We start from the raw sequence: 229,084 nt of genomic DNA, 5'->3' as shown, positions 1-229,084 counted from the left end.
CGATCCGGTCCTGGTCGTCGATCCCCTCGTAGGAGCAGCCGTTCTCGGTGATGACGACCGGCGGGAGGCGGTCGCCGTAGCGCTCGCGGAAGCCGGTGAGGAGTTCCGTCAGGCCCCCGGGGACCACGGGCCAGCCGAAGTCGGTCCGCGGGACGCCCTCGATCTCCCTTACCGAGAAGGGGAGTTCGGCGGGCATGGTGAGGCCGCCGAACTCGATCTCCGCGCCCTGCGGGGCGCCCACCCGGGTCGGCGCGTAGTAGTTGATGCCGTACCAGTCGATGGGCTCGGCGATGATCTTCAGGTCGGACTCGACGTCTCCGGGCATCAACTCGCCGATGCCGTCGGGGTATTGGCCGAGCAGCAGCGGGTCGGCGAAGAGGCGGTTGAGCAGGAGGTCGTAGAAGTCCGCCGCCTCCACGTCGGCCGGTTCGTCCGAGGCCGGCCAGGTCGGGCCGTGCGAGTTGGCGATGCCGATGTCGCTCGCGCCGGCCGCGCGCAGGGCGCGGACCGCCAGGCCGTGGGCCAGGAGTTGGTGGTGGGCGACCGGGAGCGCGTCGAAGAGCAGCTTCCTGCCCGGTGCGTGGGCGCCCAACGCGTGGCCCAGCAGGGTGTGTTCGGCGGGCTCGTTGAGGGTGATCCACTTCGTCACCCGGTCGCCGAGCCGGTCGGCGACGCGCGCCACGTAGTCCGCGAAGTGCGCGGCCGTGTCCCGCTCCAGCCAGTCCCGGGTGACCGGCAGGTCCCAGTGGAAGAGGGTGGGGACCGGGCGTACGCCGGCCGCGCACAGCTCGTCCACGAGACGGTCGTAGAAGTCCAGGCCGCCCGGCGAGTTCACCCTCGGCCAGGAGATGGAGAAGCGGTACGCGTCCACGCCCAGGCCGGACAGCAGGGCCACGTCCTCGCGGTAGCGGTGGTAGTGGTCGCAGGCCACCGCCGCGGTCGAGCCGTCCTTGATGTGCCCCGGTTCGGCCGCGAAGACGTCCCACACCGACGGCTCGCGCTCGTCCACGGCCCCCTCGATCTGGTGGGCCGAGGTGGACACACCCCACAGGAATCCGGCCGGGAACCGAGGGATCGGATGCGCCGCTGCACGCGGATCAGTCGCCATGGGCGGGATCATCCTTACCCCTCGGTAGGGAAGTCAACGCCCCCGCGTGAACTGCCGGTTACGCCCCTTCCTTCAACACCCTTGAGATCAGCTCGCGTTGCTCGTGGGTGAGCCGGGGATCGGCCGCGTACACCGTCTTGCCGTCCACGGTGATCTCGTAGCTGAAGCCGTCCGGCACCCCCAGCGGCCGGCTGCCCTGCCCACCGGACAACGCCTGCTGGGCCAGGGCCTGCCAGTCGAGGGCATCGGGCCGCCCGGAGGTGTTCACCTCCGCGTGCCGCTCGATGCCCGCGAACCCGCCCGTGCGCCGCACCTGAATACGCATGGGCCCTGTCTAGTACGGACTCACGGAATCCGCACCCCGACCTGCTCCCACGCCTTCGATACGGCCTGGATTTCCTCGCCCCCGTCGCCGAAGCGCTCGCGCGCGGCCTTGACGGTCAGCTTGGCGAAGTCGGCGAACAGCGCGCTGCTGGCGAGCTGGCCGCCGGTCAGGACGTCGTACCAGACCTGTCCCGCCTTCTCCCAGGCGTTGCCGCCGAGCGCGTCGGCGACCAGGTAGAACGCGTGGTTGGGGATACCGGAGTTGATGTGCACGCCGCCGTTGTCGCGGCCGGTGCGGACGTAGTCGTCCATGGTCGCGGGCTGCGGGTCCTTGCCGAGCACGTCGTCGTCGTACGCGCTGCCCGGCTCCTTCATGGAGCGCAGCGCCTTGCCGGTGACGCTCGGGGCGAGCAGGCCCGCGCCGATCAGCCAGTCGGCCTCGGCGGCGGTCTGGCCCAGCGTGTACTGCTTGATGAGCGAGCCGAAGACGTCGGACATCGACTCGTTCAGGGCGCCGGGCTGGCCGTAGTACGTGAGGTTGGCCGTGTACTGGGTGACGCCGTGGGTCAGTTCGTGGCCGATGACGTCGATCGGGATGGTGAAGTCGAGGAAGATCTCGCCGTCACCGTCGCCGAACACCATCTGCTCGCCGTTCCAGAAGGCGTTGTTGTACTTCTCGTCGAAGTGGACGGTCGCGTCGAGCGGGAGGCCGTCGGCGTCGATCGAGTGGCGCTGGTACGCCTTGAGGTAGAGGTCGAAGGTGGCGCCCAGGCCGGCGTAGGCGCGGTTGACCGTGGCGTCCTGGCCGGGGTCCGCGCCCTCGGCGCGGACTGTGGAGCCGGGGAGGTCGGTGCCGTGGCCGGCGTCGTAGATGGTGCGGAGTGGTGTGTCCGTCGTCGCCGTTGCCTGCGGCGCCGGGGCGAGGGAGAACTCTGTGGTCACCCTGCGCCTGCCGCGGAGTTCGCTGTCGCGGATCAAGGTCTGCTGGGCGGGACCGGAGAGCGCGGGGTCGTCGTTCCTGGCCAGGTGGTCGAGGATGTGTGGTGGAACGACCGTGCAGAAGACGGGCGTGAAGCCCCCGTTTGTCGTCATGTGCGGCACGATGGCACTGCGTTAGCGGGCTGTCACTAGGTGCCACCATGATTGGTGAAATATGGGGATGCGGCCGCCGTGGGTGGTTGCGCTGTGTTAGGCCCTGACCGGCTGGTGGGGGCTTGTCGCGCCCACGCGGCGGAGCCGCATATCGACACAGCCCCGCGCCCCGGAAAGAAGCACAGTCCCGCATATTGATACGGGGGCGCCTGCCCATGGGGGCTCCGCTAGCATGCTCTGCATCATGCGTTTCGGGCTGCTCCTTCTTAGCTGCCGCGGCGAGGGCCTGTAAGGCAGGTCGACTCCCTCCCCGCGGAGCTTGGTGTTGCGTCGTCGGCCGTCCTTCCGGACACCCTGAGGAGCCCCCGATCATGGCTAATCGCCAGCAGCCCAGCAGTATGCCGATCCACAAGTACGGCCGCTACGAGCAGGTCGACATTCCGGACCGGACGTGGCCCGGGAAGCGCATCACCACCGCCCCCCGCTGGCTCTCCACCGACCTGCGTGACGGCAACCAGGCCCTGATCGACCCGATGTCGCCCGAGCGCAAGCGCCGGATGTTCGACCAGCTGGTATCGATGGGCTACAAGGAGATCGAGGTCGGGTTCCCGGCCTCCGGTCAGACCGACTTCGACTTCGTGCGCTCGATCATCGAAGAAGAGGGCGCGATTCCGGACGACGTGACGATCTCCGTGCTGACTCAGGCGCGTGAGGATCTCATCGAGCGGACCGTGGAGTCGCTGAAGGGTGCCAAGCGGGCGACCGTGCACCTGTACAACGCCACCGCGCCGGTGTTCCGGCGGGTGGTCTTCCGCGGGTCCAAGGACGACATCAAGCAGATCGCCGTGGACGGCACGCGGCTGGTGATGGAGTACGCGGAGAAGCTGCTGGGCCCCGAGACCGAGTTCGGATACCAGTACTCGCCGGAGATCTTCACCGACACCGAGCTGGACTTCGCGCTGGAGGTCTGCGAGGCGGTCATGGACGTCTACCAGCCGGGTCCGGGCCGCGAGATCATCCTCAACCTGCCTGCCACGGTGGAGCGTTCGACGCCGTCCACGCACGCGGACCGCTTCGAGTGGATGGGCCGCAACCTGTCCCGCCGCGAGCACGTCTGCATCTCCATCCACCCGCACAACGACCGCGGTACGGCGGTGGCGGCCGCCGAGCTGGCGCTGATGGCCGGCGCCGACCGCGTCGAGGGCTGCCTGTTCGGACAGGGCGAGCGCACCGGCAACGTCGACCTGGTCACCCTGGGCATGAACCTGTTCTCGCAGGGCGTCGACCCGCAGATCGACTTCTCCGACATCGACGAGATCCGTCGCGCGTGGGAGTACTGCAACCAGATGGAGGTCCACCCGCGCCACCCGTACGTGGGCGACCTGGTCTACACGTCCTTCTCCGGCTCCCACCAGGACGCCATCAAGAAGGGCTTCGACGCGATGGAGGCCGACGCGGCCGCCAAGGGCGTCACGGTCGACGACATCGAGTGGGCGGTGCCGTACCTGCCGATCGACCCCAAGGACGTCGGGCGCTCCTACGAGGCCGTCATCCGGGTCAACTCGCAGTCCGGCAAGGGCGGTGTCGCGTACGTCCTGAAGAACGACCACAAGCTGGACCTGCCGCGCCGGATGCAGATCGAGTTCTCGAAGATCATCCAGGCCAAGACGGACGCCGAGGGCGGCGAGGTCACCGGCGGTGCCATCTGGGCGGTGTTCCAGGACGAGTACCTGCCGAACCCGGAGAATCCCTGGGGCCGCATCCAGGTCCGCACCGGCCAGTCGACCACCGACACGGACGGCATCGACACCCTGACCGTCGAGGCGACCGTCGACGGCGAGGACACCGTCCTGACCGGCTCCGGCAACGGACCGATCTCGGCCTTCTTCGACGCCCTGCAGTCCGTCGGCGTCGACGTACGCCTGCTGGACTACCAGGAGCACACGCTGGCCGAGGGCGCCTCCGCGCAGGCCGCCTCCTACATCGAATGCGCGATCGACGACAAGATTCTCTGGGGAATCGGCATCGACGCGAACACGACGCGTGCGTCACTGAAGGCCGTCGTGTCCGCCGTCAACCGCGCGACCCGATAGTCACTCTGACCGGCGGTTTCGGGGCCTTGCTCGTCGTATACGGCGAGCAAGGCCCCGCTCTTTTCGGCCACCCGGACGTGGAGGTCACGGAAAGGTCTCTTCCGGGGTACTGACTACACCTCAACAATGTGGCTAACATCACGCAAGCGCGGCGATGTTGCCGCGGCGTTACGGAGGTGCGACGTGCTGCCAGTACGGGGACCAGACGGCCGTGCTTCCTGGCTTGCCCGAATCCTGGGCACGCGCACCGCATGGACACCGGTCGGCGACGGCGAGTTCTTCTGCCCCGGCTGCGGAGGCGACCGCAACTACCAGCGGCTGACCGGCCGCCGCCGCTTCACCCTGCTGGGTGTGCCGGTGCTGCCGCGCGGCGAGACCGGACCGGTCGTCGAGTGCGCCGCCTGCCGCCGTCACTTCGGCACGGACTCCCTCGACCATCCGACCACCACCCGCTTCTCCGCGATGCTCCGCGACGCCGTGCACACCGTCGCCCTGGCGGTCCTCGCCGCGAGCGGCAGCTGCTCCCGTACGGCCCTGGAGGCCGCCGCGGGCACGGTCCGCGCGGCCGGCTTCGACGACTGCACACAGGAGCAGCTGAACGCGCTCGTGGAGGCGCTGGCCGCCGACACCGGCCGGGTCTACGGCCAGCCCTGCGGCGCCGGACTCGCCATAGAGCTGCACGAGGCCCTCGACCCGCTCGCCGCGCACCTCGCTCCGGTGGGCCGCGAATCGATCCTGCTGCAGGGTGCCCGCATCGCCCTCGCGGACGGCCCCTACACGCCGGCCGAGCGCGAGGTCCTCACGACGGTGGGCGCGGCCCTGACGATCTGCGCGGACGACGTGACCCGTCTGCTGGAGTCGGCGCGCACGCCGTCCTGACACTCGTCGGAGGGCACTGCAGCACACCGGCGACGCCGGATTCCCTGTCGAGGGCACCCGTCCGGCCGAACTGTCCCACGCCATTCGTACGGTCTTCGCGACGCCCGTCAGCCGGATCCTGGGCAGGCTAGGGACCCGCGATCGGCCCGGCCGGTGATCGTGCCCTGCGGGTCGGGATCGCCGACACCGGGGAGCATGTGACGGAAGGTCAGAGTCGGACAGCCCGCCAGGGTCTGTCGTTCGGATCAGCCCGGCTGTGAGGAACGGTGCGTCCGGGCCGACCCGAGCGGGGTCTGGTGCGTGCAGCTGCAAGGCGGAGGAGGGAGTCGACGCGGAGCGTCGGCGACTGACGACAACTCGGCAGATGTGCGTGCCAGGGCCCGCGACGCCGAGCTGATCCGAACGACAGGCCCTAGGGAGATCGATGACCATCCTGAGCCGCACCCTTGTCGTCGCCGCGGTCCTCGCGGCCCCCCTCACCGCGACCCCGCACGCCTCCGCCGCCGGCTGCACGTCCTCCGTCCCGTACGTCTCGGGCCAGGGCGGCTACGACACGTACCGGATCCCGGCGACGGTCACCACCCGCCGGGGCACGGTCCTCGCCTTCGCCGAGGGACGGCGCACCGGCGCGTCCGACACCGGCAACATCGACGTCGTGCTCAAGCGCTCCGCCGACGGCGGCTGCACCTGGGGCCCGCTGCAGGTGGTCACCGAGGGGGACGGGAACACCCGCGGCAACCCGGCGCCGGTGCTCGACCCGCTCACCGGCGCCGTCGTCCTGGTGACGTCCTACAACAGCGGTGTCGTCACCGAGCCGCAGATCATGCGGGGCGAGGTGACACCCGAGCAGAGCCGCCGGGTGTTCGTACAGCGCAGCTGGGACGACGGCCGCAACTTCTCCGCGCCGGTCGACATCACGGCCCAGGTCAAGGAGCCGAACTGGCGCTGGTACGCCACCGGACCCGGCCACGCCGTCGCCCTCACCAGCGGCCCGCACGCCGGCCGCCTTGTCGTCCCCGCCAACCACTCCGCCGCCCCGCCCGAGGGCTCCAAGGACACCGGCCAGGAGCGCAAGTACTACGGCGGCCATGCGATCTACAGCGACGACGGCGGCATCACCTGGCACATCGGCTTCGTCGACTCCTCGTACGAGGGCTACGACAACGCCAACGAGACCAGCGTCACCGAACTCCCGGACGGGCGGCTCTACTTCAGCTCCCGCGACGAGGGCGGCACCAGCAAGGGCAACCGGCTGGACAGCTACTCCTCCGACGGCGGCCAGACCCTCGACCGCCCCTACCGCCAGCAGGCCACCCTGAGCGACGTACCGGCCGTCCAGGGCAGCGTGCTCCAACTCCCCGAGCCGGGCGCCCCGTTGCTGTTCTCAGGACCGTCCGTGCCCACCGCCCGCCAGGCGATGGCGATCTGGCGCAGCACGGACGGCGGCGCGACCTTCACCAAGGCACTGACCCTGTCGACGCAGCGGGCGGCCTACTCCGACCTGGTGCGGATCGGCTGGGAGACGGTCGGGCTGCTGTACGAGACGGGTGTGGCGGGTACGTACGAGACGATCGAGTTCCGCCGGCTGCCGACCGACAGCCTCTGAGTGCCCTAGAGGAGACCGGCCGCCGCCAGGAACTTGCCCACCCGGCGTACCTCCTCCGGTGACAGCGGCACCTGGGGTTCCGCCGTCGCCGGGCAGTCGATGATGCCGCGCAGGTGCAGCGCCGCCTTGAAGGCGCCGAGGGCCGAGGAGCTGCCGCCCATCCGGGCCGGGTCGCCGGCGCCGACCAGGTGGAACAGGGCGCACAGGCGGTCCTGTTCGACGCGGGCGCGGTCCCAGTCGCGGGCCCGGCAGGACCGGTCGAGACGGACGTAGCCGTGCGGGTCGACGTTGGCGAGGCCGGGCACCGCGCCGTGCGCGCCGAGTGCGAGGGCCGCGTCGACGAGCAGCTCGGAGCCGGTCAGCACGCTGAAGCCGGACAGCGCGCGGGCGCCGGTGACGACCTCGCGGAAGCCGGCCAGGTCGCCGCTGGAGTCCTTGAGCCCGGCCAGTGTGCCGTCGGCGGCCAGCTCCAGGACCAGCTCGGCGGGCAGCTTGGTGTGGACGGCGACCGGGATGTCGTAGGCGACGACCGGAACCGGACTCGCGGCGGCGATCAGCCGGAAGTGGCGGGCGATCTCGGCGGGGTGGGTGCGCGTGTAGTACGGCGCCGTCACGACCACGGCGTCCGCGCCCGCCGCCGTGACGGACTCGACGTGGTCCAGGACCCTCGGGGTCGTCATGTCGATGACGCCCGCGAGGACCGGGTGCTGCCCGCCCACGTGGCCCACCACCGACTCGACGACCTGTCTGCGTTGCCGGTCGGTGAGGTAGGCCGCCTCCGACGAGGACCCGAGCACGAAGAGCGCGTCCACCCCGCCGCCGAGCAGATGGTCGACCAGCCTGAGCAGGGAGGGGACGTCCACCTCGCCCTCCGGTGTCAGGGGGGTGCAGACGGGCGGGACGACACCGGTGAGCGGGGCGGGGAAGGTCATGATGGCTCCCTGGGGTGGTTCTGTCGCACGAGGTCGCGGGTCGACTGGTCCTCCTCCACAGGATGGTGGCAGCGATAGCGGTGACCGGCCTCCGACGCGGCCGAGAATTCCGGCATATTGGACACGCACTCCTCGTCCGCCTTCCAGCACCGGGTGCGGAAGGGGCAGCCGCTCGGCGGCCGGGTGGCCGACGGGACCGGGCCGGTCAGCGGGATCGGGTCGACCGGGTCGAGCAGTCCGGGCGTGGCCGAGAAGAGCGCACGGGTGTACGGGTGCCGGGCGCGGTCGGTGACGTCGGCGGCCGGGGCCTCCTCGACGATCCGGCCGAGGTACATGGTGATCACGCGGTCGCTCATCCGCCGTACCGTCTGGATGTCGTGTGAGACGAACACCAGGGCCAGGCCCAGGCGTTCGCGCAGGTCGAGCAGGAGGTTGAGGATCTGGGCGCGGACCGAGACGTCCAGGGCGCTGGTCGGTTCGTCGGCCACCACCAGGTCCGGGTCCAGGGCCAACGCCCGGGCGATCGCGACGCGTTGGCGCTGGCCGCCGGAGAGCTGGCCGGGCAGCGCGTCGGCGAGGGCACGCGGCAGCCCGACCAGGGCCATCAACTCCCGTACGCGCTCCTCGCGTTGGGGCTTCGTGCCGCGTTCGTGCACGTCCAGCGGGTCGCGCAGGATCTGCCGGATCGGCAGCCGGCGGTTCAGGGCGGTCGAGGGGTCCTGGAAGATCATGCCGGCGCCGGACCCGATCGCCTTCCGGCGCTCGCCGTCCGGCATCGACCACAGGTCCCGCCCCCGGAAGGCCACCGAGCCGGACGTCGGCCGCTCCACACCCACCAGCACCTTCGCCAGCGTCGACTTGCCGCACCCGGACTCGCCGACCACACCGACCGTCTCACCGGGCGCGACGACGAGATCGGCGCCGGTCAGGGCGTACACCCGATCCCGGCTGAACAGGCCACCGCTGCGGGCCTTGTGCACCACATGGGCGTCGGACAGTTCGACGATCGCGTTCACGTCACGGCCTCCGTGGTCGCCGGTTCGGTCGCCGGGTGGTGGCAGGCCGCCGTGTGGGTCGGTGGGCCCAGCAGGTCGGGGCGGGTGGTGCGGCACAGGTCGCTCGCCAGGGGGCAGCGGTCGGCGAAGCGGCAGCCGGCCGGGAAGTCGGCGGGGGAGGGGACGACGCCCTTGATCTGCGTCAGCCGCTCGGCCGCCGACTCCAGCGAGAGCACGCTGCCGAGCAGGCCGCGTGTGTAGTGGTGGGCCGGCGCCTCGACCAGGTCGGCGGTCACGCCCGTCTCCACGATCTGGCCGCCGTACATCACCACCACCCGGTCGGTGACGTCCGCGATCAGCGCCAGGTCGTGCGAGACGAGGACCAGCGCGAAGCCCAACTCCTCGCGCAGGCGCAGCAGAAGCTGCATCACCTGCGCCTGCACGGTGACGTCGAGCGCGGTGGTCGGCTCGTCGGCGACGATCAGCTTCGGGTCGCGGGACAGCGCCATGGCGATCAGGACGCGCTGGCGCTGGCCGCCGGAGAGTTCGTGCGGGTAGCTGCGCAGGGTGCGGTCGGGGTCGAGGCCGACCAGGCCGAGGAGTTCGGCGGGGCTGCGGTGGCCGCCCCGGCGCACGACCTGCTTGAGCTGGGCGCGGATCGTCATCGCCGGGTTGAGGGAGGAGAGGGCGTCCTGGTAGATCATCGCCATCTCGTGGCCGAGCAGCCGGCGGCGCACCCGCATCGGTTCGGCCAGCAAGTCCCGCTGCTCGAAGCGGACTTGGCCGCGGACGCGGGCGCCCTTGGGCTCCAGGCCCATGATGGTGAGCGCGGTGAGCGACTTCCCGCAGCCCGACTCGCCGACCAGGCCCAGGACTTCGCCGGGTTGCACCTCGAAGCTGATGCCGTCGACGATGTCCACGCCGTTGTGCCGGCCCTCGAAGCCGATGGCGAGGTTCTCGACGGCCAGTATCGGCAACTGGCCCTGGGGGAGCGGCCGGGCGCGGGAGCGCAGGCGTTGGGCCGCCGCGGTCAGACCGGGCAGCGGGAGCACCTCGCCGGTGCCGGGCTCCGGGGTCTCCAGCCGGTCCTTGGCCTCGTCCGGGTCGCGTGTCGTCACCTCGCGCGCGGAGGGGGCCGCCCAGGCGTCGGACACGCCCTCGGACAGGACGTTCAGCGACAGGACGGTCACCAGCATCAGCAGCCCGGGGAAGACCGTGGCCCACCAACCGCCGGTCAGCACCATGTTCTTGCCGTCCGCGATGACACTGCCCCAGGACGGGTCCGGGGGCCGGACGCCGGCGCCGATGAAGGACAGCGACGCCTCGAAGACGATCGCCTCGGCGACCTGGACCGTGCAGAACACCAGGACGGGGGCTGCGCAGTTGACCGCCACGTGCCGCAGCACGATGTGCGGGGTCCGCGCGCCGATCACCCGTTCCGCGGTCACGTAGTCCTCGCCGTACTGGTCGAGGACGTTGGCTCGTACGACCCGTGCCACCGGCGGGGTGAACAGGAACGCGATCGCGCAGATCAGCACGGTGATGCCGCCGCCGAACACGGCCACCAGGACGGCCGCGAGCGCGATGCCGGGGAACGCCATCACCACGTCCAGACAGCGCATCAGCGTCTCGTCGACGCCCCGCCGCGAGGTGGCCGCGACCGCGCCGAGCACGGCGCCCACCACGAGGGCGAGCGCGGTGGCGCCCAGGCCGATCGCCAGCGACCAGCGGGCCCCGTACATCAGGCGGCTCAGCAGGTCCCGGCCCAGGCTGTCCTGGCCCAGCCAGTGCGCGGCGGACGGGTGTCCGGTGCCGTCGACCGGCGCCTGCTGGGCGAGCGGGTCGTCGGGCGCGAGCAGGGGCGCGAGCAGTGCCACCAGCAGGACGACCGCCAGGAAACAGACGGCGACCTTCGACAGGAGCGGCAGCCGACGCCAGCCGCGCAGGCGGACGCCGGGCCGGGAGAGCGCGTCGGCGAGGCCCTTGCGCGTGAACGGGGTGTTCATGTGGCCGCATCCCTCAGTCGCGGGTTGACCAGCAGATACAGGACGTCGATGACGAGGTTCACGACGACGAAGCCGATCGCGGTCGTGATCACCACGCCCTGCACGACGGCCGGGTCGCCGTTCTGCACGGCGTCGATCATCAGCTTGCCCATGCCGGGCAGCGCGAAGATCGTCTCGATGACCACCGCGCCGCCCAGCAGATAGCCGACCCGCAGACCGAGCACCGTCAGCGGGTTCATCAGGGCGTTGCGCAGCACGTTGCGGCCGACCACGACCCGCGGCGGCAGCCCGCTGCCGATCGCCGTGCGGACGTAGTCCTTGTCCAGCTCCTCCACCACCGACGTCCGTACGATCCGGGTGAGTTGGGCCGCCACCGGCAGCGAGAGCGCGAGCGCGGGGAGGGCCATCGTCTTGAGCCAGCCGGTGACGGAGTCCGCCGGGTTGATGTAGCCGCCGGCCGGGAACCAGCCCCGGTCCACGGCCAGGTACTGGATCATCAGCAGCGCCAGCAGGAAGCCGGGGGCCGCGACGCCGGTCAGCGAGACGACGCGAACGATCTGGTCCGGCAGCCGGTCGCGGTAGATCGCCGCGGTCACCCCGCCGAGCAGCGACAGCACGACCGCGATGCCGAGGCCGAGGAAGGTCAGTTGGAGGGTGAGCGGCAGGGCGGTGGTGACCTGGTCGAGCACCGGCGCCCGGGTCAGTGTGCTGGTGCCGAGGTCGCCGTGGAGCAGGTCGCCCACGAAGTCGACGTAGCGCACCGGCAGTGGGTCCAGCAGGCCGCTGCGCTCGCGGAAGTCGTGCAGCTGCTGCGGGGTGGGGTTCGCGCCCTGGAAGAACGCGGAGGCCGGGTCGACGTCCGAGAAGCGCATCACCAGGAACACGAACAGGACGATGCCGAGCATCAGCGGCACGAGCAGGGCGATGCGGCGGACCAGGATCCGTGCGACAGCTGTCATGGCGTCAGACCCACTTCGCCTGAAGGAAGTTGACGCCCGGGTAGGGCTGCGGCTTTATGCCGGTCAGCTCCTGCGGGTCCCAGGCGGTCATCAACTCGTTGTGGACGACCGGGTAGAGCACGGCCTGTTCGGCGACGACGTCGACGTAGTCCTGGATCATCGTCTTCTTCCGCACCGGGTCGGACTCCCGCGTGGCCAGGTCCATGTCCCTGAACAGCCGCTTGGCGACCGGGTGGTCGGCCCAGCGGGCGTAGCCCATCCAGAGGTTCTGGGGGCCGTAGTTGTAGTGCATGATCAGGTCGGCGTCGAGGCCGAACTGGTTGGGGTTCGAGGCGGCGGCCACGACCTGGTAGGCCTGCTTCTGGTCCAACTTGGTGAAGACGGCGGTCGTTTCCTGCGGGGACAGGGTCGTCTTCACCCCGATCGCGTCCCAGGACGCCTTGATGGTCGGCAGGCAGTCGACGATCCAACTCAGGTTCACCGCAAGGATGTCGACCTTCAGTCCGCTGACCCCGGCGGCCTTCAGCAGCGCCTTCGCCTTCTCGGGGTCGTGGCCGTAGACCGTCTTCGCCGGCCGGTAGGCGGGGTTGCCCTCGTTCAGGAACGACGACGACGGTTTCCCGTGTCCCTTCAGCGCGACCTGGACGATCGTGTCGGTGTCGATGGCGTAGTGCAGCGCCTGCCGCACCCGTACGTCGTCGAAGGGCTTGTGCTCGGTGTTGAACAGCAGGAACAGGTTGTTCATCCCGGCCCCGCCCGCGACGGTCATCCCACCGCTCCTGAGCCGGGCGATGTTGGCGTACGGGATGTTGTCGGAGACCTGCGCGCCCGCGCTCGCGCCCGAGACCCGGGCCACGCGGGAGGCCGCGTCGACGATCGTCAGCCAGTTCATCCTGTGGAAGGCCGGCCGGCGCGGGCCGTTGTAGGCCTCGAACGCGGCGAAGGTGGTGTTGGCCTTCGGGTGGTGCGCGGTCTGCCGGTACGGCCCCGAGCCGACCGCCAGACCCCGGATCGCGTCGTCCCAGCCGCCGGGCCGCGAGAACACGTGCTTCGGCATGACCTTGGCCAGCGTGAGCCGCGAAAGCCCGTCCGGGAAGGGGAACTTGAGGACCAGCTCGACCGTGCGCGCGTCGACCTTCCGGACCTCCTTCAGCCAGCTCGCGAAGAAACCCTGGGCCAGGGTCTGAGTCTTCGGGTCGAGGATCCGGTCGAACACGAACACCACGTCGTCGGCGGTGACCGGCTTGCCGTCGTGGAAGGTGGCGCCCTCGCGCAGCGCGAACCGCCAGGAGGTGGCGTCCGGATCGCCCGGCATCTCGGTGCCGAGCGCCGGATAGGGCGTCCGGGTGATCGGGTCGGTGTCGAGGAGCCCTTCGTAGATGTGATTGTTGGCGGCCATGGAGAATGCCGACGCCGTCTGCGTGGGATCCCAGCTGCCGTCGTTCCCGTACCCGATCACCGCCGTCAGCGCCCGGTCCTTGCCGCCGCCCCCGGTGTCGTTGGTCGACTCCGGTCCGCAGGCCGCCAGGGACGACGACAGGGCAGCGGCCGCGCCCACCGCGCCGGTGTGCTTCAGGAAGGTCCGGCGGTGCACGGTTCCTCCAGCCGAGGATGAGGAGATACGACGTCCTATGTCCTGACGTCAGCGCGACCATAGGTGGGGTCCTGGGGACGGTCAAGACATCGCACACTAATGGGCGTATCCGTCACAGGTCGGACCAATGGCGCTTTGAAATGGCCGGAGTTGATGACGGGTCAGGTCGCCTGCGCGGGTGCGGTGAGCTGGGCGGCGATCGCCGCCCCGTCCAGCCACACGCTCTCGCGGGAGATCTTGCCGTCCTTGAACTCGAAGACGTGCGAGCGCCTCGACCTGACCCGCACCGCCCCGGAACCCCGCCGACACCCTGCCGCCCGACCTCCACCGCCGCCTGACCGTGGCCGTCACGATGGTCTACGGCGTCGAGGCACTGGTCTCCACCCGCGACGTCTGCGGAGTCGACCCCGAAGAGTCCGAGGACGTGATGCGATGGGCGGCCCGGGCCCTGCTGGAGGCGGTCCAGCGGGAGGCGGCGGAGCGGTGACGGGCTCGCGTGGGCGAGCGGTGGGACGAGTACTGAGGGGGTCGGCGTGGGCGAGTTGTGGGACGAGCGCGATGCGGGGGTGCTTCGGCTGCCGTCAGGGCGGCTGGTCCGGGGCCGAGGTCTGCGGCACCCCTTGGATCCGACGGCGCCGACACCCTCGTACGCCCTCTATCTGCTCGGACGTCAACCCCCGCCCGTCCCTTGGGAGTCCCGTTGGCTGCGCTGGCCCGACTTTCGGCTTCCCGTCGACCGTCCGGGCGCGCGCGAGGCCCTGATCGAGGTCTGGGAGCGGGCGGTGGACGAGCGGGTCGAGGTCGCTTGCGGTGGTGGGCGGGGGCGTACGGGGACGGCGCTGGCCTGTCTGGCGGTGCTGGACGGCGTACCGGCGGGGGAGGCGGTCGCTTATGTGCGGGCGCGTTACGACCGGCGGGCGGTGGAGACGCCTTGGCAGAAGGGATACGTGCGGGGGTTCGCCGGGCCGGTCACAGGGTGAGGCGCATGATCAGGCGGTCCGCGCCGGGGCCGAAGTAGTCCGCGCGGACGTCCGGTTCGGCGGTGAAGCCCAGTGACGCGTAGAGGTCGATCGCCGGGAGGTTGGCGGGGTCCACGGTGAGGCACACCTCGCGCACCCGGTCGGCCCGCAGCCGGCGCAGCACCTCCAGCATCAGCCGGCGGCCGTGCCCGCGCCCGCGCTCGTCCCGGGTGATGCCGAGCCCCAGGATCCAGCTCCGGGTGGCGTCCGGCGGCGTGCCCACGAGGACGTACCCCTTCAGCGCGGTGCCGTCGTCGAGGACCAGCAGGTGCCTCGGGTACACGTCGTACAGCTGGCGCAGCACGAAGTAGGGGTACGGCTCGTCGGGGAAGGCCTCCCGGTCGAGATGGGCCAGCGCGTCGAGGTCCGCCTCGCCGACTCCGCGCAGACGCAACTGCCGTACCGATCGGCGTGCGGGCAGAGCAGTCATGCCACCCCCTGATGAAGATCCCCGGCAGGTTGACCACTTACGGGTGAATTCCGACTCCGCGGCACGCCGTGTTCTCGGCGGGGCCGACAGGGTTTCGATCAGGATGGCCGCGAATCTCCCGATCACTCAAGTGCTGTTCAGGACCAAATATCTTTGTCGATCTGACCACTTCCGACTTCTTGTAGTCTCTCGTCAATTTGGCGTAACCTCCGTGAAGCTGCCCGGAGTTGTGTTCGGCGATGTAGTATGCGGGGGTACTATCGAGCATGACCTCCAGAGTTCAGACGGACTCCGACGTGCTCAATGACGACGCGCCGTGGGACGACTTCGATCCCCGCGCATATGTCGATCAGAACTACCGCGATCTTCTGGACGCGGACGCGGAGATCCTCACTTTTGTGCGGGAGCACTTCAGTAACCACTTCCGTGAACATCCCGATCGGCTGATTCGCGGTATTGACATCGGTGCAGGAGCCAATCTCTATCCGGCGCTGTCCATGCTCCCGTGGTGCACGGAGATCACCCTCCTGGAGAGAGCGCGGAAGAACGTCCGCTATCTGCGTGGCCAGAAGCCGCACTACGACGTGAGCTGGGACAGCTTCTGGGAAGTACTGTGCCAGGATCCTGAGTACGCCGTGATCGACGCCGACCGGAGAGAACGGTTTCGCGCCAGGGTCCAGGTCGAGCAAGGCAATTTGTTCGCCATGGAACGACGAAAACTTTTCGGTCGGAGTCGTGATCCACGCCGTTGGCAGATCGGAACGATGTTCTTCGTGGCCGAATCCATCTCCACCTCCCACGCGGAGTTCCGGCGTGGAGTCGCCTGCTTCATGGAGGCTCTGGAGCCCGGAGCGCCTTTCGCCGCCGCGTTCATGGAGGGGTCGAGGGGGTATGACGTAGGCGATCGGCACTACCCGGCGTGCGATGTGGACGAGACGCAGGTGAGGGAAAGCTTCCAGGGGTTCGTGGAGAAAATCGAGACGCGCCGCCTGGGTGAATCGAGTCATTTGGTGCGTCCGGGGCACACGGGAATCATTCTGGCCTGCGGGCGGCGGGACCGGAATTCCTGAATTCCGGATTCCCGGATTCCGATCGGGCGGCGGACGGCACGACCTGTGTGAGGGGAATGGGGATGCAGATCAAGCCGCGTGTACATCTGCTTCAGATCTGGCAAGCGATTGCCCGCCATTCCTTCGCCGACGGCAGGTGGGACTGGGGTGACTGGGGACGGCTCAGCAGCGTCGCCGACGCCGAGCGGCTGCTGTGCCTGATGTATCCCGCCACGGAGATCCCCGAATTCCGGCTGGACGAGCCCGACACCACCCAGAAGGACGTTCTGCGCGACCTCCGCCCGGCCGGTGGGCGGATGGAGATCCCGGCCGCCCTGGTCGCGGCGCTCAGCGAGTTCATGAGCCGGCACTCCGCGGCCGACGGCAGCCCCACCTTCGCCGGCGACTACTACTTCTCCGCCCAGGACCCGCTGCAGGAGGTCACCCCGGAGCAGCGGGAACTCGGTGTCGTGGACTCCTTCAGCATGTCCGTGACCCTCTGCCTGGCCACTCTCGGCTTCCTCGACAAGTTCGCCCGCACCACGCTCCGTTCCGACCTGCGGGCCGAGGTCGTCGCGCTCAGACAGGCCACCAGCGAGCGGCTCACCGCCGCCATGGTCGGCCTGCTGCGCTCCTTCACCGTCAACGTCTTCGACGCCGACACCACCCAGGGCCGCCGGCTGTGCCGCAACCTCGGTCAGCCGCGGCTGACCGAGCGGGCCGTCCTCCAGCAGTTCCGGGAGCGCTTCAAGCCCCTGCGCGCCACCATCGCCAACCGCATCACGCTGGGCATCACCGACACCGAGGACGCTCTCAAGAACGAGAGCATGCTCTTCGAGTGCGGCTGGGCGTGGGGCGTGGTGAAGGGTGCGCCGCAAGTCCCCCTGAGCGGCGGGACCGACACCGGCGGCCCGGTCGTGGCACAGGCCGACGGCGTCGCCGACCCCGTGCCCTACCTCTACTTCACCGTCGTCGCCCTCGACGGCATCCAGGACCTCTCCTCGGACCGCACCCTCACCCTCGGTCTGCTCAACGAGGAGCAGCAGACGCTCGCCGAGGCGCTGCGCCTGCGCTGGACGGTGACCCAGCAGTACTGGTCGGAGATCGCCCGGTTCAGCGACGAGCGCTGGCCGTTGGAGGACATCCCCTGGCGGGTCACCGGCCAGCGGCTCGAATCCGAGTACTTCTCGCTCTCCGTCGCCGCGATCGTCGTCCACGACCTGGTGCGCCGCCGCGCGGGCGACGAGGACCTCGCCCGCACCGTCGACGTCATGCAACGCCTCGCCGAACGCGGCCGCATCACCAGCCCGTTGACCCGCGACGACCAGTCCCTGCGGCTGCACAGCCCCGGTGTCACCCTGCCCCTGCAGGGCAGCGAGCAGCTCGGGCCGCCCCTGCAGTGGACGGTCACCGACTTCTCCGCGCAACTCCTCAAGCGGACCGTCCAGTTGGCCGGACTCTCCCGCAACACCGTCACCCAGGACCGGCTGTTGCGGCTCGCCGACGAGACCTTCGACCACCTGTGGCAGCGGCGCATCGAGGACGGCGAGGGCGTCGACCTCTGGGACGACGTGAACGCCGTCTACCCGACCGCGCCCAAACGCGAGGGCCCGCTGTCCTGGAGCATCACCGAACGCCTCACCGAGTGCATGGTCGTCGCGTACAACTTCTACACGCGCGAACCGATCCGCAGCCCCCAACTCGCGCTCCTGGCAACCGACTTGCTCAGCGAGGCCAACCACCGCTTCGGCAAGGAGGAGATGCAGTCCGCGGTCGGCTCCTCCGGGCTCACCGAGAGCGACTGGGCGAAGTCGCTGCGGACCATCGAACTGAGGCTGCGCCGCGCGGGCGAACTCGTCGGCACCCAGCCCGGCACCGCGAGCGCCATCGCGCTGGACGTGCTCGGCGAACTCGACACCCTCGCACGGGCCCGCGGCGCGGCAGCGGGAGAGGGGTGACCGTGCTCGTCCTCGCCGCCTCCGACAAGGGAGGCACCGGCCGCTCCGTCACCAGCGCCAACCTCGCCTACCACCGCGCCCTCGCCGGGGACGACGTGGCCTACGTCGACTTCGACTTCGGCTCGCCCACCGCCGCCGCCGTCTTCGACGTACCCGACGTCCTGCGCGGCGCCCGCGACGGCGGGCTGCACTCGTATCTGGAGGGCCGGGCCGCCGAGCCGGTCCGGATCGACATCTGGCGCCGCACCGAGCACCCCGTCCTGCGCCGCAGGCCCAACGGCTCGGGGCGGCTCGTCCTGCTGCCCGGCGACGCCGGCGGCGGCGAGTTCGCCACCGACGAGGACGCCCTGCGCCGCTGCGTGGACCTGCTGCTGCGCCTGCACACCGAGTTCGACGTGATCATCGTGGACCTCAGCGCCGGCCGCAGCTACGCCATGGACATGGTCCTGGAGGCAACAGCACAGCGCGAGTTGCGCGAACTGCCCGCCCGCTGGGCCGTGTTCCACCGCTGGACCCGGCAGCACGTGATCGCCGCGGCCGGCCTGGTCTTCGCCGAGCGCGGCATCCTGGAGGGCGGCGCGGAACGCGGCCACGACAAGGACGCGCTCCAGGGCGCCATCCGCTTCGTGCGAGCCGCCGTACCCGACCCGGACTCGGCGCTGTGGTCCCACGTACCGCCGGCCCAGTCCGCGTGGATGCAGATGTACGACGAGAAGCTGCGGCGGCTGGCCGCCGACCTCGGTATCGGCGACAGCGTGGTGCTCGGGACCGTACCGCTGGAGCCCATACTCCTGCTGCGCGAGCAACTGATCACCGAGGAAGAGGTCGTCTCCACCCAGATCGCCACCGCGGACACCCTGGAGGTGCTGGAGGAGATCGCCCGCCGCCTGACCGACGACACGTACTGGGGGCAGCCGTGACGGAGGGCGTCTTCCGGGAGACCGCGGCCGAACCCCGCACCCAGTCGGTGCCGCTGGCCCATCTCTCCCTGGAACTCGGGCACTTGTACCTGGAGGACCTGGAAGGAGGGCCCGCTCGGCTGCGCGAGCACTTCGAGCGGGTACGGCCCTGGGCGGACGCGGCACGCGCCGACACCGCCGCCCGGGCCGCGGGCCGCACCCCGCGGATCAGCACGTGCTTCCTGATAGACGACTACTTCAGCCGCTTCTCCACCCCGGCCGATCTGCTGCCGATGATCCTCGCCGAGGCCGAACGGGCCGGGCTCGTCATCGACTACCTGGCCCGCGAGTCCGCCTGCGCCGTCGCCGACAAGGTCCCGATCGCCCAGGCCGTCGCGGGCCGCCTGGTCGAGTCACCGCCCCCGGGCAGCTACGGCGCCCGGCCCCCGGTCAGCCGGTCCGGCTGGCTCGCCAACGGACAGCGCACCCCCGCCGCACGCCCCGCCCAGGCCATGCGCAGAGCCGCCCCCTGGCAGCCGCCCAGCGAGACCGCCGCCCGCCGCCACTCCGTCTTCGTCGACGTCGAACTGTGGGACAGGGACCGGGACGGCAACCACATCTGGTCCTGCGCCTTCCTCGCCGCGGTCTGGCAGCTGGCCCGCCTCGGCCTGCTCCGCAACGAGGGCGAACCCGTCCTGACCGCACGGGACTTGACCGGAGAGGACGGGCGCCCGGCTCAATTCCCCGGCGCCTGGGACGAGTTACCGCCCCTGCTCCGGCTCAACCCGACCGCGGCCCCGTTCAGCGCCTACCGCACCTGGTCCGTACTGCCCTCACGGTTCCTGCCCGTCGAACACGCGGTGCGGGTCGTCCTCGACCAGACCGACGTGGACGCCGGAGCACAACGCCAGGTCACCGAACGGGCCACCCGCGAGGGCCTGTCGATCCCCGACTCCGTCGCCGAGCGCGTCTCGTACGTGTTCTACGCGGGGCCGTGAGATGACGGCCCCGCCCGGCACGGCGAGCGCGGTCCTGAGCTGCGGCGAGGTGCTCACCTGCATCCTGCCGTCCCAGCAGCCCCTCGACGCCGAGTCGGCCGCGGCGCTGCTGAGCCTGCGGACCGACGAACGCGTCCTCGTCTCCGAGCGGCCCAATCTCTACGCGCTCTCACCGGAGACGCTCACGGGCGTGGACTGCGCCCTGCCCACCGCCAACGGGGCGAAGGTGCGCGTGGTCGGCACGGTGGCGGTCCGCGCCACGCTCACCGAGGGCCGCGTCCTGCAGACCACCGCCTACTTCAGGGCGCCGGCCGACGGCCCCGACCGGCGTCGTGCGTGGGGCCACTACCTGATGCGGCCCGGGTGGGTGGAACCGCTCGGACGACTGCCCGAGCAAGAGGCCGCCGACGGCATCCTGCGCGGCGGCCGGCCGGGCGAGCTGGACCTCGGCCTGATCGCCGACGGGCTGCTCACGCAGCTCCTGCGGCACCCGCTGCTCGACCAGGCGGTGCCGTTCAAGAAGTCCCGCCGCACGCGCCTGCGTTGGGCCGCACTGTCCGCGCCGGCCGGTCCTGGCCCCTCGATCCAGCGCTTCACGCTCGGCGAGGGCGACCTGCGCACCATCCGTCTGTCCGTGCCCGACGGCACCCGGCCGGTGGCCGTGGCCGGACTGTGCGAGGACTTCGCCCTGCACGACTGGCTGCTGACCACCGTGGTCCGCCTGCTCGACGGCCGGCTCGGATCGGTCGAGGCGCCCACCGCCCTGACGGCACTGCGCCCCGCCGTCGAGCACCTGATGCACCTGTGGATGCCCCGCGCCCGCGGGGACCGCACCCTGAGCACGCTGTGGGACGTACTGGAACAGGAGCCCGGATTCACCCGGCAGTGGCAGAGCATCTCCCAGCGGATCCGGGACCAGCTCGCCCTGCTGAACACCCTTGCACCGCGCCGAGTCCCGACGGGGGAGACCACATGAATGGAGCACCGGTGACCACGACCACGACGACCACGACCGTCGCCACGCCGCACCGGACCATCCAGCCGACCCGGCCGGAACCGAGGGGATTACGCTTCCCGCCGGTCCTGGTGAAGATCCTCGTGACCGCCCTGGTCTTCCTCGTCGCCTACCTGGTCACCAACGCGCTCGACCAGGACCAGGGCGATGTGTGGAACCTGACCGCCTCCATCGTCATCGGCGGGGCGGCCCTGATCGTGCAGTACCTGGTCGACTTCGAACGCCGGCTTGAACAGATCGAGACCAGCCAGGCCCAGTTGATCAGGGACGTGAAGGACAACCTGATCAGTCACCACGTCGCCCTGACGGAACTGGTCGACGACCGCTTCGCCCGGATCAGCGAGGCGACCGAACTCTTCAGCAACGTGGACCGTTCGGTGCTGCGCTCGGACGGGGTGGTCAAGCTCGCCCGCAGCGCGACGGAGTGCGGCCAGCTGAACAACGAGACCGTGAAGACCTTCGCCAGCGAGGAGATCGAACGGCTCGCGGGCCTCCTGGAGAACCTGAGTAACCGCAGCACGGACTGCCTGGGCGAGAACCAGGACTGGCTCATCGGCCTCACCCACTGCATCAAACGCAGCCTCGACGCCACCAGCACCTCGGTGGACCGCGACTTCTGGGGCAGCGAGCCCGCCGCCCGCTATCTGGAGGCCCAGAGCGACGCGGTCCAACGCGAGGTGGAGATACGCCGGTTGTTCCTCGTCAACGTTCCGGAGGAGATCGATGACGAGCTCAGGGAACTCTGCAACAACCAGCGCGCCCTGGAGATCGACGCCCGCGTGGTGGCCCTGTCCGAACTGCCGCCCTGGGCCCAGCTGGGCACGAAGAGCGACTTCATCGTCTTCGACCGGGAGCTGTCCTACGAGATCGACCAGGACACCAAGGACGTCAACGCCAAGACCACGCTGAACGCCCGCCCCTCGCACGTGGAGCACCGCATGCGGCAGTTCACGCGCCTGTGGGAGGCCACGGTGAACCTGCCGCACAAGGGCATTCCGCCGACGACGGACGAGTGACGGCGCCGGGACCCGCTACGAGTCCTCGCCCAGTACGTCGGCCACCAGCGCCGCCGCCCCGGCGATCAGGGCGTCGTCCCAGGGGCGGTCCTGGTCGGGGGTGGTCGACAGGACCGCCAGCACGATCGGGGCGCCCTCGGGCGTCCAGGCGATGCCGACGTCGTTGGTGGTGCCGTACGAGCCGGAGCCCGTCTTGTCGCCGACCGTCCAGGTGTCGGGGAGGCCGCGGCGGATGCGGTTGGCGCCGGTGGTGTTGTTCAGGAGCCAGTGGGTGAGGAGCTCGCGGTCCCGGCGGTTCAGGGCCTCGCCGAGCACCAGCCGGCCGTAGCCGCCGCCGACCGCGCGCGGGCTCGTGGTGTCCGTGATCCGCCCGGGCTCGGCGGAGTTGAGCTCCGGCTCCCACCGGTCCAGGCGGGTCACCGGGTCGCCGAGCGAGCGGGCGAAGCGGGTGATCGCGGTGGGGCCGCCGAGCAGGCGCAGCAGGAAGTTGGCCGCCGAGTTGTCGCTGTAGCGGATGGCCGCGTCGCAGAGTTCGGCGACCGTCATCCCGTTGGCGAGGTGTTCGTCCGTGCCCGTGATCGGGGCGCCGTCCACCAGGTCGGCCCGCGTGTAGTGGATGCGGCGGGCGAGGACCTCACCGTCGTGGTCCAGGTCGCGCAGGACGGCCCCGGCGGTGAGGGTCTTGAAGACCGAGCAGATCGGGAAGCGTTCGTCGGCGCGGTGGGTGACGGTCTTGCGTGTACGGACGTTGTGCGCGAACACGCCCAGCCGGGCGCCGTGTTGTTTCTCCAGCCGGCGCAGTCGGTCGTCGGTGGCCGCCTGTGCCGGTGTGCCGGCGAGGAGGACGGCGGAGGCGGCGGTGCCCGCGGCGAGCAGCGTGCGTCGGGTCATCGGGGACTGGTACGAGCCTTGGATCGTGCTCTCCTTCGGTCGATGGCTGTCGACGATCTCTCCATTGTTCGACGCCGTAACTCATTCCTTGGTTGCCGGGCCGTAGACCATCGGCGGACGGCGGGGCGGGCCTCCGGGCGCCACAGTGAGGGCATGGAGAAGACGAAGGGGATCAGTCGGGCGCAGTTCCTGGCGGGGGCGGCGGCCCTCGGAGCGACGGCGGCGGTGCTGCCGTCGGGGGTGGCCCAGGCGGCGGTCGGAGGTGGGGCCGGGACCGTTGGGCCAGGGTCAGGGTCAGGGTCAGGGTCAGGGTCCGGCGGACGGCGCGGGCTGCGGCACCGTGGTGTCGTCTACACCGTCGGCGAGGGCGAGACGCCCGGGACCGCGTGGAGCGCCGCCCGGATGCGCCGGGACATCCGCGTCATCCGCGACGAGCTGCGCGCCGACACGGTCGACGTCACCGGCGACGGCGTCGAGCGGCTCACCAAAACCGCCGCCGAGGCCGCCGAGCGCGGACTGCACGTCTGGCTGCAGCCGACCCTCGGGGACGTCCCGGAGCGGGACATCCTGGAGCACCTGGCCGAGTGCGGCCGGTTCGCGGAGCGGCTGCGCAGGCAGGGCGCGAGCGTGGACTTCAGCGTGGGCTGCGAGTTCTGGCTGTTCGTGCCCGGCATCGTGCCGGGGGCCACGGTCCTGGACCGCGTCGAGAACCTGCTGAACGGCACCTTCGACCCGGTGAAGATGCAGCGCCGGCTCGACCGCTTCACCGCCAGGGCGGCGGCCCTGGGCCGGTCCGTCTTCCACGGCCGGCTCAGCTACGCCGCCGCCCAGGACGACCAGGTCGACTGGCGCCTCTTCGACGTCGTCGGCATCGACTACTACTCGTACTTCCGCCAACCCGCCGACTACGTACGCGAGTTGCGGAAGTACCGGCGCTGGGGCAAGCCCCTCGCCATCACCGAGTTCGGCACCTGCGCCTACGTCGGCGCCCCCGAGACGGCCGGCATGGGCTGGAACGTCGTCGACTACGACAAGGACCCGGAGGAGATCAAGGGCCACCTCGTCCGCAGCGAACACACCCAGGCCGCCTATCTCGTCGACCTCGTCCGGGTCTTCGAGTCGATGGGCCTGTACGCGGCGATGGCGTTCGAGTTCGTCACCCCGGACGCCCCGCACCGCACCGACAACCCGCGCTACGACCTCGACCTGGCGAGCTACAGCATCACCAAGGCCATCAAGGACCGCCCGAACGACCCGCGTTCGGACTGGCACTGGGAACCGAAGGAGGCCTTCCACGCACTGGCACGGCAGTACGGGAAGGCCTGCGTGGCGGCTCAGGCGCAGTAGACGTCCCGCCCCGGTCGCTCTCCCGTCGCCAGGAAGCGGGAGACCGTCCGGTCGCCGCACGCGTTGCCGTTGTCCAGATAGGCGTCGTGGCCCGTGGAGTTGACGGTGACCATGACGGCCCGCCGACCGAGGGCCGAGCGCAGCTTCAGGGCGCCGCTGAGCGGGGTCGCCACGTCGTGCTTGTTCTGCACGAGCAGGATGTTCGACGGACCCCGGTCGGTGATCCGCACCGGCGCCTGCTCGGGCGGGTTGGACCAGCCGGCGCAGACCATCGCGTTGGCGGGCATGCCGGCGGTCAGCGGGTACTCGACCCGGTTCTTGGCAACGCCCTTCTCGTACAAGGCCGTTGACGTCGGCCACGCGCTGTCGTTGCAGATCGTGGCGGCGCCGACCGCGGCCACGTTCTGCAGGACCGCCTCCGGGGGCGCCTCGGGCGCGGGCGGTACGGTGCCCTGCCGGGCGGCGAGGATCAGTTTCGCCAGGGCGGGGAAGTCGTCCGGGTCGTAGAAGTCGTCGAGCATCGACTGGCGCAGGGCCATGCCGTTCAGGACCTCCGGGTTGGCGCCGGGCCAGGGCAGCGGCTCGCGGTCGAGGCGTTCGGCGAGGCGCAGGAAGTCCGAGCGCACCGCCGCGGGCGTGTCGGCAAGGCGGTACGGGTTGTCCGGCTCGGCGGCCCACCGTGCGAACTGGGTGAACATGTCCTCGACGCCGGGCGCGAACCCGGCGAGCCAGGCGCGGGAGAGCTGGGTGCGGCCGAAGTCGCCGGTCGGGTCGAGGTTGGAGTCCAGGACGATCCGGTCGGTGCGCCGCGGGAACAACTGGGCGTAGACCGCGCCGATGTAGGTGCCGTACGAGACGCCCCACGCGGAGATCCGGCGTTCGCCGAGCGCGGCCCGGATGCGGTCGATGTCGCGGGCGTTGTCCACCGTGCTGATGTGGCGGATCAACTCCCCGCCGTTGCGCGCGCAGGCCTGCGACATGCGCCGCGCGGTGGTCATGTTCTCGGTGACGGACCCGTCGGCGGTGGGCCAGGGCCGCAGTTTCGTCAGGGCGAGGTCGCCGTGGTCGAGGCCGCAGTCGGCGGCGGTGGACGGCGCGTTCCCGCGCGGGGCGAAGCCGATCAGGTCGTAGCTGTCGCGCACCTTCTGAGGCAGCTCCTGCCCCTTGTCCGAGGGGTCGTCGAGACTGCTGCCGCCCGGGCCGCCGGGGATGAGCAGCAGGGCGCCCCGGCGGGCGGACGGCTTCTCGGCGGCGATCCGGGAGACGGCGATGTCGATCCGCCGGCCGCCGGGATCGGCGTAGTCCAGGGGCACTTGGAGGGTCGCGCACTCCTGGCGAGGATCGGAGCCGGAGCCGGAGCCGGAGCCGGAGCCGGAGCCGGAGCCGGAGCCGCACGGCGACCAGTCGAGCGCCTCGGACTTCGGCGGGGTCGAGGCGTGCGCGGCGAGGGGTGCGGTGAGGCCGAGGAGCAGGGCGGAGACGGCGATCAGGGAGCCGTTGCGGATGGTCTGCTTCATGCGGACGATCCTCGCGGACCTTGACGGACCCTCACATCCGGGCAACTGCCCTATTCCCACGGGGGGTTACCCCCGGCGCCCCCTCGGGATCACCCCCGCACCCGCCGAGCCCGCTGCCGTCCTCGATCTCCCGCCCTCACACGTCCCGCCGGTCCACCGCCACCACCGCCACGACGGCCCCCGCCACCGCCCACACCGCGAACACGACCCACCCGCCCGCGACCGAGGTCGGATACCAGGAAACCAGCGTGTACGGCTCGCGCCCGTACCCGATGTCGACGAGCCGCACCCAGGCGTTGTACGGCAGGGCGTTCCGGACGCACGCCGTCCAGTGATAGCGGTCGGTCACGAAGGCCGGCAGGAGGAGCAGGATGCCGGTCGTCAGGACCATCGTCGTCGCGCCGTGCCGGATCAGCGCGCCCAGCCCCATGCCGACCAGCGCGCACGCCGGGGCGAGCAACGCCGAGGCCGCGATCACGCGCAGGGCGCCGGGCTCGTCGATCGACACGCCCGCGTCCCGGCCGGCCAGGATCGCCTGCGTCACGGCGAAGGAGACGCCCGCGACGACCGCGCCGAACACCGTCATCACCGTCGTCACCACGGCGACCTTCGCCGCCATCAGCGCCCGCCGGTCGGGGACGGCCGTGAACGTCGTACGGATCAGGCCCGTCGCGTACTCGCCGACCACCGTGATCGCGCCGATGCTCGCGCAGGCGAGGATCATGATCATGGCAGCGCCCAGGGTGAAGGCGTCCCGCAGCGCCCAGTAGACGAACTCGTCGTGGATCGGCTTGCCGTAGTGCGGGTAGTTGACGAAGTCGGCACGGGCCGCGTTCGCGTTGAAGGCGACGACGGCCAGGGCGCCGGCGCCGAGGGCCCAGTAGGTGGAGCGCAGGGAACGGAGTTTGAGCCACTCGGAGGCGAAGAGGTCGAGGAAGGAGGACGTGGGCCGGGATGCGGCCAGGGTTGTCGTCATCGTCGTACCTCTCGCAATTCCGCGCCCGCTCCTCGGGCCTCGCCCGCATCCGCCCCGGCCAGGTACTCCACACTGTCCGCCGTCAGTTCCATGAACGCCCGCTCCAGCGACGCGGCCTGGGTCGTCAACTCCCGCAGCAGGAAGCGGTGTTCAAAGGCCAGTTCGCCCACCCGCCCCGCGCTCACGCCGCTGACCCGCAGCGTCTCCTCGTCGTAGGTCGACACCTCGGCCCCGGCCGCCGTCAGCACCATCGTCAGCGCGCCCGCGTCCGGCGTCCGCACGGTCACCGTCGGTGCGGTGCCGCGGGCGGCGAACTCGGTGAGGCTCTCGGCGGCGATCAGTTCACCGCGTCCGATGACGACGAGCTGGTCGGCGGTGTGCTCCATCTCGGACATGAGGTGGCTGGAGACGAAGACCGTACGGCCTTCCCCGGCCAGCCGACGGAACAGCTCCCGCACCCACAACACCCCCTCCGGATCAAGCCCGTTGAGCGGCTCGTCGAAGAGCAGCACCGGCGGCTCGCCGAGCAGCGCGCCCGCGATGCCGAGCCGTTGCCGCATGCCCAGCGAGTAGGTGCCGACCCGGCGCCGGGCCGCCGTACCGGTGAGCCCCACCTCGGCGAGCACCTCGTCGACCCGGCCGGCCGGGATGCGGTTGGAGCGGGCCAGCGCCCGCAGATGCGCCCGTGCGCTGCGCCCGCCGTGCACGTCGTGGGCGTCGAGGAGGGCGCCGACGTGGCGCAGGCCGCGCGGGTGGTGGCGGAAGGAGTGACCGTCGACCGTGGCGGTGCCGCCGCTCGGCGCGACGAGCCCGAGCAGCATCCGCAGGGTCGTGGTCTTGCCGGCGCCGTTCGGGCCGAGGAAGCCGGTGACATGGCCGGGGCGGACGGTGAAGGAGAGGTCGCGTACGGCGGTGGTGGGTCCGTACCGCTTGGTGAGGTGCTCGACTTCGATCATGCCGACCACGGTCCCGTGGCGGGCCGGTACCGGTCATCGCCCGGCGGCTGACACTCGTACGACCGTGCTGTCGACCCGAGTCGTACATCCCCGGGCCGATGACCGCACCGGTGGCGCGTGCCTACGATCGCCGCATGTCCGCCGCCGAACCGCCGCCGCCCCTGCACAAGCGCGTACCGCCGGGTGCCTGGACGGCGCTCGCGTGGTGCGCGGGGGAGTTGTTCACGCTGCTCGCCCGACTCCGGCTGCCCGGTGAGGCCGAGCCCGACGAGTGGGCCGCGGTGCAGCTCTACCGCTGGGACGGTCTGACGACCCTCGCCCTGTCCACCGCCCTGGCCCTGTACAGCGGTTGGCTGTTGGCGCGCCGGCCGCTGCCCGCCCTCGTCGCGCTGCTGCTCGCCTCCGTCCTGGCGACGACCCCGCTGGGCGTGGCCGCGATACCGATGGCGCTGTTCCTCGGTCCGATGGTCGCCCTGTACTTCATCGCGGCGACCCGCCCGCGCCGGACCGCGACCGTCGCCCTCGCGATGGCCCTCGGCACCCTCGCCGCCTACCTCGCCGTGCGCGTGCTGTACGGCTGGACCGTCGGCACCTCGGCGGAGCTGGCCGTGACCCTCGTCGCCGTCATCGCCTGGCTGCTCGGCACCTCCGCCCACCAGGCCCGCGTCCACGCCGAACGGCTCAGTGCCGAGCACGCGGACCGAGCCGTCACCGCCGAACGCCTGCGCATCGCCCGGGAGATGCACGACACCGTCGCCCACAGCATCGGCATCATCGCCCTCCAGGCGGGCGCGGCGGCACGGGTGGCGACGACCCGACCGGAGGCGGCTCTGACCGCGATGCGGGCGGTGGAGAACGAGGGGCGCGAGACGCTGGCCGGGCTGCGCCGGATGCTGGTGGCGCTGCGGGCGGCGGACCAGGGCACCGGCGGTTCGGCACGCACCGCCCTCCCCGCGGGTCTGTCGGACGTGGACCGGCTGGCGGTCACGACCACCGCCGCCGGCGTGCGCGTCGAGGTGACCCGGCTCGGCGAGACGCGCCAACTCCCGCCGGACGTCGACCTGTCGGCGTTCCGGATCGTCCAGGAGTCCGTCACCAACGTCGTACGCCACGCGGACACGCACGCCTGCCGGGTCACCCTCGACTACCGCGACGACGAACTCGCCCTGGAGATCACGGACGAGGGGCGGGGCCGGGGCAGCGCGACCGACACCGGCTTCGGTCTTGCCGGTATGCGGGAGCGAGTCGCCCTGCTGCACGGGGAGTTCACGGCGGCCCCGCGTCCCGGGGGCGGTTTCCGGGTCGCCGCCCGGCTGCCCGTACCGGCGGCCGTCCGATGACGGACCGTGCCGTGCGGGTGCTCCTCGCCGACGACCAGGAGCTCATCCGTACCGCGTTGAGCATGGTGATGGCCGACCTCGACGACGTGGAGGTGGTCGGCGAGGCCGCCAGCGGCGGGGAAGCGGTGCGGCTGACCGACCAACTCGCCCCGGACGTCGTGGTGATGGACATCCGGATGCCGGAGATGGACGGCATCGAGGCGACCCGCAGGATCAGCGCGGCGGGCTCGGCGGCCCGGGTCGTCGTCCTGACCACCTTCGACGACGACGATTACGTCTACGGGGCCCTGCGGGCCGGCGCGTCCGGGTTCCTGGTCAAGGACATGGCCCTCGACGACATCATCGGCGCCGTGCGGATCGTGGCCGCCGGAGACGCGCTCATCGCGCCCGCCGTCACCCGCCGCCTGATCCACGACTTCGCGAGCCGGCCCGAACCGGCGCGCGCCCGCCGCGAGTTGAAGGGCATCACCGACCGCGAACGCGAGGTGCTGACCCTGGTCGGCAGCGGACTGTCCAACACGGAGATCGCCGCCGAGCTGTGCATCAGCGTGGCCACCGCGAAGACGTACCTGACCCGCCTGTTCACCAAACTGGACGCCAGGGACCGCGTCCAACTGGTGATCACCGCCTACGAGGCGGGACTGGTGTCGGTCGGGTAGGCAGACTCCTGCCGAGTGTAGATGCGTGACGTCACCGCGGAGACACGAAGCGTGAAATCCGGGCGGGCGGGGGAGCACGGTGGAGGCGCACCGATCGGAGTGCGGAGCCATCGGTGAAGGAAGTACGCAGATGAAGCCCCCCGTCGGCAGCCACGTCATGGACACCCGCACCGGGAGGATCGGCATCGTCATGGGACACGAGGGGCCGTACGTCCAGCTCAGGCCGTACGGCGGCGGCCGGGAGTGGGACGCGGAGCCGGACGCCGTGCGCGGCGCCACCGCCGCCGAGCGGCTCGGCGCGGCGGCCGCGTCCGCCGACGCACGCAGCCGAGGTGAGGTCCCTTGAAGGGGAAGGCCCGTGGCACGGCCGCCGTAGGCGAGAATGGACCCCATGAGCCTGTTCCGCGACGACGGCATCGTGCTGCGCACCCAGAAGCTGGGTGAGGCGGACCGGATCATCACCCTGCTCACCCGCGGGCACGGGCGCGTGCGGGCGGTGGCGCGCGGGGTGCGGCGCACCAAGTCGAAGTTCGGGGCCCGGCTGGAGCCGTTCTCCCACGTCGACGTGCAGTTCTTCGCGCGCGGCAGCGAGTTGATCGGGCGCGGGCTGCCGCTGTGCACACAGAGCGAGACCATCGCTCCGTACGGCGGCGGGATCGTGACCGACTACGCCCGCTACACCGCCGGGACGGTCATGCTGGAGACCGCCGAGCGGTTCACCGACCACGAGGGCGAGCCGGCGGTGCAGCAGTATCTGCTGCTCGTCGGGGCCCTGCGCACGCTGGCCAACGGCGAGCACGCGCCGCACCTCGTGCTCGACGCCTTCCTGCTGCGCTCCCTCGCCGTCAACGGCTACGCCCCCAGCTTCGGCGACTGCGCGAAGTGCGGGATGCCGGGTCCCAACCGGTTCTTCTCGGTCGCCTCCGGAGGCTCGGTCTGCGTCGACTGCCGGGTCGCCGGCAGCGTCGTACCCTCGCCGCAGACCCTGGAGCTGCTGGGCGCGCTGCTCACGGGAGACTGGGAGACCGCGGACGCGTGCGAGCCGCGGCACGTCCGGGAGGGGAGCGGGCTGGTGTCGGCCTACCTCCACTGGCATCTGGAACGCGGGCTGCGCTCGCTGCGTTACGTAGAGAAGTAAGCCGTAAGAGGAGACGAGAAGGTCATGGTCGTACGCGGGTTCCTGGGGCGTCAGCGTCGTGAGTACAAGGCGCCGGAGCCGCACCCGTCGGGCGCCCGGGCGCCGAAGCTGCCGGGTGAGCTGGTGCCGAAGCATGTGGCGATCGTCATGGACGGCAACGGGCGGTGGGCCAAGGAGCGCGGGCTGCCGCGTACCGAGGGCCACAAGGTGGGTGCCGAGCGGGTGTTGGATGTGCTTCAGGGGGCGATCGAGGGGGGCGTCGGCGCGATCTCCCTGTACGCGTTCTCGACGGAGAACTGGAAGCGGTCGCCGGACGAGGTGCGCTTCCTGATGAACTTCAACCGGGACTTCATCCGCAAGACCCGCGACACCCTGGACGAACTCGGGATCCGGGTGCGGTGGGTGGGGCGGATGCCCAGGCTGTGGAAGTCGGTGGCCAAGGAGCTGCTGATCGCGCAGGAGCAGACCAAGGACAACGACAGGCTGACGTTGTACTTCTGCATGAACTACGGCGGCCAGGCGGAGATCGGGGACGCGGCGAAGGCCCTGGCGGAGGACGTGAAGGCCGGCCGGCTGGACCCGTCCAAGGTGAATGAGAAGACCCTGGCGAAGTACCTGTACTACCCGGACATGCCGGACGTGGACCTGTTCCTGCGGCCCAGCGGGGAGCAGCGCACCTCCAACTTCCTGCTGTGGCAGAGCGCGTACGCGGAGCTGGTCTTCCAGGACGTCCTGTGGCCTGATTTCGACCGTCGTGATCTGTGGCGGGCGTGCGTCGAGTTCGCCTCCCGTGACCGCCGCTTCGGCGGTGCGGTGCCGAATGAGGATCTTCTGGCCATGGAGCGGGACATCGCGGGGAATCCGGCCATCTCGTAGCCACCGGGGGTTCATGGGGATCGTCGACGATCCGGCCATGAAACGCGTCACCCCCGCCCTCGCCCTGTGCACCCTGCTGGCCGCGGCCGTGCCCTCCCACGCCGCGGACCAGCCCGCACACCGCGACAGCTACGGCACGAAGGCCGTCTACGCCCCCGAGCAGGGCGCCCGCGGCTACCAGCGCGCGCCCGCCGGCTTCACCCCCGTCTTCACGGAGAACGTCTCCCGCCACGGCTCCCGCTCCGCCACCGACAGCGAGGACGGCGACCTGATCCTCGCGCTGTGGGACAAGGCGCAGACCGCCGGTCAACTCACCGGCAAGGGCGAGGAGTTCGGCCCGAAGACCGAGGCCCTGCTCGCCGAGATGGCGAAGATCGGGTACGGCAACCTGAGCGCCCGCGGCAAGGAGGAGATCCAGGACACGGCCGTGCGCATGGCCGACCGGCTGCCGTCCCTGTTCAAGTCGATCGCCGCCAAGGGCGAGAGGATCGACGTGGTCAGCTCCGGGCAGGGCCGCGCGGTCGACAGCGGCAACCTGTTCGCCGCCGCCCTCGGCGACACCGACCCGGAGCTGAAGCCGCTGATCGGCGCGACCCGCACCGACAAGGACCTGCTCTACTTCCACAAGGCGGACGGCGGCGCCGCCTACCGCGACTACATAGCCAACGACCAGCGCCTCGCGGACACCCTGAAGTCGATCACCGACCAGCCGAGGACGCACCGGGCCGCCCGCGGCGTGCTGCTCCGCCTCTTCAAGCCGGCCTTCGTGAACGGCCTCGGCAGCGCCGACCAGGTCGCCGCCGCGCAGGCCGTCTACAACCTGTACGCCATCGCCCCCGCGATGAGCGAGGAGAGCCCGGGCGGCAAGGGCTGGGGGATGCAGCGGTACATCTCCACGTCCGACGCGGCCTGGTTCGGCTACCTCTCCGACGTCGAGGACTTCTACGAGAAGGGCCCCGGCTTCTCGGACAGCGACATCACGTACAAGATGGCCGACGTCCTGCTCGACGACTTCTTCCAGCAGATCGAGGCGAAGAAGGCCGGCACCAGCACCCTCGGCGCCGAACTCCGCTTCACCCACGCCGAGGAGATCATCCCGCTGGCCGCCCTGATGGGCCTGCCGGGCAGCACGAAGGCGGCGAAGCCGGGACAGCCGTACACCTACGCCGACAACCCCTGGCGCGGCGCGGACGTCGCCCCCCTCGGCTCCAACATCCAGTGGGACGTCTTCAAGAAGGGCGGTCACTACCTGGTCCGCATGCTCTACAACGAGAAGGAGACGGCCTTCAAGGCGAGCTGCCACCCGGTCAAGAGGGGCAGCAAGTTCTACGACTTCACCGAACTGGAACGCTGCTTCGGACGCGGCTGATCTTCACGGGCAAGGGCGCCGCGGTTCCCCAGGGGCGCGGGGAACCGCGCGACCAGCCACGGCGGACCCGCAGCCGGATACCGGGCAGCACTCCCACGGCGCCCAACCGCTCAACCCGCGGAGCAGTCCGCGCAGGTACCGAAGATCTCCACCGTGTGGGCCACGTTGACGTACCCGTGCTCGGCCGCGATCGCCTCCGCCCACTTCTCCACCGCCGGGCCCTCGACCTCGACGGCCTTGCCGCAGACGCGGCAGACCAGGTGGTGGTGGTGATCGCCGGTGGAGCAGCGGCGGTAGACGGACTCGCCGTCGGAGGTGCGCAGGACGTCGACCTCGCCGGCGTCGGCGAGGTTCTGGAGGGTGCGGTAGACCGTGGTCAGGCCGACCGAGTCGCCCTTGTGCTTGAGCATGTCGTGCAGTTCCTGCGCGCTGCGGAACTCGTCCACCTCGTTGAGCGCCGCCGACACGGCGGCACGTTGCCGGGTGGAGCGGCCCTTCACGGGCGGTCCTACGGTGGTCACCGGTTGCCTCCTCCACGTCTGAGCGCCTGTCGGGCCATTGTGCCAGCCCGCGCTGTGCGCGGTCAGACGCCGACCTCGTCCCCGGCCCCCCGGGTGGCCGGAATCGCGCACTCCGCCGGATCCCCTGCGGGCCGTGCGGCCGCCGCGGCCCGGGCCCGTCGCCGGGCCACCGGGGCCGCCACCGCGGTCAGCACCAGGAACGCCCCGATGGTCAGCAGCACGATCGTCGCGCCGGGCGGAACGTCCTGGTAGTACGAGGTGACCGTGCCGCCGATGGTCACCGTGACGCCGATCGCCACCGCGATCGCGAAGGTCGCCACGAAACTACGGCTGAGCTGTTGCGCCGCCGCGACCGGCACCACCATCAGCGCGCTCACCAGCAGCAGCCCGACCACCCGCATCGCGACCGTCACGGTCACCGCCGCCGTGATCGCCGTCAGCAGGTTCAGCGCGCGCACCGGCAGCCCGGTGACCCGCGCGAACTCCTCGTCCTGGCTGACCGCGAACAGCTGCCGGCGCAGACCGACGGTGACCAGCACCACGAACCCCGCGAGCAGGCAGATCGCCGTGACGTCCGACTCCGAGACGGTCGACAGGGACCCGAAGAGGTACGAGGTCAGGTTGGCGTTGGAGCCGCCGGGCGCGAGGTTGATGAACATCACGCCGCCTGCCATGCCGCCGTAGAAGAGCATCGCGAGGGCGATGTCGCCGCGGGTCTTGCCGTACCAGCGGATCAGTTCCATCAGGATCGCGCCGACCACCGAGATCAGCGTGGCCATCCACACCGGCGAGGTGTTCAGCAGGAAGCCGAGGCCGACGCCGGTCATCGCCACATGGCCGATGCCGTCGCCCAGCAGGGCCTGACGGCGCTGCACGAGGTAGATGCCGATCGCGGGGGCGGTGATGCCGACCAGGACGGCGGCGAGCAGGGCCCGCTGCATGAAGGCGTAGTCGAGGAAGTCCATTGTCATTGCCGGCCCATCAGCTCAGCAGGCCCGTGCGGACCGGCTCGGTGTCCGCCGACGCGTGCGGGTGTACGTGGTCGTGGCCGGGCAGGGCGTGCTGGCCGAGCGCCTTCGGGGGCGGTCCGTCGTGCAGCACACAGCCGTCGCGCAGGACGACCGCCCGGTCGATCAGGGGCTCCAGGGGGCCCAGTTCGTGCAGGACGAGCAGGACGGTGGCGCCGGCGGCGACCTGTTCGCGCAGGGTGCGCGCCAGCACCTCCTGGCTCGCGAGGTCTACGCCCGCCATCGGCTCGTCCATGATCAGCAGTTCGGGTTCCGGGGCGAGCGCGCGGGCGATCAGCACCCGCTGGTGCTGGCCGCCGGAGAGCTCGTTGACCGAGTCCTTCGCCCGGTCCGCCATGCCGACCAGCTCAAGGGCCCGGCGCACCGCCGCGTGGTCGGCCTTGCGCAGCACCCCGAAGCGGGCCCGGGACAGCCGCCCGGACGCGACGATCTCGGTGACCGTGGCCGGTACTCCGCCCGCGGCCGTGGTGCGCTGCGGTACGTAGCCCACGCGCCCCCAGTCGCGGAAGCGCGCCCGCTCGGTGCCGAACAGCTCGATCTCCCCCGCGCTCACCGGGACTTGGCCGATGAGCGTGCGGATCGCGGTCGACTTGCCGGAGCCGTTGGCGCCGAGCAGCGCGACGACCTCACCGCGGTGCACGGTGAGGTCGATGCCGCGCAGGACGGGGCGCGAGCCCAGCTCGGCGCTCACGCCGCGCAGCGAGATGACGGGCTCGGCCATGTCGTCCTCCGTGCTGATCATGGGGTGGATCATTTACTTCCCAGGGCCGTCTGCAGCGCCTTGAGGTTCGCCTCCTGGACCGAGAAGTAGTCCTTGCCGCGGGACTTGGAGGTGATGCCCTCGATCGGGTCGAGGACGTCGGTCTTCAGGTTCGCGTCGGCGGCGATGGTCTTCGCGGTCTTGTCGCTGACGAGCGTCTCGTAGAACACCGTGGTGACGCCGTCGGCCTTGGCCATCTTCTCAAGGTCCTTCACCCGGGCCGCGCTGGGCTCCGACTCGGGGTCGAGGCCGTTGATGGCCTCCTCGGTCAGGCCGTAGCGCTCGGCGAGGTAGCCGAAGGCGGCGTGCGTGGTGATGAACACCTTCGTCCTGGTGTCGGCCAGCCCGTCCTTGAACTGGGTGTTGAGCGCGCCGAGCTTCTTCACCAGGGCCGCGGTGTTGGTCCTGTAGTCGGCCGCGTGGTCCGGGTCGGCCTTCTCGAAGGCCTTGCCGACGCCCTCGGCGATCTGGGAGTAGCGCACCGGGTCGAGCCAGACGTGCGGGTCGAGGCCGGCCAGCTCGTCGTTCTCGGAGTCGTCGTGCGAGGCCGCGTGGCCGCCGACCTCGTTGCCGTGCTTCTCCAGCGTGGTCAGGGAGGCGGCGTCGATCTTGGTCTTGACCTCGGACTGGGCCACCGCGTCGTCGACGGAGGGCTGGAGGTTCTTGAGGTAGAGCACCGCGTCGGACTCCTGGAGCCGCGCGGTCTGCCGGGCGCTGATCTCCAGGTCGTGCGGCTCCTGGCCGGGCTGGGTCAGGCTGGTGACACTCACGTGGTCCCCGCCTATCCGCTCGGCGAGGTAGGCCATCGGGTAGAACGACGCGACGACGTCGAACTTGTCCGTGTTGGCGGCGGCGGCGCTCTCGTCGGAACAGGCGGAGAGGGTGCCGAGTCCGAGTGCGGTGACGGCGGCGACCGCGACCCCGGATATGTGGTGTCGTCGTACGTTCATGACAGTCATTTTCAACAAATATGGAAACCGTTGTCAACAAGTGCCGGTGAGAGCGACGGTGAGAGCCCGGTGAGAGTGCCGGGCGGGCGTCCTGACTCCCGGACCGATTTGGTTAGGGGGGAGGGCCCGCCGGTACGCTGAAGCATTCGCTCTGAAGCGTCTCGCTTCCTCGTCCGTCGTCGTAATGAAGAGAGCACCGTGGCCGCCGACAAGATCGACACCATCGTCAGCCTGAGCAAGCGCCGTGGCTTCGTATTCCCCTGCAGTGAGATCTACGGCGGCCAGAAGGCCGCCTGGGACTACGGGCCGCTCGGTGTCGAGCTCAAGGAGAACCTGAAGCGCCAGTGGTGGCGCTACATGGTGACGTCGCGCGAGGACGTGGTCGGTATCGACTCGTCCGTCATCCTGGCCCCCGAGGTGTGGGTCGCCTCCGGTCACGTCGCCACCTTCTCGGACCCGCTGACCGAGTGCACCTCGTGCCACAAGCGGTTCCGTGCCGACCACCTGGAAGAGGCGTACGAGGCCAAGCACGGCCGCCCGCCGGCGAACGGCCTCGCGGACGTCAACTGCCCCAACTGCGGCAACAAGGGCCAGTTCACCGAGCCCAAGCAGTTCTCGGGCCTGCTCTCCACCCACCTGGGCCCGACGCAGGACACCGGCTCCGTCGCCTACCTGCGCCCCGAGACCGCCCAGGGCATCTTCACCAACTTCGCCCAGGTGCAGACCACTTCGCGCCGCAAGCCGCCGTTCGGCATCGCGCAGATGGGCAAGTCCTTCCGCAACGAGATCACGCCCGGCAACTTCATCTTCCGCACCCGCGAGTTCGAGCAGATGGAGATGGAGTTCTTCGTCAAGCCGGGCGAGGACGAGAAGTGGCAGGAGTACTGGATGGAGCAGCGCTGGAACTGGTACACCGGCCTGGGCCTGCGCGAGGAGAACATGCGGTGGTACGACCACCCCAAGGAGAAGCTCTCCCACTACTCCAAGCGCACCGCTGACATCGAGTACCGCTTCCAGTTCGGCGGCAACGAGTGGGGCGAGCTGGAAGGCGTCGCCAACCGCACCGACTTCGACCTCAGCGCCCACTCCAAGGCCTCCGGCCAGGACCTCTCCTACTTCGACCAGGAGGCCGGGGAGCGCTGGACGCCGTACGTCATCGAACCGGCGGCCGGTGTCGGCCGCGCGATGCTCGCCTTCCTGCTCGACGCGTACGTCGAGGACGAGGCGCCCAACGCCAAGGGCAAGCTGGAGAAGCGCACGGTGCTGCGCCTGGACCACCGCCTGGCTCCCGTGAAGGTGGCCGTCCTGCCCCTCTCCCGCAACCCGGAGCTGTCCCCGAAGGCCAAGGGCCTCGCCACCGCGCTGCGCCAGAACTGGAACATCGAGTTCGACGACGCCGGCGCGATCGGCCGCCGCTACCGCCGCCAGGACGAGATCGGCACGCCGTACTGCGTGACGGTCGACTTCGACACCCTTGAGGACAACGCGGTGACGGTCCGCGAGCGCGACTCGATGAAGCAGGAACGCGTGTCGCTGGACCAGATCGAGGGCTACCTCGCTGGTCGCCTGATCGGCGCCTAGGGCACAACTGGCCCTGGATGGCGGTGCCGCTTTGGACCTGTAACAGGGCCTGCGGCACCGCGAGGGTGGTCGGCATGAGCATCGCGTTCCTGCTGACCACCCTTGTCGTTGTCGCCACCCCCGGCACCGGCGTCGTCTACACCCTGGCCGCCGGTCTCTCCCGTGGCCGGCGCGCGAGCGTCCTCGCGGCGTTCGCCTGCACGCTCGGGATCGTGCCGCATGTGCTGGCCACCGTCATCGGGCTGGCCGCGCTGCTGAACGCCAGTGCCGCCGCCTTCCAGACCCTCAAGTACGCCGGTGTCGCCTATCTCCTCTACATGGCGTGGGCGACGGTGAAGGACAAGGCGGCGATCGACGTCGACCAGGACGGCGCGCCCCTGTCCGCCGGCCGCGTGATCGTCCGGGGCGTGCTGATCAACATTCTCAACCCGAAGCTGACGATCTTCTTCTTCGCGTTCCTGCCCCAGTTCGTGAGCCCCGGTGAACCCCACTCCGCCGTACGGATGTTGGCGCTCAGCGGTGTCTTCATGCTGGCGACGTTCGTCGTCTTCGCCGCGTACGGCGTTCTCGCGGCCTCCGTCCGCAGTCACGTCACCTCCCGGCCGAGGGTGATGGCGTGGCTGCGGCGGAGTTTCGCGGGGTCGTTCGTGGCGCTGGGGGCGAAGCTCGCCCTCACCGCCCGCTAGAACTCAACGGCCTTGCAGGGACTTCACGTTGTCGCCGAACGTCCAGTTCTTCGAGCCGTCCCAGTTGATCGACCAGGTCATCAGGCCCTTGAGCGAGGTGCCGTAGTGGCGCCAGGCCTGGGAGACCAGGGACGGTGACATGTAGCCGCCGCCCGCGCCCGACTGGGCGGGGAGGCCCGGAACCTGCTTGTCGTAGGGGACCTTGATCGTCGTGCCCTGCACGACCAGGCCCTTGTTGAGGCAGTCGGTCTGGGCGGTGAAGCCCGCCACGGTGCCGGCCGAGTAGGAGTCGCCGGAGCAGCCGTACATGCTGCCGTTGTAGTACTGCATGTTCAGCCACCACAGGCGGCCGTTGTCGGCGTACTTCTTGACGATCGGCAGGTACGCGCCCCAGATCGAGCCGTAGGTGATGCTGCCGCCGGTGACGTACGCGGTCTCCGGGGCCATCGTCAGGCCGAAGTTGGACGGCATCTGGGCCAGGATGCCGTCGATGATGCGGATCAGGTTGGCCTGGGACGTGGAGAGTTGGGTGATACTGCCGCTGCCTACCAGGCCCGTCTCGATGTCGATGTCGATGCCGTCGAAGTTGTACTTCTTCAGGATCGGGACGATCGTCGAGACGAACTTGTTCGCCACGGTGGTCGAGCTGAGGTCGATGCCCGCCGCCGCGCCGCCGATCGACATCAGGATCGTCTGGCCGGAGGCCTTCGCCGCGCACATCTCCGCCGGTGTCGCCACCTTCACGCCCGCGTCCATGCCGTCCTCCCACAGGGCCGTTCCGTCGGAACGGATGACCGGGAAGGCCGCGTTGATCACGTTGTAGCCGTGGGCGGCGATGCGCGAGTCGGTGATCGGGGTCCAGCCGAAGGGCGGGTGGACGCCGTTGGAGGAGCCGTCCCAGTTCTCCCAGTAGCCCTGGAGGACCTTGCCGGCCGGACGGGACTTCACGGCGCAGGTGTCGGCGGCGGACGCGGTGGGGGCGGTGGCGATCGCCAGCGGGGCGAGTACGGCCGTGGTGAGGCCGGCGGCGAGCAGGCGCAGCGTGCGGCGGAGCATGCGGATCCTCCCGGTGGGGGTGCGGTGAGGTGTCGTAGGCATGACAGTGCTGGCACGACAGTGCTCGTGGTCCAGACCTCTCGTCAATAGGTATGGACCATTCTCGGGCCGCTCCGACAAAGGTTGGAATGACAGATATTGAAATCTGTCAGCTGTCATGCCATGGTGGAGTGCATGACGACGACCCCCACTCGAACCCTCGGCACCACCGGCCCCCAGGTCTCCGCTCTCGGCCTCGGCTGCATGGGCATGTCCGCGCTGTACGGCGAAGCGGACCGCGGCGAGGCGATCGCGACCATCCACGCGGCACTCGAAGCGGGCGTGACCCTGCTCGACACCGGCGACTTCTACGCCATGGGCCACAACGAGATGCTGATCGGCGAGGCCCTGCGCACCGCCCCCGCGGCCCGTCGCGAACAGGCGCTCACCAGCGTCAAGTTCGGCGGGCTGCGCGACCCGGACGGCGGCTGGACCGGCTACGACGGCCGGCCCGCCGCCGTGAAGAACTTCGCCGCGTACTCGCTCCAGCGGCTCGGCGTCGACCACATCGACGTCTACCGCATCGCCCGGGTCGACCCGGACGTGCCGATCGAGGAGACGGTCGGCGCGATCGCGGAGCTGGTCGAGAAGGGGCACGTACGCCACATCGGCCTCAGCGAGGCGAGTGCGGACGCCATCCGGCGGGCCGCCGCCACCGCGCCCATCGCCGACCTGCAGATCGAGTACGCGATCGTCACCCGTGACATCGAGCGGGAGATCCTGCCGACCACCCGCGAGCTGGGCATCGGCATCACGGCGTACGGTGTGCTCTCCCGCGGTCTGATCTCCGGCCACTTCACGCAGGACCGGCAGCTCGGGGCGACGGACTTCCGTTCCTTCTCGCCCCGCTTCCAGGGCGACAACCTCCGCCGCAACCTCGAACTCGTCGAGGCGCTGCGCAAGATCGCCGAGCAGAAGGGCGTGACGGTCGCGCAGATCGCCATCGCCTGGGTCCTCTCGCGCGGCGAGGACATCGTGCCGCTGGTCGGCGCCCGCACCCGGGAGCGGCTGACCGAGTCGCTGGGCGCGCTGGACGTCACGCTGGAGGCGGCGGACCTGGCGGCGATCGAGGAGGCGGTGCCGGCGGGCGCGGCCGCGGGCACCCGCTACCCGGCCGTGCAGATGGCACATCTGGGCACCGAGCAGTGATCCTGCCTGCGGGTACCGTCTAGGACATGGCACCGACCACCCCGACCCTGACCGCCGAGCGCATCCTCGAAGCGACCGAGGAGGTGCTGCGCCGCCACGGCCCGGCCAAGGCCACCGTGGTGGACGTCGCCCGCGCGCTCGGCGTCAGCCATGGCAGCGTCTACCGGCACTTCCGTACGAAGGCCGCGCTGCGGGAGGCGGTGACCCAGCGGTGGCTGGACCGGACGGCCGAGGCGCTGTCGGGGATCGTCGCCGAGACCGACCGGGACCCGGAGACCCGCCTGCGCGACTGGCTCGCGGGCCTGTTCGCGGCCAAGCGGCGCAAGGCGGGCGCCGATCCGGAGCTGTTCGCCACCTACAGCGTCCTTGCGACCGAGCACGGCGGAGTCGTCAGCGACCATCTCACCGAGCTGACCGAGCAGTTGACCCGGATCATCCAGGCGGGCGTCGACACCGGCGCGTTCACCACCGCCGACCCCCTCACCTCCGCCACCGCCGTCTTCCAGGCCACGGGCCGCTTCCACGACCCCGGTTACGCCAAGGAATGGGAACAGCCGGGCGCGCAGGGGGAGTTCGAGGCGGTCGTGGACCTGTTGGTGCGGGGCCTGCGGGGGTGAGAATCGGGTCCGTGGAGCGGACTCGACGCATTGCCGTCATCGGAGTGGGCGTCCTCGGAGCCTGCGTGGGCTGGAACCTGTCCCGGCAGGGCGCCGAGGTGGTCCTCATCGACGCGGGTCGGCCCGGGGAAGGGGTCACCGACTGGTCCTTCTCGTGGGCCAACGCCAGCAACAAGACCGTGCGCAGGTCCTACTTCGACCTGAACGTCGCGGGCCTGGCGGCGCACCGCGAGCTGGCCGCGACCATCGGCCCGGACTCGTGGTGGTATCCAACTGGTCACCTGCGCTGGGCGGATGACCCCGCGGCCGAGGCGAAGTTCCTGGAAACGGCCGAGCTGCTGGTCAGTTGGGACTACCGGGTCGAGATGTCCACGGGGGCCGAGGTGCGCCGCCGCCTCGAACCCGCTCTCGCGCTGCCCGACGAGGTTCCCGTCCTCTTCTACCCCGACGAGGCCTGGGTGCACGGACGTCATCTCGTCGGCCGCCTGGTCGGCCAAGCCGTCGCGGCCGGCGCCGAGTTGAGGTCCGGCACCGAGGTCCGTGACATCGGCACCGACGCCGACGGGGGCGTCCGGACCGTCGCTCTGTCCGACGGGAGCAGTCTCGATGTCGACGTCGTCGTGAACGCGGCGGGTCCCAACGCCTCCCACGTCGCCGGGCTCGTCGCACGGCACCTGCCGATGCGCCGGGAACCCGGCGTCGTCACCCGGATCGACTGTGCCCCGGTCCCGATCCACCGGGCCATGCACGCGCCGCACATCGAGATCCGACCTGACGGAGACGGATCGATGGTCCTGCACAGCCGCGAGATCGACGCACTCATCGACACCGGCGAGGAGCCGGCGGAACTCGCCCGGCTGCTCCACGAATCGGTGCGGCAGGTCGTTCCCGAGCTCGCCGACTCCCGCATCGCGCAAGCACGGGTGGCCGAGCGGCCCATCCCGGCCGACGGCTTCCCCTCGGTGGGAGCGGTGCCGTCGGTGCCGGGCTACTACGAGGCCGTCTCCCACAGCGGCATCACGCTCGGGCCGGTGCTCGGGCGGCTGCTCGCCGCGGAGATCCTCGGCGGGGAGAGCGACGAACTGCTCGCGGACTTCCGTCCGGAGCGGTTCTCCGACTAGGACCTCACCAGGTGGACAGGCCCTGGCCCTCCGCCGCGCTCGCCCAGAACTCCCGCATCAGCGGTGTCGGGGTCGGGCTGGTCATCGCCACCTGGGTCAGCAGGACCGTCACCGTGCCCGTCGGGGGGACGACGTGGGCCGCCGTGCCCGTGCCGCCGACCCAGCCGTAGCGGCCGGGGACGTTCCAGGGGTCCACGGGGGTGACGTCGACCTGACCGCCGTAGCCCCAGCCCTGGCCCTCCAGGAACAGGGCCGAGGCGTCGCGCTGGGCCGCGGTGAGGTGGTTGGTGGTCATGCGGCTCACGGAGGTGGGGGTGAGGACCGGGGTGCCGTCCGGTGCCGCGCCGGCGTTCGCGAGCATCCGGCCGAAGGCCAGCAGGTCGTCGGCCGTCGAGACCAGTCCGCCGGCGCCCGAGGGGAAGGCCGGGGGCCGGCTGAAGCCGCCGTCCGGGGTGTCGGCCTGCTCCAGCGTGCCGTTCTCGCCCGGGGTGTAGGCGGTGGTGAAGCGGGCCCGCTTCGGCTCCGGCACCGTGAACGCCGTGTCCGTCATGCCCAGCGGCTTGAAGAACCGCTCCGCCAGGAAGTCGGGGAAGGTCGAGCCCGAGGCGCGGGCGACCAGGACGCCCTGGATGTCCGAGCAGGTGTTGTAGAGCCACGCGGCGCCCGGCTGGCGCACCATCGGGATCCGGGACAGGGCGGCGAGCCACTCGTCGGGGCCGGGCTGGAGGTAGGGGGCGCGGCCGTCCTGCTGGAACGCGAGCAGCGTCTGGACGGCCGACAGGGAGAAGTCGTCCGGGAATCCCCAGCCGGCCCGGAAACTCAGCAGGTCCTCGACCGTGATCGGGCGCTCCGCCGGGACCACGTCCTCGACCGGCGAGGAGGGCGTGCGGACCACCGTCGGCTTCGCCAGCTCCGGCAGCCACTCCTCCACCGGGGCGTCCAGTGCGAGGCGCCCGTCCTCCACCAGCGCCAGCACCGCCGCCGCCGTGACCGGCTTGCTGACCGAGGCGATCCGGAAGATCGAGTCGCGGGCCATCGGGGCGGTGCCTTCGACGTCGACGGAGCCGACGGTCACCACCTCGACGTCGTCGCCGCGGGCCACCAGGCCCACCGCCCCCGGCACGGTGCCGTCGTCGACGCGTCGCCGCAGGGTGTCGTGGAGAGAGCTCATCGGTCGGCCTTCCGGTCCGGGGAGTCGTATCGGATACGACTCTCCTCGCCCCACGAACTCATCGCTCCCTCAGCCCTCGGTTCCTCAGCCCCCGGACGGATCCACCGTCGCCTGGTGTGCCTCGGCCAGGTGTTCCTCCGCCTTCAGCCAGGGCAGGAACTGCGCGTTCTTCTTCCAGCCGCAGGTGTCGCACACGATCGTGCGCTGCGCGCCCTTGCGCTGCACGCGGACGACATGTTCCCGCCCGTGCTGGTCCCAGCGGCTCACCTTGCTCGTGTTGATCTGCAACATGCGCCTCGCCTCCGCTCAGGAGCCTCCGGCAAGGAGTGTGCAGCAATATCAACATCAACGGGAGTTTCTTCACGGCAAGTTCGTCGAACTGTGAGGTACGGCGCTCCCAACTGCGCCTCCCCGCTCAGCCGATGGTCCTCGGCAGCCGCAGACTGAGCAGTCCCGTCAGTGCCACGCCGGCCAGTTGCACCAGCAGCGTGGCGACCAGTGCGTCCCGCATGCCCATCCCCGGGACCAGGGACAGGAACAGCGTGCCGAGGGTGGCGACGCCGAGCGCGAGCGAGGACTGCTGGGTCGTCAGCATGACCCCGCTGCCGACGCCGGCCCGTGCGGACGGCACCTCCGACATCACGATCCGGAAGATCACGGGGAGTTGGAGGGCCTGCCCGATACCGGCGACCGCCCCGCCGGGCAGCAGGGTCACGAAGTCCAGGTGGGGCCAGGAGTGCCGGGCGGCCAGGATCATCAGGACCAGGCCGATGCCCTGGAGCAGCGAGCCCGCCGTCACCACCCGCGTCCCGTACCGGCCGACCAGCCGCGGTCCCGCGATGGAGGCGAAGAAGAACGTCACCGCGAGCGGTACGAGGGCCAGCCCCGCCCGCACCGGACCGAGCCCGGCGCCCCGCTGCAGCGCCATCGCGATCACGAACATGAAGCCGCTGAAGCCGCACGCGAACGGCACGATCAGCACCAACCCACGCCGCAGCGAGGTGAGTTCGAACAGGCTCGGCGGGACCAGCGGCGTCCGCCCGCGCCGGTCCGCCCGGCGCTCCACCGCGTAGAACGTCCACGCCAGGAACGGGAACGCGGCCAGCGACAGCCACGTCCACAGCGGCCAGCCCGCCGACCGGCCCTCCGTCAGCGGGGCCAGCAGCGCGAGCAGCGTGGCCGCCAGCAGGACCGTGCCGGGCCCGTCCACCGGCTCCGGCCGCTGGGCCCGGGTCTCGGGAACCGCACGGGCCGCCAGGATCAGGCCCACGACGACCACGGGGACGTTCACGAGGAACACCGAGCGCCAGCCGGTGCCGGCGATGTCGGCGGCGACCAGGACGCCACCGAGGATCTGCCCGGCCACCATGGACAGTCCGGCCGTCGCGCCGTAGAGGCCCATCGCCTTGGCGCGGCGCGGTCCGGCGGTGGCCGACTGGATGGTGGCGAGCACCTGCGGCAGCATCGCGGCGGACGCGGCGCCCTGCGCGACCCGGGCCGCGACCAGCGTCCACGCGGTCGGCGCGAGCCCGCAGGCCAGCGAGGTCAGGCCGAACGCGGCCATGCCGCCCAGGAACAGCCGGCGGCGGCCGAAGAGGTCGCCGAGCCGGCCGCCGAGGACCAGCAGCACGGCGTACGCGAGTCCGTACCCGGCGACGACGAGCTCCAGCACGGACTCGCTCGCGGCGAGGTCGTGGCCGATGCTGGGCAGGGCGACGTTGACGATGAAGAAGTCGATGAGGGGCAGTGCCGCGGCCAGCAGCACCGTGAACAGGCCTAGGCCGCCCAGCGCGGGTGGCGCGGGGGTCCCGGTCCGGTGGGAAGTGAGGGTTTCGGTCACGGTGACGAGCCTGCGCCCACGCGCAGAGTGGTACCAGAGTCTTCTTATCCTGGTAGCGGAACCACCTGGCAACAGGGTACGGGGCGAGGCACGCTGGAGGGTATGACGACCATGGCCCAGGATCTGACGCCACTCGACGGCACGGCCCCGCCGCCGCGCGGTGCGGCCGTGTCGGCGATCCGCCGGCACGAACTCGCCGCCTTCCTGCGCCACCGGCGCGAGCACATCACCCCGGAGCAGGTCGGTCTGGTGCGCGGCTCGCGCCGCCGCACGCCCGGACTGCGGCGCGAGGAGGTCGCCCACCTCTCCGCGGTCGGCGTCACCTGGTACACGTGGCTCGAACAGGCCCGGGACATCCAGGTCTCCGTGCAGGTCCTGGACGCCCTGGCCCGCACCCTGCTGCTCGACCCGAGCGAGCGGGCCCACCTCTTCCAGCTCGCCGGCGCGATCGACCCGACGCCGGCCACGTCCTGCCCGTCGATCACCCCGGGCCTGCGCGCCGTCCTCGACCAGCTCGAACCGGTCCCGGCCTGCGTGCAGAACAGCCGGTACGACATCCTCGCCTACAACCGCACGTACGGACTGCTGCTGTGCGACCTGGCCGAGGTGCCCGCCGAGGACCGCAACTGCATGATCCTCTCCTACACCAACCCGGACTGGCAGTCCTCGATCGTGCACCTCGCGGACGCCCAGCGCACGATGGCCGCCCGCTTCCGCGCCACGATGGCGGGCCACCTCGCCGAGCCCGCCTGGAAGACCCTCCTCAAGCGGCTGCGCGCCGAGTCCGAGGACTTCTGCGAGGCCTGGGAGCGGCACGAGATCGTCGAACACCGCGGCAAGCGCAAGGAGTTCCGCAACAGGTACGTCGGCCGCGTCACCGTCCACCACACGGACCTGTGGCTCGGTCCGGAGGTCGGTCCGCGCATGGTCACCTACCTGCCGGTGGACGAGGAGTCGCGGCGGCGGCTGGAGCGGCTGCACGAGATCGCGGTGGAGAAGGCCGGGGAGAGGGAGACCGGGGCTGTGCGCTGACCGCGGGTCGTCGTGGGTGGCGGTGAGTGGTCGCGTCTTGTTACGCGCTGACCCTCGCCGCTTCGCGTACCTCGATCGACTCCAGCTGTTCTGCCGTCCGTTCCGCCGTCCCCCGCGCCCAGCGCCCGCTCGTCAGCAGCCCGAGCCCGAGCACCGTGGCTCCGCAGCCGACGAGGATCCACCAGCCCGGCACCGAGGCCGACACGAAGGTGGTCTTGTACGACGACGCGTCGATGCCCGACGCCAGCACCGCGCCGATCACCGCGACGCCCAGCGTCTGCCCTAGCTGGCGGCTCGTGGAGGCGACCGCGGCGGCCACGCCGGCCTGGGCCCGCGGCATCCCCGACACCGCCGTGTTGGTGATCGGCGCGTTCACGAAACCGAAGCCGATGCCGAACACGGCGTAGCCGATGAACAGGGTCGCGTTCGAGGTCTCCGCGTCGAACGCCGCGAACATCACCGCGCTCACCGTCATCGCCGTCCCCGCGATCAGCAGCGAGAGCCGCGGCCCCCGGCTGCCGACCAGCCGCCCGGACACCGGTGCGCACAGGAACATCGGCACCGCCATCGGCAGCATCCACAGTCCGGCGTGCAGGGCGCTCAGGCCGCGCACGTTCTGCAGGTACAGCGTCGACAGGAACAGGAAGCCGCCCAGCGCCGCGAACGCCCCGATCGCGATCACGGTGGCGCCGCTGAACGGGGCCGAGCGGAAGAAGCGCAGGTCGATGAGGGGTTCGTCGCGGCGCGGCTCGTAGCGCAGGAGTCCGAGGAGCGCGGCCAGCGCGATCGCCGCGAACGGCAGCACGGTCGTCATGCCGGAGGTCGGTGCCTCGATGATCGCGTACGTCAGTGAACCGAACAGGGCGATGACCAGGAACTGGCCGACCGGGTCGGGGCGGCGGGCCTTGGGGGCGCGGGACTCGGGGACGTAGCGCAGGGTCAGCAGCAGGGCCGCGAGGCCCACCGGGAGGTTGGTCCAGAAGATCGAGCGCCAGCCGATCGAGTCCACCAGTACGCCGCCGATCAGCGGGCCCGCCGCCATCGATATGCCGACCACCGCGCCCCACACACCGATCGCCTTGGCGCGCTCCCGCGGGTCGGTGAACGTGTTGGTGATGATCGACATCGCGACCGGGTTGAGCATCGAGCCGCCGACCGCCTGGATCATGCGGAAGGCGATCAGCGCGTCGAGGTTCGGGGCGAGGGAGCAGAGCAGTGAGCCGAGGCTGAAGACCACCAGGCCCACCATGAACACGCGCTTGCGGCCGATCCGGTCCGCCGTCGAGCCCGCCAGCATCAGCAGCGAGGCCAGGACCAGGGTGTACGCGTCGATCGTCCACTGGAGGCCGGCCGTACTCGCGTGCAGTTCGTCCTGCATCGAGGGGAGGGCGACGTTCAGGATGGTGACGTCGAGGCTCACGATCAGCAGGCTCATGCAGCAGATCGCGAGCACCAGCATGCGGCGGCGGGGGCTGAGCTCGGGCATGCGTTCCATCGTACGCTCACGTCGATAGTGTGTCTAACTAATGACCGTTACAAGATCTTGCCTCGGGCACTCTTCTTTCTCGCCGCGGGCACTCTTCCGCGTGCGTGACAATGGAGGAATGTCCACGACCGCCGCGCCCCTGCAGATCGGGCCGCACATCGTTCAGCCGCCCGTCGTCCTGGCTCCCATGGCCGGGATCACCAACGCGCCCTTCCGCACGCTGTGTCGGGAGTTCAGCGGGGGGAAGGGGCTGTTCGTCAGCGAGATGATCACTACTCGGGCGCTGGTCGAGCGCAACGAGAAGACCATGCAGCTGATCCACTTCGACGCGACGGAGACGCCTCGCTCGATTCAGCTGTACGGGGTTGATCCGGCGACGGTGGGCAAGGCCGTGCGGATGATCGCGGAGGAAGGGCTCGCCGATCACATCGACCTCAACTTCGGGTGCCCGGTTCCCAAGGTGACGAGGAAGGGTGGCGGGTCCGCGCTTCCGTACAAGCGGAACCTGCTGCGGGCGATCCTGCGCGAGGCCGTGTCGGGGGCCGGGGACCTGCCGGTCACGATGAAGATGCGCAAGGGGATCGACGACGACCACATCACGTACCTCGACGCGGGGCGTATCGCTGTCGAGGAGGGGGTCACGGCGATCGCGTTGCACGGGCGTACGGCTGCTCAGCACTACGGCGGCACGGCCGACTGGGAGGCGATTGCTCGGTTGAAGGAGCACGTGCCGGAGATTCCCGTGCTCGGCAACGGGGACATCTGGTCGGCCGAGGACGCGCTGCGGATGGTGCGGGAGACGGGTGTCGACGGGGTTGTCGTGGGGCGTGGGTGCCTTGGGCGGCCTTGGCTGTTCGCGGATCTGGTGGCCGGGTTCGAGGGGCGTACGGGGGATGTCGCGCGGCCGTCGTTGCGCGTGGTCGCCGATGTGATGGTCCGTCACGCGACGTTGCTCGGTGAGTGGATCGGCGACGAGGCGCGGGGCGTCATCGACTTCCGTAAGCATGTCGCTTGGTACTTGAAGGGGTTCGCGGTCGGGAGCGAGATGCGGAAGCGGCTTGCCGTTACGTCGTCTCTGGCCGAACTGCGGGCCGGGCTGGACGAGTTGGAGCTCGACCAGGCTTGGCCGGTCGGGGCGGACGGGCCGCGTGGGCGTACCTCGGGGAACAACCGGGTTGTGCTGCCGGATGGTTGGCTCAAGGACCCGTACGACTGTGCCGGGTTGAGCGAGGATGCGGAGCTGGACACGTCTGGAGGGTGACGGGTCCGCGCTCACGGGTGGGGAGTGGGTCGGGGCCGGGCCGGGGTGTGTGCACTGCTTGATGCCGGTTCCGCTAACTCAGCCCGTCCGGCGTTTGAGGACGAGGCCCCTTCAGGGCCGATGGGGGTCCAGGGGGCGGAGCCCCCTGGAGGGTGAGTGGACTGCGGTCAGCTCTTCTTCGGGTGGGGAGTGGAGCCGTACGCCGTAAGGAACTTGTCCCGGAACGCGCTCATCTTCCAGACAGGGGCGTTGTGGGCGGGGCGGAGGCCGTCGGACCAGTTCCAGTCGGCGATCTTGTCGAGGACCTTCGGATCCTTGGCGACGATGGAGATCGGGACGTCACGGCTGGCGTGGTCACCGCTGACCCGGGCGATGGGCTGGTGGTCGCCGAGGAAGACCAGGACCGTGTTCTCGTCGCCGTACCGCTCCATCCACTGGGTGAGCGCGGTCACCGAGTACTGGACCGACTTGCCGTACTCCTCACGGGACTTGGTGGGGTTCGTGATGACGTCGGAGGCCTTCTTGCCGGCCTTCTGGATGGCGTTGAAGACCGAGCCGTCGCCGAGCTTGTCCCAGTCGACCATCTTCGGGATCGGCGCCCAGGGCTGGTGACTTGAGGTCAGGATGATCTCCGACATCAGCGGCTTGTCGCGCTTCTTGCTGTGCTCCAGCTTCTGGTACGCCTCCAGGGCGTACTGGTCCGGCATCGTGGACCAGCTGAACTTCGGGCCCTTGTAGCCCAGTTGGAAGGCGTTGCGGACCGATTCGAGGCCGTAGTACTGCTGCTCCGGCCACGCCTTCTGCACACCCGGCATGATCCCGACCGTGTCCCAGTCGCCCGTCTTCTGGAACGCCTTGGTGAGGCTGAGGTGGTCGCTCGCCATCACCGTGCGGTAGCGCTGCTGGTTGTCGATCCACAGGCCCGACATCGTGGTCGAGTGGCCGAGCCAACTGCTGCCGCCGTACGTCGCCGAGGTCAGCCACCCGCTCTTCGCGTGGAAGCCGGCCTTGGCGAGGGCTTTGGTGCTCACGTCCAGCGTCTTGTCCACTCCGGGCGCCATGATCGGGTCCTCGATCGCGCTGCGGCCGTAGCTCTCGATGAAGGTGAAGACCATGTCCTTGCCGCGCAGGTCGGGCACGAGTTGAGAGGGCGGCGTGTTCCCGAACGCGTCGACCTTCGCCACCTTCTGGAACTCCGCCTCGTCCCGCAACGTGTCCTGCACCCGCCGCACCTGGACACTCAGGGCCGCCGCGGTCCGGTCGGCGGCGATCGGCACCCCGGAGATCTGCAGACTCAGCGCCGAGCAGAGCACCCAGGCGACGGTGGCTATGAGCGTCGCCCGGGTCGCGACCTGCTTGTTGCGGGAGAGCAGGTTGCTGAGGCGGACCATGGCAAGTGCCATCACGGTGAGCAGTACGACCACCAGGACCACCGCGCCGACGCTCGCGCCGACCGCCACGGCCTTGCCCATCGAGTCCTGGATGTACGCCTGCGCGTCCGGCAGCAGCTCCCAGTCCAGAATCAGGTTGAAGCCCCGGCCCAGGTACTCCAGGAACCCCATGTCCAACAGGTTCACGATCGTCATCGCGCCCAGGGCCACCCCGGACACCGCGGCGACTATGAGCCGCGGCCGGCGGGGTAGCGCCAGCGCCACGGCCGCCCCGAGGATCGCCTCCACCGGAATGCGCGTGAACCGGTCCGGCTGCAGCGCGTTCATCCGGTTCGGCAGCATCAGCGCGCCGAGGACGAGCGCGGCACAGAGGATCGTGATCGTCCAGCGGATGGTGTGCATGGCTGTGGGATGACGGTCGCGGAGCGTCGCTAGGCGGGCCCGCAGCCCCTTCTTCGGCTCGGGCGCACTCGCTTCCGCCCCGGCCTCCGGCTCGACCTCGGGTGACGTGTCCTGGTGGTGACTAAGGCGCGTGAAGACAGGCACCCGAGGGTTCCTTCCGTGCGAGACCTGTGATGCCATCTCGTACGGCCGTCCGTGGAGCGGTGTTCACGGCCGGAGGCAAACACCGGGCAAATGCCCGGTCAACGGTACGGAGAGTGTTTTTAGGGGCGCAGGGCTGTGTCGATATGCGGCTCCGCCGCGTGGGCGCGACCAGCCCCCACCGGCCGGCAGTCGCCCCACAACCCCCTACCCCGTTGCTTACGCGCCCCCCACCGCCGTCAGCAGCGCCAACGGGGCCGCCGCCGAACGAGACTCCCGCACACACGCATGCGGATACGGCACCGGCTCCGAGTGCGTGTCACGGCCGTACCCGGCCAACACCTCCGGCAACCGATGCCCCGTGGCCGTCGCCGCGTCCACCAACGCATGCGCCACCGACCGCGCCTCGTCATGCAACCCGTACCGCGCCAACCCCAGCGTGATCAGCGCGTTGTCGTGCGGCCACACCGACCCGCGGTGGTACGACAGCGGGTGATACGCCGCCTGGCCCGACGCAAGGGTCCGAACTCCCCACCCCGAGAAGAAGTCCGGCTCCAGCAGCCGCCGCCCCACAGCCTCCCCGTACTCCTTGTCCAGCAGGCCGGACCAGAGAAGATGCCCGGCGTCCGACGCCAGCGCGTTGACCTGGCGGCCCTCCCCGTCCAGGGCTAGCGCGGGGAAGTTGAGGTCCCGCATCCAGAAGTCCCGTTGGAAACGGTCCCGGAGATCGCCGGCCGCCTGTTCCAGGAGTGCCGCGTACGTCTCGTCCTCCCAGACGGTGCGTGCGAGCCAGGCCGTGCGGCGCAGGGCGTCGTAGGCGTATCCCTGCGCGCCCGCCGCCATCACCGGTCCGCTCGCCCGGGTGCCGTCGGCGGAGCAGATCGCGCCGGGGGAGTCCTTCCAGTTCTGGTTGGCGAGGCCGCCCTGGTCGGCGCGGTAGACGAGGTAGCCGCGTGAGGTGAGGCCGCCGTGGTCCAGCATCCAGCCGATCGCGGCGCGGGCGTGCGGTTCCAGGCGGCGGGCCAGGGTCGCGTCACCGGTCTGTTCCACGTAGGCGCCGAGGAGGACCAGGAAGAGGGGGGTCGCGTCGACCGAGCCGTAGTACCGGCCGAACGGCACTTGGCCGAAGTGCGCCAACTCCCCGTGCCGTACCTCGTGCACGATCTTGCCGGGCTGCGACACCGAGGTCGGGCCCGTCTCCGTCGCCTGGGTGGCGGCGAGGGCGGGGAGGGTCGCGGCGGCCAGTTGGGGGCGGTAGGGGAGGGTGAAGAGGGAGGTGAGGAGGGCGTCTCGGCCCAGGAGGGTGAGGAACCAAGGGGCTCCGGCGGCCGGGACGCGCAGCTCTTCGCCGTCCGGGCCCGTCGCCGGGACCTGGAGCGAGGCGAGGTCGGCGAGGCCGCGTGCGCAGGCCGCCGCCAGCTCCGGCCAGCCGGTCGGGAAGGGTACGCCCTCCGCGAACTCGCCTTCCAGGGCCAGGAGTTGTTCGTTCATCGCGGCCGGGGACGCCGGTACGCGGCGGGCTCGCTTGTCTCCGTGCGGGCGGGCCATCACCCGTAACGTCAGCTCAGTCGTGCCGTGCGGGGCGAGTTCCAGGGTCCAGACCAGGCGTCGGGCGCCGGTGCCGGTCTCCTCGACGCCGTCCGGGGCGGGCTCCGCCGTCACCGTCGTACACGAGCGCCACTCGCCGCGCTGGTAGCTGAACTCCACGCCGTCGTCCAGGACCTGGCGGGAGCGGGTGGCGCCGATCTTGGTGTAGGTGCGGTGGTCGGAGCGCAGTTCGAACTGGTCGGTGAAGTCGGCGTCCACGGTGATCGCGAGGCGGACCGTGGTGGGGGACGGGCGGTTGCTGGTCACCCGGAGGGACTCGACGAACGCGCCGTCCCCTACTGCCTGTTCGCGGAAGAGCGTGCACTTGGGCGGCTCCTGGCGGCCGCCGCGCGGGACGAGGACACAGCGTGCCGTGTCCCCGTCCGCGACCGGCGTGAGCGACTCCGGCACCGCTCCGTCGACCGTCAGTTGCCAACGGCTCAGGTGCCTCGCGTCCCGCACGAACAGTCCGTCCGGGGAACCGGCCCCTCGGACGCCGCTGATGTCCCCGCCGTCGCCCACGGCCGCGAACGTCCCGCCGTGCACGAGCAGATGATGCCGGTCCGTCATCCCCGTTCCCCTCCCTTGTCCCTCATCTCGAACGTGGCGACGCCCGTGGAGGACACGTCGTGTCCGGGGCGCGAATGGAGCAGATCGAGCGCCAGCGCGGCGGTCCAGCCGAAGCCGAGTGCTCCGCAGGCCTCGCCGGTGTACGGGTCGAGGTACTCCGCGAAGTCGGTGTCGGCCGCGGTGCGCAGGAGCGACTCCCGCAGTGAGTCGGCGGCCGCTTGTTCGCCGTGCACCCGCAGGCCGCTCTCCAGCAGCCAGTTGGTGTTGAACCACGCCGGCCCGCGCCAGTACCGGTGCGGGTCGAAGGCCTCGCCCAGCAGGTCGTAGCTGGGGGTGAGGCGGGTGCTGTCGCCGAGGCCGAAGTGCGGGCCGCGGGTGGTGTGCAGGAGCGTCGTGACGATGTCCCGCGGGAGGCCGGGCAGGAGGAGGGGGATCAGGCCGGAGACGCTGCGCTCGGGGATGAGGGCGCCTTCGTGATCTCCGTCCCGTAGATCCCGGCACAGGAACATGCCGCTCTTCGGGTCCCACAGGCGGTCCACCAGTGCCGTGGTGAGGCGTTCCGCGCGTGCGTGGCGGGCCGTGCCCGTCGCGCCCAGTTCGCGGGCGATGCGGGCCAGGGCGTGCTCCGAGGCGATGAGGAGGGCGTTGAACGCCGGGTCCTCGACCGCGAACTCGCCGCCGCCGTCGGCGTATTCGCGGTCTCGGTAGTCCGTCGCCAGGCGCACGTATCGGCCGTAGTCCAGGTCCGTCGGCCGGTCCTCGGGGGCGCCGTGGTCGAGGTCGGCGCGGCGGAAGGAGCGGGCGGGGGCCGGGGTGACGCGGGCCAACGGGGCGTCCCAGCAGGGGCTGTTGTCCATACCCTGTTCCCAGGGGTGGACCACGGAGGCGAGTCCGCCGCCGCCCAGGTCCCGGCGGTGCAGCAAGTAGCGGTGCCAGGCGGCGAGTCGGGGATACACGCCGGCGAGGAAGCCACGCGCGCGTGAGAGGCCCGGGTCGGCGCTGTGCACCAGCCACGCGGCCAGCGCGTGGACCGGTGGCTGCACGATGCCGGAGGTCTGTACGGTGCGCGGGGCGCCCGCGGTGCGGCCCGCGGTCGAGGAGCGCCAGAAGTCGGGGCTCGGGAAGTACGCGTCGAGCGGGACGGAGGGGTTGAAGACGATGTGCGGGATACGCCCGTCCGCCCACTGGGCGCTCAGCAGCGTCTCCAGCTCCGTCTGGGCCCGTAACGGCGACAGGTGCCGCAGGCCGATCGCGATGAACGCCGAGTCCCACGACCACTGGTGCGGATACAGGCTGCGCGAGGGGACCGTGGACGTGCCCGTCCAGTTGGCCTCCAGCACCCGCGCGGCCCTGCGGTGCAGCGAATCCGGCATCGGGGGTGGATCGTATACAAGCGTGCCCTCGGTGGGGCGGGCGGTGAGTTGGGCAGTGCGATCCACTCGGGGCTCCCCGAAAGACGTTCGGCAGACCGGTTCGGTCTTGGCTACCGTAGGGTTACGTCTATTTAACACGCAAAACTCAATATGTAATGCAGGGTTGAGAAACACAAGGGGGTGCGCATGGCCGCTCGGGGCCGGATTCGGGGTCAGGCTCGCGCCGGTGATCTGCTCGAACTGGTACGAAGCGGGCGGGCCACCACGCGCGGTGCCCTCCAGCAGGCCACCGGGCTGTCCCGCGCCACCGTCGGCCAGCGCCTGGACCGGCTCTTCCGTGCGGGCTGGCTGCGCGAGGGCGCCGGCGGCCCGGTCGACTCGCCCCTCGGCGGCCGCCCTTCCATCACCCTGGAGTTCGACGACGAGCACGCCGTCGTGCTGGCCGCCGATCTCGACACCCGCCACGCCCGCGCCGCCCTGCTCACCCTGACCGGCGAGATCCTCGCCGAGCGGGCCGGGATCCTGGTCGTCGAGGACGGCCCGGACGTGGTGCTGGGCGCGCTCGGCGGCTGGTTCGCCGAGCTGCTGGCCAAGACGGACCGGCCCGCGCGGTCGGTCTGCGGTATCGGACTCGCGGTGCCGGGGCCCGTCGACAGCGAGACCGGCCGGGTCGTGCAGCCGCCGATCATGCCGGGCTGGGACGGTTACGACATAAGAGGGCGGCTGTCCGGCGCCTTCGCCGAGCACACCGGCGGACCGGCCGGCGTCCCCGTGCTCGTCGACAACGACGCGAACCTCATGGCGTACGGCGAACAGCGCACCGGATACCCGGACTGCTCGGCGTTCGTCCTGGTCAAGGTCTCCACCGGCATCGGCGCCGGGGTCGTCGTGGACGGCTCCGTCTTCCGGGGCATCGACGGCGGTGCCGGGGACATCGGGCACATTCGGGTGGGCGCCGAGGCGCTGTGCCGGTGTGGGTCGTACGGCTGTCTCGCCGCCGTCGCCAGTGGGTGGGCCGTGGCCCGACGGCTCGCGGGGGCTGGAGTGGAGGCCGCGTCCGGCTCGGACGTGCGGGAGTTGCTGGCCGCCGGGCACCCGGAGGCGGTCGGGCTCGCGCGGGAGGCGGGGCGGCAGGTCGGGGACGTACTCGCGACCGTTGTCACGCTGCTGAATCCCGGTGTTCTGATGATCGCCGGGGATCTGGCCGGAACTCCGTTTCTCACGGGGGTGCGGGAGCTGCTGTATCAGCGGGCGCTGTCGCGTTCCACGGCCCGTCTGGAGATCGTCACCTCGCGGCTCGGGGAGCGGGCTGGGCTGGTGGGGGCGGGTGCGCTGGTCGTGGAGCACCTGTATGCGCCGGAGCGGGTGGAGGAGCGGTTGCGGGCGCTCGGGGTGTGATGCGCGCGGTCGGTGAGTGGTGCCCGCGCCCGGCTTGTGACGAGCGCGTTTCGGTCCCGGGACGTGTCCGCATGGTGAAATTCGGGCGGCTGCGGCAGCGTGATTCTCGCCACCTTTGATAGGGGTGGTGCTCGGATGAGCGGATCTTGGCTCGGCTGCACTTCTCCAAGGGGTGGCACTCAGTGCCACCCCTTGATCGTTCATCGATCGAAATCAGACGTGCCGCAAGCTGCTCACATGAGCGATATCGCCGGGCTTTGGGTGTTGATTCGTTCAAGAAGTGAAAACATCAGCTGCTCTGCGCTTGCCAAGCTTTGACTTTCGATCCGGTGGCGGACGACCGGTTACAGGCGCATGACGCGCAAGTGGACGTACCCAGGCGCCTTCGATCTGGGTAAGTTCCTGGCTGTCAGGGCAGCCACCCGCGTCCCGAGGAGTCGAGACCCGTGTCGGAAAACAAAGATCCCCACGTAGCGAAGTTCGTTTACGACTTCACCGAGGGAAACAAGGACCTCAAGGACCTCCTGGGTGGCAAGGGTGCGAACCTCGCCGAGATGACCAACCTCGGTCTCCCCGTTCCCCCCGGGTTCACGATCACGACGGATGCCTGCAAGGTCTACCTCGACAGCGGGGACGAGCCGGCGGCACTGCGTGACGAGGTGAGTGCGCACCTCGACGCCCTGGAGGCGCGGATGGGCAAGAAGCTCGGACAGGCCGACGATCCTCTGCTGGTGTCGGTCCGGTCCGGGGCGAAGTTCTCCATGCCCGGCATGATGGACACCGTCCTGAACATCGGGCTCTCCGACAAGTCCGTGCAGGGCCTGGCCAAGCAGGCCGGCGACGACCGCTTCGCGTGGGACTCCTACCGCCGCCTCATCCAGATGTTCGGCAAGACCGTCCTCGGCGTCGACGGCGACCTCTTCGAGGAGGCGCTGGAGAAGGCCAAGGAGACCAAGAAGGTCGCGGTCGACACCGAACTGGAGGCCACGGACCTGAAGAAGCTGGTCACCGCCTTCAAGAAGATCGTCAAGAAGGAGGCCGGCCGGGACTTCCCGCAGGAACCGCGCGAGCAGATGGACCTCGCCATCCACGCGGTCTTCGACTCCTGGAACACCGACCGCGCCAAGCTCTACCGCCGCCAGGAGCGCATCCCCGGCGACCTCGGCACCGCCGTCAACATCTGCTCCATGGTCTTCGGCAACCTCGGCCCCGACTCCGGCACCGGCGTCGCCTTCACCCGCGACCCCGCCTCCGGCCACCAGGGCGTCTACGGCGACTACCTGCAGAACGCGCAGGGCGAGGACGTGGTCGCGGGCATCCGCAACACCGTCCCGCTCGCCGAGCTGGAGACGATCGACAAGACCTCGTACGACCAGCTGATGCAGATCATGAAGACGCTGGAGAACCACTACAAGGACCTCTGCGACATCGAGTTCACCATCGAGCGCGGCCAGTTGTGGATGCTCCAGACGCGCGTCGGCAAGCGCACGGCGGGCGCTGCCTTCCGTATCGCCACACAGCTCGTCGACCAGGGCCTGATCGACGAGACCGAGGCCCTCCAGCGGGTCAACGGCGCCCAGCTCGCCCAGCTGATGTTCCCGCGCTTCGACGAGCACGCGAAGGCCGCGCCGGTCGGCCGGGGCATCGCGGCCTCGCCGGGCGCGGCGGTCGGCAAGGCGGTCTTCGATTCGTATACGGCCGTCAAGTGGTCCCGCTCGGGCGAGAAGGTCATCCTGGTCCGCCGCGAGACCAACCCCGACGACCTGGACGGCATGATCGCGGCCGAGGGAATCCTCACCTCGCGCGGCGGCAAGACCTCCCACGCGGCCGTGGTCGCGCGCGGCATGGGCAAGACCTGTGTCTGCGGCGCGGAGGAGCTGGAGGTCGACACCAAGAGGCGGCGGATGACCGTGCCCGGCGGCCAGGTGGTGGAAGAGGGCGACCTGATCTCCATCGACGGGTCGAGCGGCAAGGTGTACCTCGGTGAGGTGCCGGTGGTCCCGTCGCCCGTCGTGGAGTACTTCGAGGGGCGGATGCACGCCGGTGCCAACGACGCCGACGAACTGGTCGAGGCCGTGCACCGGATCATGGCCTTCGCCGACCGCAAGCGGCGGCTGCGGGTGCGCGCCAACGCGGACAACGCCGAGGACGCGCTGCGCGCCCGGCGCTTCGGGGCGCAGGGCATCGGACTGTGCCGTACCGAGCACATGTTCCTGGGCGACCGGCGCGAGCTGGTGGAGCGGCTGATCCTGGCGGACACGGACGACGAGCGCGAGGAGTCCCTCAAGCAGCTTCTCCCGCTCCAGAAGCAGGACTTCGTCGAGCTCTTCTCGGCGATGGACGGCCTCCCGGTGACGGTCCGGCTCCTGGACCCGCCGCTGCACGAGTTCCTGCCGGACATCACCGAGCTGTCGGTGCGGGTGGCGCTCGCGGAGGCCCGTAAGGACCCGCACGAGAACGAACTGCGCCTGCTCCAGGCGGTCCACCGCCTGCACGAGCAGAACCCGATGCTGGGGCTGAGGGGTGTGCGGCTGGGTCTGGTCATCCCGGGTCTGTTCACCATGCAGGTCCGCGCGATCGCCGAGGCCGCCGCCGAGCGAAAGAACGCCAAGGGCGACCCGCGCGCCGAGGTCATGATCCCGCTCGTCGGCACCGTCCAGGAGCTGGAGATCGTCCGCGAGGAGGCCGACCAGGTCATCGCGGAGGTCGAGGCGGCGACGGGCACGGAGCTCAAGCTCTCCATCGGCACGATGATCGAACTGCCGCGCGCCGCACTGACGGCGGGCCAGATCGCCGAGGCGGCGGAGTTCTTCAGCTTCGGCACGAACGACCTGACCCAGACGGTGTGGGGCTTCAGCCGCGACGACGTCGAGGCCTCCTTCTTCACCGCCTACCTGGAGAAGGGCATCTTCGGCGTCTCCCCCTTCGAGACGATCGACCGCGACGGCGTCGGCGCCCTGGTCAAGTCCGCCGTGGAGGCCGGCCGCGCCACCCGCCCCGACCTGAAGCTCGGCGTCTGCGGCGAACACGGCGGCGACCCGGAGTCCGTCCACTTCTTCCACGAGGTCGGCCTCGACTACGTCTCCTGCTCGCCGTTCCGGATCCCGGTGGCGCGGTTGGAGGCGGGGCGGGCGGCTACGCAGTCGACGGGAAGCGATCACCGGTGACGTCGGCGGGCGGCCAACGCCGTTGACCTGAGCGGCCGTTGACGACCGCTGGGCCGTACGGCCACTGAACCCCGGAACTGCCACCTGTCCCCGACCCTCAACCGATGGGCGGCGGTTCCGGATCACGAAGGAGGGGCGGCACCCTGTGCGGGGGTGCCGCCCCTCTGGTCGTTCGCGGCCCCCGCCGATGGGTGCTCAGGCCGTCGCCCCGCTGTCCACCACCAGGTCCGTGCCGACCACCGAGGACGCGTCGTCCGAGGCCAAGTAGAGGACGGCGGCGGCGACTTCCGTCGTGGTCGAGATGCGGCCGAGGGGGAGGGTGGCGGCGGCGCGTTCGGCGCGGGCGGCGTCGTCCTCGCCCGGGCGCAGGGACATCGGAGTCTCCACGGCACCGGGGCTGACCGCGTTGATGCGGACGCCCTCGTGGATGTGGTCGAGGGCGGCGCCTCTGGTGAGGACGGAGACGGCGGCTTTGGTGGCGGAGTAGGCGGCGGTGCCGGGGCGGCGGGCGTGGACGCCGAAGATGGAGGCGATGTTCACGATCGCGCCGCCGGACGGCTGGGTCCGCATCTGTCGGATCTCCGCCCGGAGCGCCAGGAACATCCCGGTGACATTGGCGTCGAGTTGAGCCCGCCAGTCCTCCTCGGACAGGTCGGCCAGCGGGCCGCCGCGGAAGACCCCCGCGTTGTTGACGGCCACGTCGAGGGAGCCGAAGTGGTCGACGGCGGCGCGGACCAGGGCCTCGGTGTCGGGCGCGTTCGATACGTCGGCGGTCACCGCGAGGGCCTTGCCGCCGGCCGCCTCTATCAACTGGACCGTCTCGTCGAGGGGTTCGCGGCGACGCCCGGCCACGACGACCTGAGCCCCTTCGGCGGCGAGGGCCAGAGAGATCGCCCGCCCTATGCCCGAGCCCGCGCCGGTGACGAGAGCGGTCTTGTCGGTGAAACGGGTACTGGTCATGATCTCCCCTGTGATTTTTGACCTATCGGTTCAGTATGGCGGCAGATGGAGGCGTCGTCCGTCGCGTGAACTCAGTCGAGCAGCGCCAGCGCCTGTTCCGCCGCGTCCCGTACCCGCGCCGGGTCCGCCGACGCCTTGCCGACCACCCGTAGCCCCTGCATCAGCACCAGCAGCATGCGGGCGAGGGTGAGGGGGTCGCGGTCGGCGGGCAGTTCGTCCTGGGCCTGGGCGCGGACCAGTGCCGAGTGCAGCACGGTCTCCAACTGGTCCCAGTTGCGCTCGACTCGGCGGGCGGCGGCCGGGTCGTGCGGGGCGAGTTCGGCTGCCGTGTTGGTCACCAGGCAGCCGTTCAGGCGCAGTTGGTCGTCGGCGGCCTCCGTCGCGTACCGCCGTACGACCGCTCGTACGGCCGGGAGCGCAGGCCCCGGTTGGGACAACTCCCGCACGATGGGCGGGAGTCCGGCCCGGTCGTAGCGGTCCAGCGCCTTCAGGTACAGCTCGTGCTTGCTGCCGAAGGTGGCGTAGAGGCTGGCGCGGCCGATGCCCAGGTGCTCCACCAGGTCGGACATCGAGGTCGCCTCGTAGCCGCGCCGCCAGAACAGTTCCAGGGCGGACTGCAGTGCGGTGTCCGGGTCGAACTCCTTGGTTCTGGCCATGGGGAGAGCGTAGGACGTAGTGGAATGTTCGGTCAAGAAAAGTGGTCGGCCGCTCTCGGCATCGGCCGGCTGTCCAGGTAGAACCACTCGGCCGTGGGGCCGGGTCGGTCCGCGGGACGGTCCGCGGGATGTTCCGGCGTGGTGGGCGTCGGCTTCGCGGGGCCCGGCATCAGGAGTTCCACGCGCAGGCCCTTGCCGCGTTGTTGGGTGACGAACTCCTCCACCTGCGTCCGGCAGGCGTGGTCGAGGTGGGTGACGCCGGTGAGGTCGAGGCGGATACGGGGCTTTCCGGCCTGCGCGGCGGACTCCAGGGCCTCGATGACCTGGGGGAGGCGCAGGAAGGTGGCGTTGCCGGCCATGACGACCTTCGCGGTGTCGTCCTCGGTGTGCTGCCGGATGACGGTCTTCGACATGCGTACGGCGGCCAGGACGATGCCGGCGGCCAGGCCGACCAGCACGCCCTCAAGGAGCGCCGTCGCCACGATGACCAGTGTCGTCACGGTCATGACCGCGAACTCGCCCCGGTCCTGCCGCCACATCTTCGGGAACTCCTCCGGCGCGAACAGCTTCCAGCCGCTGTGCACGAGCACGCCCGCCAGCACCGAGACCGGGATCAACGCCAGCACTTGGGGAAGGAGAAGCGCGAAGGCCAGCAGCCACAGGCCGTGCAGCGTGCGGGAGAGACGGGTCTTCGCGCCCGCCTGGACATTCGCCGAACTCCGGGCCACCACCGCGGTGATGGGGAGTGCGCCGAGGAGACCCGCGAGCGTGTTGCCGGCGCCCTGGGCGATGAGTTCGGGGTTGTAGCGGGTGCGCGGGCCGTCGTGCATACGGTCCACGGCGGCCGCGGTGAACAGGGACTCGGCGGAGGCGATCACCGTGAAGGTGAGGATCGCGGTGATGATCCCGGCGTTCGCGAGACCCGCGAACTGCGCCGGGCCGGGTACGTCGACCGAGGCGAGCAGGTTGCCGACCTGGAGGGTGCGCACCTCCACGCCCGGGAGCGCGGCGACCGCGATGCCGATGCCCACGGCGACCAGCGCCGCCGGGACCTTCCGGACCGGGCCGGGCACCTTCTTCCACAGGAAGCTCAACACGACCGTGGTGATGCCGAGTCCGGCCGCGATCAGCGCCTGCGGGTCGGCGGCGGTGTCCGCGAGCAGGCCGGGGAAGCCGGCCATGTTCTCCAGCGGGGTGCCGGGGGCCTTCGCGTCGGCCGCCGGGTACGCCTGACTGAACATCAGCGGAAGCCCGATGCCCGCGAGCATGCCTTGTACGACCGCCAGTGAGATCGCCTGGAAGAACCGGCCGAGCCGCAGCAGCCCGAGCGCGATCTGGAGCAGCCCCGAGAAGAGCACGATCACGCCGAGCATCGCCACGCCGTACTCCAGCACTGTCTCCGCCACCAGCGCGGCGAGACCGGCGGCGGGGCCGCTGACCTGGAGCGTGCTGCCACGGGCCGCGCCGACGACGAGACCGCCGATCACCCCCGAGATGATGCCCAGTTCGGCGGGAACGCCGGAGGCGACCGCGACGCCGATGCAGAGGGGGAGGGCGACGAGGAAGACGACCAGAGAAGCGGTGATCTCGGTGGCGAGGTCGGTCTTCGGGGTGGCGGGGGAGGGCGGTTTGTTCGGCATCGGAGGTGGGGGTGAGGGTGGGGTGTTGGGTGGTTCGGTTACCCAACTGCCGGTTTCCACCCATGAGTTGGCGGGCTCCCAGGAACCTTTGTTCTCCTGCGAGTTGGGGTCTGCCCAGGAACCGTTGCCCGCCGCCGAGTTGACGTCCCCCCATGGATCACCGTCCGTCCAGGGGCCCTCCCCGTACCGAGGCGGCGTCGCCGCCCGGGTCCCCCGTGCGTGCCTGCCGTGCGTGCCGGTCATGCCGCGTGCACCCGGAACAGGCCGTCCTCGTCCAGCTCGTGCACCTGGCCGGTGTCCACCTCGTAGTACCAGCCGTGCAGGCGCAGCTCTCCCGCGCCGAGGCGCCGCCGGGCCACGGGGTAACTCCGCAGCGCGGCAAGCTGGTTGACGACGTTCAGCTGGGAGATGTCCGGCATGGACGGGTCGTCGATCGCGCCGTCCAGGACGGGCGCCAGGTGGGGTCGGGCCAGTCGCAGCCAGGCGTCCACGCCCGGGAGTGCGGACAGGTCGTCGCCGGACTTGAGGGCGCCCATCGCCCCGCAGTGGGAATGACCACACACCACGATGTCCTGAACGCCGAGCACCTCCAGCGCGTACTCGACGGTGGCGGCCTCGCCCGAGGCGCCGTGCTGTCCGTAGGACGGGACGATATTGCCCGCGTTCCGCAGCTCGAATATCTCACCGGGCCGTGCGCCCGTGATCAGTGCGGGTATCACCCGTGAATCCGAGCAGGTGATGAACAATGCCTCGGGATATTGCCCTTCGGCCAGTTTCCGGTATTCGCCGCTTTCGAAGTCGACGTGCCGCTTGAATGCGCGGGCGCGGTCCAGCAGTGCCTTCACGGTTCCTCCCGATTGACGCCTCTGACCTGGGTGATCAGGTGGTGTCACGCTAGCGGGGCGTGGGCCAGGCGAAGGTTAGAGGAACACTAAATCCTCGACAGGTGCGGGACATTTCTTGTCCGGTCCCGTCCGGTGCTGAGCCGCTGCTCACATTTTCCGGATCCGTACTTTCGTGAAATTGGCCGCTCTTGTAGCGTGACGGATCGCGGAATGCGCGAATTCGGTTCGCCGGAGAACACGGGAGAGACGGGAACGCATGGGCGTACGAGCGCTGCTCATCGAGGACGACGACACGATCGCCGAACCGCTCGTCGAGGGGCTCGGCCACTTCGGTCTGGTCGTCGACCATGTCCGCACCGGCGCCGAGGGGTTGAGAGGGCCGTACGGCGATGTCGTCCTGCTCGACCTGGGATTGCCGGACCTGGACGGCATCGACGTCTGCCGTGGCATCCGGCAGCACTCCGAGGTCCCCATCATCATCCTCAGCGCGCGCGGCGAGGAGGCGGACCGGGTGCTCGGCCTCGAACTGGGCGCCGACGACTACCTCGCCAAGCCCTTCAGCATGCGGGAACTGGTGGCCCGGGTGCGGGCGGTCACGCGGAGGTCCCAACGGGGGCTCGGGAACGGCGAGTTCGGGGTGCCGCAGCAGCCACCTTACGGCGGTGGCGCGTACGTTCCTGCTGCCGCGCCGGTGCCACCGGCCGGCCCCGCCCCGGCCCCCTTCGACCCTCTACCTCCACCGCCGGAAGCCCCTGGCGCCGGCACTGACACCGGCCCCCTCGTCGTCGACCGGCGCACCCGTCAGGTGTGGGTCGGTGAGGCGGCCGTGGTGCTCACGCCGAAGGAGTTCGAGTTGCTCGCGCTGCTGACCGAGGATCCGGGGGCGGTGTACTCACGGCAGCAGATCCTCGACCGGGTGTGGGACCCGTTCTACGAGGGGCCGACCAAGACGCTGGACGTCCATGTGGCCACGCTCCGGCGCAAGTTGGGGAACCCTGCGTGGATCCAGACACTGCGCGGCGTCGGCTTCCGGCTGGCGGTGCACACCCAACCGCCCCCGGCACAACCCGTGCAACCGCCGTACGCCCAACCGGCGCACGAGCAACCTGCGGTCTGGCGATGACCCGCCGCCTGCTGCTCAGCTACCTCACGCTCGCCGCCCTGGTCCTGCTCTGCCTGGAACTCCCGCTCGGCTACCTCTACTCGCGCGGTGAGCGGGAGCGGGTGATCAACGCGGCGAAGGACGAGGCGGAGTCGGTGTCGGCGTTCGCGTCGCTCTCCCTCGACGCCGGCCGTGCCGCGCGGGACCTGCCGGAGCGGGCGGCCCACTGCGCCGAGCGCATCGGCGGCGAGGTGCTGATCGTCGACAGCGCGGGTGGGTTGCTGGCCACCTCGCATGCCCTGACCGGAGAGGAGGAGCGCGACCTCGTCTCCTGGCCGGGTATCGCCGCCGCGCTGCGCGGGACCGCGACGACGGACGTCCGTACCTCCACCATCGGCGGGGTGCAGTACCTCGCGGTGGCCGCGCCGGTGCGGCACGGCGCCGAGCAGCAAGGGGCCGTCCGGATCACCGTACCGACCCGGATGGTGCACGAACGGGTGCACCACGTCTGGCTGTTGCTGGCCCTGGGCGGGCTCGGGGTGCTCGCGGCGGTCGCCGTCGTCGGGTTCGCCATCGCCCGCTGGACCGGCCGTCCCATCCGCGAACTGGAGCGTGCCACGCACGAGTTGGCGGCGGGCGGTGCCGCCTCCCCGGTCGCCGTCACCAACGGTCCGCCGGAAGTACGCAGCCTCGCCGCCGCGTTCAACCGCACCGCCGCCCGCCTGGAACACCTCCTGGCCTCCCAGCGGGCCTTCGCCGGTGAGGCCTCGCACCAACTGAAGACCCCGCTCGCGGCGTTGCGGCTGCGCCTGGAGAACCTGGAGAGCGACATCACGCTCCAGGCCCGGGGCACCCTCACCGCGGCGATGACCGAGACCGACCGGCTGGCCCGGATGGTCGAGGGGCTGCTCGCGATGGCCCGGCTCGACGAGAGCGCCGGTGTGCCCGAGGCGGTCGAACTCGACGGGGTGTGCGTGGAACGCCACCATGCCTGGACCCCGCTCTTCCAACAGCGGGGCGTGCGGCTCGCGTTGGCCGGGGACTACGCCGGTGAGGTGCTCGCGCTGCCCGGGGCGGTCGAGCAGATCCTGGACAACCTGCTCTCCAACGCCCTGCGCGTGTCCCCCGTCGGCTCCACGGTCTCCGTGGACCTCCGTCGCCCCACACCCCATGAACGTCGCTTCCCGCACCGTCCGGTCGGCGGCCCCTCCACGGTCGAACTGCACGTCATGGACGAGGGCCCCGGCATGACCGAGGAACAACGCCGTCGCGCCTTCGACCGCTTCTGGCGGGCCCCCGACGCCCCCAAGGGCGGCACGGGCCTGGGCCTCGCCCTGGTGCAACGCCTCGCCCACGCGAGCGGCGGCGAGGCGCAGTTGCGGGCGGCACCGCTCGGGGGGCTCGACGCGGTGATCCGGCTCCTGGCGGCACCGGCCGCCGCGGCACAACGACCGCAGAGGCCGCTGCAGATGACGTCACTGTGAGCGACCTGCTTCGGCCCACACGTCACCGCCTGTCAGCGGGCCCGCACCTCGTACGTGGCCACCCGCACCGACTCGTCGTCCAGGCACCGCCCCGATATCAGGTCGAACCGCTGCTTCAGCAGCGGGGACGCGACGAACGGGCGGTCCTGGTGGGTGCCGGTCAGGCCGCGGGAGAGGACCGCCGCGCCGCTGAACGGGTCGCGGTTGTCGATCGCGTACAGGGTGCCGTTCCGGTCGCGGAACAGGGCCACCTGGCTGCCGTCGGGGAGCAGCGCGGCGACTCCGCGGCCCGGGGCCAGCGCGGTGAGGTCGCAGATCGTGAACCAGTCGGTGTCGAGCCGGAGTTGGACCTTGAGGTCGGTCGTCTCGGGTGCCAGGGTCATCGCTGGGCACTTCCTTCCAGGGGACGGTGGCCGATGGTGAGCAGTGGCAGGTCGGGCTTGATCTGGTCGCGCTCGGGGACGAAGCCGACGACCGGGTCGGGGGTGTCGGGGGCGTTCACGAAGGACACGAACCGGCCCAGCTTCTCGGGGTCGTTGATGGTGGTCGCCCACTCGTCGGCGTAGTTCGCCACATGGGCCGCCATCAGCGACTCCAGCTCCTCGCAGATGCCGAGCGAGTCCTCCACGACGACGTCCCGTACGTGGTCCAGGCCGCCCGGGAGCCGTTCCAGCCACACGCTCGTGCGCTCCAGGCGGTCGGCGGTGCGGATGTAGAACATCAGGAACCGGTCGATCAGGCGCACCAGTTCGGCGTCGCTCAAGTCCTGGGCCAGCAGGTCCGCGTGGCGTGGGGTGGCGCCGCCGTTGCCGCCGACGTAGAGGTTCCAGCCGCTCGCGGTGGCGATCACGCCGAAGTCCTTCGACTGGGCCTCCGCGCACTCGCGGGCGCAGCCGGAGACCGCCGACTTGAGCTTGTGGGGCGACCTGAGCCCCCGGTAGCGCAGCTCCAGGTCGATCGCCATGCGGACGGAGTCCTGGACGCCGTAACGGCACCAGGTCTGGCCGACGCAGGACTTCACCGTGCGCAGGGCCTTGCCGTACGCGTGCCCCGACTCGAAACCGGCGTCCACCAATCGGGCCCAGATCAGCGGGAGTTGCTCGACCCGTGCACCGAAGAGGTCGATCCGCTGACCGCCGGTGATCTTCGTGTAGAGCCCGAAGTCCCGGGCCACCTCGCCGATCACGATGAGCTTCTCGGGGGTGATCTCGCCGCCGGGGATGCGCGGCACGACCGAATAGGAGCCGTTCTTCTGGAGGTTGGCGAGGAAGTGGTCGTTGCTGTCCTGGAGGGACGCCTGTTCGCCGTCCAGGACGTAGCCGCTCGCGCCGATCGTCGGGGCGAGGGAGGCGATGACGGAGGCGACGGTCGGCTTGCAGACCTCGCAGCCGTCGCCGCCCCGGGCGCCCTCACGGCCGTAGCGGTCGAGCAGGTCCTGGTAGGAGTTGATGCGCAGGGCGAGGACGATCTCGTAGAGCTCCTCGCGGGTCTGCGTGAAGCAGCCGCACAGGCCCTTGTCGACCTCGACGCCGCTCGCCTCCAGTTCGGCGGTGACGAGCTGGCCGAGCACCTTGACGCAACTCCCGCAGCCCGTACCGGCCTTGGTGCACTTCTTCACCTCGGGCACGGTCGCGCAGGAGTGGTCCGTCACCGCGCCGCGGATCGTGCCCTTGGAGACGTTGTGGCAGGAGCAGACGATCGCCTCGTCCGGCAGCGCGGACGGCCCGAGTTGGACCGACTCCCCGGCACCGGCCGGCAGGACCAGTGACTCGGGGGCGACCGGCGGAACCGAGCCGGTGAACGCGCGCAGGGTGCCGTACGCGTCCGCGTCGCCGATCAGGATGCCGCCGAGCAGTGTGCCGTCCCGGGCGATGACCAGCTTCTTGTACAGGCCCGCGCGGGCGTCGGAGTACACGACGTCCAGGCAGTCCTCGGCGGTGCCGTGCGCGTCGCCGAAGGACGCCACGTCCACGCCGAGCAGCTTCAGCTTGGTGGACAGGTCGGCGCCGGTGAACGTCGGTTGGTCGCTCTCGTCGGCGGCGATGGCCGCGGCGGCCGTCTCGGCCTGCTCGTACCCCGGTGCCACCAGGCCGTACACCCGGCCGTCCGAGGCCAGCGCGCACTCGCCGATCGCGAAGACGTGCGGGTCGGCGACCGTACGGCACCGGTCGTCGACCGTGATGCCACCGCGCTCACCGACGGTCAGGCCGCAGTCGCGGGCGAGCTGGTCCCGGGGACGGACGCCGGCGCTGAACACCACTATGTCCGTGGCGAGTTCGGAACCGTCCGACAGCTTCATCCCAGTGACCGCGCCGTCCGCACCGGCCAGGATCTCCTGCGTACCGGTCCCCGTGTGGACCGTCAGGCCCATGTCCTCGATGGTGCGCAGCAGGGCAGCACCACCGCCCTCGTCGACCTGTACCGGCATCAACCTGGGCGCGAACTCCACGATGTGCGTGGCCAGTCCGAGCCCCTTGAGCGCGCCGGCGGCCTCAAGCCCGAGCAGCCCGCCGCCGACCACGGCACCCGTGGTCGCCCGCGACCCGGCGTACGCCTCGATCGCGAGGAGGTCCTCGATCGTGCGGTAGACGAAACAGCCGTCGGAGTCCTTGCCGGGCACCGGCGGCACGAACGGGTACGAGCCGGTGGCGAGGACGAGGGTGTCGTACTCGACCGTCAGTCCGGAGCGGGCGGTCACCGTCTTCGTCGCCCGGTCGATGGTCTCCGCCGGGTCGCCGACGTACAGCTCGATCCCGTGGTCCGTGATGAACGCCGCGTCCGTGAGCGAGAGTTCCTCGGGCGTGCGGCCCGAGAAGTACGAGGTGAGCTGGACGCGGTCGTACGCCGGACGCGGTTCCTCGCACAGCACGACCACGCGGTGCGTCGCGGTCAGGCCGCGTTCGGCGAGCGCTTCGAGGAAGCGCTGACCGACCATGCCATGGCCGACCAGCACGATGGTGGGCACCACACGCGGATTCGAGGTCATGCCCAGGAGCCTGCGACGCCGGTGTTACCCGACCGCATCACACCTGTTTCCCGCGGGGAACGCTGCCCTCAGCGGGGGCGCGGGGAGGGTGTGAGGGTTCGGCGAACGCACCGGGGGCGTGCTGTGAGGCGAGGACGGGGCGCTGGGGTGGGGCTGGCCGAACCCCCGGGTCCCGTACTCGCACCATCGCCCGCCACCAGGGCGGCGGCGAGTCTTGATCTGTCGGATTCCACCAGCTCACGCCCAGGGGGACATGCCATGGACACCACCCGCGACATCCCGGCCCACACCACCGCCGACCGCGCCCTCACCCACGCCCGGCGCATCGCCCGCGAGCCCTTCACCGCCGGTACGTGGCGGCGTTTCGCATACGGCGCGGTGGCCCTGCCGGTGGGCTTGGCGAGCATCCCGCTCGCCTTGGTCGGGGCGCCGACGGGGCGGTGGCAGCGGGGGGTGATGCGGCGGGTGCTGGGGCCGGAGGCCGGGAGGGAAGCGGGCGGAGCGGGCGGCGGAACAGGCGGCGGGGCGCGGAGTGGGCTCGTCCATGCCGTCGCCGCGCTGCCGTTGAACCTGTTCACCCTCTTCGTCACCGTCTACGGCTGGCTCATCGTCCCCATGAACCTCGGCTGGCCCCTGCGCGCCGGCGACGACTACTCCGGGGCGTGGGGCGGGCCCACTTTCGCCGGCGCGTGGGCGTTCCACGCGCTCCTCGGCGGGGTCGGCTTCCTGCTGCTCATGCCGTGGATCGGGCGGGGCCTGACCGCACTCCAGCTCCGACTCGCGCACCGCTTCCTCGCCTAGGTTGAACGCCGTGAACCGCCTCCGCCGCCCCTCCACCTCGGGCAACTTCACCTCCCGCCTCCGCGACTCCCGCGCCTCCATCTCCCGCCTCCTCGCCTCCCTCGCCGCCGCCACCTTCGGCCGCCGCGCCCTGGCCGCCCTCCTCTACGGCGTGATCGCCTTCCCGCTCGCGCTGGTCGGCTTCGTGCTGACGCTGTTCGGGCTGGCGGTGGGCGGGGTGCTGTCGGTGACCACGGTGGGGCTGTGGCTGGTGGCCGGGACCGTGCGGGGTGCGCTGGCGCTGGGCGCGCTGCAGCGGGGGCTGGCGCGGCGGCTGCTCGGGGTGGAGATCGAGGAGCCGCCGGTGCCGCAGGGCGGCGGGGTGTTCGCGTGGCGGCGGGCGCTGCTGGGGGAGCGGTCGGGGTGGCGGGCCGTGGCCTGCGCCCTGTTGACTCCGTTCACAGGCGTTTTGGCGTACGTCGCCGTCGTCATCGGATACGTCTACGGCGTCCTGCTCACACTCCACCCGGTCCTGAGCCACCTGAACTACAACACCGTCCACCACCCCGATGGCACCGTGACCCGCGTATCGCTGGAGTTCTTCGGTTACCAGGTCGACAGCTGGCCGCGCTGGTTGATTCCGTTCACACTCGGTCTGCTGTTGCTGGCCGTCGCCCCGTACCTCCTGAGACACGCGCTCACACCCCACCGCGCCCTGTTGACCGCGCTTCTCGGCACCGACGCCGCCGACCGCCGCATCCGCACCCTGGAGGAGACCCGCGCCCAGGCCGTCGACGACGCCGCCGCGACCCTGCGCCGCATCGAGCGCGACCTGCACGACGGCACCCAGGCCCGGCTGGTCGGCCTCGCCATGCACCTCACCATCATCCGCGAACTGATCAACGCCGACGCGGCCCCCGACCGGGTCCTCACCGTCGTCGACACCGCGCAGGGCAACGCCACCCAGGCCATCGCCGACCTGCGCCACCTGGTCAAGGGCATCCATCCCCCCGTACTCGACCAGGGCCTCCCGCCGGCCCTCGCCAGCCTCGTCGCCGACAGCGCCCTCCCCGTCGACCTCACCACCGACCTCCCCGCCCGCCCCAGCCCGGCCGTCGAGTCCATCGCCTACTTCTGCGCCGCCGAACTCCTCACCAACGCCGCCAAACACAGCCACGCCGGCGCGGTCACCGTGACCGTCACCGCCCGCGACGGACTGCTGCGCCTGCGCGTCACCGACGACGGCCGGGGCGGCGCGGTGATCGGCGCCGGGTCCGGACTCACCGGCCTGCTCGCCCGCGTCCGCACCGTGGACGGCACGCTCACCTGCGACAGCCCGCCCGGAGGGCCTACGGTGGTCACCGTCGAGCTGCCCATGTGAGCCGAGTGGCCACTTGGGCCGGGCCGCCCATGTGACGGGAGTGGAATGCGCGTCGTCATCGCCGAGGACTCGGCCCTGCTGCGCGACGGATTGGCGCAGTTGCTGGAGCTGCGCGGGGTCGAGGTGGCCGCGGCCGTCGGAGACGCCGAGACCCTCCTGGCCGCCGTCGCCGAACACGCCCCCGACGTCGCCGTAGTCGACATCCGCCTGCCACCCACCCAGACCGACGAGGGCGTACGAGCGGCCGTGCGCCTGCGAACGGAACGTCCCGGCATGGGAGTTCTGCTCTTCTCCCAGTACGTGGAGACGGCCCACGCGGCCCAACTGCTCGCCAACCCCGCCGGGTTCGGCTACCTCCTCAAGGAACGGGTCGCCGACATCGGGGAGTTCGTCGACGCGCTGGAGCGCATCAAGGCCGGCGGCACCGCGCTCGACCCCGAGGTCGTCGCCCAGCTCTTCGGCGCGAGCCGCCGGACCACGGCCCTGGACACCCTCACCCCGCGCGAGCGCCAGGTCCTCTCCCTGATGGCCGAGGGCCGCACCAACCACGCCGTCGCCACGGCCCTCACCGTCTCCGAACGCGCCGTGGAGAAACACGTCGCCAACATCTTCACCAAGCTCGGCCTGCCGCCGTCGGACACGGGGCATCGGCGGGTGCTCGCGGTGTTGCGGTACTTGGAGAGCACGGCGTGACCGAGTGACCGAGTGATCGCGTGACCGCGGGCCCGCGCTATTGGCGGCTGCCGGTCAGATGCGCGAAGACGACCACGTTGCCCTGGTAACCAGTACTCCGCGAGTAGCCGCCGCCGCAGGTGATGACCCGCAGTTCGGGGCGCGCGGCGGCGCCGTACACCTTCTCGTCGGGGAAGTTCTTGGCCTCGTAGACCTCCACCGCGTCCACCGTGAACACGGCCACGCCGCCGTCCCGCCGGTCCACCTCGACGGTGCTGCCCTTCTTCAGGGCGCCGAGCTCGTAGAAGACGGCGGGGCCGTCGGCGTTGTCGACGTGGCCGGCGACGATCGCGGTACCGCGTTCACCAGGGGTGGTGCCGGCCTCGTACCAGCCGGCGAGATTCGGCTTCGCGGCGGGCGGTACGTCGAGGCTGCCGGCCGGGGTGAGGGCGAGGCCCATGAGGGGGGCGTTCACGCGGATCGACGGGATGCGGATGCGGTCGGGCGGGGAGGGCGGCAGCGCGGGCGCGGCGGGCCGCTCGCCCTGCTGACCGGTGCGGGCGGTGTGGGCCTGCGCGGCCGACGGCTGCGGCGGCGCGTGGGTGTCCGGGCCGCTGCCGAGCAGCCACGCGCCCGTGCAGAGCGCGACCACGGTGACGGTCCCTATCAGGGCGTTACTGAACTTGCGCACGCGAGCCTCCTGCCTGCCGGAGCTGCCTCCTGCCTCGGTGGGGACCCCGGTCCCCCTCCGGGCCGCGAGGGGCGTCGGACCCGGAGGGGGAGGGACTTGCGGTACCGGCGAACGGACAGCGGAGGGTGTCCGTCAGATCCCGTCGCCTCTCGCCCGGCGATGCAGGAGCCAGGTACCGCCCGCGGCGGCGACGGCGAGAGCCGCCACGCCGGCCGCGGTCTGAACGGGATCGGGGCCAAGAGCGCCGCCGACCCCCGTCTTGACGCTTCCTCTCGGGTGCACCTGCCCGCGGACCGGGGTCAGCGTGACCACCAGGTCGCCCGAGACCTGCCGCCCGCCCTCGGCGCACTCCGCGACGATCTCGTACGTCCCCTGCTGCGCGCTCGGCGGCACCTTGAACTGCCCGATCGCGTCGCCCTCGGGCGTGCTCGGCGCCAGCGTGAAGGCACCGGCGCCCACCGCGCTGGCATCGCCCGCCGCGGTGCCGCCCTCGCCGCACGCCGCGGTGTCCACGGTGACCTGATCGCCCGGCACGACCGAGGAGGGGTACACCTCCAGGCTGCCGCCGTCGGCACCGTGGGCCGGCGCGGCGACGAGGCCGGCGGCCGCGACGGCGAGCGCGGTACCGGTCAGCAGACGGGCGGTACGTCGCATCGGTGCTCCCTCGAGCTTCTTCGGTGTCCCCTGCCCTTCCGAGGTAAGTGCCAGCGGGCCGAGCGCGCTTCCTGAGGGTCTGTCGGAAATGAGGTGAATGGGTGGCGGAGTGGTGTAAAACGGGCCTCGCCGCCCGGTATTTCAGCAGGTCATCGACGTAGCGCGGGGGTGGGGCGGAAGAGAACCCGAAGGGCGCAGGGCGCGCGTGTGAACGGGTGACCCGGCACCGACGACACGGGCTTGACCTCAACAAAGGTCGAGGTACGAGGCTGGTCGGCATGCAGACCACAGATGCCACGCAAACCGCAGATGCTGCCCAGTTCAGGGACGTCGTCCAGCCCACGACCTCCCCGCAGAACCCCGACACCCCGCTCGCCGTCACCCTCGTCCTCGGCAGCAACCGTCACGGCCGCTTCGGCCCCGTCGTCGCCGACTGGCTCCTCGACCACATGCGCGACCACGGCGACCTGAACCCCGAGGTCATGGACGTGGCGGAGGCCGACCTGCCCACGACCTTCGAGCCCAGCGCCGCGGCGCTCGCCGCCCGCTCCTCGGTCACCCCGAGGCTGGCGGCGGCCGACGCGTTCGTCGTCCTCACCCCCGAGTACAACCACTCCTTCCCGGCCGGCCTCAAGAACCTCATCGACTGGCACTACACCGAGTGGCGCGCCAAGCCCGTCGCCCTCGTCTCCTACGGCGGCCTCGCGGGCGGCCTGCGCGCCGCCGAACACCTCCGCCAGGTCTTCGCCGAACTCCACGCGGTGACCATCCGCGACACCGTGTCCTTCCACAACGTGGGCGCGTCCTTCGACGAGGGCCGCCTCAAGGACTCGTCGGGTCCGGACGCGGCGGCCAAGGTGATGCTGGATCAACTGGTGTGGTGGGGACGGGCGTTGAGGGAGGCGCGGGAGGTGCGGCCGTACCCCGCGTAGCCGGGGCCGTCTGACCGAGCGGAATGGGAAAAGGCCGGTGCCCACGTGGGGAGGCACCGGCCTTCTTCACGTACGCGATCTCAGCTCACGTTGACCGCACTCCAAGCCGCCCCCACAGCCGCATACTCCGAACTCCCCGCCCCATAAAGATCCTTCGCCGCGCTCAACGTGGCCGCCCGTGCCCCGGCGTAATTCGTCGACGACGTCATGTAGACCGTCAACGCCCGGTACCAGATGGCCCCCAGCTTGGTCCGTCCGATCCCGGTGACCTTGGAGCCGTTGGACGTGGGGGAGTTGTAGCTGACCCCGTTGATGGTCTTCGCGCCGCTGCCCTCCGCCAGGAGGTACGCGAAGTGGTTGGCGACGCCGGAGGAGTAGTGGACGTCGAGGTCGGCGACCGAACTGCTCCAGGAGTCCGCCGAGTTGCCGTCCTTCGAGGGCTTGTCCATGTAGCGCAGGGCGGCGAGGCCGGAGCCGGAACGGACGACGTTCTCGCCGATCAGGTAGTCCCCGGGGTCGGAGGAGTTGTCGGCGTAGAACTCCACCAGCGTGCCGAAGATGTCGGACGTCGCCTCGTTGAGGCCGCCGGACTCGCCCGAGTACGTCAGCGCGGCGGTCTTGGAGGTGACGCCGTGGGACATCTCGTGGCCGGCCACGTCGAGGGAGACCAGCGGCCCGAAGGTCGTCCCGTCACCGTCGCCGTAGGTCATGCAGAAGCAACTGTCGTCCCAGAAGGCGTTGTTGTACTTGTTGCCGTAGTGGACGCGGTTGTAGGAGCCCTTGCCGTCGCCCCCGATGCCATTGCGGCCGTGGACGTTCTTGTAGTAGTCCCAGGTCACGTCGGTCCCGTACTGCGCGTCCACCGCCGCCGACGCACGGTCCGAAGTCGCGCCCGTGCCCCAGTGGTTGTCGGCGTCCGTGAACACCGTCGACGGGGCGCGGCTGATGCAGATGCTGGTCAGGATGCACAGGTCGGTCTTGTTCGCCGCGTCACCCGTGTACGTGTTCCCGCGCGTCGGGTCCTTGAGCTGGTACGTCGATCCCGACTGCGTCGTCTGCAGCGGAACCGTGCCGCTGTAAAGGGACTTGCCGTCGCCCGAGGCCGTCTCGATGGTGTCCCACGCGTCGATCTGCGCACCGGTGCGGGCGTCCGTGAGCACGGCACGGCCGACCGGGTTGCCGAGCGAGTCCTGCGCGACGACATCCGTCCGCCAGGCCAGCTTCGGGGTGCCGTGCAGGGCGTCGACGACCAACTGGGGCTTGGCCGTCAGCTTCTTCAGCGTCTCGCCCAGGTTCAGGGCCCGCAGGGCGTTCGTCGCGAGGTCGGCGGCCTTGGGGGCGGACACCGAGGGGGTGATGTCGGCCAGGGATATTCGGCTCCTCGTCGCCCGGTTCGCGCTGCGGTACGCCCCGTCCGATGCCAGGTGGACCACGAAGTCACCGCCCAGCACGGGGAGTTGGTGGTACGTGCGGTCGTACCGGACATGCTGCGTGCCGTCCTTGTCGACGATCACGTCCCGGACCGACGTGCCCTCCGCGGAGGTGAGCCCGAGCGTCGCGGCCTGCGCGAGGAGCGCGGACGCCGCGTTCTCGATCGCGCCGGCCCTGGTCGGCCGATCGGCCGCCGCCGCCGCGTCGGGGGAGAGGGCGGCGGTCAGCAGGGTGGCGGTGGTGACGGCCACACCGGCGGTGGCGAGACGACGGGAACCTCGAAGGTGCTGCCGTATCCGGCTCATCGGTCTCCTCGAAAAGGCGCCAACGGGCGCGTGTGGGGGGCCTGTGGGGCGAGGGGCGCGCTGATGTTGACCATGATTTAAGGAGGCTGTGGATGTCATGTCCATAGCGCGTACGAGGAGGTATGTGTGGAGAGAGAATCGCTTTTGTGAGCTTCCCGTTCTTCGCCCCTGGCGCCCTGCCGTTCTTCGTCTACGGCACCCTGCGCCCCGGCGAGGTCAACCACGACCTGTTCCTGCGCGGCCGCACCCGCTGCGAGACCCCCGCCCGCCTGACCGGCGCGGTGCTCTACGACGGCCCCGGCTACCCGTACGCCGTGGAGGAGCCGGGCGGGGTCGTCTACGGGGAACTCGTCACCGCCCTGCCGGACCGGTACGAGGAGTTGCTCGCCGCGCTCGACCGGCTGGAGGAGTACGCGCCGGGCGACCCGAGCAACCTGTACGAGCGCGTGGCCCGCGAGGCGCGGTGCGAGGAGGACGGGTACGCGGTACTGGCCTGGGTGTACGTCGCCGCGTCGGCCGTCGCCGTACACCTGCGCGGCCAGGGGAAGTTGATCGAGAGCGGGGACTGGCGGGTCAGGTGAGCCCGGAGGGTTTCAGCCAAGCCGTACGAGCGCCATCGCCGGTGCCGCCGCCATCCTCACCCGCAGGCCCGCCCCCTCGTCCCACGCCACGGTCACCCCTGCCTCGGTCGCGTGCAGGACCTCGGCCCGGATGTCCGCGCGCCCCGCCAAGTGGGCTACCGGAAGCACCAGTTCGGGGCCTCTGCGGTCCCCGTCCCCGTCGCCCCTCCGCCACACCGACACATACGTCGCCCCCTCCACCGGCGCCCGCAGCCCCAGCGCGATCCACTCATCCGTCCAGCCCGGCAGGCCGAGCGGCCAGAAGGGAACCGACGTGCGCAGGTCACCCCGCATCGCCTTGTAGGTCGCCACTGCCTCCCGCACCAGGCCCAGTTGACGTTCCGTCATGTGGTCCAGGTGGCCGGACAGATGGATCCGCCCGAGCATCGCGGTGCCGAGCGTGAAGCCGATCTCCGCGTCGGAGAAGGACGGTTGCGGATACGCCCACACGGCCCCCTGCTCCGGCGGCACCACCGTCGGCGCCGCCGCCGCGATCGGCGGATAGCGGACCGGATCCTGCTGGTCGGAGGTCGACTGGAGCTGGGTGACGGAGAGGGACGCGCCGTCCATGCGCATGCCGCCGGACGCGCAGTTCTCGACGACCAGGGACGGGTACCGGTCCAGGACGGACGCCAACCAGGCCCGCCACGCCCGCGTGTGATCCAGCAGCCCCGGCGCCGACGTCGTGATGTTGTAGTCCAGCTTCAGATAGCCCACACCCCACTCGCCGACGATCCGGTCGACGGCAGCGTCCAGGTGAGCCCGGGCCGCGGGGTGGGTCAAGTCCAGCTGGTGACGGCCCTGTTCGGTGACGCGACTGCCGTCGGCGTGACGCAAGAATGCGTCATCCGGCAACGCCCCCACCCCTGCCTCCGCCTCTGCGCCCGCCCTCGCTCCCGCCACGGGACTCCGCACGCCCACCACCTCGGGCTCCAGCCACACCCCCGGCACCATCCCGCGCTCCCGGATCCGCTCCAGCACCTCCTGGATGCCCCCGGGGAAGCGCCGCCCCGACGGCTGCCAGGCCCCCACGCTGTCCCACCAGCCGCCGTCGGCCGAGTCGTCGTACCAACCGGCGTCCACGCAGAAGTACTCCGCGCCCGCCGAGGCCGCCGCATCGATCAGCGGGAGCAGCTTCTCGGTGGTCGGGTCGCCCATCAGGGTGTTCATGTAGTCGTTGAAGACGACCGGGAGCCGGTCGTGATCCGGATGCGGTCGGCGCACCCGGCGGCGGTACTCCGTCAGCGCTCCCAGCGCCCCGTCGAGCCCGTCCCCCAACGCGAGCGCCGCGTACTCGGACGCGAACTCCTCACCCGGGCCCAGTACTTGACTCCAGCCGTGCTCGTCGTACGTCGGCCCGCCCAGCCCCACGTACGTACGCCCGGCCGGCGCCTCACCCGCGTCCCACACCCAGCCCGCCGCCGACTCCACCTGCCACAGCCAACACCGCCCGTCCGTACGGTCGGTGAGCGCGCCCATCGCCAGATGGCCGTCGGTCGGCCAGCTGCCCCGCCCGGTCAGCCGCAGCGCGGCCCGCGAGTCGTGCTCGTGCACGTCCCGCCCGATGTCGGGCACCGACGCCCGCAACGGCTCGGCGTACCAACGGCATTCGGCGAGCCAGTCGTTGCGGGCCCGGTGCGCGTCCAGCACGTCGGGGGAGGGCAGCCCGCCGAGCAGCAGACTCCCGACGGAACGAACCGTCACCGCCGCGTCGCCCTCATTGCGCAGCCGCACCCGCGAGCGCAGCACCGCCACCCCGTCCGGCGACGAGTACTCGGCGAACACCCTCAACCCACCCTGCGGATCGGTCAGTTCGACGGCCAGGTGATGCCACCCGTCGCCATACGTCGCCCGATGCGCGCGATACCGCAGCCGCGCCCCCAACGCCGTACCCCTGAAACGCGGCCCCGACCATCCGGTGCCCGCACCCATGAGGGTCACGTCGACCAGGGGCAGACCGGTCACGGGTGGCGCCGGGTCACCGGGACGGGACACCCGCAGCAACTCGCCCGACGCGAGGCCGAGGCTGAGTCCGGAGCCGGAGCCGGAGCCCGAGCCCGAGCCCGAGCCGGAGCCGAAACCGCGGTCGAAGTCGAAGTCGAGGGTGAGCGCGGAATGCCCCCAGCGGTAACCGAACTCGTGATCGTTCATCCCGCCAAGCCTAGAGTCCGCCCCGTCCGGACCATCCACTCCCCGCGGATCCACCCCTCTCGGATCCGCCTCACCGCGCGTCGGCCAACGCCCTGCTCACTCCCGGCTCCTTCGCCCCGAGAAACCGCGGATCCGGCTCGAACACCGCGTCCAGCGCCGCCTTCCCCGCTGCGAGAACCTCCCGCGCACCGCCGTAGTACCAGGTGACGTCGTGCTTGGCGTCCACCCCGACGCCGTACGACGTCACGCCCGCGGCCTCGCACAGCGCGACCGCCCGCCGGATGTGGAAGCCCTGGCTGATCAGTACGGCCCGGTCGACGCCGAAGATCTTCTTGGCGCGGACGCAGGAGTCCCAGGTGTCGAAACCGGCGTAGTCGCTGACGATCCGCGCGTCCGGTACGCCGTGCTTGGTCAGGTACGTGCGCATGGCGTCGGGCTCGTCGTAGTCCTTGCGGCTGTTGTCGCCGGTGACGAGGACGACCTCGACGCGGCCGGCGCGGTACAGCTTGGCCGCCGCGTCGAGGCGGTTGGCGAGGTACGGGGACGGCTCGCCGTCCCACAGGCCGGCGCCGAAGACGACCGCGACCTCGGTACGGGGCACGTCCGCGGTCGTGCGCAGCCGGTCGCCGGTCACGACGTACATCCAGGTCGACGGAAGCAGCGCCAGCACGCACCCGGCCATCACGGCCTGCACCAGCCGCCGCTGTCCGGCACGCGTGCGTGGCAGTCGCGGACGGCGCAGCTTCGGCACACGCAGCCTCGGTCGACGCATCGGACGGCCCCCTCATGCTCTGTCCCGCTCTGTGCTTCTCGACACTCAGAGACGTCCTGTCAGGCCGTACGGTTCGGCACCCCACACGTGACCAGGTTCACTTGCGAAGGTGAAACTCCAGGTCACGTCACCTCACACACCCCCTGCACCCCACCGTGAACCCCCCGAAAAGACGCGTCATTCCGGCGCAACGGCGCGGCAACCTCGTACCGCCACCATCGGTCCATGACGCCGTCGAACCCGCAGCGCGACGAGTCCACGACCGCCCACCTCGACAGTACGGCGCACCTCATGAACAGGATCGGCAGTCAGCTCGCCAGCCAGCTCAGCCTCGTCTCCCTCGACGGCACCCGGCGCCCTAAGCCCCCGGCCCTCGTCGTCGTGGCCCACGGCAGCCGCGACCCGCGTGCGCTGAGCACCGTACGCACGCTCCTGGACCGCGTCCGCGCACTGCGCCCGGGCCTGCCCGTCCACCTCGGCCACATCGAGCTGAACGAGCCCGCGCTCCCCGACACGCTCGCCGCCCTCGGCACCGCGCGAGCCGTCCTCGTCCCGCTCCTCCTCAGCCGCGGCTACCACGTCAAGCGGGACATCCCCGAGATGGCGGCCGAAGCACAGGCACGCACGCGCGTGGCACCCCCGCTCGGCCCGCACCCCCTCCTGGTGGACGCCCTCCAGGCCCGCCTGGTCGAGGCCGGCCGGCGCATGCGTATGGACGCGGCCACTCGCCGGACGAGCGCCGTCATTCTCGCCGCGGCCGGCTCCCGGGACCCGGACTCCCAGACCGACACGAACAGCACGGCCGCCCTACTGTCCGCCCGCCTCGGCGTCCCCGTCCTCCCCGCCTACGCGAGCACAGCAGCCCCGACGATCCCCGAGGCCCTGGCCATCCTGGCCACCCAGGGCCGCCACCGAGTAGCCATAGCCTCGTACTTCACGGCCCCGGGCCGCTTCGCGAGGGAGTGCGCGGAGAAGGCTCCCTGGATCGCTTCGGCCCCCTTGGGCACGCACCCCGCGATGGCAAGCCTGATCCTCAACCGCTACGACCAGACCCTCTCGACTGACGTGACGATGGCTGACCCAAGGGGCGCGGGGCTGTGTCCATATGCGGCTCCGCCGCGGGGCGCGACCAGCCACAACCAACCCGCACTCGCCATATGACCGCACCCCGCGGACGAGCAGGCGCACCCCATTTGTCACTGCCTCCGCTTACTGTCGAGGTATGGAAGGCAACAACAACACCCCACCCCCCGGCTACGACCCGACGTCAGTCGACCGCTGGGCCCCCGAGCCCGACAAACGCCCGGGCCGCACCGCCTTCCAGCGCGACCGCGCCCGCATCCTGCATTCCTCGGCGCTGAGAAGGCTCGCAGGCAAGACCCAGGTCGTCACGCCGGGCGAGCGCAACTCCTCCACGTGGGACGCCAGCCCCCGCACCCGCCTGACCCACTCCCTGGAGTGCGCCCAGGTCGGCAGCGAGCTGGGCGCGGCCCTCGGTTGCGACCCCGACCTGGTGGAGGCCGCCTGCCTCGCCCACGACCTCGGCCACCCTCCGTTCGGTCACAACGGCGAACAGGCGCTGAACGAGTTCGCCGACGACTGCGGCGGCTTCGAGGGCAACGCCCAGTCCCTGCGCCTGCTCACCCGCATCGAACCCAAGCGGTTCACCCCGGAGGGCTCCGTCGGCCTCAACCTCACCCGCGCCACCCTGGACGCGGCCACCAAGTACCCCTGGCCGCGCGGCGCCCGTCCCGACGACCCCAAGTCGCCCAAGTTCGGTGTCTACGAGGACGACCGGCCCGTCTTCGACTGGGTCCGCAAGGAGGCCCCCGGCACCCGGATCACGTTCGAGGCCCAGGTCATGGACTGGTCGGACGACGTGGCGTACTCGGTGCACGACGTCGAGGACGGCCTGCACGCGGGCCACATCGACCCCAACCGCCTGCACGCGGAGCCGGAGCGGCAGGCGGTCTTCGCGGTCGCCATCGGCCGGTACGTGCCCGCGGACACCGACCCCGCCGAACTCGCCGCCGCCCTCGACCGGCTCCAGGCCGAGGAGTGGTGGCCGCACGGCTACGACGGCTCGGCGGTCGCGCAGGCCCGCCTCAAGGACGCCACCAGCCAGCTCATCGGCCGCTTCTGCACGGCCGCCGAGACCGCCACGCGCGCGGCGTTCGGCACCGGGCGGCTGACGAGATACGGCGCCGAACTCGTCGTACCCCACGAGACGCGGCTGGAGTGCGCGGTCCTCAAGGCGGTCGCCGACCGGTACGTGATGCAGCGGGCCGAGCAGGAGCGGCTGCGGGCCGATCAGCGGATCGTGGTGGCCGAACTGGCGCGGGCGCTCACCGCGCGTGCTCCCGACGGCCTGGACCCGCAGTTCCGCGCCCTGTTCGACCAGGCAGGCGACGATCGCGCCCGCAAACGGGTGATCGTCGACCAGATCGCCTCGCTGACCGACGCCTCGGCCCGCTCGCTTCATGCGCGCCTGACGGGGCACCAGTGAGACTGAGGCGAACAGGGTGACGTGAAACGCGCCCGAATGTGACCCTCCGTGGCCTGATCGGGCCACTCCCTCTTCCCCCATCACACTCCGTGCGGGACGCTCGCATGTGGCGGCACCGTTACGAGGAGGCATCAAGTGGTCGACGCGGATCAGACATTCGTCATCGTCGGAGGCGGACTCGCCGGCGCGAAGGCGGCCGAGACGCTCCGAGCGGAGGGCTTCACCGGCCGGGTGATACTGATCTGCGACGAGCGCGACCACCCCTACGAGCGCCCCGCGCTCTCCAAGGGCTATCTGCTCGGCAAGGAGGAGCGCGACAGCGTCTTCGTGCACGAGCCCGCGTGGTACGCGCAGAACGACATCGAGCTGCACCTCAACGAGACCGTCGAGGCCATCGACCGCACGGCCAAGACGGTCCGCTTCGGCGGCGACGGCACCCTCGTGCGCTACGACAAGCTGCTGCTGGCGACCGGCGCCGAGCCGCGCCGCCTCGACATCCCGGGCACCGACCTGGCCGGCGTGCACCACCTGCGCCGGCTCGCGCACGCCGAGCGCCTCAAGGGCGTCCTGGCCGCGCTGGGCCGGGACAACGGCCACATCGTGATCGCCGGCGCCGGCTGGATCGGCCTTGAGGTCGCGGCGGCGGCCCGGGAGTACGGCGCCGAGGTCACCGTCGTCGAGCCCGCGCCGACCCCGCTGCACGGCGTGCTCGGCCCCGAGCTGGGCAACCTCTTCGCCGAGCTGCACCGCGAGCACGGCGTGCGCTTCCACTTCGGCGCGAGCCTCACCGAGATCGTCGGCCAGGACGGCATGGTCCTGGCGGCCCGTACGGACGACGGCGAGGAGCACCCCGCGCACGACGTCCTCGCCGCGATCGGCGCGGCCCCGCGCATCGGCCTCGCCGAGGCGGCGGGCCTGGAGATCGCCGACCGCGCGCACGGCGGCGGCATCGCGGTCGACGAACGGCTGCGCACCTCCGACCCCGACATCCACGCGGCCGGCGACGTGGCCGCCTTCCACCACGCCCTGTTCGACACCACGCTGCGTGTCGAGCACTGGGCCAACGCCCTCAACGGCGGCCCGGCGGCGGCCCGCGCGATGCTCGGCCGGGACGTCACCTACGACCGCGTGCCCTATTTCTTCTCCGACCAGTACGACCTCGGCATGGAGTACTCCGGCTGGGCGCCCCCGGGCTCCTACGACGAAGTGGTGATCCGGGGGGACGCCGGCAAGCGTGAGTTCATCGCGTTCTGGGTCAAGGAGGGCCGGGTGCTGGCCGGGATGAACGTGAACGTGTGGGACGTCACAGACCCGATTCAGCAGCTGATCCGCTCGAAGACACAGGTGAACACCGAGTCGTTGGCGGACCCGCGCGTTCCGCTCGAAAGCCTCGTCCCTTGAGTGTCAGTCCATCCCCGTAGAATTCACGCGTGGCAGGACGGATCAACGACGAGGACGTGAAGGCGGTTCGGGACGCGGTCCCGATCGACGCCGTGGTGTCCGAGTACCTCCAGCTGCGCAACGCGGGCGGTGGCAACCTCAAGGGCCTGTGCCCCTTCCACGACGAGAAGTCGCCGTCCTTCCAGGTCAGCCCGAGCAAGGGACTCTTCCACTGCTTCGGCTGCCAGGAGGGCGGCGACACCATCACGTTCGTGATGAAGGTCGACCACCTCTCCTTCTCCGAGGCGGTCGAGCGCCTCGCCGGCCAGGCCGGCATCACCCTGCGCTACGAGGAGGGCGGCTACAACCCCTCCCACCAGCGCGGCGAGCGCATCCGCCTGGTCGAGGCCCACAAGATCGCCGCCGACTGGTACATGGAACAGCTCGCGACCAGCCCGGAGGCGGACGCCGGCCGTTCGTTCCTCGCCGAGCGCGGCTTCGACCAGGCCGCCGCCGCGCACTTCTCCGTCGGCTACAGCCCCCAGGGCTGGGACCACCTCACCCGCTTCCTGCGCGGCAAGGGCTTCACCGACAAGGAGATCCTCCTCTCCGGCCTCGCCCAGGAGGGCCGCCGCGGCCCCATCGACCGCTTCCGCGGCCGCCTCATGTGGCCCATCCGCGACATCGGCGGCGAGGTCGTCGGCTTCGGCGCCCGCAAGCTCTACGAGTCGGACAACGGCCCGAAGTACCTCAACACGCCCGACACCGCGATCTACAAGAAGTCCCAGGTCCTCTACGGCATCGACCTCGCCAAGAAGGACATCGCCAAGGTCTCCCGCGCGGTCGTCGTCGAGGGCTACACGGACGTCATGGCCTGCCACCTGGCCGGCGTGACGACCGCGATCGCGACCTGCGGCACGGCCTTCGGCACCGACCACATCAAGATCCTCCGCCGGCTCCTGATGGACAACGGCAGCGCGCGCGTGATCTTCACCTTCGACGGCGACGCGGCCGGCCAGAAGGCGGCCCTGCGCGCCTTCGAGGACGACCAGAAGTTCGCCGCCGAGACGTACATCGCGATCGCGCCGGACAACATGGACCCCTGCGAACTGCGCCTGGCCAAGGGCGACGAGGCGGTCGCCGACCTGGTCGAACCCCGCACGCCCCTCTTCGAGTTCGCGCTGCGCCAGATCGTCGTGCGCTACGACCTCGACACCCCCGCCGGCCGCGCGGGCGCCCTGGACGAGGCCGCGCCCATCGTCGCCCGCATCAAGAACACCGGCGCCCAGCACGAGGTCGCCGTCCAGCTCGCCGGCATGCTCGGCATCCTCGACACCCAGTTCGTCGTCAAGAGGGTCGCCCAGCTGGCCCGTTGGGCCCGCGACCGCGGCGGCCAGGGCCCGGCCCCGGCCCGCGGCCAGCAGCAGCCCTACGAGTCGGCCCCCCGCTCTGCCGCCGGCGGCCCGGCCCTCAACCTCCGCAACCCGGTCTACGCCACCGAACGCGAACTCCTCAAACTCGCCCTGCAACGCCCCGAACTGGTCTCCCCGGCCTTCGACGCGTACGGCATCGACGAGTTCACCGCCCTCCCCTACGCGGCCGTCCGCCAGGCCGTCATGGACGCGGGCGGTGCCCAGTACGGCCTCCTCGACGCCCAGGAGTACCTGGTCCGCGTCCGCGAGGCCGCCCCCGACGACGCCGTCCGCGCGATGGTCACGGAACTGGCCGTCGAGGCGATCATGCGCCGCACGGTCGACGAGAACTACGCGAGCGAACAACTCGTCTGGGTCCGCCGCCGAGCCGTGGAACGCCGTATCCGAGACATCCAGTCCCAGATGGCCCGCCTCTCCGCCGGCGGCGACCCCGCCCAACTGGCCGCCGTGCAGAACGAGCTGTGGGTCCTCCAGCAGTACGACCAGGCGCTACGGGAGCAGGGGGCCGGGGCCCTCTAGCACGGTTCGGCGGCGCGCTCCTGGGCACCCGGCACGTGAGCGCGGGTTGTTCGTACATCCGGCCTTGGGCCGGAGCGATGTGCGTCGGCGCGCGGATCGTGCCAGATCAGAGCGGACACAAGCTTCCGAGTTTTCCGCGAGGGTAACCATGCGGTCACGGACCGGACTCAAAAAGTCACCGCACGCCCCTCGTGGCGGTGATGTGTCGTACTCCACACTGGGTTCCGGTGCCTGAGTCCTCGGAGCGCGGCCGATCCGTCCCATACGGGTCCCAGACCCCCGCGGTTCCGCTCATCGAGTACGGGACGGACAACGGCGAGGCCGTCGACTCCGCCCCCGAAGAACCGCTGCCGTACACCTTGGCAGCGATCATCCTGGAGGTCGCCCCCGTGCAGACCCAGACCCTCACACAGACCGAGAGCACAGACGGCACAGAGCCGGACGCGGAGACCGACGTACTGGTCGCGGTCCCTCCGCAGACGCGTGTCGCGCACCACCCCGAGACCGAGTCCACGGAACCCGCCGAGCCGCCCGCCGAGGCCCTGGAGAGCCCGGAGGCCGCCGAACCGGTCGAAGCGCCCGTGCCGTCCCGTACCAGCCGCGCCGACACCAGCGGGCCGTCCTCGGACCTGTTCCGCCAGTACCTGCGGGAGATCGGCCGGATCTCCCTGCTCACCGCGGCCGAGGAGGTCGACCTCGCCCGCCGGGTCGAGGCCGGGCTGTTCGCCGAGGAGAAGCTCAGCACCGACGTCGACCTGGACAGTCAACTCGCCCTCGACCTGGACCGGTTGGTCGTCCTGGGCCGGATGGCCAAGCGCCGCCTCATCGAGGCCAACCTCCGGCTCGTCGTCTCCGTCGCCAAGCGCTACGTCGGCCGCGGACTGACCATGCTCGACCTCGTCCAGGAAGGAAACCTGGGCCTGATCAGGGCAGTTGAGAAGTTCGACTACGCCCGCGGCTACAAGTTCTCGACGTACGCCACCTGGTGGATCCGCCAGGCCATGTCCCGCGCCCTCGCGGACCAGGCCCGCACCATCCGCGTCCCCGTCCACGTCGTCGAACTCATCAACCGAGTCGTCCGCGTCCAGCGCCGTATGCTCCAGGAGCGCGGCTACGAGCCCACGCCGGAAGAGGTGGCCGACCACCTCGACCTCGCCCCCGAGCGCGTCAGCGAGGTACTGCGGCTGGCCCAGGAGCCCGTCTCGCTCCACGCCCCCGTCGGCGAGGAGGACGACGTCGCCCTCGGCGACCTCATCGAGGACGGCGACGCGGCGTCCCCTGTCGAGTCGGCCGCGTTCCTGCTGCTCAGGGAGCACCTGGAAGCGGTGCTTTCGACGCTGGGGGAGCGGGAGCGGAAGGTCGTTCAGCTGCGGTACGGGCTGGTCGACGGTCGCCCGCGCACGTTGGAGGAGATCGGACGGATCTTCGGCGTTACGCGGGAACGGATACGGCAGATCGAGTCCAAGACCCTGAACAAGCTGAGGGACCACGCATTCGCGGATCAGCTGAGGGGCTATCTCGACTGATGCCGGCCGCGGGTCCGGTGGGGGCTGGTCGCGCAGTTCCCCGCGCCCCTGAAGGGGCGCGGGGCGCCCCTTCCTAATCCACCTCCGCCACCGCCTGCGCGAACTGCGCCTTGTACAGCCGTGCGTACGCCCCGTCCGCCGCCAACAGATCGGCGTGCGCGCCCTGTTCGACGATCGCCCCGTTCTCCATGACGAGGATCGTGTCCGCGTCCCGGATCGTGGAGAGCCGGTGCGCGATCACGAACGACGTGCGCCCGTGGGCGAGTTTGGCCATCGCCTTCTGGATCAGCACCTCGGTCCGGGTGTCGACAGAACTCGTCGCCTCGTCCAGAACCAGGATCACCGGGTCGGACAGGAACGCCCGCGCGATGGTGATCAGCTGCTTCTCACCGGCACTGACACCCGTACCCTCGTCGTCGATCACGGTGTCGTACCCGTCGGGCAGCGTACGGACGAACCGGTCGGCGTGCGCGGCCCGCGCCGCCTCCTCGATCTCGCCCCGAGTGACCTCGCGGGCGGACCCGTACGCGATGTTCTCCGCGATCGTGCCGCCGAACAGCCAGGTGTCCTGCAGCACCATGCCGATCCCGGCGCGCAGGTCGTCCCGGGACATCGTCGCGATGTCCACGCCGTCGAGGGTGATGCGCCCGCCGGAGACCTCGTAGAACCGCATCAGCAGGTTGACGAGGGTCGTCTTGCCGGCGCCGGTCGGGCCGACGATCGCGACCGTGTGGCCGGGTTCGACCTTGAGCGAGAGGTCGTCGATGAGCGGCTTCTCGGGGTCGTACCGGAACGACACGTGCTCCAGCGCCACCCGCCCGCGCAGCTCCGCCGGCTTGACGCCCGGCATCGGATCGGCCTCCTGCTCCTCCGCGTCCAGGAGTTCGAAGATCCGCTCGGCCGAGGCGACGCCCGACTGCACCAGGTTCGCCATCGACGCGACCTGCGTCAGCGGCATCGAGAACTGGCGCGAGTACTGGATGAAGGCCTGCACGTCACCGATGGACAGCGCGCCGGACGCGACCCGCAGCCCGCCGACCACGGCCACCAGCACGTAGTTGAGGTTCGACACGAACATCATCAGCGGCTGCATCACACCGCTGTTGAACTGCGCCTTGAACCCGGCCTCGTACAACGCGTCGTTCTGCTCGGCGAACTGCTTCGCCGACTCGTCCTGCCGCCCGAACACCTTCACCAGGGTGTGCCCGGTGTACATCTCCTCGACGTGGGCGTTGAGCTTGCCCGTGGTGCGCCACTGCTGCACGAAGTGCGGCTGCGAGCGCTTGCCGATCCGGGTGGCGATGACGAACGACAGCGGAACCGTCACCAGCGCCACCAGCGCCAGCAGCCACGACACCCAGAACATCACCGCGAGTACGCCGATGATCGTGAGCACCGAGTTGATGAGCTGGCCCATCGACTGCTGGAGGGTCTGCCCGATGTTGTCGATGTCGTTGGTCGCCCGGCTCAGCACCTCACCGCGCTGCCGCTTGTCGAAGTACGACAGCGGGAGCCGCGACAGCTTCGTCTGGACGTCCTCGCGCAGCCGGAACATCGTCCGGTTGACGGCCCGGTTGACCAGCCGGGTCGCCACCGCCATCAGCAGGCCCGCCACCAGGAACGTACAGAGCGCGAGCAGCAGCACCCGGCCCACGGCGTCGAAGTCGATGCCCTGGCCCGGAGTGAAGTCGGTGCTGCGGAGCATGTCGGCGACCGTGCCCTGGCCGCGCTCCCGCATCGAGGCGAGGACCTGCTCCTTGGTCGACCCGGCGGGCATCTCCCGTCCGATGATCCCGGCGAAGACCAGGTCGGTGGCCTCGCCGAGGATCTTCGGCCCGATCACGTTCAGGCCGACGCTGATGACCACGCAGGTCAACAGCGCGTAGATGGTGAGCCGTTCCGGTTTGAACTGGGCGATCAGGCGTTTGCCCGACACCTTGAAATCCATCGAGCGCTGATCGGGGCCGCCCCCGGCCATCATCCGCCCCATCGGCCCGGCCATCAGGCAGCCTCCGCTTCCGTGAGCTGGGAGAGCACGATCTCCCGGTAGGTCTCGTTGTCGGCCATCAGCTCGTGATGGCGGCCCGTCCCGACGACCCGGCCCTCGTCGAGGACCACGATCCGGTCGGCGTCCCGGATGGTCGCCACGCGCTGGGCGACGATCACGACGGTCGCCTCGGCGGTCTCCTGCGACAGCGCCGCGCGCAGGTTCGCGTCGGTGGCGTAGTCGAGGGCCGAGAAGGAGTCGTCGAAGAGGTAGATCTCCGGGCGCTGGACGAGCGTACGGGCGATCGCGAGCCGCTGGCGCTGACCGCCGGAGACGTTCGTGCCGCCCTGCGCGATCGGCGCGTCCAGCCCGTTCTCAAGCCCGGAGACGAAGCCCTTGGCCTGCGCCACCTCCAGCGCGTGCCACAGCTCCTCGTCCGTGGCGTCGGGATTGCCGTAGCGCAGGTTCGTGGCGACCGTGCCCGCGAACAGGTACGGCTTCTGCGGCACCAGGCTGACCGTCTTGGCCAGCAGTCTCGGCTCCAGGGTCGCCACGTCGGTGCCGTCGACCAGAACCTGTCCGTCGGTCGCGTCGACCAGCCGGGGGATCAGGCTCAGCAGCGTGGACTTGCCGCTGCCGGTCGAGCCGATCACGGCGGTCACCTCGCCGGGCCGGGCCATCAGGTCGATGGACCTCAGCACCGGCTCCTCGGCGCCCGGATAGCGGAACCCGGCGCCCCGGATCTCCAGATGCCCGTGCCGGCGCAGCTCGGTGACCGGCGCCACCGGCGGCACCACGCTGGAGGACGTGCCGAGCACCTCCTCGATGCGCTCGGCGCAGACCTCCGCGCGCGGCACCATCATGAACATGAAGGTGGCCATCATCACAGACATGACGATCTGCATCAGATAGGCGAGGAACGCGGTGAGGTCGCCGATCTGCATCCCGCCGCTGTTGATGCGATGGGCGCCGAACCAGACCACCGCGATCGACGACAGGTTCACCGTGGTCATGACCACCGGGAACATCAGCGCGAGCAGGTTGCCGGTCTTCAGCTGCATCTCGGTCAGGTCGGTGTTGGCCTTCCGGAACCGGTCCTTCTCGTACTCGTCCCGCACGAAGGCCCTGATCACGCGGTTGCCGGTGATCTGCTCGCGCAGCACCCGGTTCACCGTGTCCAGGCGCGTCTGCATCGCCCGGAACAGTGGCCGCAGCCGCCGCACGATCAGCGTCACGCAGATGGTCAGCGTCGGCACCACCGCGATCAGCACCCCGGACAGCGGTACGTCCAGGCCGAGCGCCAGCACGATGCCGCCCACGCACATGATCGGCGCCGACACCATCAGCGTGAACGTCATCAGGGCCAGCATCTGGACCTGCTGCACGTCGTTCGTCGTACGGGTGATCAGGGAGGGCGCGCCGAAGTGGCCCACCTCGCGCGCGGAGAACGACTGCACCCGGTCGAAGACGGCGGCGCGGATGTCCCGGCCGAGCGCCGACGCGGTCCGGGCGCCGTAGTACACGGCCCCGATGTTGCACACGACCTGCACCAGCGAGATGCCGATCATCAGGGCGCCGAAGGAGAGGATGTAGCCGGTGTCACCCTTGACCACACCGTTGTCGATGATGTGCGCGTTCAGAGTGGGCAGGTAGAGGGTGGCGCAGGTCTGCAGGAACTGCAGCAGCACCAGCAGGACGATGGGTTTCCTGTAGGGCCTGAGATAGGTCCGCAGAAGTCGTATGAGCACGCTACGTCTCTCGGAGTCGGCGGCGGTGGGACGGGTTTGTGCCCCAGGCTCCTATCGTCGGTCACTCCACCCGCGTTACCTCAACCGATTAAGCCGACAGCAGTGCGCTTTACCGTCTTATGGGCGGTGTCCTTTGCCGACTCGTGAGGTCACGAGCCCCTGACGTCACGCACGGAACGCGTTCGGATGCGTCTGCTCCCGCACCGACATGAACTGCTGACGCACGGCCTGCCCCACGGCCAGATCCTCGCCGGGATCGAGCACCTGCGCGGCAGCACCCTGCCACTGCGGCGGATTGCGCCGGTCGAGCGTCCCCTGTGTGACCCCGAGCGCCCAGGCGGCCTGCCGGGCGGCACCGAGCGCCGCGTAGTCCGCGGGCTGCGGTACGACGACCTGCGCACCGAACAGCGACGGCGCCGCCGCCTGCACGGCCGGCAGCTCGGCCGCCGCCCCCAGCAGGAAGATCCGCCGTACGTCGACACCCCGGCCGCGCAGCACGTCCAGCGCGTCGGCGAGCCCGCACAGCATGCCCTCGAAGGCCGCCCGCGCCAGGTGTTCTGCACGCATAGACTCCCGGCGCAGACCGGTCAGCGTCCCCGCGGTGTGCGGCAGGTTCGGCGTCCGCTCACCCTCCAGATAGGGCAGCAGCACAAGGCCGTGCGAGCCCGGCGTGGACTTCATCGCCAGCTCGGACAGGCTCTCCAGATCGGGCAGCCCGAGCAGCTCGGCGGTCCCGCGCAGAGTCCGTACGGCGTTCAGCGTGGTGACGACCGGCAGGTGCATGCCGGTCGCGTCGGCCAGCGACGTGATCATCCCGCTCTGGTCGACAAGTGCTTCGCCGTGTACGGCCATCACGGACCCCGAAGCGCCGAGCGACACCACGGCGTCGCCGAGCCCGATCCCGAGCCCGAAGGCGGCGGCCATGGTCTCGCCGGTCCCCGCGGAGATCAACAGTCCCTCCGGAGTCGTACCGGCCGCCTCCGCCGGCCCGATCACCTCGGGCAGCATGGCCTGGTGCCCGAGCGCCAACTCGACCAGATCGGGCCGGTACCCGCCGGTGGCCGCCGACCAGTACCCGGTCCCGGAGGCCCCGCCACGATCGGTGGAACGACGCACCGGGCGCCCGAGCAACTGCCACACGAGCCAGTCGTGCGCCTGCATGAGGACGGCGGTGCGCAGGGCGTTGTCGGGCTCGGTCTTGCTGAGCCAGCGCAGCTTGGTCACCGGATGCGCGGCCTGCGGCACGGAGCCCACGGCCTGCGCCCACGCCTCGCGCCCGCCGAGCGCGTCGATCAGATCGGCCGCCGCGACCTGCGCGCGCTTGTCGCCGCCGACCATCGCGGGTCTCACGGTGTTGCCCTGCGAGTCCAGCGGGACCAGCGCGTTCTGCTGGGCCGACACGCCGATGGCCTGCACGCCTTCGAGCAGCCCGCCACCGGCGGCCTCACCGAGGGACAGCAGCCAGGCCTGTGGATCGATGTCGGAGGGCCGCGTGCCCTCGGCGCCGTCGACCGGATGCGGGGCATACCCCTGCCTGAGTACGGCTCCCGTGTCTGCGTCGCAGACGACGATGCGAGTGAAATCGGGCGAACTGTCCAACCCGGCGACTATCCCCATGGCCAAAATTCTGCCGCATCGCTCCGCTGGGTTTGGCCGTGGAGCCGTAGGGGTGCGTCCGGAAGGGCGGGTGCGGGCCCGTCCGTGGCTGGTCGCGCCGTTCCCCGCGCCCCTGGGGCGATTGCGTCACCGCCCGTCTCAGGTGTTACTCGTGCCCCAGTCATCCCCGTTTGTTCCGTTGGTGTTGCGGTCGCGGAGTGAGCGGACTCGGTCGGCCACCGAGTCGGGGACGCGGTCGCCCACCTTCTCGCTGACCGCGTGGTACGCCTTGCCGGCGAACTGGCGGCCCTGCTGGGCGGCGGACTCGGCGGTGTTGCGGACGGCTGGGTTCTGCGCGACCTGGCGAGCTGACTTCATCAACTGCTCGTAACGCTCGCGCCCGGCTCGCGTGCCCAGCACGTAACCCAGCGTCAGCCCGGCGACGAACGTGAGCTTGTAGCGCATGGCGGCCACCCTTCCCTCGTGCAGATCTCTGGTGCGGCATAGGTGCCGGGGAGTACCGATTGGCGGAGCACCCCCCTGCTTGCGCTAATGTATGTGTCGCAGCGAGCGCCCGCCCCCTGGCGAATACCCAGGTAGCTACGTTCGATGCAACGAGGCGTTCCTCCGTAGCTCAATTGGCAGAGCAGCCGGCTGTTAACCGGCAGGTTACTGGTTCGAGTCCAGTCGGGGGAGCTTCGATCTTCCGTAGCTCAATTGGCAGAGCAGCCGGCTGTTAACCGGCAGGTTACTGGTTCGAGTCCAGTCGGGAGAGCCACGTGGACGAGGACCCCGACGGGGTCCTTTTTCATGTCCCCAGGAACCGTGCAGGTCACGGCGGAGTCCTCAAGGGCATGCGAAGTCGACCATCCGAAGCAGGAGATCGTATGAGCGGCTATGCTGCGGCAGACGGTGCGTACACGTGTGCGCGACACGCCGCTATGGGGCGGTAGCTCAGCCGGTTAGAGCAGCGGACTCATAATCCGCCGGCCGTGGGTTCGAGTCCCACCCGCCCCACCCTCACCTCTTCCAGGAAAACCGTTTCCGTCTGCGGAAACGTTCCTTGTGGGCTGTCGGAGTGTCATTCGGGTCGGTTGCGGTTCACTTCGAAGGTCGTGCCGATGCCCATGCCGGTGATCCACTGGGGGACCGGCTCATAGCTGGTCCACGCGAACGCGCGGTTCACGGCGGCCTGGCCGATGAGCCAGGTGCGGATCTCGTGGCCGCCGCTGCCGGCCCGCTCTTCGAGGCCCTCGTCGCCCAGGGCGGTGATCGGGGTGAGGTCCGTGGTGGCCAGTTGTTTGAGGAACCAGCGGTCCCAGGTGGAGTTGACGGGCGCGTGCGGATCGCCGCCCATGGCTCGGACCCGGGGTTCGCGCGCCGCGGCGAAGGCCTGGAGATTCGCGCGACCGTGGATGACCGCCTCCCGCCGCTCGCCGGCCACCGCGGGGTCGCGCGGATCGTTGGGCGGAAGCCAGTGGGAGAGGCCGCCGCTGGCGACGACGAGGACGCGCCCGGGGAAGTCGGCGCCGCGGAGGGCCTCGCCGAGGGCTCTGCCGAGCTGCACGCAGCGCTGCATGCTCGGCAGCGGCGGGGCTGCCGTGTTGACGATCAGCGGTACGAGCGGGACCGGACGACCGCCGCAGACCATCTCGTAGCCCTGCGTCACTCCGTGGTCGACGGTGAGGGAGTAGGAGAGCGACAGGTCGAATCCGGCCGCCGCGAGCGTGTCGCGCACCGACCAGGCCAGCTGTGCGGCGACCGGCAGTGGCCCGGACCGGCTGCCGAAGTCGCCGAAGCCCACGGCCTGTTCGACGCCGAGGACGAACGGTGGCATCTGGTCGTAGAAGTTCGCGTGGAAGTGGTCGGGGCCGATGACGACGACGGCGTCCGGAGCCAGCCGGGCCACGGCCTCGGCCACCCGGGCGGTGTCGGCGAGGAACCTGCCGCCGGGCTCCGAGGGCTCACGCGGTGGCGTCATGGTGGCGAACGGCGAGTGCGAGATGCCGACCAGGCCGATGATCTCGCTCATACGGGATCCTTGCCGAGGACGAGGAAGTCGCGGTGGGCGCGCAGGAACTCGCCCGGCTTCTCCCACTGCGGCCAGTGGCCCGCGTCCGTGATCACGTGCAGGCGGGCGTCGGGCAGCCAGCGCAGCAGCAGTTCGGCCTCGTCGAGGCCGCCGGTGGGATCGTGGTCGGTCCACAGCAGCAGGGTCGGCGCGGTGACCCGGCCGACCCAGGCCGGACGCCAGGCGAAGTCCCTGCGCACCTCGGGGTCCTGCAGGACGAGCGTGTTGGTGATCGCCCGCAGGAAGCCGGGACGGCCGTAGACCGCGCGGCGCAGGTTCACCAGCTCGTCGGTCACCATCTCCTTGTGGTGGAAGAGGAACTCCACCCGGCGGCGTACCGTCTCGTCGCTCGGATCCCGGACGGCGGCCAGCGTGCTCTCGCGCATCCGGACCATCACCTCGGGCTTGTCGGTGATGTTGCCGGGGGTGTTGAGGACGAGCCGCTCCACGCGGTCGGGGTGGTGCGCGGCCGTCCAGGCGGTCACCCAGCCGCCGAGCGACTCGCCCGACAGGTGCGCCGAGCCGATGCCCAGGGCGTCCATCAGCCCGAGCAGGTGGTCGGACAGGACATCGATGGTGTACGGCTTGTCCGGCAGGTCGGACCAGCCGTGGCCGACCATGTCGTAGGCCGTGACGCGGAAGTCGGCGGCCAGTCCCGCGATGTCGCGGGCGTACGCCTCCAGGTGGCCGCCGGTGCCGTGCAGCAGGATCAGGTCGGGGCCGGAGCCGGCCCGCAGCACCCGGGTGCGCACGCCGCCCACGTCGACGTGCCGGAGTTCGTGGTCGACGTCGGCCAACTCGGCCCACAGGCTGATGTGTTCGGGCAGCGCGCTCATCGTGAGTCCTCTCCGAAGCGGGCCCGGGCCTCGGCGACGGTGGCCAGGCCCGCGCTCTGCCGCCGTCCGACGCCCAGCAGGCCGAGCAGCCGGGAGTTCTCGATGGTCAGGAACTCGACCGGCGCGGTGGCCGAGTCGTTGTAGTGGCGGTGCCATGTCCACGGCGGGGTGTAGACGAAGTCGCCGGCCGACCAGGACCCGGTCTCGTCCTCGACCTCGCTGTGTCCCTCGCCGCTGATGACGAAGTGCACCGTCTCGTGGTGGTGGCGCTGCATGTCCGAGCTCAGCCCCGGCGGGATGGTCTGCCGGAAGATCTCGAAGGTGGCGGTCGGCAGCTTCCCGGCGATCGAGAGCTTGGTCGGGTTGTGCACCTGGTCGGCAGGCAGCGTCTCCAACTGCGCCGCGTGCACGACGACCGGGCGGGCGGCGCCGGGCCGCACGGTGTCGGAGAGCGCGCCGAGGAAGTCCGCCAGCGCGAATCCGTCTCCTGACTGGGCCATCAGATCGTTTCCGTCCTTCCGCCGTCGACCGTGAGTACGGTCCCGTTGATGTAGCCCGCGGCCGCCGAGGCCAGGAAGGTCACGGCCGCCCCGATCTCCTCGGGTCGCGCGGCCCGGCCGGCCGGGATGCCCGCCGCGTCCGCCGCGTCGAGGTCCTCGAACGCGACCGCGGTGATCCGGGCGCGGGCGTCCAGGATCTCGCGGCGGCGCTCGGTCGCCGTGGCGCCGGGCGCCACGCAGTTGACCGTGATCCCTTCGGCCGCGAACTCCCGGGAGAGCAGCTTGGCGGCCGCGGTGACCGCCGCCCGCAGGACCACGGATGTCGCGAGGTCGGGCTGAGGTTGGCGTACCGCCGCGGAGGTCACGAAGACGACCCGGCCGAAACCCCGCGCGGCCATGCGCGGCAGGGCGAGCCGCGCCAGGCGCAGCGGGCCGAGCAGCAGCAACTCGAAGGCCCGCTGCCAGCGTTCGTCCTCGACATCGAGGACGCGGCCGGGCGGGGGTCCGCCGGCGTTGAGCACGAGGACGTCGAGCGCGCCGTACCGGCTCTCCACCTCGTCGAGGGCCGCCGCGGCGGACTTCGGCTCCGACACGTCGTTGACCAGCGCGTGGACGGTGCCGCCGGTGTCCCCGCCGAGCCGCAGCGCCGCGGACCCCAACTGCTCGGCACGCCGTCCGGTGATGACGACGCGGTGGCCCGACCGCAGGAGCTGTTCGGCGACGGCGTACCCGATTCCGGCGCTGCCCCCGCCGACGAGGGCGTTGCGAGCGTTGATGGCAGCCTCCTGGGTTTCGGGTACCGCTGATTCCGAACGCCGCTGTTCTTCGCGCACCGCTGGTTGTTGTCGGCGCACCGCCGGTTCCGACGCGTGGTGTGCGGGCGCTGGGATTCCCGGACCGGGTCACCGGTCGGGACGGGTCTATCGTGGGCCGCATGGACCCGGGAACCAACGTTGAGTCCCGCTGAGCGGGACAGTGACGCTCCGGTCGCGGGCGGCCTCGAGCGCGCCGCGGCGATTCTCGGCGCCTTCGACGCGACGCACCGCGACCTGACCCTCGCCGCCCTCGTCGCCCGCAGCGGTCTGCCGCGCTCCACCGCCCACCGCACCGCCGACCGGATGATCCGGCTCGGCTGGCTCGACAAGCCGAAGGACCGCTACCGGATCGGCAACCGCCTCTTCGAGATCGCGAGCCTGGCCCCGATCCGGCTCCAGCTGCGCGAGGCGGTGCTGCCCTTCCTGCAGGACCTGCACAGCGCGACCAAGGTCACCGTGCAGCTCGGGGTGCTCGACGGCGCGCAGATCCTGGTCGTCGAGAAGATCACCGGCCATCGGCCGATGCCGATGCTCTCTCAGGTCGGCGGGATCGTCCCGGCGCACTGCTCGGCGCTGGGCCGCGCGATCCTCGCCTACAGCGACACCGAGACCATCGACGCGGTGCTGGCCGCCGGCCTCGAACGCCGGACGCCGCGCACGCTGACCGATCCGGTGGCCGTCCTGCGCGAGCTGACCGCGATCCCGCCGCGCGGCTGGGCGGTCGAACGCGAGGAGGGCAACATCGGGGTCAGCTGCGTGGCCGCCCCCGTCTTCGGCCCGCTCGGCGAGGTCGTGGCCGCGCTGTCCGTCACCGGCCCCTCCGGCCTGATCCGGTCGCAGACGATCGGCCCCGCCGTACGCCTGGCCGCGGCGGCGGCGTCCCGGGCCTACTGCTCGCGCCGCTGACCGTCGCCGACCGTCATCGACCGCCGCGGACAACGGAGTCCCGCTGAGTGGGACCTCTGATTGCCGTGCGGGCCGGGCCGCACGCACGCTGTGAGCGCCGGCACACCGACGGCCCGCCGGTGCGGCGACCTCAAGGAGACGACGATGACTCTAGGCGGCGGCTACATGCTGCCCTCGCGCGAGGGACAGGCGATCGCGGCGATCGGGCTCGGCGTGACGAAGAAGGCCGACGGCGAGTCGACCCGTGACGCGTACTCGCTGTTCGAGTACACGATCCCCCCGCGGACCGACGGGCCGCCTCCGCATCTGCACACCCGCGAGGACGAGTCCTTCATCTGCCTGGCCGGACGCCTCGACGTCCACCTCGGCGGCGAGGACTTCGTCCTGGAACACGGCGACTACCTGTTCCTGCCGCGGGACGTGGTGCACGCCTTCCGCAACCCGTAGCAGGAGGAGTCACGGGTGATCTCCGTGGTCTCGCCCGCCGGGCTCGAGCGCTACTACCAGGCGCTGGCGGACATGCCGCCCGGCCCCAAGGACATCTCGCTGATGAAGAAGATCATGGCCGACTTCGGCATCGAGCTGCAGCTGCCGCCCGAGGTCGGCCAGGCATGAGGGTCGCGATCGTAGGCGCCGGCTTCGCCGGACTCGCCACCGCGAAGGTGCTGACCCAGGCCGGCCACGAGGTGCGGGTGTTCGACAGGTCCCCGGACGTAGGCGGTGTGTGGAGCCGCAGCCGGCGCTACCCGGGCGTGACGACGCAGAGCCCGAAGGCGCAGTACTCGCTCTCGGACTTCCCCATGCCCAAGAGCTATCCGGAATGGCCCAGCGGCGCCCAGGTGCAGGCCTATCTCGCCGCGTACGCCGACGAGTTCGGCCTCGAATCGGTCCTGCGCCTGAGCACCGAGGTGACGGCGGCCCGCCCGGTCGGCGACGGCCGCTGGACGCTTGAGACCCGCGACGCGGTGGGAGCGGAGTCCGTCGAGGAGTTCGACCGACTCGTCGTCGCGAACGGAGTGTTCTGCGAACCCCTGGTCCCGGCCTACCCGGGCCTGGAGGAGTTCACCGCGGCAGGCGGGCGGCTGCGCGCGGCCACCGAGTTCCACGACGCGGAAGAGGCCCGCGACCAGCACGTCCTCGTCGTCGGGTACGGCAAGTCGGCCTGCGACGTCGCGGCGGCGATCAGCGGCGTCGCCGCCACCACCGATGTGATCGCCCGTCAACTGCTGTGGAAGGTACCGCGCAAGATCGCCGGTTTCGTCAACTTCAAGCTGCTGCTGCTCACTCGGCTGGGCGAAGGACTCTTCCGCTACCTGCGACCGCGCGGGTTCGAGAGGTTCCTGCACGGCCCGGGCAACGGCCTGCGCCGTCGGATGATCAACTCCATCGGATCGGTCTCGGTACGGCAGTTCGGCCTCGCGAAGCTCGACCTGGTGCCGGCCGGTCACATGGAGGACATCGTCCGCGGAGCCATCGGGCTGGCGAGCGAGGGCTTCTTCGAGGGCGTCGCGGACGGGAGCATCACCGTCCACCGCGACCGGACCATCACGCGGCTTCTCGCCGGGTCCGACGGCCCCGCGGCCGAGCTGAGCGACGGCGGCACGCACCGCGCCGACCTGGTGCTCTGCGCCACCGGCTTCACTCAGGGCGTGCCGTTCCTGCCCGAGGAGACCCGGCGCCGACTGCTCGACGAGCGCGGGAACTTCATGCTCTACCGGCAGATCCTGCCCCTCGGCGTTCCCGGGCTCTACTTCAACGGCTACAACTCCTCGTTCTTCAGCCCGCTCAACGCCGAGATGGCGGCCCTCTGGATCGCCGCCGACCTCGCGGAGGCGGTGGCGCTGCCCGAACCCGAGGCCATGCGTCGGGCCGTCGTCGAGCAACTGGCGTTCATGGACGAGGCAACGGACACGCATCACTGCCGCGGCACCAAGATCATCCCGTTCTCGATGCACAACGTCGACGAGGTGCTCGGCGACCTCGATCTGAACATCGGCGCCACGGTACGGGCCTCGCACTGGCTGGGCGCGGTCAATCCCTCGGCCTATCGACGGATGACCCCGTCGCTGCTGCGACGGCTGACGCCGAGCGGGCCACGACCTGAACTCGCAGCCACCGGCCTCACGCCTGTGGACAGTCTCTCCGGAAACGAAGAAGTGCCTTCCGACCTGCGATGACGGGGTTTCTCCAGGACCACTGATCGCGTACGGAAGCCTGGACCCGGTGACCCGGTGACCCGGTGACCCGGTGACCCGGTGGACCGAACGGAGCGCGGTCCGCGTCGTCACGCGGCGGGCACGGTGACCGCCAGTTTGCCCGTGGCGCGGCCTTCGAGGAGGTGGCGGACGGCGGCGGCGGTTTCGGTGAGCGGTAGGCGCGGTCGACGACCGGGGTGAGGGCGCCCGCGTCGATGAGGGTGGTCAGGTCGCGCAGGCCGTCGGCGTGCTCGGATGCGATGAAGGTGCCCAAGTGCTGGGCGGTGAACGGGGACAGCAGTTGGGCGCGGAGTTGTCGGTCGGTGCCGCCGAGCCAGGTGCCCTTCGTTTCCCCGCCGGTGATGATCAGCCTGCCGTGCGGTGTGAGGGCGCGGCGCAGGTCACGCAGGGTGCGGTGCCCGCGATGTCGATGATGGCGGCGTAGCAGCGCGGGCTGGCAGGGGGGGACCTGCTGGACGGCATGGTCGACCTGGTCTTCGGCGAGGTCGAACTGCCCACGCCGGGCGACGACTGGCGACAGGCGATGCGGCAGCGGGCAGGCTCCATGCGCCGTGTGCTGTCCGGTCCCGAGATCGCGACCGCTCACGTCATGCGACCCGGATACACCTACGGCGACGAGTTCGAGTTCGGGCTGGAGCTGATCCTCAACGGCCTTCAGCAGGCGACGAGTTGACCAGCCCCGAAGCAGCCGACCTCGGCCGGGCCCAACGCCGAAAGTGTCAACTCCCGTACCAGTCCAGGGCGCCCCCACTCCCAGGGCATCCCCGGCCCGGCCCCGCACCCGGTCGCCGACCTCTCCTCTCATTCCGCTCCCCGGAGGATCAGATGACCGTCGACTACCTCGTCATGGCCGTATACCTGCTGAGCATCATCGCCGTCGGCTGGTGGGGCAAGAAACGTGCCGCGTCCAAGAGCGACTTCCTCGTCGCCGGACGGCGGCTCGGCCCACTCCTCTACACCGGCACGATGGCCGCCGTCGTCCTCGGCGGCGCCTCCACCATCGGTGGCGTACGCCTCGGCTACACCTACGGGATCTCCGGCGCCGCCATGGTCTTCGCCATCGGACTCGGACTGCTGGCGCTGAGCATCTTCTTCTCGGCCCGCATCGCCCGCCTCAAGGTCTACACCGTCGCCGAGATGCTCTCCCTGCGCTACGGCGACACCGCTGCCGTCATCTCCGGCATCGTGATGTGGATCTACACCCTCATGCTGGCCGTGACCTCCACGATCGCCTACGCCAGCGTCTTCGACGTCCTGTTCGACGTGCCCCGTTGGGTCGCGGTGGTGATCGGCGGCACGATCGTCGTCGGCTACTCGGCGCTCGGCGGCATGTGGTCCATCACCCTCACGGACATGGTGCAGTTCGTGGTCAAGAGCCTCGGCGTGCTCGTCCTGCTGCTGCCCATCGCCGTGGTCAAGGCCGGCGGCTTCGGCGCCCTGGCCGACGAGCTCCCGGACGGCTACCTCTCCCCGACCTCCATCGGCGGCCAGACCATCCTCACCTTCGTGCTGATCTACACCTTCGGCATGCTCATCGGACAGGACATCTGGCAGCGGGTCTTCACCGCCCGCTCCGACAAGGTCGCCTCCTGGGGCGGCACCGTCGCCGGTGTCTACTGCCTGGTCTACGCCCTCGCCGGCGCCGTCATCGGCATGGCGACCAAGGCCCTCTACCCCCAACTCCCCAGCGCCGACGACGCGTTCGCGACGATCGTCCGGCACGCCCTGCCCACCGGCATCCGGGGCCTGGTCCTGGCCGCCGCCCTCTCCGCGATGATGTCCACCGCGAGCGGCGCCCTGATCGCCTCCGCGACCGTCGCCAACAACGACATCTGGGCCCGGCTGCGCCCTCGTACGGCATCAAAGGATCACGACGAGATCGCCTCCAACCGGCTCGCCATCGCCGTCCTCGGCGTGACCGCCATGGGCATCGCCTGTGTCCTCGGTGACGTCATCGAAGCACTCACCGTCGCCTACAACCTGCTGGTCGGCGGCCTGCTCGTGCCCATCCTCGGCGGTCTCGTCTGGAAGCGCGGCAACCTGCCCGGCGCCATGGCGTCGATGATCGCGGGCGGCACCACCGTGATCGTCCTCATGATGACCGACGGACTCCTCGCCAACGAGCCGATCTACTACGGCCTGCTCGCCGGCCTCGTCGCCTACGTGGCCGTCAGCCTTCTGACCAGGCCGACCGAAGTCGCCGTCGTCGAGGCGTGGCGGCGCCGCCTGGCGGGCGAACCGGCCGTCGTCGCACCAGAGTTGAGCACGGTCTGACCGGCGCCGCAGCAACCGACGTGCCCCGGGCGGCCGGCCCGGGGCGCGCACCCGTCCCGCAACCGCCGGCCCCAGCCCAGAAAGAGAGCCACTGATGACCGAGCTGTCCCTGCGCCCCGACCGCACCGCCCCGACCGCGGCCGGCGAGGAACTGCGACTGCGTCGCGAACTCGCCGCGGTCTACCGGCTCGTGGCGCACTTCCGGATGACCGACCTGATCTTCACGCACATCTCCGCCCGGCTCCCCGGCCCCGAACAGCACTTCCTGATCAACCCCTACGGCCTGCTCTTCGAGGAGATCACCGCGTCCGACCTCGTCAAGATCGACCTGTCCGGCCACCCCGTCGAGGAGTCCCCCCACCCGGTCAACCCCGCCGGCTTCGTCATCCACAGCGCCATCCACGCCGCCCGCTCCGACGCCCACTGCGTCCTGCACACCCACACCAGGGCCGGCTGCGCCGTCGCGGCCCAGGAGGAGGGGCTGCTCCCGCTCAACCAGATCTCCATGGAGTTCTACGGCAGGCTCGGCTACCACGACTACGAAGGCGTCGCCCTCAACCTCGCCGAACAGCGGCGCCTGGTCGCCGACCTCGGCCGGCACCCCGCGATGATCCTGCGCAACCACGGCCTGCTCACCGTCGGCGAGACCCCCGCCCAGGCGTTCCTGCGCATGTACTACCTGGACAAGGCCTGCGAGATCCAGACCACGGCCACCGCCGGGGGCGCCGGGCTCGTCACCCCGAGCCCCGACGTGTGCGCACTCACCGCCCGCCAACTCGCGGGCGAGGACGACAGCTCGGACCTCCAGGACGACAAGGCGTACGACCTCGCATGGTCGGCACTGCTCCGGCTCGTCGAGCGGATCGCCCCCGACTACAAGGACTGACGGGCACCGGGCTTCGAGGACCTGGACCGCGACCGTGACGGAAAGGCCACTCTCAGTCGACCTCGACCTCGACCTCGACCTCGACCTCGGCCCGCAGCCCGTCCCGCAGCCGCCGCAAGTCGTCCGCATGCCGCCCCAGCCCGTTGAGGCGGAGCCGCGCCGCCTCCGTGCGGGCGTCGCGGTGGACCGTGAAGGCGAGGTCCAGGGACTCGCGCAGCATCCACAGGCCGTAGGAGAGCAGCCTGCCCGCCTGGGCCTGGACCAGTGCGAGGTCCGGGTCGGTGAGCCGGAGGTCCTGCAGGCGGGTGCGCAGGCGGTACAGGACGATGCTCTGCAGGCCGCAGTCCCGCGCGGTCTGGCGGGAGACGGGCCCGGGCTCGCCGCACGCGGCCACCGCTTCGTCGGCCGGGCCCTGCGCCGCGACCGCCTCGTCCAGGACCGCGACCAGCGCCCGCACCTGCGCGGCACGGGGCGCACGGGCGGGGGCGGGTGGGCGAGGGAGGCGTAGGGGAATGCGCATGGCTCCTCCTGGTCGTCCTCCAGTGTGCGCCCCCTCGGCGGAAGGGCGCCGCTAACCGCGCGAGAAGACGCCGTGGAAGCCGAACGGGACCGGCTGCGGGACCCGGGCACGGGCCAGCTCCGTGAAGGACACCGCGTCCAGGACCAGCAGATACGAGGACTGCGCGGCGGAATCCAGGACGACGGACAGGATGACGCCGCTGTCCTCACCGGCGTCCCCGCCCGTGTCCTTCGGCGCCGCCACGAACACCGGCTCGCCGGGATAGCCGCCCGGCTCGTGCCAAGTGAGCGTCTCGCCGGAGCTCACGTCCAGTTTGACCAGTTGGTCGAAGAAGTCGCCGCCCCCGTGGTCCCGTGAGCCCACTCCGTACGTGTACCGGTACGGGTGGCCGTTGTGGCGGCGGTAGTCGATGCGGGGGAGTTCGAGGGGCTCGTCGGAGAGGCGGGTGACCGTGACCCGGCCGGTCCGGCGGTCCACGCGCAGACGGGTCGGCAGGGCCTGCGGGACCGGGCCGCCCGAGCGGAGCCGGTCCAGGTAGAGGGCCTGCACGATCTCGGGGTCGGGGTAGGCGCAGAGGTCGAGCACGACCGTGCCGTCGGCGCCGTCCTCCTCGTACGCGTTGATGTGGTGGAAGGCGAACATCGCCGGTGCCTCGTACTCGCCGGCCACGGTGCCGTCGGTGAGGGAGAGGAGGGTGATCCGGGTGGGGTCGTCGGGCTGCCAGCGGTAGTTCTCGATGAACGGTCGGCCGCTCAGCAACAGCGCCAACGGGTTGACGCGGTACGGGAATTCGACGAGTACGGCGTACGAGGGCGTGATCGCGAAGCTGTGCATGTACGAGGGGTGGGTGACCTGTTTCTCGGCCACGACCTCACGCAGTGCGCTGGATTCAGCGCGCTGACGGTGGATCAGATAGCGGCAGGTACGGGCGAAGCGGACCGAGTAGTTGACCAAGTGGCCCCTGCCCGGCTCCAGATGGGGGTGGGCCGTGGTGACCGGCGCCCCGAGGTGGTCCTCGTAGTCCTGGACGCCCACGGTCTCCAGGGTGCCGGGATCGAACTCGACCGGCAGGGGCGTCTCCGTCAGCGCCAGGGTCCGCTCGCCGAACTGGACTATGTTCACGTTGGTGTTGCCCGAGGGCGGCGGCGGAGTGAAGAGCGTGAACAGCCGCTGGAAGATCGAGCGGCACGGGTCCGTCGCGAACTCCCCGTACGTGATACGGCCGTTGGCGAGTGCGGCGGTACGGGCCGGGGTCGCGAGGTAGCGGTTGGTGTACGTCACTCCAGTGGCGTCTCCGTCGGCGTCCCCACTGGCGTCTCCGGCGGCGGCGACGTGGAAGCGGTGGATCATCGCCTGGCCGTCGAACCAGTGCCGGAACGAGCGGTCGCCGACCTCGAAACAGGCGGGCCCGTTGCGCAGCAGCGTCCCCGACAGCCAGGGCGGCAGCGTGCCCTCGACGGGCAGTGCGACGCCGTCGTACTCCCGCGCCGGGGTCCGCAGACCTGCGGCGTAGGGCGCCTGGTTCCCTCCCGTGCCCTGCTCCCCAACCATGCCCGCCCTCTGCCCCTGCCGTCCCGGAGACAAACGCTCCCCGGCGAGGAGTAGGGGTGATCTCATTCCCCGGGAGTAGCGGGCCTGGCACGGGGTAGTGCTGGAGGGGCAGGTCAGGAGCCTCCGAAGGCACGATGTGCCGGTGGGGTACAGGGACCAGGCTGGTGGGTATCAGGCAGGAGCCGGTGAGTCCGAGGAGGGTGTCATGAATCGCCAGATCCGTGTGCGCGTCAGCCGCCGTCCGGGGTCCGCGACGTCCTCCAGGGACTCCAGGGACGCCCGGGACCAGCAGATCGACCGAAGGACGCCTTCGGGGCGGATCCTGCCGTACTGAGTTCGCTCCGAAGCCCTGCCGTACTGGGCCGAGTTCAGCCCAGGCGGCGGGCAAGTGCCGTACGCAGAGCGCTGCGTAACTCGGGTGACAGGCGCGGACCGCCGGTTCGAGCCCCGGCCGTGACCGCCGCCGCGACCGTGCGCAGCTTGGTGTTGGACAGCTGGGACGCCTCCCGCAGCACCTCCCACGCCTCGTCCGAGGTGCACGTGTGCGTGGCCATCAAAACGCCTCTTGCCTGGTCGATGACCGGGCGGGAGGCGATCGCTCTGCGCAGCTGCTGGACTTCCTGGCGCAGCAGGTCACTGTTCGGCAGTCCCGCGATAGATGTGTGTGCCACTGTGGTCATGTCCCCCCTCGCCGCTTTCGACGGTCGTCACGACGTTGAAGTGCTGGAACTGCGCCTGCCCTTCGAACGGCGGGCTACACCAGACGGCTTGGAATGAGCGGCCGAGTCCGGGGTAGGCGCGCTGTCGTCCAGGTATCGGTAAGGAGGCCGTCCAGACTTCAGCGTCCAGAGCATCAGTGGGGAGACGGTGTGGACAGCGGCGTTCGAGACGACGGCGACCGGAGAACCCCGGCCGGACCGCGCGAGCCCCCCGATCCGCCCGGCCCCTTCGCGCACCTCGCCCTGCTCTACCGGGACGAACGCGAGTACCTCGACGGCATCCTGCCTTTCGTGCGGGGCGCGCTCACGGCCGGCGAACCCGTCGCGGTGGCCGTGCCCGCCGAGAAGCTCCGGCTGATCCAGGACGAGGTCGGCACCGACCCCGGCCTCCGCCTGGTCGACATGCGGGAGGCCGGACGCAACCCCGGCCGGATCATCCCCGGCGTGCTGCACGCCTTCGCCGACACCCAGCCCCCCGGCACGCAAGTGCGGATCGTCGGCGAGCCGGTGTGGGCCGACCGCACCGCCGCCGAGTACGCGGCCTGTGTCCAGCACGAGGCGCTGATCAACCTCTCCTTCCTGGGCCGCAGAGCGACCGTCCTGTGCCCGTACGACATCCGGCACCTCGACCCGCGGGCCGGCGCCGACGTCCACGCCACCCACCCGGTGATCCTCGACGCCGGCTCCGGACGGGCCCGCGGCAGCGACAGCTACGCCCCCGAGGCCGCCCTCGCCCGCTACAACGAACCCCTCCCGCCCGTGCCGGACGTCCTGGCCCTCGCCTTCGACGCCGAGGCGCTCAGCGAGACCCGGCACCTGGCCACCGACGAGGGCGCCCGACTCGGTCTGCCGGCCGCCCGGCTGGCGGACCTGGCCCTGGTCACCGCCGAACTGACCACCAACAGCGTGGTGCACGGCGGGGGTTCGGGCTCACTGCGACTGTGGGCCGCGGACGGGTTCGTGGTCTGCGAGGTACGCGACAAGGGCCACCTCACCGACCCACTGGCCGGCCGCCGGCCTGCTCCGCGGGCCCGACGGGGCGGCCGGGGGCTGCTCCTGGTGAACTTGCTCGCGGATCTGGTACGGATGCACACGGGGCCTGGGGGGACCACTGTGCGGTGCTGGTTCCGGTGTTGACGGCGGGTGGGGCAGGCCCGCGGCGGCCCTCAGTTCGCCATCGGTACCAAGGAGCGTGAGAAGCGGCGCAGTTCGCGCACGGCACGGACGAGGCGGGTCTCGTGGCTCGACAGGGCGAGGAGACGTTCCTCGACCTCGTCCCTCAGCCGGGCGGCCTCCTGGTCGCGGCCCAGGGAGGTCAGCGTGAGGGCGCGATTGGCGAGTGTCGCGAGATATTCGGGATGCCGAGGGCCCAGGACCTCGCTCAGCCCTGCGGTCGCCAATGCCTCCAGCGCGTCCGCCTCCTCGAAACGGCCCAGCTCGGCCAGGACGTTGGCGTGGTTGGCGGTGCAGAAGAGGGTGTACGGATGCCGGTCGCCCAAGGTGTCCGCCAACTGCCGCCCCACCTCGGCGAAGACCAACTCCGCCTGCTCGATGTCACCGCAACCCCGGTGCAGGAGAGCGAGGTTGTGCAGGGCGGTCAGGGTGTACGGGTGCTGTGTGCCCATCGTCCGCAGGTACGTGGCCAGCGTCCGCGTGCCGAGTTCGAGGGCGGCCTGGTTCTCGCCCACGGTGAACAGGTCGACCGCCAGGCTCAGTTCGCAGGCCAGTGAGTCCGGCGTCGGGGAATCGTGCAGCGTGGCGTAGCGCGCGAGCGTCTCCTCCGTCAGCAGCCTGGCCTCGTGGATCCGGTTCATCCAGCGCAGCGACACGGCCAGTGATCTGGCGCAGCGCAGTGTGCCGGGAAAGTCCTCGCCGAGCACCCGTTGGTACGTCTCGTAGGTGCGCCCCAGCAGTTCCGCCGACTCCGCGTACCGCCCGGCCGCGCGCAGGTCGGTGCCGAGGGACTCGGTCGAGGCCAGGGTGGCGGGGTGGTCCGAACCCAGCGTCTCCGTACGCCGGTTGAGGGTCTGCTCGTCCAGGGCGCGGGCCTCCTCGTAGCGGCCCACCGCGCGCAGGGCGAGCGCGAGGTCGGCCGCCGCGGCCATGGTGCGCGGGTGGTACGCCCAGAAGATGTCCTCGAATCCCTCGTGCGCCGCGCGGGCCAGGTCCAGCGCGGTGCCGTACTCGCCGAGGGCCGCCTGGTCCCGGGCCAGGCCGGACATGGTGACGTAGGTGTGCGGATGCGCCGGCCCGAGCACCGCGCGCTGGCGTTCCAGCAGGTCCTCGTCGAGGTCGCGCGCCTCGGTGAACTTCCCCTCGGCGCGCAGGACATCGGCGAGTCGGCCGCGCAGGTAGAGGTACTGCACGTCGTCCTCACCGAGCAGTTGCTCCCAGTGGACGAGCAGGTCCTGGGCGAGCCGGCGGGCCTGCGACAGCAGACCGCGCTTCTCCAGGTACCGGACCCGGTCGATCAACAGTCGCCGGGCCTGGGGGATCTCGGCGTCGCGGACGCCGGCGGCCTTCAGATGCGGCCAGATGGTCTCGAAGCGCGGCCAGGTCTCCGGGTCGTCCACCGGTTCGTCCGCGTCCGGCCGGGCCGCCGCGAGCAGCCGGTGCACGACGCGCCGGGCCTCCAGCCGCTGTTCCTCGTCCAGTTGGGACCGGGTCGCGTCCTGGAGCAGGCGGTGCACCTGCACGGTGCCGCCCGCCGGGTCGATCACGGCGAGCGAGAACCGGCCGATCTCCCGCAGCAGCCGGCCGATCAGCAGCTTCTCCTGAAGGGTCGGGTCGTACGGCCTGAGCGCCTCCAGCATCTCCGCGGTGAACAGCAGGGACGTGGAGATCGGCTCGGTGGAGAAGAAGGCGCACAGCTCCAGCAGCCGGGCCGCGCCGGGCGAGTGCTCGCGCAGCCGGGCGATGGACAGGTTCCAGGTCGCGGTCACCGAGCCCGGAAAGGAGACGTCGGTGGTCTGTGCCGTGAGCTGTTCCAGGTACAGGTCGACCGGGGTCGCCGTCTCGGCGAGCCATGCCGCCGCCTGTTCCACGGCCAACGGCAGGTCGCCCACCGCCGACGCCACCGCGTCGGCATCCTCGGGAGCGAGCCCCGGGGCGCGGCGCCCGATGAGCCGCACGCTCTCCTCACGCGGGAACACCTCCACGGGCACGGAGGCCGTGTGCGAAGTCCACTCCTGATTACGGGAGGTGACGAGGACGTGCCCGCCGCTCGCGGGAAGGCGCTCACGGATCTCGTCGGGCGCGTCGGCATGGTCGAAGACGAGCAGCCAGCGGGGGAGCGGACGGTCCTCGGCGGACAGCAGCCGCACGGTCTCCTGGGCGGTGCGCGTGATGTCCCCGCCGACCAGCCCGAGCCGGAGTCCGAGTTCGGCCAGCGCGGCGGTCACGCCGTCCGGGCGCTCGGCGGAGATCCACCAGACCAGGTCGTAGTCGGCCAGGAAACGGTGTGCGTACTCAATTGCCAGCGCGGTCTTGCCGACCCCGCCGAGCCCGACCAGGGCCTGCACCCCGGCCATGCCACCGGCGAACTCACCACGCACCCGAGTCAGTTGGACGTTCCGGCCGGTGAACGCCGGATTGCGCGGCGGCACGTCCCACACCTTGGGCACGCGGCCGGGGAAGCGCACCAGCGGCGGGGCGTCGTCCGTGCCCTCGGGCAGCGCGAACACGCGCAGCAGCGCCGCGGCGCAATCCGCTTCGCCCATCCGGTGCAGGTCCAGTTGGAGATGGTCGCCGCGGTACGAGGGCATCCGTGCCTCGTCCACCCGCAGCACCAGCACGGGACCGTCCGACGAGGCGGTGGGCGCCGACAGAGCCCCCAGGAAGTCGCTCGTGTAGCGGGAGTCGACGGCGGCGCGGGACAGCAGCACCGCCGTATGGGTGGTCTCCTCAGGCCGTTCGACAGGCCCCGTGGACAGGTCGTGCCGGCTGACCCCGCAGCCCGCGCGGGTCAGGGTGGCCTCGACCCACTCGGCCCACATCAGGTTCTCCGGCGCGTACACCACGGCTACTTGGTGGCGCGGGACGGGCCGGCGGCGTACGAAACGGTCCTGGCCGCGCAGCCGGGTCCGCTCCGGGATCGGCGGCAGCGAATCGACCTCGCCGTCGGTGATCGCGGCGGTGAGCCGTTCGTACGCGGCGAGCAGCGAGCCGGTCGTGCCGCTCGCGTCGGCGAAGGTGGCCAGCACCTCCTCGTACGCGTAGTACGGGCGGTAGGGGACCTCGACCCCGTACCAGTACGCGGTGTTCTCCTGGGGGCTCAGCCGGCCGCCGTCGGAAGCGGTGGGCAGCCCCTCGAAGCGGAGCCGGGCCAGGGCGCGTCCGGCGTCGGCCTTCTCCTTCTCCCCGTCGTCGACGCGCATGGGCACCGGCAGGACCCGGATCGCGCGGTCGCTGAACCGCTCCGTGATGCTGCGGGCCACCGTTGCCGCGCCGCTGATGGACTGGTCGCTGAGGGTGAAGCAGTCCACCAGGACGTCGGGCAGCTGCACGGTGCAGATGTCGGCGATGTCGGACAGTCCGGTGCGGCTGTCGATCAGGACGTAGTCGTAGGCGGCCTTCATGTCGTCGCGCAGCGCGTCCAGGAACTGGCCGCCGCCCAGGCGCTCGTAGAAGTCGTCCCAGTCGAGGGACGACACGGTGGCGCTGTACGCGCGGTCCTGGCGGCCGGCCGACAGGAAGTCGAGCGCGCCGCTCTCGGGGAAGCGCAGGCCGATCCCGTCCACGGCGAGGGGGATCGCGTGCGGGCGGACGCTCGCGAAGTCGCGGTGCCAGTCGGTCGGGCGCGCGCGGTCCTCCGTCGCGGCCCATCGGTAGTCGTTGACGATGTCGATGACACCGGTGGTCGCCGCGAGCGCCCCTTCCTCCAGGAAGGGGTGGAAGTACCGGTGCAGGCCCGGCGACTCCAGGTCCCAGTCCGCCGCCAGTACGCGTTTTCCGTTCGCCGCGAGGATCCAGGCGACGTTGGCCAGCGCCATCGTGCGGCCGGTGCCGCCCTTGTACGAGTAGAACGTGATGATGCGTCCGTCCGGCGCGGCCGTCATTTCGCTTCTCCGTGATCGGTGCCGTGGTCGGGGTCGGCGGCGGGGGACGACTGCGGGACGGGGCCCTCGATCCGGGGCCGTACGACGGTCCGTCCGGTGGGCAGATGGGGCTCCGCCCGTTTCAGGAACTGTCTCGTGGCGTGCGCCACGACGGTCGGCAGGAGGTCGTTGAAGGCCTTCAGCGTGGGCACGCCGTTGACCGTCGTGTGGGACTCAAGTCGGCGGCCACCGGCCAGGATCGACGGCAGGGTGCTCTCCAACTGTGCCGCCAGCTCCTTGCCCTCGGGCCCCTGGCACTGCTCGTCGCCGCGGTTCCAGGGGACGACGGCGGTGACCCAGGGGTGGGCATAGGCGTCGTAGGCCGTGAGACGTCTGCGGTACTCCTCGTCGGTGAGGACCCACCGGTCGATCAGCAGGATGCTCGGTGGCCGGCCCGCGCCGGCCGGGTCCGTGTCGGTGTGCTCGTCGTCCTCGGCGGCGGGGCCGGTCAGCTCGTCCTCGAAGGCGGAGACGGTGATGTGGTAGTCGAGGGAGCGGATCAGGTCCTCGGCGAGCTGGGACAGGGAACGCATCGACTCCGCGTGGTACGGGTTCCAGTCGTGCGGGTCGTCGCCGTAGAAGCGCGCGTCGCGGTGGGCCGGGATGGTCTCCAGCGTGGGCGCGGCCACGGTGAGGTGGATGCGGCGCGGTGCCTCGCCGCGCGGCTTGAAGGCGCTGCGGGTGCGGTCGTAGGCGCGAGGCCTGCTGGGCGGCAGGTTGGTCTCCTCGGCGACCCGGACGATGCGCTGGGCCAGCGCGAAGACCGTCTCCTGGTACTCGTCGCGCAGCCGTCTGAGCGTGCCGAGGCCGTACAGCCCCTTGCTCTCGTAGTGGCCGTCGGCGGAGGTGAGGTCGATGTGGATGCGTTTGGCGGAGTCGGGCAGGCCGGCCAGGTCCATGTGGGTGCCGAGTGCGGGCACGATGGCCGGAACCGCGTCCGAGCCGGACGTCCGGGCCTGCAGGACCCGCTCGTTGAACGCGTACCACTCGCGGCCGCAGTGCTCGCTGGTGAAGTAGCGCGGCGAGTACAGCGGGACGAAGACCCGGCAGGTCGCGAGGTTCCTGCTCAGCACCTCCGGCCAGCCCTCCCCGGTCCGCATCTCGTGGTCCATGAAGCCCACCTGGGTGCCCCTGGGCAGATCCGTGAGCGCCATGACGTGGTCGCACAGATCGGCGAAGAGCGTACGGACCCACTGGTCGGCGTCGCCGCTGCCCGCTCCCCAGGCCGGCGTGTGAGCGTAACTCAGGAAGAAGTGCGGCCGGTTGTCCTGTGCCGGTGTGTCCAACTGCCCCTCTGCCCTCCCGCGAACCCGCCGTCCCCCACGGCGTCAGGTGGCCGGGAGCAACATGTGCCCGACTCTTCCCCCGCAATCAACGGTAGGCCAACGGCAGGCGGCACGTGGCGCGTTGGGGGCTCACGGTGTTGGGGGTTCACAACGGCGCCTGCCACCGGACCGTCGTGCCCGTGCTCCCGTCCTTCGCCGTCCCGTCGTCGGACACGGTCAGGCGTACGGCGTCGCGCCCGTCCGGGAGTTGGGCCGTCACGTCGACGGTGACCTCGACGTGGGAGACGCCGGGGCGATGCGTGGCGGCGGCGAGGGCGCGGCGCAGGGCGGTGAGGAGGTGGGCGGCGGTCCGGTCCGGGACGCGGCTGTCCACCGGACCGGTGAAACGGGTGGAGGGGCTGCGGCCGAGCAGGGCGGCGGCACCGGACGTCTCTCGAAGCACCTTGCCCCGCAGGCCGGTTGGGGCTTCGGCGGGCGGTTGCTGGAGGGCGAAGATCGCGGTGCGGACCTCCTGGATCGTCGACTGGAGTTCGTCGACGGCCCGGCCGAGGGTCGCGTGGACCTCGTCGGAGGGACCCTTGCGCTGGGTGGACTCCAGCATCATGCCGGTGGCGAACAGCCGTTGGACGACCAGGTCGTGCAGATCGCGGGCGATACGGTCGCGGTCCTCGTAGACGGCGAGACGCGCACGGCGGTGCTGGGCGTCGGCCAGCACCAGGGCCAGCGCGGCCTGCGAGGCGAACTGGGTGGCCAATAGCCGCTCCACGGACGTGTACGGGCGATCACCGCGCGAGCGGGGCAGGGCGAGGGTGCCGATGAGCCGGCCCTCCGCCTGCAGCGGCAGCATCATGCTGGGCCCGAACCGGTGCCGTACATGCGTGGTCATCCTTGGGTCGGTCGCCGAGTCGTCGATGAACACCGGTTCCCCGCCCAGGAGTTGGACGAGGACCGGGCTGCCGGGCTGGATGGTGGTGCCGAGGATGTCGCCCGGGTCCTGATGGGTCGAGGCGGCCACGATCTCCATGCCGCCGTCCTCGGTGGGCTCCAGGATGATCCCGGCGGAGGCGTCGGCGAGGATGCGGGCGCGCTCGGCGACCGTCTCCAGCGCGTCCGCCGCCTGCTCGCCGGTGAGCAGCGCGGTGGTGACGGCCGCCGCCCCCTCGATCCACCGCTCGCGCTGCCGGGCCGCCTCGTACAGCCGGGCGTTGCCGATCGCGAGACCGGCCTGCGCGGCGAGCACGCGCAGCAACTGCTCGTCCTCGGCGCCGAAGGCCGCGTCGCCGGGCGTCCCGGGAACCTGCTTGCCGGCGAGGTGGAGCTCGCCGAACACCTCGTCGTGCACGTGGATGGGCACGCTGAGCGAGGGGGCGGGGTCGGGGGAAGTGGAGGAGGGGGAGGCAGCGCACGGGCCGGCGCCCGGCGTGCGGATCTCGGCCAGACCGTCCTGGCCGGGATCCGTCGTGCCGAGGGCCGCGTACCGCGCACCGGTCAGTTCGGCGGCGCTGTCCACGATGTGCTGGAGGGTGGTGTGCAGTTCGAGGTCGGTACCCACGCCCAGGACGGCCTCCAGGAGCGGCGGCAGGCGATCGGTCATGCCGGGTGTCCCGTAGGGGTCTCGTACGGGTGTCTCGTACGGTGCTCAGGTGGCCAGCGGGTCGAGCACCAGCGGCTCGATCTTGCCCTCCAGCATGGCGCCGAGGCCCTGTACGGCACAGACGTCGGGGCGTTCGGCGATGTGCACCGGCATGCCGGTGGCGTGCCTCAGCATCTGGTCGAGACCGGGGAGCAGGGCGCTGCCGCCGACCATCATGATGCCGCGGTCGGCGAGGTCGGCGACCAGGTCCGGCGGGCAGTTGCGCAGCACCCGGCCGATGCCGTCGAGCACCGCGGTCAGCGGCGTCTCGATCGCGCCGCGCACGGCGGCGGTGTCGACCTGGACGGAGCGGGCGAGGCCGGTGGCGACGTCCCGGCCGTGGATCTCCGTCGACGCGGGGCCCTGGGCGGTGAGGCCGTTGCCGGAGAGGGCGAGCTGGAGCGGCCGTACGGACTGGCTCGGCAGCATCAACTCGTGCTCGTGCCGGAGGTGTTGGACGATCGCGTGGTCGACGGCCTCGCCGCCGACGGGGATGCGCTCGGCGGTGACGATCGAGCCGAGGGAGAGGACGGCGACCTGTGTCGCCGCCGCCCCGCACACCATGATCATGGTGGCCTCGGGCCGCTCGACGGGCAGTCCGCAGCCGACGGCGGCGGCGATCAGGGTGTCGACGAGTTCGACGCGGCGCGCGCCGAGTCCGACGAGGGTCTCGATCGCGGCCCGCTGGGCCAGCGGATCGGCGTCGTGCGGGGTGCAGGCCGCGGCCCGCAGCCGGGGCTTGCGGCGCAGGGTGCGGCGGATCTTGTCGCCGAGCAGGTGGCGCAGCATGCGCTGCGCCATCTCGATGTCGACGACGGTGCCGCCGGAGACGGGGCGGACGACGCGGATGTAGTCCGGGGTGCGGCCGGTCATCTTCTCGGCGAACTCGCCCACGGCGATCAGGGCGCCGGTGCGGGTGTTGATGGCGGCGGCGGAGGGCTGGTCCACGACGAGTCCGGCACCCTTCACATAGACGCGGGTCCGGGCCGCCCCCAGGTCGACGGCGAAATGGCAGCGGCGCAACTGCTCCAGACTGGCGGTCATGGCTAGGTCCTCCCGAGAGCGCAGACCGTGGGCCGCCGGTGGACGACGGACCTCGTTCCGTGGGCCGCGCCGGGTGGCGGGCCTCACTCGCATCGTGCGGGGGCGGGGGTGAGGGCGCCTTTTGTGGGGGGCCGGGTGGGGTGCGGCTGAATGGGTAATTTGTCTGGAATGTCTAATGTAAGGTCTGCGTTAGCTTCGCTCGGGGTGCTGGGTGTACGCCGCGTCGGCCAGCTCCATGAGCGACTGGGCCAACACCCGGCAACCCGCCGCGCGGAGCTCGTCCTGGCCGGCGCGGGTCTCGGCGTAGCCGATGAAGGGAAGCCCCAGTTCGAGCGCCGCGTCCCGTTCCGTGACGGACGAGCTGATCAGCACGGCCCGGGAGGCCGGATCCCGCCCGGGCGAGGTGCGCAGCGAGCGCCGCAGACAGTCCGGGTCGGGCATCAGCAGCCGCGGATCCTGGGCGCGACCGGTCACGGTGTCCACCGACGATGTCAGCGAGTGGAGCGTCAGGTGCCGGTGGACGGCCTCCTCGTACACATCGGCGACCACGTGGACGCGGCGGCCGGAGGTCCGCAGGGCGACGAGCAGGGCCGTGGCGTAGTCGGTCTGCAGGGAAGAGTGCGCCGCGTGCAGTTCGAGTTGATTGAGGCGGTGGTACAGGATCTCCGCGACGTCGGTGAAGGCGAAGGCGCGCAGCACGTCCAGGGGGTGCCGGAACGACTCCGTCACCGGTCGGCCGCGGTGTTCGGCGATGTCGGCGAGCATGCTGTTCACCGCCTTGCGCGCGGAGTTCGGGGAGAACAGCCTGGTGAGGACGCCGTCGAAGCCGATCAGTACGGTCTGCGCGTCCCGCAGGAGGTCGGCCGGCGAGCGATCCGCCACCGCCACCGGCCCGCTCCCTGGCGGCTGTTGCTCTCCCTCCGGGGACAGGGTTGCCGCGACCGACACCGAAAGGCCCGGCACCGGCCACCGCCGCAGCCCGGCGCGTACGGCCTGCTGGGCCGCGCCCGCCCGGCGCAGGGGGTGGCGGCGGGTGACGCGGGACGCCTCCTTGAGGAAGTGGTCGAGGAGGAGGGCGGAGACGCTGGCGGTCTCGCCCAGGAAGAACGCGACCGGGTCGTCCACGTGCCAGGACAACTCGACCGTCGTGGTGAACGTGCCGCCGCCCGAACTCGGCAGTGAGACCTCGTACTCGGCCTGCTGGGTGGTGAGGTCGATCTCGTAGTACGTGGTCAGGCGGGGCGGGCGGGTGCCCCAGGGCTGGTTCGGGTTGAGGAGGGTGAGCGGGCCGTCGGGCAGGGTGTGGACGATGGCGGAGCGGCCGGGGTCGGGGGGTTCCAGGCGGGCGATGTCGGGGGTGGTGAACGGGCCGCTGACCAGGTCCCGGGACTCGGGCTCCGGCTCCGGCTCCGGTTCGGGTGATGGGAGGTGCAACGGGCGGTACCAGGACAGGGGCTGGGAGTTCGGGGAGCCCATGCGGAACGGCTCGAAGAGGGTGACGGCGGAGGCCTGCGCGAACTCCTCGTGCAGGACGGGGGAGAGGACGACCAGGATGTCGGCCTCGTTGCGCTCGATCGCGGTCGCCACCTGCCTCGGCATGCCGGACCGGTGCGTGTCCGTGAACAAGGGACCGTGCCAGAAGATTACCCGGAACGGCGGCGGGTCGTCCAAGTCCGCTAGTGCCTCCGGCAGTTCGCGCAGGACCGCGTCGAGGAGGGGCAGCACGTCGGCCTCGGGTTCGGCGAGGACGACATAGCCGTCGCTGCGGGCCGTCATGTCGTACTGGTGCGGGGTGAGGTCCGGCGAGGAGAGCAGGCTGATCACCGCGCGGCCCAAGGCGTCCCGGGCCTGCGGGTGTTCGCTCAGGCCGGGGGCGTCGAAGACGATCGTGGGTCGGCCCCGCTCGGGCGAGGCCCGAAGCTCCTGGTACAGCTCGTGCAGGGCGGGGTCGATGGGGTCGCCGTGCTGCCGGGCCCGGACCTCCGCGTAGGACTCGTACGACTCGATGGCCTCCGCGATCCGGCCCATGCCCTGGAGCGCCAGGATGTGCAGCCAGCGGAAGTCCTCCCGGTCCGGATGCTCCTGGAGGAGAGCCGTGAGGTCGATGGCGGCCTGCTCGAAGTCACCTAGATCCAGGTCGAGTTGGGCGCGGGTGGCGCACAGGGTGAGGCGGAGTGTGTGCAGGTGGGCGCGGGTGGCCTTGGCCGCGGGGCCGGGGATGCCGTCGAGGGGCTCGCCGTACCAGAGGTCCAAGGCCTCCTGGATCAGGGCGCGTTCGGCGCGCGGGTCCTGCTCGGGGGAGCGGCGGCCGAGCAGTCGCTCGCAGTGGAGTACGTCGATGTGGGCGGCCGGGGCGTGCAGGGCGTAGCCGTCGGGGACGGCGGCGAGGATGCCCGGGCCGAGGCGGCGGAGGATCTCGGAACAGAACAGGTCGATACGCCGGGCCGCCTCGCGGGCATCGGGCGGCTCGTCCCAGATGCCCTGGGCGAGTTCCGCGTGGGTGATCGGTCGGCCCTGTTTGAGGAGCAGCATGCACAGGAGGGCCTGGGCGTCCGCGAGGCGGACGGTGATCTCGGGTTCCTCGGGGAGGCTGATCCGGAGCGGGCCGAGCATCCTGAAGGTCCAGGGCTCGGGGTCGGGGGCCGTCGCGAGGTGGGGGGCCGCCTCGCGGGCGGACAGCTCGCCGCGTCCGATGTCCGTGAGCAGCCGCTCGGACTGCGTGGGGGCCGCCACCCCCGAGGCCAATTTCCGTACCAGCGCGTCGAATTCGAGGAAGTCGGCGGCCGGGTCCTTGCCCACGGACTCCTCGCCCAGGGCGAACCGGCCGATCAGCAGGGTGCCGTCGGGGCGCAGCAGCAGCCCGCTCGGACCGCGCTGCCCACGCACCAGGCCCGCCGCGTGGAGCGCTTCGAGCCCCGCCACACCCTGGACGACGAGTTGGGCGAAGACCCGGAAGTTCACGCCGGGCCCGCTGCCCTGCTCCAGTTCGGCCAGAGTCACGCCTTCCACGAACTCGGTGACCAGATACGGCGATTCGCCGGAGACGCCGTAGTCCAGCACCGGCATGACGTTCGGGTGACGGAGACCGGCCAGGGCACGCGCCTCCCGCAGGAACCGTTCCTGCGGTGCCGTCTGCTCCGCGTACAGGTGCACGGTCACGGACCCCCCGCCCCGCACGTCCTCGGCCTGCCACGCCCAACGGGCCCGCCCCCGCGGCCAGATCAGCCGATACCGCCCGTCCAGCAGCCGCTCCAGCCTCCCGCCTCCATCCGGCAGCCGGTCCCGTTCCCCGGCGCCTCCGCCCAGCCGCCGAACCGTCTCCTCCCGCACCGTCGCGAAGGCCTCGCCCTCCCGCCCCCCGGCCCGCGCCCGGAAGTCCCCGGCCGCCAGCCCCGCCCGCTCGTCGATCAACCCGCCCACCCGGGCCAGGAATTCACGGGTCCGCCCCCGGGCCGTACGCGGCAGAGACCGCAGCAGCAGATCCCGTACGCCGGGACGGAAGTCGTAGGAGCCCGGCGGTCCCGGGATCGTGGTGAGCATGCCGCTGAGGATGATCTCGGCGAGGTGCTGGGGGCGCGGGCTGGATTCCAGGGCGCGTTGGACCAGGCGCATGACCGGGAGGGACGGGTCGGCCAGGGCGAGGTGACCGGCGAGGCGGAAGGCCGCCGGGGACGCCGTCGAGCGGAAGCGCAGGACCAGGTCGCGCGGCGGGAGCGCGGCGATGTCGGGGGCCGAGGGTTCGGCCTGCGGCGCGGGACGGGCGGGCAACTGGGCCGCCGCGCCCGGGGTGTGGGCCCCGCCTGGGGAGGCGATCAGGGTGGACCAGTTGGCGAGCCAGGACGGACCCGCCTCCAGTACCGGGAGGACGGCACCCGGCCGGGTACCGAGGGCGCTGTCCGGGTCGAAGGGCGTGAAGGCGAGCCGTGCCGTGGGAGCGACCGCCGTCGCGGCGGCGAGCAGGCCCGGTTCGGCGGGCAACGCCGTTGTGAGCCACAGGTGTTCGGGGAGCGGTTGGAGTACGGACACCGGCATCCGGCCCGCCCAGTGGTGCAGGGTGCGGTACCAGCGGTCGCCCGCCGGGCCCGGGCGCCACTGCGGGCCCATGCAGTCGCTGACGACGAGGGTGACCGTGCGGCCGTCGCCGGGGTCGGGCACGTGCCGGGCGTGGCCGTCGGGGCCGGCCGGGTGCAGGGCGACCGAGCGGAAGATGCCCGACTGGGCCAGCGCGGTGTGCAGTTCGCGCACCAGGGGGCGCCAGACCGGCATCGTCGGGCCGGTGTCGTACACCAGGTTGAGGCGCAGCCAGCGGTCGAGATCCGGGCGCAGCACGGGCAGCCAGGCCTCCGGACGCGCGCCGAGCCGGGCGATGCGGTCGGCGGTGGCGTACTCGTCGAGGACACGGGCGCGAGGCGCGGGCACCTTGCGCTTGAGGGGGCGCAGGGCGCGTTGCAGGGCGAGCGGGTGGTGGAGCATCGGGGGTGCGGGGGCGAGGAAGAGACCGTTCGCCGTGGGCGCGGGGTCGGGGGCGGGGGACGGTTTGGGCAGGTGCAGGGGGACTCGGCCGTCGGGGGTCGGGGCGGGTGGGGACGGCTTGGGGGAATCCGGGGGTACGACGGTGGGTGTGGCTGTGGGAGTGGCAGTGGAAGTGGGCTGAGGGAATGAGGGCGCGGCTGGTACCGGGCCCTCCCGCTCGGTACCAGCCGCACCCTCATCCGCTTGCTCCGGCGCCAACTGCCGTGCCAGCCACAGCAGTTCCGCCAGCTCTCGCGGGGTCGGGGTTGACCCTTCGGGGCCCGCGGCCGTGGCGAGCAGGGCCGTCAGCCGGTCGGCGGCGGCGGAGGAGGTGCCGTCGTCCGGCGTGGGATCAGACGCCATCGCCGTCCGCCGCCGCACTCAGGTACGGCATCAACTGCTCGGCCAACTCCTCCGGTGAGCCCGCCTCAAGTCCGGCGACCCCTGTCAGGTAGATGGCGTTGAGGAGCTGGTCCGTCGCGAGTTCGCCGCTGCTCGAGCGTCGTAGGAAGTCCTCGATCAGGGACACGGCACGGTCGTCCGGGTCGCCGAGGTGGGCGCGGACGATCTCGGTGAGCTGCCCCCGCTCGGGTCGGCGCAACTTCAGCCGGACGCAACGGCGCAGGAAGGCGGGCGGGAACTCCCGCTCCCCGTTGCTGGTCAGTACGACGAACGGGAAGGCGCGGCAACGGACGCGGCCGTGGTCCACGGTGACCGGCGACTCCGTACCGTCCGCGAGGACTTGGGCCGTCCCATCGGCCGAGTGGCGGGCGGCGCGGACCAGTTCGGGGATCTCGTACTGGCCCTCCTCCAGGACGTTCAGCAGGTCGTTGGGAAGGTCGAGGTCGCTCTTGTCGATCTCGTCGACGAGGAGGGCGCGGGGACGGTCGTAGGGGAGGAGCGCGGTGCCGAGCGGGCCGAGCCGCAGGTGGTCCTCGACTCCGCCGCGCGGCTGCCCGTCGCCCTCCGGGCCGGGGCGGGCCGCGTACAGCCGGGACAACGGGTCGTACTGGTAGAGGCCGTCGGCGAGGGTGCTGCGGCTGGTGATGTTCCAGCGCAGCACCGGGCCCAACCGCAGCTCGCGCGCCACCGCGTACGCCAGCGAGGACTTGCCGGTGCCTGGCGGCCCGGTGACCAGTAGCGGACGGCGCAGACACAGCGCCGCGTTGACCAACTGGACGCTCTCCGGGGTCGCCACATACGTCCGCGCCCGGTGCACCCGGTCCGGCGAGATCGCCGCCGCGTCGTCCCGCTCACCGGGCGGCGGCAGCGCGGGCCCGCCGTCGAACGCGCGCCACGGCGGCGGAACGGGCAACTCGGCGATCCCGTCGTGCGGTTCGCTGCTGCCGGTGTAGACGGACCAGTGCGGCATGGGGCGGATCTCCGGTCTGCGGGCGGGTGTTGGTGCGGGTGCGGGTTGGAGCAGTTGGGGTTGTCGTGGGCTTCAGGATGGTCGGTTCGGTGGTCAGGCCAGGGGAGACCGCGTGTGTACGGCTCCGGCATGCTCGTCGGTGAAGCAGTGCGGGTCGTCCCACAGGAGTTGGATGTCCCGCGCCCAGTGGTCGTCCTCGGTGTCGGCCTCCTCGCGCAACGCCAGGACCGTGCGCGGGAGTTCGGCAGGGGAGACGCGCGAGAGGTGGGCGTCGAGCCCGTCGAGGAACACCGCGCCCGGGCAGTCACCCGCGTCCCCGCAGCCCCCTTCCCCCGACCCGTCGCAGCCCCGGCGGGACCACACGATCATCGGGGCCGGTGCGGTGACCGACTCCTCAAAATGCTTTCGGGTACGTGCTGTTGGGGACGTGGCGGCGAAGCCGGCGAGACAGGCGTCGGGTTGGCGCATCCGCTGGCGGAGCTTCATGGGGTTGTCGGGGCATGCGCAGGCCACGCGCTGCACGGGTGCGTCCTCGCAGGTGCGCAGCCGGTCCCACACCCGGGTCAGGACGTGCCGTTTGCCGGCCGTGCGGCGTGCGTGGTCGGTCACGACGACGGGGTACGTGCGGCCGAGCGGGGTCGGGTCGTCCGGGGCGCTGCCCCAGCGGTCCACCGGCAGGTCGAGCCGGTCGCGGGGCAGCGCGAACGCGATCAACTCGTCGGCGCCGGGCCGCAGATACGGGAACGCCTCCTCCACGTGGTCCTGCACATAGGCGGGCAGCCGGTCCTCCGCGACCGTGCCCGAGGCGACGAGATGGCGACGCTGTCCGCTGTACGCCGACACCTCGACGCGGAACACGTCGTTGCCGGCGCCGCTGGGCCGCACCTCCACCAGGATCGGCGACCAGTCGGGCGCCTCGCCGCTCCGGACCGGCACGGTCAGCAGCGCGTCCAGCCGGTCGGCGAACCGCGCAGGCGTCCGCGGATCGTCCACCTCGCACAGTACGAACCAGGCCGCGGCCCACAACGACGCGAACCCCTCGTCCGGCGGCTCGGGATCGAACTCCCCGGCCGCGTCCCGGTAGAGCCGCACGGGATCACAGTCCAGTCCGGCCCGGGCGGCTTTCTCTACGAGGCCCCGGAGCCGTGCCCGGCCGGTGTGCGGGAGTGCGTGCGCTGCGATTTCGGCGGGGTCGGCTTGCCACGGCCCGGGGTTCGGGCTGAGCCGCGACCCGGCGGTGCGCCCGAGGGCTGAGGCTGAGTGGACGTCGTACCGCCGCGCCCGGTCGGTGTCGCCGCGGGCCGGGCCGGAGACGAGGTCGTTCGGCCAAGGCCCGCCCCTCTGTGCCTGCTCCGGCCGCACCTGTTCCGGCAGCCGCACCAGGTCACTCAGGTCGGGCCAGTAGCGGGCGATGACGTGGGTCGGCATCATGCGGCCGGTGCGTACGTCCCGGGCGCGGTCCGCGGCCGTGACCATGCCGACGACCTCGCCGGTCTCGACGAGGGCGACCGCCGCGCCGCTGAACCCGGCCACCAGCGGCTGGCCGTGTCCGCTCCACGCCACCAGCTGGATCCACTCGCCCATGAGCGGGAACGGCCCCGCCGTGCGGTACTCGGCGAGCGTGCCGTCGTCGTCGTACCCCTGCGGGAACCCGTACGCGACGAGCCTGCGGTCGCCGTGCGCCGCGTCGGCCGGCGCGAGGACCGCCGGGGCGATGGCGACCTCGCTCTCCAGTTGCAGGACGGCCAAGTCGCCCCGGTCGGCGCGGAGTCCGGGCCAGCCGCCCTGCGCGACGACCCGCGCGGGGACCGGTTCGGCGCCCGGGCGCTGCGGGAAGGACACGGTCACCGGCGCCCGGTCGCCGTCCTGGACGACGTGCGCGCAGGTCAGCACCTTGTCCGAGGTCACCAGGAAGCCCGCGCCGGCCAGTCGGCCGCCGCACTCGACGCGGGCCTGCCACTCTCCGGGGATCATGAGGAGCCACCGGCCTCCTGGTCCGGCGACGGTGACGGTGACGGTGATGCCGAAGGCGAGGGTGACGCCGACGGGGACGGGGACCACGTCAGCTTGACCACCAGATGCCCCTCGGCCGTTCCCTTGGCGATGAACGCGCCCGCTTCGGCGGACAGCTTCACGCCGAACTCGATCTCCACACCGTCGGGTTGGAGCGCGCCGTCCCGGAACACCCGCAGCGCCGACTCGGCCGCCGCGCGCACCCCCTCCAACGCGCCCTCGAAGGTGCGCGCCGCCTGGATCGTGCCGTCCTCGCGCCGGCGGCCGATCAGCCGGGACCCTCGCTCCTCCTCCATGGCCTCGACCGCGACCACGGAGCCGTCGTCCATCTTGAACTCGACCAAACCATCCACGACGCCCCCGTAGTCCGCGGCGAACCGATCAACCTCATTGTTCCGGACGGCGTTTGGAGTTGCCCCGGTTTCGACACCCCGTTCGTGCCACCGAACCCACTGGCGGAAACCCGCCACCGCACCAACCCGCCATCCCCACTCAACTCTCCCGCACCACAAGCCCCCCGACACTCTTCGCAGCACGCGACAGCGCTCGACGCAGAACCCCATGGTGAGACGAAGAGAGGCGTGGATGAGCAGAGGACCAGTCAGACGCGGGGTGACCCTTCTGTCGGCAGGGCTGGTGCTGGCGCTGATACCGACAGCACCGGCGACGGCACGGGACGGCACCTCGGGCGCCGGAGCTCCGGAGCACACCGCCCGCACCAGCACGGCAGGCACCGCCCACACGGTCACCCTCGTCACCGGCGACAAGGTCACCGTCACCGACCTCGGCGCCGGCAGGAAGACAGTCACCGTCGACCGACCCAGAGGCGCCGCCGGAGCCGTACGCACGCAGACCGCCGACGGCGAGATCACCGTCGTACCGGACGAGGCACTGCCGTATCTGCGGGCCGGGACCCTCGATCAACGGCTCTTCGACGTGAGCGAGTTGATCCGGCAGGGGCTCACCGACCAGAAGACGACCGAACTCCCGCTGATCGTGACCTACAAGAAGGGGACCCGCGCTGTCACCCCGCGGAGCGCCACACGGACGCGGGTGCTCGACAGTGTGCGTGGGGCCGCCGTCGAGGCCGACAAGGGACGGGGGTTCTGGCAGGAGTTCACCCGGCAGGACGGCGTGACGGGGCTCTGGCTCGACGGGCGGGTCAGGGCCGACATGGCCGAGAGCAACGCGCAGATCGGTACGCCGGAGGCGTGGGCGGCCGGGCTGACCGGCAAGGGCGTCACCGTCGCTGTGCTGGACACGGGGGTCGACGTCGGCCATCCCGACCTCGCCGGGCGTGTGTCCGTCACCAAGAGCTTCATCGAGGGCGAGGAGGTCGCCGACCGCAACGGCCATGGCACGCACGTCACTTCGACCGTCGGCGGGGACGGCGCCGCCTCCGACGGCAAGGAGAAGGGCGTCGCCCCGGACGCCACCCTCGCCGTCGGCAAGGTGCTCAGCGACCAGGGTTCGGGCAGCGAGTCCCAGATCATCGTCGGCATGGAGTGGGCCGCGCGGGACGTGCACGCCAGGATCGTCTCCATGAGTCTGGGGTCCACGGAGCCCAGCGACGGCACCGATCCCATGGCCCAGGCCGTCGATACGCTCACCAAGGAGACCGGGGCCCTCTTCGTCGTCGCGGCCGGCAACACCGGCGCCCCCTCCAGCATCGGCTCACCCGGTGCCGCCGACTCCGCGCTCACCGTGGGCGCCGTCGACTCGGCGGACGAGGCCGCCTACTTCACCAGTGCGGGACCGCGCTACGGCGACAACGCCCTCAAGCCCGACCTCTCCGCGCCGGGCGTCGACATCCTCGCCGCCCGCTCCCAACTCATCGACGGCAGCGGCTATTACACGTCCATGAGCGGTACGTCGATGGCGACGCCCCATGTCGCCGGCGTGGCCGCCCTGCTCGCTCAGGAACACCCCGACTGGACCGGCGCCCAGCTCAAGGACGCGCTGATGTCGACGTCCGAGCAACTCGACGCGTCCGCCTATCAGTTGGGTGCCGGTCGGGTGAGTGTCCCGGCGGCCGTCGAGGCGAGCGTCACCGCCACCGGGAGCGCCGATCTCGGCTTCTACGGCTGGCCGTACGAGGACGACAAGCCGGTGAGCAGGGTCGTCACCTACACCAACTCCACCGGTACGGACATCGACTTGAGCCTCGCCGTGCAGGGCGCCCCGGACGGCGTCGCCACTCTCGCCGACACCCGCCTCACCGTGCCCGCGCACGGCACCGCGTCGACCACCGTGACCGGCGACGGATCGAAGGCGCCGGTCGGGAACACCAGTGGGCGGATCGAGGCGTCCGTCGCCGGAACTCCCGTCGCGCACACGGCGTTCGGGCTGGTCAAGGAGGAGGAGCGGTACACGCTCACGGTCCACGTCAAGGACCGGGACGGGGCGGCCACCGCGGCCGACCTCGTGGTGCAGCGGCTCGCCCAGGACGCTGACCCGTCCTCGGTGCACGTCGACGACTCCGGCACCCTGAAGCTGCGGCTCCAGCCGGGGACGTACAGCCTTACCTCCTTCCTCGACGTGCACGGCAGCCACGGCGCGGACTCGCTCGGGCTCGGCTTCCTCGCGGCGCCCGAGATCACGCTGGACCAGGATCGTGAAGTCACCCTCGACGGAAGGGCGTTGCGGGAGATCAGGGCCAAGGTCGACCGGCGTACCGAGACCCGGCAACTGCTCATGGAGTACGACCGCAACGCCGGCGGAGCCGATCTCTTCGGGGCGGTCCAGGTGCCCGTGATGTACGACAGCGTCTTCGCGGCGCCCACGAAGAAGGTCACCCAGGGCGGCTTCGAGTACCGGACCGTGTGGCGGCTCGGGAAGCCGTTGCTGGAGGTCAAGGGCGTGCGCGAGGCCGTCGTGCAGCCGGGCGGCACGCTGGTCGAGGGGCGTACGCGGCTGCCGATCGTGGATGTCGGGGACGGGCCGATGGCGGGCGCGGTGCGGGGCAAGGCCGTGCTCGCGCATCTTGCCGACGGCGGCGATCCGGTCGCCCTCGCCCAGGCCGCTCAAGACGCGGGCGCCAAGGCGCTGTTCGTGACCGACGACGCGCCCGGGCGGCTCAACGCCTGGTGGGGCGACGACGACGGGGACCGGGTGCTGCAGATCGCCACGGTCAACGCGGCCGATGCCGCCCGGCTCCGCGCGGCGGGGCGGGTCGACATGACCGGGACGCCCAACACGCCCTACATGTACGACCTTTCGCAGGGGCACGCGGGGGCGATCCCGAACCGCGATCTGACGTATGCGCCGCGTGGGCGTGAACTCGCCGCCGTGGGAGTGAAGTTCCATGCGGCCGAGCCGGTGAGCGGGGGCGAGTTCCGGTACTCGATCACCGGGACCTTCCCCATCGGCCTCGGGTTCCAGGAGCGGATCGACTATCCGGCCGAGCGGACGGACTACGTGTCGACCGGGCCGGGGCAGCTGTGGCACGAGTCCGTCACGGCGGCCGACGGGGCGTTGGAGGAGCGGAGTGGGCTTGTCGCGTACCGGGGTGGCTCGCGTCCCGCGCTGGACTGGTTCAAGCCGGTCTGGCATCCGTGGCTCGGTACGGGTCTCGGCTGGGGGCAGCAACGCTCAGGGAACCAGCTGCAGTTCAACACGCCCGGGTGGGGTGACTCCGGGCCCGATCACACCGGATTCGGGGACGTGTGGAGCGCGGAGACCGGCATGTCCCAGTACACGGAGGTGTATCTGGACGGGGAGTTGGTCGACCGGCGGCAGAGCTCCGGGGCGTACGCCTGGGACGCGCCCGCCGACGAGCACACGTACAAGGTGGTCACCGACACCGCGCTCGACGCGGACCGTTGGCGGCTGTCCACGAAGGGCCACTCCGAGTGGACCTTCCGGTCGGCGGCCACGCCCGAGGACCGCTGGACCTTCCTGCCGCTGATCAACCTCGCCTTCGACGTCGACACCGACCTTGCGGGCGATGTGCGGGGCGGGGCGCGGCTGCCAGTCGGGATCCGGGCGGAGTACGTGCAGGGCGCGCCGGACACCGGGACCATCGGCGGCGAGAAGCTCGAAGTGTCGTACGACGACGGGAAGTCGTGGCGGACGGTACGGCTCACCGGCGGCGGCCACGGCACGCTGACCGTGCCCCGTGACGCCTCGTACATCTCCCTGCGGGCCGCGGCGAGCGACGACCGGGGTGGCTCGGTGACGCAGGAGGTGATCCGGGCGGTGGGCGTGAAGTAGGCACGGCACGGCACGGCACGTCTTAGGACGCGGACGGCGCCGCCTCCCTGGGACGGGGAGACGGCGCCGCCGTGTTCTGCCTGACGACTTCCTCGCGGAGGCCGGACGGGACGGTCAGACCAGCCAGCCGATGAAGTGGGCGAGGCCGGCGAGGATGTCGGTGAGAACGTTCATGGTGGTGCGTACTCCTTGATGTGGTGCATGTGTGGGACCTGCGCTTCACGACTACGGTCTGCAGCCAGTCGCTTGCGCACCGTAAGTATCGTCCGCCACATGGGCCCCAGCCGGTCTCAGGAGCGACGATCACCTGTTCCGGGGAGCAACTGTTCCCCTGTTCGGGTCGGGATCAGGCCTGTTCGGACGGGTGCCGTGCCCGTTCAGGTCGGGACCACACCCCGGATCACGCCCAGCTCCACCAAGTCCTGTGGGCGAATGCGGAGTTGATCGGCCGTGGCCTCCGCCTGGTCGGCCGGGCGCTTGAGGATCGCCGCCGCCATCTCCGGTGCGATGACGGAGAAGTAACTGTCCGGCGTGGCCCAGGTGCTGCCGGGCGCGGCCAGCGCCAGCGCCCCGCCTGAGCCGCCCTCGCCGATCACCAACGTGGTCACCGGCGTCCGCGCGGACGCCACCGCCCCGAACAACTCGGCGATCGCGGCCCCCGCCCCCTGCCGCTCCGCCTCCGCGTCGTTGGCGGCACCCGGGGTGTCCACCAGCGTCAGCACCGGAATGCCGAGCCGGCCCGCGAGACCGATCAGGCGGGTGGCGGTCCGGTAGCCCGCCGGGCGGGTCGCGGTACCGGTCTGAGCGGCGTACGCGACGGTACGGCCCTCCCGCTCCCCGAAGCCGCAGAGCATGCCGGGGTCGGTGCCGCCGCAACGGTCGCCGGAGAGGTCGGCCCGGTGGGTGAAGTAGGCGTCCAAGTAGGCGTGGGCGCGGGGGCGTTCGGGGGAACGGGCGGCTCGGACGGCGTCCCAGCCGGTGGTGGGGAGGTCGGGGGAGCCGAGGGCGGTGGGTGGCGGCGGCGCCTCCGAGGCCGCCTCTGATGCCCCCTCCGATGTCGCTGACGTCAGCAGCCGCAGCCACACCCCCAACCGCTCCCGCAGTTCCCCCGGCGGCACGACCGCGTCCACCGCCCCCGCCGCCATCTGGGCCTCCGCGGTGTACGCGGCCGGATCCGCGTCCGGTGGGCGGACCCGGGAGCCGGCGAAGCCGACCTGCGCGCCCGGCAGGGCGAGGATCACGTCGGCGCCCGCGCCCAGGGTGGCCCAGCCGCCGCCCGTGGTGGGGTCGCGCAGGACGGCGATCTGGGGGAGGCCCGCCTCCCGGGTGAGCGCCGACTGGTGGGCCACGCGCTGGAGTTGGGTGAGGGCGAGCATGCCCTCCTGCATGCGGCTGCCGCCCGTGGCGACCAGTGGGACGACCGGGAGGCGGTGGGTGCGGGCGTGGGCGTACGCCGACTCGATGCGGTCGCCGGTGCGTTCGCCGAGCGAGCCGCCGAGGAAGCCGAACTCGAACGCGACCAGCACGGCCGGCGTGCCCGCGACGCGCGCGGTGCCGCACACCACGGACTCCTGCTCGCCGGTGCGCTCGGCGGCGCGGGCGCGCGAGGCGTCGTAGCCCTGCCAGCCGAGGGGGCCGTCGGGCTTGGACTCCCTTACAGAGAAAGGGAGTTCAGAGAAGGTGGTGTCGTCGGTGACCAGGGTGAGGATCTGGCGGGCGGAGAGGCGTTCAGTCACGGGCCAGGGCCCGCTTCATGATCTTCCCCATGTCGTTGCGGGGGAGGGCGGCGAGGTGGTGCACGACCCGGGGGCGCTTGTGCGGGGCGAGACGGCGGGCGACGTGGTCAGCCAACTCGCCGTCGTTCGGCGGGGCGTCGGGATCCGTCGGCACGATCCACGCCACGATCCGCTCGCCCAGGTCCTCGTCCGGCTCCCCGGTCACCGCCGCCTCCCGCACCCCCGGATGCTCCAGCAGCGCGTTCTCGATCTCCCCGGCCCCGATCTTGTAACCCCCGCTCTTGATCAGGTCGGTGGCCTTGCGGCCGACGATCCGGACGTACCCGTCGGGCTCCCGCACCGCCATGTCCCCGGTGCGGAACCAGCCGTCGGCGGTGAAGGCGGCCTCCGTCGCGTCGGGGCGGTTGAGGTAGCCGGTGAAGAGATTGGGGCCGCGCACCTGGATCTCGCCGACGGTCTCCCCGTCGTACGCGGCGAGTTCGGTCCCGTCCTCCTCCACCAGCCGCAGCTCGACACCCGGCAGCGGCACGCCGACCGTCCCGGCCCGTGCCTCGCCGTCCGCCCGCACGCTGGTGTTCATCAGCGTCTCCGTCATCCCGTACCGCTCGACGACCCGGCGTCCGGTCGCCGCCGTGATGCGCTCGTGGTCGTGCACGGGCAGCGCGGCCGAACCGGAGACCAGCAGCCGCGCCCGCCCCAGCGCCTTCGCCAACTCCGGTTCCTCGGGCAGGGCCTGGGCGATGCGGTGGTACATCGTCGGCACACCGAACAGCATGGTCGCGCCGGAGTTCAGCGCCCGCGCCACGCCCTCCGTGTCGAACCTGCCCAGATGCCGGATGCTGCCGCCCCGTCGCAACGGCCCCAGGATGCCGAGCACCAGCCCGTGCACATGGAACAACGGCAGCCCGTGCACCAGGACATCGTCGCCGGTCCACTGCCAGGCGTCGGCGAGCGCGTCGAGGGTGGACGAGATCGCCCGGCGGGGGATGACCGCACCCTTGGGCGGGCCGGTGGTGCCGGACGTGTAGACGATCAGGGCGGGGTCCTCGTCGCCGGGTTCCTCACCGGCGCCTCGCATCTCCACGCCCGGCACCTCGACCTCGACCTCGATGCGCTGCAAGTCTCGTAGCGGAGAAGGAAGTTCATCCCCGGGAGCGGCCAGTACCACCGTCGGCGCACTGTCCGCCAGGATGTGCCCCAGCTCCTTCTCTCCCGACTTCGGGTTGAGCGGCACCGCGGCCACCCCGGCTCGCAGGGCGGCCACGACCGCGACGGCCGTCTCCAGCGTGGGGGTGGCCCAGACGGCGACCCGGCCGGCGGAGGCCCGGTCGCCGCCTGTGATCCGGGCCGCCAGCGTGTCGGCCGCCGCGCTCAGCCCGGCGTACGTCAGGGACCGGTCACCGAAGGTTAGAGCGACCTGCTCGCCCGGACTGCTCGCCAGGGCGGGAAAGAGGGAGGACACGCGGGGCACTCCTAAGCCGTCGGAGACAGAAGCCCCCAGCTGTCGGGGGCATCCCCAGCCGTCGGGGACACCCCCGTTCCTACACCACGTCCGCCACCACACAGCTGACGTTGTCCGGACCACCGGCCTCGTTCGCCGCGTCCACCAGGGCCTGTACCGCCTCCTCCGGGGACGGGTGCGCGGTGAGGAGTTCGCGGATCCGGTGCTCGGAGACGACCGCGGTCAGGCCATCGGAGCACAGGAGGTAGCGGTCGCCGCGGTGGGCGTCGTGGAGTTTCAGGTCGGGGGCGCCGGTCGTCAACGCCTTGAGGAGCAAGGTGCGTTGAGGGTGGGCGCCGGCCTCCTCCGGCGTGAGCCGGCCCTCGTCGATCAGTGACTGGACGACCGAGTGGTCGTGCGTGATTTGGAAGAGCCCGCCCTCGCGCAGCAGATACGCGCGGGAGTCGCCGATGTGGACGAGGGCCAGTTGCGAGCCCGTCCACAGCAGCGCGGTGAGGGTCGTGCCGGTCTCGTCGGCGTCGGCCACGTCACGGACCGCCTCGGTCGCGCCCCGTACCGCCTCCTCCAGGAGGTTGAGCACATTGCCCGCCGGCACCTCCTCGGTGTCCAGGAAGCGCAGCGCCTCCACGGCCGCGCCGCTCGCGGGGGCGCCCGCCGGGCCGAACCCGTCGGCGACCGCCAGCAGCCGGGTGCCCGCGTACGCGGTGTCCTGGTTGGCGGGGCGGACCCGGCCGGGGTCCGAGTGGGCCGAGTAACGGAGTTCGAGCATGGTGGTGTCCTTCCTGGACGGTGACGACAGGTGGGCGACCAGGAACGCGGCGAGGTCCCGCCGTACCGCCGTCTGCGCCTCGACATCCGCCCAGTACGCGCGGATCTCTTCGGCGGCGGCCGTCGGCGGCATGGCGCACACCTCACGGATCCGCGCGAGCGGCATGCCGAGCCGCCGCAGCCACGCGACCAGCCGCGCCCGCTCCAGCTGCGCGACCGCGTAGTAGCGGTAGCCGGTGTCCGGGTCCACGCGCGCCGGTCGCAGCAGCTCCAGCTCGTCGTAGAGCCGCAGCGCCTTCGGCGACAGCCTGCACGCTCGCGCGAAGGCCCCGATCGTCAGCATGTCCGTGTCGTTCATGCGCACCTCGACCTCTTCCGGTTCCGCCACCGATGCTGGGGCCTCCCCGAAGGGGAAGGTCAAATGAGTTGCCGCGGTTGCGGGGAACGCGGTTAGCCTGCGCGGACGCGCCTCCGCACCGGACCGTGGACGCGCCCCAGCAACCGGAACGGAGTGCCACCGTGCCCCGCATCGCCCTCGTCACCTACGATCCCCGCCCCGAACCCAGCCGCGACAAGGACCTCCCGGGCCTGCTGGCGGCGCTGCGCGAGGCCGGGGCCGACGCGGAGGCGGTGTTCTGGGACGATCCCGACGCCGACTGGGCCGGCTACGACCTCGCCGTGATCCGGTCGACCTGGGACTACAGCTGGCGGGCCGCCGAGTTCCAGGCCTGGGCCGAGCGCTGCGGCAAGGCCACGCGCCTGGCGAACCCGGCCGCAGTGGTGCGGTGGAACACCGACAAGCGGTACGTCGGCGATCTCGCCGCGGCCGGCGTGCCCGTCGTCCCCACCCACTACCTCGCGCCGGGCGACACCCCCGACCTCCCGGGCGACCACGAGTACGTCGTCAAGCCGACCTCCGGCGCGGGCTCCCGCTACGCCGCGCGTTACGTCCCCGAGGACCGTGACCGGGCGCTACGGCACCTCGCGCGCATGCACGAGGAAGGGCTGACGGCGATGGTGCAGCCGTACATGCGGGGCATCGACAAGGCCGGTGAGCGTGCCCTGCTGTTCGTCGGCGGCCGGCTGCTGCACGCCAGCCGCAAGCGGGCCGTCCTGGCCCCCGGCACGGCCTACGACGACGAGCGGACCGCCCACCCGGGCCTGGAGCCGTGGACCGCGACCCCGGCCGAGCGCGCCGTCGCCGAGCGCGCCCTGGCCGCCGTACCGCAGTCGCCCGAGTTGCTGTACGCGCGCGTGGATCTCGTCGACGGGGACGACGGGGAGCCGGTGGTGATGGAGCTGGAGCTGGTCGAGCCGAACCTCTTCCTGTTCCTGCACCCGGACTCGGTGGCGGTGGTCAGGGACGCGATCCTGGCGGCGGCCCGTCGCTGACCGCGGTCCGCTGGAGCAGGCCCCAGGTGAATTCCGCTACGACGTTCCGCCGCACGCCCGCCCCGTCCGGCGCCGCGAACGCCAGGCCCCAGCGGGTCGGCGCGGTGCCCTCCAGGGGGCGGGCGGGGGCGAAGGCGCGGGCGGCCTCGTCGACCGTGCAGGACCAGGGGGTGAGGTCGTCGAGGGTGTCCAGGGGCGGGGCCTGGGCTCCGGGGGCGCGGACCAGCCACTCGTTCCAGACGGCGCCGTTCGGGGCGAGGAGCACCTCGAAGCGGAGGTCGGGCCAGAGGGGGACGGGCCAGAACAGGGCCTCGCAGTCCAGGTCGCCGATCTTGCGCTGCACGGCCGACTCCGGGGCGCCGAGGATCGAGCGGTAGCGGGAGGCGCCGCCACGCGCGCGTGGGGAGTGGAGCATCGCCTGCCACCGCTTGTTGGCCTCCCGCATGTCGGCGAGGGAGGCGCCCAGCTCGTGGCGGGCGTCGTCCACCAGGTCCGGGTTGTGGTCGGCCATGCGGCGCAGCAGGACCAGCTGGAAGTCGAGCGGGGTGAAGGGGCCGGCGGAGCTACCGGGGCGCTTGGCGGAGGGCATGCGCACCATCGTCGCCCATCGCCGATCCGCCCGGACGGCGGCCGTCGGGCAGGAACAGGACCGAGTTCACGTACCGCGGGTGGCGCCGGAAGGGCAGTACGCGGCCCAGCAGCCCCTGGGTGACGACGTGCGCGGCGCCCTTCTGGTGCTCCTCCAGCGGGAAGGACGACAGCGGGACCCAGGTGTCGCCGGGCAGCACCCAGCCGTCGTAGCGGAGCAGCGAGAGGTAGGTGACGACCGGCGCGATCGGCTGGATCCGGGACTCCAGCTCGACGAAGAGGGCCGGGCGGTCGCGGGAGAGGAGGCCGGTCGCGCCGCGCAGCACCGCCAGCTCGCTGCCGTCCACGTCGACCTTGATGAACCCGACGTCCCGTAGCCCGAGTTGGTCCAGCGTGACGCAGCTGACGTGCAGCGCGTGCGCGTGGATGTCGCGGCGGACCAGGGATGACACACCCCGGTCGCCCGAGTCGTCCGCCGGGAACCAGAGCCGGGCCGTGCCGGGCCGGTCCGCGGCGGCGGCCTGCACGATCCGTACGTTCGCGGGCGCCCCGGCGGCCAGCAGCCGGGCCAGGTGCGGGACCGGTTCCACGGCCACCACCTCGTTCGCCCGCCGCGACAGCCGCCGCGTCCACGGGCCGTACCAGCCGCCGACGTCGACCGCGGTCCCGCAGCCGGCCGGGCACAGGTCCGCGAGCCGGGCCAACTCGGGCTCGAAGCGCGGGTACACGGCCCGCGCGGTGGCCGCGACCAGACGGGTGGGCAGCAGCCGGGCGAGCCGGGCCGCGAGGGTGGGCGCGGGCACGGCACCGGCGGTGGGCGCGTTCACGGGATCATCCGTTTCACCAGGGCCTCGTGCTCGTCGTCCGAGACCTGCTGGCCGGAGGAGGGCAGCAACTGCGGGATGCCGTCGATGATCGGGTAACGGCGGTGCAGGCGCGGGTTGTAGAGGATCCCGCCGCCGCCCGTCGCCCCGCCCGATTCGGTTTCGCCTCCGGCATCGGCATCGGCTTCGGGTTCGGCTTCGACGAGATGCAGCGGGCCCTTGTCGAGCGGGCACGCCAGGATCCGCAGCAGTGGGTCGTCGGGTTTCATGGGGGCGTCAACTCCTTGGCACCGATGGGGGCTTGAGGTGCGGGATCGTGCTTGGGCATGGCCAGCAGCACGGACACGGCCAGGGCGGTGCCACCCAGCCGAAGGGTGAGCCGCACCGGGTCGTGCGGCAGCGCCTCGCCGAACGAGAGCGTGCCGAACACCGCCGTGTACAGACAGGTCACCGTCGTGCACACCGGCACGATCAGCGAGGCCCGGCAGCGCTGCAGCGCCGCCTGCGACATCACCAGGCCGAACACGCCGGTGCACAACAGGAGATACGGGTACGGAGAGCGCAGCAGCTCAACCACCGCATGCCCGAGCCCACTTGTCGTCAGATAGCTGGACACCCCCTTGATGGCCAGCGAGCTGACCCCGTACAGCAGGCCCACCGCCACGCCGTACTCCACGCCCGTGGTCGGCGCGCGGTGCCGGTGCCGCGCCCGGCGCTCGGCGGCCCCGTACAACCACACGCCACCGGCCAGGGACGGCACGCACACCAGCAGGATCAGTTGATACGGCGCACTGCGGCTGACGGTGTCCGCGCCGCCCCCGGACTCCTTCAGGGACAGCACGACCATGAGCAGCGCGGCCAGGATCGCGCCGAGCGCGTACCGCTCGCGACCGGTCGTCTCCTCGCCGAGCAGCCGGGCCGACAGCAGCACCAGCAGCACCAGGCCGGAGACGAAGATGCCCTGCGCGGCGGCGATCGGCAGTGTCCGGTAGACGACGAGCTGCGCGCCGAAGCCGGCGGCCAGCGTGAGCGAGCCGCCGATCCACAGGGGGCTGCCGATCACCAGCCGCAGCAGCCGCGCGGGTTGACGGATCGTCACCTCGGGCAGGCTGGACAACGCCCGCTTCTCCAGGACGAATCCGAGGCTGTAGAGAAGGTTCGCCAGCAGGGCCGCGGCCACTCCCACCCACATGGGCCGGCCCCCTTACGTCTTGCGTGCGTGCAGCAGGAGGATCGAGGCCAGCGACGGTCTGGCACAGGCGAGCCGGTCGAGCGGGCGCAGCGCACCCGGTACGCCGTGGAAGGGCGCGCCCTTCAACTCCACGACTGTGAAGCCGGACGCGGCGACGAACTCCCTGAGCGCGCGGGCGGTGTACAGCCGCAGATGCCCGACGACCTCCGACCCGGGCCGCCCGTGGATGGCCCGCAGACTGACCTCGGAGAACACCGGCTGCACCCCCGCCAGCAGCAGACCGCGGTTGTACCAGGCGGCCAGGTTCGGCGTGGACAGCATCAGATGACCGCCGGGGCGCAGTACGCGGCGGATCTCGTCGAGCGCCGCGTCCGGGTCGACGAGATGCTCGACGACCTCGCTGAACAGCACGGCGTCCGCGGACCCGGCACCGAACGGCAGCCCCCCACCCGTGAGTTCACCGCGCACGGTGTCCGGCAGCCGGGTGCGGGCCCGCCGCAGGGCGTCCTGCGACCAGTCGACGCCGATCAGCCGGTGCCCGGCGAGCAGCGGGGCGGCGGTGGCCGCGGCGGTGCCGTCACCGCAGCCGATGTCCAGGACGGTGCACGGGCGCCCGCTCACCGGGCCGAGCGCGGCGGCCAGCATGCGGGCCTGGCGCAGGCTGCGCGGGGCGCCGGAGGCGACGGGCACGGACGGGTCCTCGTAGAAGTCCCGGAGGTCGCGCGGGGGCGGTGCGGTGGTCGTCATGGGCCCGTCTCCGTCGTATGCAGATAGTGCTCGAACAGGTCCCTGACATGGGCGCCGTCCCCGTGGCCGAGCAGCGCCCGGGACCAGCGCAGCGCGAGATGCAGCCGGCCCGCCGTGGAGGCGGTCGTCACGGTGAGACCGCGCGGCATCCGGGCCGGGGCGGAGAACCACACCGCGTGCGCCCGGCCCGCCTCCTCGCCGAAGTCCAACGCGTACGGGATACGGCCGATGTTGCTGAGCAGCGTCGTCGAGGTCCAGCTCGCGGCGGCCCGCCGCAGCCCCCGGGTGGTTGCGGCACGCCAGGCCACGGGCGTGACCGGAGCGGTCAACAGAGCTGCGCCCCACCCGAGTTGGGGCCGGGGAAGTGCCTTCAGGGCACGGGTACGGGCCGCCGTCCGCCGCAGCAGGGCCGGCATGTCGGAGGGCTCGTTCGCGTCCAACTCCTCAACAGAGAAGGGGACTTCGACCAGCCGGGTGCCGTTGCCGATGGGCATGGTGGCGTCCCGGGGGCGGTCGTCCACCGGCATGGTGATGCGCAGTGGTCGCGGCCGGGCCCCATGTTCCCGGTTCCAGTGGGTGATCGTCAGGGCCGTGGTGACCATGAGCTGGTCGTTCACGGTGTAGGGCGAGCCCTTCGGGCGGTGCGGGAGCGGGAGTTCGGTGACGAGCAGGCCGTTGCCGGGGGAGGGCTCCGGGGTGCCGGGGGCGACCCGGGCGGGTGGGGACCAGTTGGAGGGGGTGTCGGCGGGCGGCTGCGGCGGTTCGGGCGGGCGGACGGGCGGTGCGGCGGGGGAGTTGTCCCGGCCGCCGTACAACTCGGCTGCCGTGGCCAGGACTCGGAGGCAGGCGGGGCCGTCGAGGGCGGTGTGGTTGATGGTGACGAAGAGAACGGTGCCCTTTGCTCCGCCGGTTCGCGGGGTCTGGGTCCGCCGGTGTGCCGCGACCCCGACCGCGTCCGTCGCCTCGCTCCCCTCGGCCCGCCCGGCGTCCGCCACCACCTCCAGCCGGATCGGCGGCGACAGGGACAGCGGCGGAGCCGACGTCAACGCCCGCGTCCTGGCGTCCCGCAACGCGTTCTGCCCCGCCGGCGGGAAACTCACCACCTCAACGTCAGGCTCCGCCGTCAACTCCCATTCGTAGCGCCGCCGATACCAAGGCCCGGGCGCCTCCCGCATCAGGATGCGGGGATGCCGACGCAACGCCGCCCCGAAGGCCGCCGTCAGCCGGTCCCGGTCGAGCGGCCCCGGCAGATGCACCTCGATGTGCACCGTCTCCGGCTCCTCCTCCTGCACACAGTGCCGGGAGACCTCGTCGACCAGCGGGAAGGGGATGCGGGCGGACGGCTGCGCAGGGCCGTCGGCGCGGGCGGGGTGTTCGAGTGCGGTCATGTGGCTTCGCCCCTTCCCCTACGGTCCTCCGGTGCGCGGTCGGCCGGTGCGGCGGGGGTGTCGTCGGTCTGCCGCGGGTCCGGGGTGTCGCGGGTACCCCGGGTACCCGAGGTGTCCTGGGTATCCCGGGCGTCTGGGGCGTCGTGGCCTTCGTCGGCTTCCCCGCCGCCCCCGCTGTCCCTGGTGTCTCCGGCCTCCCTGGTGTGTCCGGTCGCTTCGGGTTCTCCGGTCTCCTCGGGCGGCGTGGGCCGGAGCCTGGGCTTGCCGAACGGGATCCGTGCGGTCGGCGGGTCGGGGTCGGGCCCGCCGGGACCGCGCGCGGAGATGGGCGGTCCGGCGTCGGGGCGGGGGACGGGAGAGGGTGTCGTGGACCTGCCCTCGGTCGCCGGCTCGTCCCCGGTCGCCGGTTCCCCCTCGACCGCCGTCCCGCTCCTGGTCGGCGGCCCGCTCTCGCCCGGGTGCCGTTGCGGCAGCGGCTGTGCCTGGGGCGTCTCGAAGCCGGGCGGTGGCCCGCTCGCGGGAGTCGGCGGCAGCACCGCCGTAGAACCGGACCCGGACCTGAACCCGCCGGAACGGCCCCACGCAGGGTCACCCGCCCTACCGCCGTACGGCTCCCGAACACTCACGACTCCCGCGAACAGCCCGATCAACGCCAGCAGTTGAGCCGTACGCCCGAACGCCCCCTCGCCCGCACCCACCGGCTCTCCGGCCCCCGTGGCGGCAGCGATCCCCGCTCCAACCAGGGCCGCGAAGGCGATCGGCACGAGGAACTGGTGCCGTCGGTAGGCCAGGAGCGCCAGCGCCGGGACCAACAGGGCGAACCAGCCGGCGATCACGATGCCGACCACCGTGAGTGCCACCGTGCCCAGCCACAGCCCGGGCGCCGGCGGGACCGGCTGCGGCAGGTCGGGGTTCGGGACGCGGCGGCGCCAGACGACCAGGCCGATCAGGACCGCGAGTCCGACCGCGCCGCCGATCAGCCCGCCCTCGTACGTCGTCGCGGGCTCGTACGACAGCTTTACCGCGCCGCCCGCCCCGGCCGGGATCCGCCAGCCCTGCTGCCACCCGTCGAGGCGGACCGGGGTCAGCTCCTTGCCGCCGAGGGTGGCCTTCCAGCCGTCGTTGAAGTTCTCGTACGTCGTCAGGTAGGTGGCCGCGCCCGAGCCGACCATCACCTTGCGGCGGTCGCCCAGCCAGTCCCGGATCGTCAACTGGCGTGCGTCGGCGGTGGGTTCGGTCACCGTGCCACGGGTGAGGGTCACGTCCGTCAGGGCGAGGGGGCCACTGTCACCGGCCTCCACGCGGTGCGAGCCCGACGGCAGTTCCAACTCGCCGTCCTCACGCCCCTCCTGGCACAACGTCACCTCCACCTGCCGCCGCTCGGTCAGGTCCCGCACGGTTCCCTTCACACCCGTCTGGTACAGCTCGCCGTCGACCGACACCACCGGTCCCTGTCCGCACGGCAGCGAGAACTCCCGCGCGGGGCTGGGCTGTTTGGTGCGGTACTGGTCCAGGGCCGGGATGTACGCCTCGGTCAGGCCCACCGGAAGCTTCAAGTCCTCGTCGGCGACCGGGTTGTGCAGGGTGAGTGGGGCCGTCTGCGTGATCGTGATGTCGAGCCGGTCGGTGGTGATGGGGTCGAAGCGGGCCACGCCGTTCTCGTCGACGCCCGCGATCGTGGAGCCGTCCGGGGAGGTGATGTCCACCTGTGTGGCCCGGGTCGACAGCCCGCCCGCCGGAGCCAGGACAACCTCTCCCACCGCCTGCTTGCCGCTCCAACTCAGGTGGATCGTCGGCCGGTCGCCCGCGATCCACGCCGTCGTCAGGTCGCCGTCGGTGAGGTTGCGCGCCGACAGGCCCGCGCCGAGGTCCGCCGTGGAGTCGGCGGTGGCGACGATCCGGTTCTGCTGGTCGGGCGCGACCTGGTAGAGCAGCTTGTCGAGCGCCTCGCCGCTCACCGGTACCGCGCCCGCCTTCACCTCGTACGTTCCCGCCGAGTCGGTCGAGAAGGTGCGGTGCAGGCCGGCCTCCGTGCCGGTGGCGGAGAGGCCGGTGGGGTCGGGTGTGCGGTGCAGGGAGATCAGCGAGGCGGCGGCGTCGGAGGCGTCCGCGTCGGTCGGCAGTCGCAGCAGCCGGGTCACCTGGACGTGCGGCAGGGCGACCTCCGAGAACCCGGCGCCGGTCAGGCCGGTGTGCCGCGCCACCGAGTCGAGGATCGTCAGCTTCATCCAACGCGTCCCGCCCGCGGGCGCCTTGATGCTCTGCGTGGTGCCGTTCGGCTTGAGGAAGCTGGTCTTCGACCCCTTCTCCGTCTCCACCCGCACCTTCGTCGCCGCCGACCGCACGCTCTCCTGCGGCAACGGCGTGACCTTGAAGGAGGACGGCATGTCGTAGGAGCCGGTGAATCCGATCCGCAGCCACTGCCCGTCCGCCGAGCCGGGCGCTCCCTCGGCCCACGCGGTGTCCGGGTTGCCGTCGAAGGCGTTCACCGGGTCGTACTGCGGCAGCGAGAAGAGCCAGTTGCCGTAGGAGGACGCCGACACCGAGCGGGCGCCGCGCAGTTGGGCCACGGTCTGGTGGTCGAGGCCCTTGGTCGGCAGGATCTGGTGCGGTTTCTCGCCGGGGTCCTGCACGGCGTCCGGCGCGTTGCGCTCCGAACTCGTGTACGTGTACGAGGTGTTGCCGCTGACCAGGCCGAACCGGGTGTCCGCGCGGCGCAGTCCGTCGCCGGTCACCTGGAGCGACGGGGTGCCGAGACCGGGGTGGTTGTCGCCGGTCAGGACCGTGGCTCGGCCGCGTAGGTCGGAGGCCAGGGGGAGCAGTGACTCGGGGCCACCGGAGACGACGGCGGTGTCGGCGACCGGGAGGAGATGCGCCTGCCCGGGCCTGGTCACGTCCTGGTCGGCGGGCTCGTAGATCTCCACCGCGCGCTGGCGTGGGTACAGCCCCTCCACCTGGAGCGGGGAGTCGTGGGCGATGGTCCCGCCCGTCATGACCGGCCCGAACCCGGTCACCCGCTGGTACCCGGACTGTTCCAGGGTGCGTTTGACGGTGGTGGTCGGCACGGAGCCGACCTGGTTCTGGTCGAGGTCGTTGCGCAGGACGACGTAGAAGACACCGGCGCGGCTCAAGTAGTCGGCCAGGCCCGGGACTTCACTGCCGGAGGTCAGCGCGTTCTCGACGGCGTCCATCGCGCGCCGGTTGCCCGGGGTGCCGAAGGGGACGTAATCCCGTTGTGCCCAGCGGGACTTGGCGAGCACGTCGAGGGGCTGGTCGACGGGGGAGCCCCAGGTGTAGAGGCCGTGCGCGGTGGCGGGGACGACCAGGGCGCGGGAGTCGGGGGAGTACTTCTCCAGCCAGTCCGCCGTGGTCGACCAGTACTTGGGCAGCTCCTGGAAGGAACCCGGGTTGAGGATCGAGCCGTTGAGGTACGGCCACATCAGCCCCGGCAGGATCAGCACCGCCGCGACCAGCGGCGCGAACCGACGCCCGCGCACCGGCCGGGCCCCGTGCGGCTCGGCGGCCACGCCCACCAGATGGGCGAGCCCGAGCACCAGCGCCAGGGCGAGCCCCGTCTGGAACTTGTAGATGTTGCGGAACGGCACCAGCCAACCGTTCAGCCAGTCCTGCACCACCCCGTGGAAGGGGGCCCCGAACGCGCCTCCGTACCCGGCGAGCAGCACCAGCGAGACCGTGACCACGGTCAGCACCAGCCACCGCCGCTCGGGCATGTCGCGTCTGGCCAGTCCGGCGAGCCCGAGCCCGGCCGCGAGCGCCGAGCAGACGATCACGATCACCGAGGACGCCACGGCCCACCCGGCCGGCAGCCACGCCTCCCCGAAGTGCAGATACGCGACCCAGTCACCGGCCCCGCGCAGGGCCTCCGTGGCCGACATGGTGGCCGTCGTGGTCTGCGAAGTCTCCACGTAGGGAAGGAAGTTCTCGCCGTAGACGCCGAGCATGAGCAGCGGTATCCACCACCACGCGGTCGCCACGATCACCCCGGGCACCCACCACGCGATCAGCTTGCGCTGCCGTGGCCCGGGCGGCCGGGACAGCAGATACAGCCCGACGGGAAGCAGCGAGGCCAGCGTGGAAGCACCGTTGACCCCGCCCATGAACGGCACGATCAGCGCCGACCGCAGGGCCGCGATCCGGGCGGTGTACCGCTCGTCGGTCAACGGCAGCAGCACCCAGGGCAGGAAGGCGCCGGGCAGTACCGCCGCCGATGTCGAACCGACGACGATCGTGAACACCGGCCACAGCGCGTACGCCACTCCCGCGAGCAGCCGGGACCCACCGGTCCCGATCCGCAGCCGCTCGGCCAGCCGCAGCGCACCCCAGAAGGCGACGGACACGATCAACGACATCCACAGCCGCTCCGCGAGCCACACCGGCAGCTGCACGGCATGGGCCAGCCAGTAGAACGGCAGCATCGGCCACAGATAACCGGCGTACTGGTCCTGGATCCCGCCGAAGGACCCCTGGTCGTGCCACAACTGCCCGAGATCGGAGAAGAACGCGCCGGGATCGACCGTCACACCGAGCTTGGTGTCGAAGGTCTGCCGCCCCGGGTGCACCACCAGGAACAGCAGGAACGCCACGGCCCAGAACCCGACCAGCAAGCGCCGCGACCGCGGTCCCTCCGGCGGTCCCGAAGTGGCCCTCGCCGTAGGGACGGTTGCCGGAGGAGGGGCCTGGACCGTGGTCGTCATGGGGGACACCGCCGGAGTATGAGGAGGAGGTTCCAGGTGGCCAACTCTCTTATGCCGGGCGCCTTCACGACGGTCTCGGCGAGGAAGGGCCAGTAGCGGGAGCGCGCCGAGACGACCATGACGTCGTCGCGTGCGCGCACCTGCCGCAGGGTGGCGCCGATGTGCACGGCGAACAGGTTCTCGCCGAGGGTGTGCTTGGCCGGCTTCCCGGTACGCCGCCGGTAGCGCGCGCGGGCCCGCTCGGCACCGAAGTAGTGCCACGGCGCCCACTCGTGACCGCCCCACGGGGACAGCCAGTTGGTGAACGACACGTAGATCAGCCCACCGGGCCGCGTCACCCGGGCCAACTCGCTCAGAAACGTCTGCGGATCGGCCACGTGCTCCAACACGTTGGACGAGAAGGTCACGTCGGCGACCCCGTCGGACAACGGCAACAGATACCCGTCCGCGATCACAGTGGAGTCCGGCGGCTTCCCGCCCAACTCCGTTACGTCCGGCTCGAAGAGATACGCGTGCGCCCCGCGCCGCCTGAACTCCTCGGTGAAGTACCCGTTCCCGCCACCGACATCCAGGACAATCCGCCCGGCGACGCTCCCGTCATAGGCCTCGACCTGATCGACGGCATCACGAGCCAGAAGCGAGTAGCAGGCTTCGGGATCATCCTGCTCATGCAGAAAGGCCCGAAAGAGAGCGAGGGAGCGCCGAACTGAGGGGTCTTTGAAGCGCCGGCTGCTTGCATCGCCCCTCAAGGGGCGCGGGGAACCGCGCGACCAGCCCCCACGGGCCGGCACTCGCGATCCACCTTCCCCGCCACGGCGAATAGGCGTCACGACCCCCAGCCCTTCACCGCCTCCGCGGCAACGGCCCGAAACTGTCTGACGGTCCGATCCCACCGAAAACGAGCCGCCCGCTCCCGAGCAATCTTCCCCATCAGCTCCCGCCGCTCGCCCGAGAGGGCAAGCGTGCACCAGGCGGCGGCAAAGGAAGACTCCCCGTGCGCAAGCACACCCGTCTCCCCGTCCACCACGGAATCCCGCAGACCGGGCACATCAAAGGCAACGGTCGGGGTCTCTCGGGTGGCCGCCTCGGTGACCACGAGTCCCCAGCCCTCTACGGCAGACGGATGCAGCAACAACCACGCCGCACACAACAGCCGATGCTTCTCTTCCTCGGACACGTGCCCGGCGAACTCCACTCCAGGACCGGCGAGTTGCTCAAGCCGCTCTCTCTCGGGCCCGTCCCCGACGATCACCAACCGCCCGCCGGTAACGGGACGTACCCGTTCCCACAGCCGAAGCAGTAGATCGATCCGCTTGTACTCGACAAGCCGCCCCACCGCCACGAACAACGGCTCGGCCGACCGCTCACCCAGCGGCCCGGGTTCCTCAACTCCGTTGTGCACGACTCTGATCCGGTCCCGCTCCACGCCGATCGCGCGGAGCGCGTGCGCGGTCGAGGGCGAGACCGCGACCAGCAGACCGCGCCGCTGCGCACCGGTCGCACCGGTCAGCGCCCACTGCTCAAGTCTTCGGCCGAGCCGCGCGGCCGGCGTCAACGGCCCGCCGAACCGCATCGCCCACAGGTCGGAGTGGACGTGGTTGACCAGGCACAGCGTGGGCCCGCGGTGCCAGACCGGTGCGAAGTACGGCATGCCGTTGCACACCTCGACCAGCAGGTCGCAGTCGCCGATCTGCCGGGCGAACGCGGAGCGGGCACGCAGATAGTGGTCGAACGAGCCGCCCGCCGACACGACGCGGTAGTCCCGGAAGGCCGCGGGTCCGCCGCACAGCAGCGTCACCTGATGGCCGAGCCCGGTCAGTCCCTCGGCGAGCCGGTCGACCAGCAACTCGGAGCCGCCGGCCGCCGGGTTGTCCAGATCCCGGTGGGCGAGGAAAACGATTCGGCGCGGTTGTGGGGGGTGCGCCGAAGGGTGCTGCGGCGCCCAGGGGTGCACGGCACGCAGCGAGGAAGGCACGTGCTGGGGCATTGGTGCTCCAACTCGTCTCAGGGTGCGGAACTCAGTGGCGAGGTCTTGGCGACACCGTGGGGATGCCGCGGCGACATCGTGGCTACTTCTGTGCTGTCACTGTGGGGGAACTGAGCCCTTCTCAGGAGGGGGGTGTGGACGGGCTGTGCTGGGGTGGGGTTGGACAGTTTTCGCCCCGCCGTTCGCCACGGCTACTCACCGAGATGACAATTTCGGGCTTTATTAGAACTGACGTCGTGTCACATCGTGAGCCCAGACCCGGAGGAATCAGGCGATTGGGGGTGCCTCCGTCCTCGTACCACCAAAACGCCCCCTACTACGGCCAGGACGAACCCGGCCACAGCGGCTCCTATCGGCAACGTCTGCCCCACCATGCGCAGTTGACCGCTCTCTTTTTTGGCCAACTTCACCTGGGACTTCTGCGTGGCGGTCGTGAAGACCAGTTTGTCGGCGTCCAGGAGGAGCACCGCGTCGTACGAGTGCCCCGGCGCGCGCAGAGTACGTCGCGGGCCGACCTGCGCGTAGATCACGCGGCCGGTGCGCTGGTCGACGACGAGCCGGACGCCGTGGTTGGAGTACCACTCCTCGGCCAGCACCTGCGACTGATTGGGCTGGTCGACGAGGCTGCCCGGCACCAGCCGGGTGCCGATCTTCGTCGGTGGGACCGTGCCGGTGAAGGCCAGTCCGGTGTAGCCCTGGACCTTCTGCTTGCCGGCGTAGTGCAGTGTGATCACGTCGCCGAGCGAGTTGTCCCACCACTGGTAGGAGCGTTTGTGCACGTCGAAGGGGAACTTGAGGTAGGCGTCGCCCTCGAAGTACGGGTTCTCCTCGCAGCAGTGCACGGGCTTGTTGGTCTTGCGGTCGGTCACCCAGCGGTTGAGGAAGAACTCCAGCGAGTCGTGCGGATCGGCGGCCGGCAGCGTCTTGTCCGTGTCGACGGTGGTCGTCACGTCCCACACCGCGTCGCCGCTCTTCTCGCTGTCCTCGACATTGCCGCGGACCTGCTGGGTGACGGTGATGCGCTTACCGGTGACGGTCCGCACCTCGTCGGTGTCGAAGTAGGCACCGGTGCCCTGGTAGACGGCGGTGGTGTCGATGTCGATCGGGTTCACGGCAGCCCGCGGCTGCACGTACCACGCCAGCATCGGCGCCAGGACCAGCAGAAACACGCCGAGACCGAGCAGGATCAAAGAGGTTGGTGAGGCTGTACGGCGCATCCGGGCACTCCAGGGGGGAGGGATGACGGAGTCGGGCCGTTCCATGGGCCCGGGACCGTAGGCGCCTCTTGACGGGGTGTCAATGGTTGTCGACACTGGGCCGACAGGCAGGGGTGGGACAGCGGGGTGGGGACGACCTCCCGACAGAGAGGCTGACCCTGCGATGTCCAGACTGCTCGCCGCCGCACTCACCGTCGTGGCCGCCGCCGCTCTCGCGGTGGGCGCCGCGCTCGGTATCGTCGCGCTGCTCGACGCGACCCCGGACCAGCCCAACACGCCTTTGATCACGTACGAGCAAGCCGGACAGGGGAGTTGACGGGTGACGCCGGCTCGTTCACCCGCCACCGCCACGCACTCGGCCTGGCACGACGTACCCCGCCTCCAGGTCCGCCAGTTCGCCGCGCTCGCCATGGCGGAGGCGCCCGCGCTCGCCGAGGAGATCCTGCGCGAGATCCGCCGCGAGTACCCCCATCTCCCGGTCGTCCTCGACGAGTCGGGCGAGCCGATGGCCATGGTCGGCATCCGCCGCGCCATCGAGGTCTTCGTCCAGCACCTGGAGACCTCGGAGGGCCGCCCGACCGTACCGCCGGGCGTCTTCCAGGAGTTCGGCCGCGGCGAGGGCCTGCACGGCCGCTCCCTGGACTCCCTCCAGGCGATCTACCGCATGGGCGTACGCCTGGCCTGGCGCTGTTTCGCCGACATCGGCCAGCGCGTGGAGATCCCGCCCCCGGCGATGTACGAACTCGTCGACGCGGGCTACGAGTACCTGGACGGCCTGGTCGACCAGTCGGTACGCGGCTACGCGGAGGCGGCGGCACGGCAGGCCGGCGAACGCCTGCGCCTCCAACGCCGCCTGATGGAACTGCTGTTGGCCGAGCACCACCGGGGCGGCGGGCCGGCCGAGGCGCTCACCGAACGGGCCGCGCGGGTCGGCTGGCCGCTGCCGAAGAAGGTCGCGGTGGGCGTACTGCTGCGCCCGGCGAGGGAGGCGGTGGCACCGGCCGTGGGGGAGGGGGTGCTCCTCGACATGGAGTACGAGCAGCCCCGCATGGTCGTCCCCGAACCGGCCGCCGCCGGCCGCCCCGAACTCCTCCACCGCGCCCTCACCGGCTGGTCCGGCGCGATCGGCCCACCAGTACCGCTGGCCGACGCGGCGAAGTCGCTGCACTGGGCGGAGGCGGCGGTACGGCTGGTGGAGCGGGGCCTGTTGCCCGCCGGAGACGTCCTCCACTGCACCGAGCACACCGAGGCCCTGGTCCTCCTCCAACCGGAGGAACTGATCGACGACCTCGCCTTACGCTGCCTGGCCCCGCTCGCGCACAGCGGCCCCACCCACGGGCGCCGCCTCGCGGAGACGTTACTGGCCTGGCTGGAGACGAGAGGCGGCGCACCGGAGGTCGCGGCCCGCCTCGGCGTCCACCCCCAGACGGTCCGCTACCGCCTCCGCCAGATCCGCGAACTGTGGGGCGACGAGATAGACGACCCGGACCGCCGCTTCGAGCTGGAACTGGTGCTGAGGGCACAGAGACTGAGGGGAACGCTGGGGGAGGCGAGGACCACCTCTTAGCGAGCCCGCTGTTGCCGCCAGGCCTCGTAGTGATCGAGCACGGTCTCCTCGATCGGCCGATACGTGATCCCCAACTCCCGTACCCCACGCCCGTTGTCGACCTCGAACCGTATGCCGAGGTGCTTGCGGATGTAGTCCTGGGTCAGCCCGAAGGCGGGCCCGAGTACGCGAACGGGCCAGTGCGGCAGCCGAGTTCGGGGCAACCGCAGATTCCTCGGATACCGCCCACGGAGAATCCGAGCCATGTCGGCGAAGGAGGCCATCCGCTCCGAGGCGAGGATGTACCGCCCGTGCGCGTCCGCATTCTCGGCCGCGGCGATGTGGGCGTCGGCGACATCACGAACGTCGACCGTGGTGAAACTGAAGTCGGGAGCACCGTAGAAGAAGTAACCCTTGAAGAGCTCTTCGAGCAGAAAGAGGCTGCCGGATTCGGACGCGGGGGTAAGGGACGGCCCAAGCACGAGCCCCGGATTGACGGACACGAGCCGCCACCGCGTCTGCCCCTCCGCCGCCTCCCAAGCGGCCTGCTCCGCAACGGTCTTGGCGTAGTGATACGGATTGTTCTCGACGGTGCTGGTGGTGTTGAAGTACTTCTCGCCGAGCACGCCCCCGTCCATCTCCAGCACGTCGACATAGTCCCCGAAGACGGCCCCCACGGTGGAGGTGAACACCACCCTTCGCACACTCGGAGTCCGCTCCACACTCCCGAGCACATTCCGCGTCCCGACGAGCGCGGGCTCGACGACGTCCCGCCGCCCGTCCTTGATCTTCTCCGGCATGAGAAAGGGCGAGGCCACATGAAACACGACCCCGCACCCTTCCATCGCCACGTCGAAGTCCCCGTCGACGAGCAACTGAGCCTCGAACAGCTCAAGTTGCCCGGGGTACCGCTCCTGCATGGCCTGCAGCGGCGCCACCTTCACGGCGTTCCCGGTACTCCGCACGGTGGCCCGCACCCGATACCCACGCTCAAGAAGCCGCGCGACCAGCTGACTACCGACGAACCCACTCCCACCGGTCACCAGGACGGGTTCGATACCCGGACCCTCACCCATGCCGCTCCTCGCGCGTCGATCTCGCCCGATCGGTCAGAGGGACGGTATCGCCCGGCGCTCGTTCCGGCAGTGGATCAGGCCGTTCCGCTGCGCTCCCTCGGCACGGTCCGGCGCGGTTCCGACCCGTCCACCTGGACCACCACCGTCGTGTAGAAGCGGTCGACGGCCTCGTTGACGCTGCGGATGAAGCCTGTTTCGGCGTTGCCCCGGCCGTTGCCCATGTTCTTGATGAGGGAGAGGCGGAAGCCGGTGATGCGGGTGGCGGTGTTCTTGGGGAGGATGTCGGCCGGTTCGGGGCGGAGGCGTTCGAGGGTGCCTCTCGGGCCTCCTGTCTCGCCTTCGACCAGGGTCTCGACGTGGAGGTCGGCCGGGGCCTCGTCCAGACGGCGGATCAGGCGTTTGGCCCAGGTCAGGGGGTATCCCTGGTCCGGCGCCGGGATGTCCAGGGAGGTGCGCAGCCGGCCGGTGCGCAGGTCGGCGGTGAGGGCGAGCAGGCCCGGGGTGCCCTCGATGCGGACCTCCGCCTGGAGCCGGCCGTCGGTGCAGAGCTGGTCGGCGAGGCGGGCCCGGCGGGTGCCGGGGTCGGCGCCGCGCTTGGCGCGTTGGACGGGGAGCGCCTTCTGGCCGAGTTCGCCGCCGAGGCCCAGGCAGACCTGGCGGATGAGCCGCTCCCAGTTCTCGACCACCTCCAGCGCGCGCGGGTCGCCCTGGCACAGGGTCTCGTCGTCGATGCCGTTGCGCACCGGCACCCAGGCCGAGCCCATGTTCTGGAAGCCGTGGCAGCCGGAGTTCTCGTGCTGGAGATAGTGCAGCAACTCCTGGAGCAGCCAGGCGTGCGCCGCGTTCCCGACACCCTCGTACCGGATCAACAGCTGGGCCTGGTGGGCGACTTCGGCCCAGGACAGGTGCCAGAGCGCCACCTTGTGCTTGCGCCGGCCGTCGATCCTGACGTCGACGAGCGGACTGCCCTCCAGGGCCACGTCGTTGGAGAGCGTGATCACCGCCTCGTAGCCGCGGCGGGCGGCGATGTCCATGTACGCCTGCACCTGATCGGCCTTGAGGGCGTTGCCGTTGGTCTTGGTCTCGACGAGCGCCGTCCACAGCTTCCCGGCCCGCTCGACCCGGATCACCCCGTCGGGCCGCCGGGGCGTGTCGCCGTGCGGCAGGGCCACCTCGGTGAACGTTTCCATGCGACCGGCCGGCGCCCCGAACGCCGCCGTGAGCCTGCGCCCGAACTCCGGTACCTGCGCCATCACCGACAACAGCACGGAAGTGGCCCGCGTCTCCCGGTCCCGGTCGCTCTTGAGCACCGAGACAGGGAAGAGCCTGGCCTCTCGCCAGGACTCGTTGTCCGCGAGGGACTTCCTGGTCACCTTGGGCAACGTGACCTTCTTCTTCGCCGTACGGGGCCGCCCGCTCGCTTTCCGCGGACCGCTCTCGGCGTCGTCGCCGGGCTGCCGGGGAGCGGGCAGGGCCTCCAGGTTCGGCGGCGGGTTCGACTGCGCGGGCTCCACCGGATCCGTCGGCCCGTCTCCCGCGACGCTGTCCGACTCCCCGCTCTCAGCCTGAGCCTCGCCCTCCACCTCGGCCGGTTCGTCGTCGATGTCGACGCCGAAGTCCGTTGCCAGACCCGCCAGTCCGGTCTCGTATCCCTGCCCCACGGCACGGAACTTCCACTCCGCCCCGCGCCGGTACAGCTCGCCGAAGATGAACGCGCTCACCGAACCGGCGTCGTCGATCGAGAACCGCAGCAGATGCTCGCCCGCCGAGTCGGCCAGCGTCACCCGTAAGCCCTCCAACTCACCGAAACGGGCGCCCTCGTACCGACTCGCGGCCACGACGATCCGGTCGACGTCCGGCGGAACGGCGGTCAGGTCGAAGCCGATCCGGTCCTCGTTGCCGTCCTCGGTGGGCGTCTTGCCCAGCAGCTGCACGCTGCCGTCGGCGGCCACCGGGTTGTTGTAGAAGTAGAAGTCGGCGTCGCTGCGCACCTTGCCGTTCGGGCCGACCAGCAGGACGGACACGTCCGCGTCGCCCTCGCCGCTCGGGCTGGTCCAGCCCAGACCGACGATCACCGAATCGACGTTCTCGCTCAGGGCCGTAAGGGACACGTTCGAACCCTTGGCCATTTCATGCGTCTCTTGCACGGAACCCCCCAATCGCACCTTCCGGACGCCGAAGGCCCCTCCCGCCCCCGTCCGTCCACCGCACGACATGATGTGACGTGTCGCACATGGGAGACAGTAGTCCTCACCTGGCAGGTGAGGTGGTGCCCGCAGGACCATTGCCCGGGCAAACGCACTATGGCTAGCCTGTCCCACGTTCGTCATTCCGATCGTCTGTTGAAATCTCGAACGCAGGCGCCTCGGACAACAACCACAGACAACAAGGGAGGGGGCCGGTCGTGGGACGCCTCGTACCTGCCGTGACTCGGGCTCTCGACATTCTTGAGCTCTTCCTCGACGGGGACGGGACACTCTCCGCCCCCGACATAGTGCGGAAGTTGCAGCTGCCGCGCACCACCGTGCACGAGTTGGTGACCACGCTCGCCGCCCGTTCGTACATCGTGCAGGTGCCCGGGCAGCCGGGGCGCTACCGGCTCGGGGTGCGGCCGTACCAGCTGGGCAGCAGGTATGCCGAGCAGTTGGACCTCGCCGCCGAGGGGCAGCAGGTGGCCCGGTCCGTCGCCGAGACCTGTGACGAGACCGTGCACGTGGCCATCCTCGAAGGCACCGACGTCATCTACATCGCCAAGGTGGACTCCACCCACGCGGTGCGCATGGTGTCGGCCGCCGGCCGCCGGCTGCCCGCCCACTGCACGTCCGTCGGCAAGATGCTGCTGGCCTCCCTCCCGCAGCCCGAGCTCGACGCGCGTGTCCCGGACGGCGTCGACCTCGTCGCGATGACGCCCAACAGCATCACCGAGCCGACCGCCCTGCGCGAGGCCCTCGCGGAGATCCGGCAGCGGGGCGTCGCCGTGGAGAGCCGCGAGTCCAACCCGGATGTGAGCTGCGTGGCCGCCCCGGTGCGCGACCGCACGGGGCAGGTCGTCGCCGCGCTCTCCATCTCTGTACCCATGATCCGCTGGAGCGACGAGCGCCGGGTCGAGCTGGAGCAGCTCGCCGCCAAGGGTGCCGTGGAGCTGTCCGAGCGGCTCGGCCACCGGAGCGTCGCATGACGGCGTACGAGTACGAGGTGGCCGTGCTCGCCGAGGCCGCCCTCGGCGAAGGGCCCACCTGGGACGTCGACGCCGCTCGGCTCATCTGGATCGACATCCTCGGCAGCCGCGTCCACACCTACGACCCCGCCACCGGGCACCGCACGCTCCGCACCACCGAGCAGCACGTCGGCGCCGCCAAGCCGCGCGCGGGCGGCGGCCTGGTGCTGAACCTGCGGGACGGCGTCGGGCTCGTCGACCCCGACGGCGCATTCCGCTGGCTGCACCGCGAACCCGTCCCCGGCCGGCGCGCCAACGACGCCGCCGTCGCCCCCGACGGCTCCCTCTGGGCCGGCACCATGCGCTACGACGAGGCACCCGGCGGCGGTACGCTCTCCCGCCTCACCGGCGACGGCACCGTCGAGACCGTCCTCGACGACGTGGCGGTCAGCAACGGCACCGGCTGGAGCCCCGACGGACGCCTCATGTACTACATCGACTCGCCCACCCGCCGTATCGACGTCTTCGACTACGAGGGTTCCAAGGATCACGACGGTGAGGGCCGGGTCGGGAACCGGCGGCCCCTCGCCGAGATCGAGGACGGCGCCGGGTTCCCCGACGGGCTCACCGTCGACGCCGACGGCTGTGTGTGGGTGGCGCTGTGGGACGGTGGGGCCGTGCGTCGCTACACGCCCGCCGGTGCGCTGGACCGGGTGATCGAGTTGCCGGTGCCGCGCCCGACGGCCTGCGCCTTCGGTGGCACGGACCTCACCGACCTGTACATCACCACGGCCCGTACGGGTCTCATCGCCCCGCTTCCGGCGGCCGGCTCCTTGCTGGTGGTCCCGGGCGCGGGGAAGGGGCTGGCGCAACCGGCGTTCGCGGGCTGAGCCGCTCCCTCCCGAACTACCCGTCCCGTCCCGTCCGGTCCAGCGACCGCAGGATCTTCCGCTCGGACCCGGTCAACGGGGGCTCCGTCAACGGTGGCAGCAGGGGACCGTTGAGGGTGGCGAGGACGGTCAGGGGGCGCAGGACCCGGGCCGGGCCCGTGGTCAGGCTGGACAGGTCCCACACGGCGGCCGCCGCCCGGTAGGAACTGGTGGCGGTTCTGGTCAGACGGCGGGAGTACGCGGCGACCAGCCGGTCGGCGGGGCCGGGCTGCCCGCCTCGCGTGTTCGGGTACCAGATGTCCTGGCCGACGGCGACCGCCCAGGCCGGGTCGACCGACCGCGCCGCCGCGCGCTGCACCCGGCGGGACAGTCCCGGCGCGGTCGGCCCGGTGCGGGCCAACTCCCGGGCGAAGGCCCGTACTTCGAGCGCGGCCACCGACATGCCCTGACCGTAGGTCGGGTTGAACGTGGCGAGGGCGTCGCCGAGTACGACGAGGCCGTCGGGCCAGTCGCGCACCTTCTCCACGTAGTGCCGCACGTTGCTGGTGCCGCGGCCGACGTGGATGTCGGTGAGCGGCTCGGCGCCGGAGATCAGCCGGCCCACGATGGGGTCGGGCAACTCCAGGGCGTGGCGCAGGAAGCCGTCGGGGTCGGCCGGGGGCTCGCCGCCGCGGGATCCGGCGAGGCTGACCATCCAGCGGTCGCCCTCGATGGGCATCACCATCCCGCTGCGACCCGGCCGACCGGAGTAGGGGTCGGCGTGCACGAGCGTCAGCGGGAAGTGCTCGGCGCCGGCCGGAGTACGGTAGATGCGGGTGGCGTTGACGAGACCGGCGTCGACGCTCTTCTCCCGGACAGCCGAAACCCCCAGCGCGGCAAGCCACTTGAGGATCCGCGAGCCACGCCCACTCGCGTCCACGACGAGATCGGCGGCAAGGTCGACATCGCCTCCGGCGGCAAGGCCGACATCGCCTCCGGCGTCCCGCTCGACGTCAAGTCCCGTGCCCCGCAGGGCAGTCGACAGCCGCACCCCCAGAACCCGCCCCGCGTTCCCCAGCAACTCCACGGCCTGAGCCCGACGAACCTCCACCCGGGCCCGGCCGACCTCCTCCCCGCCCAGGCTCAGCGCAGCGTCCCGCACCACCCAGTCCACCAATGCCCGGCTGCAACTGATCATCCTGGGCCCCTCCTGCCGCCACCGCCGCAGCCAGCCCTCCGGGGTGCGGGCGAGCATGCCCGAGCTGAGGGAGACCTCGTGGGCGCCCGCGTCGAGCAGGCGTCGACGTATGTCCATGCCCGGCAGGAGACCGTCCATCGCGGCCAGGCCCCCGGCCATGAGGAGGTGGGCGTGGCGGCCCTGGGGCAGGCCCTTGCGGTGTTCCGGGCCGGCGGGCAGGTCGTCGCGTTCGAGGACGATCACCTCGTCCACGGCGGTGGACAGGGCGGCCGCGGCCAGCATGCCGGTCAGACCGGCACCGATGACGACAGCTCTACTCGGCATGGGGGCTCCTCGCACTCGGCCACGGGGCGGGAGCCACGGGCGCACTCAGCCATGGGAAGCCCTCACCGTACCTTCACTGCCGTGCCGGTCGCGGGAGTTGCCGCCAGGGCCTGGGCCAGCTCGACAAGACCGCCCGGACCGGCCACCTCGGTCGCGTGCAGGCGGTACGTGCTCGGCGGGTCGAGGGGCCGGGCCCGTGCGGCGGCCCGGCGCGCGGCGTCGGCGAGCATGGCGGCCTCCGCCGCGACCCGCGCCTGATGCGTGTCCCGGCCCGAACTCAGCGCCGCCCGCCGCGCCTTCTCGCGTACGCCGTCGTCGAAGTAGGGCGCCAGCGCCAACAGGGCGTCGTGGATGGAGACTTCGCGCCAGCGCAGTCGGGCGAGCGGTAACTGCCACCAGGGCGACGGCGGTTTGGGCGCGGTGGCCACGAACCGCACCCGTGACCACAGCGGGCCCAGCCGCCGGTACTCGCCCAGGCTGAGGCAGTGCGCGGCGATCGGTGGCAGCAGCCGCGGCAGCACGAAGCCCGCTGAACAGAACAGCGCCGCCAGCGAGGCGAGCTGCGGTGCCACCGAGGTGGAGAGGAAGTCGAGGTCGTGGCCGTACCAACGCGCCACCACGGCCGTGTACTTGGTCAGCTGGAAGCCCGCCACGTCCAGCATCGCGCCGGTCAGGATCAGCCGCAGTCCGGTCCTGAGCAGGCCGGTCACCTCGCGGCCCCACTTCAGGCACACGCCGCACAGAATGACCATGGCCGCGGTGTGCGCGAGCAGGTAACACAGGATCATCTCGCGCATGTACGGCGTGTTCGCGTAGTACGTGTCCAGGTCCCGCAGCCGCTCCACGGGCGCGTCCGCGAGCGCGAACAGCACGACGACGGCGCCCACAAGGAGCCCGTACGCGACCACGCACAGCAGCGCAGTCCGCCGGACCCGCTCGGGGGGACCGCCCCGCCAGTGGATCAGCAGCACGATCAGGGAGCAGCTGTACGCGGTGAGCATGCCGTAGGTCAGCGGGGCACCGAAGTTGGGGATGCCGGTGAGGTCGTTGACGGCGGCCAGCGTCAGCGGCGCCGAGCAGACGAAGACGAGCCCGCCGAGCACGATCGCCACGCAGGTCGACAGGGTCAGCGGATCCCGCGCGACGGTACGCGGCCGGCGGAACAGCAGTCCGGAGGCGAGAGCGAGCGCGCAGGCCGCACCGTAGACGACGAGACTCACGCTGCCCCCGTCGGCACCCGGACCCCCGCGACGACGGAGCCCTTGGCCAGCACGTCGGCGATCCGCACCAGCACATCCACCTCCGGTACCCGACCGGGTGATCCCGCACCCGCGCCGGACGCGGCAGCCCGTCCCGGGGGGCTGCCCGCCGCTCCGGACACCGTCCGTCCCGCGAGCCCGCCGTCCCCCGCCCCCGGCAACACCCGCTCCGCAAGCCCGACTTCGCCACCGATGCCGACCCCGCCCCCGGGTACCGGCCACTCGCCGGCGGCCCCGGCGCGCACCCGCCCCGGTTCCTCCCCGACCGCCGCGACGATGACCGTCGCCCACGCGGTGGCCTCGGCCCGGTCGGCGTCACCGGTCGTGCGCAGTACCGCCTCCCGCGTGCGCTCGTACAGCGCGTGGTCGAAGTACGCGTCCAGGTAGCTCAGTCCGTTGTGGATGCTGGTCCGGCGCCACACCAGCCGGGTCGTGGGGGAGGTCCAGCGGGGGCGCGGCAGGCGCAGCGCACGCCGGGTCAGGATGCCGTCCAACTCCCGTTCCAGGGGCGCGAGTCGGGCGTACGTCCGCCGCGACCGCCGCCACGTCCTCAGCCGGGGGCCGATCAGCGGGAGCAGCACGCCGACGACCGTCAGGACCGCGCCGAGCCCGGCCGCCGCCGAGGGGACCTCCGAGCCGAGCACCGTCCAGTCCTGCCCGCACCAGCGGGCGACCACGGCGACGAGCTTGCTCACGCTGTACCCGGCGTTGCACAGCGTGCCGATGCCCAGCGTCAGCAGGCTCGCGCGCAGCCAGCCGCCGACCTGGCGGGCCCAGCGCAGTGAAGACACCGTGGTGACGATGGTCGCGGCGAGGTGTCCGACCAGGTAGAGGACGATCATCTCGGCGATGAACGGGGTCGTCGCGTAGTAGGTGTCCAGGTCGGTACGGCGCTCCACGGGCGCGTCGCCGAGCGCGAACATCGTCGCGATCCCGAGCACGATCAGCGCGTACGCGACGACCCAGCGCCGGGCCACCCGGTGCAGGTGCGGCCCGCCCCGCCAGTACACGATCAGCACCTGCGCGGCGGCGCTGTACGCGGTGATCGACGCGTACGTCAGCGGCGCGGCGAGGTTGGGAACTCCGCTGACGCCATTGACGTACGCCACCGTCGGCGGGGCCCCGAGGAAGAAGCACAGGCCGGCCAGGCCCAGCACCACGCAGATCGCCCGGAGATAGGGATCGTGCCGATGGCGCCGCAGGTCGGGGGACTTGACGAGCAGCCCGAGCCAGAGCATCCCGCAGCTGACGTAGTTGATGAGACCGCTCATCTCTGTGTCCCGCGGTGGTTGAGCGCGGCGCCGATACGTCCGGCGAGGTCGGGGGAGTCGTTGCCCTGGGCCGCGAACACGGAGTCCGGGGACGCCTCCAGCCAGGTGCGCAGCCGGCCGCCCATCAGCATCCCGAACCGGTCGGCCTCCTGCTCCTCGGCGAGACTGAAGTCGGTACGGGCACCGCCGGTGCCGCCCTGGTGCATGTGCCACACCTCGTGGCAGAGGATCACGAGCTGGTGCCAGGGCGCGGCCCGCCGGTCGACGAACACGTCGTCGTGCGCCTCGCCCTCCAGCCACAGCCCGCTGGCCGTGAGCGGTGGGAACACCGCCCGGTGGACCAGGACTTCACGGCCGCGCCAGGCGCTGACGGAGTCGACCAGCGCGTCGGACAGGACCTCCGGGTCCGCGGGGATCGGCACGCGGACGGGGTCGAGGAGGACGTCGGCGAGGCGACGCATGTCCCTGTTGGTCCCCACCGCGCATCTCCCTGTTGGTCCGCACCGCTCTCCCCGGGGCTGCTCGGGTGTTCGACGGCCACTTGTGCAACAGGCGACATGTTCTCAGACCGCGTGATCCTCCGCCGGAGGATGCGAGGGATGCGCCGAGGAGGAGGGAATCGCCGCAGGCGAGGGATGCGCGGCGGGCGAGGCCTGTGCCCCCGCACCCGCTCGGACCCGCACCGCCAGCAGCTCGTCCGGCCGGCGCAGCGCACGCGACACCGCGTCGATCTCCCGGAGCAGATCCGTCGTGTCGCGGTCGTGGTCGCCCGTCCCGTCGGCCGTGTGGTGCCGTGCGGCGACGGCGTCCTGGATGCTCACGGCGGAGGCGAGGGCCTTGGCCCGGCCGGCCGGGAAGCCGAGGGCGAGCGCGGCATCGTAGGAGGACCGGCGTCGGTCCTCGTCGATGTGCCGGGCCAGCGGCAGCAGTACGTCCCTGATGAACGTCTCCCGGCGGATCAGCCGCAGTTCGGGTGTGGCCCGCAGCAGGAACGGGGTGCCGCCGCCGTTGACCGTCCGTAACAGCAGGTACAGCGGCCGCAGTTCGCGGTGGGCGAGCCGGACCCGCCAGCGGTCGTGCAGGTACTGGCCGGCGTGCGGCAGGATGAAGCCGATCGCGATGAGGATGGCCGACAGACAGGCGATCGGCGGCGCCACCCCCGTACTGAGCCAGTCCAGGTTCCGCCCGCACCAACGGGCCGTGACCGCCGTGAGCTTGGCCGCGTCGAAGGCCAGCTGGATCGCGTAGCCGACGCCGAGGAACTTCAGCCCCCAGCGCAGCCAGGCGTCGAGTCCGTCGGTGCGCACCCAGTTCCAGATCAGCCACGCGGTGATCAGCGTAGCCACGGTGTGCGCGAGCAGATAGAGCAGGATCATCTCGCGCAGGTACGCGGTGTTGGCGTAGTACGTGTCCAGGTCGCGCAGCCGCTCCACGGGCGCGTCGCCGAGTATGAACAGCACCCACAGGGCGACGATCACGCCCGAGTAGGTGGCGATGACCCAGCGCATCGCGCGGACGGTCTGCGCGGAGCGGTCGGACAGGCCGTTGCGCCAGGCGATGATCAGCAGCAGACACGACCCGCAGAACCCGGTGAGCAGTGAATACACCCAGGGCGCCGAGATGTTGGTGACGCCCGTGACCCGGTTGACCCAGGCGATCGTCGAGGGCGCCACGAACACGAACACCGCGCAGGCGAGCAGCAGCAGACCGCCCACCGCCCGCAGCAGCGGGTCGCTCCACAGCCGGATGATGGTGGGCAGCTTGATCGCCAGCGCGGCGGTCAGCACACCGGCCGGGATCCACCAGAAGGACGGGTAGAACTCGTTGATGAACCCGGCCGGACTCCAGGCCAGTTGGGCCACGGCCGGTACCAGGGCGGCACTCACCGGGTCGGCCCGCCGCGCCCGCGATAGCCCAGGGACCGCTGGAAGGGGTCGAGATCCCCGTCGGGTGCCCGTCCGTCGAGCATTGGCCGGAACGCGGCGGCGAGCCGGTGCCCGAAGTCGTCGGCCTCGGCCTCGTCGGTCTCCCGCGAGCCGTTGCGCGCGGCCACCGTCAGCGCCGCGTCGGTCCACTCGCGCCGGTCGGCCAGGGCGTGCGCGGCGACCGGTCCGGCCACGTGGTGATGGCCGTGCCCGGCGTGCAGATGCCACAGCTCATGGCCGAGGATGACCAGTTGCTGCACCGCCTCGGCCCGCTCCTCGACGATGACCAGGTCGAAGTCCTGGAACTCCACCCACAGGCCGGTGACCTCGATCTCGTCGGGGAACCGCTCGAAGCGCAGATCGAGGGGCCGTCCGCCGCGCAGTGCGCTCATCTCCTCGCACAGCGCCCGGCACAGCTCACGCACCCCGGCCGGCGGACCGGGTCTGGCCGCCACGGCCGACCCGAGGCGGGCCGTCAGCCCACGCATCCCGGAGCGGGTCCCGGAGGCTCTTCGCGAGTGCATGAGAGCAGCGGCGATCCCGGCCGCCTTCCTCCGCGCGCCCGCGATGTCCATCGTGCCCCTTCCCGCCCGGCCGCCGGGCGGCAGGGCTGTTCGAGCGTACGCGGCGGGTCCGGTCCACGTCATGTGATCCGGTGCGAGTGGTTCAGTGCGGAACTACCTCTCTGGCTGGAAAGTTCCGCCCGGACCATTGACTGAGAAAGCGCTTCCTACTTACGGTCCCGTTCGAGGATACGAGCAGCATTCGACACTCCGGACGGCCGCCGGTCCCCGTTCCGTACTGTTCTGTTCCGTACCTGAAGGGTTCCCATGAGTACCACCACCGCCCGTTTCACGCTCGACCCCGCCTTCACGGTCGGCGAGGTGAACCCCCGACTCTTCGGATCCTTCGTCGAACACCTCGGCCGCTGCGTCTACACCGGCATCTTCGAACCCGACCACCCCGCCGCCGACGAGGCCGGAATCCGCACCGACGTCCTCGACCTGGTCCGCGAACTCGGCGTCACCGCCATCCGCTACCCCGGCGGCAACTTCGTCTCCGGCTACAAGTGGGAGGACTCGGTCGGCCCCGCCGAGGACCGCCCCCGCCGCCTCGACCTCGCCTGGCACTCCCTGGAGACCAACCGCTTCGGCCTCTCCGAGTACATCGACTTCCTCCGCAAGGTCGGCCCGCAGGCCGAGCCGATGATGGCGATCAACCTCGGCACCCGTGGGGTCGCCGAGGCCCTCGAACTCCAGGAGTACGCCAACCACCCCTCCGGCACCGCCCTGTCGGACCTGCGCGCCGCGCACGGCGACAAGGACCCCTTCGGCATCCGCATGTGGTGCCTGGGCAACGAGATGGACGGCCCCTGGCAGACCGGCCACAAGACCGCCGAGGAGTACGGCAGGCTCGCCGCGGAGACGGCCCGCGCGATGCGCCAGATCGACCCGGGCGTCGAACTCGTCGCCTGCGGCTCCTCCGGCCAGTCCATGCCGACCTTCGCCGAGTGGGAGGCGACGGTCCTCAAGGAGACGTACGACCTGGTCGACCACGTCTCGCTGCACGCCTACTACGAGCCGCACGAGGGGGACATCGACTCCTTCCTCGCCTCCGCCGTCGACATGGAGTCCTTCATCGACAACGTCGTCGCCACCTGCGACCACGTCGGCGCCCGCCTCAAGTCGAAGAAGAAGATCAACCTCTCCTTCGACGAGTGGAACGTCTGGTACCTCTCCCGCTGGGAGCAGCACGCCGAGGCCCACGACCCCGCCGACTGGCCGGAGGCACCCCGCCTCCTGGAGGACAACTACAGCGTCCTGGACGCCGTCGTCTTCGGCTCGCTGCTCATCGCCCTGCTGCGGCACGCGGACCGCGTCACGGTCGCCTGCCTCGCCCAACTCGTCAACGTCATCGCCCCGATCATGACCGAACCGGGCGGCCCGGCCTGGCGCCAGACGACGTTCTTCCCCTTCGCCCAGGCCTCCCGCTTCGGCCGCGGCCAGGTCCTCGACGTCCGCGTCGACTCGCCGACCTACGAGACGGAGAAGTACGGCGAGACCGACCTGCTGCACGCCACCGCCGTCCGCGCCGACGACGGCACCGTCACGGTCTTCGCCGTCAACCGCAGCCGCACCGAGCCGCTCCCGCTCGAAGTCGCCCTGTCCGGCCTGGACTTGACGTCCGTCACCGAACACAGCGCCCTCGCCGACACCGACCCGGACGCACGCAACACCCTCGACGACCCCGAGCGCGTGACCCCGCACCCGGTCGAGGACACCACCCTCACGGACGGCACCCTCACCGCTGTCCTGGAGCCGCTGTCCTGGAACGTGATCCGGCTCGCCTAGTTCCTTCAACTCCCTTGGTGCGAGGTTCAGTTCTCGATGTGTACCTGCGCGGGCGGATACGGGTACGAGGACGTCGTGCCGACAGCCCAGTAGCCGCCCGCGCCGGGCACCGTGGTAAGGGCGAGGGGGAGGACGGGAGTCGTCGCGGTCGGGCCGCGCTCGCTCACCCAACTCCCGCTGTCCCACCGGAGGTGGTGCGCGCGGGTCTGGTCCCAGAAGTCCCAGCCGGCGATGCGGTCGGGACCGCCCTGGCCGTCGTCGACGATGCCGGTCAGCATGCCGACCGTGAACGGGGCGGTGACGTAGGTCCAGGTGCTGCCGTCGCCGTGCAGCAGGGCGACGCTCGGTGGCTTGCCGGGCGGGCCGCCGACTCCGTAGGCGTAGCCGGTGAGCCAGATGTCGTCGTCGGCGACAGGGAGGATGCCGGTGACGGAGGCGCGGATGCCGGGTGGCGTGGGCAGTTCGGTCCAGGCCGTGCCGTCCCAGCGGGCGACGAGGGCGCTGTCGTAGAGCCAGACGTCGCCGGAGGGCAGGACGCGCAGGCCCGACGGGGCGGTGGTGGGCGCGCTCGGGGGCGCCGGCTCCCAGGTCCAGTCGGTGCCGTGGCCGTGCAGCAGGACCAGGCCGTCGCTGGTGCGCCCGGAGATCCAGGTGTCGCCGTCGGGGCCGAGCGCGACGCCGGTGAGGGAGGTGCCGAAGGCTCCGCGGCCGGGGAAGTCGGCCTCCCGCCAGGTCGTGCCGTCCCAGGCGAGCAGCCGGGCCGCGCCGGCCGTGTCGGTGCCGATCGCCCAGGCGCGGTCGGCGGTGCCGGCGACGGCCCGCAGATAGCCCCCGAAGCCGAGGTGGGTGAGGTCGAGGCGGTTCCAGACCGTGCCGTCCCAGGTGAGGGTCAGCGGGGTCCCGCGCGTGCTGCCGTTGCGGCCCTCCTCGCCGACCGCCCAGGCGAGGTCGGGTCCGGCGGCGGCCACGCCGAGCAACTGGGCGGCGGGGGAGCAGGCGGGGGCCGGGACGGCGGCCCAGTCATGGGGCGTGCTCGCGGTCGCCGCCCGCACGGATCGCGCGTCCGTCGAGCCGGCGTCGCCCCCGGTCGTCGCCCTCGCGCTCGCCGAGGCCAGACCGAGTCCGGCCCCGGCTCCCACCACTCCACTGATGAATCGCCGTCTTCGCACGGGAGTTCCCCCTTCACCGTCCGCGGCCCGATGGGCCCACACGGTGAACCAGCCTGCCGAAGAAGGCAATGCGGGCGTACGTCCCTTTCAGGTCACACCCGCGCCCCGCACCCCGCGTTCCTCACAGGGTCGTCACCGGCACCCCTCCCGCCGCCGAGCCCAGCAGCGTCAGGCCCACCTCGGCCGGACCCGAGGCCGTGGTCCCGTCGGAAATGACCGCCAGGGCAAGGGTGTTGGAGCCGCGGGTGCGCAGGATCCCGTTCGGCAGGACGAAGGTGTGCTGCGGGCCGACGTCGTTGATGTACTGGCCCATGTTCCAGCCGTTGAGGAAGATCTGGACGCGATAGGCGCGGGCCACGTCGTCGTTGAGGATCAGCCCGATGGAGGCGTCGATGCCGCTGTCGACGGCGAGCTTGAAGCCGCGCCGGTACCAGGTCACGCCCTGCCGCTTCTCGGTGGTCGCCAGGTCGCCGAGGGCCCAGTCGCCGTCGCCGAACTCCGGCAGATGCCAGCCGTTGCGCTCCCCGTACAGCCCGCCGTTGTTCAGCGGCCCGCGCACCGGATCCGCCGCGGCCTCGCCCTGCAGCCGCCAACTCACCTTCGGGGAGGCCTCCTTGAAGGTGACCGCGGTGAGCCCGCGGGCCGCCTTGTGGGTGTCAGTCGACTTGCCGTCCATGTCGTGCTGCATCCGCCGTACGAGGACGGACAGCAGGTGCGGGCCCGAGGTGCGCAGTGCCTGCGGCACCGCGAACTCGGCCGTGGCCGTCCAACTCCCTTGCCGGACCGAGGTCTTGTCCGGCACCGGCATCCGGTGCGCGCCCAACGGCTGTCCGTCCAGCCAGGCCAGCAGCAGCCCCTGCGTGCCCGTGCTGTAGGCGAGGGACACGGACTGCGCGCCGCTCGCGTCGGCGAAGTGGCCGCGGTACCAGACGTCGCCGTAGTGGAAGCCGTAGTCGTCGGCGAAGAGCACCGGCTGTCCGGCGGGGACCGGTGTGGTGCTGAACGACGTCGTGCGGTCGGCCGTCTTCCAGGCGGAGTCGTCGAAGGCGAGGGCGGCCTCCGGGTTCTCGGCCTTCTTCCGCCAGCCGTCGGCCAGCGAGGGCAGGGCGACCGGGCCGACACCCGGCAGCGGCTGCGTGGCCCGCAGGCTCCCGGAGGGGGCGGCGGCGGTCGTCAAGTCATTGTCGTTCCAGGTGACTTCGAGGAATCCGCGCGGCCCCCACACCTCCAGCTCGGCGTCCTCGACGGTGTCCCCGGTGAGCGCGACGGTCACGCCGGTGACGGTCGCGGTCCGCACCAGGGCGGGCCCGTAGGCGAGGACCGACCCCGACGGGGTGTCGTACGGCCACAGCCGCAGGGACGTCTCGTCGTCGGCGAGCAGCAGGAGCAGCGGGGTGGCGACGCCGCCGCCGCTCACCGACACCCTGGTCAGTCCGCCGAGTTGGGCTTCGATCCGCAGCAGCCCGTCGGCGTAGGTGGACGTGGCGTCCCCGTCCAGCACACTGACCGTCGGCTCGCCCTCGCACTCCAGCGCGGTCACCGTCTTCTCGTCCGTCGGCCCGGTGAGGACGACGATCTCCTGCCGTCCCGCGGTGAGCGCCAGCATGGGCTGGGCGTTGGAGTACCGCACCTTCCGCCGCCCGAGCTGGATTCCGGCGGCGAGCAGTCGGGCGTCCTTCGCCGGCACGGTGACCGGGGCGTCGATGCCGGGCACGGTCGAAGTGACCGCCTTCGTACCGTCGTTGCGCAGGACGTAGACCTGGGCACCGGTGTCGGGATTGGACAGGTGGTACGCCTTCAGGCCGGTCACCGTGACGTCCGCCGCCCGGTCCAGCTTGGCGAAGTCGGGCACGTACTGCAGGAGATGCCCCAACTGGTGCATGGGGATCAGCTTGGCCGTGGGCTGCCGTGCCTCGTCGATGGCGGCCCCGTAGTCGTACGAGGTGTAGACGCACGGCGCGGGCAGCCAGCCCCAACTGGTGCCGCCGTAGGTCATGTAGACGTTGTGCAGGGTGATGCCGTTGGCGAGGTTGGTCAGGTAGAAGCGCCGCTCGTACGCCGCGTCCCGGGTGCGCCGCGACTCCGCGTACCCCTTCCCCTTGAACTCGACCCCGCCCCACGGGTCGAACCAGCCGCCGCCGAACTCCGGCACGAACCCGGGGGTGTCCGGGCTGGCCGTGGCCCCGCCCTTCGCGCCGCCGATCCCGAAGTTCCCCCAGTCCGGCGGGGGTTGGCTGGGCGAGGGATACCCGTCGAAGCCGTACAGCCAACGTCCCTGCTCGCCGCCGGTGTCGAAGCTCCCGGGGGTCCAGTAGCCGTTGCGGCCGTTGTCGTTGTGGAAGAGGGGCACGTCGATGCCGTCGGCCCGCACCTTCGCGTACAGGTGGGCCATGTAGTCGCGGCCGGCCGGCTGGTCGACGTACGCGTTGTACTCGTTCTCGATCTGGTAGAGCAGGATCGTGCCCGCGCCGTCGGTGTACTGGTGCCGGGCCGCGATGGCGTCCACCTGCGTGAACCACTCGTCGACGTACGACAGATACGTCGGGTCGGAGGTGCGGGCCGTGCCCTTGGTGACGGTCAGCCAGCCCGGGTAGCCGCCCGCGTCGATCTCGGCGTTGATGTAGGGGCCGGGGCGCAGGATCACGTACAGGCCGGTCTCGGCGGCCATGGTCAGGAACAGGTCCAGGTCGCGGACGCCGGTGAAGTCGTAGCTGCCGGCGGCGGGGGAGTGGTAGTTCCAGGACACGTAGATGCTGACCGCGTTGTAGCCGTGCGCGCGCATCTTCTGCAGGACGTCCCGCCACAGGGACGGGCTCGGCAGCCGGAAGGGGTGCAGCTCGCCCGACCAGACGACCAGGCGGCTGCCGTCGACCAGGAGCGAGTAGCGGTCGAACTCGATCGTGTGCCGGCGGCCGTCCGCGGCGGGCGGCGCGGGTGCCGGTCCGGTGGGCACGGTCGGGGCGGCGTAGGCGCAGGCCGCCGCCCCGCTGCCGCCGAGCGCCAGACCGAGCGCGGTCGTCCCGGCGAGTGCGCTGAAGGTACGTCTGCTGAGCCCCAAGGAAGCCTCCGTCGTGCGGGTCCGTCGGCGGGCGATTTGCGGGGTCATTGTGTACGGACCGACACCCCACAATGGTCGTATGAGGATCTCGGCACGGGCGGATTACGCGGTACGGGCGGTTCTTGAGCTCGCCGTTCGGCAGGACGGCGCAGCGGTGAAGGCGGAGGCGATCGCCGCCGAGCAGGGCATCCCGCACAAGTTCCTGGAGGGGATCCTCGGCGACCTGCGGCGCGCCGGGGTCGTGGACAGCCGGCGCGGCGGGGGCGGCGGCTACCGCCTCGCGCGCGAGGCCACGAAGATCACGGTCGCCGACGTCATACGCGCCGTCGACGGCCCGATCGTCTCCGTACGCGGCGAGCGGCCCACCGGCCTCGCCTACACCGGCTCCGCCCAGCCGCTGCTGCCCCTGTGGATCGCGTTGCGCGCCAATGTGCGCAAGATCCTGGAGGGCGTCACGATCGCCGACATCGCGGCGGACGCCCTGCCGGAGCCCGTGAAGGAGCTGGCGGCGGAACCGGCGGCCTGGGAGAACCCCTGAAGCCGTCGGGGTCTTGAAGCTGTCGCGGTTTCAATGGTTGCGGCTGTGAACGATCCTCATCGCCGTCTCATGGTCCCCTCAGTTTGACGCCCTAGCGTCGCCTGCCGTCGATCCCTACCTCCCCGGTGGGAAAACCAGGAAAGACGGACGGGACCTCACATGCGCACGCTGATCCTGCTCGCCCTCGCGGGCCTGGGCGCCCAACTCGTGGACGGCAGCCTCGGTATGGCCTACGGGGTCACGTCGACGACACTGCTGCTCGCGATGGGCACCAATCCGGCCGCCGCCTCCGCGACCGTCCACCTCTCCGAGATCGGCACGACCCTGATGTCGGGCGCCTCGCACTGGCGCTTCGGGAACGTCGACTGGAAGGTCGTCGCCAGGATCGGTGTCCCGGGCGCGGTCGGCTCCTTCCTGGGCGCGACCGTCCTGTCCAGGCTGTCGACCGAGGTCGCCGAGCCGGTGATGTCCCTGATCCTGCTGGGCCTCGGCCTCTACGTCATGTCCCGCTTCACCTTCCGCGGTCTGCCCAAGGACCAGCTGGGCAAGCCGCTGAGCAGGCGGTTTCTGACCCCGCTCGGCCTGGTCGCCGGCTTCCTGGACGCGACCGGCGGGGGCGGCTGGGGCCCGGTCGGCACGCCCGCGCTGCTGGCCGGCGGCCGGCTGGAGCCGCGCAAGGTGATCGGCTCGATCGACACCAGTGAGTTCCTGGTCGCGGTCGCCGCGAGCCTCGGCTTCCTGTTCTCGCTGGGCTCGCAGGGCCTGAAGTGGACCTGGGTGATCGCCTTCCTGCTCGGCGGCGTGATCGCCGCGCCGGTCGCCGCCTGGCTGGTCAGGCTGATCCCGCCGCGCGTCCTCGGCTCGGCGGTCGGCGGGATCATCGTCGTGACCAACGTCCGTACGCTGTTGAGGAGTGACTGGATCGCCGCGTCGGGGGCGGTCTCGGCGGTCGTGTACGTCGTCCTGTACGCGGTGTGGGCGGGGGCGCTGGCGTACTCGATCCGGGCGCACCGGCGGGAGCGGGCGGCGGAGGCCGAGCTGTCGGTGGCGGAACGGGAGCCGGTCGGCGCCTGATGCTCGCGGGTGCCCGCTGCCGTCGGCGTACAGAGTGAAATCCGCGATTGTGAATGGCCGGAGTTCGCCCTGACCGCCGTAGGCGTGCGTTCCTACGATGCGATCGCTCCCGTTCTTCACAGAATCCTCATGGGTTCTGCACAGGCTCGGGGGTGCGCCACCCCCCACTCACAGACCGGAGACACCATGACTGGTGGATTTCTGCTGAGCGGCGCCGTCGCCGCCCTGCTCACCACCGCGCTCCCCGCACACAACCCGTCGGGCGGGTTCGAGGACCCGCCCCCGGACAAGATCATCATCAAGGTCGCCACGGTGAACGGCTCCGGCTGCCCGCAGGGCACCACCGCGGTCGCCGTGTCCGAGGACAACACCGCCTTCACGGTCACCTACAGCGACTACCTCGCCCAGGCGGGCGGCACCTCCGACCCCACGGCGTTCCGCAGGAACTGCCAGCTCAACCTGGTCGTCCATGTCCCGTCGGGCTTCACCTACGCCATCGCCAGCGCCGACTACCGGGGCTTCGCCTCGCTCCAGCGCGGCGCGAGCGGCACGCAGCGGGCCTCGTACTACTTCCAGGGCTCCCCGCAGACCGTGGCCAAGACCCACCCCTTCACCGGCCCCTACGACGACAACTGGCAGGCCACCGACGAGACCGACTGGGCCCAACTGGTCTGGGCGCCCTGTGGAGTTCAGCGCAACTTCAACATCAACACCGAGCTCAGAGTGACCGCCGGCTCGACGAATCCCGGCAAGGTCAGCTTCATGACGATGGACTCGACGGACGGAGACATCAGCACCGTCTACCACATGGCGTGGCAGGAGTGCCCGGAGTCCTGACCCGGACCTGAGGGGGTGGCCCGCGGTGTGCGGGTCACCCCTGGCGGTGGGCGGGTGAGGCGTCAGCCGGTGCTGACGCCCACGGTGAGGGTGGCCGTGTAGCCGTCGGTCACGCCGGAGCCGAGCGCGGTCAGGGTCAGCAGGCCGGAGGAGGCGCCGCCGTCGTCGTAGATCGAGTCGTCGGCGAGGGCCGTCTCGGCGGTGGTGTTGTCCGAGTACGGCGAACCGGCCTGCACCTCCTCGTTGATGTCGGCGTCGAAGAAGAGCTGGCCGGTGTGGACGACCGTGCCGCCGGTGTACGTGCCGTCGGTGAGCGTCACGTCCGTGTGCACCCGCATATGGACGTGGACGGCGCGGGAGACGTAGTGCCCCGGCCAGATGGACGTGATGCTCACCTGGCCGTTCGAGTCGGTCATCTGCCCGCCGCGCAGGAAGGTGCCGTCGTCGTCCTCGGTGTGGCCGTTCTTGCCGACGAACCCGGAGTACTCGCCGAGCGCGTCGCAGTGCCAGAGTTCGACGAGGGCGTCGGCGAGCGGCGCGCAGTCGTTGTCCTGGTCGACGACGGTGAAGGTGTACTGGACCTCGACGCCTTCCTTGTCCTCCCTGATGTCCTCGCGGATCAGGGCGCCGTCGAGCGAGTACGGGCCTTCGGTGACCTCGGAGGTGAGGGTGCAGACGCTGCTCGTGGCCGATTCGGCCGAGGCGGACGCCTCGGTGGAGACGGTGGTCGACCCCGTCCCGGTACCGGTCGCGGGCGTGTCGGCCGAGGCGAGACCGGCGGCCACGAGACCGCCCGCCACGGCTGCGGTGCCGCCGCCGATGAGGACGCGGCGACGCTGGATGCCCTTGTCCCGACGGTGTCGGGCGGGCTGTTGGCTGTGCTGCTGGTCGTGCTCCGTGTTTCCCGTCATGGCCATGAAGCTAGGGCCGTACCTGAAGGATTCCTTGGTGCGCGGCTGTGAAGAGGATAAGGATGGACCGGTCAACTCCCCCTTGTTTCCACCGAGTTCGGGGTGACCCGCGTAGAACTGGTGCGGGCCACCCCGCTCGGTGGGGGGACGGTCCGGTACGTCAGCTCTGCTCGACGCCCAGCGTCAGCGTGCCGGTGTAGCCGGACGAGGTCGAACTGCCCAGTGCGGTGAGCGTCAGGAGGCCGGACGCGGCGCCTCCGTCGTCGTAGATGGAGTCCTGGGCGAGGGTGGTGCGGGTGACCGTGTTGGTCGAGTACGGCGAGATCACGGCGACCTTGGTGGTGATCGACTCGTCGAAGAAGAGCTGCCCGGTGTGGAGTTCGGTGCCGCCGGTGAACGAGCCGTCGGAGGTGAGCGTGACGCCGATGTGCACCTTGACGTGGATGTGCACGCAACGCCCGCGGTACCAGCCGGGGTAGACCGTGGTGATGCTCGCGAGTCCGGCGCTGTTGGTCAGCACGCCGCCGCGCATGAAGGTGCCGTCGTCGGGCTCGCTGTGGCCGTTGTTGCCGACGAACCCGGAGTACTCGCCGAGCGCGTCGCAGTGCCAGACCTCGACGAGGGCGTTGCCGATCGCGGCGCAGGTGTCGTCGTCGACGACGGTGAGCGCGAGTTTGAGCGGGACACCGGCCTTGCCTTCGGTGATGTCGGCGCGGACGTACTGTCCGTCGAGGTAGTAGGGGCCTTCGGTCATCTCCTTGGTGAGGGTGCAGACGGCCGCGGCGGCCGCCGGCTGGGTGGCGGGGCTTGTGGGGGCTTCGGGTGCGGCTGCGCCGACGGCGAGGGTGGCCGCGGTGGCGCCGGTGGCGATCAGCACGGTTCGGCGGCCGATCGGGGTGGGGGTCCTTGCTTCCGAAGTGTCTGTCATGGACACGGCACCTTAGGAAGGGACTCTGTTGAGGGGCTGTGGGTTTGGCAAAGTGATGGTGCGTCAAGTTACTTGTCGGACAAGTGGGTTGCTCCGCAGTCAGCGGGATCGCGGTGGAGGCTCGGAAGGCGTGCTCCAGGTCGAACCTGCGCAGGAACGCCTGCCCGTCTCCGAGAAAGCTCAGTCAGGCAGTGCCACAGTGAGATCCACCTCGACGAGCTGTCCGGGAAAGCCCAGTTGGGCGACACCCAAGAGCGTGCTGGCCGTGGTGAACGCCGGACCCAGGGCAGAGTTGGTGAGTCGGTGCCACGCGACTGCGAGAGCATCCCTCTCGTCGCTCCGCACGTAGATCACCGACCGCACCACGTGTTGCGGCTGGGCACTCACCGCTGCCAGGGCAGTGAGCGCGTTCGCGACAACCTGGTCGACCTGGGATTCGAGGGAACCGGAGCCGACGAGGTCACCGTTCCTGTCCAGCGGGCACTGTCCCGCCAGATACGCCGTACGGCCTGACTCGACCACTGTGATGTGGTGGTAACCGGGCGTCTCGTGCAGCTGCTCAGGGTTGATGCGGGTGATCTTCTCCGTCATGTCCGCGAGTCTGACGGGCGTGGTGCCCGCCCGCACCGCAATTTGCCCATGACCGGCACTTGGCAGCGACTGAGGCTACCGGGCCCCCTTCCGAAGGCGGACGACCGCCGTCCCTCCGTCGAGGTTCACCGTCGTACGGTGCGGAGGGGCCCCGTCCTCCTCGTCGTCCCGCATGACCAGGGACGACTGGCGTTCCTTGAGCTCGTTCTGCTTGCCCGGCGAGAAGCTGGCGTGGAGCTGTTCGAAGCCGGTCGCCGATATCTGGCCCTGCCGGGCGCTGTTGCGCCAGGGGAGCAGACCGGCCCGGCCGGCGCGCAGGAGGAGTTGGTCGGCGAAGGCGACGACGGTCAGCAGGATGACCAGTCCGGGCAGGGTCATGAAGACGGCGAATCCCATGTTCCTCAGTATCGGGGGGACTTGGGGGGAATCGGTGGCGGTGGGTGTGGCGGGGTCTCTAGCTTTGGCCGCAGCGTGGCCGACGACGGGGGTGGGGGCGGGCTGTGAGTGGGGGGAAGGCTCTGGGGCGCGTTGTGGTGGTGCGGGGGAATGGGCAGGGGAGTGGGGTGTTGGTCGGCCGGCGCAAGGTGCTCACGGCCTTGCACGTGGTGGCGGATGCGGTGTCCGTCGACGTGGTCCACCCCTCGTCGGGCAAGCCAGTGGCCTGCCAACTCAGTTGGGCGGACGAGGCACTTGATGTCGCCCTGCTGCTCACTTCTGAGAACGTGATCGGTGACTACCTCGCCGCACCTATGGGTCAGCTCCGACTTGGCAGGGTCGCGACCGACGCGCCGCTGCCGCACTGCGAGGTCGTCGGTTTCCCGGAGATCCAGCGCTACGGGAAGTACGGCGAGGATCTCGACTACGACCAGTACCGGGTGAGCGTGCTGCCGCTGGCCGGACGGGTCAAGGGTGTCCTCACCTGTGAACTCGATCGTCCGGCCGCCGAATGGGAGCGCGTCGGCTCCCCGCTCGCCGGACTGTCCGGTGCTCCGGTCTTCGCCGGCCCCGTGCTGCTCGGGGTGGTGACCCAGGTCCCTCAAAGCCGTCAGCACCTTCGGATTGAAGGCGCGGCGATCGCGGACATCGTCGAACAAGGCGCTGTGTTGGCCGCTGATCCATGGCTGGAGGAGATCACCGAAGTCCATCCCCAGGACGAGCACTTCGAAGCCCGGTACGCGAAGGACCTGAGCTCCCAGTACCGCAGGACGGAGATCTTCGGCATCGAGGAACTGGGCCGGAGCGAGTCCCGCTGGGATCTGGACACCGCGTATCTGAGCCTGCGCGCTGAGGGCCCCGCGCACTCGTACCGGCCTGTGGGATCGACGCGGCCCCGTACGGCGTGGAGCGGAGCCCAGCGCATCGATTCTCTGCTGACCGACCGGCCCCGCGCCCTGCTGCGCGGCGAGGCGGGCGCCGGCAAGACCACTCTCGTCCGGTGGCTCGCCGCCCATGCCGCGAACAGCACCCTGAGCGGCGATCTGGCCCAGCTCAACGGTCTCGTTCCCTTCGTCGTCCCGCTGCGCGAGGTGCACGGAGGCGGCGGACGGTTCCCGGCGGTGTCGGAACTCCTGTCCGCCGGGCGGACGATCACGGACGGGCAGCCCGACGGCTGGGCCGGCCGAGTGCTCGAAGCGCGTCGCGGCTTCCTGCTGGTCGACGGTCTGGACGAAGTCCCGGAAGCGGAGCGGGAGGAGGCTCGACGCTGGCTGGCAGCACTCCTCGATCGCTATCCCGGCACCAGGTGTCTCGCGACCGTGCGCCCGAACGCGGTCGACAAACAGTGGCTCGACGACGACGGCTTCGCCGAGCTGACCCTCCTGCCGATGAGCGACGACGACATCCGCGCCTTCGTGCGGGCCTGGCACAACGCTGCCCGCCTGGAATGCGATCACTTCTACGACGGTCGGCGCGCCGGCGAGGAGCGTGAACTCCTCTCCTCCCTGGAGCATGATCTGGTGCACCAGTTGGAGCGGAACGCGGCCCTGAGCGACCTCGCCCGCACGCCGTTGCTGTGCGCCGTGATCTGCGCCCTGCACCGACGTCGGCGCGGTCTCATGCCCACCACACGCTGGCAGTTGTACCGGGCCGCCCTCGCCATGCTCCTGGGCGGGCGGGACGCCGGACGGGGCGTGCTGCACGCCGGTCAGATCAAGCTGGACTCCGACGAACAGCACGCGCTGCTCCAGCGGCTGGCCATCTGGCTGGTACGCACCGGGCAGCAGCAGATGACGCACAGCGAGGCGGCGCATCAACTGAGCCTCGCCATGCGGGACATGCCGTCCGTCCAGGAGCAGAGTTCGCCCGATGAGGTGCTGCGCTTCCTTCTCGACCGCAGCGGACTGCTCCAGGAACGGGCGGACGACGCGATCCAGTTCATCCACCGTACGTTCCAGGACTTCCTGGCGGCCAAGGAGTTCCACGAGAGCGGCTATCTCCTGGAACTCATGGAGCACGCCGACAGTGAGGCCTGGGAGGACGTGATCGTGCTGGCCGTCGGTCACGCGGCACGTCCGGAAGCGAGCCGTCTCATCGATACCCTGCTCGGCTTCGGGGACGTCGCCGAACACCGGAGTGAGCGTTTCCGTCTCCATGTGCTGGCGGCCCGTTGTGCGACCAACGCCCAGTTGTTGAGTCAGCCGGCGATGGACGCGGTGAAGGCACGGGTGGATGCCCTCATGCCGCCGCGGGATCCGGAGGAGATCGAGAAACTCGCGGGTCTTGGCGACTGGGTCGTGGGCGTGCTGCCCGACGGAGAACAGCTGCGCGATCGCGTGGCCCTGAACACGGTCCGGCTCCTGGGCCGGGTGCGCAGCGCCAAGTCCCGGCACAAGCTCAGGCAGTGCGTCTTCCATCCGGACCCGCCGATCCGTGGCGAGGTGGCGTGGGCCTGGGCCCTGCACCCCGTGGAGGAGTACATGAGCGAGGTGATGGAAGGGGCATTTCTCCCCGACCTCCTCGTCGACAAGCGCGAACAGCTCGTACGACTGCGCCGGCTCGCAGCCGTCACCAGGCTTACTGTGCGAGGCTCGTACGATCCGTTGGAACTGGACGCGAACCTGCCGGTGCAGCAGCTCGAATCCCTCGCAATCTGGAACAACGATGTCGTCACACGCCTCGACTTCCTACATGTCCGAGAGGACCTGAGAAGCCTCGAACTGCGGGATTGCGGGTCCCTGGAGGATCTCTCCGTGCTGGCCGGTCTCGACCTGACGGCGCTCCGGGTGACGGGAGGCGGTGGGCAAATCCTCAGACCGCTTCCGGGTGTACACCACCTGGAGGTGGGGGTCGAAGCCATCAAGCGACTCGACGCCCTGGAGGCATGGACGGAACTGCGGTCGCTGACCGTCGAGGGGCTCAGCCACTCTCCGGCCTGGCACATCCGCGCCGCGCTCCATGCGCCTCAGCTCACGCGGATCGCGCTGGCGATCGACTCCCTCCAGGAACTGAAGCGGCTGAACCCGATGCCACGCATCGAGCGACTGATGATCACCGGCCTTGAGAACCACACCGACGTCGAAGAGTTGAGCCGTGTCTTTCCCAACCTGCGGAAGCTGGGAATGGGGTTGGTGAAGGCGGGCACGCTCGACCTACGGCCACTGCACGAACTGCCCGACCTGAGGCTGGAACTCTGGAGCACGGCCTCGGCGCGCCTCGACCTCCTGGGCGAGGAAGCCTTCGGCGATCGACTGCGGTTCCATGAAGGCGACTTGTCCTACTGAGCACTCCCACGCGCGTGAGCGAGAAAGTCGGCCCAAGTACCGGGCGACACGGCCAGCTGAGGCCCCTGCCTGTCCTTGGAGTCACGGACGTGGACGGTGCCGGGGCAGGCTGCGACCTCGACGCAGTCTCCGTCCCCGCCGCTGCTGTAGCTCGACTTGAACCACGTCAGTCCGCTGGTGCTCATAACGCTCCTCGCATCCGTTCCAACAGGCTCTTGGAGTCATCGAGCGTGAGAGCCTGTGAACGCATCCTGGCATAACGCCTTTGGAGGACGCTGATCTCTTTCGGTTCCGAGACGAGAAGGCCGCCTCGCTGCCCCTCGCAGTAGACGAACCACGAGTTTTCCGGGGTCTCCAACAACTGCATGGGGCCATCGAGCCCGGCGTGTGACTCCTGCACCGTCGGCATGACCTGGATCTCGACGTTCCGCAACTCGGCGATCTCCAGCACATGGTCGATCAGCTCCCGCGTGACCTCGACCCCGCCCGTGCGCCGCAGGAACAACCCCTCCTCCAGGATGAAGCCGAACGCCGTGTTCGGCCGCTCCCGCAGCAATCGTTGCCGCTCCGCCCGAGCCACCCACTGCGCCTCGATCTGCTCGTCATCCAGCGGCGGGAGTTGGTTGGCGAACAGCGTCCGCGCATACGCCTCCGTCTGCAACAGCCCCGGAATCAACCGGCATTCATACGTGTAGAGCGTGATCGCCTCCGACTCCAACCGCGCCCACCGCCGGAACCACGCCGCCAATCCCGGCTGACGCGCCAGCGTCGGAAACGCCCTGCGCAACGCCCCCGTGTTGCCCAGAACCTCCTCCGCCCGCTCCATGAACGCCCGATCCGGCATCCGCCTCCCCAACTCGATGGACGCCACCGTATGTTTGGAGTACCCCACCAGGACGCCGAACTCCTCCCTGCTGAACCCCGCATGCTCGCGCAGCGCCTGAAGCACCGCCCCGAACGTCCGCAAGCTGTCCGACGCCTCCGGCTCATCGACCACAGTCGGTCACCTCCCGCACCTATGGTCACGGTCCGTTACCTGTACTGTCCAGTCCGTAACCGCGTACGCTCCGGCGCTGTACGTGGTGTCCACCTGGATAACAGGCGTGTGGGCCCGCCAAATTGGGCGCATGACAGCACTCCCCACCCCACAACAACCAGTCACCGTACGTGCGTTCGTGCAGCGCCTCAGCGCGACCCCGCGCGCCGCCCGACTGGCTCGACACCTCGCCCTGAGCCAACTGCGCGCGTGGGGCATCCCGTACGGCACGGACGCCTCCGACTCCGTCGGCATCGTCGTCGCCGAGCTGGCCGCGAACGCGGTGACGCACGGCCGTGTGCCCGGGCGGGACTTCGAGTTGAGGCTGTCTCTCGTCACGGGCAGCGTCCGGGTCGAGGTGACGGACACGCTCGGCGACAGACGCCCGCCGGCGCCCGGCGAGGTGGCGGCGCCCGCCGACCCGCTGGACGAATCCGGGCGAGGACTGCTCCTCGTGGACGCGGTCGCGGACCGGTGGGAGGTGCTGGAGCGGGAGCCGCCGGGAAAGACGGTCCGCGCGGAGATCGATCTGCCGGGCTGGGCGGTGCTGTGGCGGTGATCGCGCAGTCGGCCGGTCGAGACATCAATCCCCGGTCGAGACGTCGATTCCGTTGCGCGAAAAGGTATTTCGTGGCCTGGTCAGGCGGCCGTTACGGTCGGAATCATGGAATGGAGCTTTCAGTCGGCCGAAGAACTCACAACCGCCCTGCGTGCCGGTGAGGTGACCTCGACGGAACTGACCGACGAGGCGATCGCCCGCATCGAGCGGGACGACGAGGCGATCAACGCGATCTGTGTGCCGGACTTCGACCGTGCGCGAGCCGCCGCGCGCGATGCCGACCGGGCGCGCGCCCGAGGCGAGGACCGGCCGCTGCTCGGCATCCCGGTGACGGTCAAGGAGTCCTACGACATGGCCGGGCTGCCCACGACCTGGGGCATGCCGCAACACCGGGACTTCCTGCCCGCCGAGGACGCGGTGCAGGTTTCGCGGCTCAAATCCGCTGGCGCGGTGGTGCTCGGCAAGACCAACGTGCCCTTGGGACTGCAGGACGTGCAGAGCTTCAACGAGGTCTACGGCACCACCAACAACCCCTGGGATCAGGGTCGTACACCGGGTGGCTCCTCCGGTGGATCGGCGGCGGCCCTGGCGGCCGGATTCGGCGCGCTGTCCATCGGCTCCGACATCGGCGGTTCACTGCGCACCCCCGCACACTTCTGCGGTGTCTACGCGCACAAGCCGACGCTCGAACTGGTGGCGCCCCGCGGCTCGGTCCCGCCCACCGTGCCGGCCTGGCCGGCCGCCTTGGACCTCGCCGTCGTCGGTCCGATGGCGCGCACCGCCCGCGACCTCACGCTCCTGCTCGACGTCATGGCCGGACCGGATCCGCTGACGCTCGGTGTGGCGTACGAGTTGAGATTGCCGCCCGCGCGCCACGAGCGGCTCGGCGACTTCCGGGTCCTGGTCCTCGACGAGCATCCGTTCATTCCGACCGGGACCGCCGTGCGGGCGGGCGTACAGCGCGTGGCCGACGCGCTGGCCGACGGCGGCGCGCGCGTCGAACGGCACAGTCCGCTGCTGCCTAGCCTCTCCGAATCGGCGATGGTCTACACGCAGTTGCTGTTCGCGGGAGTCGGCGCACGTTTTCCCGCCGAGACCTACGAGCAACTGCGAGGCCTCGCCGCCGGACTGAGCGCGGACGACCGGAGTCTCGATACGGCGCGGCTGCGGGGCCTTGTGTCGAGTCACCGCGACTGGGTCGAGGCGAACAACCGTCGCGAACTCCACCGCCAGGGCTGGCGCCAGTTCTTCGCCGAGTTCGACGCCGTGGTGTGTCCGATCACGCCCACTCCGGCGTTCCCGCACGACCACGCCCCGGATTCGCTTACACGCCGGCTCGACATCGACGGTGTCGAGTACCCGTACCTCGACCAGCTCGTCTGGGCCGGTCTGGCCACCATGCCCGGCCTGCCCGCCACCGCCGTACCGACAGGCCTGTCCCCCGAGGGTCTGCCGGTGGGAGTGCAGCTCATCGGCCCGATGTTCGAGGACCGCACCCCGCTGCGGCTGGCCGAACTGCTTGAGCGGGAGCTCGGCGGCTTCCAGGCGCCGAAGCGGGAGGGCGGCAGCTGAACCCGGGTTCACAGGCTTCGCCCAGGAATGCTTCAGGTTGGGCCGGGACGCTGACGCCCATGCATGGACACCGACCCCACACTCCCGCATCCGAGCGCAGCCGCCGTTGGTTCATGAACAGGGCGCTGCTCGCCGGAGGTGTCGCCGCCGTGGCGACCATGACCGGCTGCTCCAATGACCCGTCGGACACGGCGAGTTCGTCCTCCGCCTCCCCGTCCGGGGGCGCCCCGAGCGGTATGCCGTCGGGCGGGCCCGGAGCGGGAGGTGGTGGCGGGGGCGGCATGGGCCCCGGGGTCTCCCAGGTCAAGTACAAGGACCTCAAGGGCGTCACCACCGACGGCACGGTCGTCGACGACCTCTTCACCATCCACTCGACCGGCGTCTCCACCGACGGACTGGTCAAGGCCGCGCAGGCGTTCCTGGACGGGCTCTCCGCGAAGGAGCGCAAGTCCTGCACCTTCGACATCGACGCCGACGAGTGGACGGCCTGGAGCAACGTCGACGGCTACGACCGCAAGGGCGTCCGCATGGGCGACCTGACCGACAAGAAGCGCGACCTCGGCTACGCGCTGCTCGGCGTCGCCCTGTCCGCCGACGGCCTCACCCAGACCCGCAACATCATGAAGCTCAACCAGTTCCTCGGCGACTCCAACGGCGGCAACCAGAAGACCCTGACCGAGGGCCACTACTTCTTCACCTTCATGGGCACCCCGTCGACCACGAAGCCGTGGGGCTTCCAGTACGAGGGCCACCACGTCGCCATCAACTACTTCGTGCTGGGCGACCAGGTCGTCATGACGCCCACCTTCATGGGTTCCGAGCCGACCACGGCCACGTACAAGGGCGAGAAGATCGCCCTGTTCCGGCCGGAGACCAAGGCCGGTCTGGCGATGATCCGTTCCCTCACCAAGACCCAGCTCACCAAGGCGGTCTCCTCACAGGACAACGGCAACGAGGACATGAAGGCCGGCGCCGGCTCGGACAACCTCAAGCTCGCCCACGAGGGCCTGCGCGGCTCCGAACTCACCGCCGCCCAGCGGGAGAAGCTCCTGGACGTGGCCCGCGTCTACATCGGCTACATCAACGAGGGACACGCCGAGGTCAAGATGACCGAGGTCGAGAAGCACCTCGACGACACGTACTTCTACTGGATGGGCGAGACGAAGGACGACTCCGCCTTCTACTACCGGATCCACAGCCCCGTAGTGCTCATCGAGTACGACGCCCAGGCCCCGCTCTTCTACCACGAGGCCTCCTCGGCGAGCCCGAGCGCCGGCGCGAGTGCGAGTGCGAGCGCAAGCTCCAACGCCGGTGGCCCCCCTGGTGGCGGCATGGGCATGGGCGGCGGCACTCCGTCCCAGGAGCACATCCACACCATCATCCGCACCCCCAACGGCGGCGACTACGGCGTGGACCTGCTGAAACTGCACCTGGAGAACGACCACTGAAGCCGAAGCCGATCGCCCCGTACGGAGTAATAGTCTCCTTTTGATTCCCTCCATCCCGTATCTGGCTGATATGAAACCCCTTGGCTGAAATCGCGAGGTCAGGGGCGGGCATGGGGAAACGGTTCGACGCCGGGGCGCAGGTCGGGGTGGTGATCGTCGGGGCAGGCCCGGCGGGGCTGGTCCTGGGGAACCTGCTCCTGGCCCGGGGCATCGAGTGCGTGATCCTGGAACGGCGGGACCGCGAGGCGGTGGAGGGGCGGGCCAGGGCAGGCTTCCTGGCCGCCCACTCCGTACGCTTACTGACCGAACACGGCCTGGGCGCCGGACTGTTGGCCCGAGGCCGCCCGCACGGTACCTGCCTCTTCCGCAGCGAGCAGGGCGAATTCACCCTGGGCTACGGGAAGTTGGGCCAGGGCGAGGTCCACACCGTCTACCCCCAGCAGGAGTTGGCCCGGGACCTGCTGGCCGAGTACCTGCGCCGCGGCGGCGAGATCCGCTTCGGCGCCGAGGTCGAGGAGATCTCGGAGGGCCGGGTACGGGTGCGGGGAGCCGAGGACGTCGCCGGCCGCTACGTCGCCGGCTGCGACGGCCACCGTGGTGTCGGACGCGGGGCCCTCGCAGCCCACGGCATCCGTACGGCCCGCTGGGACCACGGGGTGACCTGGCTGGCGGTGTTGGTCGAGGCCCCGCCCAGCCTGGCGGCCGTCGGATACGCCCTGCACGACCGCGGATTCGCCGGTCACATGGCCCGCACGGAGACGGTCACCCGCTACTACCTCCAGTGCCCACGAGGAACCGACCCTGCTCAGTGGGACGAGGACCGTATCTGGACCGAGCTGGCGACGAGGCTCCGCACGGACGAGTTCGGCCCGCTCCACCAGGGCCCCGTCCTGGAGAAGACGGTCGTGGACCTGCGTTCCGACGTCCTGGACACACCGGGCACCGGCCGCCTCTGGCTGGCGGGCGACGCGGCCGGACTCATCAGCCCCTCGGCGGCCAAGGGCGCCAACCTCGCCGTACTCCAGGCCGAACGCCTGGCGGAGGCATTCACAGAAGCCCTCACGCGAGGGGACGAGACGGACCTGGCCCGCTACGCGTCGTACTGCCTGCCCCGGGTCTGGCGGGCCCACGAGTTCTCGCACTGGATGAGCGGCCTCCTGCACGGCCCGTCCACCGACGACCCCGAGGCCCGCTACGGCCGCGCGCTCCAGTACGCCCGTCTGGACAGCCTGCGCACCTCCCGCGCCCACCAGGACTTCTTCGCCGAGAACTACACCGGCATCTGACCCGAGGAACCCCCCCCACATGAACCTCACCGAGACCGACGTCCTACGCATCAAACGCGCCGCCGCCTACGTCGAGACCCACGACACGGACCAGGTCCTGGCAGAACTGCTCCCCGACCTGCCCCCGGCCGAACGGGCCGACATCTCCAGCCACTTGGTCTTCGAGCACACCGCCGTACTGGTCTTCCCGGACACCCTCGAAGGCCTGCGCGAGGAACTCCACCACCTGGGCCTCGAACCGGGCGCCGTCAATCCGAGCGTGGTCGTCCGAGGCCGCCTCGCACGCCGCTACGGCTCAACGGTGGCCGACACCCCGGTCGCCATCGTGCACGTGGCCGTAGCAGGACGAAGCGTCGAGATCTTCGCCCTGCCCGTACCGCAGGGCTCCTCGCTGGAGGCGGTAGCCGCCGACGAACGCGAGTCCGAGCACGAGGCCCACCACGCCTTCGCGGCGACGGAGACACCCTTCGGGTTCGAGGAACGCACCGGGGCGGTACCGGACGGAGGCGGCTACAACGCCCACGAGAACGTCACGGTCCAGTACTTCCGCACCAAAACCCGGGCCCGCTTCGAAATCCGTGTCAGCGGAGGCGCCGTCAGGGGCGCGGGGAACTGCGCGACCAGCCACAACACACCCGCACCCGGCCGCGCACAAAACCCCTGTGGCGCTTAGCCGGTCTGCCCCATCCCCGCCGCATTGGGCCAACTCTGCGCATTGGGCCACCCCGTGGCGGGCGCAGGCGCCAACCCGGGCCCGGTCGTCCCCCGAACCTGCGCGGCCGTAAGCCCACCTCGCGCGGGAACACCGGGCGGAGTAGGTGCCGCAGAAGCCGCCGCAGGCATGGGGGCCGGCATCTGCGGCTGAGGCGGCGCGCTCATGGCCGGCGCGTACATCGGCTGAGGCTGAGGCTGAGGCTGCGGAACCTGCGGTTGAAGAACCTGCGGCTGAGGCTGCTGCATCGGCATCTGCGCCACGGCCGGCATGGGCATCTGCGCCACCGCAGGCATCGGCATCCCCGCCCCGCCGGTCTGCGCGGCAGCAGGCATCGGCATCCGCATCGGCGCCCCGACCCCAAGAGCCTGCGCAGCAAGCGGCATGCCCGCCCCGTTCGTCGCGCTGACGAGCCGGTCCACGGCCGCCGTACCCGAGCTGTAGTTGATTCCGGTACCCAGCTCGGGCACGGCGGCTCCCCTCCTGGTCCCGTAGAGCACCTGTTCCAGGCCGGACACCAGGCGACGCACGTCCACCTGGGGGCGCACCACGAGCCTCAGGAAGCGGCTGGACGAGCCGATCTTGTTGCCGCATTCGCGGACCAGGATCCGGTGCTCGGTGAGCATCCGGTCCCGGACCACCGTGCCTTCGGCGCCCACGGGAAGGCGTACGAAGAGGAAGTTGCCCTGCGAGGGGTAGACCGTCAGACCGGGGAGTGCCGAGAGCTGGCTCGACATGTCCAGACGGTCCCGATACACCTGGTGGAGGCTCTGCGCGTACTCGGCGCCGTGCTCCTTGAGCATGAACACCACGTACTCGGCGAAGGCGTTGAGGTTCCACTTGGGCAGCATGGAGCGGACCCGGCCGGCCAGCGAGGGGTTGGCGACCATGTAGCCGAACCGTATGCCGTGCAGGCCGAAGTTCTTGCCGAGGCTGCGCAGCACGACGACGTTGGGGCGCAGCATCGCCTCCTGCACGACGCTCGGTTCGGCCTCGGCGTCCGCGAACTCCAGGAACGACTCGTCGATGACGATCAGGTCCAGGTCGGCCATCGCGTCCATGAACTGCACGAGCGACTGCTTGTGGAGGTAGCCGCCGTCGGGGTTGTTCGGGTTGCAGATGACGGCGACCCGGGTACCGCGGGCGCGGATGAACTCGGCGTACTGGCCCAGGTCCAGGGCGAATCCGCTGGACTCCTGCAGCGGGAACATGTCGACCCGCTTGCCGGTCTCCATCGGCTGGTCGGTCCAGCGGCCGAAGGTGGGGACGGGGATGGCGAGGGACTCGCGGACCAGCAAGTGGTCGATCCAGGTGATCAGTTCGGTCGAGCCGTTGCCCATCGCGACGGCCTGCGGGGGCAGTTGGAGCAGGTTGCACAGCTCGGCCGTGATCGTGTCGGCGCTGCTCGGGTAGTACGTGATGATGTCGCGCAGACGCGCCGACATCGTGTCGAACATGGCCGGTGTGGGGAAATACGGGTTGCACGGAATGCAGAAGTCCACCGGGCCGGCTCCCTCGCCGCCCTCCCGCGTCAGCGCCGCCATCGACGGGCTGTGCGCCGCCGTGCTGCGGAACAACGAGGTGACGTTGTCGGCCATGGAACCTCCGTATGGGGCGGACCCGTCGGGGACGGCCGGGTCCGTCGTCTTGGGTGGCCCGCGCGGGGGAGCACGGGCCGCTCTTACATACGGAGTCTGCGGTGGCGTTGTTCAACGCGTGTGAAAGAGGTGTGAGTGTGGGAACCGAAAGGCCGCCGGAGGCATCCGGCGGCCTTTGGTGCGGTTCACGAGTTACGTCATACGGTCATGAGCCGAACGTGTGCACCGTCCTGGTCCGGTACGTCTGCCCAGGTCGCAGCGTTGTCGTCGGGAACGACGGCTGGTTGGGCGAGTCCGGGAAGTGCTGGGTCTCCAGGCACAGTGCGTCGCCCTGGCGGTAGACGCTGCCGCCGGTGCCGGTGAGCGTTCCGTCGAGGAAGTTACCCGAGTAGAACTGCAGCCCCGGCTGGTCGGTGGCGATCTTCAGAGTGCGGCCGGAACGCGGCTCGCGCAGGGTGGCGACATGCTCCGGTTTCGCCGTGATGCCCTTGTCCAGCACCCAGTTGTGGTCGAAGCCCTTGGCCTGAATCTGCTGGACGTGGCCGGCCCGGATGTCCCGGCCGACCGCCTTGGACTTGCGGAAGTCGAACGGCGTGCCGGAGACCTTCGCCAGTTCGCCGGTCGGGATCAGACCCGTGTCGGTGGGCGTGTAGCGGGCGGCGGCGATCTGGAGCTCGTGGTCCTCGATCGTGCCGCTGCCCTCGCCGGCCAGGTTCCAGTAGACGTGACTGGTGAGGTTGACGACGGTGGCCTTGTCGGTGGTGGCCTCGTAGTCGATGGTCCAACTGCCGTGCTTGTCCAGGGTGTAGGTGACCTTCACCTTGAGCGTGCCGGGGTAGCCCATCTCCCCGTCGATGCTGGTGTAGTGCAGGTGCAGGCCGACGTCGGAGCCCTTGGTGAACGGCTCGACGTCCCACACGTGCTTGTCGAAGCCCTGGGTGCCGCCGTGCAGGCTGTTCACGCCGTCGTTGACGGAGACCTGGTAGCTCTTGCCGTCCAGGGTGAACTGGCCCTTGCCTATCCGGTTTCCGTACCGCCCGATCAGGGCGCCGAAGTACGGGGTCTTGGCGACGTAGTCCTCGATGTTGTCGAAGCCGAGGGAGACGTTCGCCAGGTGGCCGTGCCGGTCGGGGATCTCCAGGGACTGCACGACGCCGCCCCAGGAGAGGACCTTGAGCTTCGTGCCGCCGTTGGCCAGCGACCAGATGTAGACCTTCGTGCCGTCCGCGAGCTTGCCGAAGAGCTTCTTCGAGGGCGTCTTGCCGCCCGCGGCCTCGGCGGTACCCGTACCGAGGGTGGTCGCGGCGAGTCCCGCCGCCGCCGCACCCGCGATGACCGTGCGTCTGTTCAGTTCCATCTAGCGGCTCCTGTGAAGGAAGTCGGGCCCCGCCGTCCGACGGGGGCCCGGCAGATTTACGAACCGGACTTGCGCTTGTTCCACACATCGAAGCCGACCGCGGCCAGTAGGGCGAGCCCCTTGATGACCTGTTGCCAGTCGGTGCCGACGCTGAGGAGGTTCATGCCGTTGTTCAGCACACCGAGGACGAGACCACCGATGATCGCGCCGAGGACGGTACCCACACCGCCGCTCATGGACGCGCCACCGATGAACGCCGAGGCGATGGCCTCGAGTTCGAAGTTCAGGCCCGCCTTCGGCGAGGCCGCGTTCAGACGGGCGGCGACCACCAGACCCGCCAGGGCCGCGAGCACGCCCATGTTCAGGAAGACCAGGAAGGTGACCTTCTTGTCCTTCACGCCGGACAGCTTCGCCGCCGGCAGGTTGCCGCCGATGGCGTAGATGTGCCGCCCGAAGACCGCGTTGCGCATGACGTAGCCGTAGCCGACCACCAGCACCCCGAGCACGATCAGGATGATCGGCGCACCCTGGTAGCTGGCCAGCAGCATGGTGACCGCGAGGATCGCGGCGGCGATGGCGACGAGCTTCAGCAGGAAGGCGTTGCGCGGCAGCACCTCCAGCGAGAACTCCTGCTGGCGGCTCCGGTCCCGGACCTCCTGGAAGATCACGAAGGCCAGCAGCACGAAGCCCAGCAGCAGCGTGAGGTTGTGGTAGTTGGTGTCCGGGCCGACCGCCGGCAGGAAGCCGTTGCCGAGCTTCTGCAGACCGTCCGGGAACGGGCCGAGGGTCTGGCCCTGCAGGAAGATCTCCGTCAGACCGCGGAAGAGCAGCATGCCGGCGAGCGTGACGATGAACGACGGTATGCCGAGATACGCGATCAGGAAGCCCTGCACCGAGCCGGCCAGCGCGCCCACCACCAGGCACAGCACCAGCGCGACCGGCCAGGCCACCCCGTGCTGCACCGTGAGCACGGCCGCGAACGCGCCCACGAACGCGGTCAACGAGCCGACCGACAGGTCGATATGGCCCGCGATGATCACCAGCATCATGCCGATCGCGAGGATCAGGATGTAGCTGTTCTGCAGCACCAGGTTGGAGACGTTGCGCGGCAGCAGCAGGTCGCCGCCGGTCCACACCTGGAACAGCACCACGATCAGGCCGAGCGCGATCAGCATGCCGTACTGGCGCATGTTGCGGCGCAGGCCGCCCAGCATCAGCTGCAGCAGGCCGCTGCCGGAGGCGGACCCGCCGCTCTTGCCGGGCGGCGCGGCGGCCGGGACCTTGTCCGTCACATCGGTGCTCATCGGGTTACCTCTTTGTCCTTCGTCATCTGGCGCATCAGCACTTCCTGCGTGGCCTCGGCCCGCGGGACCTCGCCGGTCAGCCGTCCGGCGGCCATGGTGTAGATGCGGTCGCACATGCCGAGCAGCTCGGGCAGCTCGGAGGAGATGAAGACGACCGCCTTGCCCTCGGCGGCGAGTTGGTCGATGACCGTGTAGATCTCGTACTTGGCGCCCACGTCGATCCCGCGGGTCGGCTCGTCCAGGATCAGCACCTCGGGACCCGCGAAGATCCACTTGCTGAGGACGACCTTCTGCTGGTTGCCGCCGGACAGCCTGCCGACCGTCTCGAACACGGTCGGCGCCTTGATGTTCATCGACTTGCGGAAGCCCTCGGAGACCTGCCGCTCCTCGTGCTCGTCGACCACACCGCGCTTGGAGACCTTGTTCAGGGCGGTCAGCGAGATGTTCCGGTTGATGTTGTCGATGAGGTTGAGGCCGTAGTGCTTGCGGTCCTCGGTGACGTACGCGATGCCGTGCTGGACCGCTTCCGCGACCGTCTTCGTACGGATCTCCCGGCCGTCCTTGAGGACCGTGCCGCCCGCGTACCGGCCGTAGGTGCGCCCGAACACGCTCATCGCCAACTCGGTGCGCCCCGCGCCCATCAGGCCCGCGATGCCGACGATCTCCCCGCGCCGCACGTTGATCGACACGTCGTCGACCACCTTGCGCTGCTGGTCGATCGGGTGGTGCACGGTCCAGCCGCGGATCTCCAGGGCCGGAGCCGCGTCCACCTCGCCCTCGTACGGCGTGCGTTCGGGGAAGCGGTGGTCGAGGTCGCGGCCGACCATGCCGGAGATGATCCGGTCCTCGGTGGTCTCCGGCGCCTTCACGTCGAGGGTCTCGATGGACCGGCCGTCGCGCAGGATCGTCACCGAGTCGGCGACCCGCCGGATCTCGTTCAGCTTGTGCGAGATGATGATCGCGGTGATGCCCTGCTTCTTCAACTCCAGGATGAGATCCAGGAGTTTGCCGCTGTCCTCGTCGTTCAGAGCCGCCGTCGGCTCGTCCAGGATGAGCAGCTTCACCTTCTTCGACAGCGCCTTGGCGATCTCCACCAACTGCTGCTTGCCCACCCCGATGTCGGTGATCCGGGTCTCCGGGTGGTCGGTCAGACCGACCCGGCGCAGCAGCTCGGTGGCGTGCTTGAGCGTCTCGTTCCAGTTGATGAACCCGCCCGAGGCGTGTTCGTTGCCGAGGAAGATGTTCTCCGCGATCGACAGGAACGGCACGAGTGCCAGCTCCTGATGGATGATCACGATGCCGCGCTGCTCGCTGGCCCGGATGTCCTTGAACGAGCAGACCTCTCCCTCGAAGAGGATCTCGCCCTCGTACGTGCCGTGCGGATGGACGCCGGAGAGCACCTTCATCAAGGTGGACTTCCCGGCGCCGTTCTCACCGCAGATGGCATGGACCTCGCCCTGACGGACCGTCAACGTGACGTCCGACAGTGCTTTGACGCCGGGAAAGGTCTTGACGATCGAGCGCATTTCCAGGACGGGTCCCGCCATGGTCGTGCCCTTCCAATCCGTAGGAATGATCGATCCGTGCGAATGACCGCTACGGGACGGCTAGTTGAGCTCGCTCGCCTTGTAGTAGCCGGTGTCGACCAGTTCCTTGGTGTAGTTGCTCTTGTCGACGCTCACCGGCTGGAGCAGGTACGAGGGCACGACCTTGGTGCCGTTGTCGTACGTCTTGGTGTCGTTGACCTCGGGCTTCTTGCCTTTGAGGACGTCGTCGACCATGGTCGAGGCGACCTTGGCGAGCTGCCGGGTGTCCTTGTAGACGGTCTGCGTCTGCTCACCGGCGATGATCGACTTCACCGAGGCCAGTTCGGCGTCCTGGCCGGTGACGACCGGCAGCGGCTTGCTGGAGGAGCCGTAACCGTCGGACTTCAGCGCGGCGAGGATGCCGATCGAGATGCCGTCGTAGGGCGAGAGCACCGCGTCGACCCGGCCGCTCTTGTACGAGGAGGTCAGCACGTCCTCCATGCGGTGCTGGGCGGTGGTGCCGTCCCAGCGCAGGGTGGTGACCTGGGTGAGCTTGGTCTGGCCGGACTTGACGACGAGCTTCTTGCTGTCGATGTACGGCTGGAGCACGCTCATCGCGCCGTTGAAGAAGTACCTGGTGTTGTTGTCGTCGTTGGAGCCCGCGAACAGCTCGATGTTGAACGGACCCTTGCCGCTCGCCAGGCCCAGCTTCTCGACGATGTAATTGGCCTGGAGCTCACCGACCTTGGTGTTGTCGAAGGACGCGTAGTAGTCGACGTTCTTCGTGCCCAGGATCAGGCGGTCGTAGGAGATCACCGGGATCTTGGCGTCCGCGGCCTGCTGGAGCACGTTGTTGAGCGACTTGTTGTCGATCGCCGCGATGATCAGGCCCTTCACGCCCTGCGTGATCAGGTTCTCGATCTGGTTCACCTGCTGGTCGGGGTCGTCCTCGCCGTAGACCAGCGAGGTCTTGTAGCCCTTGGACTTCAGGTTCGCGACCACGTTCTTGCCGTCCGCGATCCAGCGCTCCGAGGACTTCGTGGGCATCGCGATACCGATGGTGCCGCCCTTGGAGTCTCCCGTGCTTGCCTTGCTGCCGCCGTCACTGTCCTGCCCGCAGGCGGTCAGGGTCAGGGCGAGGGAAGCGGCGCCGGCTATGAGGGTGAGAGCGCTTCTACGAGTGCGCATGGTGATCGTCCCTGTTCTTCTCGTCGTTGAGATGTGCTGGCCCTGGCAGGGGTGTGGGGGATGTCAGTTGGCCGGGAAGCGGTTGAGCGTCCCGGGGAGTCGGGAGCCGAGCGGCGCCATGTCCCCGCCGGCTCCGTGTCGTTCGAGGAGGTCGAGAGCGAGCCGACCCCGCCGCACCCTCTCCCGCGCGGTGTCCAAGGTGACGTCCCGCAGGTGGGTGCCCCACGGGTAGATCCCGGGAGCCCGGGACAGACCGAACTTGAGATACAGCGGTGCGCCGCGCCTGATCAGCTCGGCGACCTCGTACATCCGGATGTAGCCGCCGAGGTCGTCGGGGGCCTCGATGTACATGTCCATGGGAGCGGCCGACACCCGCCGGATCTCGGTGAGATGAGCGAGCGTCAGATCGCTGGGCACGTTGAGCGAGTCGGCGCCCAGGTGCTCGAAGACGGAGTACGACGCCGGGTTGACCGGCCCGATCAGCGCCGACACCTTCAGCGTGGTGTCGGCCGGGATGATCCCCGCGACCCGCGCCCGGTGCAGCGTCCACAGCACGCCCTCGTCGGCCACGAGCAGGCACTTGACGCCCAACTCCGTTGCCCGCACGGCGTCTTCGACGCACCCGGCGACCGCGTCGTGACCGCGGGCCCGCAGCCCGCCGCCGCGCGAGTCGGACCGCACCGAGCCGCCGATGTCCCACGTGCCGCGCGGGCCCGTGAACAGGCACAGCTCGATGTCGCGCGCGGCCGTCGCCTCGACCATCTCGGTGATCTCGGCGTCGGTCAGCATCCACACCCCGCTGCCCTGGCTGATCCGGTGGATCGGCACGTCGAGGCGGGAGGACTCCTTGAGGACGACGGCCAGCGCCTCGGGACCCTCGCACGAGGGGATCTCGGTGCGCCAGCGGCCACCGCCGGGGAAGGTGTGCGGCGAGGCGTCGGCGGGGTCGAGGGCGGGCGCACCCAGACCGAGCGCGGTGAGCACCTGCTCACCGGGCCGGCGGGCCGCCGGGGCGGAAACGTCGTTCACAAGCTGTCCTTCGCGTTCGATATTTCGGACGAGGTTCGCGGCTCTGGGTACGGAAAGGCTGGGTGTACGCCGGTACGGGGACCGTCAGGTCGCCCCCGTACCGGCGTACGTCTAAGGGCGAAGGAGCACCTTGCCGACCTTCGGATCGCCGGACCCGACCAGCTCGATGGCGTGCGGGAACTCGTCCAGCGGCAGCTCGTGCGTGACCAGCGGCAGCGGATCGAGCAGCCCCGCCCCGAAGACCCGTACCGTGTGCGCCCAGGCGTCCGGCGGAGCCCCGAAGACGGTGTGCACCTCCAGCTGCCGCACCACCAGCTCCGTCGGGTCCAGGCCCTCGGCGCCCGGCGCCGGGATGCCCGTGAGAACCAGCCGTCCGCCCCGCCGGAGCAGGCCGGCGGCGGTACGGGCCGCGTCCGCGGAGCCCGCGGTCTCGATCACCACGTCGAAGTCGTCTGGCAGCTCCTGGTCCTTGGTACGGAAGTCGGTGGCGCCGAAAGTTCTCGAAAGCTCCGCGCGGTCGGGTCGAGTCCCCACCACGAGCAGCTCCGCGGGCGAGCCCGCCTTCAGGAACTGGATCGCGAACATGCCGAGCGTGCCCGTGCCGACGACGGCGACGCGCTCACCTGGACGCGCGTTCGCCTTGAGCGCCGCCGCGGCGATACAGGCCGCGGGCTCCAGGAGCGCCGCGGCCGTCAAGTCGGCCCCGTCCGGCAGGACATGCAGCAGCCTGGCAGGCAGGGTCAGCGTCGGGGCCATCGCGCCCGGCTGGGTGAACCCGGTCTCCTCGTAGCCGGCCGTGCACAGCGTGGACTCGCCCGCGTGACAGCGGTCGCACACCTGGCAGTTGCGGAACCCCTCACCGACGACCTTGCGGCCCACGAGAGTTGACGGCACCCCGGCGCCGACCGCCGCCACCGTGCCGGACCACTCGTGCCCGGGCGTCAGCGGGTAACGGACGTACCCCTCGGGCCGGTTGCCCTGGTACACCTCGCGGTCGCTGCCGCAGATGCCGACCGCGTGGACATGGACGAGCGCCTCGCCGGGCTCCGGCCGCCGGGGCTCGTGCGGGGCCAGCCGGTGCTCGCCCGGCGCCACGATGACGACCGCGTCACTCACTTCTCGGTGCCCTTCGGCTTGCGCTGCTCCCAGCCCTCGGCCCACAGGTCGAACCGGGCCTGTTGCTGCGGGAATTCGGCTGCCGCGTCGGCATCGAACTCGACGCCGAGACCGGGCTTGTCGGAGAGGTGGAAGTAGCCGTCCACGACCTCCGGCGCGCCCTTGACGATCTTCTTGATCTCCGCGTCCGCGAAGTCGTTGAAGTGCTCCAGGATCTTGAAGTTGGGCGTGCTGAAGCCGACCTGGAGCGAGGCGGCGGTCAGGACGGGACCGCCCACGTTGTGCGGCGCGACGAGCACGTAGTGCGTCTCGGCCGTGGCGGCGAGCTTGCGGGTCTCCCAGATTCCACCGATATGGCCGACGTCCGGTTGGATGATGTCGACGGCCTGGCTCTCGAACAGCTCGCGGAACTCGATCCGGTCGTGGATGCGCTCACCCGTGGCGACCGGGATGTCGACCTTGGCGGCGACCTTCTCCAGCGCCTTGAGGTTCTCCGGCGGGCACGGCTCCTCCAGCCAGGCCGGCTTGAAGGGCGCCAGCTCGTGGGCGAGGCGGACGGCGGTGGCGGGGGAGAAGCGGCCGTGCATCTCCAGCATCAGCTCGGAGTCCGGGCCGATGGCGTCCCGTACGGCCTCGATCAGGGAGACGGCGTACAGGGTCTGCTCGTGGTCCAGCTCGAAGTGCCCGGTGCCGAAGGGGTCGATCTTCAGCGCCTTGTACCCGCGCTCGACCACGCCCTGCGCGGCCTTGTGGTACGCCTCGGGCGTCCGCTCGGTGGTGTACCAGCCGTTGGCGTACGCCTTGACCTTGTCGGTCACCTTGCCGCCGAGGAGCTGCCAGACGGGCACCCCGAGGGCCTTGCCCTTGATGTCCCAGCAGGCCATCTCGATGATCGCGATGCCGGACATCACGATCTCGCCGGCCCGGCCGTAGTCGCCGTACTTCATACGCCGTACGAGGTCTTCCACCGCGAACGGGTCGGAGCCCAGAATGTGATTGGCCTCCGCCTCCCGCAGATAGCCGATCAGCGCGTCGGTGTGCCCCAGCATCCGGGTCTCGCCGACTCCGGTGACCCCTTCGTCGGTGTGCACCTGGACGTAGGTCAGGTTGCGCCAGGGCGTCCCGACCACGTGTGTGCTGATTCCGGTGATGCGCACGGCAGTTGCCCCTCAGCTGTTCTGGATTCGCTGTTCGAGATTTCGTCACGCGTTCGAAATGCTGGCGTGACAGTAAGGATGGGGCATGAGAAGTGTCAATGGGTCGAACAGGTAACGGTTTCGACAAGCATTCGAGGGACCTTTCGGTCACCGGTGCCGTCTCCTACAGAACCTTCACAGACGCGCCTAGGAACGTGACCGTCCGGGAACTTAGTCTTCCCGCGTCATGGACTACTGCCTCCCGTGCCGTCGGCACCTCAACGGCGCCCTCGCCTGCCCGGGGTGCGGTGCACCCGTCGAAGAACTCCGCGCGCACGCGGGAGAGCCCGCGGGGCCCGAGCGCAACGACACGCGTCCGCAGGGGAGTTCGTACGGCGATGACGCGGAGGCGCGTGACGCGGCCGACGCCGATGACACCGACGAGGGGTACGACGACGAGGACGGCGACGACGACGCGCCCGTCGGCCGGGCCGCGCGGCGCGCGCAGGACCGGGGCCGCGGACGGCGCCGGGGTGCGGCCGCCGAAGGGCCCGGCGGCGGGGCGAGCCGCCGCGATCGCAAAGCCGCGGCACACCGACGACGCAGACGCCGCACCCTGCTGATAACCGCCGGCTTCGTCCTGGCCGCCGCCGGTCTGAGCCTGGCGGAACTCGGCGTCGACGCACCCTTCTCCAGCCCCAAGCCCGCCGCGGCCGGTGACGCCTCGGCGGACGGCGGATCGGCCGAGGAGGCCGGCCGGACGGCCAAACCGCTGGACGACGCGTCGGGCAAGGGCGACGGGTCCCGCTCGCCGTCGCCGGACGACTCCGCCTCACCCTCGGCCTCCGAGTCCAAGAAGGACGACGACAAGAAGGACGACGACGCGAACTCCCCGTCGCCCACGCCGACTTCACAGCCGGGCGTCACCACCTCGGCCCCCGCCGCGAGCGCACCGGCCTCGACGTCGACGCCCACCGCGGACCCGACGACCTCGGACCCGAGCCCGGACCCCTCGCCGTCGCAGACGTGCGACAAGTTCCTGTGGTGGTGCACGTAAGCCGGGAACTCGGCTTCGCCGTCTAGGCGTTCAGCATCCTCTGCAGCAAATCCCGCAAAGACAGGCGCTCTTCGTCCGACAGGCCCGCCAGTGGCGCGCGGGCGAAGCGCAGGCCCTCGCGCAGCTCCCGGGCGACTCGCAGCCCCTCGTCCGTCGCCGCCGCCAGCTTCACCCGGCGGTCCGCGGGGTCCGGCCGCCGCTCCACCAGACCGCGCGACTCCAGCCGGTCCACGATCCCCGTCACGTTCGACGGCTCGCACTTCAGCTTCCGCGCCAGCTTGCGCATCGGCAGCGGCTCCAGCGACAGCAGGCTCAGCAGCCGGGCCTGAGCTCCGGTCAGGGCGTGCTCGCCCGCCGCCTCCTCGTAGTCCTCGTAGAACCGGGCCACGACATCGCCGATCAGCTCGACGACCTCCACGGTCAGCGCGTCGAGCCGGGGCTTCTGTGGTGCGGGCATGGATGGTGTGGACATGCCTCCAGAGTACCCCGTTACTTGACAACATGAAATATTCAGAGGCATGGTTGTTTCAGTTACTGAAGCATTTGTGAAGCTGAAGCATTTCTGAAGTGGTAGTTGCGAAAGGTTCCGTCATGATCAACCGCGAATGGCACCTCCTCAGCCGTCCCGTCGGCTGGCCGAAGTCCGAGGACTTCGCCCTGGTCGAGGCGGAGATCCCGACGCCCCGCGAGGGCCAGGTGCTGGTGCGGAACGAGTACCTCTCCGTCGACCCGTACATGCGCGGCCGCATGAGCGCCGCGAAGTCGTACGTCGCCCCCTTCGAGCTGGGCAAGGTCATGCAGGGCGCCGCGGTCGGCGAGGTCGTCGAGTCCAACGCCGAGGGCATCGCCGTCGGCGACCACGTCCTGCACTTCCTCGGCTGGCGCGAGTACGCGGCCACGGACGCGAAGAACGTCGTCAAGGTCGACCCCGACGCCGCGCCCCTGTCGACGTACCTCGGCGTCCTCGGCATGACCGGCCTCACCGCCTACGCCGGCCTGCTGCGCACCGCCTCCTTCAAGGAGGGCGACTCCGTCTTCGTCTCCGGCGCCGCCGGTGCCGTCGGCAGCCAGGTCGGCCAGATCGCCAAGCTCAAGGGCGCCTCGCGGGTCATCGGCTCGGCCGGCTCCGACGAGAAGGTCAAGCTCCTGGTCGAGGAGTACGGCTTCGACGCCGCGTTCAACTACAAGAACGGGCCGGTCGGCGAGCAGCTGCGCGCCGCCGCGCCCGACGGCGTCGACGTCTACTTCGACAACGTCGGCGGCGACCACCTGGAGGCGGCCATCGGCTCGCTGAACCAGGGCGGCCGGATCGCGATCTGCGGCATGATCTCCGTCTACAACAGCACGGAGCCCGTCCCCGGCCCCAAGAACCTCGCCCGCCTGATCCAGACCCGCGGCCGCATCGAGGGCTTCCTGGTCGGCGACCACTACGACCTCCAGCCGGAGTTCGTGGCCGAGGTCGGACCGTGGGTCGCCTCCGGCGCGCTGAAGCACCGCGAGACCGTCGTCGAGGGCATCGAGAACAACCTGGAGGCGTTCCTCGGCCAGCTGCGCGGGGACAACACCGGAAAGATGATCGTCAAGCTGTAGGACGTTGAGCCTTCGAGGCTCTTGCATTCCCGGAGGCCGCATCCCTGGACGTGGGACGCGGCCTCCGCCTGCCGGCTGACGAGCCGCCGCTCACCCCGCCAGAGCAGCCGCGTGTACGGCCATGACCAGCCGGTTGTTCTCCGGTGCCGCCCCTCCCGGGAAGGCGAACCGGCGACGGGTGTAGCCGTAGGCCAGGCCGGAGCGGGGGTCGGCGAAGGCCTGCGAGCCGGCCGCTCCGCTGTGGCCGAAGGCACCGGCGCCCAGGAACGCGTGCCAGGTGTCCGCCGTGGCCTGGAAGCCCAGACCGTAGGACCTGTGGGTGCGGGTGACCAGGTCGTAGCCGACCGAGTGGATCTGGCCGACCTCGGCGATGGTGTCCGGCTTGAGCAGCGGGGGCCGCCCGTCCACCTCGCTGATCGTCGCCGCGTACATCCCGGCGAGCCCGCGCGCCGCGGCGACACCGCCCGCCGACGCCGGCCCCTTGGCACGTACGGCACGGGAGTTGACGTAGTCCACGAGGTCCACGGCGTCAGGCGCATGCTCGTTGAACGCGATCGAGGCCAGGGTGTGCGGCCCGGTCGGCACCGAGTCCAGCACCGCCTGCTCCGGCGCGGTGGGGATCATCGGCTGCGCGGGACGGAAGCGGGGTTCGAGGGCCGCGGGCAGACCCAGGTGGAAGTCCAGCTCGTACGGAACGCGTACGCGCTCCTCGTAGACCTCCCGCAGGGTGCGGCCCGTGGCGCGGCGGACTACCTCGCCGGTGAGGGCGCCGATGACCAGCGCGTGGTAGCCGAAGGCCGTCCCCGGGCGCCAGAACGGGCGCTGGTCGGCGAGGCGTTCGGCCATCTGCCGGTCGTCGGCCAGCTCGGCGGGGGTGAAGCCGGTGTCCGTACCGACGACACCCGCCCGGTGGGCGATCAGCTCGCGCAGCGTGAGGGCGCCCTTGCCCTCGGCCGCGAACTCCGGCCAGTAGTAGGTCACTTTGCGGTCCAGCTCCAGCGTGCCCTCCTGCACGAGGAGCGCCACCACCAGATGCGCGGCGCCCTTGGTGGACGAGTACACCCCGAACAACGCCTCCGGGCCGCCGTCACCCGCCCACAGGTCGACGACCCGCCGGCCGTGCACGTACGCGCACAACTGGCCCTCGTAGTCCGCCCGCTCCGTGGCCACGAACGCGGCGAACTCCTCGCGTACCGCCTCGTACCCGTCCGCGACGGTGCCGTGGATCTCCTGAGTCATCCGCTCTCCTCGATCTCAGCCGCTGCGCGCGTGCGCCATGGTGAACAACGCCCGTCCGACCTGCGGGAGTTCCCCCTGCGGGTGATCCCGGAAGAGGGGCTCCGTGCCGAAAGGGAGGACCTGTGGGCCGCCGGCGACGGACGCCTGTCCGGGGAAGGGGGTGGCTGTCGGGACGGCCAGGGCGGCGTGAGGGGCGTGTCTCACCGGGACGGTTCGCGTGATGCGCACGGGTACCTCCTCCTGGGCTTCCTGAGATCGGTACGGCGAGATGTACCTGTTCGACTCAACCGCGCGAGGAAGGAGTTCGCGGCATCGATGCCTGGATGGCGCATCCAGGTGGGTGCGATCGGGGCATGCTGAGAGCGGCGGCGCCCACCGGCGGCGGTGTGCGAGGCGAGGAGAGACCCCGTGGCAACGATCCCTTCGCTCCCCAGCAGGGACGACGTACTGCGCATGGCACGCAACACGACCGACATCACCGGCCAGCTCCTGGACACGGCCGGCAACATCACCAGGATCGCGATCAACACCTTTGATCCACGGGACGGTTCGGGCGCCGAGGCGTTGCGCGTCCTGCGCGAGACGACGGCGGAGCTGGCCGAGGCGAGCGCGTCCCCGCAGGCCCAGGAGGCCTTCTACCGAATGGTCGACACCCTGACGCGCCTCGGTACGTCGGGCGCGCCCTTGGCCGTACACCCGGTCAGCGAGCCGGCCCAGGCCCTCCTCGCGGCCCTGGGCGACAGCCTCCTCCCGGTGCTGGACGCGGTGGAGCCGGCGGTGGAGGAGTTCGCGACGGCCGTCGGAGACCTGATCGAGGCGACCTCTCCTCTGCTGCCCGCCGTGGCTGGGCTGATGGCGGGCGCGCTCCTCGCGGCGACCCCGGTGATCCGCTCCACGGCGGAGGTGTTGCGTGACGGGTCCCCTGAACTCCGCCGCATGGCCGACGCGTTGACGTCGACACTCGCTCCCCTGCTGCCCCTCCAGGTGGCCTTGGCGGAACGGGCGGCGACAGCGGGAGCGGGAGTGGCCCGCGCCGCCCTGTCCCCCCTGGCGGACCTCACGGAGGCGGCAGCGGCGACGACCCAGACCGTCCGACCGGTACTGATCGCGGGCGAGGAGCTGCTGGTATCGAGCCTGGAACAACTCCAGCCGCTTCTGCTTGCGGTGGCGTCGAGGGCGGGGCGGTTGGCTCGTTCGGCGGCGGTACGGGTGAGTGCGGCGGTGGCGCCGGCGGGGGAGCGGGGGGTTGTGGTGGCGGTGCCTGCTTGAGGGGGGCGCGGGAGACGCCGTACCTGGTGGCCGCGACCCCGCCCCGCTACCGTGACTGCCATGTCGAATGACCTGCCCGACCTGCCCGACCTGCGGGCGTCGCACGAGGACCGCGACCGGGTCGTGGACGTCCTGCGGATCGCCGCCGGCGACGGCCGACTCGACGCCGAGGAACTCGACATACGGCTGGAGAGCGCGCTGACGGCCCGAACACTGGGCGAGTTGGCGGAGCTGACGGCCGACCTCCCGGTCGCCCCGACAGCCAAGGCCAAAGACGTACTGGTGGTCGAGCAACACGGCGGCACATACATACGCGAGGGCCGCTGGTCGGTACCGGCCCGCATCGAACTCCGCACCCAACTGTGCCGAGTCACCTTCGACTTCACCCACGCGGCGATCACCGCGGACGTCCTGCGCATCGAAACGGACCTGGTCCACGGCAAGCTGTTCTTCGTCGGCGCGCGAGACATCGAGTTCAACACCGACGAACTCAACCTCACCTACTCCAAGGTCAAACTCCGCCCCAAGAAGTCGGCCGCCACTCCCCGCCTCCGCATCGAACTCGCCGGGAAGCTCCTGCACGCGAAGGTCATCCAGCGACGCTCGTGAGCAGGCGGCTCAAGACGGGAAGGACGCTTCGCAGGTCTTCGTCATCCACCGTTGCCGTTGCCGTTGCCGCTGCCCGCGCGTCCGCCGAGGCGTTGAACGCCACGCTCAACCCGACAGACGCGAAGAGCGGCAGGTCGGACCGGCTGTCTCCGACAGCTCCGCATGAGTGGGGGGCCAGCCCCAGCTCCTGGGCCCGCCCAAGGGCGAAGTCTCGTTTGTCGTGCTCGTCGAAGTGGTGGGCCACACGGCCGGTGAACCGGCGATCGGTGATCTCCAGCCGAGGTCCGCTGAACGAATGGAAGCCGAAGCGCTGGGCCAGGTAGCTGCCGACCGGGGACCAGGCCAAGGTGGCCAGCACAGGCACCAGCCGGTTCTGCCGGCACCAGGCCACACTCTCCGCGATACCCAGAACCAGAGGAAGCCCGTCGAGCCAGCCGGAGACCCGCTCCACGGACACGCCTGCCCAGCCCGCCGCATCCAGCTCGGACACCTGCCAATTGTCCAGAGCACCAGAGGCGTAGCCGTCCTCAGCCTCGGCCAACTCCTCCCGATGACCCAGGAAGCCGGCCAGGAACACCGACGAACTGGTCCCCGGGACGAGGGTGCCGTCGACATCGAAGAACACGGCGCCTACGTGACCAGATGAGTACACCGGCCAAGGATGCCACCGCCACGCTGGGCTGTTCTGCGATGGCGGCTACCTTTGGCGAGGGATCACATCGTGCCTGGGTGTCTTCGGACCGCCGCCCCCAACAGCCGCCCACACAGACACCGCCCCCCGACCCCGCACCCGCCCGCCGATAGGCTTCCCGCATGCGAGATCTAGGGGCCGGCTTCACGTACCTTCTGAAGGGCCATCACTGGGCGGCCCGACACGGCAAGCAGTACGGCTTCGGCCTGTTGCCGGGGCTCATCACGCTTGTCCTCTATCTCGCGGCGCTGACGGCGTTGGCCCTCTGGGGCGAGGACTTCGTCACCTGGGCCACGCCCTTCGCCGACGACTGGTCGAGCCCGTGGCTCGGTCTCTTCCGCGGGTTCCTGACCGCCGTACTGTTCGCGCTCGCCCTTCTCCTCTCCGTGCTCACCTTCACCGCGATGACTCTCCTGATAGGCCAGCCCTTCTACGAGAACCTCTCCGAGAAGGTCGACCGGGACCTCTCCCCGGACGGGACCGCGCCCGAGTCGGGGCTGCCGCTCTGGCGGGAGTTGTGGATCTCGGCCCGTGACAGCCTGCGGATCCTCGTGCGTGCCGCGGTCTGGGGTGTTCTGCTCTTCGGCCTCGGCTTTCTCCCCTTCGTCGGACAGACGGCGATCCCGGTGATCGGGTTCTTCGTCACCGGGTTCTTCCTCACCGAGGAACTCGCCGCCGTAGCGCTCCAGCGACGAGGCGTCGACCTGCGCGCCCGACTCGCCCTCCTGCGTTCTCGCAAGACCCTGGTCTGGGGCTTCGGCACCCCGCTGGCCGTGGCCTTCCTGGTTCCGTTCGTCGCGGTCTTCCTGATGCCGGGCGCGGTCGCGGGCGCGACGATGATGGCCCGCGACCTGCTGGACGAGGACACCGGCGCGGGCCCGCCCGAGAACGAACCCGACACCGAAGGCAAGCGGCTCTGGCCCTGAACCTCGCGCCCAGTGCAACAGCCTTGCCCTGGACGTCGGTTACTCCCCGAACGTCACATCCGCCGCCACCGTCACGATCGCCCGCACCTGATCGATGATGTCCAACCGGTTCTGCACGAACGTCGGATCGGTCACCGTCCCCGTCGCCGGATCCGTGTTGCCCGTCCCGAACTGCAGCACCGGCGTGTGGACATGCCCACCCGGCAGCGTGTCGTGCAGACCGAGCCGGTCGCGCAGCAACGTCGCCCGGTACGCGATCTCGTTGGAGAGGTAGTCCCCACCGCCCCCGGCCCGCGCCGTCGACCCCGCCGTCGGTCCGTCCGCTCGTACGACCGGAGTTGTCCCGCCCGCCGGGATCTCGGTGACCTCCGTGTGGTCGTACACCGGGAAGCGCCCCGTGTCGGCGGCCACGATCGCGGTGTACGGCAGGGTCGTGGTCGTCCACTGCGGCTGCGAGGCCGGGTCGGTCACCGGGACGGTCTCCGTCCGGCTGACGTTGTCGTTGTCCGGGAAGCCGCCCCGCCAGGCCCCGTTGGTCCGCTCGACGTCGATCCGGCCGACCCGCCCCTGGCTCACGGTCGTGAACAGGTCCACCTGCTTCAGATACGGCCGCAGCGTCCGCTCCACCGTTCCGTCCGCGAAGTCCTGCCAACGTACCGGGAACACGACGGTCTCGATCCGCGCAGGCCCCTCCGCCGTCCTGATCACCGTGCCGTCGAGCGCGAGCGCGGTGGCCCCGGACGGATTGGAGATCCGGATGTCCCGGTCCAGCGTGAACGGGTCGAAGCCGGTCACGAGGATCCGCTTGACGCCCTTCCCGTGCGAGGAGTTGACGCCCTTCCCTTGCTGGGACCTGTGCGGGTAACGGACGTCCTCCTGCCCCCGCGACGTCCGCTCCAACGCGTCGATCAGCGAGGCACGTCGGGCCTCGCTCAGCGCGAACTCCGGCTCCCAGGTGCGTACTTCCTTCGTCAGCCCGAGCCGCGCCCAGTACAGCGGCCGGTCGTCGTCCCGGCTCAGATCCCCGCCCGCCGGCCCGCGCCCCTGCGCCCGGTCCACGGCCCGCCGCCACAGCGCAGACCCCTCGCGTACGGCGATCCGCCGGGCCTCGGCATAGGAGCGGGCCCGGTCGAGCGCCCGGGCGAACTCCGGTGCCACGTCGTCGAATCCGGACCGTTGGAGGATCTCCTGCGGTACGGCCTTGTCGAGCCGTTGCTCCTCGACGGTGGGTGAGGGGACCGTCTCGGCGGCGGTCGCCGTCGTGGGGGAGGCCAGCCCGGCCATCAGGGCCAGGCCGAGTACACCGATCCGAACACGTAGAGAAGGCAAGGCAGTTCGGTCCTTCCGTCGCCGTGGGGTGCGTGGTACTGGACGGCCGCAGTATCGCCCGACGGAAGTGGTCTACGCCATGGGGCCGGTGAGGCAGTCGGTTCAGGTGGGCATCATCAGCAGCACGAGGACGAGCAACGGCACCGTCTGGAACACCGCCGCCCCGCGCAGCCGTGCCACCCACAGCGCGACCCCGACGGCAGCCACCACCCCGGCGGCCACGCCCAGTTCGGTCAGCGGCGGCTCGTAGGGCTGTTCGTCCCAGTTCGCCGCCCACCCGGTCATCCCGGCCGCCAGCCACCCGTATCCGACGACAAGGAAGTTGAGGGGCAGGAGCGCGAGCGCGGCCACGAAGTTCCTCATGCGGACCATCGTCGCGATGGAGGAGGGGGAGCGCCTGAGTAGCCGTACCCATGGGAGTGCCCAAGGCTGTCCCTGCCTCCCTGCCTCCCTGCCTCCCTGCCTGCGGGCTGGGATGATCGATGTGTGACCAGTGAACTGCGCGATAAGTACGTCTTGTTCGACGTCGACGGCACCCTGATCGACGCGGTGAGCAACCAGCGCCGGGTCTGGGGAACCTGGGCCGAGCGGTACGGACTTGATGCGGGGGACGTCTACCGGGTGGCCCTGCGGACGCGGCCCATGGAGACGTTCGCGCGGGTTGCCCCGGACCGCGATCCGCGCGAGTGCCTGGCCACGTTGCACGAGCTGGAGGACGAGGACGTACGAACCGGCGTCTATGCGGCCTTCGACGGCGCGTCGGAGCTGCTGCACGGTCTTCCGGCCGGGGCATGGGCGCTGGTGACCTCGAACTACGAGCACCGGGTGCGCGGCCGTTTTCTGCGGACGGGTCTGCCGGTACCGGGCGTGATCGTGGACGCGGTGGCGGTGGAGGAGGGCAAGCCCTCTCCGGTTCCGTATCTGCGGGCCGCCGCACGACTGGGTGCCGAGCCGGAAGAGTGCCTGGTCATCGAGGATGCTCCCTCCGGAGTGCAGGCCGGGCTGCGTGCCGGAATGACGGTGTGGGGAGTGAACGCGGCTGTCGCGGTGGAGGGCGTGCATCGCCACTTCGTCAGTCTGCGCGAGGCGGTCCCTCACATCCTGGCCCTCGTGTCCGGGGATCACGGGGATGCCGCCGCCTGAGCCTGTCCGCCGGCACCGGGGAGTTGGAAAACCCCTGTTCGCCCGGCGGCTCAGCTTCTTCTGGCGCTGATCGTCTGCGTGGTCGCCGCCGGGGCCGTCAGGACTCCCGCGGAGATCGCGAGCAGGACGGCGGTGGAGCCGAGGAGAGCCGTGGAGTCGGACGCGTTCTGGAGATCGGCGAGCAGCACGTTGACCGGGGAGGACGGGGTGCGCAGCGACGCGTCCCGGCCGCCCGCCAGGGCCGGTTGGTCCAGCAGCCGGCCCGCCCGGGTCCGGGCCGCCGCGCCGGACAGACCCCGGATGCGCCCCGTGTGTGTGAGGTAGGAGAGCGCGGAGATCCGCTCGTGGGCGGTGAAGCGGTCCCGTACGGAGCCGATGTGCCGCGGCCGGCCCGCCACCTGCCCGGACGTGGGCCGGGACAGTCCCACGAGGATCCTCAACAGGGTCGACTTCCCGGAGCCGTTGTCGCCCACGACCGCGAGGACATCGCCGCCCGAGACCTTCATGTCCACGTCCTGGAGGATCCAACGCCCCCGGCCGTAGCGCTTGCTGACGGACTCGCAACGTAACAAGTCGACTCCTCGGTGCGATCTGCCCGCTTTACGCTACGACACTCACCGATCCTGCTGCCGCTCCCGCTGTCGCCAGCTCCCGGGCGGCTCCCCGTGATGGCGTCGGAAGGCGGCCGCGAACGCGTACGGCGAGCCGTAGCCGACGGCGTGGGAGATGGCGCTCATGCCGAGTTCGCCGGTGCGCAGGTGGTCGCGGGCGAGGGCCATTCGCCAGTCGGTCAGGTACTGCATGGGGGTCTGACCCAGGGCGTCGCGGAAGGTGCGGGCGAAGGCGGCTCTGGACAGGCCGCTGAGGGCGGCGAGTTCGGGGATGGACCAGGGGTGGGCGGCGTTCTCGTGCATGGCTTGGAGCGCGGCGTTCAGCCGGGGGTCCGTGGACGCCCGGTACCAGCGAGGCGCGGTCGGGCTGCGGCGGAAGTCGTTGCGGATGGCGAACACGAGGAGGACGTCGAGGAGTCGGTCCAGCACGGTGGGTCCGCCCGGCTCGCCCGGCGCCGGGGTGGCCAACTCGTGGGACAGCAGCGCGATTACGTCCCTCAGCGGATCGCCGACCGCCGCCGACAGGGTCAGTGTCTGCGGCAGCGCCTCCAGCAGCCCGTTGCCGATGTCGCCCGAGAACCGATAGGCGCCGCAGAGGAAGACGGTCGCCCGCGGGTTATCGGAACTCCCGTCACCGGCATGCCGCGCCCGGAAGTCCTCGGGTTCCAGGCAGTCGGCGCCCGGCTCGTGCGCGATGAAGTGATCGGGGCCGCCACGGACGAGCGTCACCTCGCCCGGCACGAGCTCCATCGCGCTGCCGGGGTCGTCGTGGAGCCACAACCACCCCCTGCCCCGCACGACCGTGTGCACGGACAGCTGGATCGAACCGGCCAGCCGCAGCCCCCACGGCGGCTCGGCCACCGTCCGGGCGAAGACGGCACCGGAGGCGCGGGCCCGCGCAAGGTGATCGTGCAGTATGTCCACCCGGTCAGTATCAGCCAGACGGCCGCAGTGGGCATCAATCCAAGCGTCTGACGTAAAGAAGTGAGCGATTCGCACATTGATTCACTCGGAGCACCACCTCACGATTGACGCATGAATGCCCCATCACAGACCGCCGTACTCGTCCTCGGCGGCACCGGGCGGACCGGCTCACTCGTCGCGACGAAGCTCGCCGAGCGGGGGCTCGCCACCCGCACCGCCGCGCGCCACGGCGCCGACGTGCCGTTCGACTGGGACGACCCGACCACCCACACCGCCGCCCTCACCGGCACCGACCGCCTCTACCTCGTCACGCCCGTACTGCGCGTCTCCTACGCCGACCAGGTGGCCGCCTTCCTCGACCTCGCGGAAGCGGCGGGCGTGCGACACGTGACGTACCTCAGCACCTACGGCGGCGACCAGGCGCCAACCGAGGTCGACATCAAGGCAGTTGAGGACGGCCTCGCCGCGCGAGGAGCCCTCACGCACTCCATCCTCCGCCCCGCATGGGTGATGCAGAACTTCAGCGACGCCCATCTGCCGGTCATCGACGGCGTGATCACGGTACCGACCGGCGGTGGCACGGAGGCCTTCGTGGACGCGGCCGACATCGCCGCCGTCGCGGTCGAGACGCTGCTCGCCCCCGAGGCCCACGCCGGTGCGCAGTACGCGCCCACCGGACCGCAGGCCCTCACGGTCGGCCAAGTCGCCGACACCATCGCCGCGTTGACCAGCCGGCCCGTCCGGCACCAGGACCTCGACCCCGAGGTATGGATCGGCGGCGCGGTCGCGGCCGGCCTCGTCCCCGCCGACTACGCGGTGATGCTCCGCTGGCTGACCGGCGGCATCATCTCCGGCAACGGCTCCACACCCAACGACGACATCGAGAAGGTAACCGGCCAACTGCCCAGCACCTTCCACGACTTCGCGCGGCGCAACGTCCGCGCCTGGACCGCTCCGGTGGTGGGGTGACCATGTCCACGGAAGACATCAACAACGTCAACGGCATCGACAACATCGACGACTTCGCCGCGCTGGGCCCCTTCTTCCGCATCGTCCAGGAGGGGTTGGCGGACCTCGTCGACGGCGACCACTTCTTCGGCCTTCTCGCCGAGGACGTGGTCTTCGAGTACGTGATCTCCGTACCCGGATACCCGCGCCAGGTCCACGGCCGCCACGCAGTCGCCGACCTCTACCGCGGCTACGGCGACGTCATGGTCCTGCACAGCGCCGACGAACTCGCCGTCCACCGGGACCCCGAGACGTCCGTGGTCGTCCTCGAGTACGCGGTGCACGGACGGGCCGTCCACACCGGCCGCGCCTACGACAACCACTTCGTCTCCGTGATCACCGTCAAGGACCGCGGAGTGACCCACTGGCGGGACTACTTGGACCCCGTCGCCGTCTTCCGAGCCGTCGGCTGGCCGCCACCGGACGCGTAAGTCTCAACCCCGCGCACCCGCCCCGCCCCCTCCCGCAACACCCCCACGAACGCCTCGACCGCAGACGCCGGCGTCCGCCCCCGCGCCGTCGCCGCGTACACCGCCCGCGCCGGCGCTCCCTCGTCGAGCACCCGCAACAGTGCGATGTCCGGGCGTACGGACCCGGCGGCGAGCGCCGGCACCAGGGCCACGCCGAGGTCGGCCGCGACGTACCCCTGCTTGGCGGTCCATTCGGCGACGACGTGCGCCACGCGCGGCCGGAAGCCCTGGCGCAGGGCCGCGTCCAGAAGGGTGCCCTCGGGGCGGGGGCTGCCCGAGATCCAGTCGGCGTCGGCGAACCGGCCGAGCCGGACCGGAGACGCGGAGCCCGCCAGGGGGTGGCCGGCGGGGACGGCGACGTACAGGGACTCGTCGAGGAGGTGGTGGAGTTCGTACGGTTCCAGTGGGGCGCCGGCCGTCGTCGAGACGACCGCCAGGTCGAGGTGGCCGGTGGTCAGCCGGTCCAGGAGCCGGGGTGTCAGGCCCTCCTCGCGGGAGAGGCGGACCCCGGGATGCCGGGTGCGGAACGCGGCCAGGGCGTGCGGCACCAGCGCCGCGTCGGCCGTCGGGAACGCCCCGAACCGCAGCCGCCCGCCCGCCACTTCGCGCAGGTCCGTCAACTCGCGGGCGACGCCGTACAGGATCTCTGCGACGGACTCCGCGTGCGGGACGAGGACCCGGCCCGCCTCCGTGAGCCGTACCCCGCGCGGCAACCGGTCGAAGAGCGGTCCACCGCCCAACGCCCCTTCCAGCGCGGAGATTTGCCGCGACACGGCCGACTGCGTCCACCCGAGCGTTCGCGCGGCCACGGTGAACGAACCGTGCCGGGCGACCTCCAGGAACACGCGCAGCCAAGTCGTCGAGACATCGGGTACGTCCGCAGCCGCCCGCGACCCCGCGTGATGCTGATTCGGCATGGCACCCATGCTAGACATTCGCTTGTCGCATCACACGGCCGCCCCTAGCGTCGAGGGCATGCGTATCACCCTGGACAACCCGCCCACCGCGCCCCAGCCCGCGAGCCCCTACTACTCCCAGGTCGCCCGCGTCGAACACCCCGACGGCAGCGCCCTGTTGTTCGTCTCCGGGCAGATCGCCGAGGGTGACACGCTCGCCGAGCAGACGCGCGGGATCTTCGAGGCGCTGGACGCGCTGCTCCGGGCCCACGGGGCGACCCTGGACCACGTCATCAACATCCGCTCGTACCTGACCGACATCGACAAGCTGCCCGAATACGGTTCTGTACGACGGGAGTTCCTCACCGGGACCCCGCCGACGAGCATGACCTTCGAGGCCTCGCGACTGTTCCGCCCCGAGGCGCAGATCGAGATCGAGGTCGTTGCCGCGGTGCCCGCGCCGGAGTGATGACCAACAGCCCGGACCTCCAGCTCAGGCTTCCTCACCCAGCAGCGCGAGAAAGTCCCGGAACGCCCCCGGCATGTCCACCGACTCCGGGTCCAGGAGCCACTGGTACTGGAGCCCGTCCATCACCGCGACCAACAGTGGCGCGCCCCGCTCGGGAGTGAGGCCGCTCGGCAGACGGTCGCCGTACTCGGCGCGCAGCACGTCCGCCATGTTCGCCCGCACTCGCGTGTACCGCTCGGTGAAGTACTCCCGCGCCGGATGTCCCTCCGTCACGCTCTCGCCGAGCAGTGCCGAGAAGGTCTGGATGATCGCCGGGCGCATGGCGTTGTACTCGACGAGGGCGGCGAGCAGATCCACCCGCCACTGGGTGTCCGGCACCGCGTCCCACCGGTCCCGTTCCTTCAGGACGGCCACCAGCAGCGCCTCCTTCGTCGGGAAGTGGTGCAGCAGCCCCTGCTGGGTCAGCCCGACCCGCTCGGCCACCGCCGCGAGGCTCGCCCCCCGGTAGCCGCGCTCGGCGATCACCTCAAGGGCGGCCCGGACGATCTCCGCCCGCCGCTCCTCGCTCCTGGCCCTCATGCCGTCACGGTACGGCACACGGCCGCGAAAAGTAACTGCGAGGTAACGAAACCTACCGCTCTACAGGTAATCGAGGCAGGATGGGGGGACCGTAGGCACTCAATGAGGAGGCACTCCCATGGGGGGAACGGAATCCGCCGTCGAGGTCGCGCTCGGCAAGCTGGACCTGGACGCCAAGGCCCGGCTGCTGGCCGGCCAGGACACCTGGTCCCTGCCCGCGCTGCCGGAGATCGGACTGAAGTCCCTCGTCATGTCCGACGGCCCGATCGGCGTCCGGGGCGTGCGCTGGACCGCCGACGATCCCTCCGTCGCCCTGCCCTCTCCGACCGCCCTCGCGGCCACCTGGGACCCGGAGTTGGCCCACCGCGCCGGTGTGCTGCTCGCCCAGGAGGCCCGCCGCAAGGGCGTCCACGTGCTGCTCGCCCCGACGGTCAACCTGCACCGGTCCCCGCTCGGCGGACGGCACTTCGAGGCGTACAGCGAGGACCCCTACCTGACGGGGCGGATCGGCGCCGGGTACGTGAGCGGCGTACAGGCGGGCGGTGTCGGCACCACCGTCAAGCACTTCGTCGCCAACGACGCCGAGACCGACCGCTTCACCGTCGACAACCTGGTCTCCCAACGCGCCCTGCGCGAGCTGTACTTGGCGCCCTTCGAGCACATCGTCGAGAACGCCCACCCGTGGGGCATCATGACCGCGTACAACACGGTCAACGGCACGACGATGACCGAGCACCGGTATCTGGTGAACGAAGTCCTGCGCGGTGAATGGGACTTCGACGGCTACAACGTCTCCGACTGGAGCGCCGCCCGCGACACGGTCGCCGCCGTCGAGGGCGGTCTGGACGTCGCCATGCCGGGCCCGCGGACCGTGTACGGCGAGGCCCTCGCCAAGGCCGTCCGGGACGGTGAGGTCGAGGAGGCCACCGTCGACGAGGCCGTGCGCCGCGTCCTGCGGCTCGCCGCCCGCGTCGGCATCCTGGAGGGCGCCGAACCCGCCGTCACCGCACCGCCCGAGCCCGTCGACGGCGAGGAGCTGGCCCGCGAGATCGCCCGCCGCGCCTTCGTCCTCGTCCGCAACGAGCGGGGCGCGCTCCCGCTGCGGGCGAATCGCACGGTCGCCCTCATCGGCGCCGCCGCCCGCGACGCCCGCGTCCTCGGCGGCGGCTCCGCCACGGTCTTCCCGGCCCATGTCGTCTCCCCGCTCGACGGCCTCACCGCCGCCCTCCCCGACGGCACCCTCACGTACACCGTCGGCGCCGACCCCGCCACCGAACTCGCCGTCGCCGACCAGGGGTTCGAGCTGCGCGCGGTCTGCCGTGACGCGGCGGGCGAGGTCATCGGCACCCGTTCCGTGCCCAACGGGCATATCCAGTGGATGGGTTCGGACCTCCCCGACGGCGTCACCCACGAGATCCTCCACACCGTCGAGCTGACCGGCACCTTCACCCCGCGCGACAGCGGCCCGCACACCTTCGGCATCAAGGGCATGGGCCGCTTCACCCTCTCCGTCGCCGGCACCACGTACTACGACGACGTCCAGCTCCCCACCGACGACAGCGACCCCTTCGAGGCCATGTTCGGCGCCCCGGTGCCCCGCGCCCAGGCCGAACTCGTCGCCGGTGAGCCGGTCGAGGTCTCCCTCACCCATGTCTTCGCGCTCCCCGAGGGCGTCCCCTTCAAGGTCGTCACCTTCGCCCTCGCCCACCAGGAGCCGCAGCGCGACGCCGACGAACTGATCGCCGAGGCCGTCGAGTCGGCCCGCGCGGCCGACACCGCCGTCGTCGTGGTCGCCACCACCGAGCGCGTCGAGTCGGAGGGCTTCGACCGCAAGGACCTCCAACTGCCCGGCCGCCAGGACGACCTGGTCCGCGCCGTCGCCGCCGCCAACCCGAACACCGTCGTGATCGTCAACTCCGGCTCCCCGGTCGAACTGCCCTGGCGCGACGACGTGTCCGCCGTGCTGCTCAGCTGGTTCCCCGGCCAGGAAGGCGGCGCGGCCCTCGCGGACGTCCTCACCGGCGCGCACGAGCCGGGCGGCCGGCTGCCCACCACCTGGGGCGCCCTGGCCGACGCCCCGGTCACCCAGGTGACCCCCGTCGACGGCGAACTCCCGTACACCGAGGGCGTCTTCATCGGCTACCGCGCCTGGGAGAAGACGGGCCGCACCCCCTCGTACCCCTTCGGCCACGGCCTCGGCTACACCGACTGGACGTATGAGTCCGTCGACGTGAACGGCGCGACCGCCACCATCCGCGTCCGCAACTCCGGCGCGCGCCCCGGCCGCGAGATCGTCCAGCTCTACCTCGCCCCGGCGCAGCCCACCACCGACCGCCCCGGCCGCTGGCTGGCCGGATTCGCGAGCGTCGAGGCCGGACCCGGCGAGACCACCGACGCCGTCATCGAACTCCCGCGCCGCGCCTTCGAGATCTGGGACGAGGCGACCAACGGGTGGTCGTTTGTGAAGGGTTCGTACGAGATCCAGGTCGGCCGCTCGATCACCGACCGCAGGATCACCGCGACGATTAACGTCTGACCCGGGACGAACTTCCCCACGAGCTGCCCCGGTCCGGGACCTGACCCCTGGACCGGGGCGAAGTGGTTTTCGGGCGCGTGGTTTTCCGGGGCCCTCGGCGGACGAGGCGGTTCGCTCAAGGGCCTTCAAGAGCCCTTAGCGGACGGTGAATCCGTACACCGTCTCCGACCGGTACACCTCGCCCGGCCGCAGCACCGTGCTCGGGAACTCCGGCCGGTTCGGGGAGTCGGGGAAGTGCTGGGTCTCCAGGGCGATCGCGTCACCGGGAGCGAAGGGCTCGCGCAGGTGGTCCGCGGTGTACAGCTGGAGCCCCGGTTCGGTGGTCGAGACGGTCAGGACGCGACCGGACGCCGGGTCGTACAGCTCGCCGACCTCCCGCGCGGCCCGCGTCACCCCGCCGTCGAGCACGAAGTTGTGGTCGTAGCCGGCCCCGACCTTCCGTGCCTCCCGGAAGTCGAAGCGCGTCCCCGCCACCTCCTCCAGAACGCCGGTCGGGATCAGATCGGCGTCGACGGGGGTGTAGTGGGAGGCGTCGAGCCGCAGTTCGTGACCGCCCGCGTTCCCGCCGCCGGCCAGGTTCCAGTACGAGTGGTTCGTCAGGTTCACCACGGTCGGCGCGTCCGTCACCGCCTCGTAGGCGATGCGCAGCGCGCCGGAGTCGTCGAGCGTGTACGTCGCCGAGACCTCGACGCGGCCCGGGAACCCCTCCTCGCCGTGCGGACCGACCCGGCTCAGCCGAAGTCCGTGCCCGTCGACCGGCGTCACGTCCCACACGCGCTTGTCGAAGCCGCGCTCGCCGCCGTGCAGGGAGTTGGGCGGGGTGTTCTGCGCGAGCGCGTACGTCACGCCGTCCAGCGGGAAGCGGCCGCCCGCGATCCGGTTGGCGTACCGGCCGACCAGGGCACCGAGATACGGCTCCGGGTGCGTGAGATAGCCGTCCAGGTCGGCGAACCCGAGCACCACGTTCCCGGTCCGCCCCTCCCGGTCCGGGACCTCGACCGACTGCACGATCCCGCCGTACGAGAGGATCCGCACCCGGACGCCGGACCGCTCCAGGGTCCAGCGGTGCACCGGGGTGCCGTCGGAAAGTGTGCCGAACTGTTCGCTCATGAGCGGAACCCTAAGTCACGGCCCCCGCGTCACGCCTCTTTCGCGACGACGGCACGGTAGGCCATCTCCGCCAGTCGGGCCTGGCCGTTCACACTCGGGTGGAACCAGTCCCAGTGGCTCAACTGGTCGGTGCCGAACCGGTAGTCGTAGACCGCGCCGCCGTCGAAGCGGCACCGGCGGTCCTTGGCGCAGATCTCCTCAAGCACCTTGTTGTAGTCCTCGACCCGCTGCTGCACGGTGTCCCGGCGCAGGGTCGCCGCCGAGTCCAGCGCGTCCGCGTCGCCCAGCATCGAGGGGCAGATGCCGAGCTTCCACACCTGCTTGCCCAGCGCGTTGCTGCGCCCCTGGGACCACAGCCGCTTCAGGTTCGGCACGCTCGCCACGTACACCTGCGTCTTCGGCAGCCGCGTGCGCAGTGAACTCAGGGCGTCCTCGAAGTCGGTGCGGAAGTCGGCCACCGACGTCATCGCCGAGGTGGAGGAGCGGCAGGCGTCGTTCGCGCCCACCATCACCGTCACCAACTGCGGCTTCTTCACCGCGGCCTGCGTCAGCTGGCCGGACAGGTCGGCCATCCGGGCCCCGGTCACCGCGTAGTTCCAACTGCGCTCGGCCGCCTTCGCCCTGCCCAGCAGCCGCACGGCGAGACTGTCCACCCGCTCGCTGTCGCCCGTCGCCCATGACACCTCCGGGCAGTCCGACAGCACCGAACAGGCGTCGAAGCCGCGCGTGATCGAGTCGCCCACGGCGGCGACCGAGCCCGGACTCGCGTCCCACGTCGGCGTGGGGGACGGCTTCACCTTCTGCGCCTTGATGCCGCCCGGCCCGGCGGAGTTGCCACCGGAGGCGTCGCACGCGGCGACACCCAGGACGGTCGCCGTCACGGCGGCCAGCACGGTCCGAGAGCGGTGGCTGGGCTTCCGCATAGGCTGGTGATCCCCTCACTCGGCGCACACCGGCAGACATCCACCGGTCTCCGTCCATAACAACGCGCGAGAGTTCCCGATCCACGCACCGTGCAACGGTTCACGCCGTACAGGCGTCCTGCCGGGTGAATGGCAGGCGTTTCGGGGCATCAGGACGGACGGTACGTCACACTCCTTGCGCCACCGCACGGTAGCCTCGCCATCAACGTGGCCGACCCGCCACAACCGCCCGCCAGTCAGCAAGATGTCCCGCTCAGCCCGGAGGTCCCGGTGACGACACGTGGAGTTCTGTACGTGCACTCCGCGCCGCGCGCGCTGTGCCCACACGTCGAATGGGCCGTAGCCGGCGTACTCGGCACCCGCGTCAACCTCGACTGGATCCGGCAACCGGCCGCGCCCGGCACCTGGCGCTCCGAGTTCTCCTGGCAGGGCCAGCCCGGCACCGCGTCCAAGCTCGCCTCCGCCCTGCGCGGCTGGCACCTGCTGCGTTTCGAGGTCACCGCCGAGCCCTGCGCCACCGCCGAGGGCGAGCGCTACAGCTGCACCCCCGAACTCGGCATCTTCCACGCCGTCACCGGCATCCACGGCGACATCCTCATCCCGGAGGACCGCCTGCGCGCCGCCCTGATCCGCTCCCAACAGGGCGAGACGGACCTGGAAGCGGAGATCGCCAAGCTCCTGGGCAAGCCGTGGGACGACGAGTTGGAACCGTTCAGGTATGCGGGCGAGGGTGCCCCCGTGCGGTGGCTGCACCAGGTGGTCTGAGAAACGCCGTCAGGTGCATCTCCCTAAGGGGCGCGGGGAACTGCGCGACCAGCCCCCACCGGCCGGCAGCCGACAAACGACGAAGTGGCCCGCCCCCAACCCGGGGAGCGGGCCAAACGCCGTTCACGGCAATTCTCAGACCGTACGGAACGCAAGCACCACGTTGTGCCCGCCGAACCCGAACGAGTCGTTCAGCGCGGCGATGCGGCCCTCGACAGGAAGCTTGCGGGCCTCGCCGCGGACGACGTCCGCGTTGGCCTCCGCTTCCGGGTCGAGGTTCTCGACGTTGATGGTCGGCGGGGCGAGCCGGTTGTACAGCGCGAGGACGGTCGCGACCGTCTCGACACCGCCGGCGCCGCCGAGCAGGTGACCGGTCATCGACTTGGTCGCGGAGACCGCCATGTGGTCGGCGTCGTCGCCGAACACCTTGCGCAGCGCCTTCAGTTCGGCCACGTCACCGGCCGGCGTGGAGGTCGCGTGCGCGTTCACGTGCACGATCTCCGCCGGGTCCAGGTCGGTGTTGTCGAGCAGGTTCTGCAGGGCGTGCGAGATACCGCGCCCCTCCGGCTCCGGCTGCACGATGTCGTGGCCGTCGGCGGAGATGCCCTGTCCGACCGCCTCCGCGTACACGCGGGCACCGCGCTTGGCGGCGTGCTCGGCGGACTCCAGGACGATCACGCCGGCACCCTCGCCGAGGACGAAGCCGTCCCGGCCGGTGTCGTAGGGACGCGAGGCGCCCTGCGGGTCGTCGTTGTTCTTGGACATCGCCATCATGTTGCCGAACGCGGCGATGGGCAGCGGGTGGATCGCCGCCTCCGTGCCGCCCGCGACGACGACGTCGGCGCGGCCCGTACGGATCATCTCGATGGCGTAGCCGATGGCCTCGGCGCCCGACGCGCAGGCGGAGACCGGCGTGTGCACGCCCGCCCGGGCGCCCACGAGCAGACCCACGTTGGCGGACGGGCCGTTGGGCATCAGCATGGGAACGGTGTGCGGGGAGACGCGGCGGACGCCCTTCTCCTTCAGCACGTCGTACTGGTCGAGCAGGGTCGTCACACCGCCGATGCCGGAGGCGATGACGGTGCCCAGGCGGTCGGGGTCGACGGCCGCGTCCTCACCGGCCTTGTCGGTGAAACCGGCGTCGGCCCAGGCCTCCTTGGCCGCGATCAGCGCGAACTGCGCCGAGCGGTCCAGGCGGCGGGCCTGCGGACGCGGGATGACCTCGGAGGGGTCGACGGCGGCGGGCGCGGCGATCCGGACCGCCTGCTCGGCGGCCCACTCCTGCTCCAGGGGCTTCACACCGGACCTGCCGGCGACCATCCCCTCCCAGGTCGAGGCTGCGTCGCCACCCAGCGGTGTGGTTGCGCCGATACCGGTGACGACCACGGTGCGATTGGTCGGGCTCACGGGAATTCTTTCTCCAACGATTACGAGGATTCAGCGGCGCCACCGCCGGGTGGCGGGGCCATGCAGTCGGGTCTGAGCGGTGACTCAGCCCTGGTGCTTGAGGATGTAGTCGGTCGCGTCGCCGACCGTCTTGAGGTTCTTGACGTCCTCGTCGGGGATCTTGACGTCGAAGCGCTCTTCGGCGGCGACGACGACCTCGACCATGGACAGCGAGTCGACGTCCAGGTCGTCGGTGAAGGACTTGTCCAGCTGGACGTCCTCAACCGGGATGCCGGCGATCTCGTTCACGATGTCGGCGAGACCGGCGACGATCTCTTCCTGAGTGGCGGCCATGTCAGGCGCTCCTTCTTTGTGATCCAGAGGGTTTGGCGGTGATGCCCGTGACGGACCCGATGATGATCCGGCACGCAGTGCCTAGGGGAGGGTAACGACCGTCGCGGCGTACACGAGACCCGCCCCGAAGCCGATGACGAGCGCGGTGTCGCCGCTCTTCGCCTCACCGGTCGCCAGAAGCCGCTCCATCGCGAGCGGAATCGAGGCGGCCGAGGTGTTGCCGGTGGTGCGTACGTCACGCGCGACCGTGACGTGCTCCGGCAGTTTCAGCGTCTTCACCATCGAGTCGATGATCCGCTCGTTGGCCTGGTGGGGAATGAAGACGTCCAGGTCGTTCGCGGTGATTCCGGCCGCGTCCAGCGCCTGCTGGGCGACCTTCGCCATCTCGAACACGGCCCAGCGGAACACCGCCTGGCCCTCCTGCGTGATGGCAGGGAACTTGCCCGTGCTGTCGTACTCGGTCCACGGCACGGTCTGCTTGATGGTCTCGGACTTGTCGCCCTCGGAGCCCCAGACGGTCGGGCCGATGTGCGGCTCCTTGGCGGGGCCCACGACGACCGCGCCCGCGCCGTCACCGAACAGGAAGGCCGTCGCACGGTCGGTCAGGTCGGTCAGGTCGGACAGCCGCTCCACGCCGATGACGAGCACGTACTCGGCGCTGCCCTCGACGATCATGCCCTTGGCGAGGGTGAGGCCGTAGCCGAAGCCGGCGCAGCCCGCCGAGATGTCGAACGCGGCTGCCTTGTTGGTGCCGAGCTTGTCGGCGATCTCCGTCGCCACGGCAGGGGTCTGCTTGAAGTGCGAGACGGTCGAGACGATCACGCCGCCGATCTGCTCGGCGGAGATCCCGGCATCGGCGATCGCCTTGCCGGACGCCTCGATCGACATCGCGGCGACCGTCTCCTCGGCGTTGGCCCAGTGCCGGGTCTCGATGCCCGAGCGCGAACGGATCCACTCGTCGGAGGAGTCGATCGTCTCGAGGATCACCTCGTTCGGCACGACCCGGGTCGGCCGGTAGCCGCCGACGCCCAGGATGCGCGCATACGGGGCGCCCTTGCTGGGCTTGATCTTCGACATGCTCTCGGGCTCCTTGTCAGGCACCCGCCGCGTCAGCGGCAGATGTGAGCGTCTCGGCGATGAGCTCGCGAGCCGCGTCGAGGTCGTCGGGGGTCTTGAGGGCCAGCGTCTTCACACCGGGCAGCGCGCGCTTGGCGAGGCCGGTCAGGGTGCCGCCGGGGCACACCTCGACCAGGGCCGTGACGCCGAGCTCCTTGAAGGTCTCCATGCACAGGTCCCAGCGGACCGGGTTGGCGACCTGACCGACGAGCCGCTCCAGGATCTCGGCGCCGGTCGCGACCGTCCGCCCGTCCTTGTTGGAGACGTACGGCAGCTTCGGGTCGCCCGGCGTGAGATCCGCGGCGGCCTTGGCCAGCGCGTCGACGGCGGGGGCCATGTGGTGCGTGTGGAAGGCGCCGGCGACCTTGAGCGGGACGACCTTGCGGACGCCCTCGGGCTTGTCCTCGGCCAGCGCGGCGAGCTGCTCCAGCGTGCCGGCCGCGACGATCTGGCCCGCGCCGTTCACGTTGGCCGGGGTCAGCCCCAGCTTCTCCAGGTGCGCGACGGAGACCTCGGGGTCGCCGCCGAGCAGCGCCGACATGCCGGTCTCGGTGATCGCGGCGGCGTCGGCCATGGCCAGACCCCGCTTGCGTACGAGGGTCAGCGCGGCGGTGTCGTCCAGGACGCCCGCGAAGGCGGCGGCGGTGATCTCGCCGACGGAGTGGCCCGCGACCGCGCCCGGGGTGATGTCACCCAGGGCGGAGGCGGACAGGAGCCCGGCGGCGACCAGCAGCGGCTGGGCGACGGCGGTGTCACGGATCGCGTCCGCGTCGGCCTGCGTGCCGTAGTGGGCGAGGTCCAGGCCGATGGCGTCCGACCACGCGGCGACGCGGTCGGCGGCACCGGGGAGTTCGAGCCAGGGAGTCAGGAAGCCGGGCGTCTGAGCGCCCTGGCCGGGAGCGACGAGTACGAGCACTCTCACACTCTCTCTTGCGGACGGCCACGACCGCCCGTGGGGACAGGGACGAAGAACACGGGGCGGTTTTGTAGGGCCCCGACAAAAGGCTAGGCCTGGAGATCTCCATCGGCCAGACGTCCCAGGATCAGCGCGATCCGCAACGTGAACGCCGACCGTACATCCGAAGGCGACCAGCCGGTGACGTCAGTCACACGTCGAAGCCGGTAGCGCACGGTGTTCGGATGCACGAAGAGCATTCGGGCGGCGCCTTCGAGACTGCTCGCCTGTTCGAGATAGACCGAGAGCGTTTCCAGAAGTGCCGACCCGGCTTCCTCCAGCGGTCTGTAGATCTCCTCCACCAACTGCTCACGCGCGCCGGGATCCCCGGCCATCGCCCGCTCCGGCAGCAGATCGTCCGCGAGGACCGGCCGCGGGGCGTCCTGCCAGGCGGAACACGCCTTGAGCCCGGCGGCCGCGGCCTGCGCGGACCTCGTCCCGGCGAGCAGGTCGGGCACGACGGGTCCGGCCACCACGGGACCTGCGGCGAAGGGCCCGATCAGCGACTTGGCGACGGCGATCGGGTTGTCGCTGCCACCGGCGATCACCACGAGCCGGTCGCCGAGCACGCCGGTGAGCACCTGCAGCTTGGCGTGGCGCGCGGCCCGCCGGATGGCCTCGACGGTCAGCTCGGAGTCCCCGTCGGGCGCGGTCCCCAGGACGACGCAGACATGCTCGGGCGCGTTCCACCCGAGGGCCGCGGCCCGGCTGACGGCGCCCTCGTCGGCCTCCCCGCTCAGCACCGCGTTGACCACGAGCGACTCCAGGCGCGCGTCCCAGGCACCGCGTGCCTCGGCGGCCTGGGCGTACACCTGGGCGGTGGCGAACGCGATCTCGCGGGCGTACACCAGCAGCGCCTCGCGCAGCACGCTCTCGTCGCCGGGGGCCGCGACCTCGTCGATCGCGGACTCCATGACCTCGATGGTGGTCCGCACCATCTCGACCGTCTGCCGCAGCGTGATCGCCCGGGTCAGCTCACGGGGCGCGGTGCCGAACACGTCGGTGGAGATGGCCTGCGGGGCGTCGGGGCGCCGGAACCACTCGGTGAACGCGGCGATACCCGCCTGGGCGACCAGCCCGATCCAGGAACGGTTCTCCGGGGGCATCGCCCGGTACCACGGCAGCGTCTCGTCCATCCGCGCGATGGCCTGCGCGGCGAGACTGCCGGACGACTTCTCAAGGCGCCTCAGGGTCGCGGAGTGCGAATGGACGGGCACCGGGGCGCCGGGCTGACTGGCTTCGGGTTCGGGCACGGGGACAAGACTGCCTCATCGGGACGGTGGCGTGCGTGGGCGGGTGTCGCGCACGGCCCTCACCGGCGCCGTCACAGGTCTACGGTGGTCTCCGTGACGGACGTACGGCGCGCTGCTGCGCGCTATCCAGGGGGCGAGCCGGCGGCCGGCATCGAGTCGTGGCACGCCTTCTCGTTCGGCCCGCACTACGCCCCCGGCAACCTCCGCTTCGGTGCGGTCATCGCCTGCAACGAGGAGCGCCTGGCCCCCGGCGCCGGCTTCGACGAGCATCCGCACAGCCACACCGAGATCGTCACGTGGGTGGTCGAGGGCGAGCTGACCCACCGGGACTCCACCGGCCACGAGACGGTCGTCCGCCCCGGAGACGTCCAGCGCCTCAGCTCGGGAGCGGGCGTACGGCACGTGGAGCGCAACGACGGCTCGGCGCCCCTGGTCTTCGTACAGATGTGGCTGGCCCCGCTGCGGCCGGGCGGCGACCCCGTCTACGAGATCGTCCACGGCATCGCCGACTCCACGCCGTACGCCGTCCCGGAGGCGGGCGCGATGCTGCACGTACGGCGACTGGGCGTGGGGGAGCGGTCGGCCGTGCCGGACGGGGCCTATGTGTACGTCCATGTCGTGCGCGGCGAAGTCCGGCTGGACGGCGAGGAGTTGGGGGCGGGGGACGCGGCCCGCATCACCGACGCGAAGGGGGTCGAGGCGGTGGGGGTGACGCCCGTCGAGCTGCTGGTGTGGGAGATGGCGGGCCAGGGTCAGAACTGGGGCCAGGGCTAGGGGAGTTCGGCGAGCACCGCGTCCGTGAACGGCGGCCACGCCTCGATCGCCCAGGGCCCGAACGCCCGGTCCGTCAGGGCGACACAGGCCGCGCCCGCGTCCGGGTCGAGCCACAGGAACGTACCCGACTGGCCGAAGTGGCCGAAGGTGCGCGGGGAGGACGAACCGCCCGTCCAGTGCGGGGACTTGGAGTCACGGATCTCGAAGCCGAGGCCCCAGTCGTTGGGGTTCTGGTGGCCGTAGCCCCGCAGGACGCCCTTGGTGCCCGGGTACTGGACCGTCATCGCCTCGGCGACCGTGCGCGGGTCGAGCAGGCGCGGGGCCTGGACCTCGGCGGCGAAGCGGAGCAGGTCCTCGACCGTCGAGACGCCGTCCTTCGCGGGGGAGCCGTCGAGGGAGGTGGCGGTCATGCCGAGCGGTTCGAGCACCGCCTGGTGCAGGTAGTCGGCGAAGGGGATCTCCGTGGCCGTGGCGATGTGCTCGCCGAGCTGCTCGAAACCGGCGTTGGAGTACAGCCGCCGCTCACCGGGCGGAGCCGTCACGCGGTGTTCGTCGAAGGCTAGGCCCGAGGTGTGCGCGAGCAGATGCCGCACCGTCGCGCCGGGCGGACCGGCCGGTTCGTCGAGGTCGATCGCCCCCTCCTCGTACGCGACGAGGGCGGCGTACGCGGTGAGCGGCTTGGTGACCGAGGCCAGCGGGAAGCGGTGGTCCGCCGGGCCGTGCGTGCCCAGGAGCGTGCCGTCCGCGCGTACGGCGCCCGCCGCGGCGGTGGGAACCGGCCAGTTCTCGATCAGCGCGAGGCTCTTCAGCGACATGCCGTCGAGCCTATGCGCTCACAGGCGCAGCTCCAGCAAGGGGTCCGGCTTGGGGCGGAAGCCGAGGGAGACGTAGAGCGGCTCGGCCTGCGGCGACGCGGTGAGGTGGACCCGGACGGCGCCCCGCTCGCGGAACCAGGACAGCAGCTCCGCCATGCACGCGCGCGCGTACCCGCGGCGCCGGGCGTCCGGGTCGGTCGCCACGCTGAAGACGAAGCCGACCGCCCCGCGCGGATCGCCCGCCTTCCCGATCCGGTAGTCGACCGTGCCCACGACCAGCGCCGCAAGCCCCTCCGGCCGCTCGGGATGATCCACGACGAACGCGGCGAAGTCGCCGTCGCTCTCACCCAGCTTCTTTCGCAACGTGGGCAGCGACTCCGCGTGCCACTCCGTCGACGGATCCGACCCCGGCAGTGCGTCGATCATCACCTGGCGCAGGCGCAGCACTTCCGGCGCATCCTCCGGCCCGGCACGGCGTACGAGACTCATGGCCCGTACGCTAGCGAGCGCCTCGCCGTCGCGTCCTGCCGATTTATTACCTGTTCCGCTTGCTTGGAGTGCACTCCAAGGCCATAGCGTTAAGTGCATGACGGTGATGGAGACCACCCCCACCAGGACCGACCTCTGCGGCGCCCCGCCCCACCCGCACCGGCGCCCCGAGGGCGAGGACAGCTACACGATCAGCGAGGTCGTCGCCTTCACCGGCCTGACCGCGCACACCCTGCGCTGGTACGAGCGCATCGGCCTCATGCCGCACGTCGACCGCTCCCACACCGGTCAGCGCCGCTACAGCAACCGCGACCTCGACTGGCTCGACCTCGTCGGCAAACTCCGGCTCACCGGCATGCCGGTCGCCGACATGGTCCGGTACGCGGAACTCGTGCGCGAGGGCGACCACACCTTCGGCGACCGCTTCGAGCTGCTCGAAGCGACCCGCAGGGACGTACTGACGAGGATCGCCGAGCTCCAGGACACGCTCGCGGTGCTCGACCGGAAGATCAGTTTCTACGCGGACGCCGACGGCGCCCGCGCCTACGAGGCGGAGAAAGTGCGATGACGAACGGCAGGATCCCGACCGTGCGACTCGGCGCCACCGGTCCGGAGGTCGGCGTCCAGGGCCTGGGCTGCATGGGCATGAGCTTCGCGTACGGCCCCTCGGACGCGCAGGAGTCCCGCGCCACCCTGGAGCGCGCCCTCGAACTGGGGATCACGCTGTACGACACGGCGGACGCGTACGGCCAGGGCGAGAACGAGCGCTTCCTGTCCCCGTTCTTCAAGGCCTACCGGGACCGGGTCGTCATCGCGACCAAGTTCGCCCTGTCCATCCCGCCGGGCGAGCCCACGCGCCGGGTCATCCGCAACGACCCGCCCTACATCCGCCAGGCCGTCGAGGCGAGCCTGAAGCGCCTGGACGTCGACGAGATCGACCTCTACTACATGCACCGGCGCGATGTGAACGTACCGATCGAGGAGTCCGTCGGCGCCATGGCCGAGCTGGTCCGCCAGGGCAAGGTCAAGCACCTGGGCCTGAGCGAGGTCACCGCCGCCGAACTCCGCGCGGCCCACGCCATCCACCCCATCGCCGCCGTCCAGTCGGAATGGTCCCTGTTCAGCCGGGACATCGAGCCCAACGTGGTGCCGGCGGCGCGCGAACTGGGCGTGGCCCTGGTCCCGTACTCCCCGCTCGGCCGAGGCTTCCTCACCGGCTCCTTCACCAACGCCGACAAGGAACTCACCTCCGACGACTTCCGCCGCCAACAGCCCCGCTACACAGGCGAGAACGCGGCGGCCAACGCGGCCCTCCTGGACCCGATCCGCACGGTGGCCGCAGGTCACGAGGCTTCCCTCGGCCAGATCGCCCTGGCCTGGGCCCAGCAGCAGGCGACGGTCCACAATCTGCCGGTCGTCCCCATCCCGGGCACCCGCAAGCCGGGAAGGGTGGAGGAGAACGCAGGCGCAACGGCCATCGTCCTGACGGAAGAGGAACTGGCAGCCCTGGAACCAATTGCGTCGAAGGTAGCGGGCGACCGCTACGCGGACATGCGGTTCTCTTCAGCAGGCCGCGAGTAGGTCCGCCTCACAACTCCGCCAGCAGCTCCGCCTTCTTGACGGAGAACTCCTCATCAGTCACCAACCCGGCCTGATGCAGCTCCCCAAGATGACGGATCCTCTCGGCGATGTCGGCCGGATCGCGCCTCGGCGCCCCGGCCGACACGGCGGCCACCGGCCCCCGGTCCCGTACCGCAGCCAAAACAGCCGCCGCGAACGGCAACGACTCATGCACGGGCCCGTACCCCAGCCCGAAGACAACCGCCGCCGGATCCTGATCGGCCTGCGCAGGCTGCGTCCCCGCGTCCCGCAGCAGCAGCCGCAGATGCCCTTCGAACACCTCGGGCGACCGCCACTCCACCCCACTCAGCTCGGTCACCGGGAAACTCTGATCGCCGGCCTTCCACTTCGTGGACGACGCCCCGGTCCAGAACCACCGGAAGTGCACGGTCTTTCCGTCGAAGGACGCCTTCGCGTCATAGGCCTTGAAGGCCCGAGGCGCCTCGGGCGCGTCCACCAAGAACCGCTCGGCGGGCTCATCGTCCCCGCTCAGCCGCGCCCGCAGCTCATCGGCGTAGTACTCGGCGAGCGTCTCGCGCTCGGCCGACAACACCAGCCGATACGGATCGCACGCTTCCTTCAGCTGCCCCGCCGCCGCCTCGATCAACGGATCCGCCCCGGCCCGCGGAACGACCCGCAGGACGACCGTGCCGCGCTTGCCGGGCGTCAGTGTCACCCCGGCGATCGCGTCGAGCGGGACACGCCGTTCCCCCAGCGCCTGGAAGAGCTTGGGTGTCCGAATCCCGCGTTCGTAGCGGATGAGCACGGAGTCGGACTCGAACTCCCAGGCAGCGTGAAATCCGGCCAGTACGTCACCCATGTGGCTCATCGTATGCGCGGACCGCTTCTTCGTCGCCACCTCGCGCAGACCGCGGTTCCTGCGCCTCTACGCGCGTCCGGCGCGCGCCGCACCGGACAAACCCGCGTGGCACGCGTCATCGTCGCGCGCGCACCGCACCGAGCGGTACGCGCCGACGCCGATGTCGGCGAAGTTCAACAGGCTCTCGGTGTCCGGCTCGAAATAGCCGCCGTGGCCCTTCGCGCCCTGCGCCGACAGCACCCGCGCCCCGAAGGCCGAGGAGACCGGGTCGGCGCCGTGGCCGAGTCCGCCGAGCTCCAGGTAGGGCACGTCCTGGATCCAGTCGGTGGCGTCCCGCATCGACCACACCTGGGCGGAGGTGTGCAGATGGGAGGCCTTCTCGGTGCGCATGCCGGGGCTGCCGGCCACCGCTATGTCGGTCACCCGGCGCGGCAGCGTGTGCGCGGCGACCCCGCACACCACCGAGCCGTAGCTGTGGCAGAACAGCGAGACCGGCGACTTGCCGGGCAGGGCGCGGACGAGAGCGTTCAGCCGGACCGCGCCGTCCTCCGCGCGCATCGCGGTCGCCGAGTCGATGCCGAGCCCGGCGGGCGCGGTGTAGTCGGCCCAGGCGATCACGGCCGTGCGCGTCGAGGGGTCGGCCGCCTGCTCCGCCTTGTAGAGCGACTTGGCCATGCCGACCGGCGCCGAGTACGGGTGGTTGGTCTTCTGGAAGGTGAGCAGGTCGGTGTCGACGCCGGGGACGACGACCGAGACGCGCTCGGCGTGCTGCAGGTTGCCGAAGACCTCGGCGACCCGGCCGGTGCCCTCGGGGTCGAAGGCCAGGATGTGCCGGCCCTGGCGCATCAGCGCCTCGTAGCGGTGCATACGGCGCCCCGCCTCGTGCTGCCCGGACGGCGAGAGCCGGCTGTCGTGCATGCGCTGGCGTTCCACCCTGCGCTGCTTGGCGAGCGCCTGGTGGTTGGCGCGGTAGCGCAGGGCGACGGGGGCGCCGTTCATGTTGCCGACCGCGAGGGGATAGCGGTGGGCCAGGGCGGAGCGCTGCTGCACGGTGAGCGAGGCGAAGAACCGGGAGAGCACCGCGGGGGCCGCGTCCGGGTCGGGGAGCCGGTGTCCGTGCAGGCGGCCGTGCTCCCAGGAGGAGCGCGAGGCCTGGAGCGGGGTCGTGCCGTGGTGGCTGCGCAGGGCGGTCCAGCCCGTGGTCGCCAGCATCACGAAAACGACGGCAAGCGCGAGCAGTGCGCGCCAGACGTTCAGTTGCGGGGAGGTGTCGAAGGAAGTCACTGGGAGGACACACTAGGAGAACGGGACGGTCTCGCGTGAGCCGAGTGACCGAGATCACGTTTCGATAAACGTGGCGTTGACCTCAGTGTGTCCGAAGTGGGTTCGAAGTGCGACCGAACCGGAACCGAAGGTTCCTTAATGTGTTCGCCAGCTGTCCGTGAGTGCGGGTCCCGCCTGTTCGAGGTACGTGATCGTCAGCTCGCGCATCGCCTCCAGGTCGAAGTCCTCGCGCCGGGTCCACTGCCGCTCCGTCACCCGCATCACCGCGCCGAAGACGGCCACCGCCAGCCGCGGTCGCGGATCGGCGTCCATGTCGAGGCCCTCGCGCTCGGCGAGCACGCGCGCGATGGTCTCCTCGGTCTCCTCGCTGTGCCGCAGATGCGCGGCGAGCAGCACCGGCGTCTCCTCGATCACCCGGTACATGCGCAGGAACCACTCCAGCGGTACGACCTCCTCCACGATCTCGTTGAGGGTGTCCCAGCTCCCGAGCACCGCCCGGCGCAGCGCCTCCATCGGCGCCTCGTGGGCCGGCCGCGCGCGCACCGCCTCGATGAACCGCTCCGTGACCAGGTCGTGCAGCGCGAGGGCGGCCTCGTCCTTGCCGGCGAAGTAGCGGAAGAAGGTGCGCTGCGAGACGTCGACGGCGGCGGCGATGTCGTCGACGGTGGTCCGCTCGTAGCCGCGGGTGGTGAACAGCTCGACGGCGGAGCGCAGCAGCGCGTCCCGGGTGCGCTGTTTCTTGCGTTCGCGCAGCGTTTCCATATGTGTCAGTTACCGACTTGTGAATTGGTTTGTCAATTGTCAGCGGCTGTCATTAGCCTCACGGTATGACTAGTCAGACCACCATCGACACGACGGGGTCGGGGGACAAGGCACCAACAGCCCCGTCGGACAAGGCGCCGGGCGGCGGGCTGCGCGGCCACCCCTGGTTCACCCTCATCACGGTCGCTGTCGGGGTCATGATGGTGGCCCTTGACGGCACCATCGTGGCCATCGCCAACCCGGCCATCCAGAAGGACCTCGGCGCGAGCTTCGCCGACGTCCAGTGGATCACCAACGGCTACTTCCTGGCCCTCGCGGTCTCCCTGATCACCGCCGGCAAGCTCGGCGACCGCTTCGGGCACCGCCAGACCTTCCTCATAGGCGTCACCGGCTTCGCCGCCGCGTCCGGCGCCATCGGCCTGTCCAGCAGCATCGCCGCGGTCGTCACCTTCCGCGTGCTGCAGGGCCTGTTCGGCGCGCTGCTGATGCCGGCCGCGCTCGGCCTGCTGCGCGCCACCTTCCCGGCCGAGAAGCTCAACATGGCCATCGGCATCTGGGGCATGGTCATCGGCGCCTCCACCGCGGGCGGCCCGATCCTCGGCGGTGTTCTCGTCGAGCACGTCAACTGGCAGTCGGTGTTCTTCATCAACGTGCCCGTCGGCGTCATCGCCCTGATCCTCGGCCTGGTGATCCTGCTGGACCACCGCGCCGAGAACGCCCCGCGGTCCTTCGACCTCCTGGGCATAGGCCTGCTGTCCGGCGCGATGTTCTGCCTGGTCTGGGCCCTGATCAAGGCCCCGGCGTGGGGCTGGGGCGACGGCAAGACCTGGGCGTTCCTGGCCGCGGCGGTCCTGGGCTTCGCCCTCTTCGCCTTCTGGGAGACGAAGGTCAAGGAACCGCTGATCCCGCTGGGCCTGTTCCGCTCGGTCGCGCTCTCCGCGGGCGTCGTGCTGATGGTCCTGATGGCCATCGCCTTCATGGGCGGCCTGTTCTTCGTGACCTTCTACCTGCAGAACGTGCACGGGATGAGCCCGATCGACGCGGGCCTGCACCTGCTGCCCCTCACCGGCATGATGATCGTCGGCTCCCCGCTCGCGGGCGCGATGATCACCAAGCTCGGCCCGCGGATCCCGCTGGCCGGCGGCATGGCGTCCGTCGCGATCGCGATGTACGGCATGTCCACCCTGGAGACGGACACCGGCAGCGCGGTGATGTCCATCTGGTTCGCCCTGCTCGGCCTCGGCCTCGCCCCGGTCATGGTCGGCGCCACCGAGGTCATCGTCGGCAACGCGCCGATGGAGCTCTCCGGTGTCGCCGGCGGCCTCCAGCAGGCCGCGATGCAGATCGGCGGCAGCCTCGGTACGGCCGTACTGGGCGGCGTGATGGCGTCCAAGGTGGACAGCGACCTGCCCGCCAACTGGAAGGCGGCCGGCCTCCCGGAGCTCACCCCGAGCCAGCTGGACCAGGCCTCCGAGGCCGTCCAGGTCGGCGTGGCACCGGTCGCCAAGGGCACACCGGAGGCGATCGCCGCGAAGATCGCCGACGTCGCGCACGACACGTTCATCTCCGGCATGAGCCTCGCCTCCCTCGTCGCCTGCGGCGTGGCGGTCGTGGCCGTCTTCGTCGCCTTCCTCACCAAGCGCGGTGCGAACGCGGACGCGGGCGCGGGCGTGGGCCACATCTGACGGGACGGGGTCCGGCGGACAGTCCGGCGGGCTCCCCTGACGGGTTTTCAACGGACTTCCCCTATCAGGGTGAAGACGCTAAAGATCCCTCGCGCCCGGCACGCGCCGCAGGTCACAGTGGGTCATGCCCTCCGCAGGGGGTGACTCGGACCGCGGCGCGCTGCCGGAGGGGGACAGCGCGCCGCAGGCCCGGGACGATTAGTGGCCGCATCGGGGGTACCCGAACTCCTGAGCCCCGAACAGACTCCGGGGCCGAGGGAGTTGATGATGGCGGGCTTCGGAAACGGAACGCGCAAGCACCCCCGCTCACGTGGCCGCACGAGGTCACGGACCGGGCCGGACCGCGCGACGCTGGGAATCATCGGAGTCATCTGCGCGATCGCGGGATTCTTCGTACTGGGCCTGATCCTCGGCCCGGTAGCGGTCGTCTGCGGCTGGCTCGCCATGGGCCGCACCTGGTCCTGGTCCAGGACCCGCCCGGTCCCGGCCCTCGTGGCCGTGGTCCTGGGCGTGCTCGACACGCTCCTGGCGATCTACTGGCTGTTCCTCTGACGGAGCCCGCCTCTCCCGCCCGACCCCACCGCGACGCCGATCACGTCTTGGCCGACGGCTCCCGCAACGGCGCGGACGGCTCGCGCAGCGCCGCGACCTCGGCCCTCAGTGCCCGCACCTCCGCGGTCAGCGCCTCGATGGCCTCGGTCTGCCGCCGCTCCTCCACGTCGTCCTTCTCGAACCGTGCGAGAAACCACGTGGCGATGTTCGCGGTCACCACACCGAGCAACGCGATCCCGGACAGCATCAACCCGACGGCGACCATCCGCCCGAGCCCGGTGGTCGGTGCGTGGTCCCCGTAGCCCACGGTCGTCATCGTCGTGAACGACCACCACAGGGCATCACCCAACGTCCGGATGTTCCCGTTCGGCGAGTCCCGCTCGACCGACAGCACGGCCAGCGACCCGAACATCAACAGCCCGACGACGGCGCCCACGACATACGTCGTCAGCTGGATCTGCGAGGCCATCCGCGCCCGCCGCCCCACCAGCATCAGCGTGGACACCATCCGCAGCAGCCGCAACGGCTGGAGCAGCGGCAGCAGTACGGCACACAGGTCCAGCCAGTGCGTCCGTACGAACTGCTTGCGCTGCCGGCTCATCGCCAGCCGCACCAGGTAGTCCCCGGCGAACGCGCCCCACACCACCCACTCGACCGCCGTGCACACCGTCGTCAGCGAGTGCCCGGCGGTCTTGTCCACGATCGGCACGGCGTAGGCAACGGCGAACCCCACCGCGAGCGCCAGCAGGGGCCGTTGGGTCACCTGTTCCCAACGAGCCTGCGCCGATTGTCCGTCCATGCCCCGCATCGTAGGTCGACAGCGCGCCCCTTAAAGGCGCCCCGAAGGGGCTTGCCTTTAAGGGGCGCGGGGAACTGCGCGACCAGCCCCCACCGGGGCCGCGGCCAAGTACGGCCGCACTCCGCCGAAGCCGAGTGCAACGGTTACGCGTCGCCGCCCGCGGCGCCGGGATCGGCGGCCGCGACATCCAGCAACTGATACCGGTCGATGGCCTGCTTGAGCGCCGACCGATCGACCTTCCCTTCCCGCGCCAGTTCCGTCAGGACGGCCACCACGATCGACTGCGCGTCGATGTGGAAGAACCGCCGAGCCGCCCCCCGGGTGTCCGCGAACCCGAACCCGTCCGCCCCCAGCGACTGGTAGGTCCCTGGCACCCACCGAGCGATCTGGTCCGGAACCGCCCGCATCCAGTCGGACACGGCCACGAACGGCCCCTGCGCGTTCCCCAACTTCCGCGTCACATAGGGAACCCGCTGCTCCTCCTCGGGATGCAGCAGATTGTGCCGCTCGACGTCGACGGCCTCGCGCCGCAGCTCGTTCCAGGAGGTCGCCGACCAGACGTCGGCCCGCACGTTCCAGTCCTCCGCGAGAATCCGCTGCGCCTCGATCGCCCACGGCACGGCCACGCCCGAGGCCATGATCTGCGCGGGGATCGAGCCCGAAGTCCCCTCGCCGATGCGGTGGATGCCCTTGACGATGCCCTCCACGTCCACGTCCGCCGGCTCGGCCGGGTGCTGGATCGGCTCGTTGTAGACGGTGAGGTAGTAGAAGACGTCCTCGCCCGGCTTGCCGTCGGCGGTCGGCCCGTACATCCGCCGCAGCCCGTCCTGCACGATGTAGGCGATCTCGTACGAGTACGCCGGGTCGTACGCGACACAGCCCGGGTTGGTCGAGGCGAGCAGCTGCGAGTGGCCGTCGGCGTGCTGCAGCCCCTCACCGGTCAGAGTCGTACGTCCGGCGGTCGCACCCAGTACGAAACCGCGCGCCAACTGGTCGGCCATCTGCCAGAACTGGTCGCCGGTGCGCTGGAAACCGAACATCGAGTAGAAGACGTAGACCGGGATGAGCGGCTCGCCGTGCGTGGCGTACGCCGAGCCCGCCGCGATCAGGGACGCCGTGCAGCCGGCCTCCGAGATGCCGTCGTGCAGCATCTGGCCGGTCGGTGACTCCTTGTACGCGAGCAGCAGATCGCGGTCGACCGACTCGTACTGCTGGCCGAGCGGGTTGTAGATCTTCGCGCTCGGGAAGAAGGAGTCCATGCCGAACGTGCGGTACTCGTCCGGCGCGATCAGCACGAAGCGCTTGCCGAGTTCCTTGTCCCGCATGAGGTCCTTGAGGAGCCGGACGAAGGCCATGGTCGTCGCGATGGACTGGTGGCCCGAGCCCTTCTTCACACTCGCGTACACCTTGTCGTCCGGCAGCGCGAGCGGCTTGGCCCGCACGACGCGCGTGGGGACGTACCCGCCCAGCGACTTGCGCCGGTCGTGCATGTACTGGATCTCCTCCGAGTCGCGACCCGGGTGGTAGTACGGCGGCGGGCCGGACTCCAGCTCCTTGTCGGAGATCGGCAGGTGCAGCCGGTCCCGGAAGCCCTTGAGGTCGGCGACCGTCAGCTTCTTCATCTGGTGCGTGGCGTTGCGGCCCTCGAAGTTGGGGCCCAGCGTCCAGCCCTTGATGGTCTTGGCGAGGATGACCGTCGGCTGGCCCCGGTGCTCGGTGGCCGCCTTGAACGCCGCGTAGATCTTCTTGTGGTCGTGACCGCCGCGCCCCAGGTGCAGGATCTGGTCGTCGGTCATGCCCTCGACCATCGCGCGCAGCCGCTGGTCGTCGCCGAAGAAGTGCTCGCGGATGTAGGAGCCGGGCTCGGTCGCGTACGTCTGGTACTGGCCGTCCGGCGTCGTGTTCATCCGGTTGACCAGCACGCCGTCGCGGTCCTGGGCCAGCAGCGGGTCCCAGGAGCGGTCCCAGACCAGCTTGATCACGTTCCAGCCGGCGCCCCGGAAGACCGACTCCAGCTCCTGGATGACCTTGCCGTTGCCGCGCACCGGGCCGTCGAGCCGCTGCAGGTTGCAGTTGACGACGAAGGTCAGGTTGTCCAGGCCCTCGCGCGCGGCGATGGTCAGCTGGCCCAGCGACTCCGGCTCGTCCATCTCGCCGTCGCCGAGGAAGGCCCACACGTGCGACTTCGAGGTGTCGGCGATCTCGCGCGCGTGCATGTAGCGGTTCATCCGCGCCTGGTAGATCGCGCCGATCGGGCCGAGACCCATCGACACGGTCGGGAACTCCCAGAAGTCCGGCATCAGCCGCGGGTGCGGATAGGAGGACAGTCCGTCGGGCGCCTTGGACTTCTCCTGGCGGAAGCCGTCCATGTTCTGCTCGCTGAGGCGGTCGAGCAGGAACGCGCGCGCGTAGATGCCGGGGGAGGCGTGGCCCTGGAAGAAGACCTGGTCACCGCCGTCGCCCTCGTCCTTGCCGCGGAAGAAGTGGTTGAAGCCCACGTCGTAGAGGGACGCGGAGGAGGCGAAGGTGGCGATGTGGCCGCCGACCCCGATGCCGGGCCGCTGCGCGCGCGAGACCATCACCGCCGCGTTCCAGCGGGTCGCGTTCAGGACCTTGCGCTCGATCTCCTCGTTGCCCGGGAAGAACGGCTCGTCCTTGGTCGCGATGGTGTTCACGTAGTCCGTGCTGCGCATCTCGGGCACGGCCACGCGCCGCTCGCGGGCCCGCTCGATCAGCCGGAGCATCAGGTAGCGGGCCCGCTCACGGCCGCGCTCGTCGACGGCGGCGTCGAGGGAGTCGAGCCACTCCTGCGTTTCCTCGGGGTCGAAGTCAGGAACCTGACTCGGAAGGCCGCCAATGATGATCGGGTTGCGATCGGATCCGGAAGCCACGCTGTTCCTTACCTGTCAGAGGGCTGCTGTGAGCTGCTTTTCGGTCTGCCTGCACCGTTCCCCATCGTGTACCTCGGGAAAGCAAACGTCATCTCTACTGAGAGGTAACCGAGACCTACGTGCGCTCCGGCTGGTTCTCAATGCCACAAAGGGGGCAGAAAGGTGTGGTGTGGGTCACTTACGGTCGTGTCGGCGTGCCTGGAGTTGGGGTGACACGGCCAGGAACGTCACCGTTTCGGCGGTCTGAACGGCCGGGTACTTGCGCGATCCGCCCCGCCCGTGTGGACTACGGCCAATGCTTCGCGCGTGCGCGACGCTGAGACACTCATCAAGACATGATCAGGAGGCAACCCGTGAGCGCGACCGCGGACCACGCGGAGACGAGCCCTGCCGTGAGGCTGGGGTTCCAGCCCGAGCAGGTGGTCCAGGAGATCGGCTACGACGACGACGTAGACCAGGAGCTCCGCGAGGCCATTGAGGAAGTCATCGGCAGCGACCTTGTGGACGAGGACTATGACGACGTCGCCGATGCCGTGGTGCTCTGGTTCCGCGACGAGGACGGCGACCTGACCGATGTGCTGGTGGACGCCACCACGTACATCGAGGAAGGCGGCTCGATTCTGCTCCTCACGCCGAAGACCGGCCGTGACGGCTACGTCGAGCCCAGTGACATCTCCGAAGCCGCGACGACGGCGGGGCTGTCGGCCTCCAAGAGCGTCAGCGTGGGCAAGGACTGGAGCGGCAGCCGGCTGGTGACTCCCAAGGCGGCCAAGTCCAAGAAGTGACCCATTGACTCCGGACGGGCCGGTTCGCCCGGCCCGTCCGTAGGTTCCCGGTGATCGCTGCGTAGGGTGGAAGCCACCCGAACAGCCTCACCGAAGGGACAACCGCGACAATGGCGATCCAGGTCGGCGACAAGGCCCCTGATTTCGAGCTCAAGGACAACCACGGCGCCACCGTGAAGCTCTCCGACTTCCGTGGCAGCAAGAACGTCGTCCTGCTCTTCTACCCCTTCGCCTTCACCGGCGTGTGCACCGGCGAGCTGTGCGAGGTGCGGGACAACCTGCCGAAGTTCGCCGACCGCGACACCCAGGTGCTCGCGGTCTCCAACGACTCCATCCACACCCTGCGCGTCTTCGCCGAGCAGGAGGGCCTGGAGTACCCGCTGCTCAGCGACTTCTGGCCGCACGGCGAGGTCTCCCGTGCCTACGACGTCTTCGCCGAGGACAAGGGCTGCGCGGTGCGCGGCACCTTCGTCATCGACAAGGAGGGCGTGGTCCGCTGGACCGTCGTCAACGCGCTGCCGGACGCCCGCGACCTGAACTCGTACGTGAAGGCGCTCGACACCCTGTGATTGTTCGGTTCCAGGGCCTGCGTGGTACGGGAACCCGTCACTAGGATCGAGTCGTTGATCCGATAGCAACGCACGTCGGGGCTCCCTGCCCCCACAAACCAATGGAGGACTCGTGGGAGTCAGCCTCAGCAAGGGCGGCAACGTTTCACTGACCAAGGAGGCCCCGGGCCTGACCGCGGTCATCGTCGGTCTGGGGTGGGACGTCCGCACCACGACCGGTACGGACTTCGACCTGGACGCCAGCGCCCTGCTCCTGAACAGCGCGGGCAAGGTCGCCAGCGACGCGAACTTCGTCTTCTTCAACAACCTCAAGAGCCCGGACGGCTCCGTCGAGCACACCGGTGACAACACCACCGGTGAGGGCGAGGGCGACGACGAGGCGATCAAGGTGAACCTGGCGGCGGTCCCGGCCGACGTCGACAAGATCACCTTCCCGGTCTCGATCTACGACGCCGAGAACCGCCAGCAGTCCTTCGGCCAGGTCCGCAACGCGTTCATCCGCGTGGTGAACCAGGCCGGCGGCGCCGAGATCGCCCGCTACGACCTCTCCGAGGACGCCTCCACGGAGACCGCCATGGTCTTCGGCGAGCTGTACCGCAACGGCGCGGAGTGGAAGTTCCGCGCCATCGGCCAGGGCTACGCCTCGGGCCTGCGCGGCATCGCCCAGGACTTCGGCGTCAACGTCTGAGACGCCCGCACGGCGATTGTCCGGCGCCGCACCGTTTGGGTGGGGCGCCGGACGTGCAGGACAACCAAAGAA

Annotated in this window: 200 protein-coding genes, 3 tRNA genes and 1 pseudogene (1 of these 204 only partly in view); 86 read left to right on the top strand and 118 right to left on the bottom strand. The window is 70.8% G+C overall.

Annotated features, from left to right (window positions below; translation table 11 throughout):
• The 3 genes in view from M2283_RS14370 to M2283_RS14360 are tightly spaced (at most 58 nt apart) and all read right to left on the bottom strand, a layout consistent with a single transcriptional unit that may run on beyond the window.
• A protein-coding gene (locus M2283_RS14370) for a GH1 family beta-glucosidase (protein WP_280876575.1) crosses the window boundary here: on the bottom strand, positions 1-1,108 show its 5' portion. 215 nt of this gene lie to the left of the window's left edge; 1,108 of the gene's 1,323 nt are visible here — the first part of the coding sequence; it begins with the start codon at positions 1,106-1,108; the stop codon falls past the left edge of the window.
• A 58-nt stretch (positions 1,109-1,166) separates the two neighbouring features.
• Complete coding sequence (locus tag M2283_RS14365; protein WP_280876574.1) at positions 1,167-1,433, bottom strand: protealysin inhibitor emfourin; 267 nt, start codon at positions 1,431-1,433, stop codon at positions 1,167-1,169.
• A 20-nt stretch (positions 1,434-1,453) separates the two neighbouring features.
• Positions 1,454-2,524, bottom strand: coding sequence for a M4 family metallopeptidase (locus M2283_RS14360; RefSeq protein ID WP_280876573.1), 1,071 nt, complete (start codon positions 2,522-2,524; stop codon positions 1,454-1,456).
• Between the two features lie 371 nt (positions 2,525-2,895).
• Here M2283_RS14360 and leuA point away from each other — a divergent pair, with 371 nt between their 5' ends.
• The 3 genes from leuA (at position 2,896) to M2283_RS14345 (ending at position 7,102) form a co-directional block, all read left to right on the top strand.
• Entirely contained in the window at positions 2,896-4,617 is a 1,722-nt protein-coding gene (leuA, locus tag M2283_RS14355) for a 2-isopropylmalate synthase (protein WP_280876572.1), read from the top strand.
• 183 nt (positions 4,618-4,800) lie between these two features.
• Complete coding sequence (locus M2283_RS14350; protein ID WP_280876571.1) at positions 4,801-5,496, top strand: TerB family tellurite resistance protein; 696 nt, start codon at positions 4,801-4,803, stop codon at positions 5,494-5,496.
• Positions 5,497-5,920: 424 nt separating this feature from the next.
• Complete coding sequence (locus M2283_RS14345; RefSeq protein WP_280876570.1) at positions 5,921-7,102, top strand: sialidase family protein; 1,182 nt, start codon at positions 5,921-5,923, stop codon at positions 7,100-7,102.
• A gap of 5 nt (positions 7,103-7,107) precedes the next feature.
• On the opposite strand, the gene M2283_RS14340 is transcribed toward M2283_RS14345, so the two are convergent.
• From M2283_RS14340 to M2283_RS14315, 6 genes are all read right to left on the bottom strand, one after another.
• The gene (locus M2283_RS14340; protein ID WP_280876569.1) at positions 7,108-8,034 is read right to left on the bottom strand and encodes a dihydrodipicolinate synthase family protein; all 927 of its coding nucleotides are present in this window, start codon (positions 8,032-8,034) and stop codon (positions 7,108-7,110) included.
• The gene (locus M2283_RS14335) at positions 8,031-9,050 is read right to left on the bottom strand and encodes an ABC transporter ATP-binding protein (RefSeq protein ID WP_280876568.1); all 1,020 of its coding nucleotides are present in this window, start codon (positions 9,048-9,050) and stop codon (positions 8,031-8,033) included. The genes M2283_RS14340 and M2283_RS14335 overlap by 4 nt, the downstream gene beginning before the upstream one ends.
• Positions 9,047-11,035, bottom strand: a complete 1,989-nt coding sequence (locus M2283_RS14330; protein ID WP_280876567.1) for a dipeptide/oligopeptide/nickel ABC transporter permease/ATP-binding protein — start codon at positions 11,033-11,035, stop codon at positions 9,047-9,049. Before M2283_RS14330 ends, M2283_RS14335 begins: the two co-directional genes overlap by 4 nt.
• A complete protein-coding gene (locus M2283_RS14325; RefSeq protein ID WP_280876566.1) occupies positions 11,032-11,994 on the bottom strand; it encodes an ABC transporter permease in 963 nt (320 codons plus the stop codon). The genes M2283_RS14330 and M2283_RS14325 overlap by 4 nt, the downstream gene beginning before the upstream one ends.
• A gap of 4 nt (positions 11,995-11,998) precedes the next feature.
• Complete coding sequence (locus M2283_RS14320) at positions 11,999-13,588, bottom strand: ABC transporter substrate-binding protein (protein ID WP_280876565.1); 1,590 nt, start codon at positions 13,586-13,588, stop codon at positions 11,999-12,001.
• A 161-nt stretch (positions 13,589-13,749) separates the two neighbouring features.
• Positions 13,750-13,875, bottom strand: coding sequence for a hypothetical protein (locus M2283_RS14315; RefSeq protein WP_280876564.1), 126 nt, complete (start codon positions 13,873-13,875; stop codon positions 13,750-13,752).
• A 53-nt stretch (positions 13,876-13,928) separates the two neighbouring features.
• On the opposite strand from M2283_RS14315, the gene M2283_RS14310 reads away from it, so the two are divergent.
• Both M2283_RS14310 and M2283_RS14305 read left to right on the top strand, forming a co-directional pair.
• Positions 13,929-14,075, top strand: coding sequence for a hypothetical protein (locus M2283_RS14310; protein ID WP_280876563.1), 147 nt, complete (start codon positions 13,929-13,931; stop codon positions 14,073-14,075).
• Positions 14,076-14,121: 46 nt separating this feature from the next.
• Complete coding sequence (locus M2283_RS14305; RefSeq protein ID WP_280876562.1) at positions 14,122-14,568, top strand: protein phosphatase; 447 nt, start codon at positions 14,122-14,124, stop codon at positions 14,566-14,568.
• Here M2283_RS14305 and M2283_RS14300 read toward each other — a convergent pair.
• Positions 14,558-15,037, bottom strand: coding sequence for a GNAT family N-acetyltransferase (locus M2283_RS14300; protein WP_280876561.1), 480 nt, complete (start codon positions 15,035-15,037; stop codon positions 14,558-14,560). The genes M2283_RS14305 and M2283_RS14300 overlap by 11 nt on opposite strands.
• Before the next feature lie 296 nt (positions 15,038-15,333).
• On the opposite strand from M2283_RS14300, the gene M2283_RS14295 reads away from it, so the two are divergent.
• The 6 genes from M2283_RS14295 (at position 15,334) to M2283_RS14270 (ending at position 21,972) form a co-directional block, all read left to right on the top strand.
• A complete protein-coding gene (locus tag M2283_RS14295; RefSeq protein WP_280876560.1) occupies positions 15,334-16,107 on the top strand; it encodes an SCO2525 family SAM-dependent methyltransferase in 774 nt (257 codons plus the stop codon).
• Positions 16,108-16,169: 62 nt separating this feature from the next.
• Positions 16,170-18,044 carry an SCO2524 family protein gene (locus M2283_RS14290; RefSeq protein ID WP_280876559.1) on the top strand — a complete coding sequence of 625 codons (1,875 nt, stop codon included), beginning with the start codon at positions 16,170-16,172 and terminating at the stop codon, positions 18,042-18,044.
• A 2-nt stretch (positions 18,045-18,046) separates the two neighbouring features.
• A complete protein-coding gene (locus tag M2283_RS14285) occupies positions 18,047-18,964 on the top strand; it encodes an SCO2523 family variant P-loop protein (protein WP_280876968.1) in 918 nt (305 codons plus the stop codon).
• Positions 18,961-19,941: an SCO2522 family protein gene (locus M2283_RS14280; protein ID WP_280876558.1), complete on the top strand. Its 981-nt coding sequence runs from the start codon at positions 18,961-18,963 to the stop codon at positions 19,939-19,941. The genes M2283_RS14285 and M2283_RS14280 overlap by 4 nt, the downstream gene beginning before the upstream one ends.
• A gap of 1 nt (position 19,942) precedes the next feature.
• On the top strand, positions 19,943-20,917 hold the full coding sequence (locus M2283_RS14275) for an SCO2521 family protein (RefSeq protein WP_280876557.1): 975 nt from the start codon (positions 19,943-19,945) through the stop codon (positions 20,915-20,917).
• 11 nt (positions 20,918-20,928) lie between these two features.
• Positions 20,929-21,972 carry a DUF6879 family protein gene (locus tag M2283_RS14270; RefSeq protein WP_280876556.1) on the top strand — a complete coding sequence of 348 codons (1,044 nt, stop codon included), beginning with the start codon at positions 20,929-20,931 and terminating at the stop codon, positions 21,970-21,972.
• 15 nt (positions 21,973-21,987) lie between these two features.
• Here M2283_RS14270 and bla read toward each other — a convergent pair whose 3' ends face one another.
• Positions 21,988-22,863, bottom strand: coding sequence for a class A beta-lactamase (gene bla, locus M2283_RS14265; protein ID WP_280876555.1), 876 nt, complete (start codon positions 22,861-22,863; stop codon positions 21,988-21,990).
• Positions 22,864-23,016: 153 nt separating this feature from the next.
• Here bla and M2283_RS14260 point away from each other — a divergent pair, with 153 nt between their 5' ends.
• Positions 23,017-24,210, top strand: a complete 1,194-nt coding sequence (locus M2283_RS14260; RefSeq protein ID WP_280876554.1) for an abortive phage infection protein — start codon at positions 23,017-23,019, stop codon at positions 24,208-24,210.
• On the opposite strand, the gene M2283_RS14255 is transcribed toward M2283_RS14260, so the two are convergent.
• The 3 genes from M2283_RS14255 to M2283_RS14245 all read right to left on the bottom strand — a co-directional run bounded on the left by M2283_RS14255 (position 24,198) and on the right by M2283_RS14245 (position 27,659).
• Positions 24,198-25,727, bottom strand: a complete 1,530-nt coding sequence (locus M2283_RS14255; protein ID WP_280876553.1) for an alpha/beta hydrolase — start codon at positions 25,725-25,727, stop codon at positions 24,198-24,200. The two genes, M2283_RS14260 and M2283_RS14255, sit on opposite strands and share 13 nt — an antisense overlap.
• Positions 25,728-25,863: 136 nt before the next feature.
• The gene (locus M2283_RS14250; protein ID WP_280876552.1) at positions 25,864-26,703 is read right to left on the bottom strand and encodes an ABC transporter permease; all 840 of its coding nucleotides are present in this window, start codon (positions 26,701-26,703) and stop codon (positions 25,864-25,866) included.
• Positions 26,700-27,659 carry an ABC transporter ATP-binding protein gene (locus M2283_RS14245; protein WP_280876551.1) on the bottom strand — a complete coding sequence of 320 codons (960 nt, stop codon included), beginning with the start codon at positions 27,657-27,659 and terminating at the stop codon, positions 26,700-26,702. The genes M2283_RS14250 and M2283_RS14245 overlap by 4 nt, the downstream gene beginning before the upstream one ends.
• A gap of 134 nt (positions 27,660-27,793) precedes the next feature.
• Between M2283_RS14245 and M2283_RS14240 the strand changes: the two genes are divergently transcribed.
• The 6 genes from M2283_RS14240 (at position 27,794) to M2283_RS14215 (ending at position 33,041) form a co-directional block, all read left to right on the top strand.
• The gene (locus tag M2283_RS14240) at positions 27,794-28,999 is read left to right on the top strand and encodes a sensor histidine kinase (protein WP_280876550.1); all 1,206 of its coding nucleotides are present in this window, start codon (positions 27,794-27,796) and stop codon (positions 28,997-28,999) included.
• Positions 28,996-29,658: a response regulator transcription factor gene (locus M2283_RS14235; protein ID WP_280876549.1), complete on the top strand. Its 663-nt coding sequence runs from the start codon at positions 28,996-28,998 to the stop codon at positions 29,656-29,658. The genes M2283_RS14240 and M2283_RS14235 overlap by 4 nt, the downstream gene beginning before the upstream one ends.
• 130 nt (positions 29,659-29,788) lie before the next feature.
• Positions 29,789-30,004 carry a hypothetical protein gene (locus M2283_RS14230; protein ID WP_280876548.1) on the top strand — a complete coding sequence of 72 codons (216 nt, stop codon included), beginning with the start codon at positions 29,789-29,791 and terminating at the stop codon, positions 30,002-30,004.
• Between the two features lie 45 nt (positions 30,005-30,049).
• The gene (gene recO / locus M2283_RS14225) at positions 30,050-30,796 is read left to right on the top strand and encodes a DNA repair protein RecO (RefSeq protein WP_280876547.1); all 747 of its coding nucleotides are present in this window, start codon (positions 30,050-30,052) and stop codon (positions 30,794-30,796) included.
• A gap of 24 nt (positions 30,797-30,820) precedes the next feature.
• Positions 30,821-31,672: an isoprenyl transferase gene (locus M2283_RS14220; protein WP_280876546.1), complete on the top strand. Its 852-nt coding sequence runs from the start codon at positions 30,821-30,823 to the stop codon at positions 31,670-31,672.
• 37 nt (positions 31,673-31,709) lie between these two features.
• Positions 31,710-33,041: a histidine-type phosphatase gene (locus M2283_RS14215; RefSeq protein WP_280876545.1), complete on the top strand. Its 1,332-nt coding sequence runs from the start codon at positions 31,710-31,712 to the stop codon at positions 33,039-33,041.
• Between the two features lie 110 nt (positions 33,042-33,151).
• Here M2283_RS14215 and M2283_RS14210 read toward each other — a convergent pair whose 3' ends face one another.
• From M2283_RS14210 to M2283_RS14195, 4 genes are all read right to left on the bottom strand, one after another.
• Positions 33,152-33,562: a Fur family transcriptional regulator gene (locus M2283_RS14210; RefSeq protein ID WP_280876544.1), complete on the bottom strand. Its 411-nt coding sequence runs from the start codon at positions 33,560-33,562 to the stop codon at positions 33,152-33,154.
• A 62-nt stretch (positions 33,563-33,624) separates the two neighbouring features.
• Positions 33,625-34,527: a metal ABC transporter permease gene (locus M2283_RS14205; protein WP_280876967.1), complete on the bottom strand. Its 903-nt coding sequence runs from the start codon at positions 34,525-34,527 to the stop codon at positions 33,625-33,627.
• 16 nt (positions 34,528-34,543) lie between these two features.
• The gene (locus tag M2283_RS14200; protein WP_432423073.1) at positions 34,544-35,332 is read right to left on the bottom strand and encodes a metal ABC transporter ATP-binding protein; all 789 of its coding nucleotides are present in this window, start codon (positions 35,330-35,332) and stop codon (positions 34,544-34,546) included.
• An 8-nt stretch (positions 35,333-35,340) separates the two neighbouring features.
• Positions 35,341-36,300, bottom strand: a complete 960-nt coding sequence (locus tag M2283_RS14195; RefSeq protein ID WP_280876543.1) for a metal ABC transporter substrate-binding protein — start codon at positions 36,298-36,300, stop codon at positions 35,341-35,343.
• Between the two features lie 198 nt (positions 36,301-36,498).
• On the opposite strand from M2283_RS14195, the gene M2283_RS14190 reads away from it, so the two are divergent.
• Together M2283_RS14190 and M2283_RS14185 are read left to right on the top strand one after the other, a co-directional pair.
• The gene (locus M2283_RS14190) at positions 36,499-37,881 is read left to right on the top strand and encodes a glycine--tRNA ligase (RefSeq protein ID WP_280876542.1); all 1,383 of its coding nucleotides are present in this window, start codon (positions 36,499-36,501) and stop codon (positions 37,879-37,881) included.
• A gap of 74 nt (positions 37,882-37,955) precedes the next feature.
• Positions 37,956-38,567, top strand: coding sequence for a LysE family translocator (locus tag M2283_RS14185; RefSeq protein ID WP_280876541.1), 612 nt, complete (start codon positions 37,956-37,958; stop codon positions 38,565-38,567).
• 3 nt (positions 38,568-38,570) lie between these two features.
• Here the strand turns inward: M2283_RS14185 and M2283_RS14180 are convergent, their stop codons facing one another.
• Positions 38,571-39,623 (bottom strand): chitinase, encoded by a 1,053-nt coding sequence (locus tag M2283_RS14180; RefSeq protein ID WP_280876540.1) that lies wholly within the window; start codon positions 39,621-39,623, stop codon positions 38,571-38,573.
• A gap of 174 nt (positions 39,624-39,797) precedes the next feature.
• Between M2283_RS14180 and M2283_RS14175 the strand changes: the two genes are divergently transcribed.
• The 3 genes from M2283_RS14175 to M2283_RS14165 are packed head-to-tail and all read left to right on the top strand — an operon-like array spanning position 39,798 to position 42,549.
• On the top strand, positions 39,798-40,811 hold the full coding sequence (locus M2283_RS14175) for an aldo/keto reductase (RefSeq protein ID WP_280876539.1): 1,014 nt from the start codon (positions 39,798-39,800) through the stop codon (positions 40,809-40,811).
• 26 nt (positions 40,812-40,837) lie between these two features.
• Positions 40,838-41,428: a TetR family transcriptional regulator gene (locus tag M2283_RS14170; protein WP_280876538.1), complete on the top strand. Its 591-nt coding sequence runs from the start codon at positions 40,838-40,840 to the stop codon at positions 41,426-41,428.
• A gap of 11 nt (positions 41,429-41,439) precedes the next feature.
• Positions 41,440-42,549, top strand: a complete 1,110-nt coding sequence (locus tag M2283_RS14165; protein WP_280876537.1) for an NAD(P)/FAD-dependent oxidoreductase — start codon at positions 41,440-41,442, stop codon at positions 42,547-42,549.
• A gap of 4 nt (positions 42,550-42,553) precedes the next feature.
• On the opposite strand, the gene M2283_RS14160 is transcribed toward M2283_RS14165, so the two are convergent.
• From M2283_RS14160 to M2283_RS14150, 3 genes are all read right to left on the bottom strand, one after another.
• Complete coding sequence (locus tag M2283_RS14160; protein ID WP_280876536.1) at positions 42,554-43,720, bottom strand: serine hydrolase domain-containing protein; 1,167 nt, start codon at positions 43,718-43,720, stop codon at positions 42,554-42,556.
• A gap of 84 nt (positions 43,721-43,804) precedes the next feature.
• On the bottom strand, positions 43,805-44,011 hold the full coding sequence (locus M2283_RS14155; RefSeq protein WP_280876535.1) for a hypothetical protein: 207 nt from the start codon (positions 44,009-44,011) through the stop codon (positions 43,805-43,807).
• Between the two features lie 124 nt (positions 44,012-44,135).
• Positions 44,136-45,560, bottom strand: coding sequence for an MFS transporter (locus M2283_RS14150; RefSeq protein WP_280876534.1), 1,425 nt, complete (start codon positions 45,558-45,560; stop codon positions 44,136-44,138).
• A 102-nt stretch (positions 45,561-45,662) separates the two neighbouring features.
• On the opposite strand from M2283_RS14150, the gene M2283_RS14145 reads away from it, so the two are divergent.
• Entirely contained in the window at positions 45,663-46,592 is a 930-nt protein-coding gene (locus M2283_RS14145) for a helix-turn-helix transcriptional regulator (RefSeq protein ID WP_432423072.1), read from the top strand.
• Between the two features lie 40 nt (positions 46,593-46,632).
• Here the strand turns inward: M2283_RS14145 and M2283_RS14140 are convergent, their stop codons facing one another.
• The gene (locus M2283_RS14140; protein WP_280876533.1) at positions 46,633-48,078 is read right to left on the bottom strand and encodes an MFS transporter; all 1,446 of its coding nucleotides are present in this window, start codon (positions 48,076-48,078) and stop codon (positions 46,633-46,635) included.
• A 118-nt stretch (positions 48,079-48,196) separates the two neighbouring features.
• On the opposite strand from M2283_RS14140, the gene dusB reads away from it, so the two are divergent.
• The gene (gene dusB / locus M2283_RS14135) at positions 48,197-49,339 is read left to right on the top strand and encodes a tRNA dihydrouridine synthase DusB (protein WP_280876532.1); all 1,143 of its coding nucleotides are present in this window, start codon (positions 48,197-48,199) and stop codon (positions 49,337-49,339) included.
• Between the two features lie 167 nt (positions 49,340-49,506).
• Here dusB and M2283_RS14130 read toward each other — a convergent pair whose 3' ends face one another.
• The 3 genes from M2283_RS14130 to M2283_RS14120 form a co-directional block, all read right to left on the bottom strand.
• A complete protein-coding gene (locus M2283_RS14130) occupies positions 49,507-51,132 on the bottom strand; it encodes a CDP-alcohol phosphatidyltransferase (protein ID WP_280876964.1) in 1,626 nt (541 codons plus the stop codon).
• Between the two features lie 360 nt (positions 51,133-51,492).
• Positions 51,493-53,430 (bottom strand): amylo-alpha-1,6-glucosidase, encoded by a 1,938-nt coding sequence (locus tag M2283_RS14125; protein WP_280876531.1) that lies wholly within the window; start codon positions 53,428-53,430, stop codon positions 51,493-51,495.
• Positions 53,427-54,869 (bottom strand): MGH1-like glycoside hydrolase domain-containing protein, encoded by a 1,443-nt coding sequence (locus M2283_RS14120; RefSeq protein ID WP_280876530.1) that lies wholly within the window; start codon positions 54,867-54,869, stop codon positions 53,427-53,429. The genes M2283_RS14125 and M2283_RS14120 overlap by 4 nt, the downstream gene beginning before the upstream one ends.
• Positions 54,870-54,989: 120 nt before the next feature.
• Between M2283_RS14120 and M2283_RS14115 the strand changes: the two genes are divergently transcribed.
• Positions 54,990-56,201, top strand: coding sequence for an ROK family protein (locus tag M2283_RS14115; RefSeq protein WP_280876529.1), 1,212 nt, complete (start codon positions 54,990-54,992; stop codon positions 56,199-56,201).
• Positions 56,202-56,647: 446 nt separating this feature from the next.
• Complete coding sequence (gene ppdK, locus M2283_RS14110) at positions 56,648-59,368, top strand: pyruvate, phosphate dikinase (protein WP_280876528.1); 2,721 nt, start codon at positions 56,648-56,650, stop codon at positions 59,366-59,368.
• 195 nt (positions 59,369-59,563) lie between these two features.
• Here the strand turns inward: ppdK and M2283_RS14105 are convergent, their stop codons facing one another.
• From M2283_RS14105 to M2283_RS14090, 4 genes are all read right to left on the bottom strand, one after another.
• On the bottom strand, positions 59,564-60,328 hold the full coding sequence (locus M2283_RS14105; RefSeq protein ID WP_280876527.1) for an SDR family NAD(P)-dependent oxidoreductase: 765 nt from the start codon (positions 60,326-60,328) through the stop codon (positions 59,564-59,566).
• A 71-nt stretch (positions 60,329-60,399) separates the two neighbouring features.
• The gene (locus M2283_RS14100; RefSeq protein ID WP_280876526.1) at positions 60,400-60,984 is read right to left on the bottom strand and encodes a TetR/AcrR family transcriptional regulator; all 585 of its coding nucleotides are present in this window, start codon (positions 60,982-60,984) and stop codon (positions 60,400-60,402) included.
• Positions 60,985-61,016: 32 nt separating this feature from the next.
• Complete coding sequence (locus M2283_RS14095) at positions 61,017-62,624, bottom strand: SulP family inorganic anion transporter (RefSeq protein WP_280876525.1); 1,608 nt, start codon at positions 62,622-62,624, stop codon at positions 61,017-61,019.
• Between the two features lie 239 nt (positions 62,625-62,863).
• Positions 62,864-63,469 carry a carbonic anhydrase gene (locus M2283_RS14090; RefSeq protein ID WP_280876524.1) on the bottom strand — a complete coding sequence of 202 codons (606 nt, stop codon included), beginning with the start codon at positions 63,467-63,469 and terminating at the stop codon, positions 62,864-62,866.
• Positions 63,470-63,725: 256 nt separating this feature from the next.
• Here M2283_RS14090 and M2283_RS14085 point away from each other — a divergent pair, with 256 nt between their 5' ends.
• Together M2283_RS14085 and M2283_RS14080 are read left to right on the top strand one after the other, a co-directional pair.
• Complete coding sequence (locus tag M2283_RS14085; RefSeq protein ID WP_280876523.1) at positions 63,726-64,592, top strand: response regulator transcription factor; 867 nt, start codon at positions 63,726-63,728, stop codon at positions 64,590-64,592.
• Positions 64,589-66,055 carry a sensor histidine kinase gene (locus M2283_RS14080; protein WP_280876522.1) on the top strand — a complete coding sequence of 489 codons (1,467 nt, stop codon included), beginning with the start codon at positions 64,589-64,591 and terminating at the stop codon, positions 66,053-66,055. Before M2283_RS14085 ends, M2283_RS14080 begins: the two co-directional genes overlap by 4 nt.
• 32 nt (positions 66,056-66,087) lie before the next feature.
• Here the strand turns inward: M2283_RS14080 and nirD are convergent, their stop codons facing one another.
• Both nirD and nirB read right to left on the bottom strand, forming a co-directional pair.
• Positions 66,088-66,438 (bottom strand): nitrite reductase small subunit NirD, encoded by a 351-nt coding sequence (nirD, locus tag M2283_RS14075; RefSeq protein WP_280876521.1) that lies wholly within the window; start codon positions 66,436-66,438, stop codon positions 66,088-66,090.
• Positions 66,435-69,041, bottom strand: coding sequence for a nitrite reductase large subunit NirB (gene nirB, locus M2283_RS14070; protein WP_280876520.1), 2,607 nt, complete (start codon positions 69,039-69,041; stop codon positions 66,435-66,437). Before nirB ends, nirD begins: the two co-directional genes overlap by 4 nt.
• A 258-nt stretch (positions 69,042-69,299) precedes the next feature.
• Here nirB and M2283_RS14065 point away from each other — a divergent pair, with 258 nt between their 5' ends.
• From M2283_RS14065 to M2283_RS14055, 3 genes are read left to right on the top strand one after another with little or no spacing between them, the layout of a single operon-like run.
• Positions 69,300-69,842, top strand: coding sequence for a hypothetical protein (locus tag M2283_RS14065; RefSeq protein WP_280876519.1), 543 nt, complete (start codon positions 69,300-69,302; stop codon positions 69,840-69,842).
• A gap of 10 nt (positions 69,843-69,852) precedes the next feature.
• Positions 69,853-71,202 carry a sensor histidine kinase gene (locus tag M2283_RS14060; protein WP_280876518.1) on the top strand — a complete coding sequence of 450 codons (1,350 nt, stop codon included), beginning with the start codon at positions 69,853-69,855 and terminating at the stop codon, positions 71,200-71,202.
• A gap of 45 nt (positions 71,203-71,247) precedes the next feature.
• A complete protein-coding gene (locus M2283_RS14055) occupies positions 71,248-71,895 on the top strand; it encodes a response regulator transcription factor (RefSeq protein ID WP_280876517.1) in 648 nt (215 codons plus the stop codon).
• Between the two features lie 37 nt (positions 71,896-71,932).
• Here M2283_RS14055 and M2283_RS14050 read toward each other — a convergent pair whose 3' ends face one another.
• Together M2283_RS14050 and M2283_RS14045 are read right to left on the bottom strand one after the other, a co-directional pair.
• Complete coding sequence (locus tag M2283_RS14050) at positions 71,933-72,565, bottom strand: class F sortase (protein WP_280876516.1); 633 nt, start codon at positions 72,563-72,565, stop codon at positions 71,933-71,935.
• A gap of 132 nt (positions 72,566-72,697) precedes the next feature.
• Positions 72,698-73,219 carry a hypothetical protein gene (locus M2283_RS14045; protein ID WP_280876515.1) on the bottom strand — a complete coding sequence of 174 codons (522 nt, stop codon included), beginning with the start codon at positions 73,217-73,219 and terminating at the stop codon, positions 72,698-72,700.
• 278 nt (positions 73,220-73,497) lie between these two features.
• On the opposite strand from M2283_RS14045, the gene M2283_RS14040 reads away from it, so the two are divergent.
• Positions 73,498-74,151, top strand: a complete 654-nt coding sequence (locus M2283_RS14040) for an NADPH-dependent FMN reductase (RefSeq protein WP_280876514.1) — start codon at positions 73,498-73,500, stop codon at positions 74,149-74,151.
• Between the two features lie 80 nt (positions 74,152-74,231).
• Here the strand turns inward: M2283_RS14040 and M2283_RS14035 are convergent, their stop codons facing one another.
• Entirely contained in the window at positions 74,232-75,887 is a 1,656-nt protein-coding gene (locus tag M2283_RS14035; RefSeq protein WP_280876513.1) for a M4 family metallopeptidase, read from the bottom strand.
• A gap of 146 nt (positions 75,888-76,033) precedes the next feature.
• On the opposite strand from M2283_RS14035, the gene M2283_RS14030 reads away from it, so the two are divergent.
• Positions 76,034-76,468 carry a gamma-glutamylcyclotransferase family protein gene (locus tag M2283_RS14030; protein ID WP_280876512.1) on the top strand — a complete coding sequence of 145 codons (435 nt, stop codon included), beginning with the start codon at positions 76,034-76,036 and terminating at the stop codon, positions 76,466-76,468.
• 12 nt (positions 76,469-76,480) lie between these two features.
• On the opposite strand, the gene M2283_RS14025 is transcribed toward M2283_RS14030, so the two are convergent.
• Together M2283_RS14025 and M2283_RS14020 are read right to left on the bottom strand one after the other, a co-directional pair.
• Positions 76,481-78,658, bottom strand: a complete 2,178-nt coding sequence (locus M2283_RS14025) for a glycoside hydrolase family 36 protein (protein ID WP_280876511.1) — start codon at positions 78,656-78,658, stop codon at positions 76,481-76,483.
• Positions 78,659-78,728: 70 nt separating this feature from the next.
• Entirely contained in the window at positions 78,729-79,430 is a 702-nt protein-coding gene (locus tag M2283_RS14020) for a SanA/YdcF family protein (protein WP_280876510.1), read from the bottom strand.
• Positions 79,431-79,655: 225 nt separating this feature from the next.
• Between M2283_RS14020 and M2283_RS14015 the strand changes: the two genes are divergently transcribed.
• The 5 genes from M2283_RS14015 to M2283_RS13995 all read left to right on the top strand — a co-directional run bounded on the left by M2283_RS14015 (position 79,656) and on the right by M2283_RS13995 (position 86,794).
• Positions 79,656-80,591, top strand: a complete 936-nt coding sequence (locus M2283_RS14015; RefSeq protein WP_280876509.1) for a sirohydrochlorin chelatase — start codon at positions 79,656-79,658, stop codon at positions 80,589-80,591.
• 61 nt (positions 80,592-80,652) lie between these two features.
• A complete protein-coding gene (locus M2283_RS14010; protein ID WP_280876508.1) occupies positions 80,653-81,936 on the top strand; it encodes a deoxyguanosinetriphosphate triphosphohydrolase in 1,284 nt (427 codons plus the stop codon).
• Between the two features lie 135 nt (positions 81,937-82,071).
• Complete coding sequence (locus tag M2283_RS14005) at positions 82,072-83,337, top strand: NAD(P)/FAD-dependent oxidoreductase (RefSeq protein WP_280876507.1); 1,266 nt, start codon at positions 82,072-82,074, stop codon at positions 83,335-83,337.
• 29 nt (positions 83,338-83,366) lie between these two features.
• Complete coding sequence (gene dnaG / locus M2283_RS14000) at positions 83,367-85,268, top strand: DNA primase (protein ID WP_280876506.1); 1,902 nt, start codon at positions 83,367-83,369, stop codon at positions 85,266-85,268.
• A gap of 227 nt (positions 85,269-85,495) precedes the next feature.
• Positions 85,496-86,794 (top strand): RNA polymerase sigma factor, encoded by a 1,299-nt coding sequence (locus tag M2283_RS13995; protein WP_280876505.1) that lies wholly within the window; start codon positions 85,496-85,498, stop codon positions 86,792-86,794.
• A gap of 73 nt (positions 86,795-86,867) precedes the next feature.
• Here the strand turns inward: M2283_RS13995 and M2283_RS13990 are convergent, their stop codons facing one another.
• The 4 genes from M2283_RS13990 to M2283_RS13975 form a co-directional block, all read right to left on the bottom strand.
• Positions 86,868-88,796: an ABC transporter ATP-binding protein gene (locus tag M2283_RS13990; RefSeq protein ID WP_280876504.1), complete on the bottom strand. Its 1,929-nt coding sequence runs from the start codon at positions 88,794-88,796 to the stop codon at positions 86,868-86,870.
• Positions 88,796-90,529: an ABC transporter ATP-binding protein gene (locus tag M2283_RS13985; RefSeq protein WP_280876503.1), complete on the bottom strand. Its 1,734-nt coding sequence runs from the start codon at positions 90,527-90,529 to the stop codon at positions 88,796-88,798. Before M2283_RS13985 ends, M2283_RS13990 begins: the two co-directional genes overlap by 1 nt.
• A 165-nt stretch (positions 90,530-90,694) precedes the next feature.
• Positions 90,695-92,146, bottom strand: coding sequence for an FGGY family carbohydrate kinase (locus M2283_RS13980; protein WP_280876502.1), 1,452 nt, complete (start codon positions 92,144-92,146; stop codon positions 90,695-90,697).
• 138 nt (positions 92,147-92,284) lie between these two features.
• Positions 92,285-92,590, bottom strand: a complete 306-nt coding sequence (locus M2283_RS13975; protein WP_280876501.1) for a YtxH domain-containing protein — start codon at positions 92,588-92,590, stop codon at positions 92,285-92,287.
• Between the two features lie 158 nt (positions 92,591-92,748).
• On the opposite strand from M2283_RS13975, the gene M2283_RS13970 reads away from it, so the two are divergent.
• The 3 genes from M2283_RS13970 to M2283_RS13960 all read left to right on the top strand — a co-directional run bounded on the left by M2283_RS13970 (position 92,749) and on the right by M2283_RS13960 (position 93,142).
• Positions 92,749-92,821: transfer RNA gene (locus M2283_RS13970), tRNA-Asn, on the top strand.
• Positions 92,822-92,827: 6 nt separating this feature from the next.
• Positions 92,828-92,903: transfer RNA gene (locus M2283_RS13965), tRNA-Asn, on the top strand.
• A gap of 165 nt (positions 92,904-93,068) precedes the next feature.
• Positions 93,069-93,142, top strand: a tRNA-Ile gene (locus tag M2283_RS13960).
• 64 nt (positions 93,143-93,206) lie between these two features.
• Here M2283_RS13960 and M2283_RS13955 read toward each other — a convergent pair.
• The 4 genes from M2283_RS13955 to M2283_RS13940 are packed head-to-tail and all read right to left on the bottom strand — an operon-like array spanning position 93,207 to position 96,365.
• Entirely contained in the window at positions 93,207-94,157 is a 951-nt protein-coding gene (locus tag M2283_RS13955) for a 2,3-dihydroxyphenylpropionate 1,2-dioxygenase (RefSeq protein ID WP_280876500.1), read from the bottom strand.
• Positions 94,154-95,032, bottom strand: coding sequence for an alpha/beta fold hydrolase (locus M2283_RS13950; protein WP_280876499.1), 879 nt, complete (start codon positions 95,030-95,032; stop codon positions 94,154-94,156). Before M2283_RS13950 ends, M2283_RS13955 begins: the two co-directional genes overlap by 4 nt.
• Positions 95,029-95,532, bottom strand: coding sequence for a cupin domain-containing protein (locus M2283_RS13945; protein ID WP_280876498.1), 504 nt, complete (start codon positions 95,530-95,532; stop codon positions 95,029-95,031). The genes M2283_RS13950 and M2283_RS13945 overlap by 4 nt, the downstream gene beginning before the upstream one ends.
• Positions 95,532-96,365 (bottom strand): SDR family oxidoreductase, encoded by an 834-nt coding sequence (locus M2283_RS13940; protein ID WP_280876497.1) that lies wholly within the window; start codon positions 96,363-96,365, stop codon positions 95,532-95,534. The genes M2283_RS13945 and M2283_RS13940 overlap by 1 nt, the downstream gene beginning before the upstream one ends.
• Positions 96,366-96,485: 120 nt before the next feature.
• On the opposite strand from M2283_RS13940, the gene M2283_RS13935 reads away from it, so the two are divergent.
• The 4 genes from M2283_RS13935 to M2283_RS13920 all read left to right on the top strand — a co-directional run bounded on the left by M2283_RS13935 (position 96,486) and on the right by M2283_RS13920 (position 99,430).
• The gene (locus M2283_RS13935) at positions 96,486-97,253 is read left to right on the top strand and encodes an IclR family transcriptional regulator (RefSeq protein WP_280876496.1); all 768 of its coding nucleotides are present in this window, start codon (positions 96,486-96,488) and stop codon (positions 97,251-97,253) included.
• Positions 97,254-97,397: 144 nt separating this feature from the next.
• Positions 97,398-97,700, top strand: a complete 303-nt coding sequence (locus tag M2283_RS13930) for a cupin domain-containing protein (RefSeq protein WP_280876495.1) — start codon at positions 97,398-97,400, stop codon at positions 97,698-97,700.
• Positions 97,701-97,715: 15 nt separating this feature from the next.
• Positions 97,716-97,868: a hypothetical protein gene (locus M2283_RS13925; RefSeq protein ID WP_280876494.1), complete on the top strand. Its 153-nt coding sequence runs from the start codon at positions 97,716-97,718 to the stop codon at positions 97,866-97,868.
• On the top strand, positions 97,865-99,430 hold the full coding sequence (locus M2283_RS13920; RefSeq protein ID WP_280876493.1) for a flavin-containing monooxygenase: 1,566 nt from the start codon (positions 97,865-97,867) through the stop codon (positions 99,428-99,430). The genes M2283_RS13925 and M2283_RS13920 overlap by 4 nt, the downstream gene beginning before the upstream one ends.
• On the opposite strand, the gene M2283_RS51920 is transcribed toward M2283_RS13920, so the two are convergent.
• Positions 99,375-99,896, bottom strand: coding sequence for a zinc-binding dehydrogenase (locus tag M2283_RS51920; protein WP_432423086.1), 522 nt, complete (start codon positions 99,894-99,896; stop codon positions 99,375-99,377). The two genes, M2283_RS13920 and M2283_RS51920, sit on opposite strands and share 56 nt — an antisense overlap.
• A gap of 33 nt (positions 99,897-99,929) precedes the next feature.
• On the opposite strand from M2283_RS51920, the gene M2283_RS13910 reads away from it, so the two are divergent.
• The 3 genes from M2283_RS13910 (at position 99,930) to M2283_RS13900 (ending at position 102,629) form a co-directional block, all read left to right on the top strand.
• A complete protein-coding gene (locus M2283_RS13910; RefSeq protein WP_280876491.1) occupies positions 99,930-100,142 on the top strand; it encodes a hypothetical protein in 213 nt (70 codons plus the stop codon).
• A 152-nt stretch (positions 100,143-100,294) separates the two neighbouring features.
• Positions 100,295-101,743 (top strand): sodium:solute symporter, encoded by a 1,449-nt coding sequence (locus tag M2283_RS13905; RefSeq protein WP_280876490.1) that lies wholly within the window; start codon positions 100,295-100,297, stop codon positions 101,741-101,743.
• 94 nt (positions 101,744-101,837) lie between these two features.
• Positions 101,838-102,629, top strand: a complete 792-nt coding sequence (locus M2283_RS13900; RefSeq protein WP_280876489.1) for a class II aldolase/adducin family protein — start codon at positions 101,838-101,840, stop codon at positions 102,627-102,629.
• Between the two features lie 52 nt (positions 102,630-102,681).
• Here M2283_RS13900 and M2283_RS13895 read toward each other — a convergent pair whose 3' ends face one another.
• Together M2283_RS13895 and M2283_RS13890 are read right to left on the bottom strand one after the other, a co-directional pair.
• The gene (locus tag M2283_RS13895) at positions 102,682-103,149 is read right to left on the bottom strand and encodes a hypothetical protein (protein WP_280876488.1); all 468 of its coding nucleotides are present in this window, start codon (positions 103,147-103,149) and stop codon (positions 102,682-102,684) included.
• Positions 103,150-103,200: 51 nt separating this feature from the next.
• On the bottom strand, positions 103,201-104,700 hold the full coding sequence (locus tag M2283_RS13890; protein ID WP_280876487.1) for a carotenoid oxygenase family protein: 1,500 nt from the start codon (positions 104,698-104,700) through the stop codon (positions 103,201-103,203).
• A gap of 205 nt (positions 104,701-104,905) precedes the next feature.
• Between M2283_RS13890 and M2283_RS13885 the strand changes: the two genes are divergently transcribed.
• Positions 104,906-105,034: a hypothetical protein gene (locus M2283_RS13885; RefSeq protein WP_280876486.1), complete on the top strand. Its 129-nt coding sequence runs from the start codon at positions 104,906-104,908 to the stop codon at positions 105,032-105,034.
• A 34-nt stretch (positions 105,035-105,068) separates the two neighbouring features.
• On the opposite strand, the pseudogene M2283_RS13880 reads toward M2283_RS13885, so the two are convergent.
• A pseudogene (locus M2283_RS13880) lies at positions 105,069-105,332 on the bottom strand (ANTAR domain-containing protein); the annotation flags it as partial.
• Positions 105,333-105,569: 237 nt separating this feature from the next.
• Here M2283_RS13880 and M2283_RS13875 point away from each other — a divergent pair.
• A complete protein-coding gene (locus M2283_RS13875) occupies positions 105,570-106,556 on the top strand; it encodes a sensor histidine kinase (protein WP_280876485.1) in 987 nt (328 codons plus the stop codon).
• A 29-nt stretch (positions 106,557-106,585) separates the two neighbouring features.
• On the opposite strand, the gene fxsT is transcribed toward M2283_RS13875, so the two are convergent.
• From fxsT to M2283_RS13835, 8 genes are all read right to left on the bottom strand, one after another.
• Positions 106,586-110,476 carry an FxSxx-COOH system tetratricopeptide repeat protein gene (gene fxsT, locus M2283_RS13870; protein WP_280876484.1) on the bottom strand — a complete coding sequence of 1,297 codons (3,891 nt, stop codon included), beginning with the start codon at positions 110,474-110,476 and terminating at the stop codon, positions 106,586-106,588.
• A complete protein-coding gene (locus tag M2283_RS13865) occupies positions 110,473-111,801 on the bottom strand; it encodes a TIR-like protein FxsC (protein WP_280876483.1) in 1,329 nt (442 codons plus the stop codon). The genes fxsT and M2283_RS13865 overlap by 4 nt, the downstream gene beginning before the upstream one ends.
• Before the next feature lie 145 nt (positions 111,802-111,946).
• Complete coding sequence (locus M2283_RS13860) at positions 111,947-113,395, bottom strand: GAF domain-containing protein (protein WP_280876482.1); 1,449 nt, start codon at positions 113,393-113,395, stop codon at positions 111,947-111,949.
• Between the two features lie 45 nt (positions 113,396-113,440).
• Entirely contained in the window at positions 113,441-114,478 is a 1,038-nt protein-coding gene (locus M2283_RS13855) for a rod shape-determining protein (RefSeq protein WP_280876481.1), read from the bottom strand.
• Positions 114,479-114,667: 189 nt separating this feature from the next.
• Positions 114,668-119,353 carry an SAV_2336 N-terminal domain-related protein gene (locus M2283_RS13850; RefSeq protein WP_280876480.1) on the bottom strand — a complete coding sequence of 1,562 codons (4,686 nt, stop codon included), beginning with the start codon at positions 119,351-119,353 and terminating at the stop codon, positions 114,668-114,670.
• Positions 119,343-120,362, bottom strand: coding sequence for an AAA family ATPase (locus M2283_RS13845; protein WP_280876479.1), 1,020 nt, complete (start codon positions 120,360-120,362; stop codon positions 119,343-119,345). Before M2283_RS13845 ends, M2283_RS13850 begins: the two co-directional genes overlap by 11 nt.
• Positions 120,363-120,455: 93 nt before the next feature.
• Positions 120,456-122,423, bottom strand: coding sequence for a trypsin-like peptidase domain-containing protein (locus M2283_RS13840; protein WP_348538912.1), 1,968 nt, complete (start codon positions 122,421-122,423; stop codon positions 120,456-120,458).
• Entirely contained in the window at positions 122,333-122,728 is a 396-nt protein-coding gene (locus M2283_RS13835) for a CU044_2847 family protein (protein WP_280876478.1), read from the bottom strand. Before M2283_RS13835 ends, M2283_RS13840 begins: the two co-directional genes overlap by 91 nt.
• A 232-nt stretch (positions 122,729-122,960) precedes the next feature.
• Between M2283_RS13835 and M2283_RS13830 the strand changes: the two genes are divergently transcribed.
• Positions 122,961-126,587, top strand: coding sequence for a S8 family serine peptidase (locus tag M2283_RS13830; protein ID WP_280876477.1), 3,627 nt, complete (start codon positions 122,961-122,963; stop codon positions 126,585-126,587).
• 377 nt (positions 126,588-126,964) lie between these two features.
• Here the strand turns inward: M2283_RS13830 and M2283_RS13825 are convergent, their stop codons facing one another.
• From M2283_RS13825 to M2283_RS13815, 3 genes are all read right to left on the bottom strand, one after another.
• A complete protein-coding gene (locus M2283_RS13825) occupies positions 126,965-128,323 on the bottom strand; it encodes a carboxyl transferase domain-containing protein (RefSeq protein WP_280876476.1) in 1,359 nt (452 codons plus the stop codon).
• Positions 128,316-129,785 carry an acyl-CoA synthetase gene (locus tag M2283_RS13820; RefSeq protein WP_280876475.1) on the bottom strand — a complete coding sequence of 490 codons (1,470 nt, stop codon included), beginning with the start codon at positions 129,783-129,785 and terminating at the stop codon, positions 128,316-128,318. The genes M2283_RS13825 and M2283_RS13820 overlap by 8 nt, the downstream gene beginning before the upstream one ends.
• 79 nt (positions 129,786-129,864) lie before the next feature.
• Complete coding sequence (locus tag M2283_RS13815) at positions 129,865-130,896, bottom strand: MerR family transcriptional regulator (protein WP_432423085.1); 1,032 nt, start codon at positions 130,894-130,896, stop codon at positions 129,865-129,867.
• A gap of 176 nt (positions 130,897-131,072) precedes the next feature.
• Between M2283_RS13815 and M2283_RS13810 the strand changes: the two genes are divergently transcribed.
• Positions 131,073-131,945, top strand: a complete 873-nt coding sequence (locus M2283_RS13810) for an ATP-grasp domain-containing protein (protein WP_280876474.1) — start codon at positions 131,073-131,075, stop codon at positions 131,943-131,945.
• On the opposite strand, the gene M2283_RS13805 is transcribed toward M2283_RS13810, so the two are convergent.
• From M2283_RS13805 to M2283_RS13760, 10 genes are all read right to left on the bottom strand, one after another.
• The gene (locus M2283_RS13805) at positions 131,911-132,543 is read right to left on the bottom strand and encodes a hypothetical protein (protein ID WP_280876473.1); all 633 of its coding nucleotides are present in this window, start codon (positions 132,541-132,543) and stop codon (positions 131,911-131,913) included. The two genes, M2283_RS13810 and M2283_RS13805, sit on opposite strands and share 35 nt — an antisense overlap.
• Positions 132,509-133,360 carry an FkbM family methyltransferase gene (locus M2283_RS13800; protein ID WP_280876472.1) on the bottom strand — a complete coding sequence of 284 codons (852 nt, stop codon included), beginning with the start codon at positions 133,358-133,360 and terminating at the stop codon, positions 132,509-132,511. Before M2283_RS13800 ends, M2283_RS13805 begins: the two co-directional genes overlap by 35 nt.
• Positions 133,357-133,626: a Trm112 family protein gene (locus M2283_RS13795; protein ID WP_280876471.1), complete on the bottom strand. Its 270-nt coding sequence runs from the start codon at positions 133,624-133,626 to the stop codon at positions 133,357-133,359. The genes M2283_RS13800 and M2283_RS13795 overlap by 4 nt, the downstream gene beginning before the upstream one ends.
• Positions 133,623-134,537: a hypothetical protein gene (locus M2283_RS13790; RefSeq protein WP_280876961.1), complete on the bottom strand. Its 915-nt coding sequence runs from the start codon at positions 134,535-134,537 to the stop codon at positions 133,623-133,625. The genes M2283_RS13795 and M2283_RS13790 overlap by 4 nt, the downstream gene beginning before the upstream one ends.
• Positions 134,538-134,561: 24 nt before the next feature.
• Positions 134,562-135,296: a class I SAM-dependent methyltransferase gene (locus tag M2283_RS13785; RefSeq protein WP_280876470.1), complete on the bottom strand. Its 735-nt coding sequence runs from the start codon at positions 135,294-135,296 to the stop codon at positions 134,562-134,564.
• Complete coding sequence (locus M2283_RS13780) at positions 135,293-136,684, bottom strand: condensation protein (RefSeq protein WP_280876469.1); 1,392 nt, start codon at positions 136,682-136,684, stop codon at positions 135,293-135,295. The genes M2283_RS13785 and M2283_RS13780 overlap by 4 nt, the downstream gene beginning before the upstream one ends.
• A complete protein-coding gene (locus tag M2283_RS13775; RefSeq protein ID WP_280876468.1) occupies positions 136,681-141,399 on the bottom strand; it encodes a DUF3367 domain-containing protein in 4,719 nt (1,572 codons plus the stop codon). The genes M2283_RS13780 and M2283_RS13775 overlap by 4 nt, the downstream gene beginning before the upstream one ends.
• Entirely contained in the window at positions 141,396-142,148 is a 753-nt protein-coding gene (locus M2283_RS13770) for a class I SAM-dependent methyltransferase (RefSeq protein ID WP_280876467.1), read from the bottom strand. Before M2283_RS13770 ends, M2283_RS13775 begins: the two co-directional genes overlap by 4 nt.
• A 77-nt stretch (positions 142,149-142,225) precedes the next feature.
• Entirely contained in the window at positions 142,226-143,386 is a 1,161-nt protein-coding gene (locus tag M2283_RS13765) for a glycosyltransferase family 4 protein (RefSeq protein WP_280876466.1), read from the bottom strand.
• A gap of 239 nt (positions 143,387-143,625) precedes the next feature.
• Positions 143,626-144,603, bottom strand: a complete 978-nt coding sequence (locus M2283_RS13760; protein WP_280876465.1) for a DUF3068 domain-containing protein — start codon at positions 144,601-144,603, stop codon at positions 143,626-143,628.
• Between the two features lie 163 nt (positions 144,604-144,766).
• Here M2283_RS13760 and M2283_RS13755 point away from each other — a divergent pair, with 163 nt between their 5' ends.
• Positions 144,767-144,919 (top strand): hypothetical protein, encoded by a 153-nt coding sequence (locus tag M2283_RS13755; RefSeq protein WP_174267325.1) that lies wholly within the window; start codon positions 144,767-144,769, stop codon positions 144,917-144,919.
• Positions 144,920-144,922: 3 nt separating this feature from the next.
• Positions 144,923-146,170 carry a helix-turn-helix domain-containing protein gene (locus tag M2283_RS13750; protein ID WP_280876464.1) on the top strand — a complete coding sequence of 416 codons (1,248 nt, stop codon included), beginning with the start codon at positions 144,923-144,925 and terminating at the stop codon, positions 146,168-146,170.
• Here the strand turns inward: M2283_RS13750 and M2283_RS13745 are convergent.
• Together M2283_RS13745 and M2283_RS13740 are read right to left on the bottom strand one after the other, a co-directional pair.
• On the bottom strand, positions 146,167-147,225 hold the full coding sequence (locus M2283_RS13745) for an NAD-dependent epimerase/dehydratase family protein (RefSeq protein WP_280876463.1): 1,059 nt from the start codon (positions 147,223-147,225) through the stop codon (positions 146,167-146,169). The genes M2283_RS13750 and M2283_RS13745 overlap by 4 nt on opposite strands.
• Positions 147,226-147,299: 74 nt before the next feature.
• On the bottom strand, positions 147,300-149,354 hold the full coding sequence (locus M2283_RS13740) for a TerD family protein (protein ID WP_280876462.1): 2,055 nt from the start codon (positions 149,352-149,354) through the stop codon (positions 147,300-147,302).
• Positions 149,355-149,629: 275 nt separating this feature from the next.
• Here M2283_RS13740 and M2283_RS13735 point away from each other — a divergent pair, with 275 nt between their 5' ends.
• Together M2283_RS13735 and M2283_RS13730 are read left to right on the top strand one after the other, a co-directional pair.
• Positions 149,630-150,403, top strand: a complete 774-nt coding sequence (locus tag M2283_RS13735; RefSeq protein ID WP_280876461.1) for an IclR family transcriptional regulator — start codon at positions 149,630-149,632, stop codon at positions 150,401-150,403.
• Complete coding sequence (locus M2283_RS13730; RefSeq protein WP_280876460.1) at positions 150,400-151,272, top strand: SMP-30/gluconolactonase/LRE family protein; 873 nt, start codon at positions 150,400-150,402, stop codon at positions 151,270-151,272. The genes M2283_RS13735 and M2283_RS13730 overlap by 4 nt, the downstream gene beginning before the upstream one ends.
• A 16-nt stretch (positions 151,273-151,288) precedes the next feature.
• Here M2283_RS13730 and M2283_RS13725 read toward each other — a convergent pair whose 3' ends face one another.
• The 6 genes from M2283_RS13725 to M2283_RS13700 form a co-directional block, all read right to left on the bottom strand.
• On the bottom strand, positions 151,289-152,773 hold the full coding sequence (locus M2283_RS13725; protein WP_280876459.1) for an FAD-dependent oxidoreductase: 1,485 nt from the start codon (positions 152,771-152,773) through the stop codon (positions 151,289-151,291).
• 62 nt (positions 152,774-152,835) lie between these two features.
• Entirely contained in the window at positions 152,836-153,993 is a 1,158-nt protein-coding gene (locus M2283_RS13720) for an MAB_1171c family putative transporter (RefSeq protein ID WP_280876458.1), read from the bottom strand.
• Positions 153,990-155,303: an MAB_1171c family putative transporter gene (locus M2283_RS13715; protein ID WP_280876457.1), complete on the bottom strand. Its 1,314-nt coding sequence runs from the start codon at positions 155,301-155,303 to the stop codon at positions 153,990-153,992. Before M2283_RS13715 ends, M2283_RS13720 begins: the two co-directional genes overlap by 4 nt.
• Positions 155,300-155,782, bottom strand: a complete 483-nt coding sequence (locus tag M2283_RS13710; RefSeq protein ID WP_280876456.1) for a toxin — start codon at positions 155,780-155,782, stop codon at positions 155,300-155,302. Before M2283_RS13710 ends, M2283_RS13715 begins: the two co-directional genes overlap by 4 nt.
• A gap of 84 nt (positions 155,783-155,866) precedes the next feature.
• The gene (locus M2283_RS13705) at positions 155,867-157,189 is read right to left on the bottom strand and encodes a DUF6545 domain-containing protein (protein WP_432423071.1); all 1,323 of its coding nucleotides are present in this window, start codon (positions 157,187-157,189) and stop codon (positions 155,867-155,869) included.
• Positions 157,186-157,803 carry a toxin-antitoxin system, toxin component family protein gene (locus tag M2283_RS13700; RefSeq protein ID WP_280876455.1) on the bottom strand — a complete coding sequence of 206 codons (618 nt, stop codon included), beginning with the start codon at positions 157,801-157,803 and terminating at the stop codon, positions 157,186-157,188. The genes M2283_RS13705 and M2283_RS13700 overlap by 4 nt, the downstream gene beginning before the upstream one ends.
• A gap of 255 nt (positions 157,804-158,058) precedes the next feature.
• On the opposite strand from M2283_RS13700, the gene M2283_RS13695 reads away from it, so the two are divergent.
• Entirely contained in the window at positions 158,059-159,579 is a 1,521-nt protein-coding gene (locus M2283_RS13695) for an alpha-N-arabinofuranosidase (RefSeq protein WP_280876454.1), read from the top strand.
• A 26-nt stretch (positions 159,580-159,605) separates the two neighbouring features.
• On the opposite strand, the gene M2283_RS13690 is transcribed toward M2283_RS13695, so the two are convergent.
• Both M2283_RS13690 and M2283_RS13685 read right to left on the bottom strand, forming a co-directional pair.
• On the bottom strand, positions 159,606-160,748 hold the full coding sequence (locus M2283_RS13690) for a hypothetical protein (RefSeq protein ID WP_280876453.1): 1,143 nt from the start codon (positions 160,746-160,748) through the stop codon (positions 159,606-159,608).
• 121 nt (positions 160,749-160,869) lie between these two features.
• Complete coding sequence (locus M2283_RS13685) at positions 160,870-163,806, bottom strand: beta-galactosidase (protein WP_280876452.1); 2,937 nt, start codon at positions 163,804-163,806, stop codon at positions 160,870-160,872.
• 79 nt (positions 163,807-163,885) lie between these two features.
• Between M2283_RS13685 and M2283_RS13680 the strand changes: the two genes are divergently transcribed.
• From M2283_RS13680 to M2283_RS13670, 3 genes are all read left to right on the top strand, one after another.
• Positions 163,886-164,344 (top strand): RrF2 family transcriptional regulator, encoded by a 459-nt coding sequence (locus tag M2283_RS13680; protein WP_280876451.1) that lies wholly within the window; start codon positions 163,886-163,888, stop codon positions 164,342-164,344.
• A gap of 159 nt (positions 164,345-164,503) precedes the next feature.
• Complete coding sequence (locus tag M2283_RS13675; protein WP_280876450.1) at positions 164,504-165,418, top strand: sulfite exporter TauE/SafE family protein; 915 nt, start codon at positions 164,504-164,506, stop codon at positions 165,416-165,418.
• 186 nt (positions 165,419-165,604) lie between these two features.
• Positions 165,605-166,255: a DUF4360 domain-containing protein gene (locus tag M2283_RS13670; RefSeq protein WP_280876449.1), complete on the top strand. Its 651-nt coding sequence runs from the start codon at positions 165,605-165,607 to the stop codon at positions 166,253-166,255.
• Positions 166,256-166,317: 62 nt separating this feature from the next.
• Here M2283_RS13670 and M2283_RS13665 read toward each other — a convergent pair whose 3' ends face one another.
• From M2283_RS13665 to M2283_RS13650, 4 genes are all read right to left on the bottom strand, one after another.
• On the bottom strand, positions 166,318-167,166 hold the full coding sequence (locus M2283_RS13665; RefSeq protein WP_280876448.1) for an intradiol ring-cleavage dioxygenase: 849 nt from the start codon (positions 167,164-167,166) through the stop codon (positions 166,318-166,320).
• 160 nt (positions 167,167-167,326) lie between these two features.
• The gene (locus M2283_RS13660; RefSeq protein WP_280876447.1) at positions 167,327-168,094 is read right to left on the bottom strand and encodes an intradiol ring-cleavage dioxygenase; all 768 of its coding nucleotides are present in this window, start codon (positions 168,092-168,094) and stop codon (positions 167,327-167,329) included.
• 180 nt (positions 168,095-168,274) lie between these two features.
• A complete protein-coding gene (locus M2283_RS13655) occupies positions 168,275-168,685 on the bottom strand; it encodes a RidA family protein (protein WP_280876446.1) in 411 nt (136 codons plus the stop codon).
• 75 nt (positions 168,686-168,760) lie between these two features.
• On the bottom strand, positions 168,761-169,081 hold the full coding sequence (locus M2283_RS13650) for a DUF6191 domain-containing protein (protein ID WP_280876445.1): 321 nt from the start codon (positions 169,079-169,081) through the stop codon (positions 168,761-168,763).
• Between the two features lie 167 nt (positions 169,082-169,248).
• Between M2283_RS13650 and M2283_RS13645 the strand changes: the two genes are divergently transcribed.
• The gene (locus tag M2283_RS13645) at positions 169,249-172,404 is read left to right on the top strand and encodes an NACHT domain-containing protein (RefSeq protein ID WP_280876444.1); all 3,156 of its coding nucleotides are present in this window, start codon (positions 169,249-169,251) and stop codon (positions 172,402-172,404) included.
• Here M2283_RS13645 and M2283_RS13640 read toward each other — a convergent pair.
• Positions 172,398-172,589, bottom strand: coding sequence for a DUF397 domain-containing protein (locus tag M2283_RS13640; RefSeq protein WP_280876443.1), 192 nt, complete (start codon positions 172,587-172,589; stop codon positions 172,398-172,400). The genes M2283_RS13645 and M2283_RS13640 overlap by 7 nt on opposite strands.
• Positions 172,586-173,401: a helix-turn-helix domain-containing protein gene (locus tag M2283_RS13635; protein ID WP_280876442.1), complete on the bottom strand. Its 816-nt coding sequence runs from the start codon at positions 173,399-173,401 to the stop codon at positions 172,586-172,588. Before M2283_RS13635 ends, M2283_RS13640 begins: the two co-directional genes overlap by 4 nt.
• 130 nt (positions 173,402-173,531) lie before the next feature.
• Here M2283_RS13635 and M2283_RS13630 point away from each other — a divergent pair, with 130 nt between their 5' ends.
• From M2283_RS13630 to M2283_RS13610, 5 genes are all read left to right on the top strand, one after another.
• Positions 173,532-173,999, top strand: a complete 468-nt coding sequence (locus tag M2283_RS13630; RefSeq protein WP_280876441.1) for an ATP-binding protein — start codon at positions 173,532-173,534, stop codon at positions 173,997-173,999.
• A gap of 105 nt (positions 174,000-174,104) precedes the next feature.
• Positions 174,105-175,571: an amidase gene (locus tag M2283_RS13625; protein ID WP_280876440.1), complete on the top strand. Its 1,467-nt coding sequence runs from the start codon at positions 174,105-174,107 to the stop codon at positions 175,569-175,571.
• A gap of 113 nt (positions 175,572-175,684) precedes the next feature.
• Complete coding sequence (locus M2283_RS13620) at positions 175,685-177,019, top strand: DUF3500 domain-containing protein (RefSeq protein WP_280876439.1); 1,335 nt, start codon at positions 175,685-175,687, stop codon at positions 177,017-177,019.
• 110 nt (positions 177,020-177,129) lie between these two features.
• A complete protein-coding gene (locus tag M2283_RS13615) occupies positions 177,130-178,305 on the top strand; it encodes a 4-hydroxybenzoate 3-monooxygenase (RefSeq protein WP_280876438.1) in 1,176 nt (391 codons plus the stop codon).
• A gap of 19 nt (positions 178,306-178,324) precedes the next feature.
• Entirely contained in the window at positions 178,325-178,978 is a 654-nt protein-coding gene (locus M2283_RS13610; RefSeq protein ID WP_280876437.1) for a hypothetical protein, read from the top strand.
• Here M2283_RS13610 and M2283_RS13605 read toward each other — a convergent pair.
• The 8 genes from M2283_RS13605 to M2283_RS13570 form a co-directional block, all read right to left on the bottom strand.
• Positions 178,975-180,615, bottom strand: coding sequence for a pyridoxal phosphate-dependent aminotransferase (locus M2283_RS13605; protein ID WP_280876436.1), 1,641 nt, complete (start codon positions 180,613-180,615; stop codon positions 178,975-178,977). The two genes, M2283_RS13610 and M2283_RS13605, sit on opposite strands and share 4 nt — an antisense overlap.
• A gap of 205 nt (positions 180,616-180,820) precedes the next feature.
• Positions 180,821-181,972 (bottom strand): aldose epimerase family protein, encoded by a 1,152-nt coding sequence (locus M2283_RS13600; RefSeq protein WP_280876435.1) that lies wholly within the window; start codon positions 181,970-181,972, stop codon positions 180,821-180,823.
• A gap of 56 nt (positions 181,973-182,028) precedes the next feature.
• Complete coding sequence (mmsB, locus tag M2283_RS13595; protein WP_280876434.1) at positions 182,029-183,276, bottom strand: multiple monosaccharide ABC transporter permease; 1,248 nt, start codon at positions 183,274-183,276, stop codon at positions 182,029-182,031.
• A complete protein-coding gene (mmsA, locus tag M2283_RS13590) occupies positions 183,273-184,823 on the bottom strand; it encodes a multiple monosaccharide ABC transporter ATP-binding protein (protein ID WP_280876433.1) in 1,551 nt (516 codons plus the stop codon). The genes mmsB and mmsA overlap by 4 nt, the downstream gene beginning before the upstream one ends.
• A 60-nt stretch (positions 184,824-184,883) precedes the next feature.
• Entirely contained in the window at positions 184,884-185,990 is a 1,107-nt protein-coding gene (gene chvE / locus M2283_RS13585; protein ID WP_280876432.1) for a multiple monosaccharide ABC transporter substrate-binding protein, read from the bottom strand.
• Positions 185,991-186,053: 63 nt separating this feature from the next.
• Positions 186,054-187,019, bottom strand: a complete 966-nt coding sequence (locus tag M2283_RS13580) for a hypothetical protein (RefSeq protein ID WP_280876431.1) — start codon at positions 187,017-187,019, stop codon at positions 186,054-186,056.
• Positions 187,020-187,130: 111 nt separating this feature from the next.
• A complete protein-coding gene (locus M2283_RS13575; protein ID WP_280876430.1) occupies positions 187,131-188,135 on the bottom strand; it encodes a zinc-dependent alcohol dehydrogenase in 1,005 nt (334 codons plus the stop codon).
• Positions 188,132-189,292, bottom strand: a complete 1,161-nt coding sequence (locus M2283_RS13570; protein WP_280876429.1) for a mandelate racemase/muconate lactonizing enzyme family protein — start codon at positions 189,290-189,292, stop codon at positions 188,132-188,134. The genes M2283_RS13575 and M2283_RS13570 overlap by 4 nt, the downstream gene beginning before the upstream one ends.
• A gap of 226 nt (positions 189,293-189,518) precedes the next feature.
• Between M2283_RS13570 and M2283_RS13565 the strand changes: the two genes are divergently transcribed.
• Positions 189,519-190,328 carry an SCO2400 family protein gene (locus M2283_RS13565; RefSeq protein WP_280876428.1) on the top strand — a complete coding sequence of 270 codons (810 nt, stop codon included), beginning with the start codon at positions 189,519-189,521 and terminating at the stop codon, positions 190,326-190,328.
• Positions 190,329-190,350: 22 nt separating this feature from the next.
• On the opposite strand, the gene M2283_RS13560 is transcribed toward M2283_RS13565, so the two are convergent.
• On the bottom strand, positions 190,351-190,785 hold the full coding sequence (locus M2283_RS13560) for a MarR family winged helix-turn-helix transcriptional regulator (protein ID WP_280876959.1): 435 nt from the start codon (positions 190,783-190,785) through the stop codon (positions 190,351-190,353).
• A gap of 134 nt (positions 190,786-190,919) precedes the next feature.
• Here M2283_RS13560 and M2283_RS13555 point away from each other — a divergent pair, with 134 nt between their 5' ends.
• Positions 190,920-191,918, top strand: coding sequence for an NADP-dependent oxidoreductase (locus M2283_RS13555; RefSeq protein WP_280876427.1), 999 nt, complete (start codon positions 190,920-190,922; stop codon positions 191,916-191,918).
• 90 nt (positions 191,919-192,008) lie between these two features.
• Here M2283_RS13555 and M2283_RS13550 read toward each other — a convergent pair whose 3' ends face one another.
• Together M2283_RS13550 and M2283_RS13545 are read right to left on the bottom strand one after the other, a co-directional pair.
• Positions 192,009-193,157 (bottom strand): serine hydrolase domain-containing protein, encoded by a 1,149-nt coding sequence (locus tag M2283_RS13550; protein ID WP_280876426.1) that lies wholly within the window; start codon positions 193,155-193,157, stop codon positions 192,009-192,011.
• A gap of 15 nt (positions 193,158-193,172) precedes the next feature.
• The gene (locus M2283_RS13545) at positions 193,173-193,385 is read right to left on the bottom strand and encodes a hypothetical protein (RefSeq protein WP_280876425.1); all 213 of its coding nucleotides are present in this window, start codon (positions 193,383-193,385) and stop codon (positions 193,173-193,175) included.
• A 180-nt stretch (positions 193,386-193,565) separates the two neighbouring features.
• Between M2283_RS13545 and M2283_RS13540 the strand changes: the two genes are divergently transcribed.
• Both M2283_RS13540 and M2283_RS13535 read left to right on the top strand, forming a co-directional pair.
• The gene (locus M2283_RS13540; RefSeq protein ID WP_280876424.1) at positions 193,566-194,426 is read left to right on the top strand and encodes a hypothetical protein; all 861 of its coding nucleotides are present in this window, start codon (positions 193,566-193,568) and stop codon (positions 194,424-194,426) included.
• A 60-nt stretch (positions 194,427-194,486) separates the two neighbouring features.
• The gene (locus M2283_RS13535; protein ID WP_280876423.1) at positions 194,487-195,035 is read left to right on the top strand and encodes a DUF1707 SHOCT-like domain-containing protein; all 549 of its coding nucleotides are present in this window, start codon (positions 194,487-194,489) and stop codon (positions 195,033-195,035) included.
• Here the strand turns inward: M2283_RS13535 and M2283_RS13530 are convergent.
• The gene (locus M2283_RS13530; protein ID WP_280876422.1) at positions 195,016-195,660 is read right to left on the bottom strand and encodes an HAD family hydrolase; all 645 of its coding nucleotides are present in this window, start codon (positions 195,658-195,660) and stop codon (positions 195,016-195,018) included. The genes M2283_RS13535 and M2283_RS13530 overlap by 20 nt on opposite strands.
• Positions 195,661-195,848: 188 nt before the next feature.
• Here M2283_RS13530 and M2283_RS13525 point away from each other — a divergent pair, with 188 nt between their 5' ends.
• Positions 195,849-196,652: an EI24 domain-containing protein gene (locus M2283_RS13525; RefSeq protein ID WP_280876421.1), complete on the top strand. Its 804-nt coding sequence runs from the start codon at positions 195,849-195,851 to the stop codon at positions 196,650-196,652.
• A 39-nt stretch (positions 196,653-196,691) separates the two neighbouring features.
• Here M2283_RS13525 and M2283_RS13520 read toward each other — a convergent pair whose 3' ends face one another.
• Positions 196,692-197,981, bottom strand: a complete 1,290-nt coding sequence (locus tag M2283_RS13520; protein WP_280876420.1) for a pyroglutamyl peptidase — start codon at positions 197,979-197,981, stop codon at positions 196,692-196,694.
• Positions 197,982-198,083: 102 nt separating this feature from the next.
• Positions 198,084-198,344, bottom strand: a complete 261-nt coding sequence (locus tag M2283_RS13515) for a hypothetical protein (protein WP_280876419.1) — start codon at positions 198,342-198,344, stop codon at positions 198,084-198,086.
• Positions 198,345-198,467: 123 nt separating this feature from the next.
• Here M2283_RS13515 and M2283_RS13510 point away from each other — a divergent pair, with 123 nt between their 5' ends.
• A complete protein-coding gene (locus tag M2283_RS13510) occupies positions 198,468-199,124 on the top strand; it encodes an HAD family hydrolase (protein WP_280876418.1) in 657 nt (218 codons plus the stop codon).
• Between the two features lie 50 nt (positions 199,125-199,174).
• Here M2283_RS13510 and M2283_RS13505 read toward each other — a convergent pair whose 3' ends face one another.
• Together M2283_RS13505 and M2283_RS13500 are read right to left on the bottom strand one after the other, a co-directional pair.
• The gene (locus M2283_RS13505; protein ID WP_280876417.1) at positions 199,175-199,696 is read right to left on the bottom strand and encodes an ATP-binding cassette domain-containing protein; all 522 of its coding nucleotides are present in this window, start codon (positions 199,694-199,696) and stop codon (positions 199,175-199,177) included.
• 42 nt (positions 199,697-199,738) lie between these two features.
• A complete protein-coding gene (locus M2283_RS13500) occupies positions 199,739-200,659 on the bottom strand; it encodes an AraC family transcriptional regulator (RefSeq protein ID WP_280876416.1) in 921 nt (306 codons plus the stop codon).
• Positions 200,660-200,770: 111 nt separating this feature from the next.
• On the opposite strand from M2283_RS13500, the gene M2283_RS13495 reads away from it, so the two are divergent.
• The gene (locus tag M2283_RS13495; RefSeq protein WP_280876415.1) at positions 200,771-201,628 is read left to right on the top strand and encodes an NmrA family NAD(P)-binding protein; all 858 of its coding nucleotides are present in this window, start codon (positions 200,771-200,773) and stop codon (positions 201,626-201,628) included.
• 2 nt (positions 201,629-201,630) lie between these two features.
• Positions 201,631-202,098, top strand: a complete 468-nt coding sequence (locus M2283_RS13490) for a nuclear transport factor 2 family protein (RefSeq protein WP_280876414.1) — start codon at positions 201,631-201,633, stop codon at positions 202,096-202,098.
• On the opposite strand, the gene M2283_RS13485 is transcribed toward M2283_RS13490, so the two are convergent.
• A complete protein-coding gene (locus M2283_RS13485) occupies positions 202,041-203,063 on the bottom strand; it encodes a LysR family transcriptional regulator (RefSeq protein WP_432423070.1) in 1,023 nt (340 codons plus the stop codon). The two genes, M2283_RS13490 and M2283_RS13485, sit on opposite strands and share 58 nt — an antisense overlap.
• Before the next feature lie 49 nt (positions 203,064-203,112).
• On the opposite strand from M2283_RS13485, the gene M2283_RS13480 reads away from it, so the two are divergent.
• The gene (locus tag M2283_RS13480; RefSeq protein ID WP_280876412.1) at positions 203,113-203,502 is read left to right on the top strand and encodes a RidA family protein; all 390 of its coding nucleotides are present in this window, start codon (positions 203,113-203,115) and stop codon (positions 203,500-203,502) included.
• Between the two features lie 24 nt (positions 203,503-203,526).
• On the opposite strand, the gene M2283_RS13475 is transcribed toward M2283_RS13480, so the two are convergent.
• Complete coding sequence (locus M2283_RS13475; protein ID WP_432423069.1) at positions 203,527-204,099, bottom strand: TetR/AcrR family transcriptional regulator; 573 nt, start codon at positions 204,097-204,099, stop codon at positions 203,527-203,529.
• A 100-nt stretch (positions 204,100-204,199) separates the two neighbouring features.
• Here M2283_RS13475 and M2283_RS13470 point away from each other — a divergent pair, with 100 nt between their 5' ends.
• On the top strand, positions 204,200-206,617 hold the full coding sequence (locus tag M2283_RS13470; protein ID WP_280876410.1) for a beta-glucosidase: 2,418 nt from the start codon (positions 204,200-204,202) through the stop codon (positions 206,615-206,617).
• Between the two features lie 135 nt (positions 206,618-206,752).
• On the opposite strand, the gene M2283_RS13465 is transcribed toward M2283_RS13470, so the two are convergent.
• Positions 206,753-207,727 carry an aldose epimerase family protein gene (locus M2283_RS13465; protein WP_280876409.1) on the bottom strand — a complete coding sequence of 325 codons (975 nt, stop codon included), beginning with the start codon at positions 207,725-207,727 and terminating at the stop codon, positions 206,753-206,755.
• A 29-nt stretch (positions 207,728-207,756) separates the two neighbouring features.
• Positions 207,757-208,650, bottom strand: a complete 894-nt coding sequence (locus M2283_RS13460) for an SGNH/GDSL hydrolase family protein (RefSeq protein ID WP_280876408.1) — start codon at positions 208,648-208,650, stop codon at positions 207,757-207,759.
• 270 nt (positions 208,651-208,920) lie between these two features.
• Here M2283_RS13460 and M2283_RS13455 point away from each other — a divergent pair, with 270 nt between their 5' ends.
• Positions 208,921-209,415, top strand: coding sequence for a DUF3145 domain-containing protein (locus tag M2283_RS13455; protein WP_280876407.1), 495 nt, complete (start codon positions 208,921-208,923; stop codon positions 209,413-209,415).
• A gap of 135 nt (positions 209,416-209,550) precedes the next feature.
• On the opposite strand, the gene M2283_RS13450 is transcribed toward M2283_RS13455, so the two are convergent.
• From M2283_RS13450 to M2283_RS13430, 5 genes are all read right to left on the bottom strand, one after another.
• Positions 209,551-210,822, bottom strand: a complete 1,272-nt coding sequence (locus tag M2283_RS13450; protein WP_280876406.1) for a beta-ketoacyl-[acyl-carrier-protein] synthase family protein — start codon at positions 210,820-210,822, stop codon at positions 209,551-209,553.
• 84 nt (positions 210,823-210,906) lie between these two features.
• The gene (locus M2283_RS13445) at positions 210,907-211,155 is read right to left on the bottom strand and encodes an acyl carrier protein (protein WP_004001566.1); all 249 of its coding nucleotides are present in this window, start codon (positions 211,153-211,155) and stop codon (positions 210,907-210,909) included.
• A gap of 81 nt (positions 211,156-211,236) precedes the next feature.
• Positions 211,237-212,232: a ketoacyl-ACP synthase III gene (locus M2283_RS13440; RefSeq protein WP_280876405.1), complete on the bottom strand. Its 996-nt coding sequence runs from the start codon at positions 212,230-212,232 to the stop codon at positions 211,237-211,239.
• 16 nt (positions 212,233-212,248) lie between these two features.
• Positions 212,249-213,187, bottom strand: a complete 939-nt coding sequence (locus M2283_RS13435; protein WP_280876404.1) for an ACP S-malonyltransferase — start codon at positions 213,185-213,187, stop codon at positions 212,249-212,251.
• 89 nt (positions 213,188-213,276) lie between these two features.
• Positions 213,277-214,479, bottom strand: a complete 1,203-nt coding sequence (locus tag M2283_RS13430; RefSeq protein ID WP_280876403.1) for a PucR family transcriptional regulator — start codon at positions 214,477-214,479, stop codon at positions 213,277-213,279.
• Positions 214,480-214,572: 93 nt separating this feature from the next.
• Here M2283_RS13430 and M2283_RS13425 point away from each other — a divergent pair, with 93 nt between their 5' ends.
• Positions 214,573-215,253 (top strand): pirin family protein, encoded by a 681-nt coding sequence (locus M2283_RS13425; protein ID WP_280876402.1) that lies wholly within the window; start codon positions 214,573-214,575, stop codon positions 215,251-215,253.
• On the opposite strand, the gene M2283_RS13420 is transcribed toward M2283_RS13425, so the two are convergent.
• Entirely contained in the window at positions 215,250-216,068 is an 819-nt protein-coding gene (locus tag M2283_RS13420; RefSeq protein WP_280876401.1) for a serine hydrolase domain-containing protein, read from the bottom strand. The genes M2283_RS13425 and M2283_RS13420 overlap by 4 nt on opposite strands.
• 18 nt (positions 216,069-216,086) lie before the next feature.
• On the bottom strand, positions 216,087-216,557 hold the full coding sequence (locus tag M2283_RS13415; RefSeq protein ID WP_280876400.1) for a GNAT family N-acetyltransferase: 471 nt from the start codon (positions 216,555-216,557) through the stop codon (positions 216,087-216,089).
• Positions 216,558-216,654: 97 nt separating this feature from the next.
• On the opposite strand from M2283_RS13415, the gene M2283_RS13410 reads away from it, so the two are divergent.
• Together M2283_RS13410 and M2283_RS13405 are read left to right on the top strand one after the other, a co-directional pair.
• On the top strand, positions 216,655-217,125 hold the full coding sequence (locus M2283_RS13410; RefSeq protein ID WP_280876399.1) for a MerR family transcriptional regulator: 471 nt from the start codon (positions 216,655-216,657) through the stop codon (positions 217,123-217,125).
• A complete protein-coding gene (locus M2283_RS13405; RefSeq protein ID WP_280876398.1) occupies positions 217,122-218,138 on the top strand; it encodes an aldo/keto reductase in 1,017 nt (338 codons plus the stop codon). Before M2283_RS13410 ends, M2283_RS13405 begins: the two co-directional genes overlap by 4 nt.
• Positions 218,139-218,145: 7 nt before the next feature.
• On the opposite strand, the gene M2283_RS13400 is transcribed toward M2283_RS13405, so the two are convergent.
• The 3 genes from M2283_RS13400 to M2283_RS13390 all read right to left on the bottom strand — a co-directional run bounded on the left by M2283_RS13400 (position 218,146) and on the right by M2283_RS13390 (position 221,043).
• The gene (locus M2283_RS13400) at positions 218,146-219,006 is read right to left on the bottom strand and encodes a DUF4429 domain-containing protein (RefSeq protein ID WP_280876397.1); all 861 of its coding nucleotides are present in this window, start codon (positions 219,004-219,006) and stop codon (positions 218,146-218,148) included.
• A 57-nt stretch (positions 219,007-219,063) separates the two neighbouring features.
• Positions 219,064-220,281: an alpha/beta hydrolase gene (locus M2283_RS13395; protein ID WP_280876396.1), complete on the bottom strand. Its 1,218-nt coding sequence runs from the start codon at positions 220,279-220,281 to the stop codon at positions 219,064-219,066.
• Between the two features lie 135 nt (positions 220,282-220,416).
• A complete protein-coding gene (locus M2283_RS13390; protein ID WP_280876395.1) occupies positions 220,417-221,043 on the bottom strand; it encodes a TetR family transcriptional regulator in 627 nt (208 codons plus the stop codon).
• A gap of 197 nt (positions 221,044-221,240) precedes the next feature.
• On the opposite strand from M2283_RS13390, the gene M2283_RS13385 reads away from it, so the two are divergent.
• Both M2283_RS13385 and M2283_RS13380 read left to right on the top strand, forming a co-directional pair.
• On the top strand, positions 221,241-222,728 hold the full coding sequence (locus M2283_RS13385; protein WP_432423084.1) for an MFS transporter: 1,488 nt from the start codon (positions 221,241-221,243) through the stop codon (positions 222,726-222,728).
• A 264-nt stretch (positions 222,729-222,992) separates the two neighbouring features.
• A complete protein-coding gene (locus tag M2283_RS13380; protein ID WP_280876958.1) occupies positions 222,993-223,280 on the top strand; it encodes a small hydrophobic protein in 288 nt (95 codons plus the stop codon).
• Positions 223,281-223,320: 40 nt separating this feature from the next.
• On the opposite strand, the gene M2283_RS13375 is transcribed toward M2283_RS13380, so the two are convergent.
• Positions 223,321-224,079: a potassium channel family protein gene (locus M2283_RS13375; protein ID WP_280876393.1), complete on the bottom strand. Its 759-nt coding sequence runs from the start codon at positions 224,077-224,079 to the stop codon at positions 223,321-223,323.
• Between the two features lie 143 nt (positions 224,080-224,222).
• Positions 224,223-226,970 carry a pyruvate dehydrogenase (acetyl-transferring), homodimeric type gene (aceE, locus tag M2283_RS13370; RefSeq protein ID WP_280876392.1) on the bottom strand — a complete coding sequence of 916 codons (2,748 nt, stop codon included), beginning with the start codon at positions 226,968-226,970 and terminating at the stop codon, positions 224,223-224,225.
• A gap of 353 nt (positions 226,971-227,323) precedes the next feature.
• Here aceE and M2283_RS13365 point away from each other — a divergent pair, with 353 nt between their 5' ends.
• The 3 genes from M2283_RS13365 (at position 227,324) to M2283_RS13355 (ending at position 229,012) form a co-directional block, all read left to right on the top strand.
• The gene (locus M2283_RS13365) at positions 227,324-227,755 is read left to right on the top strand and encodes a DUF3052 domain-containing protein (RefSeq protein ID WP_123999590.1); all 432 of its coding nucleotides are present in this window, start codon (positions 227,324-227,326) and stop codon (positions 227,753-227,755) included.
• A 110-nt stretch (positions 227,756-227,865) separates the two neighbouring features.
• Positions 227,866-228,324, top strand: a complete 459-nt coding sequence (locus M2283_RS13360) for a peroxiredoxin (protein ID WP_280876391.1) — start codon at positions 227,866-227,868, stop codon at positions 228,322-228,324.
• Positions 228,325-228,436: 112 nt separating this feature from the next.
• Positions 228,437-229,012: a TerD family protein gene (locus M2283_RS13355; RefSeq protein ID WP_019060360.1), complete on the top strand. Its 576-nt coding sequence runs from the start codon at positions 228,437-228,439 to the stop codon at positions 229,010-229,012.
• Positions 229,013-229,084: the final 72 nt, after the last annotated feature.

The sequence above is a fragment of the Streptomyces pseudovenezuelae genome (genome assembly GCF_029892565.1).
GTDB classification, from domain to species: domain Bacteria; phylum Actinomycetota; class Actinomycetes; order Streptomycetales; family Streptomycetaceae; genus Streptomyces; species Streptomyces pseudovenezuelae_A.
This window is presented reverse-complemented; position numbering and strand designations above follow the sequence as displayed.

Excerpts from the sequence above, each read along its gene's own strand:
- M2283_RS13400 (WP_280876397.1), bottom strand. The coding sequence starts at position 219,006 with ATGAGCCACATGGGTGACGTACTGGCCGGATTTCACGCTGCCTGGGAG.
- M2283_RS14360 (WP_280876573.1), bottom strand. The coding sequence starts at position 2,524 with ATGACGACAAACGGGGGCTTCACGCCCGTCTTCTGCACGGTCGTTCCA.
- M2283_RS13900 (WP_280876489.1), top strand. The coding sequence starts at position 101,838 with ATGACCGAGCTGTCCCTGCGCCCCGACCGCACCGCCCCGACCGCGGCC.
- M2283_RS13560 (WP_280876959.1), bottom strand. The coding sequence starts at position 190,785 with ATGCCCGCACCACAGAAGCCCCGGCTCGACGCGCTGACCGTGGAGGTC.
- M2283_RS13625 (WP_280876440.1), top strand. The coding sequence starts at position 174,105 with ATGGAATGGAGCTTTCAGTCGGCCGAAGAACTCACAACCGCCCTGCGT.
- M2283_RS13700 (WP_280876455.1), bottom strand. The coding sequence starts at position 157,803 with ATGGACATCGCGGGCGCGCGGAGGAAGGCGGCCGGGATCGCCGCTGCT.
- mmsB (WP_280876434.1), bottom strand. The coding sequence starts at position 183,276 with ATGAGCACCGATGTGACGGACAAGGTCCCGGCCGCCGCGCCGCCCGGC.
- M2283_RS13740 (WP_280876462.1), bottom strand. The coding sequence starts at position 149,354 with ATGGCCAAGGGTTCGAACGTGTCCCTTACGGCCCTGAGCGAGAACGTC.
- M2283_RS13420 (WP_280876401.1), bottom strand. The coding sequence starts at position 216,068 with ATGTCGCTGAAGAGCCTCGCGCTGATCGAGAACTGGCCGGTTCCCACC.
- M2283_RS14105 (WP_280876527.1), bottom strand. The coding sequence starts at position 60,328 with ATGACCAGTACCCGTTTCACCGACAAGACCGCTCTCGTCACCGGCGCG.
- M2283_RS13485 (WP_432423070.1), bottom strand. The coding sequence starts at position 203,063 with ATGGGTGCCATGCCGAATCAGCATCACGCGGGGTCGCGGGCGGCTGCG.
- M2283_RS14015 (WP_280876509.1), top strand. The coding sequence starts at position 79,656 with ATGACGCCGTCGAACCCGCAGCGCGACGAGTCCACGACCGCCCACCTC.
- M2283_RS14155 (WP_280876535.1), bottom strand. The coding sequence starts at position 44,011 with ATGTTGCAGATCAACACGAGCAAGGTGAGCCGCTGGGACCAGCACGGG.
- M2283_RS14185 (WP_280876541.1), top strand. The coding sequence starts at position 37,956 with ATGAGCATCGCGTTCCTGCTGACCACCCTTGTCGTTGTCGCCACCCCC.
- M2283_RS13680 (WP_280876451.1), top strand. The coding sequence starts at position 163,886 with ATGAGGATCTCGGCACGGGCGGATTACGCGGTACGGGCGGTTCTTGAG.
- M2283_RS14065 (WP_280876519.1), top strand. The coding sequence starts at position 69,300 with ATGGACACCACCCGCGACATCCCGGCCCACACCACCGCCGACCGCGCC.
- recO (WP_280876547.1), top strand. The coding sequence starts at position 30,050 with ATGAGCCTGTTCCGCGACGACGGCATCGTGCTGCGCACCCAGAAGCTG.
- M2283_RS14010 (WP_280876508.1), top strand. The coding sequence starts at position 80,653 with ATGGAAGGCAACAACAACACCCCACCCCCCGGCTACGACCCGACGTCA.
- bla (WP_280876555.1), bottom strand. The coding sequence starts at position 22,863 with ATGACCCGACGCACGCTGCTCGCCGCGGGCACCGCCGCCTCCGCCGTC.
- M2283_RS14345 (WP_280876570.1), top strand. The coding sequence starts at position 5,921 with ATGACCATCCTGAGCCGCACCCTTGTCGTCGCCGCGGTCCTCGCGGCC.
- M2283_RS14130 (WP_280876964.1), bottom strand. The coding sequence starts at position 51,132 with ATGCACACCATCCGCTGGACGATCACGATCCTCTGTGCCGCGCTCGTC.
- M2283_RS13895 (WP_280876488.1), bottom strand. The coding sequence starts at position 103,149 with ATGCGCATTCCCCTACGCCTCCCTCGCCCACCCGCCCCCGCCCGTGCG.
- M2283_RS13805 (WP_280876473.1), bottom strand. The coding sequence starts at position 132,543 with ATGGTGCGCATGCCCTCCGCCAAGCGCCCCGGTAGCTCCGCCGGCCCC.
- M2283_RS13470 (WP_280876410.1), top strand. The coding sequence starts at position 204,200 with ATGGGGGGAACGGAATCCGCCGTCGAGGTCGCGCTCGGCAAGCTGGAC.
- M2283_RS13920 (WP_280876493.1), top strand. The coding sequence starts at position 97,865 with ATGAGGGTCGCGATCGTAGGCGCCGGCTTCGCCGGACTCGCCACCGCG.
- dusB (WP_280876532.1), top strand. The coding sequence starts at position 48,197 with ATGTCCACGACCGCCGCGCCCCTGCAGATCGGGCCGCACATCGTTCAG.
- M2283_RS13670 (WP_280876449.1), top strand. The coding sequence starts at position 165,605 with ATGACTGGTGGATTTCTGCTGAGCGGCGCCGTCGCCGCCCTGCTCACC.
- M2283_RS13780 (WP_280876469.1), bottom strand. The coding sequence starts at position 136,684 with ATGACCGCACTCGAACACCCCGCCCGCGCCGACGGCCCTGCGCAGCCG.
- M2283_RS14035 (WP_280876513.1), bottom strand. The coding sequence starts at position 75,887 with ATGAGCCGGATACGGCAGCACCTTCGAGGTTCCCGTCGTCTCGCCACC.
- M2283_RS13415 (WP_280876400.1), bottom strand. The coding sequence starts at position 216,557 with ATGAGTCTCGTACGCCGTGCCGGGCCGGAGGATGCGCCGGAAGTGCTG.
- M2283_RS14275 (WP_280876557.1), top strand. The coding sequence starts at position 19,943 with ATGACGGCCCCGCCCGGCACGGCGAGCGCGGTCCTGAGCTGCGGCGAG.
- M2283_RS13850 (WP_280876480.1), bottom strand. The coding sequence starts at position 119,353 with ATGGCGTCTGATCCCACGCCGGACGACGGCACCTCCTCCGCCGCCGCC.
- M2283_RS14175 (WP_280876539.1), top strand. The coding sequence starts at position 39,798 with ATGACGACGACCCCCACTCGAACCCTCGGCACCACCGGCCCCCAGGTC.
- M2283_RS13650 (WP_280876445.1), bottom strand. The coding sequence starts at position 169,081 with ATGGGATTCGCCGTCTTCATGACCCTGCCCGGACTGGTCATCCTGCTG.
- M2283_RS14125 (WP_280876531.1), bottom strand. The coding sequence starts at position 53,430 with ATGACGGACCGGCATCATCTGCTCGTGCACGGCGGGACGTTCGCGGCC.
- M2283_RS14160 (WP_280876536.1), bottom strand. The coding sequence starts at position 43,720 with ATGAGCTCTCTCCACGACACCCTGCGGCGACGCGTCGACGACGGCACC.
- M2283_RS13855 (WP_280876481.1), bottom strand. The coding sequence starts at position 114,478 with ATGACCGCCAGTCTGGAGCAGTTGCGCCGCTGCCATTTCGCCGTCGAC.
- M2283_RS14330 (WP_280876567.1), bottom strand. The coding sequence starts at position 11,035 with ATGAACACCCCGTTCACGCGCAAGGGCCTCGCCGACGCGCTCTCCCGG.
- M2283_RS14365 (WP_280876574.1), bottom strand. The coding sequence starts at position 1,433 with ATGCGTATTCAGGTGCGGCGCACGGGCGGGTTCGCGGGCATCGAGCGG.
- M2283_RS13465 (WP_280876409.1), bottom strand. The coding sequence starts at position 207,727 with ATGAGCGAACAGTTCGGCACACTTTCCGACGGCACCCCGGTGCACCGC.
- M2283_RS13385 (WP_432423084.1), top strand. The coding sequence starts at position 221,241 with ATGATGGTGGCCCTTGACGGCACCATCGTGGCCATCGCCAACCCGGCC.
- M2283_RS13535 (WP_280876423.1), top strand. The coding sequence starts at position 194,487 with ATGTCGAATGACCTGCCCGACCTGCCCGACCTGCGGGCGTCGCACGAG.
- M2283_RS14045 (WP_280876515.1), bottom strand. The coding sequence starts at position 73,219 with ATGCGACGTACCGCCCGTCTGCTGACCGGTACCGCGCTCGCCGTCGCG.
- M2283_RS13440 (WP_280876405.1), bottom strand. The coding sequence starts at position 212,232 with ATGTCGAAGATCAAGCCCAGCAAGGGCGCCCCGTATGCGCGCATCCTG.
- M2283_RS13890 (WP_280876487.1), bottom strand. The coding sequence starts at position 104,700 with ATGGTTGGGGAGCAGGGCACGGGAGGGAACCAGGCGCCCTACGCCGCA.
- M2283_RS13525 (WP_280876421.1), top strand. The coding sequence starts at position 195,849 with ATGCGAGATCTAGGGGCCGGCTTCACGTACCTTCTGAAGGGCCATCAC.
- M2283_RS13665 (WP_280876448.1), bottom strand. The coding sequence starts at position 167,166 with ATGACGGGAAACACGGAGCACGACCAGCAGCACAGCCAACAGCCCGCC.
- M2283_RS13785 (WP_280876470.1), bottom strand. The coding sequence starts at position 135,296 with ATGACGACCACCGCACCGCCCCCGCGCGACCTCCGGGACTTCTACGAG.
- M2283_RS13380 (WP_280876958.1), top strand. The coding sequence starts at position 222,993 with ATGATGGCGGGCTTCGGAAACGGAACGCGCAAGCACCCCCGCTCACGT.
- M2283_RS14290 (WP_280876559.1), top strand. The coding sequence starts at position 16,170 with ATGCAGATCAAGCCGCGTGTACATCTGCTTCAGATCTGGCAAGCGATT.
- M2283_RS13630 (WP_280876441.1), top strand. The coding sequence starts at position 173,532 with ATGACAGCACTCCCCACCCCACAACAACCAGTCACCGTACGTGCGTTC.
- M2283_RS13550 (WP_280876426.1), bottom strand. The coding sequence starts at position 193,157 with ATGACTCAGGAGATCCACGGCACCGTCGCGGACGGGTACGAGGCGGTA.
- M2283_RS13360 (WP_280876391.1), top strand. The coding sequence starts at position 227,866 with ATGGCGATCCAGGTCGGCGACAAGGCCCCTGATTTCGAGCTCAAGGAC.
- M2283_RS13660 (WP_280876447.1), bottom strand. The coding sequence starts at position 168,094 with ATGACAGACACTTCGGAAGCAAGGACCCCCACCCCGATCGGCCGCCGA.
- M2283_RS13675 (WP_280876450.1), top strand. The coding sequence starts at position 164,504 with ATGCGCACGCTGATCCTGCTCGCCCTCGCGGGCCTGGGCGCCCAACTC.
- M2283_RS13620 (WP_280876439.1), top strand. The coding sequence starts at position 175,685 with ATGAACAGGGCGCTGCTCGCCGGAGGTGTCGCCGCCGTGGCGACCATG.
- M2283_RS13640 (WP_280876443.1), bottom strand. The coding sequence starts at position 172,589 with ATGAGCACCAGCGGACTGACGTGGTTCAAGTCGAGCTACAGCAGCGGC.
- M2283_RS14260 (WP_280876554.1), top strand. The coding sequence starts at position 23,017 with ATGGAGAAGACGAAGGGGATCAGTCGGGCGCAGTTCCTGGCGGGGGCG.
- M2283_RS13445 (WP_004001566.1), bottom strand. The coding sequence starts at position 211,155 with ATGGCCGCCACTCAGGAAGAGATCGTCGCCGGTCTCGCCGACATCGTG.
- M2283_RS13515 (WP_280876419.1), bottom strand. The coding sequence starts at position 198,344 with ATGAGGAACTTCGTGGCCGCGCTCGCGCTCCTGCCCCTCAACTTCCTT.
- M2283_RS14240 (WP_280876550.1), top strand. The coding sequence starts at position 27,794 with ATGTCCGCCGCCGAACCGCCGCCGCCCCTGCACAAGCGCGTACCGCCG.
- M2283_RS13405 (WP_280876398.1), top strand. The coding sequence starts at position 217,122 with ATGACGAACGGCAGGATCCCGACCGTGCGACTCGGCGCCACCGGTCCG.
- M2283_RS13610 (WP_280876437.1), top strand. The coding sequence starts at position 178,325 with ATGAACCTCACCGAGACCGACGTCCTACGCATCAAACGCGCCGCCGCC.
- M2283_RS13950 (WP_280876499.1), bottom strand. The coding sequence starts at position 95,032 with ATGAGCGCGCTGCCCGAACACATCAGCCTGTGGGCCGAGTTGGCCGAC.
- M2283_RS14245 (WP_280876551.1), bottom strand. The coding sequence starts at position 27,659 with ATGATCGAAGTCGAGCACCTCACCAAGCGGTACGGACCCACCACCGCC.
- M2283_RS14115 (WP_280876529.1), top strand. The coding sequence starts at position 54,990 with ATGGCCGCTCGGGGCCGGATTCGGGGTCAGGCTCGCGCCGGTGATCTG.
- M2283_RS13795 (WP_280876471.1), bottom strand. The coding sequence starts at position 133,626 with ATGAAACCCGACGACCCACTGCTGCGGATCCTGGCGTGCCCGCTCGAC.
- M2283_RS14095 (WP_280876525.1), bottom strand. The coding sequence starts at position 62,624 with ATGCCGAACAAACCGCCCTCCCCCGCCACCCCGAAGACCGACCTCGCC.
- M2283_RS14170 (WP_280876538.1), top strand. The coding sequence starts at position 40,838 with ATGGCACCGACCACCCCGACCCTGACCGCCGAGCGCATCCTCGAAGCG.
- M2283_RS13715 (WP_280876457.1), bottom strand. The coding sequence starts at position 155,303 with ATGAGCGGTCTCATCAACTACGTCAGCTGCGGGATGCTCTGGCTCGGG.
- M2283_RS14300 (WP_280876561.1), bottom strand. The coding sequence starts at position 15,037 with ATGACTGCTCTGCCCGCACGCCGATCGGTACGGCAGTTGCGTCTGCGC.
- M2283_RS14020 (WP_280876510.1), bottom strand. The coding sequence starts at position 79,430 with ATGCGTCGACCGAGGCTGCGTGTGCCGAAGCTGCGCCGTCCGCGACTG.
- M2283_RS13555 (WP_280876427.1), top strand. The coding sequence starts at position 190,920 with ATGATCAACCGCGAATGGCACCTCCTCAGCCGTCCCGTCGGCTGGCCG.
- M2283_RS13615 (WP_280876438.1), top strand. The coding sequence starts at position 177,130 with ATGGGGAAACGGTTCGACGCCGGGGCGCAGGTCGGGGTGGTGATCGTC.
- nirD (WP_280876521.1), bottom strand. The coding sequence starts at position 66,438 with ATGACCCTGGCACCCGAGACGACCGACCTCAAGGTCCAACTCCGGCTC.
- fxsT (WP_280876484.1), bottom strand. The coding sequence starts at position 110,476 with ATGACGGCCGCGCCGGACGGACGCATCATCACGTTCTACTCGTACAAG.
- M2283_RS14250 (WP_280876552.1), bottom strand. The coding sequence starts at position 26,703 with ATGACGACAACCCTGGCCGCATCCCGGCCCACGTCCTCCTTCCTCGAC.
- M2283_RS13990 (WP_280876504.1), bottom strand. The coding sequence starts at position 88,796 with ATGGCCGGGCCGATGGGGCGGATGATGGCCGGGGGCGGCCCCGATCAG.
- M2283_RS14085 (WP_280876523.1), top strand. The coding sequence starts at position 63,726 with ATGGGCGTACGAGCGCTGCTCATCGAGGACGACGACACGATCGCCGAA.
- M2283_RS13460 (WP_280876408.1), bottom strand. The coding sequence starts at position 208,650 with ATGCGGAAGCCCAGCCACCGCTCTCGGACCGTGCTGGCCGCCGTGACG.
- M2283_RS14255 (WP_280876553.1), bottom strand. The coding sequence starts at position 25,727 with ATGAAGCAGACCATCCGCAACGGCTCCCTGATCGCCGTCTCCGCCCTG.
- M2283_RS14100 (WP_280876526.1), bottom strand. The coding sequence starts at position 60,984 with ATGGCCAGAACCAAGGAGTTCGACCCGGACACCGCACTGCAGTCCGCC.
- M2283_RS13480 (WP_280876412.1), top strand. The coding sequence starts at position 203,113 with ATGCGTATCACCCTGGACAACCCGCCCACCGCGCCCCAGCCCGCGAGC.
- M2283_RS13490 (WP_280876414.1), top strand. The coding sequence starts at position 201,631 with ATGTCCACGGAAGACATCAACAACGTCAACGGCATCGACAACATCGAC.
- mmsA (WP_280876433.1), bottom strand. The coding sequence starts at position 184,823 with ATGGCGGGACCCGTCCTGGAAATGCGCTCGATCGTCAAGACCTTTCCC.
- M2283_RS13930 (WP_280876495.1), top strand. The coding sequence starts at position 97,398 with ATGACTCTAGGCGGCGGCTACATGCTGCCCTCGCGCGAGGGACAGGCG.
- M2283_RS13945 (WP_280876498.1), bottom strand. The coding sequence starts at position 95,532 with ATGGCCCAGTCAGGAGACGGATTCGCGCTGGCGGACTTCCTCGGCGCG.
- M2283_RS13390 (WP_280876395.1), bottom strand. The coding sequence starts at position 221,043 with ATGGAAACGCTGCGCGAACGCAAGAAACAGCGCACCCGGGACGCGCTG.
- M2283_RS14235 (WP_280876549.1), top strand. The coding sequence starts at position 28,996 with ATGACGGACCGTGCCGTGCGGGTGCTCCTCGCCGACGACCAGGAGCTC.
- M2283_RS13755 (WP_174267325.1), top strand. The coding sequence starts at position 144,767 with ATGTCCAGACTGCTCGCCGCCGCACTCACCGTCGTGGCCGCCGCCGCT.
- M2283_RS14040 (WP_280876514.1), top strand. The coding sequence starts at position 73,498 with ATGCAGACCACAGATGCCACGCAAACCGCAGATGCTGCCCAGTTCAGG.
- M2283_RS13565 (WP_280876428.1), top strand. The coding sequence starts at position 189,519 with ATGGACTACTGCCTCCCGTGCCGTCGGCACCTCAACGGCGCCCTCGCC.
- M2283_RS13730 (WP_280876460.1), top strand. The coding sequence starts at position 150,400 with ATGACGGCGTACGAGTACGAGGTGGCCGTGCTCGCCGAGGCCGCCCTC.
- nirB (WP_280876520.1), bottom strand. The coding sequence starts at position 69,041 with ATGACCTCGAATCCGCGTGTGGTGCCCACCATCGTGCTGGTCGGCCAT.
- M2283_RS14080 (WP_280876522.1), top strand. The coding sequence starts at position 64,589 with ATGACCCGCCGCCTGCTGCTCAGCTACCTCACGCTCGCCGCCCTGGTC.
- M2283_RS13655 (WP_280876446.1), bottom strand. The coding sequence starts at position 168,685 with ATGACGGAGAAGATCACCCGCATCAACCCTGAGCAGCTGCACGAGACG.
- M2283_RS14145 (WP_432423072.1), top strand. The coding sequence starts at position 45,663 with ATGACGACCATGGCCCAGGATCTGACGCCACTCGACGGCACGGCCCCG.
- M2283_RS13860 (WP_280876482.1), bottom strand. The coding sequence starts at position 113,395 with ATGACCGATCGCCTGCCGCCGCTCCTGGAGGCCGTCCTGGGCGTGGGT.
- M2283_RS13495 (WP_280876415.1), top strand. The coding sequence starts at position 200,771 with ATGAATGCCCCATCACAGACCGCCGTACTCGTCCTCGGCGGCACCGGG.
- M2283_RS13980 (WP_280876502.1), bottom strand. The coding sequence starts at position 92,146 with ATGGGGATAGTCGCCGGGTTGGACAGTTCGCCCGATTTCACTCGCATC.
- M2283_RS13600 (WP_280876435.1), bottom strand. The coding sequence starts at position 181,972 with ATGGAACTGAACAGACGCACGGTCATCGCGGGTGCGGCGGCGGCGGGA.
- M2283_RS14025 (WP_280876511.1), bottom strand. The coding sequence starts at position 78,658 with ATGAACGATCACGAGTTCGGTTACCGCTGGGGGCATTCCGCGCTCACC.
- M2283_RS13775 (WP_280876468.1), bottom strand. The coding sequence starts at position 141,399 with ATGACGACCACGGTCCAGGCCCCTCCTCCGGCAACCGTCCCTACGGCG.
- M2283_RS13955 (WP_280876500.1), bottom strand. The coding sequence starts at position 94,157 with ATGAGCGAGATCATCGGCCTGGTCGGCATCTCGCACTCGCCGTTCGCC.
- M2283_RS14205 (WP_280876967.1), bottom strand. The coding sequence starts at position 34,527 with ATGGACTTCCTCGACTACGCCTTCATGCAGCGGGCCCTGCTCGCCGCC.
- M2283_RS13765 (WP_280876466.1), bottom strand. The coding sequence starts at position 143,386 with ATGCCCCAGCACGTGCCTTCCTCGCTGCGTGCCGTGCACCCCTGGGCG.
- M2283_RS13760 (WP_280876465.1), bottom strand. The coding sequence starts at position 144,603 with ATGCGCCGTACAGCCTCACCAACCTCTTTGATCCTGCTCGGTCTCGGC.
- M2283_RS14220 (WP_280876546.1), top strand. The coding sequence starts at position 30,821 with ATGGTCGTACGCGGGTTCCTGGGGCGTCAGCGTCGTGAGTACAAGGCG.
- M2283_RS13695 (WP_280876454.1), top strand. The coding sequence starts at position 158,059 with ATGAGTACCACCACCGCCCGTTTCACGCTCGACCCCGCCTTCACGGTC.
- M2283_RS14140 (WP_280876533.1), bottom strand. The coding sequence starts at position 48,078 with ATGCCCGAGCTCAGCCCCCGCCGCCGCATGCTGGTGCTCGCGATCTGC.
- M2283_RS13410 (WP_280876399.1), top strand. The coding sequence starts at position 216,655 with ATGACGGTGATGGAGACCACCCCCACCAGGACCGACCTCTGCGGCGCC.
- M2283_RS14180 (WP_280876540.1), bottom strand. The coding sequence starts at position 39,623 with ATGCTCCGCCGCACGCTGCGCCTGCTCGCCGCCGGCCTCACCACGGCC.
- M2283_RS13605 (WP_280876436.1), bottom strand. The coding sequence starts at position 180,615 with ATGGCCGACAACGTCACCTCGTTGTTCCGCAGCACGGCGGCGCACAGC.
- M2283_RS13375 (WP_280876393.1), bottom strand. The coding sequence starts at position 224,079 with ATGGACGGACAATCGGCGCAGGCTCGTTGGGAACAGGTGACCCAACGG.
- M2283_RS14215 (WP_280876545.1), top strand. The coding sequence starts at position 31,710 with ATGAAACGCGTCACCCCCGCCCTCGCCCTGTGCACCCTGCTGGCCGCG.
- M2283_RS13725 (WP_280876459.1), bottom strand. The coding sequence starts at position 152,773 with ATGCCGAGTAGAGCTGTCGTCATCGGTGCCGGTCTGACCGGCATGCTG.
- M2283_RS13845 (WP_280876479.1), bottom strand. The coding sequence starts at position 120,362 with ATGCCGCACTGGTCCGTCTACACCGGCAGCAGCGAACCGCACGACGGG.
- M2283_RS14200 (WP_432423073.1), bottom strand. The coding sequence starts at position 35,332 with ATGATCAGCACGGAGGACGACATGGCCGAGCCCGTCATCTCGCTGCGC.
- leuA (WP_280876572.1), top strand. The coding sequence starts at position 2,896 with ATGGCTAATCGCCAGCAGCCCAGCAGTATGCCGATCCACAAGTACGGC.
- M2283_RS13745 (WP_280876463.1), bottom strand. The coding sequence starts at position 147,225 with ATGGGTGAGGGTCCGGGTATCGAACCCGTCCTGGTGACCGGTGGGAGT.
- M2283_RS14230 (WP_280876548.1), top strand. The coding sequence starts at position 29,789 with ATGAAGCCCCCCGTCGGCAGCCACGTCATGGACACCCGCACCGGGAGG.
- chvE (WP_280876432.1), bottom strand. The coding sequence starts at position 185,990 with ATGCGCACTCGTAGAAGCGCTCTCACCCTCATAGCCGGCGCCGCTTCC.
- M2283_RS14055 (WP_280876517.1), top strand. The coding sequence starts at position 71,248 with ATGCGCGTCGTCATCGCCGAGGACTCGGCCCTGCTGCGCGACGGATTG.
- M2283_RS13830 (WP_280876477.1), top strand. The coding sequence starts at position 122,961 with ATGAGCAGAGGACCAGTCAGACGCGGGGTGACCCTTCTGTCGGCAGGG.
- M2283_RS13815 (WP_432423085.1), bottom strand. The coding sequence starts at position 130,896 with ATGCTGACGATCGGGGCCTTCGCGCGAGCGTGCAGGCTGTCGCCGAAG.
- M2283_RS14195 (WP_280876543.1), bottom strand. The coding sequence starts at position 36,300 with ATGAACGTACGACGACACCACATATCCGGGGTCGCGGTCGCCGCCGTC.
- M2283_RS13885 (WP_280876486.1), top strand. The coding sequence starts at position 104,906 with ATGAATCGCCAGATCCGTGTGCGCGTCAGCCGCCGTCCGGGGTCCGCG.
- M2283_RS13910 (WP_280876491.1), top strand. The coding sequence starts at position 99,930 with ATGGTCGACCTGGTCTTCGGCGAGGTCGAACTGCCCACGCCGGGCGAC.
- M2283_RS14325 (WP_280876566.1), bottom strand. The coding sequence starts at position 11,994 with ATGACAGCTGTCGCACGGATCCTGGTCCGCCGCATCGCCCTGCTCGTG.
- M2283_RS13975 (WP_280876501.1), bottom strand. The coding sequence starts at position 92,590 with ATGCGCTACAAGCTCACGTTCGTCGCCGGGCTGACGCTGGGTTACGTG.
- M2283_RS13905 (WP_280876490.1), top strand. The coding sequence starts at position 100,295 with ATGACCGTCGACTACCTCGTCATGGCCGTATACCTGCTGAGCATCATC.
- M2283_RS14340 (WP_280876569.1), bottom strand. The coding sequence starts at position 8,034 with ATGACCTTCCCCGCCCCGCTCACCGGTGTCGTCCCGCCCGTCTGCACC.